At 40.6% G+C, this 230,686-nt stretch carries 240 protein-coding genes, 6 tRNA genes, 9 pseudogenes, 3 riboswitches and 1 other annotated feature (2 of these 259 running past the window's edge); of the genes and pseudogenes, 202 read left to right on the top strand and 53 right to left on the bottom strand.

The features are described from left to right. From MUO14_RS02215 to MUO14_RS02140, 16 genes and pseudogenes are all read left to right on the top strand, one after another. Positions 1-646, top strand: the 3' portion of a protein-coding gene (locus MUO14_RS02215; RefSeq protein WP_244753440.1) for a tetratricopeptide repeat protein. Its footprint begins 17 nt before the window's first position; 646 of the gene's 663 nt are visible here — the last part of the coding sequence; its start codon lies beyond the left edge, outside the window; the stop codon is at positions 644-646. 17 nt (positions 647-663) lie between these two features. Beyond that, positions 664-2,990: pseudogene (gene recD2, locus MUO14_RS02210) on the top strand (SF1B family DNA helicase RecD2). A 14-nt stretch (positions 2,991-3,004) separates the two neighbouring features. Continuing rightward, entirely contained in the window at positions 3,005-3,841 is an 837-nt protein-coding gene (locus MUO14_RS02205) for a sugar phosphate isomerase/epimerase family protein (protein WP_244753439.1), read from the top strand. A 95-nt stretch (positions 3,842-3,936) separates the two neighbouring features. Beyond that, the gene (locus MUO14_RS02200) at positions 3,937-4,113 is read left to right on the top strand and encodes a hypothetical protein (protein WP_244753438.1); all 177 of its coding nucleotides are present in this window, start codon (positions 3,937-3,939) and stop codon (positions 4,111-4,113) included. Further along, positions 4,113-5,174, top strand: a complete 1,062-nt coding sequence (locus MUO14_RS02195; RefSeq protein WP_244753437.1) for an AI-2E family transporter — start codon at positions 4,113-4,115, stop codon at positions 5,172-5,174. Before MUO14_RS02200 ends, MUO14_RS02195 begins: the two co-directional genes overlap by 1 nt. 50 nt (positions 5,175-5,224) lie before the next feature. After that, positions 5,225-5,441: a binding site (T-box leader), on the top strand. A gap of 72 nt (positions 5,442-5,513) precedes the next feature. Then, a pseudogene (gene alaS, locus MUO14_RS02190) lies at positions 5,514-8,149 on the top strand (alanine--tRNA ligase). 65 nt (positions 8,150-8,214) lie between these two features. After that, entirely contained in the window at positions 8,215-8,484 is a 270-nt protein-coding gene (locus MUO14_RS02185) for an IreB family regulatory phosphoprotein (RefSeq protein WP_079530363.1), read from the top strand. After that, complete coding sequence (gene ruvX, locus MUO14_RS02180) at positions 8,484-8,900, top strand: Holliday junction resolvase RuvX (RefSeq protein WP_244753436.1); 417 nt, start codon at positions 8,484-8,486, stop codon at positions 8,898-8,900. The genes MUO14_RS02185 and ruvX overlap by 1 nt, the downstream gene beginning before the upstream one ends. 14 nt (positions 8,901-8,914) lie before the next feature. Then, positions 8,915-9,199 (top strand): DUF1292 domain-containing protein, encoded by a 285-nt coding sequence (locus MUO14_RS02175; RefSeq protein WP_244753435.1) that lies wholly within the window; start codon positions 8,915-8,917, stop codon positions 9,197-9,199. A 237-nt stretch (positions 9,200-9,436) separates the two neighbouring features. After that, on the top strand, positions 9,437-10,567 hold the full coding sequence (gene mltG, locus MUO14_RS02170; RefSeq protein ID WP_244753434.1) for an endolytic transglycosylase MltG: 1,131 nt from the start codon (positions 9,437-9,439) through the stop codon (positions 10,565-10,567). A 105-nt stretch (positions 10,568-10,672) separates the two neighbouring features. Then, positions 10,673-11,311, top strand: coding sequence for an O-methyltransferase (locus MUO14_RS02165; protein WP_244753433.1), 639 nt, complete (start codon positions 10,673-10,675; stop codon positions 11,309-11,311). Positions 11,312-11,354: 43 nt separating this feature from the next. Next, the gene (gene udk, locus MUO14_RS02160) at positions 11,355-12,008 is read left to right on the top strand and encodes a uridine kinase (protein WP_244753432.1); all 654 of its coding nucleotides are present in this window, start codon (positions 11,355-11,357) and stop codon (positions 12,006-12,008) included. A gap of 162 nt (positions 12,009-12,170) precedes the next feature. Beyond that, positions 12,171-12,653, top strand: coding sequence for a transcription elongation factor GreA (gene greA, locus MUO14_RS02155; protein ID WP_244753431.1), 483 nt, complete (start codon positions 12,171-12,173; stop codon positions 12,651-12,653). Between the two features lie 285 nt (positions 12,654-12,938). Further along, on the top strand, positions 12,939-13,649 hold the full coding sequence (locus MUO14_RS02150; RefSeq protein ID WP_244753430.1) for a YrrS family protein: 711 nt from the start codon (positions 12,939-12,941) through the stop codon (positions 13,647-13,649). 17 nt (positions 13,650-13,666) lie between these two features. Continuing rightward, the gene (gene mtnN / locus MUO14_RS02145) at positions 13,667-14,359 is read left to right on the top strand and encodes a 5'-methylthioadenosine/S-adenosylhomocysteine nucleosidase (protein WP_244753429.1); all 693 of its coding nucleotides are present in this window, start codon (positions 13,667-13,669) and stop codon (positions 14,357-14,359) included. Between the two features lie 65 nt (positions 14,360-14,424). After that, complete coding sequence (locus MUO14_RS02140) at positions 14,425-14,652, top strand: YrhC family protein (protein ID WP_244753428.1); 228 nt, start codon at positions 14,425-14,427, stop codon at positions 14,650-14,652. Between the two features lie 55 nt (positions 14,653-14,707). On the opposite strand, the gene sigK is transcribed toward MUO14_RS02140, so the two are convergent. From sigK to sda, 8 genes are all read right to left on the bottom strand, one after another. After that, entirely contained in the window at positions 14,708-15,421 is a 714-nt protein-coding gene (sigK, locus tag MUO14_RS02135) for an RNA polymerase sporulation sigma factor SigK (protein WP_244753427.1), read from the bottom strand. Between the two features lie 136 nt (positions 15,422-15,557). Continuing rightward, positions 15,558-15,929: a monovalent cation/H(+) antiporter subunit G gene (gene mnhG / locus MUO14_RS02130; protein WP_244753426.1), complete on the bottom strand. Its 372-nt coding sequence runs from the start codon at positions 15,927-15,929 to the stop codon at positions 15,558-15,560. Continuing rightward, entirely contained in the window at positions 15,910-16,221 is a 312-nt protein-coding gene (locus MUO14_RS02125) for a monovalent cation/H+ antiporter complex subunit F (protein ID WP_244753425.1), read from the bottom strand. Before MUO14_RS02125 ends, mnhG begins: the two co-directional genes overlap by 20 nt. Beyond that, the gene (locus MUO14_RS02120; RefSeq protein WP_244753424.1) at positions 16,221-16,697 is read right to left on the bottom strand and encodes a Na+/H+ antiporter subunit E; all 477 of its coding nucleotides are present in this window, start codon (positions 16,695-16,697) and stop codon (positions 16,221-16,223) included. The genes MUO14_RS02125 and MUO14_RS02120 overlap by 1 nt, the downstream gene beginning before the upstream one ends. Positions 16,698-16,704: 7 nt before the next feature. Next, complete coding sequence (locus MUO14_RS02115) at positions 16,705-18,189, bottom strand: Na+/H+ antiporter subunit D (protein WP_244753423.1); 1,485 nt, start codon at positions 18,187-18,189, stop codon at positions 16,705-16,707. Next, on the bottom strand, positions 18,182-18,520 hold the full coding sequence (locus MUO14_RS02110; protein ID WP_244753422.1) for a Na(+)/H(+) antiporter subunit C: 339 nt from the start codon (positions 18,518-18,520) through the stop codon (positions 18,182-18,184). Before MUO14_RS02110 ends, MUO14_RS02115 begins: the two co-directional genes overlap by 8 nt. A 3-nt stretch (positions 18,521-18,523) precedes the next feature. Then, positions 18,524-20,860: a Na+/H+ antiporter subunit A gene (locus MUO14_RS02105; protein ID WP_244753421.1), complete on the bottom strand. Its 2,337-nt coding sequence runs from the start codon at positions 20,858-20,860 to the stop codon at positions 18,524-18,526. A gap of 257 nt (positions 20,861-21,117) precedes the next feature. Continuing rightward, on the bottom strand, positions 21,118-21,270 hold the full coding sequence (gene sda, locus MUO14_RS02100; protein ID WP_244753420.1) for a sporulation histidine kinase inhibitor Sda: 153 nt from the start codon (positions 21,268-21,270) through the stop codon (positions 21,118-21,120). A 332-nt stretch (positions 21,271-21,602) separates the two neighbouring features. On the opposite strand from sda, the pseudogene MUO14_RS02095 reads away from it, so the two are divergent. From MUO14_RS02095 to MUO14_RS02060, 8 genes and pseudogenes are all read left to right on the top strand, one after another. After that, positions 21,603-22,129: pseudogene (locus MUO14_RS02095) on the top strand (YqeG family HAD IIIA-type phosphatase). Next, the gene (gene yqeH, locus MUO14_RS02090; protein WP_244753419.1) at positions 22,126-23,226 is read left to right on the top strand and encodes a ribosome biogenesis GTPase YqeH; all 1,101 of its coding nucleotides are present in this window, start codon (positions 22,126-22,128) and stop codon (positions 23,224-23,226) included. Before MUO14_RS02095 ends, yqeH begins: the two are co-directional and overlap by 4 nt. A 12-nt stretch (positions 23,227-23,238) precedes the next feature. Beyond that, positions 23,239-24,072 (top strand): shikimate dehydrogenase, encoded by an 834-nt coding sequence (aroE, locus tag MUO14_RS02085; RefSeq protein WP_244753418.1) that lies wholly within the window; start codon positions 23,239-23,241, stop codon positions 24,070-24,072. A gap of 1 nt (position 24,073) precedes the next feature. Continuing rightward, entirely contained in the window at positions 24,074-24,364 is a 291-nt protein-coding gene (gene yhbY / locus MUO14_RS02080) for a ribosome assembly RNA-binding protein YhbY (protein ID WP_244753417.1), read from the top strand. Between the two features lie 12 nt (positions 24,365-24,376). Further along, positions 24,377-24,949, top strand: a complete 573-nt coding sequence (locus MUO14_RS02075; protein WP_244753416.1) for a nicotinate-nucleotide adenylyltransferase — start codon at positions 24,377-24,379, stop codon at positions 24,947-24,949. Next, complete coding sequence (gene yqeK, locus MUO14_RS02070) at positions 24,933-25,532, top strand: bis(5'-nucleosyl)-tetraphosphatase (symmetrical) YqeK (RefSeq protein ID WP_244753415.1); 600 nt, start codon at positions 24,933-24,935, stop codon at positions 25,530-25,532. The genes MUO14_RS02075 and yqeK overlap by 17 nt, the downstream gene beginning before the upstream one ends. Beyond that, positions 25,522-25,875: a ribosome silencing factor gene (gene rsfS, locus MUO14_RS02065; protein ID WP_244753414.1), complete on the top strand. Its 354-nt coding sequence runs from the start codon at positions 25,522-25,524 to the stop codon at positions 25,873-25,875. The genes yqeK and rsfS overlap by 11 nt, the downstream gene beginning before the upstream one ends. Before the next feature lie 15 nt (positions 25,876-25,890). After that, positions 25,891-26,601 carry a class I SAM-dependent methyltransferase gene (locus MUO14_RS02060; protein WP_244753413.1) on the top strand — a complete coding sequence of 237 codons (711 nt, stop codon included), beginning with the start codon at positions 25,891-25,893 and terminating at the stop codon, positions 26,599-26,601. Between the two features lie 67 nt (positions 26,602-26,668). Here the strand turns inward: MUO14_RS02060 and comER are convergent, their stop codons facing one another. Further along, on the bottom strand, positions 26,669-27,472 hold the full coding sequence (gene comER / locus MUO14_RS02055) for a late competence protein ComER (RefSeq protein WP_244753412.1): 804 nt from the start codon (positions 27,470-27,472) through the stop codon (positions 26,669-26,671). Between the two features lie 77 nt (positions 27,473-27,549). Between comER and MUO14_RS02050 the strand changes: the two genes are divergently transcribed. From MUO14_RS02050 to MUO14_RS02040, 3 genes are all read left to right on the top strand, one after another. Next, on the top strand, positions 27,550-28,134 hold the full coding sequence (locus tag MUO14_RS02050; protein ID WP_244753411.1) for a helix-hairpin-helix domain-containing protein: 585 nt from the start codon (positions 27,550-27,552) through the stop codon (positions 28,132-28,134). A 76-nt stretch (positions 28,135-28,210) separates the two neighbouring features. Further along, positions 28,211-28,792: a ComE operon protein 2 gene (locus MUO14_RS02045; RefSeq protein ID WP_244755445.1), complete on the top strand. Its 582-nt coding sequence runs from the start codon at positions 28,211-28,213 to the stop codon at positions 28,790-28,792. Then, positions 28,789-31,059: a DNA internalization-related competence protein ComEC/Rec2 gene (locus MUO14_RS02040; RefSeq protein ID WP_244753410.1), complete on the top strand. Its 2,271-nt coding sequence runs from the start codon at positions 28,789-28,791 to the stop codon at positions 31,057-31,059. Before MUO14_RS02045 ends, MUO14_RS02040 begins: the two co-directional genes overlap by 4 nt. Before the next feature lie 25 nt (positions 31,060-31,084). On the opposite strand, the gene MUO14_RS02035 is transcribed toward MUO14_RS02040, so the two are convergent. Continuing rightward, positions 31,085-31,219, bottom strand: coding sequence for a YqzM family protein (locus MUO14_RS02035; protein ID WP_244753409.1), 135 nt, complete (start codon positions 31,217-31,219; stop codon positions 31,085-31,087). Positions 31,220-31,557: 338 nt separating this feature from the next. Here MUO14_RS02035 and holA point away from each other — a divergent pair, with 338 nt between their 5' ends. Beyond that, positions 31,558-32,559, top strand: coding sequence for a DNA polymerase III subunit delta (holA, locus tag MUO14_RS02030; RefSeq protein WP_244753408.1), 1,002 nt, complete (start codon positions 31,558-31,560; stop codon positions 32,557-32,559). A 354-nt stretch (positions 32,560-32,913) separates the two neighbouring features. Here holA and rpsT read toward each other — a convergent pair whose 3' ends face one another. Further along, complete coding sequence (gene rpsT / locus MUO14_RS02025) at positions 32,914-33,174, bottom strand: 30S ribosomal protein S20 (RefSeq protein ID WP_244753407.1); 261 nt, start codon at positions 33,172-33,174, stop codon at positions 32,914-32,916. Positions 33,175-33,327: 153 nt separating this feature from the next. Between rpsT and gpr the strand changes: the two genes are divergently transcribed. From gpr to MUO14_RS01845, 37 genes are all read left to right on the top strand, one after another. Then, the gene (gene gpr / locus MUO14_RS02020) at positions 33,328-34,425 is read left to right on the top strand and encodes a GPR endopeptidase (RefSeq protein ID WP_255822152.1); all 1,098 of its coding nucleotides are present in this window, start codon (positions 33,328-33,330) and stop codon (positions 34,423-34,425) included. 81 nt (positions 34,426-34,506) lie between these two features. Next, a complete protein-coding gene (gene spoIIP / locus MUO14_RS02015; protein ID WP_244753406.1) occupies positions 34,507-35,676 on the top strand; it encodes a stage II sporulation protein P in 1,170 nt (389 codons plus the stop codon). Positions 35,677-35,692: 16 nt separating this feature from the next. Continuing rightward, positions 35,693-35,944, top strand: a complete 252-nt coding sequence (locus tag MUO14_RS02010; protein ID WP_244753405.1) for a hypothetical protein — start codon at positions 35,693-35,695, stop codon at positions 35,942-35,944. A 158-nt stretch (positions 35,945-36,102) separates the two neighbouring features. Next, positions 36,103-37,917 (top strand): translation elongation factor 4, encoded by a 1,815-nt coding sequence (gene lepA, locus MUO14_RS02005; RefSeq protein WP_244753404.1) that lies wholly within the window; start codon positions 36,103-36,105, stop codon positions 37,915-37,917. A gap of 66 nt (positions 37,918-37,983) precedes the next feature. Further along, positions 37,984-39,123 (top strand): radical SAM family heme chaperone HemW, encoded by a 1,140-nt coding sequence (gene hemW, locus MUO14_RS02000; protein ID WP_244753403.1) that lies wholly within the window; start codon positions 37,984-37,986, stop codon positions 39,121-39,123. Between the two features lie 99 nt (positions 39,124-39,222). Then, a complete protein-coding gene (gene hrcA, locus MUO14_RS01995; protein ID WP_244753402.1) occupies positions 39,223-40,239 on the top strand; it encodes a heat-inducible transcriptional repressor HrcA in 1,017 nt (338 codons plus the stop codon). A 225-nt stretch (positions 40,240-40,464) separates the two neighbouring features. Beyond that, positions 40,465-41,013, top strand: coding sequence for a nucleotide exchange factor GrpE (gene grpE / locus MUO14_RS01990; protein ID WP_244753401.1), 549 nt, complete (start codon positions 40,465-40,467; stop codon positions 41,011-41,013). A gap of 36 nt (positions 41,014-41,049) precedes the next feature. After that, positions 41,050-42,879 carry a molecular chaperone DnaK gene (gene dnaK / locus MUO14_RS01985; RefSeq protein WP_244753400.1) on the top strand — a complete coding sequence of 610 codons (1,830 nt, stop codon included), beginning with the start codon at positions 41,050-41,052 and terminating at the stop codon, positions 42,877-42,879. A 142-nt stretch (positions 42,880-43,021) separates the two neighbouring features. Next, positions 43,022-44,146: a molecular chaperone DnaJ gene (dnaJ, locus tag MUO14_RS01980; protein WP_244753399.1), complete on the top strand. Its 1,125-nt coding sequence runs from the start codon at positions 43,022-43,024 to the stop codon at positions 44,144-44,146. 120 nt (positions 44,147-44,266) lie between these two features. Then, positions 44,267-45,205, top strand: coding sequence for a 50S ribosomal protein L11 methyltransferase (gene prmA / locus MUO14_RS01975; RefSeq protein ID WP_244753398.1), 939 nt, complete (start codon positions 44,267-44,269; stop codon positions 45,203-45,205). A gap of 11 nt (positions 45,206-45,216) precedes the next feature. Continuing rightward, positions 45,217-45,963 carry a 16S rRNA (uracil(1498)-N(3))-methyltransferase gene (locus tag MUO14_RS01970; protein WP_244753397.1) on the top strand — a complete coding sequence of 249 codons (747 nt, stop codon included), beginning with the start codon at positions 45,217-45,219 and terminating at the stop codon, positions 45,961-45,963. A 132-nt stretch (positions 45,964-46,095) separates the two neighbouring features. Beyond that, positions 46,096-46,767 (top strand): deoxyribose-phosphate aldolase, encoded by a 672-nt coding sequence (gene deoC / locus MUO14_RS01965; protein ID WP_244753396.1) that lies wholly within the window; start codon positions 46,096-46,098, stop codon positions 46,765-46,767. A 126-nt stretch (positions 46,768-46,893) separates the two neighbouring features. Next, a complete protein-coding gene (locus MUO14_RS01960) occupies positions 46,894-47,463 on the top strand; it encodes a flavin reductase family protein (RefSeq protein WP_244753395.1) in 570 nt (189 codons plus the stop codon). A 94-nt stretch (positions 47,464-47,557) separates the two neighbouring features. After that, positions 47,558-47,731, top strand: a complete 174-nt coding sequence (gene rpsU / locus MUO14_RS01955) for a 30S ribosomal protein S21 (RefSeq protein ID WP_079530318.1) — start codon at positions 47,558-47,560, stop codon at positions 47,729-47,731. 20 nt (positions 47,732-47,751) lie between these two features. Beyond that, complete coding sequence (locus MUO14_RS01950) at positions 47,752-48,195, top strand: GatB/YqeY domain-containing protein (protein ID WP_244753394.1); 444 nt, start codon at positions 47,752-47,754, stop codon at positions 48,193-48,195. Positions 48,196-48,359: 164 nt separating this feature from the next. Next, entirely contained in the window at positions 48,360-49,643 is a 1,284-nt protein-coding gene (locus tag MUO14_RS01945) for an NfeD family protein (RefSeq protein ID WP_396265829.1), read from the top strand. A gap of 20 nt (positions 49,644-49,663) precedes the next feature. Next, positions 49,664-50,644, top strand: a complete 981-nt coding sequence (floA, locus tag MUO14_RS01940; RefSeq protein ID WP_244753392.1) for a flotillin-like protein FloA — start codon at positions 49,664-49,666, stop codon at positions 50,642-50,644. A gap of 32 nt (positions 50,645-50,676) precedes the next feature. Further along, positions 50,677-51,177 (top strand): hypothetical protein, encoded by a 501-nt coding sequence (locus MUO14_RS01935; protein WP_244753391.1) that lies wholly within the window; start codon positions 50,677-50,679, stop codon positions 51,175-51,177. Positions 51,178-51,247: 70 nt separating this feature from the next. Continuing rightward, positions 51,248-51,547, top strand: a complete 300-nt coding sequence (gene yqfC, locus MUO14_RS01930) for a sporulation protein YqfC (RefSeq protein ID WP_244753390.1) — start codon at positions 51,248-51,250, stop codon at positions 51,545-51,547. Next, positions 51,547-52,731, top strand: a complete 1,185-nt coding sequence (yqfD, locus tag MUO14_RS01925; protein WP_244753389.1) for a sporulation protein YqfD — start codon at positions 51,547-51,549, stop codon at positions 52,729-52,731. Before yqfC ends, yqfD begins: the two co-directional genes overlap by 1 nt. A 2-nt stretch (positions 52,732-52,733) precedes the next feature. Next, positions 52,734-53,696 (top strand): PhoH family protein, encoded by a 963-nt coding sequence (locus MUO14_RS01920; RefSeq protein WP_244753388.1) that lies wholly within the window; start codon positions 52,734-52,736, stop codon positions 53,694-53,696. 233 nt (positions 53,697-53,929) lie between these two features. After that, a complete protein-coding gene (gene ybeY, locus MUO14_RS01915; RefSeq protein ID WP_244753387.1) occupies positions 53,930-54,400 on the top strand; it encodes an rRNA maturation RNase YbeY in 471 nt (156 codons plus the stop codon). Beyond that, on the top strand, positions 54,375-54,752 hold the full coding sequence (locus MUO14_RS01910; protein WP_244753386.1) for a diacylglycerol kinase family protein: 378 nt from the start codon (positions 54,375-54,377) through the stop codon (positions 54,750-54,752). Before ybeY ends, MUO14_RS01910 begins: the two co-directional genes overlap by 26 nt. A gap of 32 nt (positions 54,753-54,784) precedes the next feature. Further along, positions 54,785-55,690, top strand: a complete 906-nt coding sequence (gene era / locus MUO14_RS01905) for a GTPase Era (protein WP_244753385.1) — start codon at positions 54,785-54,787, stop codon at positions 55,688-55,690. 109 nt (positions 55,691-55,799) lie between these two features. Next, positions 55,800-55,940, top strand: a complete 141-nt coding sequence (locus tag MUO14_RS01900) for a YqzL family protein (protein ID WP_396265828.1) — start codon at positions 55,800-55,802, stop codon at positions 55,938-55,940. An 18-nt stretch (positions 55,941-55,958) separates the two neighbouring features. Beyond that, the gene (gene recO, locus MUO14_RS01895) at positions 55,959-56,702 is read left to right on the top strand and encodes a DNA repair protein RecO (RefSeq protein WP_244753383.1); all 744 of its coding nucleotides are present in this window, start codon (positions 55,959-55,961) and stop codon (positions 56,700-56,702) included. Positions 56,703-57,008: 306 nt separating this feature from the next. Then, positions 57,009-57,893, top strand: a complete 885-nt coding sequence (gene glyQ, locus MUO14_RS01890; protein WP_244753382.1) for a glycine--tRNA ligase subunit alpha — start codon at positions 57,009-57,011, stop codon at positions 57,891-57,893. Next, positions 57,886-59,970, top strand: coding sequence for a glycine--tRNA ligase subunit beta (gene glyS, locus MUO14_RS01885; RefSeq protein WP_244753381.1), 2,085 nt, complete (start codon positions 57,886-57,888; stop codon positions 59,968-59,970). The genes glyQ and glyS overlap by 8 nt, the downstream gene beginning before the upstream one ends. A gap of 74 nt (positions 59,971-60,044) precedes the next feature. Beyond that, complete coding sequence (locus tag MUO14_RS01880) at positions 60,045-60,674, top strand: transcriptional regulator CcpN (RefSeq protein WP_244753380.1); 630 nt, start codon at positions 60,045-60,047, stop codon at positions 60,672-60,674. 28 nt (positions 60,675-60,702) lie between these two features. Then, a complete protein-coding gene (locus MUO14_RS01875; RefSeq protein ID WP_244753379.1) occupies positions 60,703-61,515 on the top strand; it encodes a pyruvate, water dikinase regulatory protein in 813 nt (270 codons plus the stop codon). A 259-nt stretch (positions 61,516-61,774) separates the two neighbouring features. Beyond that, positions 61,775-61,990, top strand: coding sequence for a DUF188 domain-containing protein (locus MUO14_RS01870; protein ID WP_244753378.1), 216 nt, complete (start codon positions 61,775-61,777; stop codon positions 61,988-61,990). 282 nt (positions 61,991-62,272) lie between these two features. Next, a complete protein-coding gene (gene dnaG, locus MUO14_RS01865; protein WP_244753377.1) occupies positions 62,273-64,090 on the top strand; it encodes a DNA primase in 1,818 nt (605 codons plus the stop codon). Positions 64,091-64,123: 33 nt separating this feature from the next. Next, on the top strand, positions 64,124-65,251 hold the full coding sequence (gene rpoD, locus MUO14_RS01860) for an RNA polymerase sigma factor RpoD (RefSeq protein WP_244753376.1): 1,128 nt from the start codon (positions 64,124-64,126) through the stop codon (positions 65,249-65,251). A 94-nt stretch (positions 65,252-65,345) separates the two neighbouring features. Further along, positions 65,346-65,468, top strand: a complete 123-nt coding sequence (locus tag MUO14_RS24220; protein ID WP_255822151.1) for a hypothetical protein — start codon at positions 65,346-65,348, stop codon at positions 65,466-65,468. Between the two features lie 481 nt (positions 65,469-65,949). Then, entirely contained in the window at positions 65,950-66,318 is a 369-nt protein-coding gene (gene cccA, locus MUO14_RS01855) for a cytochrome c550 (protein WP_244753375.1), read from the top strand. Between the two features lie 63 nt (positions 66,319-66,381). Then, positions 66,382-67,089 (top strand): tRNA (adenine(22)-N(1))-methyltransferase, encoded by a 708-nt coding sequence (locus MUO14_RS01850; RefSeq protein ID WP_244753374.1) that lies wholly within the window; start codon positions 66,382-66,384, stop codon positions 67,087-67,089. Next, positions 67,086-68,192: a Nif3-like dinuclear metal center hexameric protein gene (locus MUO14_RS01845; RefSeq protein WP_244753373.1), complete on the top strand. Its 1,107-nt coding sequence runs from the start codon at positions 67,086-67,088 to the stop codon at positions 68,190-68,192. The genes MUO14_RS01850 and MUO14_RS01845 overlap by 4 nt, the downstream gene beginning before the upstream one ends. 68 nt (positions 68,193-68,260) lie before the next feature. Here MUO14_RS01845 and MUO14_RS24670 read toward each other — a convergent pair whose 3' ends face one another. From MUO14_RS24670 to MUO14_RS01835, 4 genes are all read right to left on the bottom strand, one after another. Then, positions 68,261-68,416, bottom strand: a complete 156-nt coding sequence (locus MUO14_RS24670; protein WP_396265794.1) for an IS3 family transposase — start codon at positions 68,414-68,416, stop codon at positions 68,261-68,263. Further along, positions 68,394-69,143 (bottom strand): IS3 family transposase, encoded by a 750-nt coding sequence (locus MUO14_RS24665; RefSeq protein ID WP_396265793.1) that lies wholly within the window; start codon positions 69,141-69,143, stop codon positions 68,394-68,396. The genes MUO14_RS24670 and MUO14_RS24665 overlap by 23 nt, the downstream gene beginning before the upstream one ends. 20 nt (positions 69,144-69,163) lie before the next feature. After that, entirely contained in the window at positions 69,164-69,589 is a 426-nt protein-coding gene (locus MUO14_RS24660) for an HTH domain-containing protein (RefSeq protein ID WP_396265792.1), read from the bottom strand. Between the two features lie 136 nt (positions 69,590-69,725). Further along, positions 69,726-70,673: a 4-hydroxy-3-methylbut-2-enyl diphosphate reductase gene (locus MUO14_RS01835; RefSeq protein ID WP_244753372.1), complete on the bottom strand. Its 948-nt coding sequence runs from the start codon at positions 70,671-70,673 to the stop codon at positions 69,726-69,728. 165 nt (positions 70,674-70,838) lie between these two features. Between MUO14_RS01835 and MUO14_RS01830 the strand changes: the two genes are divergently transcribed. Together MUO14_RS01830 and MUO14_RS01825 are read left to right on the top strand one after the other, a co-directional pair. Beyond that, the gene (locus tag MUO14_RS01830; RefSeq protein ID WP_244753371.1) at positions 70,839-72,164 is read left to right on the top strand and encodes a DEAD/DEAH box helicase; all 1,326 of its coding nucleotides are present in this window, start codon (positions 70,839-70,841) and stop codon (positions 72,162-72,164) included. Positions 72,165-72,182: 18 nt separating this feature from the next. Then, the gene (locus tag MUO14_RS01825; RefSeq protein ID WP_244753370.1) at positions 72,183-73,076 is read left to right on the top strand and encodes a deoxyribonuclease IV; all 894 of its coding nucleotides are present in this window, start codon (positions 72,183-72,185) and stop codon (positions 73,074-73,076) included. A 28-nt stretch (positions 73,077-73,104) separates the two neighbouring features. Here the strand turns inward: MUO14_RS01825 and MUO14_RS01820 are convergent, their stop codons facing one another. After that, positions 73,105-73,389, bottom strand: coding sequence for a DUF2624 domain-containing protein (locus MUO14_RS01820; RefSeq protein ID WP_244753369.1), 285 nt, complete (start codon positions 73,387-73,389; stop codon positions 73,105-73,107). A 135-nt stretch (positions 73,390-73,524) separates the two neighbouring features. Here MUO14_RS01820 and MUO14_RS01815 point away from each other — a divergent pair, with 135 nt between their 5' ends. Further along, positions 73,525-74,241 (top strand): lytic transglycosylase domain-containing protein, encoded by a 717-nt coding sequence (locus MUO14_RS01815; RefSeq protein WP_244753368.1) that lies wholly within the window; start codon positions 73,525-73,527, stop codon positions 74,239-74,241. A 151-nt stretch (positions 74,242-74,392) separates the two neighbouring features. Then, on the top strand, positions 74,393-74,806 hold the full coding sequence (locus MUO14_RS01810) for a DUF4190 domain-containing protein (protein ID WP_244753367.1): 414 nt from the start codon (positions 74,393-74,395) through the stop codon (positions 74,804-74,806). A 45-nt stretch (positions 74,807-74,851) separates the two neighbouring features. Here the strand turns inward: MUO14_RS01810 and ispG are convergent, their stop codons facing one another. Next, a complete protein-coding gene (ispG, locus tag MUO14_RS01805) occupies positions 74,852-75,967 on the bottom strand; it encodes a flavodoxin-dependent (E)-4-hydroxy-3-methylbut-2-enyl-diphosphate synthase (protein WP_396265790.1) in 1,116 nt (371 codons plus the stop codon). Positions 75,968-76,227: 260 nt separating this feature from the next. Here ispG and MUO14_RS01800 point away from each other — a divergent pair, with 260 nt between their 5' ends. After that, entirely contained in the window at positions 76,228-76,863 is a 636-nt protein-coding gene (locus MUO14_RS01800; RefSeq protein WP_244753366.1) for an NfeD family protein, read from the top strand. A gap of 36 nt (positions 76,864-76,899) precedes the next feature. Here the strand turns inward: MUO14_RS01800 and MUO14_RS01795 are convergent, their stop codons facing one another. Then, positions 76,900-77,400: a DUF1189 family protein gene (locus MUO14_RS01795; RefSeq protein ID WP_244753365.1), complete on the bottom strand. Its 501-nt coding sequence runs from the start codon at positions 77,398-77,400 to the stop codon at positions 76,900-76,902. A gap of 223 nt (positions 77,401-77,623) precedes the next feature. Here MUO14_RS01795 and MUO14_RS01790 point away from each other — a divergent pair, with 223 nt between their 5' ends. The 15 genes from MUO14_RS01790 (at position 77,624) to phoU (ending at position 89,511) form a co-directional block, all read left to right on the top strand. Continuing rightward, a complete protein-coding gene (locus tag MUO14_RS01790; RefSeq protein WP_244753364.1) occupies positions 77,624-79,261 on the top strand; it encodes a Na/Pi cotransporter family protein in 1,638 nt (545 codons plus the stop codon). Positions 79,262-79,467: 206 nt separating this feature from the next. After that, positions 79,468-79,541 (top strand) — tRNA-Met (locus tag MUO14_RS01785). Positions 79,542-79,721: 180 nt separating this feature from the next. After that, a tRNA-His gene (locus MUO14_RS01780) sits at positions 79,722-79,797 on the top strand. Between the two features lie 4 nt (positions 79,798-79,801). Further along, positions 79,802-79,878: transfer RNA gene (locus tag MUO14_RS01775), tRNA-Ile, on the top strand. Positions 79,879-79,888: 10 nt separating this feature from the next. Beyond that, positions 79,889-79,981 (top strand) — tRNA-Ser (locus MUO14_RS01770). Positions 79,982-80,027: 46 nt separating this feature from the next. After that, positions 80,028-80,104, top strand: a tRNA-Met gene (locus tag MUO14_RS01765). Between the two features lie 108 nt (positions 80,105-80,212). Beyond that, positions 80,213-80,288 (top strand) — tRNA-Phe (locus tag MUO14_RS01760). Positions 80,289-80,579: 291 nt separating this feature from the next. Next, on the top strand, positions 80,580-81,194 hold the full coding sequence (locus tag MUO14_RS01755) for a superoxide dismutase (protein WP_244753363.1): 615 nt from the start codon (positions 80,580-80,582) through the stop codon (positions 81,192-81,194). Between the two features lie 103 nt (positions 81,195-81,297). Next, positions 81,298-82,533: an MFS transporter gene (locus MUO14_RS01750; RefSeq protein ID WP_244753362.1), complete on the top strand. Its 1,236-nt coding sequence runs from the start codon at positions 81,298-81,300 to the stop codon at positions 82,531-82,533. 94 nt (positions 82,534-82,627) lie between these two features. Further along, on the top strand, positions 82,628-84,739 hold the full coding sequence (locus tag MUO14_RS01745) for a peptidoglycan D,D-transpeptidase FtsI family protein (RefSeq protein WP_244753361.1): 2,112 nt from the start codon (positions 82,628-82,630) through the stop codon (positions 84,737-84,739). A gap of 172 nt (positions 84,740-84,911) precedes the next feature. Next, positions 84,912-85,907 carry a PstS family phosphate ABC transporter substrate-binding protein gene (locus MUO14_RS01740; protein WP_244753360.1) on the top strand — a complete coding sequence of 332 codons (996 nt, stop codon included), beginning with the start codon at positions 84,912-84,914 and terminating at the stop codon, positions 85,905-85,907. A 72-nt stretch (positions 85,908-85,979) separates the two neighbouring features. Beyond that, on the top strand, positions 85,980-86,927 hold the full coding sequence (pstC, locus tag MUO14_RS01735; protein WP_244753359.1) for a phosphate ABC transporter permease subunit PstC: 948 nt from the start codon (positions 85,980-85,982) through the stop codon (positions 86,925-86,927). Continuing rightward, entirely contained in the window at positions 86,927-87,805 is an 879-nt protein-coding gene (gene pstA / locus MUO14_RS01730) for a phosphate ABC transporter permease PstA (RefSeq protein WP_244753358.1), read from the top strand. The genes pstC and pstA overlap by 1 nt, the downstream gene beginning before the upstream one ends. A gap of 182 nt (positions 87,806-87,987) precedes the next feature. Next, positions 87,988-88,824, top strand: coding sequence for a phosphate ABC transporter ATP-binding protein PstB (gene pstB, locus MUO14_RS01725; protein ID WP_244753357.1), 837 nt, complete (start codon positions 87,988-87,990; stop codon positions 88,822-88,824). Between the two features lie 27 nt (positions 88,825-88,851). Then, on the top strand, positions 88,852-89,511 hold the full coding sequence (gene phoU, locus MUO14_RS01720) for a phosphate signaling complex protein PhoU (RefSeq protein ID WP_244753356.1): 660 nt from the start codon (positions 88,852-88,854) through the stop codon (positions 89,509-89,511). Between the two features lie 244 nt (positions 89,512-89,755). On the opposite strand, the gene MUO14_RS01715 is transcribed toward phoU, so the two are convergent. Further along, the gene (locus MUO14_RS01715; RefSeq protein WP_244753355.1) at positions 89,756-90,214 is read right to left on the bottom strand and encodes an endolytic transglycosylase MltG; all 459 of its coding nucleotides are present in this window, start codon (positions 90,212-90,214) and stop codon (positions 89,756-89,758) included. Beyond that, positions 90,211-90,585: a hypothetical protein gene (locus MUO14_RS01710; RefSeq protein ID WP_244753354.1), complete on the bottom strand. Its 375-nt coding sequence runs from the start codon at positions 90,583-90,585 to the stop codon at positions 90,211-90,213. Before MUO14_RS01710 ends, MUO14_RS01715 begins: the two co-directional genes overlap by 4 nt. Positions 90,586-90,763: 178 nt before the next feature. Here MUO14_RS01710 and rpmG point away from each other — a divergent pair, with 178 nt between their 5' ends. From rpmG to MUO14_RS01690, 4 genes are all read left to right on the top strand, one after another. Then, on the top strand, positions 90,764-90,913 hold the full coding sequence (gene rpmG / locus MUO14_RS01705) for a 50S ribosomal protein L33 (RefSeq protein ID WP_079530279.1): 150 nt from the start codon (positions 90,764-90,766) through the stop codon (positions 90,911-90,913). A 51-nt stretch (positions 90,914-90,964) separates the two neighbouring features. After that, positions 90,965-91,525: a 5-formyltetrahydrofolate cyclo-ligase gene (locus MUO14_RS01700; RefSeq protein ID WP_244753353.1), complete on the top strand. Its 561-nt coding sequence runs from the start codon at positions 90,965-90,967 to the stop codon at positions 91,523-91,525. An 81-nt stretch (positions 91,526-91,606) separates the two neighbouring features. Then, positions 91,607-91,786, top strand: coding sequence for a hypothetical protein (locus tag MUO14_RS01695; RefSeq protein ID WP_244753352.1), 180 nt, complete (start codon positions 91,607-91,609; stop codon positions 91,784-91,786). 179 nt (positions 91,787-91,965) lie between these two features. Continuing rightward, positions 91,966-93,495, top strand: coding sequence for a rhomboid family intramembrane serine protease (locus tag MUO14_RS01690; protein ID WP_244753351.1), 1,530 nt, complete (start codon positions 91,966-91,968; stop codon positions 93,493-93,495). On the opposite strand, the gene MUO14_RS01685 is transcribed toward MUO14_RS01690, so the two are convergent. Continuing rightward, positions 93,492-94,343: a hypothetical protein gene (locus tag MUO14_RS01685; protein WP_244753350.1), complete on the bottom strand. Its 852-nt coding sequence runs from the start codon at positions 94,341-94,343 to the stop codon at positions 93,492-93,494. The genes MUO14_RS01690 and MUO14_RS01685 overlap by 4 nt on opposite strands. A gap of 87 nt (positions 94,344-94,430) precedes the next feature. Here MUO14_RS01685 and MUO14_RS01680 point away from each other — a divergent pair, with 87 nt between their 5' ends. From MUO14_RS01680 to MUO14_RS01660, 5 genes and pseudogenes are all read left to right on the top strand, one after another. Continuing rightward, positions 94,431-95,471 carry a M42 family metallopeptidase gene (locus MUO14_RS01680; RefSeq protein ID WP_244753349.1) on the top strand — a complete coding sequence of 347 codons (1,041 nt, stop codon included), beginning with the start codon at positions 94,431-94,433 and terminating at the stop codon, positions 95,469-95,471. Between the two features lie 61 nt (positions 95,472-95,532). Beyond that, positions 95,533-96,990, top strand: a complete 1,458-nt coding sequence (locus MUO14_RS01675) for a spore germination protein (RefSeq protein WP_244753348.1) — start codon at positions 95,533-95,535, stop codon at positions 96,988-96,990. A gap of 61 nt (positions 96,991-97,051) precedes the next feature. Next, positions 97,052-97,270 carry a YqgQ family protein gene (locus MUO14_RS01670; RefSeq protein ID WP_244753347.1) on the top strand — a complete coding sequence of 73 codons (219 nt, stop codon included), beginning with the start codon at positions 97,052-97,054 and terminating at the stop codon, positions 97,268-97,270. Then, positions 97,267-98,216 (top strand): annotated as a pseudogene (locus tag MUO14_RS01665) (ROK family glucokinase). Before MUO14_RS01670 ends, MUO14_RS01665 begins: the two are co-directional and overlap by 4 nt. A gap of 257 nt (positions 98,217-98,473) precedes the next feature. Next, complete coding sequence (locus MUO14_RS01660; protein ID WP_244753346.1) at positions 98,474-100,342, top strand: LTA synthase family protein; 1,869 nt, start codon at positions 98,474-98,476, stop codon at positions 100,340-100,342. Between the two features lie 85 nt (positions 100,343-100,427). Here MUO14_RS01660 and MUO14_RS01655 read toward each other — a convergent pair whose 3' ends face one another. Continuing rightward, positions 100,428-100,592, bottom strand: a complete 165-nt coding sequence (locus MUO14_RS01655) for a DUF2759 domain-containing protein (RefSeq protein ID WP_244753345.1) — start codon at positions 100,590-100,592, stop codon at positions 100,428-100,430. Positions 100,593-100,743: 151 nt separating this feature from the next. Between MUO14_RS01655 and MUO14_RS01650 the strand changes: the two genes are divergently transcribed. Then, a complete protein-coding gene (locus tag MUO14_RS01650; protein ID WP_244753344.1) occupies positions 100,744-101,367 on the top strand; it encodes an MBL fold metallo-hydrolase in 624 nt (207 codons plus the stop codon). A gap of 48 nt (positions 101,368-101,415) precedes the next feature. Here MUO14_RS01650 and MUO14_RS01645 read toward each other — a convergent pair whose 3' ends face one another. The 8 genes from MUO14_RS01645 to comGA all read right to left on the bottom strand — a co-directional run bounded on the left by MUO14_RS01645 (position 101,416) and on the right by comGA (position 106,041). Continuing rightward, complete coding sequence (locus MUO14_RS01645; protein WP_244753343.1) at positions 101,416-101,661, bottom strand: DUF2626 domain-containing protein; 246 nt, start codon at positions 101,659-101,661, stop codon at positions 101,416-101,418. Between the two features lie 519 nt (positions 101,662-102,180). Continuing rightward, positions 102,181-102,570 carry a hypothetical protein gene (locus tag MUO14_RS01640; protein WP_244753342.1) on the bottom strand — a complete coding sequence of 130 codons (390 nt, stop codon included), beginning with the start codon at positions 102,568-102,570 and terminating at the stop codon, positions 102,181-102,183. After that, positions 102,542-102,961 (bottom strand): competence type IV pilus minor pilin ComGF, encoded by a 420-nt coding sequence (locus MUO14_RS01635; RefSeq protein WP_244753341.1) that lies wholly within the window; start codon positions 102,959-102,961, stop codon positions 102,542-102,544. Before MUO14_RS01635 ends, MUO14_RS01640 begins: the two co-directional genes overlap by 29 nt. After that, complete coding sequence (locus tag MUO14_RS01630; protein WP_244753340.1) at positions 102,942-103,265, bottom strand: type II secretion system protein; 324 nt, start codon at positions 103,263-103,265, stop codon at positions 102,942-102,944. The genes MUO14_RS01635 and MUO14_RS01630 overlap by 20 nt, the downstream gene beginning before the upstream one ends. After that, positions 103,255-103,737, bottom strand: coding sequence for a prepilin-type N-terminal cleavage/methylation domain-containing protein (locus tag MUO14_RS01625; RefSeq protein ID WP_244753339.1), 483 nt, complete (start codon positions 103,735-103,737; stop codon positions 103,255-103,257). The genes MUO14_RS01630 and MUO14_RS01625 overlap by 11 nt, the downstream gene beginning before the upstream one ends. Then, positions 103,697-104,005 (bottom strand): competence type IV pilus major pilin ComGC, encoded by a 309-nt coding sequence (gene comGC / locus MUO14_RS01620; RefSeq protein WP_244753338.1) that lies wholly within the window; start codon positions 104,003-104,005, stop codon positions 103,697-103,699. The genes MUO14_RS01625 and comGC overlap by 41 nt, the downstream gene beginning before the upstream one ends. Positions 104,006-104,018: 13 nt before the next feature. Continuing rightward, positions 104,019-105,074 (bottom strand): competence type IV pilus assembly protein ComGB, encoded by a 1,056-nt coding sequence (gene comGB, locus MUO14_RS01615; RefSeq protein WP_244753337.1) that lies wholly within the window; start codon positions 105,072-105,074, stop codon positions 104,019-104,021. Then, the gene (comGA, locus tag MUO14_RS01610; protein ID WP_244753336.1) at positions 105,055-106,041 is read right to left on the bottom strand and encodes a competence type IV pilus ATPase ComGA; all 987 of its coding nucleotides are present in this window, start codon (positions 106,039-106,041) and stop codon (positions 105,055-105,057) included. The genes comGB and comGA overlap by 20 nt, the downstream gene beginning before the upstream one ends. A gap of 96 nt (positions 106,042-106,137) precedes the next feature. On the opposite strand from comGA, the gene MUO14_RS01605 reads away from it, so the two are divergent. Continuing rightward, complete coding sequence (locus MUO14_RS01605; RefSeq protein ID WP_244753335.1) at positions 106,138-106,647, top strand: shikimate kinase; 510 nt, start codon at positions 106,138-106,140, stop codon at positions 106,645-106,647. Positions 106,648-106,672: 25 nt separating this feature from the next. After that, complete coding sequence (locus tag MUO14_RS01600; RefSeq protein ID WP_255822150.1) at positions 106,673-106,855, top strand: YqzE family protein; 183 nt, start codon at positions 106,673-106,675, stop codon at positions 106,853-106,855. A 200-nt stretch (positions 106,856-107,055) separates the two neighbouring features. Here the strand turns inward: MUO14_RS01600 and MUO14_RS01595 are convergent, their stop codons facing one another. Next, positions 107,056-107,856: a YqhG family protein gene (locus MUO14_RS01595; protein WP_244753334.1), complete on the bottom strand. Its 801-nt coding sequence runs from the start codon at positions 107,854-107,856 to the stop codon at positions 107,056-107,058. Then, a pseudogene (locus tag MUO14_RS01590) lies at positions 107,853-109,495 on the bottom strand (DEAD/DEAH box helicase). Before MUO14_RS01590 ends, MUO14_RS01595 begins: the two are co-directional and overlap by 4 nt. A 167-nt stretch (positions 109,496-109,662) precedes the next feature. Next, a riboswitch (glycine riboswitch) is annotated at positions 109,663-109,757 on the top strand. Between the two features lie 3 nt (positions 109,758-109,760). Next, a riboswitch (glycine riboswitch) is annotated at positions 109,761-109,865 on the top strand. Between the two features lie 64 nt (positions 109,866-109,929). Here MUO14_RS01590 and gcvT point away from each other — a divergent pair. The 3 genes from gcvT to gcvPB are packed head-to-tail and all read left to right on the top strand — an operon-like array spanning position 109,930 to position 113,854. Beyond that, positions 109,930-111,036, top strand: coding sequence for a glycine cleavage system aminomethyltransferase GcvT (gene gcvT / locus MUO14_RS01580; RefSeq protein ID WP_449768899.1), 1,107 nt, complete (start codon positions 109,930-109,932; stop codon positions 111,034-111,036). Positions 111,037-111,048: 12 nt separating this feature from the next. After that, positions 111,049-112,398: an aminomethyl-transferring glycine dehydrogenase subunit GcvPA gene (gcvPA, locus tag MUO14_RS01570; RefSeq protein ID WP_244753331.1), complete on the top strand. Its 1,350-nt coding sequence runs from the start codon at positions 111,049-111,051 to the stop codon at positions 112,396-112,398. Next, on the top strand, positions 112,391-113,854 hold the full coding sequence (gene gcvPB / locus MUO14_RS01565; protein ID WP_244753330.1) for an aminomethyl-transferring glycine dehydrogenase subunit GcvPB: 1,464 nt from the start codon (positions 112,391-112,393) through the stop codon (positions 113,852-113,854). The genes gcvPA and gcvPB overlap by 8 nt, the downstream gene beginning before the upstream one ends. Before the next feature lie 104 nt (positions 113,855-113,958). Here the strand turns inward: gcvPB and MUO14_RS01560 are convergent, their stop codons facing one another. Further along, on the bottom strand, positions 113,959-114,339 hold the full coding sequence (locus tag MUO14_RS01560) for a rhodanese-like domain-containing protein (RefSeq protein WP_244753329.1): 381 nt from the start codon (positions 114,337-114,339) through the stop codon (positions 113,959-113,961). 410 nt (positions 114,340-114,749) lie between these two features. Between MUO14_RS01560 and MUO14_RS01555 the strand changes: the two are divergent. The 4 genes and pseudogenes from MUO14_RS01555 to MUO14_RS01540 all read left to right on the top strand — a co-directional run. After that, positions 114,750-116,198: pseudogene (locus MUO14_RS01555) on the top strand (vitamin B12-dependent ribonucleotide reductase); the annotation flags it as partial. Between the two features lie 262 nt (positions 116,199-116,460). Continuing rightward, positions 116,461-117,588: pseudogene (locus MUO14_RS01550) on the top strand (vitamin B12-dependent ribonucleotide reductase); the annotation flags it as partial. A 171-nt stretch (positions 117,589-117,759) separates the two neighbouring features. Continuing rightward, positions 117,760-118,197 carry a transcriptional regulator MntR gene (mntR, locus tag MUO14_RS01545; protein ID WP_244753328.1) on the top strand — a complete coding sequence of 146 codons (438 nt, stop codon included), beginning with the start codon at positions 117,760-117,762 and terminating at the stop codon, positions 118,195-118,197. A 102-nt stretch (positions 118,198-118,299) separates the two neighbouring features. Next, entirely contained in the window at positions 118,300-119,172 is an 873-nt protein-coding gene (locus tag MUO14_RS01540) for a patatin-like phospholipase family protein (RefSeq protein ID WP_318036005.1), read from the top strand. 13 nt (positions 119,173-119,185) lie between these two features. Here the strand turns inward: MUO14_RS01540 and MUO14_RS01535 are convergent, their stop codons facing one another. Next, the gene (locus MUO14_RS01535; protein ID WP_244753327.1) at positions 119,186-119,587 is read right to left on the bottom strand and encodes an SA1362 family protein; all 402 of its coding nucleotides are present in this window, start codon (positions 119,585-119,587) and stop codon (positions 119,186-119,188) included. Between the two features lie 463 nt (positions 119,588-120,050). Between MUO14_RS01535 and MUO14_RS01530 the strand changes: the two genes are divergently transcribed. From MUO14_RS01530 to MUO14_RS01400, 27 genes are all read left to right on the top strand, one after another. Next, the gene (locus tag MUO14_RS01530) at positions 120,051-120,569 is read left to right on the top strand and encodes a YqhR family membrane protein (protein ID WP_244753326.1); all 519 of its coding nucleotides are present in this window, start codon (positions 120,051-120,053) and stop codon (positions 120,567-120,569) included. A 201-nt stretch (positions 120,570-120,770) separates the two neighbouring features. Beyond that, positions 120,771-121,832 (top strand): M24 family metallopeptidase, encoded by a 1,062-nt coding sequence (locus tag MUO14_RS01525; RefSeq protein WP_244753325.1) that lies wholly within the window; start codon positions 120,771-120,773, stop codon positions 121,830-121,832. A gap of 30 nt (positions 121,833-121,862) precedes the next feature. Beyond that, positions 121,863-122,420 carry an elongation factor P gene (gene efp / locus MUO14_RS01520; protein WP_244753324.1) on the top strand — a complete coding sequence of 186 codons (558 nt, stop codon included), beginning with the start codon at positions 121,863-121,865 and terminating at the stop codon, positions 122,418-122,420. A 166-nt stretch (positions 122,421-122,586) separates the two neighbouring features. After that, positions 122,587-123,546 carry a stage III sporulation protein AA gene (gene spoIIIAA, locus MUO14_RS01515; RefSeq protein ID WP_244753323.1) on the top strand — a complete coding sequence of 320 codons (960 nt, stop codon included), beginning with the start codon at positions 122,587-122,589 and terminating at the stop codon, positions 123,544-123,546. Then, a complete protein-coding gene (gene spoIIIAB, locus MUO14_RS01510; protein ID WP_244753322.1) occupies positions 123,509-124,018 on the top strand; it encodes a stage III sporulation protein SpoIIIAB in 510 nt (169 codons plus the stop codon). Before spoIIIAA ends, spoIIIAB begins: the two co-directional genes overlap by 38 nt. 18 nt (positions 124,019-124,036) lie before the next feature. Then, a complete protein-coding gene (spoIIIAC, locus tag MUO14_RS01505; RefSeq protein WP_244753321.1) occupies positions 124,037-124,243 on the top strand; it encodes a stage III sporulation protein AC in 207 nt (68 codons plus the stop codon). A 5-nt stretch (positions 124,244-124,248) separates the two neighbouring features. Then, positions 124,249-124,647: a stage III sporulation protein AD gene (gene spoIIIAD / locus MUO14_RS01500; RefSeq protein ID WP_244753320.1), complete on the top strand. Its 399-nt coding sequence runs from the start codon at positions 124,249-124,251 to the stop codon at positions 124,645-124,647. A gap of 17 nt (positions 124,648-124,664) precedes the next feature. Further along, the gene (spoIIIAE, locus tag MUO14_RS01495) at positions 124,665-125,828 is read left to right on the top strand and encodes a stage III sporulation protein AE (protein ID WP_244753319.1); all 1,164 of its coding nucleotides are present in this window, start codon (positions 124,665-124,667) and stop codon (positions 125,826-125,828) included. 12 nt (positions 125,829-125,840) lie between these two features. Then, on the top strand, positions 125,841-126,443 hold the full coding sequence (gene spoIIIAF, locus MUO14_RS01490; protein WP_244753318.1) for a stage III sporulation protein AF: 603 nt from the start codon (positions 125,841-125,843) through the stop codon (positions 126,441-126,443). After that, a complete protein-coding gene (spoIIIAG, locus tag MUO14_RS01485) occupies positions 126,436-127,047 on the top strand; it encodes a stage III sporulation protein AG (RefSeq protein WP_244753317.1) in 612 nt (203 codons plus the stop codon). Before spoIIIAF ends, spoIIIAG begins: the two co-directional genes overlap by 8 nt. Positions 127,048-127,059: 12 nt before the next feature. Continuing rightward, positions 127,060-127,602, top strand: a complete 543-nt coding sequence (locus MUO14_RS01480; RefSeq protein ID WP_244753316.1) for a SpoIIIAH-like family protein — start codon at positions 127,060-127,062, stop codon at positions 127,600-127,602. 335 nt (positions 127,603-127,937) lie between these two features. Next, entirely contained in the window at positions 127,938-128,432 is a 495-nt protein-coding gene (gene accB, locus MUO14_RS01475) for an acetyl-CoA carboxylase biotin carboxyl carrier protein (RefSeq protein ID WP_244753315.1), read from the top strand. Positions 128,433-128,447: 15 nt separating this feature from the next. After that, a complete protein-coding gene (gene accC, locus MUO14_RS01470; protein WP_244753314.1) occupies positions 128,448-129,821 on the top strand; it encodes an acetyl-CoA carboxylase biotin carboxylase subunit in 1,374 nt (457 codons plus the stop codon). Beyond that, on the top strand, positions 129,821-130,222 hold the full coding sequence (locus MUO14_RS01465) for an Asp23/Gls24 family envelope stress response protein (RefSeq protein WP_244753313.1): 402 nt from the start codon (positions 129,821-129,823) through the stop codon (positions 130,220-130,222). The genes accC and MUO14_RS01465 overlap by 1 nt, the downstream gene beginning before the upstream one ends. Before the next feature lie 333 nt (positions 130,223-130,555). Continuing rightward, positions 130,556-130,933, top strand: coding sequence for a transcription antitermination factor NusB (gene nusB, locus MUO14_RS01460; protein ID WP_244753312.1), 378 nt, complete (start codon positions 130,556-130,558; stop codon positions 130,931-130,933). A gap of 24 nt (positions 130,934-130,957) precedes the next feature. Next, positions 130,958-131,809, top strand: coding sequence for a bifunctional methylenetetrahydrofolate dehydrogenase/methenyltetrahydrofolate cyclohydrolase FolD (gene folD / locus MUO14_RS01455; protein WP_244753311.1), 852 nt, complete (start codon positions 130,958-130,960; stop codon positions 131,807-131,809). Between the two features lie 12 nt (positions 131,810-131,821). Beyond that, positions 131,822-133,168, top strand: a complete 1,347-nt coding sequence (gene xseA, locus MUO14_RS01450) for an exodeoxyribonuclease VII large subunit (protein ID WP_244753310.1) — start codon at positions 131,822-131,824, stop codon at positions 133,166-133,168. Beyond that, positions 133,165-133,401, top strand: coding sequence for an exodeoxyribonuclease VII small subunit (locus tag MUO14_RS01445; protein ID WP_244753309.1), 237 nt, complete (start codon positions 133,165-133,167; stop codon positions 133,399-133,401). Before xseA ends, MUO14_RS01445 begins: the two co-directional genes overlap by 4 nt. Then, complete coding sequence (locus MUO14_RS01440; protein WP_244753308.1) at positions 133,402-134,283, top strand: polyprenyl synthetase family protein; 882 nt, start codon at positions 133,402-133,404, stop codon at positions 134,281-134,283. 701 nt (positions 134,284-134,984) lie between these two features. Further along, positions 134,985-135,584, top strand: a complete 600-nt coding sequence (locus MUO14_RS01435; protein WP_244753307.1) for a CNNM metal transporter family protein — start codon at positions 134,985-134,987, stop codon at positions 135,582-135,584. 11 nt (positions 135,585-135,595) lie between these two features. Continuing rightward, a complete protein-coding gene (dxs, locus tag MUO14_RS01430) occupies positions 135,596-137,485 on the top strand; it encodes a 1-deoxy-D-xylulose-5-phosphate synthase (RefSeq protein ID WP_244753306.1) in 1,890 nt (629 codons plus the stop codon). Position 137,486: 1 nt separating this feature from the next. Next, complete coding sequence (locus MUO14_RS01425) at positions 137,487-138,311, top strand: TlyA family RNA methyltransferase (RefSeq protein WP_244755440.1); 825 nt, start codon at positions 137,487-137,489, stop codon at positions 138,309-138,311. Between the two features lie 62 nt (positions 138,312-138,373). Continuing rightward, the gene (ahrC, locus tag MUO14_RS01420; RefSeq protein WP_244753305.1) at positions 138,374-138,823 is read left to right on the top strand and encodes a transcriptional regulator AhrC/ArgR; all 450 of its coding nucleotides are present in this window, start codon (positions 138,374-138,376) and stop codon (positions 138,821-138,823) included. A gap of 18 nt (positions 138,824-138,841) precedes the next feature. Next, entirely contained in the window at positions 138,842-140,566 is a 1,725-nt protein-coding gene (recN, locus tag MUO14_RS01415) for a DNA repair protein RecN (protein WP_244753304.1), read from the top strand. A 242-nt stretch (positions 140,567-140,808) separates the two neighbouring features. Beyond that, the gene (gene spoIVB / locus MUO14_RS01410; RefSeq protein ID WP_255822149.1) at positions 140,809-142,077 is read left to right on the top strand and encodes a SpoIVB peptidase; all 1,269 of its coding nucleotides are present in this window, start codon (positions 140,809-140,811) and stop codon (positions 142,075-142,077) included. Positions 142,078-142,312: 235 nt separating this feature from the next. Next, positions 142,313-143,086, top strand: coding sequence for a sporulation transcription factor Spo0A (spo0A, locus tag MUO14_RS01405; RefSeq protein ID WP_244753303.1), 774 nt, complete (start codon positions 142,313-142,315; stop codon positions 143,084-143,086). Positions 143,087-143,201: 115 nt separating this feature from the next. Next, positions 143,202-144,551, top strand: a complete 1,350-nt coding sequence (locus MUO14_RS01400) for an aspartate kinase (protein WP_244753302.1) — start codon at positions 143,202-143,204, stop codon at positions 144,549-144,551. Positions 144,552-144,570: 19 nt separating this feature from the next. Here the strand turns inward: MUO14_RS01400 and MUO14_RS01395 are convergent, their stop codons facing one another. The 3 genes from MUO14_RS01395 to MUO14_RS01385 form a co-directional block, all read right to left on the bottom strand. Further along, positions 144,571-145,317: a 3'-5' exonuclease gene (locus MUO14_RS01395; protein ID WP_244753301.1), complete on the bottom strand. Its 747-nt coding sequence runs from the start codon at positions 145,315-145,317 to the stop codon at positions 144,571-144,573. Further along, positions 145,317-147,224, bottom strand: a complete 1,908-nt coding sequence (locus MUO14_RS01390) for a DUF294 nucleotidyltransferase-like domain-containing protein (RefSeq protein WP_244753300.1) — start codon at positions 147,222-147,224, stop codon at positions 145,317-145,319. Before MUO14_RS01390 ends, MUO14_RS01395 begins: the two co-directional genes overlap by 1 nt. Before the next feature lie 190 nt (positions 147,225-147,414). After that, positions 147,415-147,648, bottom strand: a complete 234-nt coding sequence (locus MUO14_RS01385; RefSeq protein ID WP_244753299.1) for a DUF2627 domain-containing protein — start codon at positions 147,646-147,648, stop codon at positions 147,415-147,417. Positions 147,649-147,787: 139 nt separating this feature from the next. Here MUO14_RS01385 and MUO14_RS01380 point away from each other — a divergent pair, with 139 nt between their 5' ends. The 11 genes from MUO14_RS01380 (at position 147,788) to MUO14_RS01330 (ending at position 160,007) form a co-directional block, all read left to right on the top strand. After that, on the top strand, positions 147,788-149,857 hold the full coding sequence (locus MUO14_RS01380) for a sigma 54-interacting transcriptional regulator (protein WP_244753298.1): 2,070 nt from the start codon (positions 147,788-147,790) through the stop codon (positions 149,855-149,857). Between the two features lie 47 nt (positions 149,858-149,904). After that, positions 149,905-150,804, top strand: a complete 900-nt coding sequence (gene yqiS, locus MUO14_RS01375; protein WP_244753297.1) for a phosphate butyryltransferase — start codon at positions 149,905-149,907, stop codon at positions 150,802-150,804. A 15-nt stretch (positions 150,805-150,819) separates the two neighbouring features. Continuing rightward, positions 150,820-151,914, top strand: a complete 1,095-nt coding sequence (gene bcd / locus MUO14_RS01370) for a Leu/Phe/Val dehydrogenase (RefSeq protein WP_244753296.1) — start codon at positions 150,820-150,822, stop codon at positions 151,912-151,914. 21 nt (positions 151,915-151,935) lie between these two features. Then, complete coding sequence (gene buk, locus MUO14_RS01365; RefSeq protein ID WP_244753295.1) at positions 151,936-153,021, top strand: butyrate kinase; 1,086 nt, start codon at positions 151,936-151,938, stop codon at positions 153,019-153,021. Positions 153,022-153,039: 18 nt separating this feature from the next. After that, positions 153,040-154,461, top strand: coding sequence for a dihydrolipoyl dehydrogenase (gene lpdA, locus MUO14_RS01360; RefSeq protein ID WP_244753294.1), 1,422 nt, complete (start codon positions 153,040-153,042; stop codon positions 154,459-154,461). 75 nt (positions 154,462-154,536) lie between these two features. Next, positions 154,537-155,475 carry a thiamine pyrophosphate-dependent dehydrogenase E1 component subunit alpha gene (locus tag MUO14_RS01355; protein ID WP_244755438.1) on the top strand — a complete coding sequence of 313 codons (939 nt, stop codon included), beginning with the start codon at positions 154,537-154,539 and terminating at the stop codon, positions 155,473-155,475. Between the two features lie 18 nt (positions 155,476-155,493). Then, complete coding sequence (locus MUO14_RS01350; protein WP_244753293.1) at positions 155,494-156,477, top strand: alpha-ketoacid dehydrogenase subunit beta; 984 nt, start codon at positions 155,494-155,496, stop codon at positions 156,475-156,477. Positions 156,478-156,495: 18 nt separating this feature from the next. Next, a complete protein-coding gene (locus MUO14_RS01345) occupies positions 156,496-157,806 on the top strand; it encodes a dihydrolipoamide acetyltransferase family protein (protein WP_244753292.1) in 1,311 nt (436 codons plus the stop codon). A 178-nt stretch (positions 157,807-157,984) separates the two neighbouring features. Beyond that, positions 157,985-158,422 carry a BrxA/BrxB family bacilliredoxin gene (locus tag MUO14_RS01340; RefSeq protein ID WP_244753291.1) on the top strand — a complete coding sequence of 146 codons (438 nt, stop codon included), beginning with the start codon at positions 157,985-157,987 and terminating at the stop codon, positions 158,420-158,422. A gap of 76 nt (positions 158,423-158,498) precedes the next feature. Beyond that, complete coding sequence (locus MUO14_RS01335; protein WP_244753290.1) at positions 158,499-159,449, top strand: aromatic acid exporter family protein; 951 nt, start codon at positions 158,499-158,501, stop codon at positions 159,447-159,449. A gap of 45 nt (positions 159,450-159,494) precedes the next feature. Further along, on the top strand, positions 159,495-160,007 hold the full coding sequence (locus tag MUO14_RS01330; protein ID WP_318036004.1) for a L,D-transpeptidase: 513 nt from the start codon (positions 159,495-159,497) through the stop codon (positions 160,005-160,007). 46 nt (positions 160,008-160,053) lie between these two features. On the opposite strand, the gene prli42 is transcribed toward MUO14_RS01330, so the two are convergent. Beyond that, positions 160,054-160,131, bottom strand: coding sequence for a stressosome-associated protein Prli42 (gene prli42 / locus MUO14_RS24215; protein ID WP_255822197.1), 78 nt, complete (start codon positions 160,129-160,131; stop codon positions 160,054-160,056). A 219-nt stretch (positions 160,132-160,350) separates the two neighbouring features. On the opposite strand from prli42, the gene MUO14_RS01320 reads away from it, so the two are divergent. The 8 genes from MUO14_RS01320 (at position 160,351) to MUO14_RS01285 (ending at position 169,403) form a co-directional block, all read left to right on the top strand. Beyond that, a complete protein-coding gene (locus MUO14_RS01320) occupies positions 160,351-162,006 on the top strand; it encodes an acyl-CoA mutase large subunit family protein (RefSeq protein WP_244753289.1) in 1,656 nt (551 codons plus the stop codon). 16 nt (positions 162,007-162,022) lie between these two features. Next, complete coding sequence (gene mce / locus MUO14_RS01315) at positions 162,023-162,835, top strand: methylmalonyl-CoA epimerase (RefSeq protein WP_244753288.1); 813 nt, start codon at positions 162,023-162,025, stop codon at positions 162,833-162,835. A gap of 2 nt (positions 162,836-162,837) precedes the next feature. Further along, positions 162,838-164,388, top strand: coding sequence for an acyl-CoA carboxylase subunit beta (locus MUO14_RS01310; protein WP_244753287.1), 1,551 nt, complete (start codon positions 162,838-162,840; stop codon positions 164,386-164,388). A 79-nt stretch (positions 164,389-164,467) separates the two neighbouring features. Beyond that, positions 164,468-165,595, top strand: a complete 1,128-nt coding sequence (locus MUO14_RS01305; protein ID WP_244755435.1) for a M20/M25/M40 family metallo-hydrolase — start codon at positions 164,468-164,470, stop codon at positions 165,593-165,595. An 87-nt stretch (positions 165,596-165,682) separates the two neighbouring features. Next, on the top strand, positions 165,683-166,930 hold the full coding sequence (locus MUO14_RS01300) for a DNA polymerase IV (RefSeq protein WP_244753286.1): 1,248 nt from the start codon (positions 165,683-165,685) through the stop codon (positions 166,928-166,930). Positions 166,931-167,007: 77 nt separating this feature from the next. Continuing rightward, positions 167,008-167,235 (top strand): hypothetical protein, encoded by a 228-nt coding sequence (locus tag MUO14_RS01295; protein ID WP_244753285.1) that lies wholly within the window; start codon positions 167,008-167,010, stop codon positions 167,233-167,235. Positions 167,236-167,460: 225 nt separating this feature from the next. Next, complete coding sequence (locus MUO14_RS01290; RefSeq protein WP_304654208.1) at positions 167,461-168,795, top strand: Glu/Leu/Phe/Val family dehydrogenase; 1,335 nt, start codon at positions 167,461-167,463, stop codon at positions 168,793-168,795. A 443-nt stretch (positions 168,796-169,238) separates the two neighbouring features. Then, positions 169,239-169,403, top strand: coding sequence for a hypothetical protein (locus MUO14_RS01285; RefSeq protein ID WP_244753284.1), 165 nt, complete (start codon positions 169,239-169,241; stop codon positions 169,401-169,403). Positions 169,404-169,502: 99 nt separating this feature from the next. Here MUO14_RS01285 and MUO14_RS01280 read toward each other — a convergent pair whose 3' ends face one another. Together MUO14_RS01280 and MUO14_RS01275 are read right to left on the bottom strand one after the other, a co-directional pair. Continuing rightward, positions 169,503-170,945, bottom strand: a complete 1,443-nt coding sequence (locus MUO14_RS01280) for an aldehyde dehydrogenase family protein (protein WP_244753283.1) — start codon at positions 170,943-170,945, stop codon at positions 169,503-169,505. A gap of 12 nt (positions 170,946-170,957) precedes the next feature. Then, positions 170,958-172,589, bottom strand: coding sequence for an acetolactate synthase large subunit (locus MUO14_RS01275; protein WP_244753282.1), 1,632 nt, complete (start codon positions 172,587-172,589; stop codon positions 170,958-170,960). Positions 172,590-172,795: 206 nt separating this feature from the next. On the opposite strand from MUO14_RS01275, the gene MUO14_RS01270 reads away from it, so the two are divergent. Then, positions 172,796-172,960 (top strand): hypothetical protein, encoded by a 165-nt coding sequence (locus MUO14_RS01270; protein ID WP_244753281.1) that lies wholly within the window; start codon positions 172,796-172,798, stop codon positions 172,958-172,960. A gap of 317 nt (positions 172,961-173,277) precedes the next feature. On the opposite strand, the gene MUO14_RS01265 is transcribed toward MUO14_RS01270, so the two are convergent. After that, positions 173,278-173,838, bottom strand: coding sequence for a helix-turn-helix domain-containing protein (locus MUO14_RS01265; RefSeq protein ID WP_244755433.1), 561 nt, complete (start codon positions 173,836-173,838; stop codon positions 173,278-173,280). Between the two features lie 115 nt (positions 173,839-173,953). On the opposite strand from MUO14_RS01265, the gene MUO14_RS01260 reads away from it, so the two are divergent. Continuing rightward, positions 173,954-174,928 (top strand): DMT family transporter, encoded by a 975-nt coding sequence (locus tag MUO14_RS01260; RefSeq protein ID WP_244753280.1) that lies wholly within the window; start codon positions 173,954-173,956, stop codon positions 174,926-174,928. Positions 174,929-175,032: 104 nt separating this feature from the next. On the opposite strand, the gene MUO14_RS01255 is transcribed toward MUO14_RS01260, so the two are convergent. The 5 genes from MUO14_RS01255 to MUO14_RS01235 form a co-directional block, all read right to left on the bottom strand. Then, positions 175,033-175,671: a YczE/YyaS/YitT family protein gene (locus MUO14_RS01255; protein WP_244753279.1), complete on the bottom strand. Its 639-nt coding sequence runs from the start codon at positions 175,669-175,671 to the stop codon at positions 175,033-175,035. Positions 175,672-175,781: 110 nt separating this feature from the next. Continuing rightward, positions 175,782-177,143: an aldehyde dehydrogenase gene (locus MUO14_RS01250; protein WP_244753278.1), complete on the bottom strand. Its 1,362-nt coding sequence runs from the start codon at positions 177,141-177,143 to the stop codon at positions 175,782-175,784. A 12-nt stretch (positions 177,144-177,155) separates the two neighbouring features. After that, the gene (gene rnz, locus MUO14_RS01245; RefSeq protein ID WP_244753277.1) at positions 177,156-178,082 is read right to left on the bottom strand and encodes a ribonuclease Z; all 927 of its coding nucleotides are present in this window, start codon (positions 178,080-178,082) and stop codon (positions 177,156-177,158) included. Positions 178,083-178,233: 151 nt separating this feature from the next. Next, entirely contained in the window at positions 178,234-179,250 is a 1,017-nt protein-coding gene (gene namA / locus MUO14_RS01240) for an NADPH dehydrogenase NamA (protein WP_244753276.1), read from the bottom strand. A 219-nt stretch (positions 179,251-179,469) separates the two neighbouring features. Next, positions 179,470-180,219 carry a glycerophosphodiester phosphodiesterase gene (locus tag MUO14_RS01235; protein WP_318036003.1) on the bottom strand — a complete coding sequence of 250 codons (750 nt, stop codon included), beginning with the start codon at positions 180,217-180,219 and terminating at the stop codon, positions 179,470-179,472. Between the two features lie 82 nt (positions 180,220-180,301). Here MUO14_RS01235 and MUO14_RS01230 point away from each other — a divergent pair, with 82 nt between their 5' ends. The 5 genes from MUO14_RS01230 (at position 180,302) to MUO14_RS01210 (ending at position 184,517) form a co-directional block, all read left to right on the top strand. Next, positions 180,302-181,918: a M20/M25/M40 family metallo-hydrolase gene (locus MUO14_RS01230; protein ID WP_244753275.1), complete on the top strand. Its 1,617-nt coding sequence runs from the start codon at positions 180,302-180,304 to the stop codon at positions 181,916-181,918. Positions 181,919-182,098: 180 nt separating this feature from the next. Then, complete coding sequence (locus MUO14_RS01225; protein ID WP_244753274.1) at positions 182,099-183,064, top strand: MBL fold metallo-hydrolase; 966 nt, start codon at positions 182,099-182,101, stop codon at positions 183,062-183,064. A gap of 5 nt (positions 183,065-183,069) precedes the next feature. Continuing rightward, positions 183,070-183,864: an SDR family NAD(P)-dependent oxidoreductase gene (locus MUO14_RS01220; protein ID WP_244753273.1), complete on the top strand. Its 795-nt coding sequence runs from the start codon at positions 183,070-183,072 to the stop codon at positions 183,862-183,864. 96 nt (positions 183,865-183,960) lie between these two features. Further along, complete coding sequence (locus MUO14_RS01215; RefSeq protein ID WP_244753272.1) at positions 183,961-184,296, top strand: iron-sulfur cluster biosynthesis family protein; 336 nt, start codon at positions 183,961-183,963, stop codon at positions 184,294-184,296. Continuing rightward, positions 184,293-184,517, top strand: coding sequence for a YqkE family protein (locus tag MUO14_RS01210; RefSeq protein WP_244753271.1), 225 nt, complete (start codon positions 184,293-184,295; stop codon positions 184,515-184,517). Before MUO14_RS01215 ends, MUO14_RS01210 begins: the two co-directional genes overlap by 4 nt. Positions 184,518-184,573: 56 nt before the next feature. On the opposite strand, the gene MUO14_RS01205 is transcribed toward MUO14_RS01210, so the two are convergent. Then, positions 184,574-185,494, bottom strand: a complete 921-nt coding sequence (locus tag MUO14_RS01205) for an aldo/keto reductase (protein ID WP_244753270.1) — start codon at positions 185,492-185,494, stop codon at positions 184,574-184,576. A gap of 88 nt (positions 185,495-185,582) precedes the next feature. On the opposite strand from MUO14_RS01205, the gene MUO14_RS01200 reads away from it, so the two are divergent. From MUO14_RS01200 to MUO14_RS01090, 23 genes and pseudogenes are all read left to right on the top strand, one after another. Further along, positions 185,583-186,131 (top strand): NUDIX hydrolase, encoded by a 549-nt coding sequence (locus MUO14_RS01200; protein WP_244753269.1) that lies wholly within the window; start codon positions 185,583-185,585, stop codon positions 186,129-186,131. Between the two features lie 2 nt (positions 186,132-186,133). Continuing rightward, entirely contained in the window at positions 186,134-187,303 is a 1,170-nt protein-coding gene (locus tag MUO14_RS01195; protein WP_396265827.1) for an endonuclease Q family protein, read from the top strand. Positions 187,304-187,374: 71 nt separating this feature from the next. Beyond that, positions 187,375-188,013 carry a stage II sporulation protein M gene (gene spoIIM / locus MUO14_RS01190; protein ID WP_244753267.1) on the top strand — a complete coding sequence of 213 codons (639 nt, stop codon included), beginning with the start codon at positions 187,375-187,377 and terminating at the stop codon, positions 188,011-188,013. A 113-nt stretch (positions 188,014-188,126) separates the two neighbouring features. Beyond that, complete coding sequence (fur, locus tag MUO14_RS01185) at positions 188,127-188,591, top strand: ferric iron uptake transcriptional regulator (RefSeq protein WP_244753266.1); 465 nt, start codon at positions 188,127-188,129, stop codon at positions 188,589-188,591. Positions 188,592-188,909: 318 nt separating this feature from the next. After that, a complete protein-coding gene (locus tag MUO14_RS01180) occupies positions 188,910-189,128 on the top strand; it encodes a YqzK family protein (RefSeq protein WP_244753265.1) in 219 nt (72 codons plus the stop codon). Positions 189,129-189,133: 5 nt separating this feature from the next. Further along, positions 189,134-190,021, top strand: a complete 888-nt coding sequence (gene xerD / locus MUO14_RS01175; protein ID WP_244753264.1) for a site-specific tyrosine recombinase XerD — start codon at positions 189,134-189,136, stop codon at positions 190,019-190,021. A gap of 98 nt (positions 190,022-190,119) precedes the next feature. Then, the gene (gene deoB / locus MUO14_RS01170) at positions 190,120-191,298 is read left to right on the top strand and encodes a phosphopentomutase (protein WP_244753263.1); all 1,179 of its coding nucleotides are present in this window, start codon (positions 190,120-190,122) and stop codon (positions 191,296-191,298) included. A 13-nt stretch (positions 191,299-191,311) separates the two neighbouring features. Further along, positions 191,312-192,130: a purine-nucleoside phosphorylase gene (locus MUO14_RS01165; RefSeq protein ID WP_244753262.1), complete on the top strand. Its 819-nt coding sequence runs from the start codon at positions 191,312-191,314 to the stop codon at positions 192,128-192,130. Between the two features lie 15 nt (positions 192,131-192,145). After that, entirely contained in the window at positions 192,146-193,447 is a 1,302-nt protein-coding gene (locus tag MUO14_RS01160) for a pyrimidine-nucleoside phosphorylase (protein WP_244753261.1), read from the top strand. A 191-nt stretch (positions 193,448-193,638) separates the two neighbouring features. Next, complete coding sequence (locus MUO14_RS01155; protein ID WP_244753260.1) at positions 193,639-194,811, top strand: D-alanyl-D-alanine carboxypeptidase family protein; 1,173 nt, start codon at positions 193,639-193,641, stop codon at positions 194,809-194,811. A 92-nt stretch (positions 194,812-194,903) separates the two neighbouring features. Next, on the top strand, positions 194,904-195,257 hold the full coding sequence (spoIIAA, locus tag MUO14_RS01150; protein WP_244753259.1) for an anti-sigma F factor antagonist: 354 nt from the start codon (positions 194,904-194,906) through the stop codon (positions 195,255-195,257). After that, positions 195,254-195,694 (top strand): anti-sigma F factor, encoded by a 441-nt coding sequence (spoIIAB, locus tag MUO14_RS01145; RefSeq protein WP_244753258.1) that lies wholly within the window; start codon positions 195,254-195,256, stop codon positions 195,692-195,694. The genes spoIIAA and spoIIAB overlap by 4 nt, the downstream gene beginning before the upstream one ends. A gap of 10 nt (positions 195,695-195,704) precedes the next feature. Next, a complete protein-coding gene (gene sigF / locus MUO14_RS01140) occupies positions 195,705-196,448 on the top strand; it encodes an RNA polymerase sporulation sigma factor SigF (protein WP_244753257.1) in 744 nt (247 codons plus the stop codon). A gap of 555 nt (positions 196,449-197,003) precedes the next feature. Further along, entirely contained in the window at positions 197,004-197,621 is a 618-nt protein-coding gene (locus MUO14_RS01135) for a stage V sporulation protein AA (protein WP_244753256.1), read from the top strand. Beyond that, a complete protein-coding gene (locus MUO14_RS01130) occupies positions 197,608-198,018 on the top strand; it encodes a stage V sporulation protein AB (protein ID WP_304654207.1) in 411 nt (136 codons plus the stop codon). The genes MUO14_RS01135 and MUO14_RS01130 overlap by 14 nt, the downstream gene beginning before the upstream one ends. Positions 198,019-198,031: 13 nt before the next feature. Next, the gene (gene spoVAC, locus MUO14_RS01125) at positions 198,032-198,484 is read left to right on the top strand and encodes a stage V sporulation protein AC (protein WP_244753255.1); all 453 of its coding nucleotides are present in this window, start codon (positions 198,032-198,034) and stop codon (positions 198,482-198,484) included. 12 nt (positions 198,485-198,496) lie between these two features. Further along, positions 198,497-199,507, top strand: a complete 1,011-nt coding sequence (gene spoVAD, locus MUO14_RS01120; protein ID WP_244753254.1) for a stage V sporulation protein AD — start codon at positions 198,497-198,499, stop codon at positions 199,505-199,507. Further along, entirely contained in the window at positions 199,507-199,857 is a 351-nt protein-coding gene (gene spoVAE, locus MUO14_RS01115; RefSeq protein ID WP_244753253.1) for a stage V sporulation protein AE, read from the top strand. The genes spoVAD and spoVAE overlap by 1 nt, the downstream gene beginning before the upstream one ends. A 22-nt stretch (positions 199,858-199,879) precedes the next feature. After that, positions 199,880-201,346 carry a spore germination protein gene (locus MUO14_RS01110; RefSeq protein WP_304654206.1) on the top strand — a complete coding sequence of 489 codons (1,467 nt, stop codon included), beginning with the start codon at positions 199,880-199,882 and terminating at the stop codon, positions 201,344-201,346. A gap of 109 nt (positions 201,347-201,455) precedes the next feature. Continuing rightward, positions 201,456-202,766 (top strand): diaminopimelate decarboxylase, encoded by a 1,311-nt coding sequence (lysA, locus tag MUO14_RS01105; RefSeq protein ID WP_244753252.1) that lies wholly within the window; start codon positions 201,456-201,458, stop codon positions 202,764-202,766. Next, a pseudogene (locus tag MUO14_RS01100) lies at positions 202,763-203,112 on the top strand (peptidylprolyl isomerase); the annotation flags it as partial. The gene lysA and the pseudogene MUO14_RS01100, both read left to right, overlap by 4 nt. Positions 203,113-203,225: 113 nt before the next feature. Continuing rightward, positions 203,226-203,678 carry a site-2 protease family protein gene (locus MUO14_RS01095; protein ID WP_244753251.1) on the top strand — a complete coding sequence of 151 codons (453 nt, stop codon included), beginning with the start codon at positions 203,226-203,228 and terminating at the stop codon, positions 203,676-203,678. 242 nt (positions 203,679-203,920) lie between these two features. Beyond that, positions 203,921-204,286, top strand: a complete 366-nt coding sequence (locus MUO14_RS01090) for a GNAT family N-acetyltransferase (RefSeq protein ID WP_244753250.1) — start codon at positions 203,921-203,923, stop codon at positions 204,284-204,286. 32 nt (positions 204,287-204,318) lie between these two features. On the opposite strand, the gene MUO14_RS01085 is transcribed toward MUO14_RS01090, so the two are convergent. The 4 genes from MUO14_RS01085 to MUO14_RS01070 all read right to left on the bottom strand — a co-directional run bounded on the left by MUO14_RS01085 (position 204,319) and on the right by MUO14_RS01070 (position 209,336). Continuing rightward, positions 204,319-206,922: a YfhO family protein gene (locus tag MUO14_RS01085; protein ID WP_244753249.1), complete on the bottom strand. Its 2,604-nt coding sequence runs from the start codon at positions 206,920-206,922 to the stop codon at positions 204,319-204,321. Then, positions 206,919-207,320: a GtrA family protein gene (locus tag MUO14_RS01080; RefSeq protein ID WP_244753248.1), complete on the bottom strand. Its 402-nt coding sequence runs from the start codon at positions 207,318-207,320 to the stop codon at positions 206,919-206,921. The genes MUO14_RS01085 and MUO14_RS01080 overlap by 4 nt, the downstream gene beginning before the upstream one ends. After that, a complete protein-coding gene (locus tag MUO14_RS01075) occupies positions 207,256-208,248 on the bottom strand; it encodes a glycosyltransferase family 2 protein (protein WP_244753247.1) in 993 nt (330 codons plus the stop codon). Before MUO14_RS01075 ends, MUO14_RS01080 begins: the two co-directional genes overlap by 65 nt. 620 nt (positions 208,249-208,868) lie before the next feature. After that, entirely contained in the window at positions 208,869-209,336 is a 468-nt protein-coding gene (locus MUO14_RS01070) for a DUF309 domain-containing protein (protein WP_244753246.1), read from the bottom strand. Between the two features lie 510 nt (positions 209,337-209,846). Here MUO14_RS01070 and MUO14_RS01065 point away from each other — a divergent pair. The 18 genes and pseudogenes from MUO14_RS01065 (at position 209,847) to MUO14_RS00980 (ending at position 226,481) form a co-directional block, all read left to right on the top strand. Then, entirely contained in the window at positions 209,847-210,590 is a 744-nt protein-coding gene (locus tag MUO14_RS01065) for a segregation/condensation protein A (protein WP_244753245.1), read from the top strand. Beyond that, positions 210,587-211,177, top strand: a complete 591-nt coding sequence (scpB, locus tag MUO14_RS01060; RefSeq protein ID WP_244753244.1) for an SMC-Scp complex subunit ScpB — start codon at positions 210,587-210,589, stop codon at positions 211,175-211,177. The genes MUO14_RS01065 and scpB overlap by 4 nt, the downstream gene beginning before the upstream one ends. Before the next feature lie 95 nt (positions 211,178-211,272). Next, a pseudogene (locus MUO14_RS01055) lies at positions 211,273-211,757 on the top strand (DUF3907 family protein). 352 nt (positions 211,758-212,109) lie between these two features. Continuing rightward, positions 212,110-212,325, top strand: a complete 216-nt coding sequence (locus tag MUO14_RS01050; protein ID WP_244753242.1) for a hypothetical protein — start codon at positions 212,110-212,112, stop codon at positions 212,323-212,325. A gap of 577 nt (positions 212,326-212,902) precedes the next feature. After that, a complete protein-coding gene (locus tag MUO14_RS01045; protein ID WP_396265785.1) occupies positions 212,903-213,994 on the top strand; it encodes a D-alanyl-D-alanine carboxypeptidase family protein in 1,092 nt (363 codons plus the stop codon). Further along, on the top strand, positions 213,982-214,575 hold the full coding sequence (locus MUO14_RS01040) for a nucleoside recognition domain-containing protein (RefSeq protein WP_244753241.1): 594 nt from the start codon (positions 213,982-213,984) through the stop codon (positions 214,573-214,575). Before MUO14_RS01045 ends, MUO14_RS01040 begins: the two co-directional genes overlap by 13 nt. Beyond that, positions 214,572-215,084 carry a spore maturation protein gene (locus MUO14_RS01035; protein WP_244753240.1) on the top strand — a complete coding sequence of 171 codons (513 nt, stop codon included), beginning with the start codon at positions 214,572-214,574 and terminating at the stop codon, positions 215,082-215,084. Before MUO14_RS01040 ends, MUO14_RS01035 begins: the two co-directional genes overlap by 4 nt. 135 nt (positions 215,085-215,219) lie before the next feature. Then, positions 215,220-215,948 carry a pseudouridine synthase gene (locus tag MUO14_RS01030; protein ID WP_244755428.1) on the top strand — a complete coding sequence of 243 codons (729 nt, stop codon included), beginning with the start codon at positions 215,220-215,222 and terminating at the stop codon, positions 215,946-215,948. A gap of 54 nt (positions 215,949-216,002) precedes the next feature. Further along, positions 216,003-216,557 (top strand): thiol-disulfide oxidoreductase ResA, encoded by a 555-nt coding sequence (gene resA / locus MUO14_RS01025; RefSeq protein WP_244753239.1) that lies wholly within the window; start codon positions 216,003-216,005, stop codon positions 216,555-216,557. A gap of 29 nt (positions 216,558-216,586) precedes the next feature. Continuing rightward, positions 216,587-218,212, top strand: a complete 1,626-nt coding sequence (gene resB, locus MUO14_RS01020; protein ID WP_244753238.1) for a cytochrome c biogenesis protein ResB — start codon at positions 216,587-216,589, stop codon at positions 218,210-218,212. Between the two features lie 32 nt (positions 218,213-218,244). After that, a complete protein-coding gene (gene ccsB, locus MUO14_RS01015; RefSeq protein WP_244753237.1) occupies positions 218,245-219,426 on the top strand; it encodes a c-type cytochrome biogenesis protein CcsB in 1,182 nt (393 codons plus the stop codon). A gap of 314 nt (positions 219,427-219,740) precedes the next feature. After that, positions 219,741-220,457 (top strand): response regulator transcription factor, encoded by a 717-nt coding sequence (locus tag MUO14_RS01010; protein ID WP_244753236.1) that lies wholly within the window; start codon positions 219,741-219,743, stop codon positions 220,455-220,457. Further along, on the top strand, positions 220,457-222,238 hold the full coding sequence (locus tag MUO14_RS01005; protein ID WP_244753235.1) for an ATP-binding protein: 1,782 nt from the start codon (positions 220,457-220,459) through the stop codon (positions 222,236-222,238). The genes MUO14_RS01010 and MUO14_RS01005 overlap by 1 nt, the downstream gene beginning before the upstream one ends. A 38-nt stretch (positions 222,239-222,276) precedes the next feature. Further along, positions 222,277-222,457, top strand: a riboswitch (cobalamin riboswitch). A 194-nt stretch (positions 222,458-222,651) separates the two neighbouring features. Further along, entirely contained in the window at positions 222,652-223,047 is a 396-nt protein-coding gene (locus MUO14_RS01000; RefSeq protein ID WP_244753234.1) for a DUF4430 domain-containing protein, read from the top strand. Positions 223,048-223,053: 6 nt separating this feature from the next. Then, positions 223,054-223,563, top strand: coding sequence for an ECF transporter S component (locus tag MUO14_RS00995; protein WP_244753233.1), 510 nt, complete (start codon positions 223,054-223,056; stop codon positions 223,561-223,563). Positions 223,564-223,776: 213 nt separating this feature from the next. Next, positions 223,777-224,310 carry an RNA polymerase sigma factor SigX gene (gene sigX / locus MUO14_RS00990; protein ID WP_244753232.1) on the top strand — a complete coding sequence of 178 codons (534 nt, stop codon included), beginning with the start codon at positions 223,777-223,779 and terminating at the stop codon, positions 224,308-224,310. Further along, positions 224,300-225,445 (top strand): GerMN domain-containing protein, encoded by a 1,146-nt coding sequence (locus tag MUO14_RS00985; protein WP_244753231.1) that lies wholly within the window; start codon positions 224,300-224,302, stop codon positions 225,443-225,445. The genes sigX and MUO14_RS00985 overlap by 11 nt, the downstream gene beginning before the upstream one ends. 580 nt (positions 225,446-226,025) lie before the next feature. Continuing rightward, positions 226,026-226,481 (top strand): helix-turn-helix transcriptional regulator, encoded by a 456-nt coding sequence (locus tag MUO14_RS00980; protein WP_244753230.1) that lies wholly within the window; start codon positions 226,026-226,028, stop codon positions 226,479-226,481. A gap of 34 nt (positions 226,482-226,515) precedes the next feature. On the opposite strand, the gene MUO14_RS00975 is transcribed toward MUO14_RS00980, so the two are convergent. Continuing rightward, positions 226,516-226,764: a ferredoxin gene (locus MUO14_RS00975; RefSeq protein ID WP_244753229.1), complete on the bottom strand. Its 249-nt coding sequence runs from the start codon at positions 226,762-226,764 to the stop codon at positions 226,516-226,518. 141 nt (positions 226,765-226,905) lie between these two features. On the opposite strand from MUO14_RS00975, the gene MUO14_RS00970 reads away from it, so the two are divergent. Genes MUO14_RS00970 through MUO14_RS00955 form a run of 4 tightly spaced genes read left to right on the top strand, consistent with a single transcriptional unit; the run spans position 226,906 to position 230,401 of the window. Then, positions 226,906-227,976 carry a YpbB family protein gene (locus MUO14_RS00970; RefSeq protein WP_244753228.1) on the top strand — a complete coding sequence of 357 codons (1,071 nt, stop codon included), beginning with the start codon at positions 226,906-226,908 and terminating at the stop codon, positions 227,974-227,976. Next, on the top strand, positions 227,963-229,498 hold the full coding sequence (locus MUO14_RS00965) for a RecQ family ATP-dependent DNA helicase (RefSeq protein ID WP_244753227.1): 1,536 nt from the start codon (positions 227,963-227,965) through the stop codon (positions 229,496-229,498). Before MUO14_RS00970 ends, MUO14_RS00965 begins: the two co-directional genes overlap by 14 nt. Beyond that, the gene (locus tag MUO14_RS00960; protein ID WP_244753226.1) at positions 229,489-230,067 is read left to right on the top strand and encodes a CPBP family intramembrane glutamic endopeptidase; all 579 of its coding nucleotides are present in this window, start codon (positions 229,489-229,491) and stop codon (positions 230,065-230,067) included. Before MUO14_RS00965 ends, MUO14_RS00960 begins: the two co-directional genes overlap by 10 nt. A 10-nt stretch (positions 230,068-230,077) precedes the next feature. Beyond that, positions 230,078-230,401, top strand: a complete 324-nt coding sequence (locus MUO14_RS00955; RefSeq protein WP_244753225.1) for a hypothetical protein — start codon at positions 230,078-230,080, stop codon at positions 230,399-230,401. A gap of 34 nt (positions 230,402-230,435) precedes the next feature. On the opposite strand, the gene MUO14_RS00950 is transcribed toward MUO14_RS00955, so the two are convergent. Beyond that, positions 230,436-230,686: the 3' end of a manganese catalase family protein gene (locus tag MUO14_RS00950; protein ID WP_244753224.1), read on the bottom strand. It continues 319 nt past the right edge of the window; 251 of the gene's 570 nt are visible here — the last part of the coding sequence; its start codon lies beyond the right edge, outside the window; its stop codon occupies positions 230,436-230,438.

The following is a 230,686-nucleotide window of genomic DNA, read 5'->3' as shown; positions in this document are numbered from 1 at the left end:
AGCGATTGAGCTTATGCAAGATCAACAATTAGAAGAAGCGGCCAAACTTTTTACAGAAGCGATCGATGAGAACCCGAATGAGCCGATCGGCTATATCAATTTCGGAAATCTGCTTGTACACCTCAACGAAATGGAGCGTGCTGAACGATTTTTCAACCGGGCGATCGAGCTTGATGAAGAAGCGGCCACGGCCTATTATGGATTAGGCAATGTTTATTATGAGCAGGAAGCCTATACGAAAGCACAAAAGCAATATCTTGCAGCCATTGAAAAAGGGTTGGATGAGGCCGATGTTCATTTTATGTTAGGAATGACGTTTATTCATCAAGAGCATGTCAAACTAGCCCTTCCTTATTTATTAAGAGCTGTAGAGCTGAATTCTAATGACGTGGATATTCAGTTTCAATATGGGCTTTGTTTAGCACAAAATGGTCAAATTGAAGACGCTGAACAGACGATGAATCGTGTGCTACAATTAGAGGAACAGCATAGTGATGCCCACTACAACTTGGGGGTTGTGGCATTACATAAAGAAGATGCACAAACGGCGCTTATTCACTTTAACAAAGCACTTGAAATTAATGGAGAGCATGTGCTTGCGGCTCACGCTAAAACTCAAGTTGAACAGGCCTTGGGTGAAGATTAAATTAAAGGAGAAAGAACATGGCAGAACGTACGCTTTTTTCTGATACAAATGAAGACCGCCCTTATGTAAAGGGGGAATTGAACCGGATGATTTTCCACAAGGAGTCTGAACATTTTTCGATCGCTTCGATTATCGTTACCGAAACGAATGAAGACTTCAGTGAAAAAAGCATTGTAATTAAGGGTCATTTCCCCCTTTAGAGGAAGGAGAAACGTATGTTTTCCATGGAGAATTTCAAGATCATAAAAAGTTTGGCCGCCAGTACCAGGTCGATTTTTATAAACGAATGCTTCCAGAAACGAAGGATGGATTGGTTGTTTATTTATCAAGTGATCTATTCCATGGAATTGGTAAAAAGACGGCAGAACGAATTGTTGATCATTTAGGAGAACAGGCCATTGCTACTATTTTAAATGATCCGGACGTACTAAAAGATGTACCTAAACTTGCAAAAGAAAAGCGTGGTACGCTTTATAACACATTGAAAGAGCATCAAGGATTCGAGCACGTGATGATCCATTTAAATCAATATGGATTCGGTCTTAAGCTTTCACAAAAAGTCTACGAAGCATTTAAAGATCAAACACTGGCTATCATTGAAGAAGACCCTTACCAGCTCGTCTTTAAAGTAGAAGGGTTTGGTTTTCATCGAGCAGATGAAATGGCAAGAATGCAAGAGCTGCCTATTGATCATCCTACAAGGCTGCGTGCAGCCTGCCTATATGTTCTGCAACAAAGCCTTTCTGCGGGTCATGTTTATTTACCGACAGAAACCTGTCTTCTGCAAGTTGGGAGCCTGCTTAATAGTGGAACAGATGAGCCGATTACTTTTGACCAGTTATCCAAACAGGTCATGCACCTAGCTGAAGATCGTTATGTGTTTATTGAAGACGATCGGATGTACTTACCATCACTTTTCCATGCAGAGAATGGTTTTTGTAACCAGCTTGAGCGGATCATGGCTGAAGAGCATGAAGCAGAGCATACTCAGGCTGATCTGCTCAAGATCATCGGTGATATGGAGGAAGAGGAATCGATTAGTTACGGAGAAGATCAATTTGCTGCGATCGAAAAAGCCCTACAGTCAAAAGTCATGATCTTAACGGGAGGGCCAGGAACAGGAAAGACAACAGTCATTAAGGGGATCATAAGAGCCTATTCCACGCTCCATGATCTCTCAACAGACAAAGCAGACTATGACCAAGATGAACCCTTTCCTTTTATACTGGCGGCCCCAACTGGTCGTGCAGCTAAGAGGATGACAGAGTCGACAGGATTGTCAGCAAGTACGATTCATCGTCTGCTTGTATGGGATGGCCATGAGAGTTTTGATAAAAACCAGAACAATCAGCTCGAAGGCAAGGTTTTGATTATTGATGAGTTCTCCATGGTCGATATGTGGCTTGCTAATCAGTTGTTCCGCGCCATTCCTTCAGATATGCAAGTGTTAATCGTCGGGGATGAGGACCAGCTGCCTTCGGTCGGCCCAGGACAGGTCTTAGCTGATTTACTAGCATCAAAACAGTTACCTTCTGTTCAGTTATCAGAAGTATACAGGCAAAAAGAAGGCTCGAAAATCATTCAGCTTGCCCATGAAATAAAAAATAATCAATGTACAATGCAATCTTTAAAAAAGGATCATGATTTTAATTTTATCCAAGCCAAGGAACACCAGTTAAAAGATCTGATCACGAATATCGTTAAGAAAGCATTGGATAAAGGGATTGAAGCCAGAGAAGTTCAAGTGTTGGCACCGATGTATCGAACAGATGTGGGTATTCATAAATTAAATGAAGAAATTCAACGTGTCGTTAACCCAAAAAGTAAGCAAAAACGGGATCTTACTTTTAAAGAGGTGACGTATCGAAAAGGGGATAAGGTCATACAACTTGTCAACCAGCCTGAGGATGGCGTGTATAACGGAGATATTGGCGAAATCGCCGCTATTTTTCGTGCGGAAGAAAATGTCGATCAGGTGGAGCAGGTGGTTGTAGAGTATGATGGCAAAGAAGTAGTCTATCCGAAAAAGAATTTAAATAATTTAATGCATGCTTATTGTACATCGATTCATAAATCGCAGGGAAGTGAATTTTCCATTGTTATTCTGCCGGTTGTCAGGGGTTATCGCAGAATGCTAAGGAAAAACCTCTTATATACCGCTATTACGAGGTCAAAGCATTCCCTCATTATATGTGGTGATCCTAGTGCCTTCTTAGAAGGTTTGCAAACGAGGGATACTAACCTGCGTTACACTCAACTAACAGAAAAACTACAGCAAGAAGCGACTCAAGAGCTACAAGAAGACGAAGAGGAGGAAGAACTTTCTCCTTATGATTTTATGTGAAGGAGGGTTACCTGATGGCGCATCAGTTAGGACTTTCTGGCAGCACAATTATGTCTGACCCAGATAAATTTGAGCAGTTATTTAAAAGAAGGTTTTCACACGTGGAAATAGGGGAGTTTCCTAGCTTGGCTGACTTTGAAGACTTTTTACGGCTAGCTGAGGCAAAAGAATATAGCTATGGTGTCCATTCTCCATTGATTAGAGGGGAGAGTAAGTATGATTTAATTAGCTTTATATCATTTGACCCTAGAAGAGCACGGGAGCAATTTGAAGATGAGGTACGCAAATTAACACAATTAGGTGCAACCTATGTACTCGTTCATTTTCCCTATTTTAAAGCTCCAGATCAAGTGCAGCGAGCAGAAAAAATAGACGAAGGACTACAATTTCTCAGCCAGCTTCAGCAAACCTACGATATTCCAATTGTCTGTGAACCTAAACTCGGTCCATCCATGTCCCCACATAATATTGAGGCGCTTCACCACTTTTCTAAACAAACATGGGAGACGTACGCCCTCTCCCTTTGTATAGATATTGGAGATTATTTGTTGGCAGTAGGTGGGGATTGGCAGGTGTATCTCGAACATCTTAAGCCATATATTAAGGTCGTTCACTTACATAATATTTTAATAGAAGGTTCAAAATATATTTGGGTCCCGCCACATCCTGATCTGGAGGGGGCAGAGGGATATTGGAAGATAAAGCCGATAGTCCAATATTTAGCACAAGGAACAGATAAGTATTTCCTATTCGAACACACCCCTCATTCAAATCCCACGGACGAGTTTGTGGACGAGGGAATTGATTGGATACATGAGCTTATTTGTACCAGCAATGAGGAAATGAAGTAAGCCTCGAATGTCTATCCATGCGTTTTGAGATTTTCATAATGTATGAATAATCGTTACTAGGGACATACTACTTGGTAAAAAAAGGAGTATGTTCTATGAAATGCCCCAATTGCCAAGGAAGAAACCTTGGACGGATAGGCAATGAACAATACTATTGCTGGACATGTTATCTTGAGCTTTCGATTGAGGATGGAAAAATGAATATAAATCAAATTGAAGAGGATGGAAGTTTAAGTTCATTAAATGATATTTTCTATCAGTCGGGATCATAATGAGCGAAAAAGCAATTAAATGGATAAGCCGCAGTGCGATATGTTTTGTTGTTTTAGTATTTATGCTCATATTGGCCTGGTTGTATCCTTATTACGACCATGTAGTGCTGATGATATTACGAATTCTCTTACCTTTTATACTCGCGATTGTGTTATCCTTATTGCTTCACCCAGTTGTGCAGTTTATTGAGGAATTAGGTATGCCGCGTGCCCTTTCGATTCTGGTTATTTTCGCAGTCTTTTTTTCGTTAACGGGCTTTTTAATCTACCGTGGCTATCCTCATCTATTGGAACAGTTAAAAGCATTGAGTCAACAGCTACCGTATTTAACAGAAGCATATCAAAGCTGGACACGAGAGCTTTATGCTCAAACGGAACGCTTTCCCGACCGTATCCACGAACGTTTAGATGGCAGTTTTGCCAACTTTGAAGCGTGGATGAGTGCACGGCTAATGTCAGCCGTAACTGCATTAAGCGGGATATTCAACGTTATTGTTTTATTTGCAGTTATTCCTGTGATGACGTTTTATTTCCTAAAGGATCATTCTTTGATCTTTCAATCGCTACTTCGTTTACTTCCAGTAAAATGGCATGGGGAAGCTAAACATTTAAGTCAAAAACTCAGTCATTCCTTAGGAGGATATATAAGGGGACAGTTGCTTATCAGCTTGTTTGTAGGTTTTTTCGCAAGCATCGGCTTTTGGATAGCTGGTCTGCCATATCCACTCGTACTGGGAGTTATTGCTGGGATTACTAATATAATTCCCTATTTCGGACCATTATTAGGTGCTATCCCAGCCTTAGTCGTTGCTGTAACCGTTTCTGTAAAAACGCTGATCATAGCTCTGATCGCTATTTTTGTGATTCAAATTGTAGAAGGTAACTTATTGTCCCCTTATATAATGGGGAAAAGCATTCACATTCACCCTCTTCTAATTATCTTAGCCTTACTGGCAGGCAGTGAGCTAGCGGGTATAGTTGGGATGATTGTAGCTGTTCCTGTCCTCACCTGTCTAAAAGTGGTTGTAGAAGAGGTCAGTCATTCACGTCTTGAGCGTTGACAGATGATGTGATCTTATCTATAATAGCGCATATCAATACTGTATGAACGAAGAACACATTGAGGGAACTAAGTAAACAGTAGCCCCTTTAGTAGAGAGGTACTTCCACAGGCTGAAAGAAGTACTAGAGAAGCTCTGTTGAAAGCTATTCCTGAGTGCGGTTAATCCCCGCCGGTACACGCACCGTTATGAGCGTTTAAGGTGATAGACAATCAGGATTGTTTATAATCAGGGTGGTACCGCGGAACGAAAACTCCCGTCCCTGCCATAGTGCAGGAACGGGAGTTTTTCGTTTGTACAGAGATAAATTAAAGACCCAACATGCAGGAGGTATAGAAAATGAAATCATTAACTTCAGCTGATGTACGACAAATGTTTTTAGATTTTTTTAAAGAAAAAGGGCACAGCGTAGAACCAAGTGCATCGCTCGTTCCACATGAAGATCCTTCACTTTTATGGATTAACAGTGGGGTAGCCACGTTAAAAAAATACTTTGATGGCCGTGTTATTCCTGATAACCCGCGAATCGTTAATGCTCAAAAGTCAATTCGTACGAATGATATTGAAAATGTAGGCTTTACAGCTCGCCACCATACTTTTTTTGAAATGCTAGGCAACTTTTCTATCGGTGATTATTTTAAAGAAGAGGCGATGGCCTGGGGGTGGGAATTCTTAACAAGCCGTCAGTGGATCGGTTTTGATCCTGAGAAGTTGTCTGTCACTGTTCACCCTGAGGACGATGAGGCTTATTCATTGTGGAAGGACCAAATTGGGGTCGCAGAAGAAAGGATCATTCGCTTAGAAGAAAACTTCTGGGATATCGGAGAAGGCCCAAGTGGCCCAAATACGGAAATCTTCTATGATCGCGGAGAAGCTTATGGGAGTGATCCCTCAGATCCAGAATTGTATCCTGGGGCGAGAATGAGCGCTACCTTGAAATATGGAATCTAGTGTTTTCACAATTCAACCATAATCCTGATGATACGTACACACCGCTTCCGAAAAAGAATATTGATACAGGGTTGGGACTCGAGCGGATGGTGAGCGTTATTCAAGATACGCCGACCAACTTTGAAACAGATCTATTTATGCCGATTATCGAGGCTGCAGAATCGATCTCTGGATATAAGTATGGAAAGAATACAGAATATGATGCGGCATTCAGGGTGATTGCTGACCATATGCGCACAGTAACCTTTGCCGTAAGTGATGGAGCTTTGCCTTCAAATGAAGGTAGGGGATACGTGCTGCGCCGTTTGCTGCGTCGAGCTGTAAGATTTGCTAAACAAATTGGTATTGATGAACCATTTATGTATAAGCTCGTACCAGAAGTAGCGATCATAATGAATGACTTTTATCCAGAAGTGAAGCAGAAACAAGAATTTATTCAAAATGTCATTCGTACAGAAGAAGAGCGTTTCCACGAAACTTTAAATGACGGTTTAGCGATGCTTTCAACGATTATGAAACAGGAAACGGAAAAAGGCAGCAACGTTTTTCCAGGTTCGGAAGTGTTCCGTCTGTATGATACGTATGGATTTCCGAAAGAGCTTACGGAGGAATATATTGCCGAAGCTGGTTTTACCATTGATGAGGAAGGTTTCCAAACAGAGATGACGAAGCAAAGAGAGCGTGCTCGCAATGCTCGTCAAAAGTCTGGTAGCATGCAAGTGCAAGAAGGAGTGCTTGGTGATGTACACGTAGCGAGTCAATTTGTTGGATACGACCAGCTGAAAATAGAAGCACAGCTTGCCGAACTTATTAAAGGGAAAGACTTTGCTGAACAAGCAACTGAAGGGGACACCGTATATCTTTTCCTTGATCAAACTCCTTTTTATGCTGAAAGTGGTGGGCAAATTGCGGATCAGGGCACGATTAGAACGGACAAAGCTGTTCTTGAGGTTACATCGGTTCAGAAAGCTCCAAATGGCCAAAACATGCATGAAGCCTACGTGAAGCAGGGTACCATAACAAAAGGTGACCATGTCTATGCGGAAGTAAATAAAGGGAAACGTGGATTTATCGTTAAAAACCATACAGCGACACATTTACTTCACCAGGCCTTGAAAGATGTGTTAGGCAACCATGTTAATCAAGCAGGCTCTCTTGTAGCGACGGATCGCCTTCGCTTTGACTTTTCCCATTTTGGTTCTGTGTCAAATGATGAAATCGATCAAATTGAAGCGGCTGTTAATGAGAGGATATGGCAATCCATTCCCGTCTCTGTTGCTTATACTACTCTTCAAGAAGCTAAAGAAAAAGGAGCCATGGCTTTATTTGGCGAAAAGTATGGATCAGAAGTACGTATTGTTGAGATTGGTGACTACAGCCTCGAGCTTTGTGGTGGCTGTCATGTCGACAATACCGCTGAAATAGGTCTGTTTAAAATAGTCAGCGAATCAGGTATAGGAGCAGGGACGCGAAGAATGGAAGCTGTCACAGCAAAAGGTGCCTATCAGTACATGAGCGGCAGAGAATCCTTGTTGAAGGAAGCAGGCTCATTACTAAAAACAAAACCGGACACAGTTCCTGAACGTATCCAAGTCCTGCATCAGGAAATGAAAAATCTTCAACGTGAGAATGAGTCCTTGTCGACAAAAATTTCTAACATGGAAGCTTCCACAATTCTCGATGAAGTCGAAAATGTAAACGGCGTGAATGTTCTGGCTAAACAAGTAGATGTTAAAGATATGAATGCACTTCGGTCAATGGTCGATGACTTGAAGCAGAAAATTGGATCAGGAATTATCCTGCTTGCCACACCAAATGAAGAGAAAGTTCAATTGATTGCAGGAGTTTCACAAGACTTAATCGAAAAAGGTTATCATGCCGGTCAATTGATTAAACAAGCTGCCTCTATTTGTGGCGGTGGCGGCGGTGGACGACCTGATATGGCCCAAGCCGGAGGAAAAGACGCAGGAAAGATACCAGAAGCCTTACATTTTGCCAAAGAATATGTAAATCATACCGTCTAGTTTTTACAATCTTCCAAATAGGTATATAATGGAGGTAATACTAATAAGTGCGAGGTGACTGTAAAATGAGTTCAATGGACAAAACAATGCGTTTTAATTTCTCAGAGGAGCCCTTTGAAGAGGATGTACGATCAGTATTACTATCTGTACACAATTCCTTGCAGGAGAAAGGATATAACCCAATCAATCAAATTGTTGGTTATTTGCTTTCGGGTGATCCAGCCTATATTCCACGCCATCAAGACGCAAGAAACCTCATACGCAAAATGGAACGGGACGAGCTTATTGAAGAGTTGGTTAAGTTTTATTTAGAAAAAAATAACGGGGATGCTTAATGAAGAAGATTGGTTTAGATGTGGGGGAGAAAACAATTGGTGTCGCTTTATCTGATGCCATGGGGTGGACAGCTCAAGGGGTGACTACTCTAAAATGGGATGAACGTAATTATACGACAGCCAAAGAGCCATTACGGAAAGTTATTGTTGAAAACGACGTGACAGAAGCCATTGTTGGTCTTCCAAAAAACATGAATGGGTCAATTGGTCCTCGCGGCGAAGCAAGTCAAAGGTTTGCAAAGTGGTTGGAAAAAGAGTATAAACTAGTCGTCCATCTCTGGGATGAACGACTAACAACCATGGCTGCAGAGCGCGTCTTACTCGATGCTGATGTAAGTCGTCAAAAAAGAAAAAAAGTCATTGATAAAATGGCTGCTGTAATCATATTACAGAGCTATTTAGATTCAAAACAATAAAGGAGGACGACAAGATGGCATTAGAAAAAGAAGAACGTATCATTATCCCTGATGAAAATGGGGAAGAGCATTTATTTGAGGTGTTGTTCACTTTTGACGTTGAACAAACAGGTCATTCGTACATTGCTGTAGTACCAGCAGAGCAAAAAGAGGGAGATGAGGTAGAAGTTTTTGCATTCCGATATGAAGAAAAAGGGAATGAAGAGGACGATTTATCTCTCTACCAAATAGAATCAGACGAAGAGTGGGAAATGGTTGAGGAAATGTTAAATACCTTAACAGAAGAAGACTTAACTTAATTTTAACTTTTACAGCCTCTAAGCAAATTTGCTAGAGGCTGTTTTTATTTTACTTAGTGGTGTGGATTCTAAAATACATAAATCACTCACTTCCATAATGCAACAGAACATTTCGGTAATAAACGCACATTTTTGAATGTATTGCATTAAGCGTTGTTTATCGTGTATATTGTGTGAAGATATGGAAAATAACTCGTAAATTGTAGTATAATGTAGCGGATGGAAGGAGGAGCATCGTTGTCTGATTTTAAGCAGAAGTATAAAGAGCGAATTAAAAAGCGTAATGAAGAAGCGAGTACAGTCCGCAAGATTGTTGCGGTTGTATTAACTACTATAGTAATCGTCCTTCTAATAGGGGGCATATCAGGATATTTTTACGTAAATCATGCATTACAACCCGTAGACCCTGACGATGAAACTCAAAAAAATATTGAAATTCCTCTCGGGTCCTCGAACTCACAAATTGCAAAAATCCTAGAAGAAAATCAGGTGATAAACAATGCTCTCATTTTTAGATTTTATACAAAGTTTAAAAATGAGACAGGCTTTCAAGCAGGAGAGTATCAATTTACCTCAGCGATGACACTTGATGAAATTGTTGCATCATTAAAAACAGGAAAAGTAAGGAAAGACCCTGTATTTAGTGTGACGATCCCTGAAGGATATACCTTAGAACAAATAGCCGCCTCATATGCTAAGAAACTTGATTTTACAAAAGAAGAATTTATGAAAAAAGTAAATGATAGTAAGTATGTCAGTCAACTGATTGAACAGCATCCAGCTTTACTGGATGAAGTCATCTTGAAGCAGGAGATTCGTTATCCTCTTGAAGGCTATTTATTTGCTTCCACCTATAACTTTTATATAGAGGATCCAAGCATTGAACAAATTGTTAATAAAATGATTAAACGAACAGAGGAAGTTGTCTTGCCTTACCGTGATGCGTTAAATAAACTGAATTCAGATGAAGGAATGACCATTCACCAAGTGATAACAATGGCATCATTGCTCGAAAATGAAGCGAAGACAAAAGAAAATAGAAGGAAAATTGCGGGTGTCTTTTACAATCGAATTGAAAAAGGTATGAAGTTGCAGACAGACCCGACTGTCCTTTATGCACTGGGTGAGCATAAAGATCGAGTGCTCTACAAGGACTTAGAAGTTGAATCACCATATAACACATACCATGTAAAAAAACTCCCTGTCGGCCCGATATCAAGCTTTCATAAGAACTCAATGGCCGCTGCGGCTAATCCTATTGAATCGGATTATCTGTATTTCCTAGCAGACGGGGACGGCAACATCTATTACTCAAAAACTTTAGAAAAGCATAACAAACTTAAAGCAGAACATATATCAGGAGAATAGGATAGGGAAGGAGTGCGGAATAACGACTCGCATTCCTTCCTTTGTTTGTGTTAAAATAATAGGGTTGTAAATGGGATTGTCCAGCAGGAAAGGGGCCGGCATTAAATGGAACAGGATGCATATTTACGTTCGTTACTATCTACACCATCAAAAGAGATAGAACAATTGGAACATGAGGGACACAAGCAAGGTGTGCCGATCATGGAGCCACTTGGAATTGACTTTTTAATGCAGCTCATTCGATTAAACAAGCCGCAAACCATGCTTGAAATTGGGACTGCGATTGGCTACTCTGCTTTAAGAATGCTCGAAGCTGCTCCTGAAAGTTCCATCACAACTATTGAAAGAGATACTGAACGTTATCAGCAAGCTGTTGAAAATATAAGCAAGTTTCAAGCAGAACAACACATCAACATTCTTTGTGGCGATGCTCTTGAATTGAAGGAACAGGTAAGTCAGGCAGCTCCATTCGATTTAATTTTTATTGATGCAGCCAAAGGCAAATATGAAGAATTCTTTCATTTGTATGCACCACTTCTGTCAGAGGACGGCATGATTGTGTCAGACAACGTCTTGTTCAAGGGATATGTGGCTAATAACCATGAAGCTTCAGGACGTATGGCAAAGTTGGCTGCAAAAATTCGTGACTTTAATCAATGGTTAACCTCTCAAGAAAACTACCATACATCGATTGTACCGATTGGTGATGGTGTAGCCGTTACTGTGAAGAACCATAAGAAATAGATGAAAACTGATTTTCCCTGACATGAAAGGAGAACCCATCAGCATGAATGATAAACCTGTTGTAATTGGTGTAGCCGGAGGGACAGGCTCCGGTAAAACGAGTGTAACCCGATCTATTATTCAGCGCTTTGCTGATAAAACAATACTTATGGTGGAGCAAGATTATTATTATAAGGATCAAAGTCATCTACCGTTAGAAGAAAGGCTGAAGACAAATTACGACCATCCCTTAGCTTTTGATAATGATTTACTAATCGAGCACCTCAAGGATTTAATCCAGCAAAAATCAGTTTCAAAGCCAGTATATGATTATAAAATGCATACACGCTCAGACGAAACAATTCATATCGAGCCAAAAGAGGTTATTATTGTTGAGGGGATTTTAGTACTAGAGGATGATCGTTTACGTGATTTAATGGATATCAAGGTTTTCGTTGACACAGATGCGGACGTCCGAATTATTCGGAGGATGCTGCGTGATATTAATGAACGTGGCCGCACACTAGATTCTGTTATTGAGCAATATACTACTGTAGTTCGTCCTATGCACCTGCAATTTGTTGAGCCAACGAAGCGATATGCAGACTTGATCATACCAGAAGGTGGACAAAACCATGTAGCGATTGACTTGATGGCTACGAAGATCCAAACTGTTTTGTTTGAGAAAGGGCAAAAGCTAAGCAAAGAAAATAGTTGAAAATTTATAAGATATCTGGCATAGTTCATGATAGAAGTTCTAGAGAACCTATGTCCCAGATACACTATATTAGTTATCTAATGAGCGTACTTCAAGTACCGCTCATTTCATTATATTCAGGGATAACGGTCATTTATTGTCTGAAAGAGGAGTGTATTGGAAATGGCACAAGAGAAAAGCTTTTATATGACAGCAGAAGGTAAAGTAAAGCTTCAAGAGGAACTTGAGCATTTAAAAAATGAACGTCGAAAAGAGGTAGTCGAACGCATTAAAGAAGCAAGGGGATTTGGAGATTTATCCGAGAACTCGGAGTACGATGCTGCGAAGGACGAGCAGGCATTTGTAGAATCCAGAATCCAGCAAGTCGAAAATATGATTCGTCATGCGGTTATTATTGAAAACGATAACGATAACCCTGACATGGTGTCCATGGGTAAATCGGTTACTTTTCAAGAGCTTCCAGATGGAGATGAGGAAACGTATACGATCGTAGGAAGCGCTGAGGCTGATCCTTTTGAAGGGAAAATTAGCAACGACTCACCAATGGCCCAAAGCTTGATTGGTCATGAAGTAGGGGATCAAGTAGCTGTTGTTACCCCGGGCGGCGAATTAGATGTGAAAATAATTTCCGTTACAACTAAATAAGAAAGCAAGGCAGGGGGCTCCCTGTCTTTTTTCTTATAGTGTGTGTTCAAAAAAGTTGACGAATGAGAACGTCGACACGAGCACGTTCCTTGTGCGTCGCAAGAAGTTCGAGGCGCGTAAGTTTTGAGGACCACAGCATATGCCCTTTCATACGTGGGGGCCGGAAAAAATCTAGCAACGAAGACATTCGCCGTTTATCATTTGGTGACTTTTTGAACATTCTCTTATATTTGAATGTGAAATGTGACTTTTATTGGGTTGGTGACCTATAGGTGGTATTGTATAATGGGAAAGGTAAAGGAGGAGGAAGAAACTATGCCTAAACAAGGGCCTTCTAATTCAAGATCAAATCGTTTCGAAAAAAGGAGAAAAGGAACGAAACTAATTACGTGGCTGGCAGGTGCAGGTGCACTATTGCTAGTTGCATTTATTGCTCTGTTTATTTTTGGTGGCAGCGGCGGGCAAACCGCATCTGAACCGTCATCTGGAGAGCAACAATCTAATAAGGATTCTTCCCAAGAAGAGCTTAACGTCATAACAGACGAACAAACGGATCAGGAAAGTGATTCTTCTGGTAAATCTAGCGATAAAGAAAAACAAGATAAGCAAGCTAAAGAAGATAAAGAAGCTGAAAAAGCTAAAGAGAAAGATGCTGTCGTTGAGGAAAGTGATAAAGAAAATGTTGAACGTGTAGTTAAAAAGGACTGGGAACCTGTACAAACAGAACAGGAAACTGATGGAAATCATACGGTCACATATGAAAAATCATCTCAGGATTGGCAAGAAATCTTACAAGCTGCAAGTAAAGCTACTTCAATCGATACAGGCAACATGATTGCCTGGCGAGTAGAAAACGGGGGCGGAGCGCAGAAAGTAGAGGCCACTGTCTCAGATAAAGCGCAGCAGCAGACGTATCGTGTTTATATACACTGGACAGAAGGTGCAGGTTATAAACCAATTAAAGTAGAAGAGCTAGCAAGTAACCCTTATCAGTAAACAAGGAGAGCTAAATTATGGCAATCGGAATTATTGGAGCAATGGATGAAGAAATAGAATTGCTAAAGAGCAAGATGAAAATCAATCAAACGGTTGACGTTGCTGGAAGTAAATTTATAGAAGGCGAGCTTTGCCAAAAATCCGTTGTGCTCTTACAGTCAGGAATTGGTAAAGTGAACGCTGCAATTGCAACGACCATTTTGCATGAGCGTTTTACCATTGATCAAGTGATTAATACAGGGTCAGCCGGGGGTTTCGCAAAGGAACTAGAAGTCGGAGATCTCGTCATTTCTTCCCTTGTCACTCACCATGATGTTGATGTGACTGCTTTTCAGTATGAGTATGGTCAAGTTCCAGGTCTTCCTGCCATGTACCCAGCAGATTCATCATTGATGGAAAAAGCAATGGATGCGGTAAAGAAAACGGACTCTAAAGCCAAGAAAGGAATTATTGCCACGGGTGATTCCTTCATGCAGGAGGAAGCTCGCGTGAGTTTTGTACGCGGTAAATTTCCTGAAATGATTGCTGCAGAAATGGAGGCGGCAGCAATTGCGCAAGTATGCTATAAATACAACACGCCATTCGTTGTTATACGCGCCTTGTCAGATATAGCCGGTAAGGAATCTTCCATTTCATTTGATCAGTTCCTTCCGAAAGCTGCGGAGAATGCCGCGACGATGATTATGGAGATGCTTACATCGCTAGACTAACAAAAATTACCACCTTTTTTCAATTCCATATGTGTTAAAATGAGCACATACAGGAGGTGGCATAATTGAAGTCTACCGAATGGATTGAGAGCAAAATTGCAGATTATAAGCGATTTACCTTAACTCTACTCATATTAAGCAGTTATTTATATATTGGCGTACTCATTAGTATCTATGAATACCATTCTCAAGCTTACCTTTATCTACTAATCATGATTGCTGGGTTGTTAAGTGCAGCGTTTGGATTTGTACTAAAGCTTAAGAAGTTACGTCAGCATTTACTTGAGGAATAGAAGCCACTGTGTAATAACAGTGGCTTTACATATGTCTTTATTTTAATTGTCTGACCTAAGGTGAGCTTTTTCGCTTGCTTTGTTTATAAAATTCGTGAAAAATTTTCATTAGTGCTCTTTTTTCAATACGAGAAACATAACTTCTGGAGATATTTAGCTCCCTTGCGATTTCTCTTTGCGTTTTTTCATCTGTATCCCCTAGGCCATAACGGAATATGATGACTTCTTTTTCCCTTTCATCTAGAACAGTAATAAACTCCTTAATTTGTTCAAGTTCCATGTGAAGCTGAATTTCTTCAACAATATCCTCAACATCTGCTTGCAATATATCAAGCAGGTTTAGTTCATTCCCTTCTTTATCATGGCCAATTGGATCCTGTAACGAGATGTCTTTATTCATCTTCTTAGTGGAACGGAGATGCATCAGAATTTCGTTTTCTATACACCTGGCAGCATACGTAGCCAACTTCGTGCCTTTGCCTGTAGAGTAGCTCTCTATGCCTTTGATTAATCCTATCGTTCCAATTGAAATTAAATCCTCAAAATCCTCCTTCGTATTCTCAAACTTTTTAACAATATGAGCAACCAGTCTTAAGTTATGTTCAATCAACGTATCTCTTGCTTCTCGGCTTCCCTCTTCCATCAGCTTCAGTTGTTTGGCTTCCTCCTCTTTTGACAGAGGATTTGGAAACGCCTGATTTTTAACATAAGACACAAAGAGTAATGATTCTTTGAAAAAGTAAAGGATAGAAGCGATCAGACTGCTCACAGTGCAAATACCTCCCTCGGTGTTAGGCTCTTGCCTACAACAAGTGTATGTGCGGAAGCATGTCCCTGTGCTTGTACAGAAAGAAAATTAGACAAAAAAAGAAGCCAGAAACGACTGGCCCCTTTCTAAGCATGATTCAGTGATCTTTTACTTTTTCCAAGTTTTTTTTATACTCATCCTCCACACTTTTATCACTCAACGGAACCCCACTGTAATAAGCTGCCCGTCCTAGCACATGTCCTGTTACAGGAGCTGTTAAAAGAATGAAGAGGATACCTAACAATAATTTCCCACTAATGATCCCATGCTCTACGTACATAAAAAGAAAGGATCCAATGAGTACTCCAGTTATCCCTAATGTTGAGCCCTTTGTAGCTGCATGAAGTCTTGTATAGACATCGGGAAACCTCAGGATACCAATGGATGTAGAAACAAAAAAGAACGTACCCATGAGTAAGGAAATACATATGAGAATGTCGAGTACTACGTTAATCCATGTCTCGCTCAATGATAACACCCTTTTCTAAGAATTTCGCCAAGCCCACATTACCTATGAAAAGTAAGATCCCAATAAGCAGAACGACATCGTTCGCCTTTGTTGTCACTAGATAAACGGCGATCAATCCCGCCATGGCCATGATGTTTACTCCAATGGTATCAAGGGCAACTGCACGATCCGGATTTGTCGGCCCTTTAACCGTTCTATAAAGCAGAAGGAGAAGGGAGATGGACACACCGACAATGGAAATAATCACTGAAATTTGCACAAGGGATTGTGTGACATCTAATATATTTTCCATTAGCGAGTCACCTCCATGATAGCTTTTTCAAATGTTTCTTTAATTTCTGTTATTGATTCTTCCACATCTCCAATGTCCATAGCATGGACATAAATGACTGAGTAATCCTCGCTTATAACTAGCGACAATGTTCCAGGCGTTAATGAAATCAAATTCGCAAGCAGTGTGATTTCCCAGTTGCTTTTTAATTCGGTGGGCAATGCAAAAATCCCAGGACTGACATTGAGTTTAGGACGGTAAACATGTTTTACGATATCAATGTTTGACAAGCCAAGTTCTCGAATGAACAGCAGAATTAACTTGACAAACTTTACTACTCTCTTCATATAAAATGTATCGGGGATAAACCTCTGAAGTAAAAAGAGCAGTCCAATACCTAACAAGTAGCCGACAAAGAATGTTTTAAAGTTGTATGTTTCACTTAAGAACATCCACATCGCAGCTAAGATAATATTGATGACAATTTGAAATGGCATGAGCTTTCTACTCCTTTAGTACAGAATCGATATAGATTTGCGGGTTCATTAAATATTCGCCAATCCATTCAACGGACGGGTAGAACCATTCTGCACCGACTCCAAGAAGTACAGAAAGGGATAACAGAATTCCTATAGGCCAAGTCATTTTATGGGCAGCTTGCTTTCTCTCAGGGTGAGCAAGCTCTGTTTTTTCCCCCCAAAACCCTTGGATGAAAATCCTTATCATAGAGAAGAGAATAAGCAGACTTGATACGAGTGCAGCAATGACAATGAAAATTTGTTCTTGTGCTAAACCTCCCTGTATAAGAAGAAGTTTTCCGATGAAGCCGCTAAAGGGCGGAATACCAGCTAAAACTAGAGTAGCGATAAAAAAGAACCAACCTAGTATAGGATAATGATGGATCAAACCATTCATTTTTCTTAGATCTGATGTTCCCGCTACATAAGCGATCACACCAATCAGCAGAAAGAAAGCCCCTTTAATAATCATATCATGGATCAAGTAGTAAACAGTCCCGCTTATTGACGTTTCTGTAAAGATGCCGATTCCCATCATCATAAATCCCACTGCTGGAATGATATTGTAAGCCATAATAAGTTTAATATTATTAGTAGATAGGGCACCTATCACACCAAATATCATAGTAAATGCTGCTAGATAGATAAAGAGTGTATGCGTTAGATCCGCTTCCCAAGCAAAGATTAGCGTGAACATACGTAAAATCGAGTAGATTCCTACTTTTGTCAGCAAAGCACCAAATAACGCTGAAACGACAGGATTCGGGACACTATATGAGCGAGGGAGCCAATAGTATAATGGAAATACAGCTGCCTTCGTTGCAAATACGAAGAATAATAAAATCCCTATTGTTGTAAGAACGCCTTGTTGTTCAACTTCCTGAACACGTTGCGCAATATGAGCCATGTTCAAGGTCCCTACAACTGAATACAAAAAAGCAACAGTTGTAACAAACAACATGGAGGAAAACACGTTAATTAATACATACTTCATTGACTCTCTAAGTTGTGCTTTGCCATTACCGAGGACAATCAAGCCATATGAAGCCATTAGCAGGACTTCGAAAAATACGAAGAGGTTGAAGATATCCCCTGTAATGAAGGCACCGCTTACGCCTGTAATCAACAAGAAGAAGAAGCTGTAGAAATAGAACGATTCTTGCTGATCTGTTAATGATTTTGAAGCATAAAACACACAAGCGACAGCTATTATGTTCGTGGTAAAGGCAAGAGTAACGGCTAGCATATCGCCAACGAGAATAATTCCATAAGGCGCCATCCAGCCACCTGTTTCCAGCACTATTGTGCCGTTTTGGTAAACTTGATATAAGATGAAGCCAGTGACGATAAGGTTGATGACCGCTAAAGTTTGAGCTACTCGACGTACAAGCGGTTTATTATTTGCTAGAAAAGCGACAATGATTCCTGCTAGTAATGGCAGTACAATAGGTAGTGAAATTAAATTACTCATAGTCGTTACCTCTCAGTTGTTCCATATTATCTGTACCATTTTTCTTAGAAGCACGATAAGCAAGAACGAGCAGCAGGCTCGTTATACCAAAACTTATAACAATTGAGGTGAGAATCAAGGCTTGTGGAAGCGGGTCAGTATATTGCTCGACCCCTTCAGAAAGAATAGGTGGTTTGCCTCTCTTCAACTCTCCCATTGTTAAGATAAATAAGTGTGCCCCATGAGAAAGAAGTGCCGTACCTATGATAATACGGAGCATTTGTTTCTGGAGGAGGTTATAAACGGCTGTTGTGAACAATATACCAGCAAGGACCGCCATAATAATTTCCATTCTTTACTCCTCCTCCTTTTTACTTCCGCGTAACCGAATGAGACCGTAGATCGCCATGGCGGCTATTCCAAGCACCGTAATCTCAAATAACGTGTCAAGACCACGCATGTCTACTAGAATGACGTTAACTATATTGTCTCCTCCGCCAAGCTTATATGAGTTTTCTATAAAGTAATTTGCGATTGAATCAAACATTTTGCTACTGTGAGCGGAAATAGCAACCATAGTCATCAGGGCACCGAACCCAATGGAGATGACTAGATTTAAAGTCTTGGTACTTGTCGATTCACTTTTTTTCTCAATTTTAGGCAAGTGATAAAAGACAAGCAAAAATAATGCTAGGGTTACGGTTTCAATAATGAATTGGGTTAAAGCTAAATCTGGAGCCCTGTAGATGATAAACAGTAAGGAAAGACCATATCCTACAACTCCTAAAATAAGAATAGCAGCTATACGGTTGTTCACTATAATGGTGCCAATAGCTGCGATGACCATCATAAATGCTACAAATAGCTCCGTAATTGTTATGTCAGCGAGGTTGCCCGTTTCAAGATGGAAACCGTTTGTAGCTGTCATTATCGCAAAACCCGCAATAACAATAGCTGCAACAATTAAACGGACATATCCTCCTAAAGAACCGTTCATATAGCTCTTGGTAACGATAGAAGAATAGCTTACAGTTCGGTCGACGAGTCCATCGTAAAATTTGTTAAGGCTTAGTACTCCAGGAATAACCTTATAAACAGATCGCCATTTTGTCAGGGATAGGACAAGAACCGTCCCAAAAGCAATGACAGTTAGGGACATGATGAGTGGCAGTTTAATACCATGCCAGAATGCGATATGATGAGTAACCTCAAACCCTTTTACAGCGGTAGCTGCGTGGGCAATAAATGGTTCATTAATAGTTTGTGGGAAGAGTCCGATGATAATGACACCCAAAACTAAGATGATAGGTGAGACAAGCATGCCAAATGGGGCCTCGTGTGGCTTCTTAGGGAGTTCTTCCAAAGAAGCCTTTCCTCTAAATGTGCCGAAGAAGAAGTACATTGAATAGACAAATGTAAAGATACTTCCGAAAACCGCTAAGTATGGAAATACTGTTTTCAGAAATGCAGCGATTCCGGTTGCAGTTTGCTCCAAATGGATAGCGGAGTCAAAAAATAGTTCTTTACTATAAAACCCATTTAAGAATGGAAGGGGTACACCTGCCATTGAAAATGTGGCAAACAAAGCCAATGTTGCGGTAACGGGCAGGAAAGTCATTAAGCCACCAAGCTTACGAATATCTCTTGAACCTGTTTCATGATCGACAATACCGGCTATCATAAATAAGCTTCCTTTAAAGGTAGCATGGTTCAAAATGTGGAAAACAGCCGCAAACACAGCAACCTTTGTTCCGAATCCGAGCATAGCCATAATCATCCCTAGTTGGCTAATTGTTGAAAAGGCGAGTATTCCTTTAAGATCTGTTTGGCGAACCGCCATATAAGAGCCCCAGCAGAGGGTGACGATTCCCGCGGTTGATACGATGATAAAGAACCAATCAGATGCAGATAACATAGGTGAAAATCTTGCCACCAAATAGAGGCCTGCTTTAACCATCGTTGCTGAGTGCAAATAAGCACTAACGGGCGTTGGTGCTTCCATCGCATCTGGAAGCCAAATGTGAAATGGAAACTGGGCAGATTTAGTGAAAGCTCCTAATAATATAAATACAAGGATTAAAGGGAAGAACTCGTGGTTTAAAATAAGTTCTTGCTGACGAATCATTTGTTGAACGCTAGTGGTTCCGGTAATGACACTCATGAAAACTAAACCGCCAAGTAAGCTGAGTCCGCCAAAAACGGTAATAAGCATTGACTTTAAAGCCCCATACCTTGAGCGTTCCTTGTAATTCCAAAACCCGATTAATAAGAAAGAAGATAAAGAAGTGAATTCCCAGAACGTGTATAAAACGAATACGTTATCTGACAAGACCACACCTAACATCGATCCCATGAATAATAGAAAAAAAACGTAAAAATGTCCTAGCTGCTCTGATTTATGTAAATAATAGATCGAATAAAAAGCAACTAGGGAGCCGATCCCGCTAATTAAAAGTACGAATAATAAGCTTAAACCGTCTAAATAAAAGAGAATGTTCATGTCCAGAGAAGGAATCCAACTGTATTCTCTAGTTACGGGTTCAAATCCCGCTCCTAAGAATCGGATAAAATAAATAAAGATCACAACAGGTACAGCAGTTACAAAGAAACCTGTGTGAAGTTTGTCTTTCCATTTGCTTAAAAATGGAATGAAAATGGCAATAATAAAAGGCAATAGCACAGCCAGCAGCATCTAGTTGTTCCTCCCTCAGACTAAGTTCAATCCTAAAAAATATAGTAGCGAAATAGTTACTTCACTCAATTGTAATCAAAAAGTATAGGATTATTCAACTGAATACTATTTGCTAAAGATAAATCATATAGTGTTTTTTAAAATCCCTTAAATAAGTAGAAAGACGACAAAAGCACGAAAAAAAATTTCAAGAAAAAGCTCGTTCCCTTATTAGGAAACGAGTAGCCAAATCTCAGTATTTGCAAGTTGTTCCATTTCTAACCTACTTGATTAAACTTTTTATCAACCAGATGAGTGATGGAGCGCTCTTTTATTTCTTCTTCGATCTGTTTAATAAAATCCTGTGAAAGATTGAGCTCAATAGCTTTGTGGTAAGATTGTAATAACAGGGTATCGGATAATTGTTTCATCTCTCTGCCACATATGTGGCAGCCACCTCCTGTTTTGAAAAATGTATTTTTACTAATGCAAGTTTACCTTACCACGATCATAGAAGCCCTACAATACACCATTTATCTACAGGCGAATGTAGATAAGTGTAACGATATTGTTTAGCAGAATAGGTGGGACAAAGGGTTTCGGGTGTGGAGTATGTGCATAAACTTATCCACAGGTCCAGTTTGTCGCGAATTGTCGAACGATTTTTTGAATATAGCCGAAGGTTTCACTATTCTTTTGAATCTTGTAGAAATTTTGTATATGATGGGTAAGGAGATTTTGTCGTGAAGGATGGAGTGAACGTATGATTAAAAAGTTTCTGCCAAATGAACATGTGCAAAGTATACATGATATAGACCCTGAAAGTTTGAAGGGAAAAGGGATTAAAGGGATCATTACCGACTTGGATAATACGCTGGTTGCATGGGACGAACCTGATGCAACAGAAGAAATTGTTAATTGGTTTCATCTCATGAATAATCATGGCATTCAAGTGACGATTGCTTCGAACAATAATGAAAATAGAGTGAAATTATTCTCAGAACCGTTAAATACATCATTTATTCACAGCGCCAGAAAGCCATTATCAAAAGCATTCAAAAAGGCCAGAAGAGATATGAATGTACACAAGGGTGAAATTGTTGTTGTGGGCGATCAACTGATGACAGACGTACTGGGGGCAACTTAGCAGGTCTTTATACGATTTTAGTTGTTCCGATAGTAGAAACAGATGGCTTTTGGACTCGTTTCAACCGTAAAATTGAGCGCAGGATTTTAAACTGGATGAAACGTAGAGGGAAGATAACATGGGAGGAGGGAAATGGAAGATGAGTGAAATAATTTGTCAGGGTTGTGGGGCTGCTATCCAAACAACTGACTCTAAACAGCCTGGTTATGCACCGGAGTCTGCTCTTGAGAAAGAGGATATTATTTGCAAGCGTTGTTTCCGCTTAAAACATTACAATGAAGTACAAGATGTTCCCTACCAGGATGATGACTTCTTAAATATGTTAAACCAAATAAGCAAAAGCAAAGGCCTCATTGTTCAGCTTGTTGATATTTTTGATTTTAATGGGAGTTTTATCCCAGGGTTGAAACGATTAACTGGGCAAAATCCTGTGATCTTGGTCGGAAATAAAATGGATGTGCTTCCTAAGTCGATCAATCACAATAAAGTGAAGCAGTGGCTGCGACATGCAGCGAATGACCAGGGACTTAAAGTAGAAGCAATATACTTAATCTCAGCTCAAAAGGAACAGGGAATTGATGAGCTCTCAAAAGCGATAGATAAGTACCGAGATCATGGGGATGTCTATGTTGTAGGCACGACGAATGTTGGGAAGTCAACATTTATTAATGCGCTGATTAATCGAACATCAGGCGTGAAAGACGCGATCACGACCTCCTACTTTCCAGGAACGACATTAGGCTTTATTGATATTCCTTTAGACGAGGAAAATTCGCTGTTTGATACTCCGGGAGTGATTCAACGCCACCAAATGGCTCATTATGTATCAGATCAAGACTTGAAGGTGATTACTCCCCGAAAAGAGGTCAAGCCGAAGGTTTATCAGTTAAATGAGCAGCAGACTCTTTATTTTGGCGGATTAGCCCGATTAGACTTTGAGGCTGGGGAGCGTACTTCATTTATTTGCTATCTATCTAATGAGATCCCTATTCATCGAACGAAACTTGAGAAAGCAGATGAATTATATAGAAATCATGTTGGTGAATTGCTGACACCTCCTGATCTGGAAACGATGGACCAGCTTCCACCGTTAAAAGGGGTTACGTTTAAAATCAAAGAGCCTAAAACAGACATCGTATTTTCAGGACTAGGTTGGGTGACGGTCCCAGAAGGAAATGTAGTCGTAACGGCCTATGTACCAGAGGGTGTAAAAGTTTCGCTGCGAAATTCATTAATATAGGAGGTGGATAGCATGAAACTGGGATTAATCGGGTACCCGATCGCACATTCTCTCTCCCCTTGGATTCATAACCAATTACTTGATCGACATGAGATGACGGGAGCGTACCAATTGTATGAATGTGAAACGGATCGATTTGCTAATAAAGTCGAAGAGATTAAGGCTGAAAATATAAATGGATTTAATGTAACAGTCCCATATAAGGAGCAGGTTCTTCCCTATCTTGACGAATTAGATGAGGCGGCTCGGTTTTTAGGTGCTGTCAATACAGTAAAAGTAGTTAACGGACGCCTTATTGGATACAATACCGATGGAATAGGCTATGTCGCTTCTCTTGTAGACCGTTATGCCGATGCCGTGGATCGATCAAAGCGTGTTCTCATTCTTGGAAGCGGGGGAGCTGCTAGAGGGATTTTTCATGCTATAGTAAAGCAGGGAGTAGGCAAAATTGACCTTGCAAATCGTACGATTGAAAAGGCCCAGAAGCTAATCGATGATTTCGCTGCACATTCAGTTTCTGAAGCTCTTTCTTTGCAGGAAGCAGAAGATAATCTGGCCCAATATGACTTGATTATTCAAACGACCTCAGTTGGAATGGCGCCAAATCAAGAGCAAACGCCTATTTCTCTCTCAGGAATAACAAAAGACACGATTGTAAGTGATATTGTCTATCGGCCGATGAAGACAGATTTCTTAAAAGAAGCGGAAGAAAAAGGGGCTCGTCTCCATTACGGGCATGGCATGCTTTTACATCAAGCGATTTATGCCTTTCAAATTTGGACAGGTAAGTCAACTGATGCATCTGTAATGATGGAGGCGTTCGAGCACAAATTAAAGGGGGTATAGTATGTTAACAAGTAAACAGAAGAAATATTTACGAGGTCAATCTCACCTGATCCAACCTATTTTTCAAGTGGGAAAAGCTGGTGTCAACGAAAATATGACAACACAGATTTCTGAAGCACTTGAAAAGAGGGAATTGATTAAGGTAAGTATTTTACAAAACTGCTTTGAAGATAACTCTATAGTAGCAGATGAAATCGTTCACCATACAGAGGCTGATCTTGTTCAGCTAATTGGAAATACGATCATTTTATATAAAGAGTCTAAAAATAATAAACAAATTGATTTACCATAAAGGAGAGCTTTCATGAAACGGGTTGGAATTCTTGGTGGGACGTTTGATCCGCCTCATCAAGGTCATTTGATCATGGCTGATCACGTGTGTGAAGCACTGGATTTAGATGAAGTTTGGTTTATTCCTTCACATCTTCCTCCACATAAAAAAGATGCAACGGTACCCGCTCATGAACGGATGAAAATGGTTACAGAGGCAGTAAAAGGAAATGATCAGTTTCATAGTTGTGATCTTGAATTAAAGCGGCAGGGCACCTCTTACACAGTCGATACGATGAAAGATCTGAAAATCAGATATCCTGATCACCGATTTTACTTTATTATCGGTGGCGACATGGTAAACAATTTATCAGAATGGTATAAGATTGAAGAACTGAGGTCACTTGTCACTTTTGCCGGTGTCCAAAGACAGGGTTTTGAAGGGCAGAAGGCTGAGGGTGTTGTGATGATTGAACTTCCTAGAATAGATATTTCTTCATCGTTGATTCGTGATCGACTAAGAAAAAACCTAACTGTAAGATATCTCCTTCCAGATACCGTCCATAACTATATAAAGGAGAATGGGCTATATGCAACTAAGCCGTGACGAACTTCTCGAATTTGTGCAGCCACATCTCACTAAGACGAGATATGAACATACGGTTCGAGTGGCTGATACCGCACTTATTCTAGCTAGCCGATTTGGTTCAAATCCAAAAAAAACAGAAATTGCTGCTATTTTGCACGATTATGCAAAGTATAAGTCTAAAGAAGATATGAAGCGCTGGATTATAGCTGATCGCCGCTTATCGAAGGATTTGCTGCATCATCATCATGAAATTTGGCATGGGCCTGTAGGGGCAATTATGCTGGAGCAAGAAATTGGGTTACAGGATTCAGCTATCCAGTCTGCCATAGCCTCTCATACCTCAGGCAAGAAAAACATGAGCACTATGGATAAAATTGTGTTTTTAGCTGATTACATTGAGCCGGGTAGAGGCTTTCCGGGTGTTGAGGAAGTTAGAAAGACAGCCGAAACAAATTTAGACGCAGCTTGTTTGCAAGCATTGTCGAATACCATACAATTTTTAACTAATAAAAGCAGATCCGTTTACCCTGACACTATCCATGCATATAATGATTTATTAACAAATATAGAAAATCTAAGGGAGGAAAATGATGGAGAGTAAAGAGTTAGTTACATTAACAGCTAGAGCTTGTGATGAGAAACGAGCGAATGACATTGTCATCCTGGACATGGCTGACGTTTCACTTATTGCCGATTACTTTTTGATCTGTGAAGGCTCAAATGAGCGTCAAGTACAGGCGATTGCTAGAGAAGTAAAAGCACAGGCAGAAGAGAATGGGATTGAAGTAAAAAGGATGGAAGGTTTTGATAAAGCCCGTTGGATTCTTGTAGATCTCAATGACATTGTGTGCCATATATTCCATAAAGATGAGCGTAGTTATTATAATCTAGAACGCCTGTGGGGTGATGCAGAAACGGTTGCTGTTGAGGGCATTGAAGGATAAATGAGTTATCAGCAAATGGCGGAAGTTTATGATGAATTAATGAAGGATGCGCCTTACGATCAGTGGGTCTCATGGACAACGTATATGCTAAATACCTATCGCCCAGAAGCTAAACGATTACTTGATCTTGGTTGTGGGACGGGAGAGATAACAACACGTCTATCTAATCAAGGATGGCATATGACTGGTGTAGATTTATCAGAAGAAATGCTTTCCATAGCCTCTAACAAAGATCAATCAATCCAGTGGTTGTCACAGGATATCACGAACCTTCAGGGTTTGTGCAACTTTGATTGTATCGTCAGTTATTGTGATGTGATCAATTACATTACAGATCCTATCTCCCTTGATAGCACTTTTAACCATGCGTTTAAAGCTTTAGAAACAAATGGTTTATTTCTGTTTGATGTTCATTCCGTCGAACACATTGTTACTGACTTATATGGTCAAACCTTTGCGGAAGTATATGATGACCTTTCCTACGTATGGTTTTGTGATCCAGGTGAAAAGGAGTATTCCATTGTCCATGATTTGACGTTTTTCATTCGTCACCATAATGAATATCGTCGTTTTGATGAACACCATCACCAGCAAGGCTATGAGTTGAGTACTTTAAAACAGGCAATTAAAAAAGCGGGATTTACCATTCAACAAGTATGTGCTGACTTTTCGGTAAACCCTGCTTCTGACGGGGATCGACTATTCTTTGTTTGTCAAAAACTATAAAGGAGCATGAAAAATTTTCATGCTCCTTTTATTTTTTGCAGGAATATTGGAAAAGATGTCGAAAGTATTAAAAGTGTATTGTACGCTTATCATCTTTATGCTTTCTGTGTGTTGCCTGGAACATTTCTTGAAAGAGGTCTCCGACATTTTCCTCGAGTGCACGAATTCCTTCTCCCGTAACACCACCTTTAACTGTAACTTTTTCCATTAATTCCGGCAATGTGTACGTGCGTTTCTCTAACAAAGTACCTAATCCAATCATCATTTCTTCTGTTAACTGTGTCGCCTTATCTTTAGACATTCCCCCTACTTCTTGAGCGGCTGTAATCATATTTTCTAATAAAAAGCTAATAAAAGCGGGTCCGCATGAAACAATATCAGAGGCTGAACGTATTGATTCTTCCTCAATTTCAATAGGTGTCGAAATATGAGAGAAGATGGAAAGGAGTTCCTCTTTATAAAAATTGGAAATCCGTTCCCCATACGTAAATAAACTAACTCCTGAAAATGCGCGATTCGTAATGGATGGGACCACTCTTGCTATTTGACACGAAGTAACTCTTTCCAGGTCATCTACGGAAACTGGACTTGTAATAGACACGAGGCACTGGGTAGCAGTTGGGGAGCATTGACTTAAAATGTCTTTATAATCATGAGGTTTAACACATATGAAAATCACTTCATTGTCTCTAGCAACCTCCTCAACAGAATCTGCGATTGTAATTTCTTTGAATTGATTTTTTATCCATTCCGCTTTCTTCCGAGTCCGATTGTAAATGGTTAAATCATTTGCATCGACCGCTCCACTTGAAATAAAGGCGTTTGCTAGCATACTCCCCATATTTCCCGTACCAATGATTCCGTAACGCATCTGGAATCCCTCCTTTTTTGTTTACCTTACTTACTTTATTCTTCAACTTTTTAATTATGAAAGGGGACAAGCGCATAGTGTTATTCTTGAAAAGGTATGGTTGGTTGTTCATTATTCCTATCCTAATATTTCTAATCATTTTCCAACAAAAAGATGATCAGCAAACCGTCGTCCAAGAGAGTAAAAGCCCAGAATCAGCTGCAAATAAAGAAAACGGTGATGTAGAGGCTTCCACACAAAAGATGATTGTTGATGTGAAGGGTGAGGTGGTGAAGCCAGGCATTTATGAATTAAATGCTGGCTTAAGAGTAAATGATGCCATTGACCTAGCTGGCGGGATGACGGAACAGGCTGATCAAACGAGTGTTAATTTGGCTCAGAAGATTCAAGATGAAATGGTGATTTTAGTCACGTCACTAGCAACAGAAAGTGAAGCTCAGTCAGAGGAATCGGCAACTGAAACTACTGGAAAAGTTCGAATCAATCAAGCCACACTCGAAGAAATGCAAGCATTACCAGGAATTGGCCCTTCTAAAGCAGAGGCTATTATTAAACATCGTGAAGAGAATGGTTTATTTAAAAAAGCGGAAGATTTACTTGGTGTCTCGGGAATAGGTGAAAAAACATTGGAAAATATGATCGATACGATTCAAGTTCCCTAATGGATTTGTTTGACTGGACGTCGAATGAAGGGGTAAACTGAATTCAGCAAAAAACAAGTAGGGGAGGCTTGAAATGATGGAGCGTATCTCTTGGAACCAATATTTTATTGCTCAAAGTCATTTACTAAAATCAAGAAGTACATGTGAGCGTTTAGCTGTAGGAGCAGTTATCGTTAGAGATAAGCGAATGATCGCAGGAGGTTACAATGGAAGTGTTTCCGGCGGGGTCCATTGTATCGATGAAGGTTGTTATGTGATTGATGGACACTGTGTTCGTACAATCCATGCCGAAATGAATGCTCTTTTGCAATGTGCAAAATTTGGTGTAGCAACAGATGAAGCTGAAATTTATGTATCTCATTTTCCCTGTCTGCATTGTACAAAAGCGATTATCCAGGCTGGGATTAAAGCGGTCTATTATAGTGAGGATTATCGCAATCATCCCTATGCAATTGAACTGTTAGAACAAGCTGGAGTGAATATTCACAAAGTAGAGAGGGGAGACAACGTGACTGATCCGAGCGCAGTGGAAAAAGAACAGCTAGTGGATCACCTCTTACATAAGCTTGAACAGGGCGATCACAACAAAGAAGAGGTAGAAGGTTTAAAAGAAAAGGCAACCCAGCTTTTTCAAGTGAATGGAAATCAGCGGACATGAAAGCAAATCTCCATCTCCCGGTATTAGCCATGGCTGGGGGAGGGATATTATCTAACACTACTGGATTGGTGACCTGTCTATTGCTTGGTGTGTTAATCATATGGTTGATCAAACTCCGAGAGATGCCCAAATGGATAGTCATCCTTTCAGCTTTTATCATTTTTGGCTATATATATTTCACCCCGCATATCCCTTCTAATTCGGCTAACTCCCCAACACTCCTTGAAGGTAAATTAATCTCACCTATTACCGAAACAGGAAGCACAATACGAACAGTTCTTAGACAGCAGCAAAATGATGAAAAAGTGAATATTATTTATTTTAAGAAAGATGTTGAATCAGCTGAGATTAATCATGTCCGATCACAGTTAAAGCATGGGGCACAATGCACTTTTACGGGTGAGTCTGCTCTACCTGATCAAGCACGCAACCCAGGCCAGTTTGATTATCGGCACTATTTAAATAATCAACAAATTTTTTGGGAGATGACACTACAATCACCAGATCAGTTCACCTGTAAAGGACAGTCGCTTCTGCATAAGGCTTATAAAGCTAGAAGCACAATAATAGATAAGGTGAAAAAAGCAATGGACCCTCAAGCTTTTGCGTGGGCGTCTGCTCTCGTATTTGGGGATACGCAATTTCTTTCAGAAGAGAGAATCGGATGGTTTCGGGACTTTAGCTTATCACATATTTTAGCGATCTCCGGACTTCATGTCGGGCTTTTCCTGAGTGGAGTATTCCTGCTGCTATTTCGTTCAGGCTTTATGACAATGGAACAGGCGAGAGGATTTATTTTATTCATTCTGCCTGCCTACAGTTTTCTTTCAGGTGCAGCACCATCTGTTTTAAGAGCCGTTTTTATGGCAGTGTTTCTGTTGTTGGTCTTACAATTAAAGATAAAAGCAGCTGTCACTGATGTCCTCGCTCTCGTTGCCTTTCTGCTATTATTAATCTCTCCATCATACTTCTACAACTTGGGATTTCAATTCTCATTTATTGTAACGTTTAGTTTACTACTATCTTATCCCCTGTTAAAACATAAAAATGTGTGGGTGGTCTCGGCCATAATCAGCTTTATAAGCCAGACTGTCATATTGCCTTTACAACTTCACTATTTTTATCAAATGAACCCTCTCTCCTTAGCAGCAAATGTTTTGCTTGTTCCCTATTTCTCCTTTATTATAATTCCGCTATTGTTTCTCCTTGTATGTCTGTCTCTCTTTTTTCCATCATTAACCTTGCCCCTGTCAGGTTTTGCTATTTCCCTTCATGAACAATTTCTAAATTGGCTAATGGTTATAAGTCGACCCTTTAATATTCAGTGGGTTGTAGGTGAACTTCCTTTAGAATGGATCCTGCTTTATTTCATCTTTTTTTGTTTTATGATGAGTAAATGGGTGCAAAATCGACTGAGAGTGGCCTTTTTGTTTGGGGTAAGTACGGTTGTTATTCTTGCCAGTTTTTCGGTGAAGCCTTACTTGTCAGAACAAGGTACTGTAACAATGTTAGACATCGGCCAAGGTGATTCATTTGTCATCGAGCTACCTCATAGAAAAGGTGTGCTCCTTATTGATGCAGCCGGGCCGCCAATCTTTAGTGGTGACGAAAACAGGATTGCTGATCATATTATCGCTCCCTTTTTAAAGTCCAGAGGAATTAAACAAATTGATGCACTGATTATTTCTCATATGGATAGCGATCATAGTGGAAGTGTTGATCGATTAGTTGATTTATTTCATGTGGAGGAGATTTATGTAAGTCCATACCATACAATTGAACAAAAAAATGTAAAAAGGGTTGAACAAGGAGATGTCCTAAAGATGGGCGGATACAACTTCGAAGTGCTTCATCCGAGGAATGATGAGAAAGAAACTAATGAGAATTCAGTAGTTATTCATACACAACTTGGAGGCAGGACGTGGCTATTTACCGGAGACGTATCAACTCAAATAGAAGAAAAACTTTTTAATCATTATCCATCCTTATCTGCTGATGTGCTGAAAGTGGGCCACCACGGAAGCCATACATCGACATCCGAAGCATGGCTTAGAGATTTAAATCCATCCGTTGCGTTAGTTTCCGCAGGAGTGGACAATCGTTACGGCCATCCACACGGAGAAGTAATTGAACGTCTTCTTCAAAAGGATGTACTTGTCTTAAGGACGGATATTCATGGAGCAGTACAATATCACTTTGCTAAACAATCAGGAACGTTTTCCACCTTCTTGCCGTATAATGCAGAAAACAGAAAAAGACTGCCTTAGGCAGCCTTTTAGCTTTCAGTATGGATTAACGTCCAATAAATTCGAATAATATGCCTATGAAGAAAATGACGAAAAAGAAAACAAATGAGAATACGAAACCTAGTCCAGAATCAATTACGTCATTCGTCTTAGACTGTATATCCTTTCTAAATTCGTTCATTGTTACCCCTCCTATATCATTTTTATTATAAGCGAAAATAATTTAAAAATCCACATTGTTAGAAAAGGAAATTAAATATTCCTTTTCTAACAATCCTTTGCCTCATCTAGCAAGACTTGTCACAGATAATTAAACCTTAAGAGGTCACACTATACACATGAGGGGAACAATATCGTTTGCATTCATAGCGTCCGGGGTTATGAATGCGACGTTTATATAGATGGTTGCGGCGGCGTATTTTTGACAGAAATGAAAATGAGCCATAAAATAGTGACACGAATGTACCCAATTGGGGACGCCGCCGTACCCCTTTTTTAGGTTGGAAAGGAATAGAAAATATGGCAGAACAGATTTACTTATTATACGGAACCGAAAGTTATTTAATACAGGAACACAAGCAAAAGATAATTGAAAAGACGTTAAAACCAGGGGACCGGGAATTTAACATATCACAATATGATTTAGAGGAAACGCCCGTTGAAGATGTAGTTATAGATGCTGAAATTTTCCCTTTTCTAGGTGAGAAAAAGGTTGTGATTGCCCACCATCCTACTTTCTTAAAAGCAAAGCCGGACAAACTTCCCTTTGAGCATAATGTGGATGCGTTTCTTGAGTATATCAATCATCCTGCAGATTATAGTGTTTTAATTTTAATTGCCCCTTATGAGAAGCTTGATGAGCGAAAGAAAGTGTTTAAGCAACTAAAAAAGGCAGGGGAACTGATTCTTTGCCAGCCTATTCGTGAATGGGATATGGACAAGTGGATTCAGTCAATAGCTAAGGACTTACATATTACAATTCCCGAGTCAGTGCATGAGCTTTTTGCTCAGGAGATTGGAACAAACTTAATGGCGCTGCGTAAAGAAATTGAAAAGTTAGCTTTAAATGTAGAAAAAGGCGGGGTAGTTAGTCGTGAACTCGCAGAAGATTTACTTTCGCATAGTGCAGAGGCCTCTGGACTTAAATTAGTTGATGCAGTTATGGAAAAAGACCTGGGGAGGGCCATTAAACTCTATAAGGATTTAGTGAAAGCGAGCGAAGAACCTATCGCTTTAATAGCCCTGTTAGCCTCTCAATTTAGAATCATCAGTCAGGTGAAAATACTGAAGCAAAAAGGGTATGCGCAAAACCAAATGAAAAGTTATGTCAAAGCACATCCATTTGTTATTAAGATGGCACTTAAAAGAGAACAAGCGTTTACAAATGAAGAACTAAATGAAATCATTCAACAACTTGCTGAGACAGATTATATAATGAAACAAGGATATATGGAAAAAGAGCTAGCCTTCGAAATGTTACTCTACCGTTTAATTCATATAAAAAAGAAAGAAATTGTATAAGAGGATGTTCAAATAGTCACCAAAGGATAAATGGCGAATTTCTTCATTGCTCGGGTTTTTCCAGTCCTCACGTATGAAAGGTATACGCTGTCGTCCTCAAAACGTTCGCACCTCGAACTTCTTGCGACGTATAAGGAAGGGGCCCGTGTCGGTTTTGCCGCAGGATGTGACGATATCTTTGTCGACGTTTTTATTCGTCAACTTTTTGAATACTTATTATAAGTAAAGCCTTCAGATTTCAAATCTGAAGGCTTTTTCTAATAGAAGGCGGGATACTAAGTTATCTTCCCGATTTCCAAATAAAAACGATCCCGATGAAAGGATCGCATGTTGGTCATAAAAAACGCGTAACGACTATAGTGCGTTCACTTTTTTAGATAGGCGTGATTTTTTACGGTTACCATTGTTTTTGTCAAGAGCACCGCGTTGGACAGCCTTGTCAATTTTTTTAACGGCAGTTGTAAGGGCTTGTTTAGCATCATCTTTATCATTGCTTTTTACAAGCGTTTCAACACGTTTAACCGCAGTACGCATATCAGATTTGAATGCTGCATTTAGGGATCGAGCATCATCATTTACACGTACGCGTTTTTTAGCTGATTTAATATTAGGCATGGTTTCACCTCCTAGGTAAAAACATAAGACTCGTTCATGTCGAACAAGAGACATTTTACCAAAGCGCGGGGTTGTTTTCAATAGATTTCTAATGGAGGATTTGCATACTATCCATTTTTATAGGGGAAAATGGGATAAAAGGAGGTCGTGAAAGTGGCAATTGATGAAAACTTTATAGTGCGAACAGATTTAGCGTTAGAAGCTCAGGAAATGAATGTTGAAGCTGATCCAGCTCAAACGGGTCCCGATGGTGTTGATGTAACGGAAGAACAGCTTGATGATATTAAGATAACTTATGTGAAGGTTGATCCTGAGGGAGCAGAAAGAATTGGGAAAAAGCCAGGTAACTATATCACGATTGAATCACAGGCTATCCGTAAACAGGATACAAAAATGCAGGATGAATTATCAACCTGTTTATCTAAGCAGCTTAAAAAACTATTAGCTGACAATGGCATTAAGGATTCCGATCGTTGTTTAATCGTAGGACTAGGAAACCATAGGGTTACCCCCGATGCGATCGGTCCTTTTGCAATAGATGAAGTGTTGGTTACAAGCCATTTGTTTGAACTGCAGCCTGAAGCTGTAGCGGAAGGATACCGCAATGTATCAGCTGTAACCCCTGGTGTAATGGGGATCACTGGAATTGAAACGAGTGACATGATCCATGGTATCATCCATGAAACCAATCCTGATTTTGTCATTGCAATAGACGCCCTTGCCTCAAGATCCATCAACCGTTTAAATGCGACGATCCAATTAACTGATACAGGAATCCATCCTGGTTCTGGTGTAGGGAATAAACGAAAAGAAATCAGCAAAGAGACTTATGGTATGCCTGTTTTTTCCATTGGTATACCTACCGTCGTGGATGCTGTAACAATAACAAGTGATACGATTGATTATGTGTTAAAACATTTTGGAAGAGAATGGCGTGAGAAAGATCGCCCATCTAACGCGCTTTCTCCGGCCTTGAATCCTTTTGAGAAAAGAAGAACATTGACTGAAGAAGATCTCCCGAATGAAGAACAAGGTCAAGCAATCATGGGCATGTTTGCAAAATTGGATGATGCTGAGAAAAGGCAGCTCATTAAAGAAGTGTTGACACCGCTTGGACATAATTTAATGGTGACACCAAAAGAAGTTGATTCATTTGTGGAGGATATGGCCCATTTGGTTTCAGCAGGGATTAACGGGGCATTACATGCTGTAATAGAAGACAGTGATGCACAATCTTATACTAAATTTTAATAACAATTAGAGATTTCGTTCTATGATTCCTCTCTCTGACATAAGATTTACTAGAGTTCAAAACAGGGAGAGGGTAGAGCGATGTCACAGATTAAAAAATATAAAAAAAACCACCCAAATTACATAAAGCGCTGGTCAAAATGGATGATCATTACTACTGCAATGCTGCTTTTATTGTTTATCGGCATTGGGATTCTTACGGGTGCTAAATCGACTTATCGGCTTTATTCTGATACAATCCAGAATTTTACTACCCAACTTGAAGGAAGCGATTTTCTTTATTTATTTGAAATGGAAAATAAAATTTACGCTAATGCTCGGCCTGAGGGGGCTGAGCTGCCTAGCTTATCACATTTATCTTTTCAAATGCTTACGAGCGTGACGCCAAATGACCCCCGAAGCTTACTTGGCAGGGAAATACCTGGATTATCATCTTACAATAGTGAAATTATTATTGCTGGTGAAGGAACAGATTATACGAACTTGCCCGTTGAATCACAGCCGCCTCTTGATGTTGTTTTAGAAGATAGGGAGGCAGTTGAACCGGAAGATAACGAGAAGGTAGCCCCGCCACCGAAAGAAGATAACGAACAGAATACTGGGAATCGTGATGTTGTGTTTATTTATTCAACACATAATCGTGAATCCTTTTTACCTCATTTACCTGATGGAACGAAACAGACGAATGCGTTTCATGATGAAGTAAACATTACGAAAGTTGGCGAACGGCTTGCAAAGACTTTGGAAGCAAATGGAGTCGGTGCAAATGCTGATCAATCAGATATAACCACTAGTGCAAAGGATCTGGGGATAAGTTCATATGACGCTTCGAGAAAAGTTGTAAAAGAAGCGATGGCCACAAATGATGATATTAAATATATTTTTGACCTTCATCGTGACACTGTGTCAGAAGACGTTACTACGAAAGAAATCAATGGGGAAACTTATGCGCGAACAATTTTCGTAGTGGGAGCTAAGCATCCTGATTATGAAAAGAACTTAAAGATAGCGACCGAACTTCATAAAAGGATGGAAGAAAAATACCCTGGCCTAAGCAGGGGTGTTCTTACAAAAAAGGGAGTCGGAGTGGATGGGAAATACAACCAGGATCTATCAAATAATGCTGTTTTAGTTGAGTTTGGCGGAATTCATAACAGTTTGGATGAGACGTATCGCACAGCTGACGCCATGGCAGAGGTTTTTAGCGACTACTACTGGGAGAAGGCGGAAAAGGTATCTTCAGAATCGTAATCAAGGGGGAACGGCGATGAAGGGGCTAACTATTTTACTCGTGGGTTTGTTATTGTTTGCGGGCGGAGCGATGTTTGGCACGAGTCATTCAACAACAGATTCGGTCTCTTCTCCCGCCCCTAGTAACCAGTCAGTTGAAACTTGTAGCCCTGAACTGAAAGAGGAAGAGTCTCCATTGATTGTTGATGTGGCGGTAGGTATGGGGGAAAGTGTGGGTGCGGGGTTTGATCTCGTTCTCATGATCATGTCCGATTTAATTAAAACATAAGGCGAAGAGCCGTCCTGTGGGGGCGGCTTTTTCTGTTGTGATACAATACGAATCTTCCTCCAAAGGAAGTCTTTCTGTTGGTATGGATTGAATATTCGTTTTCCTATTGCTATAATCAGGCTAGCTGACTGCGTGTGAATTTAGTAGGAGTGATAAAGTTGACAAGTCAATCTAGACAGGAAAGAGTGCGTAATTTTTCAATTATTGCCCATATTGATCATGGGAAATCAACATTGGCTGATCGTATTCTTGAAAAAACACAAGCATTAACGCAAAGAGAAATGAAAGAACAGTTTTTAGATGCAATGGACCTTGAACGTGAACGAGGGATAACCATTAAGCTTAACGCTGTTCAGTTAAATTATAAAGCGGACGACGACCAAGACTATACGTTTCACTTAATTGATACACCGGGACATGTCGATTTTACATATGAAGTGTCCCGCAGCCTTGCAGCCTGTGAAGGGGCAATTCTCGTCGTTGATGCTGCTCAAGGAATCGAGGCACAAACCTTAGCGAACGTCTATTTAGCCTTAGAAAATGACTTGGAAATCATTCCTGTTATAAATAAAATTGATTTACCGGGAGCGGACACAGAAAGGGTTAAACAAGAAATTGAAGACGTTATTGGAATTGATGCTTCAGATGCTATCTTAGCCTCTGCGAAGGAAGGGGTAGGGATCGATGAGATTTTAGAACGGATCGTTTCAGATATTCCCGCACCTGAAGGCATTGCAAATGACCCGCTTAAGGCACTGATTTTTGATTCATTATATGATACGTACCGTGGGGTAGTTGCTTACACGTGTGTTCGTGAAGGCTCAGTAAAAGTCGGAGATAAAATTAAGATGATGGCAACTGGAAAAGAATTCGAAGTCAATGAAGTAGGGGTATTTAAGCCAACACCAACTCCATTGAAAGAGCTTCACGTTGGAGATGTAGGATATTTAACTGCATCGATTAAGAACATTGGCGATTCCCGGGTTGGGGATACGATTACATTAGCAAATCGACCGGCTGGAACCCCTCTCCCTGGTTATAAAAAAATGAATCCAATGGTGTTCTGCGGTTTATATCCTGTTGACGCCAATAACTATAATGACCTGAGAGATGCACTTGAACGTTTAGAATTAAATGATTCCTCACTACAATTCGAACCAGAAACCTCCCAAGCTCTAGGCTTTGGCTTTCGTTGCGGATTTTTGGGGATGCTTCATATGGAGATTATCCAAGAACGTATTGAACGGGAGTACAAAATTGACCTGATTACAACGGCTCCAAGTGTTATTTATAAGGTTACGTTAACGGATGGTGAGGAAATCGAAGTCGATAACCCTTCTATGATGCCTGACAACCAGAACCTTGAAGACGTTCAAGAGCCATATGTTAAAGCAACAATTATGGTTCCAAATGATTACGTCGGCCCGGTGATGGAGATTTGCCAGCGGAAACGTGGCAGTTTTATAGACATGCAATACCTAGATGACAATCGTGTGAATATCGTGTATGACATTCCATTATCCGAAATTGTCTATGATTTCTTTGATTCATTGAAGTCACAAACTAAAGGGTATGCCTCATTCGATTATGAATTGATCGGCTATCGCGCTTCTAACCTTGTTAAAATGGACATCTTATTAAACGGGGATACGATTGATGCGTTATCGTTTATCGTTCACCGCGATTTCGCCTACGAACGAGGTAAAGTCATCGCCGATAAACTGAAGAAACTTATTCCGCGCCAGCAATTTGAAGTGCCAGTCCAAGCAGCCATTGGCAATAAAATTGTTGCCCGTACGACGATTAAGGCGATGAGGAAAAATGTATTATCAAAATGTTACGGTGGTGACATTTCCCGGAAGCGTAAACTTCTTGAGAAGCAAAAAGAAGGTAAAAAACGCATGAAGATGGTTGGCTCAGTAGAAGTGCCGCAGGAAGCATTTATGTCCGTATTAGAAATAGATGACGATTAATAAGAACAGGGTCAGGCCGCAGGAGATTCACTTCTTGCGGTTTTCCTTATGAAAGGTTGAAACACCATGACGATTTCCTCTGCATATATTCATATTCCGTTTTGCCAGCAAATTTGTCATTACTGTGATTTTACTAAGTTTTTTTATAATGAACGTTTAGCTGATGAATATTTAGACGCTCTTTACCAGGAAATACACACGTATATTCCTCAAGAAAAAGCCGAGGTTAAGACGATTTTCGTGGGAGGAGGGACTCCAACTGTTGTAACCCATAAACAGCTTGAGAAACTTTTAACCATGATTGACGAACACTTTAATGTCCCTACTTGTGAGGAGTACACCTTTGAAGCAAACCCCGGAGATTTAGACATGGAAAAAGTAAAACTTCTGAAGTCGTACGGAGTCAACCGAATATCCTTAGGTGTTCAGGTGTTTGATGATGAGATACTTGAAAAGATCGGCCGAGTTCATCGAGTGAAAGATGTTTATACAAATATTGACCGTCTAATGCAAGTGGGTCTCACAAATATAAGTATCGACTTAATGTATGCTTTACCAGGGCAGACTGTCGAGGGATTTGAGAAAACGGTCGATGAGGCATTACAGTTTAATTTGCCTCACTACTCTTCTTATTCGCTGCAGATTGAGCCGAAAACTGTTTTCTATCAAAGGTATAAAAAAGGAACGCTTGTTAAGCCTCCGGAGGATGATGAGGCTGAAATGTATGAGCTCCTCCAAAGAAAGCTGACGGCTCACGGCGTGGATCAGTATGAAATAAGTAATTTTGCTAAACCTGGTTTTGAAAGCAGGCATAACCTGACATACTGGAATAATGATTACTATTACGGGATTGGTGCCGGTTCCCACGGGTACATGCCAGGAAAAAGGACAATTAATATTCGTCCCCTTCCAGCCTATGTTAAACAAGCGATGGAAAACGGAAAACCCATCTTGCATGAAGAACCAGTTGGTTTAAAAGAACAAATGGAAGAAGAAATGTTTCTCGGCTTAAGGAAAGCGAATGGCGTCTCCTTGGTGAAGTTTGAGCAAAAATATGGACGAACTCTGCACGAAGTATTCAATGGGGCAGTACCTAATCTGAAACAGCGTGAGCTATTAACTGAAGTCGGCGGGAATGTTCGATTGACAGAGCGCGGGAAACTACTAGGAAATGAAGTGTTTCAGGAATTTTTGTTGGATTCGTGAAAAATCAAAGTAAATTCGTTGACATCCCAACCCCCATTTGATAATTTATTATTAGATTTAGCACTCACTAAATACGAGTGCTAACAGAGGTGATCATCGATGTTAACTGAAAGACAATTGTTAATCCTGCAAGTAATTATTGATGACTTCATCCTGACTGCTCAGCCTGTAGGCTCGCGGTCAATTTCAAAAAAAGAGGCTGTAACTTTCAGTTCTGCAACCATACGTAATGAGATGGCAGACCTTGAAGAAATGGGTTATCTTGAGAAAACTCATTCTTCATCCGGTCGAGTTCCATCAGAGAAAGGCTATCGCTTTTATGTCGATCACCTTCTATCACCTCTACGGTTATCGAATAATGACGTTAAGACAATCAGAGAGGCATTTAAGGATCGAATGATGGAATTTGAACGAGTCGTACAGAAATCGGCAGGTATTTTATCAGACTTGACCAATTATACGTCGATCATTCTCGGCCCGGAAGTATTTGAAACAAAACTGAAACAATTGCAGATTGTTCCGCTAAATGACCAGTCTGCGATCGCTATTTTAGTGACAAATACAGGTCACGTTGAGCACAGAGCATTTAATGTACCTGTGGAAATGAAGCCGTCACAGCTTGAGAAGATGGTCAATATTTTAAATGATCGTCTGGGCGGTGTTCCGTTGATACATTTGCATGAGAAGCTGCAAACGGAAATTCGTGATTTGGTACGGGCACACATGGATGAGCAGGCATTTATGTATTTGCAAGCTGCCTTAATGGACGAGCAACCGGCTAAGCTTTATATTGGCGGGAAGACAAATATACTCATGCAGCCGGAGTTTAAAGATTTAGAGAAGGTACGCTCCCTTTATGCCATCATTGAAAGAGAAAATGAAATGGCAGACTTGTTAAGGTCAGGTGATCAAGGCCTTCATGTTCGTATTGGTCATGAGAATCCTTTTGATGCTATGCAAAACTGCAGCCTGATTACCGCGAGCTATACACTTGGAAATGAACAGGTAGGTACGATTGCTTTACTCGGTCCTACACGTATGGAGTACAATCGGGTGATTTCATTATTGAATGTTTTATCCAGGCATATGACAGAGACGTTTAAAGGATGGTATTAGCTTCCGTGTAAGAAATATATCCGATGGGGTAATTTTTCCGTCGCTTCTTTCTGCCTTTTGTTTCTTTGATCTAGCATTAGCAGATCAGCACATGAAAGCCTAATAGGGGTTATAAAGAGGGGTTTTGAAAAAGCTGAATCTCTGTCAGGTAGCCCGCACTTTTCTTAGGATATTTTTTCATGTTATAGTCAATAACGGTGAATAGGAATCAAGGAGGTGGAAGTCATGAAAGGAAAAGATCAACAAGAACAAGAAATCATTGAACCTGAAAATGAAGAAGAAACAACAAATGTTGAGGTGGAACAGGCTGATTCTGAGGAAGCCATCGATGAACTTGAACAGCTTCAACAAGAGAAGGAAGAAGTTCAGAACCGCTTGCTCAGGCTTCAGGCTGATTATGATAATTTTCGACGCCGTACTCAGAAAGAGAGAGAAGCGGATCGAAAGTATAAATCACAATCAATAGTTGAGGAACTTATCCCAGTCCTTGATAACTTTGAAAGAGCTTTGCAAGTCGAAGTGGATGGAGATGCTGCCAAAAATTTCACGAATGGAATGGAAATGGTGTATGACCAGTTCCAAGCAGCTCTTGTAAAAGAAGGTGTGGAAGAGATTCCTGCCCAAGGAGAAGTATTTGATCCACATCTACATCAAGCAGTGATGCAAGTTGAGGACGACAACTTTGAGTCGAATGTAGTTGTAGAGCAGCTGCAAAAAGGCTATCGTTTGAACGATCGGGTCATTCGCCCGGCTATGGTTAAAGTGAATCAATAAATGAAAAGGTAATTTGTTAGAGGAGGATACACGACAATGGGTAAAATTATTGGTATAGACTTAGGTACAACAAACTCTTGTGTAGCAGTTATGGAAGGTGGGGAAGCAAAAGTAATCCCTAACCCTGAAGGGAACCGTACAACTCCATCAGCAGTGGCATTTAAGAATGGTGAGCGCCAAGTTGGTGAAGTAGCCAAGCGTCAAGCAATCACAAACCCTAACACGATTCTTTCCGTTAAGCGTCATATGGGTACTGACTATAAAGTAGAAGTGGAAGGTAAGGAATATACTCCACAAGAAATCTCTGCAGCAATTCTTCAATATATTAAAGGGTATGCAGAGGATTATCTTGGTGAGACGGTTGATAAAGCTGTTGTAACGGTTCCTGCCTATTTCAACGATGCGGAACGTCAAGCAACTAAGGATGCTGGTACAATTGCCGGTCTTGAAGTTGAACGTATTATCAATGAGCCAACAGCAGCAGCTCTTGCATACGGAATCGATAAAGAAGATCAAGACCAAACCATCTTAGTATACGACCTTGGCGGCGGTACGTTTGACGTATCTATCCTTGACATTGGCGAAGGTACATTTGAAGTTGTAGCCACTGCTGGCGACAACCGTCTAGGTGGGGATGATTTTGACGAAGTGATCATGAATCACATGGTAGCTGAATTCAAGAAAGAGAATGGAATTGACCTATCTCAAGACAAGATGGCTAAGCAGCGTCTTAAAGATGCAGCTGAAAAAGCGAAGAAAGACCTTTCCGGTGTAGCGCAAACACAAATTTCCCTGCCGTTTATCACTGCAGGTGAAGCAGGTCCACTACACTTAGAAATGAACTTGACTCGTGCGAAATTTGAAGAGCTCGCTTCAGACCTAGTCGAACGTTCTATGAAGCCAACACGCCAAGCAATGAAGGATGCTGGCATGAGTTCAAACGATATTCACAAGGTACTTCTTGTTGGTGGTTCTACACGTATCCCAGCTGTACAAGAAGCGATTAAGAAAGAAGTAGGAAAAGAGCCTTCTAAAGGGGTTAATCCTGATGAAGTAGTAGCTCTTGGTGCTTCCATTCAAGGCGGCGTACTTCAAGGCGACGTTAAAGATGTTGTCCTTCTTGACGTAACACCACTATCACTAGGTATTGAAACAATGGGATCTGTAACAACAAAATTGATCGAACGTAATACAACGATTCCGACAAGTCATTCTCAAGTATTCTCTACAGCTGCTGATAACCAGACAGCCGTAGATATTCACGTGCTACAGGGTGAACGTGAAATGGCACAAGATAACAAGACATTGGGTCGTTTCCAATTGACTGATATTCCACCTGCACCACGCGGAGTGCCACAGATCGAAGTAAGCTTCGACATTGATGCGAACGGCATTGTGAATGTTCGTGCAAAAGACATGGGTACGAACAAAGAACAATCGATTACAATCAAGTCTTCTTCTGGACTTTCTGATGAAGAAGTAGAAGACATGGTACGTCAGGCGGAAGAAAACGCAGAGGAAGATAAGAAAAAACGTGAAGCCATCGAACTTCGTAATGAAGCAGATCAACTTATCTTCACGACGGACAAAACGATCAAAGATCTTGAAGATAAAGTATCTGATGAAGAGAAGCAAAATGCTGAAACAGCTAAAGAAGAGCTTCAAACAGCTTTAGAAGGCGAAGATCTTGATCAAATTAAAGAGAAAAAAGAAGCATTACAAGAGCAAGTTCAAAACCTATCTGTCAAACTTTACGAACAAGCACAGCAACAAGCTGAAGCTGCTCAAGGAGAACAGTCAGGTACTGAAGATGATGTAGTAGATGCAGACTACGAAGAAGTAAACGAAGACGAAAATAAAAAGTAAGCAAGTAGTGAAAAGTCAAAGTCAGGATCTTCTTGACTTTGACTTTTTTCACGTGTGTCTTAATGATAAACGACTTGCTTGAAACGAAAAGAAAATGGTAATATAAATCTTATGTAATAGCGCCTGGGAGAGTGATCAACAAGTGAGTAAACGTGATTATTATGAAGTGCTAGGTGTATCAAAGGATGCCTCTCAACAAGAAATAAAGAAGGCCTACCGCAAGCTAGCACGTCAATATCATCCAGATGTTAGTGAGGAAGAAAACGCATCTGATAAATTTAAAGAAGCTAAAGAAGCTTATGAAATGTTAAGTGATCAACAAAAGCGCAGCCAATATGATCAATTTGGGCATGCTGGCCCACAAGGACAAGGATTTGGCGGTTTCGGCGGTGCTGAAGATTTCGGAGGCTTCGGAGATATTTTCGACATGTTCTTCGGAGGTGGCGGTCGTCGACGTGACCCTAATGCTCCACGTAAGGGTGCTGACCTTCAATATTCTATGACATTACAGTTTGAGGAAGCGATTTTCGGCAAAAGTACTGATGTTGAGATTCCTGTCGAGGAGTCTTGTGACACGTGTGACGGATCTGGTGCTAAACCTGGGACGTCCCCTGAAACATGTTCACATTGTCAAGGAAGCGGGCAAATTAACCAGGAGCAAAACACCCCGTTTGGCCGTGTTGTCAATCGTAGAGTATGTCACCATTGTCAAGGAAGCGGGCAAATCATTAAAGAGAAATGTAATACTTGCGGTGGAGATGGCCGCGTAACGAAGCGAAACAAAATCCACATTGATATCCCGGCGGGTATTGATGAAGGACAACAAATTCGCGTACCCGGAAAAGGGGAAGCCGGTGTAAACGGTGGCCCAGCAGGGGATCTGTTCGTTGTCATTCGTGTACAGCCTGATGAATTTTTTGAGCGTGAACAGGACCATATCTTTTGTGAAATGCCGCTGACTTTTGCTCAAGCAGCTTTAGGTGACGAAATTGAAGTACCTACAGTGCACGGTAAAGTTATGCTTAAAGTGCCGGCTGGGACTCAAACAGGAAAGACATTCCGTTTGAAAGATAAAGGATCACCAAATGTTCACGGTCGTGGACACGGAGATCAACATGTGAAAATGCGTGTCATCACACCGAAGAATTTAACAGATCGTCAACGTGAACTGATTCGCGAGTTCAATGATATTAGCGGTAATGAGGCAACGGAAGAACAGCACGGAACATTTTTTGAGCGTATGAAACGTGCATTTAAAGGTGAATGATGTTATCAGCAAAAGAGTGTCTGGACGTATGGATGAATTGGTAGGTTAATAAATACTACCTGTGCCAAAGTTCCTGGCACTCTTTTTTTACATAATTCCTATGAAAAGTGAGTTGATTAGATGAAGTGGTCCGAAATTTGTATTCACACAACAAACGAAGCGATTGAACCTGTCTCAAACATCTTGCATGAATCTGGAGCAAGCGGTGTTGTGATCGAAGACCCACAGGATATGATAAAAGAGGTAACAGGACTTGGTGAAGTTTATGAACTTAATCCTGAAGATTATCCTGAAGAAGGGGTTTACGTAAAAGCTTATTTGCCTGTCAATAGTTTTCTATCAGAGACCGTTGATGCAGTGAAGCAGTCTGTTAATCATTTAAAAGAGTTTGACATTGAGATCGGTCGTAATGAAGTAACACTTACCGAAATCCAAGAAGAAGACTGGGCGACAGCCTGGAAGAAGTATTATAAGCCAGTTAAAATTTCAGAAAGGATTACAATCATTCCTACATGGGAAGACTATACACCCGTACAAAGTGACGAGTTAATTATCGAAATGGATCCAGGAATGGCATTTGGAACAGGAACCCACCCTACCACGGTGTTGAGTCTGCAAGCTTTAGAACGATATTTAGCGCCAGGGGATGTAGTCCTTGATGTTGGTTCGGGGTCGGGCGTGTTGAGTGTTGCCTCTGTTCTGCTAGGTTCCGCTCAGGTTCATGCTTTCGATCTTGATGAGATCGCAGTCAAAAGCACAATGGATAACGCTCAACTAAACCAAGTAGCCGATAAGGTAACGTCAACTAAAAACAACCTGATGCAAGGTGTCACGGTTGAGGCAGATTTGATTGTTTCAAATATACTAGCTGAAATTATTATTCAATTTGTTGACGATGCCTATAGCCAACTTAAGCCGAATGGATATTTTCTTACTTCAGGAATTATTGAAGGGAAAAAACATCTCGTAAAGAGTCGACTTGAGCAAGCCGGTTTTGAGATTATTGAAACGAACAGAATGGAAGACTGGATCTCAATCATTGCTAGAAAGCCAGAATAAGGTGAATGGAGATGCAACGATATTTTATTGATCAAGCGAACTGGGAAGAAGACAGGGTAGTTATTAAAGGGGACGACGTGCACCACATAGTAAAGGTAATGAGGATGAAAAAGGAAGACTCTCTCATTTGTGTCCATCCTGAGCGTGGACCTGCCCTTTGTGAAATCGTTGCTGCAGAGCAGGAGGTTCTTTGTTCTATCATAGATTGGCTCGATGAAAATAAAGAACTTCCGGTTGAGGTTACCATTGTTCAAAGCCTAGGAAAAGGCGATAAGCTCGAGCAAGTGGTTCAAAAGGGTACCGAGCTTGGAGCCGATTTTTTTATTCCCTTCGACGCCGAGCGATCAGTTGCCAAATGGGACGCAAAGAAAGCGAATAAGAAACTTACACGGCTGAAAAAGATTGCTAAAGAAGCAAGTGAACAATCTGAACGTGCGAAGGTCCCCTCTGTATTAGATGTGATGACGCTTTCTGAAATAATAGAACAAAATGATTCATATGATGTTAAATTAATCGCTCATGAAAATGAGGCAAGATCAGTGAGATCTCATTCTTTATCTAGTCGTCTACATGTGATTAAGGACAATCAACGGGTGATCATTATTTTTGGCCCAGAGGGCGGTTTCACTCCAGGAGAAGCGGATAAGCTATTTGCAAGTGGATTCTTGCCTGTTCGCTTAGGACCAAGAATTTTGCGGATGGAAACAGCCCCTCTATACTTTTTGTCTAGTTTGTCTTACCAACTGGAGGAACAGTAACATGAACATGTCACGATCGTTCTCGTAGTGGCATGTTTCTAATGACAGCCTTTTCAGTGTCCTCGCCTTTTGGAAAAAGACATGCTATGATACAATAGATGTACGAACAACTAAGTGAAGGGAAGTGTTTCAATGGAACATAATCTTGCAAAAATGATTGATCATACACAATTGAAACCAGATACGCCAAAAGCAAAAATTACTGAAATTTGTAAGGAAGCTAAAGAATACGACTTTATGTCTGTTTGCGTTAATCCACATTGGGTAGAGTACTGTTCAGAACTACTTAAAGGTACGGATGTAAAAGTATGTACCGTAATCGGTTTTCCATTAGGTGCCACAACAACAGAAACTAAAGTATTTGAAACTCGCCAAGCTATTGAGAATGGGGCTACAGAAGTTGATATGGTTATAAATGTTGGTGAGCTGAAATCTGGAAATACGGAAGTTGTCAAGGCAGATATTGAAGCGGTTGTAAAGGAAGCAAAAGGAAAATCGTTAGTTAAAGTCATTATTGAAACTTCATTATTGACAGATGAAGAGAAGGTAACAGCCTCGCAGCTTACGAAGGAAAGCGGTGCTGACTTTGTTAAAACATCGACAGGGTTCTCAGGCGGCGGAGCAACCGTTGAGGATGTTAGTTTGATGCGTAAAACAGTTGGCCCTAATCTAGGTGTGAAAGCATCTGGAGGCGTCCGGGATTATGATGGTGCGAGAGCTGTTATCGAGGCGGGAGCAACTCGTATCGGTGCCAGCGCTGGGATTGCCATTGTAAGTGGTGGAAAAGGGTCATCTGATTATTAAGTAAATCAGTCGCTCAAAACTAAACTGTTCATTGAATTATATACTTCTTTTATAAGAAGGCTGCTTGCAATTTTGTAAGCAGCCTTCCTTTTAATCGATTCTACAGTGAGAGTTGAGGTGGGTTATATGGAAAAGCAGGAGCATATAAAAATGCACAGCTACCCCGGGATGGTAGCTGTTGTGGGTGTCAAAAATGAAGAAGAGACAAATTTTATGGCAGCAGGATGGCATAGCTATTTATCTATCGACCCGCCAATATATGGTGTGGCAATTGGCCGTGAACGGTTTACATATGAGCATATAATTAAAAATAAAGCATTCACTATAAATTTTCTTCCTTTTGAAGAAGCATCATTTATTCAATACAGTGGGAGTGTTACTGGGTCGTCTACCAATAAAGTGCAAGACTATAATCAAAAGTGGTATGAAGCTAACGTTGGTTTTCCTCTTTTGAAACGAGCTTATCTAGCCTATGAGTGTGAGCTTCAGCAAACGGTTCCAACAGGTGATCATGATTGGGTAATTGGCAAAATAACAGCTTGTCACTACGACAGTAATTTATTTAAAGAAAATGGGCTGCCTGATTTTAGTAAATTGCATATTCCACTATACCTCGGAAGGTCCAGCTACTTAAAGCTGGGTGATTCTACTCAGTTATACGATATTTTTCATCATAACAATAATAAAAAAAGTTGACCATATGTTAGCAATATAATATAATTATCGAAGGTGTGGGAGACCCTCATGCTATACAGAAACAGTTTTTTTGCTTTGGAGGGAGGGAAATAGCATGTCAAAAACAACTCGCGTTCGTAAAAACGAGTCTCTTGAAGATGCTCTTCGTCGCTTCAAGCGCGATGTATCGAAAAGCGGTGCATTATCTGAATATCGTAAACGTGAATATTACGATAAGCCTAGCGTACGCCGCAAGAAAAAGTCTGAGGCCGCTAGAAAGCGCAAGTGATTAAAAGAGGGTGTAAGTAGATGTCAATTCTAGAACGTCTAAACCAGGATATGAAGGCAGCGATGAAGGCAAAGGATAAGAAAACCCTTGGTGTCATTCGTATGGTCAAAGCTTCGATGCAAAACGAAGCGATCAAACTGGGTAAGGATCTATCGGAAGACGAAGAACTTACTGTTTTATCTCGCGAGGTAAAACAGAGAAAAGATTCCCTCCAAGAGTTTAAAGAAGCTGGACGCGAAGATCTTGTAGAAGGACTTAATGAAGAAATTGAGATTTTACAAGTATATATGCCAAAACAGCTCACAGAAGAAGAACTTGAACAAATCGTTCAAGAAACAATTGTAGAAGTAGGAGCTTCATCTAAGGGCGACATGGGTAAAGTTATGAGCGCTGTTATGCCCAAAGTAAAGGGCAAAACAGAAGGCTCTAAGGTGAATAAACTCGTACTTAAGCAATTATCTTAATTGGTAAAGGTCTCTCTTTATAAAAAAGAGAGACCTTTTTATAATTAATGAAACTTTTCACATAATTGTCACGTATAAATAGTATCCAGAGCAGGCCAAATAAGGAGGTGAATCGTTTGAAGCGGTCAATCCGTCTTGTTTTTTTAAGTTCGCTGCTATTAACAATGGCTTTTCTCGCGGTTTATCAATGGAGTGATCATGTTCAAGCGGAAGGTGAAGGAAAGCAGGTGTATATCATACCTGTTGAAAATACCGTTGAAAGAGGGATGGTGTCTTTTCTACAGCGAACGACGAGTGAAGCCATTGAAAAGGGCGCCGACCATATCATATTTGAAATTGATACCCCTGGAGGGAGGGTAGATGCTGCTGGAACAATAGGGGAACTGTTAGCAGGCCTCGACATTCCTAATACAGCTTTTATTGCAAGCCGTGCTTATTCAGCAGGTTCTTATATCGCGCTTAGTACAGATCAAATTTATATGAAGCCTCAAGCGACGATGGGTGCCTCAGGTGTGATTAATTCTGACGGTACAGCTGCTGATAAAAAAGCCCAATCTGCATGGATTTCTGCGATGGTTTCAGCTGCAGAGGCAAATGGGAGGGATCCATTGTATGCACGGGCCATGGCGGACAGCAACGTAGACCTTCCTAAATATGGTGCTGCTGAGGGTGAATTTTTAACTCTTGGTCCTTCAGAAGCTGTTGAAGTAGGTTATGCGGAAGGAATTGTGAAAGATCGTGTTGAATTACTTAATGAGATCGGTTTTAGTAACGCTAAAGTGGTTGAAACGAGCCCAACTCTTGCTGAAAACTTTGCCCGCTTCCTTACACATCCTGTAGTCATCCCAATTCTTTTATCAATTGCCAGCCTTGGGTTGGTCGTTGAATTGTATTCACCTGGATTTGGAATACCAGGAATTATGGGAGTATTATCATTAGTTCTATTTTTTTACGGTCATATTGTCGCTGGATTGGCTGGTTATGAAGCCATCATCCTTCTCGTTTTAGGGATTGGCTTGATTGTTGCCGAACTGTTTTTACCCGGTGGCATCGCCGGGATTGCGGGTATTGCTGCCGTTGTTGCTTCCCTGATGCTATCGTCAGCTGATATGGGACATATGGCCTTGAGTATTGGCATTGCCTTACTAATAACCATCATCGTTTCAATTATTCTTATTAAAACGATCGGATTTGAACGTGGTTTTTTTCGGCATGTGATTCTCAATGATTCGACATCAGCGGAGAAAGGCTACGTTTCCACCGTAAATCGGCTTGAACTAATTGGCATGGAGGGAGAGACCATCACACCGCTCAGGCCATCTGGTACCGCCTTGATTGATGAGGAACGGATGGATGTAGTGTCAGAAGGCAGCTTTATTGGTGCTGATCAGCCGATTAAAATTGTTAAAATAGAAGGAGCTAGGATTGTTGTTCGTGCCATAAACTAAATTTTTAGGGGGAAGAAATCATGTCATTAGAAGAACTTATGCCCATTATTATTATTGGGATCATTATTATTGTTATCGCTGTTCTATTTACATTTATTCCGGTAATGCTTTGGATTAGCGCCTTGGCTGCTGGCGTAAAAGTAAGTATCTTTACACTAGTAGGGATGCGGTTAAGAAGGGTTATTCCTTCTAGGGTCATTAACCCGATGATTAAAGCACATAAAGCAGGGGTAACTGTCGATACAAACCAGCTCGAAAGCCATTACTTAGCGGGTGGTAACGTTGACCGCGTCGTAAATGCCCTGATCGCTGCCCAACGTGCAAATATTGAACTAAGTTTTGAAAGATGCGCCGCAATTGATCTTGCAGGCCGAGATGTTTTAGAGGCGGTTCAAATGAGTGTTAACCCGAAAGTGATTGAAACACCGTTCATTGCCGGTGTAGCTATTGATGGTATCGAGGTCAAAGCTAAAGCGCGTATTACAGTTCGTGCGAATATCGATCGTCTTGTCGGTGGTGCTGGTGAGGACACAGTTATCGCACGTGTTGGTGAGGGGATCGTATCTACGATAGGGTCAAGTGTAAACCACAATAAAGTTTTAGAGAACCCCGATCGGATTTCGCAAAATGTTTTAGGAAAAGGATTGGATGCGGGCACAGCATTTGAAATTCTTTCTATTGATATAGCTGATATTGATATTGGTAAGAACATTGGCGCTATGCTACAAACAGATCAGGCTGAAGCTGACAAGAATATTGCGCAGGCAAAAGCGGAAGAACGTCGGGCTATGGCCATTGCCCAAGAGCAAGAGATGCGCGCTCGTGTTCAAGAGATGCAAGCTAAGGTGGTTGAGTCGGAAGCTGAAGTTCCTCAAGCACTTGCCGAGGCACTACGCTCAGGTAAAATGGGTGTCATGGATTATATGAACTACCAAAATATTAATGCCGATACTGACATGAGACAAACATTAGGTGACATGGATAAGGATAAAGATGAATAATCATTTTCCTAACACCGTAAAGGGGAATTTGTATGGGAGATATTCTTGAATTACTATTTAGTAATATTGTCATCGTGGCTGCGGTCATAGGTGGGATAATCAGCTTTGTCTCTCGCTTGAATAAGAAAGAAGAAGAGAAACCAAAACATCCGAAACGATCAAGTTTCCCTTCAGGACCGACCAATTCACAGCAGCCTACAATGACCCAGGAGCCTGAAGAAATGAAAGAAACCGCTTCTACCAGTGACGGTCGAATGAAAGAGTATTACGAGGAAAAACAAAAACGATTGGATGAGATGAGAGAGTACCAGAAGGAACGTGGACAGCAAGCTACCCCGTTCTCTCAAACAAATGAAGAATTTGATCATCATGTAGACGATCAACAGGATGACGACTCAATGAAAAGAAAGAGTGTTTTCAGCAATTCAATTCAGTGGGATAAAAAAAGATTGGCAGAGGGAATTATTATGTCAGAAGTCTTAGGACCACCTAGAGCTCATAGGCCGCATCGTTCACATCCAAGAAAAAGATAAAAAAACGCACGAATTGTAGTGATACAATTCGTGCGTTTTTCGTATGTATAAGAGAAAGGAGGAAAATCGAATGGTGAAATGGCAAAAACAACTTCGTTCATGGGTCGGCCGTTATTTCGATTTACCTTCTGATGTTATGCTCGATCTTCCGCGTATAACAACGATTGGGTCGATCCATGCCTACATAGAAAATCATACAGGACTGTTACACTTTTCCGATCAAGAAGTCCGCTTGAAATATCGTGATGGCCACATCTCCATCAAAGGAAAAGAATTACGGATAAAGATGATGCTCAAGGAAGAACTGCTTTTAGAAGGAACTCTTGATACTGTAGAGTTCTTTACTGAACAAGAGAAAGGAGGGAAATAATGGCGAGACACCAGTTGGACTATTTTTATGGATTAGTCACGGTGCATGTAAAGGGGGCGTTGATAGAAGCATTCCTTCAAGCCTGTACGAGGGAAGGAACCTACATTACAAATGTAAAACACATTTCCCCAAACGAAGTTGAAATGACCATACGACTCAAAGATTGGACAATCTATCGAAAACTTCGGAAAAAATACCGTTGTAAAATCAAAATAGTTAACCGTAAAGGAATACCATTTTTATATCAACGTATGATTACAAAAAAAGCTGTGCTCGCCGCTTTTATTTGTGGTATTTTTGCTTTACTTTTACTCGCAAATACGTTGTGGTCAGTGGAAATAGAGGGATTACCACCTGAACTTGAGGCTACTGTTGAAAGTCAGTTAGAGGAATATGGTGTAAACGAAGGAAAACTAACAATCGGTATGAAGGATCCTAATGAAGTACAAAGGCTTTTGCTAGAGGATATACCCGACCTGCTATGGATTGGTGTGAAGAAGAAGGGGACAAGTTATCAGCTATATGGAGTTATGAAAACGAGGCAAGATCCAGACGAAACAACAAGACCAGCTGATTTAGTTGCAGCAAAAAAGGGCATGATAACAAAAATGTTTATCACAAAAGGCAGGCCGTTAGTTTCTGTTAATGAAGTTGTTGAAAAAGGAACAAAATTGGCTACAGGTGAACTCGAAGAAGACAGCGACGAATATATTGAGGCTGAAGGAGAAGTTATTGCTGAAACGTGGTACAAAGCGGAAGTGCAAGTTCCTTCTAAACAACAGCTTCAACTTACAGACGGGGAAAAGTCATCCTCTTATGCTCTAAGTATTGGGTCGTTACGTATTCCGCTTTGGGGTTGGTGGAATGATGATACAAAGGGCGCGAGAATAGAGAAAGATGAAAAGCAGTGGGAAGTGTTCGGTTGGGAGTTACCTTTTAAATTTCAAGTGAAAAATATGTATCCAGAAGATTCTAACATGAATGAACGTACTTCAGAACAGATTATTGAACAAGGGACCCTAACTGCTAAACGAACTTTAATACAACAGTTGTCTGAAGAGGCTGAAATTATAGAGGAAAAAGTTTTGCACGAGCGTGAGGAGCATGGTAAAGTAAAATTAATCCTTTTATTTAAAGTGCATGAAAACATTGCGGTGACCAAGTATATAACCCAAGGAGATTGAGTATGCAAGGAAACTTAAAAACGATAGATATCCAATTAAATAATCCAACAGAAGCGTTGGCCCTGTTTGGTACAGAGGATAGAAATTTAAAGCAAATTGAAGAACAATTAAACGTGTCTATTATTTCCCGCGGTGAACGGGTTAATGTTTCTGGCGAGGCAGAACATGTTCAATTAGTTGAAGACATCCTGCTTGCCGTTTTAGCAGTTATTCGTAAAGGGTTATCAATTACGGAACGTGATATCGTTTATGCTGTTGATCTCGCTAAAAAAGGCAAAATCAATCAGTTTGAAGCTCTTTTCGAAGACGAAATCACAAAAAATGCTAAAGGGAAGTCTGTCCGAGTCAAAACCCTCGGTCAGCGGAGATATGTCTCTGCGATAAAGAAACATGATCTTGTATTTGGGATCGGTCCAGCTGGTACCGGGAAAACGTATTTAGCCGTTGTAATGGCTGTCAATGCCCTTAAAAATGGAGATGTGAAAAGAATTATCCTTACACGTCCGGCTGTAGAAGCTGGAGAAAGTTTAGGTTTCTTACCGGGGGATTTAAAGGAGAAGGTGGATCCTTATCTCCGACCATTATATGATTCTTTACACGATGTATTTGGAGCAGAACATACAGCAAGATTAATTGACAGAGGAACAATTGAAATTGCTCCCCTTGCTTATATGAGGGGGCGGACACTCGATGATGCCTTCGCTATTCTAGATGAAGCACAGAATACGACACCTGAACAAATGAAAATGTTTTTAACGCGTCTTGGCTTTGGATCAAAAATGATTATAACAGGTGATATTACCCAAGTGGACCTTCCAAAAGGAGTAACATCAGGGCTTAAAGTTGCTGAGCAGAAGCTTGGTAAAGTGAAGGGTTCTGCGTTTATTCACTTGGATCAAACAGATGTGGTAAGGCACCCACTCGTCCAAAGAATTATTGATGCATACGAGAACGACCCATCTTAAGACCCGGCAAGCGGGTCTTATTTCTTATGTAAATGTGTTGTTAATTAGCAGGAGGCTATGTTTGTTAGAAAGGAGATTGTGAAGGCTGATGTAGGTGTCACTTGGGACCAAATGTTTAACTACATTATTTGTTTTATTCACTTCTTTCGAAAAGTATTCATGGGCTCATCCATTCTTTGTATAGTGGAGACGTGAATGAAAGAATCTAAACGTTAGTAAAGGAGACTAAATAAATGATCGAGATTGATTTTCAAGATGAAACTGAATCAATAGACGAAGCTTACATTGATCTTATTCAGAGAGTGATTGAATTTGCAGCAGGGAAGGAGAAGGTACCGGATGAGTCTGAGGTTTCGATATCGTTTGTAGGCAATGATGATATTCAGGAGTTAAACAGGAATTACAGGCACAAGGATCAACCTACAGATGTGATCTCCTTTGCTATGCAAGAATTAGGCGAAGGGGAAATCGAAGTGCAAAATGAGGAACTGCCTACGATGCTCGGTGATATAATTATCTCTGTAGATAAGGCGAAAGACCAGGCGGTAGATTATGGACATTCGCTAGAGAGAGAGTTAGGATTTTTGGCTCTACATGGATTTTTACATCTGCTTGGCTATGATCATTTAGATGAAGAAGATGAAAAGAAAATGTTCGCAAGGCAAGAGGAAATTTTACATGAGTATGGACTCAGCAGGACGTAAACAGAGGAAGTTTATTGGCTTACGGTTTGCGATAAATGGGCTGAAAGAAGTCTTTTTAAGGGAAAGAAACTTTCGAATTCATCTCTTAATTGCTGGTCTTGCCTGTCTAATGGGAGTGTGGCTCCTAATCTCATGGATTGAGTGGGCGATTTTGATAACCATCATTGCTCTTGTTCTGACACTTGAGGTCATTAATTCGAGTATTGAAAGAGTTATCGACTATTTAGCACCAGAGCAACATCCGCTAGCACGTATCATTAAGGATATGGCTGCAGCAGCTGTACTCATAGCGGCGATCGCTTCAATTTTGATCGGTATGTGTATTTTTCTGCCGAAGATGTTGTTATTATAATAAAAGAATGATGTTTTTATGGAGGAACAGTTATGGAAGAACAATTCAAGTCAGGTTTCGTTGCAATAATAGGACGGCCAAATGTGGGGAAATCAACATTTATGAACCATGTTATAGGCGAGAAAATCGCGATTATGAGTGACAAACCTCAAACCACAAGAAATAAAATACAGGGTGTGCTGACGGAGAAGGATGCACAAATGGTGTTTATCGACACGCCTGGTATCCATAAGCCGAAGCATAAGCTTGGGGATTATATGGTCAATGTTGCTGAAAGTACGTTAAATGAAGTGGATACGATTATGTTTATGATAAATGCTGAAGAGGGGTTTGGCCGTGGTGATCAGTTTATCATTGAGCGGCTACAACGAGTGGACAAGCCAGTTTTTTTAGTTATCAATAAAATAGATCGTGTTCATCCTGATCAACTGCTTCCGCTCATTGATCAATACCGAGAGAAGTTTGATTTTGAAGAAATTATTCCGATTTCTGCACTGGAAGGAAACAATGTTAATCACTTGCTTCATGTAATTAAAGGACATCTTCCAGAGGGACCACAGTTTTATCCTGAAGATCAAATTACGGATCACCCTGAACGATTTGTTATTAGTGAGTTTATTAGAGAAAAAGTGCTGCACTTAACACGTGAAGAAATCCCCCACTCGATTGCTGTAGTCATAGAGAGTATAGAACCTCGAAAAGATTCTAATGCCGTCTATGTTCAAGCGGCTATCATTGTAGAGCGTAAATCTCAAAAAGGGATTATTATTGGCAAGCAAGGAAGCATGCTGAAGGAAGTTGGACAACGAGCCCGCAAAGATATAGAGGCGTTGTTAGGAAGCCGGGTATATTTAGAGCTTTGGGTTAAAGTTCAAAAGGATTGGCGCAACCGTCAAGTTCAGCTTAGTGATTTCGGCTATAACGAAGATGAATATTAGATTTGGAAAAAATTAAGCCTTATCGTTTTTCTCATATGAAGCAACCTAAGTATGTCATGACATTTCTTTATTTACGATAATATGAAAGGCGGTGTTTCTTGTGCACGATATGTCTTGGAATGTGTTTAGACAAACAGGAAACATAGAAACCTATTTGCTAATGAAGGAACTGGAAATGAAAGGTGAATCATCAGAACAGGGATATGTTTCAGCTGGGACGGGGCAGATTGAGGAAAACGACGGGCAATAACAAGAGCAGGTGAATGCTTTGTTAGAAAAAGTAGAAGGCATTGTCATTCGAACAAGAGATTATGGGGAAACGCACAAGATCGTTACACTTTTGACTAGAGAAAAGGGGAAAATCGGGGTCATGGCTAGAGGGGCTAAAAAGCCGAAAAGCCGGATGGCCTCCGTGACCCAGCCTTTTATTCATGGTTATTATTTAATACACATTGGATCAGGTTTAGGCTCTTTAAGCCAAGGAGAAGTCATGGCTTCGCTTCGTTCTATACGCGAAGATATTGTTCAAACTGCCTATGCTTCTTACATGGCTGAATTAACCGATAAGTTAATGGATGAGAAGCAGCCTGATCCCTTTATTTATGAACAATTTTTACAATCATTGTTATGGATGGCTGAAGGGAAGGATCCAGAGATTCTCTCCATGATGTATGAGTTAAAGCTGTATAAAAAGGGCGGCTTTGCTCCGAGTGTGAATGGTTGTATGAGTTGTGGTAATGAACAGGGGCCTTTCGCCTTTTCGATCAGAGAAGGCGGCTTACTGTGCAATCGCTGTAAACATTTAGATCCAGAAGCCTATGGTTTGTCTGATCCTTTGGCACAGTTGCTGCGTGTATTTCTACATATGGATGTAAAGAGACTAGGGCAAATCTCAATGAAAGAAGAAAATAAGAAGAAGTTACGCCAGCTTCTCGACGAATATTATGATCGTTATGGCGGCTATCTTCTTAAGTCAAAAAAATTTCTTAAACAACTGGATCTGCTTAAATGATTGACAAACCTACGTGGATTCAGTATGATTTCATTACTATATAAACTGTTGCTATGAAGGAAAGTAGTAGTCGAATGCTTACATTTTTGAAGCGAACCTGTGATGGTGAAAGTCAGGTAGTGTAACTCGGCGAAGGCATTCTGGAGCAAAGAACGTTACAAAGCGGCTTGCATTTGTTAATCAAAAGCAGGCAAGTAGGGTGGAACCGCGGAAACCCCGTCCCTATGTCTAATGAATGGCATAGGGACGGGGTTTCTTTATGTTCTCAAACGATTCATGTCCAAATGAATGAGGAGGTACGAAAATTTGAACATCCAAACAATGATCCAAACATTACAAAACCATTGGTCGAAAGAAGGTTGCTTGCTAATGCAAGCCTACGATACCGAAAAGGGTGCAGGTACAATGTCGCCGATGACTTTACTTAGAAGCCTAGGTCCTGAACCTTGGAATGTCGCTTATGTCGAGCCCTCAAGAAGACCAGCAGATGGAAGATATGGCCAGAACCCCAACCGTCTTTACCAGCATCATCAATTTCAAGTGATTATGAAGCCGTCACCTGACAACATTCAAGAGCTATACTTGGATTCTCTGAAAGCGTTAGGCGTTGATCCGGCAAAGCATGATATCCGCTTCGTTGAAGACAACTGGGAAAACCCAACATTAGGCGCTGCAGGACTTGGATGGGAAGTATGGCTTGATGGGATGGAAATTACCCAGTTCACCTATTTCCAGCAAATCGGCGGACTGGAAGCACGTCCAGTATCAGCAGAAATCACCTATGGTCTGGAGCGGCTGGCTTCATATATTCAAGATAAAGAAAATGTCTTTGAGTTAGAATGGACAGATGGCGTTACCGTAGGAGATATTTACACACAGCCTGAATATGAACATTCTATTTATACATTTGAGCAATCCGATGATGACATGCTCTTTGAGCTCTTTTCTATTTATGAAAAAGAGGCTAAACGAATTATGGAAGCTGGACTCGTCTTTCCTGCTTACGATTATGTATTAAAATGCTCACACACCTTTAACCTGTTAGATGCTAAAGGCGTTATCTCGGTTACAGAACGAACGGGCTATATTTCAAGGGTTAGAAACTTAGCGCGTAAAATCGCTAAAACATACGTCGATGAAAGAGAAAAACTAGGCTTTCCAATGTTAAAGGGGGAAGGAAGTCATGAGTAAAACAGTTTTATTCGAGCTTGGATTGGAAGAAATGCCTGCAAGATTTATTGATGATGCCTTAAACCAATTAACAAGCAACACGGAAGCCTGGTTCAAAGAAAATCGGATACCTTACGGGACAATAAAGGGATATGCAACACCTAGACGATTAGCAATTAGCATATCGGAAGTTGCAGAGCAACAGCCGGATATAGAAGAGGAAGCGAAGGGCCCAGCTAAAAAAATTGCTTTAGATGAAGAAGGAAATTGGTCTAAAGCAGCAATTGGTTTTTCTAAAGGACAGGGTCAGACGGTTGATGACATTTACTTTAAAGAGATTAAAGGCATCGAATATGCTCACGTAAACAAATTTATTAAAGGTGAATCTTCACTCGAGCTGTTAACAGGCTTCAAAGAAGTACTTTTAAGCTTAAACTTTCCTAAGAATATGAGATGGGGAAGTTATGACTTACGTTTCATCCGGCCGATACGCTGGGTCGTTGCTTTATATGGTGAAACAGTTATTCCTTTTGAAATAGAAAATGTTACAACAGGGAAAACCACCTATGGCCATCGCTTCTTAGGGGATAAGGCGACGGTTGCTAAAGCAGATGAGTATGAAATGGTTATGGGTCAAGAATATGTCTTTGCCGAAAAGGGTAAACGGAAGCAGGTAATAGTTAATCAGCTAGATGAGCTTGAGAAAGTGAAGAATTGGACAATTATGAAAGATGAAGAGCTTCTCAATGAGGTAAACCACTTAGTTGAATATCCTACTGTTTTTAGCGGTTCATTTAGTGAAGAGTTTCTAGAAGTTCCTGAAGAAGCACTTATTACATCGATGAAGGAGCACCAACGCTATTTTCCTGTTCGGTCGAAGGATGGAAGCCTGCTGCCTCATTTTGTGGCTGTCCGTAACGGCAATGATGAACATCTCGATACAGTAGCAAAAGGGAATGAGAAGGTGTTGAAGGCACGCCTGTCTGATGCCCAATTCTTCTATAGAGAAGATCAAAAGGGGACACTTGAAGAAAAACTGGCTAAGCTCGAAAGAATGGTGTACCAGGAAGAACTAGGCACATTAGCTGATAAAGTTGACCGAGTCAAAACGATATCTGGTAAAATCAGTTCTCTCCTTAAATTATCTAAAGCAGAAACAGGAAACACCTTAAGAGCAGCACAGCTTTGTAAGTTTGATTTGGTCACACATATGGTTGATGAATTTTCCGAACTTCAAGGGATCATGGGAGAAAAGTATGCCCGCTTATTTGGGGAAGAGGAAGAAGTTGCTGTTGCGATAAGGGAACATTATATGCCAACACAGGCAGGCGGAGAATTGCCCGTTACAACTGCTGGTTCCATCGTCAGCATTGCAGATAAATTAGATACAATTATTGGATCCATCTCGATTGGAATTATCCCGACTGGTTCCCAAGATCCTTATGGATTAAGGCGTCAAGCGCTAGGTGTCCTGCAAATTTTGAAGAAAAGTAACTGGGCAATCGAAGTGGAGGAACTGTTGAACATTGTTCATGATCTATACACTGACCTTAATCTTACATCGCGCGGCGAAACCGATGTGAGGCAGGACGTTCAGGAGTTCTTTAAAGTTCGTGCCTCTTATTTGTTAAAGGATGGCGATGTTGCTTCCGACATAATAGAAGCTGTGTTAGCAGGTGGCATCCATGTTTACCCTGTAACCTTAGAGAAATCAAAAATCTTAGCAGATAAACGTCAGGATCCTGATTTTAAATCGACTCAAGAAGCATTAGGGCGTGTTTTAAACTTAGCAAAAAAAGCAAACACATATACTGTAGATCCAGATCTTTTTGAAAATAACTCCGAGGTTGAACTTAGTAAGGTCCATCAGCATATTCATGAAGATTATCTGAATTTAATGGAGAATCAACAACCTGAAAAGGCCTTACGTAAACTGGCAGAGCTTACTGAACCTATCCATTCATTTTTTGACCAAACCATGGTCATGGCGGAAAATGAAAAAGTGAAAATGAATCGTTTAGGACTGTTAAACCAAATTTCTAACGATATCACTTTATTTGCTAATTTTAATGCCGTTCAATGGAAACAGCAGTTTTAATGACCTTCTATTCCCTAATAATGTGTTATAATAATTAAATAGTATGTCACAGTCAGTGATTAGGTGGTGAAGGAATGGATCTATCCAACCGTCAAGAACAAATTATCCAAATTGTTAAGGACAATGGGCCGATTACCGGCGAGAACATAGCTGACCATCTAAGTCTTACACGCGCCACATTGCGGCCTGATTTAGCCATTTTAACGATGGCCGGATTTCTAGATGCACGTCCGCGAGTCGGCTATTTTTTTACTGGAAAGACTGGATCAGAACTATTGACTGAAAAGCTTAAAAAATTCAAAGTGCATGAATATCAAGCTTTGCCAATAGTGGTTGAAGAAGATGTATCAGTCTATGATGCGATTTGTGCGATGTTTCTTGAGGACGTCGGAACGTTGTTTGTTACAAATGAGCAATCACTGCTAGTCGGTGTCCTCTCAAGGAAAGACTTGCTTCGGGCGAGCATCGGTAACCAAGACTTAACATCAATTCCCGTTCATATTATTATGACTAGAATGCCTAATATATCAATCTGTAAAAAAGACGACCTGCTCCTCGATGCTGCTCAGAAACTGATTGAAAAGCAGATTGATGGACTGCCTGTCGTTAAGCCAAACGACCAAGGACTTGAGGTTGTCGGACGATTAACTAAAACAAGTATTACGAAAGCTTTAGTGGAGCTTGCACGAGATCAACATTTATAAGCAACTCCTATGAAATGGAGGATGACAGATGAAGAAGCCATGCATTTATATCCTATCTGATTCTGTAGGAGAAACGGCTGAGCTAGTTGTAAAGGCAGCCCTCAGCCAATTTGACGATGGTCCGTTTGATGTCCAGCGTATTCCATACGTTGAGGATAAAGGAACCATTAATGAAACGATTGCTCAAGCGAAAGAGCATGAAGCATTGATTGGCTTTACTTTAGTAGCGCCAGAATATAGACAACACCTCTTAGAGAGAGCAAAGCAAGAAAATATTGAATGTATCGACATCATGGGCCCGATGATGGATGCTATGCAGCGTTTTTTCAAAACAGAACCAAGACTAGAGCCTGGACTTGTTCATAAACTTGATGAGGATTATTTCAAACGTGTGGAAGCAATCGAGTTTGCTGTTAAATATGATGATGGAAGAGATGCCCGCGGGATATCTAAAGCAGATATTATCTTAATCGGTGTATCTCGTACTTCGAAAACTCCGTTATCCCAGTACTTGGCTCATAAGCGTTTGAAGGTCGCTAACGTGCCTATTGTCCCTGAAGTTGAACCACCAGAAGAATTATTTAGAGTTGATCCAAGTAAATGTATTGGACTTAGGATCAGCCCTCAAAAGTTAAATGATATTCGAAAAGAGCGGCTAAAGTCACTCGGGTTGGGTGAACAAGCAAGCTACGCAAATATGGATCGCATTCACCAGGAAATTGAGCATTTTAACAATGTAGTGGAAAAAATTGGCTGCCATGTGATTGATGTATCTAATAAAGCTGTGGAAGAAACAGCAAATGTAATTGTGAATAAATTAAGAAACGGTTCACTACAATAATAGTCATTTTAGCGAAAGTCGCGCTTTTTAGTGCGGCTTTTGCTTGGTAAATAAGAGAAAACAATGCTCGAAACAACCCGATTGACAGAGAAAGATGACTCCTATCAAAAAAATAGGTATAAAAGTGTATAGATTTTAATGTATAAATGTATTATAATTATTATTTGTGAAAAAATGATAGAAACTTTATTTACTTTCAGAATAATAAAACATTGGGAAATGAGCAGGATTCTTTCGTTTATTGTAGAATTATTGAATTATGCTAAAACAAAAGCCGCACGTTTGGGTGGACGCGGATTGCTGTCCAGTACAAGAGGAAATCGTTCATGTTTGTAAGCAGGTCAGCGTCACACCCACATTCATTGCAACCATTAATCGTTACAAAACCGATCAAACAGGAGAAGACTGGATTTTCCTTGATCATGGGTCACAAGCTGTCGACCTTTATATCATAAATGCTGCAGGAGAAAAATGATGTTGTGATTACCCAAGATTTGTCATTAGCTATATTGCTTACGGGTCAGGGGTTTATGTCATTACTCCTAGAGGTAAACTAGTATCAGAGGGGGATGCAGACGAAATTATGAATCAAAAATACCTCAGGCAGCAAACGATGAAACATAAGAGAAGGTGGAAGGGGCTAAAGGCGTTTACGAACTAGGACCCGGGAACTTTACACGAACTCTTGAAAAGATCTGTTGAACCATGGAGGTTTTCAAACAATTCCCCCGAATAATTTTGTAGTTTGGTGATGAATATGGCAGGACACATTCCAGAGGAAAAAGTAGACGAAATTCGTAAGTCAGTGGATATAGTTGATGTCGTAGGCGAATATGTCCAACTAAAGAAGCAGGGCAGGAACTTCTTCGGACTTTGTCCTTTTCATGGGGAGAGTACTCCTTCCTTTTCCGTATCTGGTGATAAGCAAATCTTTCATTGCTTTGGATGTGGAAAGGGAGGGAACGTCTATTCTTTTCTAATGGAAATAGAAGGATTCAGCTTCCTTCAGGCAGTAAAGCAAGTGGCTGATCAGACAGGACAACCCCTTCCAGAGCAATACAATGAAGAGCAAAAAAGAGAACGAGATCCTGAATCACAAAGCATATTGGATGCACACGAATGGTTATCGAAACTTTATCACCATTTACTGCGAAACTCCAAAGAAGGTCAAGAGGCTTATCAATATTTACTTGAACGCGGCTTCACTGAGGATACAATCACTCGTCATCAACTAGGTTATTCTCCTAGTTCAAATGACTTCGTTGTTACATTCTTGGAGAAAAAAGGTTTTCACCCCCAAACTATGGTGAAGGCTGGCCTCTTGAATACAAACGACCAAGGTGAATATTTTGATCGCTTTAGAGGCAGAATTATGTTCCCACTCCGCAATCATCTTGGTAAAACGGTTGCATTTGCTGGACGAGCCACAGGTTCAATCGAGCCCAAGTATTTGAACAGTCCAGAAACTGATTTATTTCAGAAGGGACGTCTCTTATATAACTTTGATCTAGCTCGAGCATCGATTCGTAAACAAAATACGATCATTTTGTTTGAAGGCTATGCCGATGTGATTTCGGCTGACCAAGCAGGCATCCAAAATGGGATAGGTACAATGGGAACATCCGTTTCAGATATTCAAGCACAGCTTATTAAGCGTTATGCTGATAAAGTAATCATTTGCTACGATGGAGACAATGCTGGGATAGAGGCGGCTGTAAAAGCCGCAAAATTACTAAGAAAAACGGGTTGTCAAACTAATGTAGCTCGATTGCCAAACGGGATGGATCCGGACGATTTCATTAAAGAGTACGGTGGGGAACGCTTTAAGCGTGAGGTGTTAGATGCAAGTGATCCTTATACTTCTTTTATAATCCGTTATTTAAGGCGCAGCTTTAATCTTCAATTAGAAGGAGATCGGATCACTTATATCGAAAATGTATTACAAGAGGTTGCTCAGTTAGACCGGGCAATTGAAAGAGAGCATTATTTAAACGAAATAGCAGAAGAATTTCAAATGTCGACCGGTACACTCAAGGAAGAAGTAGAGCAGCTTAGAAATCGGATGACGAATCAGGATAGCATATATCAGAGGCGACATACTAATTCTACAAAGCAAAATTTCGTTGATCATAAACTTCTCCCCGCCTTTCATAATGCGGAGAGAAAGCTGATAGCATATATGTTGAAAAACCCTATCATTGCTGATAAAGTTCAAGAAGAATTAGGCGGATCGTTCAATATTTCTGAACATCAGGTTATTGTCACGCATCTCTATGCATATTATGAAGACGGTCATGAATCTGATATTAGTCAATTTGTGGAGCGGATTGAAGACCAATCGTTAAGAAATCTTATTATTCATTTAGCTATGTCTCCTTCATCAGAGGAAGAAGTTTCAGATAGGGAGATTGAAGATTACATTCATCGAATTCGATCAGAAAGTAGTAATCGAGTCGATATTAAAAGTCTGGAGACGGAGCTGAAACGTGCTGAACAACACGATGAACCGATAAAAGCAGCTGAAATTGCAATGGAAATCTTGAGACGTAAACAAGAGTTGAAAAATACTCATTAAACTGGTATTGGATAGACGGAAGGAGGGGGACTCATGGCAGATAAGCAACAACAGCCATCACGTTCTAAAGAAAATGAAAGCGAATTGACCCTGGAACAGGCAAAAGAGCAATTGCTTGAAATGGGTAAAAAGCGAGGAGTTCTGGCCTACGAGGAAGTGGCAGAGAAACTTTCGAGCTTTGAGTTAGACTCTGATCAAATGGATGAATACTACGAGCGCCTGAATGAACAAGGCGTTGAGGTCATTGGTGATTCAGACCAGGATCCGAGCATGCAGCAGTTAAATAAAGAGGAAGAGTTTAACCTGAATGATTTAAGCGTACCGCCAGGAGTAAAAATAAACGATCCTGTTCGTATGTACCTTAAAGAAATTGGTCGTGTTAACCTTTTATCAGCAAAGGATGAAATCAGCCTAGCTCAACGAATAGAAGCAGGCGATGAAGAGGCAAAGCGGGATTTAGCTGAAGCTAACTTACGTTTGGTCGTTAGTATTGCTAAAAGGTACGTAGGCCGAGGCATGTTGTTCCTGGACTTAATACAGGAAGGTAACATGGGCTTGATTAAAGCAGTTGAAAAATTTGATTACCTTAAAGGTTACAAATTTAGTACGTATGCGACATGGTGGATTAGACAAGCCATCACTCGTGCGATAGCTGATCAGGCACGCACAATCAGAATTCCAGTGCATATGGTTGAAACCATTAATAAATTAATTCGTGTTCAGCGCCAACTGCTGCAGGATTTAGGACGTGAACCGACTCCGGAAGAAATTGCACAAGATATGGAACTTACTCCGGATAAAGTCCGTGAAATCCTAAAAATTGCCCAAGAGCCTGTCTCACTTGAAACACCTATTGGGGAAGAGGATGATTCACACCTCGGTGATTTCATTGAAGATCAGGAAGCCACTTCACCATCTGACCACGCTGCCTATGAATTGCTTAAAGAGCAATTGGAAGACGTGTTAGATACGTTAACTGACCGTGAAGAAAATGTGCTTCGTCTTCGATTCGGGTTAGATGATGGTCGTACACGTACCCTTGAAGAGGTCGGGAAAGTTTTCGGAGTCACGAGAGAACGTATCCGTCAAATAGAAGCAAAAGCACTCCGCAAACTTAGACACCCTAGTAGAAGCAAACGTTTAAAAGACTTCATGGAATAAAATCCTTTATATGTCGAGTGAGGGGTCCCTCAGCTAAACAGTTTAGTGTGGGGGCCTCCTTCTTTTATAACTTCTGTTTCCAGGTGATTAGGGAGTGAATAACCGTATGGAGACCATCGTTAAAGAGATTCACTATTTGAAGCAAAATCGGCTATTGCCACATGAGTACTGTGATTTTCTCCTTGCTTTATACATAAAAGGGGATATCGTTGCATAGAAGTCGAAGCTGGCTAAATTACCTTTATATAACAGGTATCTTAGTTTTGTTACCCCTTTCATTTCTTGTCATTTATTTTACTGAAATCAGCTTCATATTGCAAACAGGGCTTTTGTCGACATTTGTATTCATTGCTTTAGGAACAAGTCTACGTTCAAGTCAAAGGTGTCGTTAGTTATAGGATTGCTTATCTTATTTTTAATAACTGTTTATAGCATTGAGGCTATCACAAACACTATTCTGTTTTTTGTACATAACAGTTACGATCAATTGCTTCCTATGCTATTGATAGGCTGGCGTGGAAAGAGGAGTTATTTGACTATTTTAAGCTTCATTGGATTATTATTGCTTGGCTTTGTCATTGTTTATAAAGTTTTCATACGATATCCCTTTTCTAAGTTGACGTTTTCAAGTAAAATAAGTATAGCCTGATAGATAATTTGTTACACTAAAAAGGGAATACATAAGGAGGATGCAAGCTATGAAGAGAAACCCTGTGATTCCTTTTGCAATTATTGCCGTTATGGGAATTCTAGCTATGATCGTCATATCAGGAGTTGGTATTAACCAAAAACAGGCAATACAAGATGCAGAAGAAAATGGTGGAAAGCAACAAGAGGAGACAGCAAGTGCCAGTCCAGAAGAGATGTTCCAGGCTAAATGCGCAAGCTGTCATGGTGGAGACTTAAGTGGGGGAGTAGGTCCGTCTCTTCAAAAAGTAGGAGGCCGTTACTCTGCTGAAGAAATTCAAGACATAATTATAAATGGTAAAGGTTCACAAATGCCTCCAGGTCTTTACACAGGTGAGCAAGCAGCTAAGCTGGCGCAATGGCTGGCTGAAAAAAAATAATCACATGAGAAAAGCTTTCTGGACCTTTCAGAAAGCTTTTCTTTATGGAGAGGAAAATGGCTTATGAATGTAACGCAATTATCACTTCGTCTGAAAAAAGTCGCAGAATACTTACCTTCACAAGCAAATTTTGCTGATATCGGTTCAGACCACGCTTATCTCCCCAGTTATGTCTGTCTTCATGATAGATATGCAAAAGCAGTTGCAGGAGAAGTGAACCATGGTCCCTATCAAAGTGCCTTGCAAGAGGTAGCTGCGCATCAATTGGATGATCGCATTGATGTAAGGTTAGGGGATGGTTTACATGTTCTTAAAGACAATGAGGTGGAACAAGTTGTGATCGCTGGTATGGGTGGGCCGCTCGTGCGAAATATATTAGAAAGTGGCAAAGATAAATTAAGCAGCGTTTCAAAAATTATAGTCCAGCCGAATATTGACGCACGCTCGATTCGTAGATGGTTTTACGAAAATCATTATCAGTTAGTTCATGAAGCGATCCTTGAAGAAAATGGACATATTTATGAAATATTAGTTGCTGAAAAGGGAGATCCTCATCAGGCATATCACCAAGGAAATTTTGAAAAGCAGTTATGGCTCGGCCCCTGGCTAATGAAAGAACGTAGTCCCGTGTTTATGAAGAAATGGCAAGTGGAAAGGAGCAAAAAAGAAAGGATATTACATCAGATCAGTTGCTCTAAACAGCCAGATGAGGAAAAAATTCAATCATTTCAAAAGGAATTAGTTTGGTTAGAGGAGGTTCTAGAACAATGACATTACAAGCAAGCCTTATTATTAAGCAGTTCGAGGAGATGTCCCCAAAGCACTATGCCTTCGATTGGGACAATGTAGGTCTTCAAGTGGGTACATTAAATAAGCCCGTGGCTAAAGTAATGATTACACTGGACGTATTAGAAAATGTGGTGGATGAAGCAATCGAAAAAAGTGTTGACTTAATTATTGCTCATCACCCTTTATTGTTTACTTCTCTTAAACAAATCGATCTAGAGACGCCAAAAGGAAGAATTATTAAAAAGCTTATTCAGTATGATATAGCTGTATATGCAGCTCACACAAATTTAGATGTTGCTGTTGGTGGAGTAAATGATGTAATGGCAGAGCTTTTACACATACAAAATGTAGAGCCACTAATTGAAACGGAGAAGGATGAGCTCATTAAGCTAGTGGTATTCGTGCCTGAAGATTATTCTGAAGGTTTAAGAAATGCTCTAAGCGAAGCAGGAGCTGGCCATATAGGGGCTTACAGCCACTGTACGTTTCAATCAGCAGGTCAAGGTACATTTAAGCCTTTAGACGGTACGAACCCATTTATTGGCAAGCAAGGCGCAATAGAAAGAGTTGATGAGCATCGTGTAGAAACCATCGTACCAAAAACAAAGCTTGCTAAAACCCTTAAAGCCATGAAAAAGGCTCACCCATATGAGGAAGTTGCCTATGATCTCTATCCATTAGTTAACGAAGGTGAATCGATAGGTGTTGGGAGAGTAGGAAGACTTTCGAAAGAGATAACACTCCGTGAACTTTGTGAGGTAGTAAAAGAACAATATGATGTACCTGCTCTACGATATGTAGGTGACCCTGATCAAACTATTCAAACTGTTGCTCTGCTAGGGGGGAGTGGGGAAAAGTATATTCATGCTGCGAAGGAAAAAGAAGCCGATGTATATATTACAGGTGATCTCACTTTTCATTTGGCACAAGATGCCGAGCAAATGGGACTGGCAGTAATTGATCCAGGCCATCATGTTGAAAAGGTTATCACCTCAAAGCTACAGAGACGATTGCAGAAGAAGTGTGGTACGGATGTTGATTTTATTGTGTCAAACTCACAAACGGAACCTTTTCGCTTCATGTAAGAAAATAAAAATGCCACCTGCTCTCAGTGAACTGTACCCCATAAAATGGACAGTTTAATAAAAAGTCCCTAGGCTGTTAAAAGGTGACCACGGTATTGTGCCGGGGTCATCTTTTTTAATGACCATTGGTATCTCTCATTGTTGTAATACTCCATGTAATCTTGAATTGCTTCCTTGACTTCAAATATGGAGGAGCACGATTTAAAGTCCATGCCATCCTTCATATGTCCAAAAAAGGATTCCATCGGAGCGTTGTCCCAACAGTTTCCACGACGAGACATCCGATTGGTTCATTCCTAAAGCTTTGATCTTCTTTTGGAAGTCGGGGTGTGTATAATGCACGCCTTGATCAGAATGGATCAAACATTCGGGATGAGGAATAAAGTCCTCACGTTCCATCAATTTATCAATCGTTTGGTACACTAAATCCATCTTTAAAGAAGTTGAAAGGTGATAAGCTAGGGCTTCTCGTGTCGCTCCATCTTTGATGACCGATAAATAAGCTTTGCGTCCCTCCGCGTAATAAACGTATGTAATATCCGTGAGGAGAACTTTGTGAGGCTCTCCCTGATTGAAGTGGCGTTCCAGCTTATTTTCACAGGTTTTGTGCTCTTGCGTTGCTTTTGCGATTTGTTTGTATGGATTGGCCACGCGTATCTTACACTTGAGATTGTATTTTTTCATGAGACGACGGATGCGCTTGTGGTTCATTGTGATGCTTTCATCGTGCTCTAAAAACATCTTAATCTGTAGGGCCCCTACTTTTCCTTGATGGTTATCATATACTTTCTTGATCACCTTGTAATCTGCCTCGTCCTTCTGTTCTTTACGTTGGCGTGTATCCTCTGCCTTTAACCAGTTATAGTAACCGGATCGACTGACGCCAGCGATTTTACAGAAATATTGAATGAGATGCTTCAGTCCTTTTTCCCGCAAAGTCTGTTCGATCAATGTGAATTTTTCAGATGGAATTAACGTTTCTTCTTCGCCTGCCTTTCGACTTCGTCTAGCTTTTTTACGAAGTCTAATTCAGCTTCTAAATACGCAATGCGAGCTTCCGCCTTCTTCAGCTTATCCTCCGCAGATAAATGATTCGTTGATGGACGGCCTGTGGATCCCTTTCCCCGACGTTCCTTGTAAAAGCCATCTTCGCCATACTTGTCATAGGTCCCCCGCCAACGCTTTAAACATTGTTTAGGCTTCTTAGAGCCGATAACATCCATATCAAAGCCTTTTTCAGTGAAGATTTGGTAGGGGCCTTTTCCAGCTAAGTTTTCCTTCACGGCAGCTAATTTAAAATCTTGAGAATAAGTAATAGAACGGTCGGATACCTTCATAACGTTTGGATTGGATTCTAATTGTTGCCTTTGGAATTCAGTAAAGATAATATTGGACATCTCTATAACCTCGCTCTGTGTGTTAGTTTAATTATAAATGTAGATTCGAGGTCATGAAATACAAAAACCCCGAATAAGGGCACTTTTTTAGAAGTGTCCATTATTCGGGGTATAGTTCACAGGTGGCATTTTCAAGTTATTTCTTTTTAGTTTTTATCTTAGGCAGAATCTTTTTCTTTTCTACTTTTGATTCTAGCCCCCATGTGTCTTCATTCTCGGGATCGTATTGTTCGATAAATTTAATCACTTCTTTAGTAATTGGTGTTGGTGTAGAGGCCCCAGCTGTTACGGCTACTTTGTTTACATCTTCCAACCACTCTAGTTTTAAATCAGAAATATCAGCAATACGGTAAGCTTGTGTGCCGGCTATCTCTATAGAAACTTGGGCCAAACGGTTCGAATTGTTACTGGTCGGATCACCGACTACTAGTGTTAAGTCCGCATCTTTCGCTTGTTCTGATACGGCCTCCTGTCGAACTTGAGTTGCCATACAAATTTCTTGATGTTTTTCTACCCTTGGATATTTTTCTTTAACCTTTTCCATGACATCATAGACATCCCATTGACTCATCGTCGTTTGATTGGTAATGAGAAGTTTGTCATGATCGAGAGTGAGCTCTTCTACATCGTCTTCCGTTTGGACGAGGTGTACCTTGCCAGGTGCTACTCCTAACGCCCCTTCAGGCTCCGGGTGTCCTGTTTTTCCCACATAAATGATTTCATACCCTTCAGCCACTTTATCGCGAATTAAATTATGTGTACTCGTAACGTCTGGACAAGTTGCGTCCAGGGTCATCAGTCCTTTCGCTTTAGCTCTCTCCTTAACTTCAGGGGAGACGCCGTGGGCAGTGAAAATAACCGTTCCCTCATTAATATCTTCAAGAAGGTCTAGGCGATCCTTGCCATCCACTGTAATAATTCCTTCGTTTTCAAATGCACTCGTAACATGAGCATTGTGAACAATCATCCCTAAAATATATATGGGACGTGGTAAGTTGGGGTCTTTTGCCGCATTTTGAGCAATGACCATCGCATCTACCACTCCATAGCAATAACCGCGAGGTGCGATTTTAATGATTTCCATTTGATAGATCCTCCTCTTAAACCCAAACTGTTACTATTTATCATCTCACTTCTTATTATAAATGGAAATGGGGGAGATGACAAAGAATGTCTATATGCTCGTGCAATTATCTTATGACTCAGGTTATAATAGGGATGGAACAATTTACTTTAAAGGAGTACGGAAATGGGTAATCATTCGTTTAAACAATACGCAATTAATAAAAGCGTAGACCAAATTATAAATCAGTTAGGTTTTTTTGAGCCGACACCTATACAACAGGAAGTAATTCCGGCAGCCTTACGAGGAGAAAGCCTTATAGGACAATCTCATACGGGGTCGGGGAAAACACATGCTTATTTACTGCCACTGTTCAATCAGTTGAATGAGAAAGACAATCATGTGCAGTTTGTTGTAACAGCACCTACCAGGGAACTGGCTATGCAAATTTACGAAGAAGTGAAAAACGCAATTCAGTATGCCGACAAGAATGAAATATGGAAAGCAAAACTTGTGATCGGTGGAACAGATAAACAAAAGATGATCGACAAATTGTCATCGAATCCGCCGCATATTGTCGTGGGAACACCAGGGCGAATTTTAGATATGGTTAAAGAAGAGGCCTTGGATTTGCACCATGCGAATGCCTTCGTACTTGATGAAGCCGATCTTATGGTTGATTTAGGTTTTATCGAGGATGTCGATCAAATTCTTGTTCGTATGGATGAGGATGTACAAACACTGGTCTTCTCTGCAACGATTCCAGAGCGACTGCAGCCGTTTTTGAAAAAGTATCTAACAAACCCAACACATATTCAAATCCATGATGATAAGCCCTCACCGGAATCAATGGAGCATCGTTTAGTTGCTTTACGCCATAAGAATCCTGCTGATGTCATTATAAACATTACAAAAGGTATTCAACCGTACTTGGCAATCATTTTTACCAATGGAAAAGAACAGGCTAATGAATTAGCAAGTGATTTGCTAGACCGGGGGCTTGAAACTGGACTTCTTCATGGAGGACTGTCTCCAAGAGAACGGAAGCGTATGCTCAAGGAACTTCAAAGCCTTAAGTATCAATATATTGTAGCAACCGATCTAGCTTCGCGCGGGATCGATATCCAAGGGGTCAGCCATGTCATTAACGCACGTATGCCTAGGGAAGAGGAATTCTATATCCACCGTGTTGGACGTACAGCAAGGGCTGGGCTTGAAGGAACAGCGATCAACCTTTATACAGAGGAAGATCTTTCGCTGATTGAAAAATTAGAGAAGCGTGGGCTTACTTTTACGTATTATGAAGTGAAAAATGGGGAGTGGAAAGAAGCTAAATCCTATAAAGAACGGCAAACGCGTACACGAAAAGAATCAGATATGGAAAAACAAGCGAAACAAATGGTTAGAAAGCCCAAAAAGGTGAAGCCGGGTTATAAAAAGAAAATGAAGCGAAAAGCTGATCAAAATTTAAAGAAAATCAAACGAAACAGCTATCGCGGTAAGCGAAAGTAGCTTTAGGAGGGGAATGGTATGGTTAAGATTGGTTCACACGTTTCGATGAAAGGAAAGAAAATGCTTCTAGGTGCAAGTGAGGAAGCACAGTCATATGGCGCTTCTACATTTATGATATACACGGGTGCCCCGCAAAACACGAGAAGGCGTCCGATCGAGGAAATGAATATAGAAGCAGGTACAGAACATATGGAAGCGAATGGTATCCATGACATTGTTGTACATGCACCATATATTATAAATATTGGCAACACAACCAAGCCTGAAACGTTTCAGCTTGGCGTTGACTTTTTGAGAAACGAAATTGAACGGACAGAAGCCTTAGGGGCAAGACAGATTGTACTTCATCCTGGGTCACACGTAGGGCAGGGTGCTGACAAAGGAATCCCTAAAATAATTGAAGGACTAAATGAAGTTCTTCATAAGGATCAAAAGGTGCAAATAGCCCTTGAGACGATGGCAGGAAAAGGATCTGAGTGTGGCCGCAGTTTCGAGGAACTCGCTGAAATTATCGATGGTGTGACGTTAAATGAGAAACTTTCTGTTTGTATGGATACCTGTCACATTCACGATGCCGGCTATAATGTCGTAAAAGATTTTGACGGTGTGCTTGATGAATTTGAACGTATTGTCGGTGTTGATCGTATAAAAGTTGTGCACGTCAATGATAGTAAAAATGTTCAAGGTGCACGAAAAGACCGCCATGAGAACATTGGGTTTGGCCATATTGGCTTTGAGGCCCTCCACTATGTTGTTCATCATCCTAGCTTTAAAGCTATTCCAAAAATACTTGAAACACCGTATGTAGGTGAAGATAAGAAAAACAAACAGCCCCCTTACCGTTTTGAAATTGATATGCTTAAAGAAGGAAGCTATGATGAAACATTAAAAGAAAAGATTATGGAGCAATAAAAAGGAGAGTGCAGAGGCACTCTCCTTTTTATTGCAACCAATGCTCAACACCGTGTTCTTTAGCAAGTTTAATCAACAGTTGATTAACGGACCGGGCCGTATCGTTTGATGTAATTGCTGCTAGGTTTTTCAGCATTCGCTTTCTTCCTTTAGGATCAAATGGATTCTCATTACTTTTCTTAAGGGCAGAAACAATTTGTTTAGCTTCAGCTCTTGTTATTTTAATCCTATATTTTTGACTGTAATGAAGAAGATCGTCTACGGTTAATTGCCTTAGTTTTTGGGAAACGATCTGTTGAGCCACATGTTTCATATATAATTACTCCCCCGTTTCTTTACTCCATACAACTTATGAATGAAGAACGTAATTGTTCACAAGCCAGTGTATTTTTCTGGAATGCTTTAAATAAGGGAGAAAAGGGTATATATATTGGTGGACTATAGAGGAGTGAGTAAAATTAAGGGATTAGTAATATTTATACAAGTAGGAATATCGATTATATTGGTTGTGGGAACTTACTTGATCATGAATTATTATAAAGAACAGGAGACTTTAGCCCTTGTTGAAAAAAATAAACGCTTGACTGAGAAGAATGAGCAACTTCAGGCCAAGAGTGACTATTTACTAACAGAAACAGAAGGCAGCAAGAAAACAAAAGAGTTTAAAACATGGTCGAAGCATACCAAACTGGCCAATGTTTTCTATGAAGACAGTGATCAAGAGTTCAAAAAATCATGGGCGCTTTATTTAATCAAGCAGTCAGCGCAGTATGGAGTCGATCCTTACGTTGTTTATGAGCTGTTAAAGGTGGAAACAGGAGGAACGTTCGATCCCAAACTTGTTGGACCTGATACGGAATATGGGAAAGCTTATGGCATGGCACAATTTATGAAAAACACCGCCCCTTGGATTGCTGAGATGGCTGGACTTCCTTATAAGGATGAACTTCTGTTTGATCCATATTACTCCATGCAATTATCAGTCGTTTATTTAGATTATCTGCATAATAAATATGATAATTGGGATAAAGCTCTAACGGCTTATCATCGTGGTGTGGGCGGATTAAACGACTATATTGAGGAAAATGGACATGCTGAAAGTTGGTATGCAAAGGAGATTCAATCAAAGGCAGAAGCATACGAAACGATAGCTTTAGCAAACTAATGACAAAGGCTTTCACGTTTATTGACGTGAAGGCTTTTTTTAGAAAAAGTTAAAAGTACTTTTTTCTTTATTCCCATCAACTTCCTTCTATAAAAGTGAGTTCATATCACATACTAATTATGATTCTCCAATAGAAAGTGAGGGTGATCTCATGAATGAACCCAAGGAACCAGTAGAGAATCGTAATACAGAAGAAACTCCAGAACAGCGTGATGAGTTAGAACAAGTTCAAGAGCCAAAAGAAGCTTCTAATGAACCTGTTTATGGGGACAGCTACGAGGAAGAATTTGCTGAAGAGGCAATGCCGATGAACCAGACAATGAGGTCTGAGGAACAAGAAACGACGATGCAAGGTGAAGTAAACACTGCTATGGCATGGATAGGGTTATCTGCTGCTATATTATCCTTCTTCTTTGCGCCCCTGTTATTAGGGATTGTCGGGATCGTTTTCGGGATCATTGGCAAACGCCAAAATGCAAATACACTTGGAAATATGGCGATCATCATTAGTGCTGTATCCATTTTATTCTCCGTGTTTTTCGCAACGGCAGGCAATTTAGTTTAATAAAAAAGGTGGACCCTCGAGTGGTCCACCTTTTTTTCTTTAATTTTAAACTTTTTGCTTTTCTTTTTCCTTTTCTAAACGCTCTTTCTCATAATGTTCCTCAGCAAGCTTATCGACTTCTTTTTTAAGCTCTTCTACCATAATGTCTTCAGGAACTTTACGAATGATTTCCCCATGGCGGAACAGGAGACCCTCACCTCGTGCACCAGCAATACCAATATCAGCTTCACGGGCTTCCCCGGGACCGTTTACTGCACAGCCGAGAACAGCTACTTTAATTGGTGCTTTGATGGTTTGGATATATTCTTCTACTTCATTTGCAATGGCAATCAGATCAATTTCGATTCGCCCACATGTTGGGCAAGAGATAAGTGTTGCAGCATTTGAAGCCAAACCATAAGATTTAAGGAGTTCGCGGGCAACTTTCACTTCTTCAACCGGGTCTGCACTCAAGCTGATTCTTAATGTGCTGCCGATTCCTTTACTAAGAATGGCGCCAAGTCCTGCGGCACTCTTCACGGTTCCTGCAAACAGTGTGCCTGACTCAGTAATTCCTAAGTGCAATGGATAAGAAATCGCTTCTGCCGCCTTTTCGTATGCTTCAATAGCGAGTTTAACGTCAGAAGCTTTGAGGGATACGATGATATCATGAAAATCTAGATCCTCAAGAATTTTAATATGGTGCAGTGCACTTTCTACCATGCCGTCCGCTGTGGGATAGCCGTATTTTTCTAAAATGTGTCGTTCTAAAGAGCCTGCGTTAACTCCGATACGGATCGGCACTCCTTTGGCTTTTGCTGCTTTCACAACCTCTTCGACTTTTTCACGTTTACCGATATTACCTGGGTTGATGCGAATTTTATCAGCTCCGCCCTCAATTGCCTTAAGCGCTTTTTTGTAATCAAAGTGGATATCGACTACAAGGGGAATATTTATACGTTTTTTAATTTCTGGAATGGCATCTGCCGCACGATCATCAGGACATGCTACTCGCACAATCTGGCAACCTGCTTCTTCCAGTCGTTTTATTTCTGCAACAGTTGCTTCAACGTCATGTGTTTTTGTTGTTGTCATGGATTGAATCACAACTTGGTCTGCTCCACCAATTGTAAGATCTCCCACTTTTACAAGACGAGTATCTTTTCTGTGAGTAATTGCCATATAGAATCGCTCCTTTATATGTGAAACAAGGTTTTACTACATTACCATCCCTAATTATAAGGGGTATTCTTATAAATGAGAAGTCATGCCTCTTGAATAGTAACAATTTTAATGTAAAGGTTGTGTAAATGGTCTGTATCTTAAACAGCTTAAAAGATTATATCATATTTATAGTAAAATCATAACTGTTAAATGAAACGTTTTTTAACATGATTCGTACATATAGTATTGTTAAGGTTATAGGAAAGGGCGTGAGTGTAATGGATTTATTATCCTTTGACTGGATCGTTTTATTTATGACGTTATTTGGAACGATGTTTTTAATTGGAGAGTTATTAGTGAACATGCGTGGTTTATTAGGGATACTTGGCTTAGGCTTTATTACAGTTTACTTTTCTTCGTACTTATCTTTAAACATGTTTGTCATTATGATGATTATTTATTTAATTGGATTAGCCCTTATTATCATTGACGGAAAAGTTGTAAACGATGGGACACTTGCGACAATTGGTGCTGCAGCCATGATTGTTGCTGTAGGGTTTAGTGCCCCAAACTGGGTGGCTGGTTTATACAGTGTGATAGGTGTGCTTCTTGGAGGAGCGAGCTCTCTATTGTTCCTTAAAGTGTTTAAGCGCAGGGAGATGTGGACGAAAATTACGCTTGTAGATCAACTCACCTCTGAAATGGGATACAATTCAATGAAAGAATCATATGCCAGTTTAGTTGGACAGACAGGGAAAGCTTCAACAGATATGAGGCCTTCTGGGACGATCCAGATCAAAGAGGAAGAGTATAGTGCAGTTTCAAATGGAAAATGGATCTATAAACATGAACCAGTCATAGTACTGTCTGTCGATGGAACGAAAGTTTTAGTGAAAAAAATTGAGGAAAGTTAACGTTATAATAACCCCGTTGCTTTTATGGCAACGGGGTTATTTAGGCTGTTTAGGGAGATAGCTAAGAGCATATAGAACATAAAAGCATGAAATGAGAAAATACAGATAGATAAGAAGCGGGCTCGATATAATGAAGGATTCCATACATACAAGTACTACAGTAGGCGCTGTTACGGCAAATGCTGATATATTCCATAATTGCTTATAATCAGCTCGCATCCTTCGATAACGTGCGTATGGAACAGCCAACCCTGCAAGGGCAGAAACAAGCAGGAATAAGCTGACAGCAATGAAAAAGTAAATAAACGGAAGGAAAATAACGACAAATATTCCACTTGAAATGCCTTGGCTAATCGTGTTGCTAAGTGCATCCTGCGCTGTTAAATATGTATAGATAGAACTTATTAGCACAGGAATAAGGACGATTAAACTTAAATAAAACAAGTAGCCGATTGATTTTCCTACAGGCTGTATGCGAAAGGCAGCAAGCATTTTGAAATGGTAGAAGCTTTTTAATAATTGTTTCGTTTTGCTCATTTTTAGAAATCTCCTTTATTTACCGTCTCTATAGTAAGTGACAATAACCGCATAAGCAAGTGATAATTAAAAAATGAAATGCAGATTATATCGAATGTAAATTTAATGTTAAGTTTGCGGGATTTCCTTTACAAATGAAAATATGATCAGCAATAATGAGAAAGGCGTTAAAAAAAAGATAGAAAAATGTAAAACAATTGGATGAAGAAAGGGTGGAGAGAAATTGGATATCGATGTTCAAAAAATGATATTTGAATTCATTGGTGGTCTAGGGATATTCCTTTTTGGCTTGAAATATATGGCGGATGGACTGCAACGCACCGCAGGCGATCGCTTAAGAGAGCTGTTAGACAGATTTACAAGCAACCCTTTTATGGGTGTAATTGCTGGTATGGTCGCTACAGTTTTGGTCCAAAGTAGTAGTACGACAACCGTTTTAACGGTAGGGCTAGTTAATGCTGGATTTATGACCTATAGACAAGCAATTGGGGTTATTATGGGAGCTAACATCGGGACAACGATGACAGCTTTTATCATTGGTATTGATATTAAAGAATATGGTTTACCGATTCTTGCTATTGGTGCATTTTTAATTTTCTTCTTTAAAAACAATAAGGTAACGAACATCGGTCAAACACTATTTGGATTTGGTGCCTTGTTTTTCGGTTTAGAAACCATGAGTGGCGGAATGAAGCCACTGAGGTCTATGGAAGCTTTTCAAGAGTTAACAGTTAGTATGAGTGATAACCCAATCCTCGGTGTGGTAGTGGGAACACTATTCACCGTTATTGTACAAAGCTCAAGTGCCACTATTGGTATTTTACAGCAACTTATGGGAGAGGGCCTTGTAAGCCTTGAAGCAGGTATACCCGTATTGTTCGGTGATAACATTGGTACAACCATAACGGCTGTACTAGCCGCTATCGGTGCAAGTATAGGAGCTAAACGAGCAGCCTTTGCGCATGTAATATTTAACGTATTAGGGGCTATAGTGTTTTTAATATTATTAAAACCTTTCAGCATATATGTTTCTTGGCTGCAATCCCAACTCAATTTAGACCCTGAGATGACCATTGCTTTTGCCCATGGATCTTTTAATGTTGCAAACACTATTGTCCAATTTCCTTTTATTGCTGTATTAGCCTGGATAGTTGTAAAGCTAATCCCAGGAGAGGATTCGGTTATTGAATACAAGCCTCAGCATTTAGATCCGATTTTCATTGAACAATCACCAACCCTTGCCCTTGATCAAGCAAAGGAAGAAGTCATTCGTATGGGAGAATATGCTTATAAAGGTTTAGAAGAGACAAGTCTATATTTGAATAATAAGCAACAAAAGCATTCTGAAATGGCTATGCAAATTGAGGAAGCGTTAAATAATTTAGACCGAAAGATCACGGACTATTTAGTTGATCTTTCACAAGCTTCGTTAACAGATGAAGAAAGTCATAAGCACTCTGCATTGATGGATTCTGTAAGGGATATAGAACGTATAGGGGACCATTTTGAGAACATTATTGAGCTGATTGACTATAAAAATTCAAATAAAATTGATTTAACTGAACAAGCTCGAAAAGATCTAAATGAAATGTTTAACCTGACTCTAATGACCGTTAAGCAAGCTATGAATGCTCTTGAACTTATGGATAGGGAAGAGGCTCTCTCTGTCGTTCAAAAAGAAAATGAACTTGACCGAATGGAACGCAGTTATCGTAAGAAGCATATTATCCGTATGAATGAAGGGGTATGTTCAGGACAAGCTGGTATCGTATTTGTAGACATGTTGAGCAACCTTGAACGAATCGGTGACCATGCGGTAAACATTGCTGAAGAGGTACTTGGTGAGAAAGAAAGTCTATAAATAAAACAAAACGGGAGGGCGCGTGCATACACCGTCCTCCTGTTCATTTAATAAAATTATAAAAAAGTATTGAAAGCAGAACTAAGCCATGCTATATTATTTTTGTCGCTTCATTAGATCTTACATAAATTGTTGTTGACAGATTGTTTGTAGTCATGCTATATTAATATGCGTCGCTTCATTAGAGATGGTTAGCGACAACATATGGCGGTGTAGCTCAGCTGGCTAGAGCGTACGGTTCATACCCGTGAGGTCGGGGGTTCGATCCCCTCCGCCGCTACTATTTAGTGCTTATGGACTTTTCCAGATGCAACATGCATAAGACAAGCGGCTGTAATAATCACGATTTTGGATCATTCAGACGACTGACTTATGTCAAGTGCATCTAATCCATGAAGCCGGATAAAGAATGGTACTGTCCGAATCAACCATCTACATATGAAGATTCATTCCAATCATGGCGGTTGTGGCGAAGTGGTTAACGCACCGGATTGTGGTTCCGGCATTCGTGGGTTCGATTCCCATCAGCCGCCCCATGTTGGACCCTTAGCTCAGCTGGTTAGAGCTATCGGCTCATAACCGATCGGTCGCAGGTTCGAGTCCTGCAGGGTCCACCATTTTATTCGCGGAGGAGTACCCAAGTTCGGCTGAAGGGATCGGTCTTGAAAACCGACAGGGGCTTCACGGCCCGCGGGGGTTCGAATCCCTCCTCCTCCGCCATTATCTATTTCAACGGGAAGTTGAAATGGGAGATTTCTTATATTACCGCGGGGTAGAGCAGTCTGGTAGCTCGTCGGGCTCATAACCCGGAGGTCACAGGTTCAAATCCTGTCCCCGCAACCACTTATTTCATTACATATAATAACTGAGTGGAGAAGCCTTCATACATCCTCAGTAGTTCTTCGAAACAAAATCAGGAGCGGGAATCTAAGAATACTTATTTTATATGATGGCTCGGTAGCTCAGTCGGTAGAGCAACGGACTGAAAATCCGTGTGTCGGCGGTTCGATTCCGTCCCGAGCCACCATTTTTAACTTCGAACAAGCGTTAGAGCTTGTTTTTTTTATGGGCAAAAAATCCAATGTCACTTACAGAGATTAACCTTAAGATTAGTCTGTCTAAACCCACCTTACGTAGTTATGATGGGTTTAATATTTTATTTTTAGGTTTTGAGTAGAAAATCACGGGGAAAGCATAATATCGAAAGCAAATTTTGTTATGCATAAAATTTGCAAGTAAAAAAGCCGTTTGGTAATGTACAGTAGAGAGGTTCAATTGAGCTGATCATTGTACATATTATAAAAAGGAGGAGTTTAACATGGCTAAATTTGAATTACCAGAATTACCTTATGCTTACGATGCACTGGAACCAACAATCGACAAGGAGACAATGAACATCCACCATACGAAGCACCATAACACTTATGTGACTAAGCTAAATGCAGCGCTTGAAGGAAAGTCAGATCTTCAAGACAAATCATTAGATGAGCTTTTAGCAAATAACCTGTCTGCAGTATCAGAAGACATTCGTACTGCTGTTCGTCGCAACGGTGGTGGGCACGCAAACCATAGTCTTTTCTGGACGATTCTTTCACCAAATGGTGGAGGCGAACCAACGGGTGAAGTTGCTACAAAAATCAATGACACATTCGGTGGATTTGATCAGTTTAAAGAGAAGTTTGAAGCAACAGCAAAAGGTCGCTTCGGTTCAGGTTGGGCATGGCTTGTTGTAAACAATGGCAGCCTTGAGGTTATTGATACTCTTAACCAAGATTCTCCAATCATGGAAGGTAAAACTCCAATCCTTGGTCTTGATGTTTGGGAGCATGCATACTACCTGAATTACCAAAACCGTCGTCCAGACTATGTTGCGGCATTCTGGAACGTAGTAAATTGGGATGAAGTAGCGAAGCGTTACGAAGCTGCTAAATAAAATTATACAAAAGAGCGGCACGGTAATTTCCGTGCCGCTCTTTTTGTATATCTAAATGTGTTCTGCCAACACTAAGAGCAGAATGTAAAGGAGATATACAACTATGATGAGAATGCTTAGAGTGTGGCTCAACCAAGAGAATATATCGAGAGATTTACTCCTCTTATTGCTGATCGGCGGTTTGTATTCTCTAGGTATATTTTTATCAAGTACGTTTGTGAACATCTATTTGTGGAAACAATCCAACAGCTATACGGAAATTGCTTTATATAACTTGTGCATATACATTATGCAGCCGTTGACGTTTATTTTGGCCGGGAAGTGGACGAAGCGGATAGACCGTGTCATTGTTTTGAGGGCGGGAGTGACCGTTCTCTCTTTATTTTTTCTAATGGTATTAATAATCGGTGAGCGAGCAGCTTCCTTTAATTTGTTACTTGGATCGCTTCTTGGCGTTGGCTATGGTTTTTATTGGCTCGCCTTCAATGTGTTAACATTTGAAATTACGGAGCCTGAAACAAGGGATTTCTTTAATGGGTTTTTAGGGATACTACAATCCTTTGGTGGAATGACAGGTCCACTTTTTGCCGGCTTTGTTATATCGAGATTGAATAACTTTGCTGGATACACAGTTATTTTTTCAATTTCGTTTGCTTTGTTCATTATCGCTGTGGCCGTAAGTTTTGGGTTATCAAGACGGAAGGCAAAGGGAAACTTTTCATTTCGGCGAATTATGGATGAAAGAAAAAGCAATAAAAATTGGAATCGTATTTTGCAAGCTCATGTTTCCCAGGGTTTTAGAGAAGGGACATTTCTGTTTGCTGTGTCGATTTGGATTTTTCTTTTGACAAAAAGTGAATTCTCACTCGGTGTGTATAACTTGGTATATTCAGGCTTCTCCTTCTTTTTCTTCTTTTTAGTAAGCAAGTGGGTAAGGCCTAGATATAGAAAAAAAGCAATCTTCTGGGCGGGGTTGGCACTGACCCTATCTGTGGTGTTGTTAATAATATCGGATAGTATCGGACTGCTATTCCTGTATGCTGCTATTGCAGGACTATTTTTCCCGCTCTTCTATGTCCCTTATGTCTCCTTAACGTATGATGTGATTGGGAAGTCATGGAATGCAGGAGAAATGCGCATTGAATACATTGTTGTCAGAGAGATTTTTCTTGATGGCGGTCGTGTTCTTTCCATCTTGTTTTTCTTGGTAGCGATTATGTTTATCCCTCCTGAAACCGGGATCCCTTACATTTTATTAATTGTAGGGGCAGGGCACTTTGTGGTGTATTTTCTAATTAAAGATATTGATTTGAAAAAAATGAAAATCGTACAAGAATGAAACTTTTTCTTCGTAGCTCCGTCTATTCTGATGCAGCCATAAGTGATATACTAGAATGTGGTAACTATGTAAGGCAGGGGAGAGAAAGAAATCTATGGGGAAGAAAAAGAAAAAGTCACATGTGCCTTTCCGTTTAAATATCATCTTTTTTGTTGTATTCCTGCTATTTGCGGCACTTATTTTGCAGTTGGGAGTTGTTCAAATTTTAACTGGAGAAGCTGCACAGGATAAGGTAAATCGTACAGAAAATACAACGACAACAATACCTGTTCCTAGAGGTGAAATGTATGATCGGTATGGTCGACTAGTCGTGAATAATGAACCACTTTATTCGATTACATATACACCGCCTAAGGGAGTACAGTCGAAGGATAAACTGGAACTCGCAAAACAATTAGCAAAATATATTGATATGGAATTTAAAGATGTACTTTCTACACGTGATTTGAAAGAATACTTTTTCCTTGAAAATGAAGAAGAAATTCGGGAGCGTGTAACAGAAAAAGAAGCTGAAGGGCTGGATAATGGAGAAGTGTATCAGCTTCAATTAGACAGTATAAAGGAAGAAGAGGTTACTTCGTATGATGATCTAACGAAGGAAATCATAGCGATTAAGAAAGAATTAGATAAGGCCTATGCTTTAGCACCGCATGTTATTAAGAATGAGGATATTTCACAGAAAGAATATTCGACCGTTGCTGAGCACTTATCTGAGCTTCCAGGCATTAACGTTACTTCTGATTGGGAAAGAGAATATCCGTTTGGCAACACATTTAAAAACTACATGGGGGATATTACCAGTCGAGAGCAAGGTGTGCCGCGTGAGGAGCTTGAGTATTATATGTCACTTGACTATAGTCGTAATGACCGTGTTGGTACAAGCGGCCTCGAACAGCAATATGAAGAAGTGTTGCGCGGAACGAAAGAGAAAGTGCAGTACACAACAGACAGCAGTAACAATATTATTGATTCCAAGGTAGTCAGACAGGGTTCCAGAGGGAAAGATCTTGTGTTGACAATAGACATGGAACTTCAACGTAAAGTCGATAAGATTGTTAAAGAAGAGCTGGTTTCAGCTGTTCAGCAAGCACCTTATGAGAATCGTTTTTTAGAAAATGCGATTGTTGTCATGTCTGACCCTATGACAGGTGAAGTGCTGGCAGTCTCTGGCCAGCACTATAATCATGACCGTGAGTCCGGGGAAGAGCTGGTTTCAGATTGGTCTCATGCGGCCGTTTATAATGCCTATGCTCCTGGTTCTACAGTGAAAGGAGCAACCGTATTAACCGGATTTAATGAAGGGATAATTACACCTTCAACCGTTGTTAACGACCGGACTATTAAAATCAAGGGTACACCAGAGAAAAGTTCTTACGCTACCCTTGGACCAGTTAATTATTTATCTGCTTTAAAAGAATCTTCCAACGTATATATGTTTTTCATTGCTATTTGGATGGGGGGAGCTCATTACGAAAGAAATGAGCCATTGGATTTGGCGAACGATACATTTCAACGCTTCTTGTATAACTTTCAGCAATTTGGTCTAGGTGTGGAAACAGGGATTGACTTGCCATTTGAAGCAACTGGGTTCAAAGGTGATAATCCTGCTTCAGGTAACATTCTTGACTTTGCGATTGGTCAGTATAGTACGTACACAGCTATGCAGCTTAACCAATACGTCTCAACGATTGCAAATGGCGGGCAAAGAATAAAGCCCAGGCTGGTAAGTGAAATACACAACCCAAGCCGTGTAGGTGAAGGTTTAGGAGAAATCTATAAAGAATATGATCCGACAGTGTTAAATACACTTGAAATGAGCGAAGAAAATATTGAACGAGTCCAAAGAGGATTTAGAGAAGTTTTCACAGGGGGCTCACCAGCTGGTACAGCATATAGCCACTTTAGGAATGTAGACTATATGCCAGCAGGTAAATCAGGAACAGCAGAAACTGCCAAATATATACCGATTAACGGAGGAGAAGATACGAAAGTGATCGATACGGAAAACTTATCCCTTATCGGTTATGCACCATACAATAATCCAGAAGTTGCCTTTTCTGTAATGGTCCCATATGTAGGTAATAAGGCTGATACTCCGATCAACTATGAAATTGGCCGAAGAATTATGGATGCTTACTTTGAGTTAAAAGAGCAACGTGCAGAGGAAGGAGTCGACAAAGACCTTCTATCTAATGAAGAGGATTAAGAGGGAGAGTGATGCCATTTGTGCATTGCTCTTTTTTTTATACAAAAATTCCTTAGTATTTTACAAAACCTTTACGTTCGTTTTATTTCCCCTTAATTTTCTATCGCTAGTATACAAATTGAGAGTTGGCCGAGCTAACTCCATATCATTTCAGATTATAGGGGGAGAAGAAATGAAAAGTTTTAAGAATGCAGCATTGTTATTAGCTTTTATCCTAGTAGTTGGAGTGCTCTCTGCATGTGGATCGGAAAAAAGTGCAAATGGTGAAAGTAATGAAGGTGGTTCTGACAATGAATCAACTGAAAGTTTATCAGGTCCGATTACCATAGATGGTTCTTCAACCGTCTTTCCGATTATGGAAGCATTGACTTATCAATATCAAAAAAAACACCCAGAGACAGAGCCGACGGTTAATAGCTCAGGATCTGGTGGAGGATTCAAGAAATCTACTCGCGGTGAAATTGACTTAAGTAATGCGTCTCGTGAGATTAAACCAGAAGAACAGGCGATCGCTAAAGAGAATGGTGTTACACTCGAACCGCTTGAAATAGCGAAAGATGGTCTTTCGGTAGTAGTTAGCCAACAAAATGATTTTGTGAAAAGCCTGACGATTGAGCAATTAAAACAGATTTTCTCAAAGTCTTCGGATGCTACGAAGTGGTCAGATATTAATCCTGAATGGCCTGATGAAACAATTAAAATTTTCAGCCCAGGTCATGACTCTGGTACATTTGATTACTTTAATGAAGTCATTCTTGAAGAGCAACCACTAAAAGAAGGGGAGAACACAACCCTTTCTGAAGATGACAACGTGCTTGTCCGAGGAATTTCTAATGATCCTTATGCAATTGGATTTTTCGGTTATGCTTATTATGCGGAAAACAAAGATAAGCTTAAAGTGCTAGGAGTTGACAATGGTGAAGGTGAACCTGTAAAGCCTACAGATGAAACAATCCAGAGTGGTACCTATACACCATTATCTCGTCCACTTTACACGTACGTGAATGTTGAATCTTTAAAACAGAAACCACAGGTTCTTGATTTTGTGAAATTCACACTTGAAAATGCGGGTAAAGCCGCACAACAAGCAGGATATGTTGCTCTTCCAGAAGAGAAATATCAGGAGCAGTTAGAAAATGTGAAGCAATGGGCTTCTGAAGAAAAATAGAGAAGAAAACCTAACATGGCGAGGTGAGGCGGCTTCGTCTCACCTTCCCTTATGGATGAGAGGAGTTTACCCATGGACAAACTTTTACGGTCAGAGGGAACAGAGTTTAATGTCCAACAATTAATAGAAGAAAAAAAGCGAAAAAAAAGTATTGCAAAAAGATTTGAAAAGATTATACCTGTCTTTTTATTCTTATGTGCAAGTGTGAGTGTATTAACAACGGTCGGTATTCTATTTACCTTATTGAGAGAATCAATAGGATTTTTTTCAGAGGTGAATATTTTTCAATTTTATACAAGCACAAATTGGTCCCCATGGACAGGTGAGTTCGGTGTGGCCCCATTAATTGGAGGAACACTACTCATTACACTTATTGCTACATTCGTGGCTGTACCTTTAGGTCTTATGGCTGCCATTTTCTTGAGTGAGTATGCAAATGACCGTGTTAGGAGAATCATAAAACCTGTTTTAGAAATTTTAGCAGGGATCCCAACGGTCGTATATGGATTCTTTGCTCTTACATTTGTTACGCCGATTCTTCAATCGTTCATTCCTGATTTAGGCATTTTTAATGCACTTAGTGCAGGGTTAGTTGTTGGAGTAATGATTATTCCAATGGTTGCGTCCCTTTCTGAAGATGCGATGAATTCCGTACCAAACAGTCTTCGTGAAGGTGCCTACGGACTTGGAGCTACAAGGCTTGAAGTAGTTATGAAAGTTGTACTTCCAGCAGCATTTTCCGGCATTGTCGCTTCGATCGTTTTGGCAATTTCTCGTGCAATTGGGGAAACAATGATTGTGACGATTGCAGCGGGTGCGACACCAAATCTTACGTTTGATCCTACACAGTCGATCCAATCGATGACAGCCTTTATTGTTCAAGCAGCAACAGGGGATACGACATTTGGATCTACGATATATTACAGTTTATATGCTGTAGGGATAACATTGTTTGTTTTCACATTACTAATGAATCTGTTATCTCAATATATTTCACGTAAGTTTAGGGAGGAATATTAATGCTTGGGCGCAATGAAGAAGCAATGCAGCAACAAGTAAAAGGGAGAGTATGGCTTAATAAACTCATGATGGCCGTCTTTTTTTCGGCCACCTTGATCGGTTTAATCTTTCTCGGCTTGTTAATCTATCGTGTATTGACTCAAGGAATTGGCTATTTAAGCTGGGATTATATTACGAGTTTTCCTGCGCCTTATCCAGAAGAAGCAGGAATTTGGGCTGGATTAATTGGTTCGATTATGTTGATGGTCATCATAGCTGTGTTCGCAGTGACGATCGGAATATGTACGGCGATTTATTTAGAGGAATATGCTCCCAAGAATAAACTCACCGGATTTATCCGTGTAAACATTCAGAATTTAGCTGGTGTGCCTTCGATCGTGTTCGGATTGTTAGGTTTAACTTTCTTTGTTTATATGTTTGGCATTGGCTATCGCTTGTTAGCAGGCGGTTTGACGATGGCACTGCTAATCTTGCCTGTGATTGTAGTCGCTGCCCAAGAAGCGGTGCGTTCAGTGCCGAATGAATTGAGAGAGGCATCCCTTGGTATGGGTGCGTCAAAATGGCAAACTATCGCACGAATTATTCTTCCAGCTGCCCTGCCTGGAATGCTGACGGGAACAATTATCGCACTTTCCAGGGCAATTGGAGAAACAGCGCCATTGATTATAGTTGGCGCAGCTACAGCTATTTATACACTGCCAGATTCATTAATTTCGAAATATACAGTTATGCCGATTCAAATCTATAACTGGACTGGCAGACCTCAGGAAGAGTGGCAACACGTAGCGGCTGCAGGAATTGTTGTATTGCTCATAGTGTTAATGATGATGAATGCCATTGCAGTGGGCATTAGAAATAAATTTCAAAAACGCCTATAAGAGGATGTTTAAAAAGGCACCAAATGATAAACGATGAATTTCTTTGTTGCTCGGTTTTTCAGGTCCTCACGTATGAAAAGCATACGCTGTGGTCCTCAAAACTTTCGCGCCTCGAACTTCTTGTTTCTCATTCGTCAGCTTTTTGAACACACACTATAACATTAGATGTGGAGGATTGCTAAATGACATTAAAATTGGGTGAAAGAAAAGATAAGGAAGTAAAGAGCACGATTTCGACAAATCGAAAAGCTGAACCTAAGCAGGATAGCCATGTGTTTGAGGTATCCGATTTAAATTTATGGTACGGGTCAGATCAAGCATTGCATAAAATCAATATGGGGATTCCGGAAAAGCGTGTCACCGCGATTATCGGACCTTCCGGATGTGGAAAATCAACTTATTTAAAAGCATTAAACCGGATGGTAGAAATGATACCGGTTGTTAAAACATCTGGTTCGATTAAGTATCGTGAGAAAGATATCTATGATGGTAAATTTCTTGTGGAAGATCTGCGGGCAAAAGTTGGAATGGTCTTTCAAAAACCGAATCCATTTCCTAAGTCTGTTTATGACAACGTTGCCTATGGTCCACGTGTTCACGGGATCAAAAAGAAAGCACTGCTTGATGAAATTGTAGAAAAAAGCTTAAAGGATGCAGCGATTTGGGATGAGCTGAAGGATCGTCTGAACGAAAATGCTTATGGTCTATCAGGAGGCCAGCAACAACGGGTCTGTATTGCACGTGCATTAGCTGTGGAGCCAGATGTAATACTGATGGATGAGCCGACGTCCGCGCTTGATCCAATCTCTACCCTTAAGGTAGAAGAACTTGTTCAAGAACTTAAGAAAAAGTACAGTATTGTTATTGTTACACACAACATGCAGCAAGCAGCTCGTATTTCTGATAAAACAGCCTTCTTCTTAAATGGGGAATTGATCGAATTTGCAGAAACAGATGAATTATTCCAAAATCCAAAAGACAGGCGTACAGAAGACTATATCACCGGACGTTTTGGATAATAAACAGTAAATGAAAGGTGGGTTTCCATGCCAATTCGTGTTCAGTTTGAAGAAGATCTACAAAGTATAAAAGATCAAATTAAACAGCTTTCCCTCGATGTAAAAGAATCACTAGATACAGCCATTTACGTGTTGTATCAAGGAGATGTAGACAAGGCCAAACAGATTATGGAAGATGATGTATTGATTGATGGCCAAGAAGGACAAATTAATGAAGAGGCGATTTTAACAATCGCTAAGCAACAGCCTGTAGCAACTGACTTGCGCCGTTTAATTGTGGCCATAAAAATATCCTCTGATCTTGAAAGAATGGCTGATCATTCAAAAAATATAGCCAAGGCTACGATCCACCTAGGAAGCAATCACGGAATTAAAATTAACCCCAATCTACGTGATATGGCCGTTCTCGCCATGGACATGGTTGACTTAGCCATTAAAGCATTCGATCATGAAGATATTTCGCTGGCACAGAAACTGGCGGCAATGGACGATGACATTGATGAACTGTACGGAAAAAGTGTACGTGAACTTCTTGAGGTAACAGCTATAAATCCAGAGCAAATCCAGCACATTATGCAAATGGCTTATACAGCAAGATATATTGAACGATTCGCCGACCATATCACGAATATAGGAGAAAGTGTCTTCTATTTAGTAAAAGGAAAAACCTACGATTTAAATAAGTAGTAAGAAAAGCGTAGAGGGGCGTTTAGACCAGCACGCATAAGCGGAGCGACGAAGGGGGGACGAACTTCCCCACGTAGTTGAACCGCTTATGTCGAGACAGGTCTGCCCCTAGAAGCTGGACAGTAGAAAAGCGTAGAGGGGTGTTTAGACCAGCACGCATAAGTGTAGTGCCCTGGTCTTTAGCAACTAAAGTGTGATAAGGTAATTTCAAACTAAAAAGCTGACTCCATTTTGAGTCAGCTTTTTAGTTTGAAGTGATAACATCCGCCATTTGTTGCTTCGACATCTTTTCGTTAACTTCAAATTCACCTATTTGTATGTAACGACTATGGCCTTCTTCGCGTATATATTGATCAAAAGCTTTCGCATCCTCAATCATTTCCTGCTCATACAGGATCTCACTTATATCAGTTGAACTCATACCGGATTCAATTTCTAAAGTTATGCTTTTTGGCTCATGATTACTTTGGTTAGTGGGAGTGTTTTCTTCATTATTGGATGTTGCCTTGGGTGCTGCCATAGATTCCAACTGCTCGTCAGTTAAAATGTTGTAGCCTTTGTCCTCAAGCTTTTGAAACATGTCTTTTTCCGACAGTTGTGAAACATCACTCGAAACCTCGTCGGGCTCCATCCAATAAAAAATACTTAAGATAAGCGTTGCGGCCATTAATCCAACTGAGAATGAACGTACGGTTTGCTTCATCTTGCCGCTCCCTCATTTTTAAATTGAAGCAAGATGGAGTGGATATCATGTTCATTCAAATTGGTATCCTTTGCAATTTCTGATGGTGAATACCCCTTTTTGTGCAAGTTTTGTACCCTTGTAACTAAAGGAGGGGTCGGTGATTGTTTTTGGTAGTGGGACTGTTTTAAAATATCCTCTGTTAGATCACCTGAAAGCAGCTCTTCCTCTAGAACATTTAATTTCTTCTTTATTTGATAGCTGTCTTGCATAAATTGCAACGATAATTGTTCTACTTGATCTTCTACATCCTTTAGCCGATCATTCATGAAGAATGAGAGGATAAACAGGATAATAGCTATTGAAGCTAGTGTAATTAGTACAGGGATCATTTACTTTCACTCCTATCTTCCACGTTCATTTATACCATAGAATGGGGAGGATATCTATGCATATTTCGGATATTTACAAGAATACACACTTGAAAGCTATAGGAACATTTGATACTATTATAAGGTCTGATTATGTGGATAAGACAGTGAATTGAATCATGATTTGGAGGGATAAACCATGCGTGTAAACATTACACTTGCTTGCACTGAAACCGGTGACCGTAATTATATTACTACAAAAAATAAGCGTACGAATCCAGAGCGTCTTGAGCTTAATAAATATAGCCCGCGCCTAGGTAAGTACACGCTTCATCGTGAAACTAAATAAACAGCAGGAGCTACTCCTGCTGTTTTTTTGTAGGTAAGAAAGGAGCAGCCGATGGAGAAAAAAGAGTGGCGCACGAGAGGGAAGGCCTTGTTGCGTTCTTTTTCGGCGTTAGAAAAAGGACGTATTGAAGAGTCCATACATAATCAACTGTTTCTATCAGAGTTATGGGATAGAGCACGGGTGGTTGCTGTAACTGTTTCACTCCCTGATGAGTGGTCGACGAAGCCGATCATTGAACAAGCATGGGCTGAAGGCAAGAAGCTGGTTGTCCCTAAATGTGACCCGAAATCTAAAACGCTCACCTTTTACAGCTTGAAGAGTTATGATCAATTAGAGTCTGTTTATTTTGGATTACAAGAACCGAATCCTGCAATCGCCGAAGCTGTAAGCAAAGAGGAGATCGAACTATTGGTCGTTCCAGGGTTGATATTTGATCATAAAGGTTTTCGAATTGGATTTGGCGGAGGTTTCTATGATCGCTTTCTCACAGACTTCAATGGAATTACTGTTTCACTCATATCCAAGAAACAGTTAACAACTCAGCTGCCATCTGAAGTGTTTGATATTCCTGTACAGCACATTATAACGGAGAAGAAGTGGCTTATAATGTAAACAAAGTTCCTGCACTCATTTTAGAATAATGACTTCAAAAAGGAGAACAATAATCGTAAATGAAAATGAGGTGAGTGGAAAATGACTCGCGTTCTTACGTGGATGATTACTGTTCTTTCTTTTGGTACTTTGATTTACCGTTACCGTTATAAAGTCCTTGATTTGCTAACGGCTGTTCCCTATTTAAGGCGATGGCTTATCCAGCAAACAATGAGTGTGCCCTATGTGAGAAGAAAATTAGTTTCTAATATGTTTAAATAGGCTAGGCTGTCAGGAGTACTGACAGTCTTTTCTTTTTAGAAAAACAGCGTGTGGTTCGATTTTAGGATGTTTAGTTTTTAAACCATTAGGTCCGTTAGTTTTTCCTGATAAAGCAAGTGCTTCGCTTCATTTAAGCCAGGCATGCTATGATGAATGTGTAGAAGAGAGGGGGAGCGGATTTGTTTGTTAAGCAAGAATACTTTTTATGGAAGCTTGCCCATGACCTCGTTAATCAGCAAGGCTTTGAAATGTTACATGTGAATGTTGATAACAGTGAAATATGGCTTGAAAGAGATAAGAGAGGCAAGGTTCAAGTTATTCGCTTATTTCACGGTCAGTTCAACTGGCGAAACGAATTGATTCGCGATTTAGAAAGGATTAAATTACAGATGAAACAAAATAAGCGTTTGTTTCGCGGCAAACGCTTATCCTTATATTGCCTTTATATTTCAGAATATCCTCCGGTTGATGAATGGGAAGAGATGAACCAAAGCGAACTTACGAATCATGAACAAACGACTATTCATTATCTAGATGATGTTCACAAAATGGAGCGCGTTAAAGCCCTTTATGAAGAGTTAGGAATGCGCGTGCCAGATCTATCCCTTGAGATCGATGAGCAGGAGGCAGAAGGGCAAGTCCATTATTTAAAACAGCTTATTGCCACAAGTCAATGTGAGAAAAAGCGAGAGAGTGAGGCATTGTTCACTTTTGGAAAACCAATGCTTACGTATGTACTACTCGCGTTAAATATACTTGCTTATTTGTTTATCGAGTATAAAGGGAGCACTACCTCTATTACAACATTGATTGAATATGGTGCCAAGTACAACCCGGCGATTGTTGACGGGGAGTGGTGGCGCATCCTGAGCTCAATGTTTCTTCATATCGGTACACTACATTTATTAATGAATATGCTCGCCTTATACTATTTAGGAGCAGCAGTAGAAAGGATATACGGGACTCTTCGCTTTACATTTATTTACTTCTTAGCAGGTATTTTTGGCGGACTAGCAAGCTTTATGTTGAATCCACAAGTGGCAGCTGGTGCCTCAGGAGCGATTTTCGGATTGTTCGGTGCTCTCTTATATTTTGGGGTCCATTATAAGCGGCTTTTCTTTCGTACAATGGGGTATAACTTAATTTTCGTTATAGGAATTAACCTTGCTTTTGGGATCCTTGTCCCTCAAGTTGACAATGGAGCTCATATGGGTGGCTTACTAGGTGGTTTTATTGCGTCCGCTGTGTGCAACCTTCCAAAGAAGAAGCAATGGGTCTTTCAAAGCTTTGCAGCTGTGGCTTATACTTTAGCTATTGTGCTGATGATTATTCTTGGAATTCAACAGACGGATGACGAAACATATGCTCTTATACAGGTTAAACAATCCCAACAGTTAAATGAACAGCAACAATTTCAAGAAGCCATTGCTCTGACAAACAAAGCTCTGGATAGACCTGGTAACTTTGAGGCGGAACTACTTTTCAATCGATCTTATGCTTATACGCAGACAGGGCAGCTTAGCGAAGCCCAAAAGGATCTAGAACAAGTCATTGAAATAGATCCAGAATTTGCCGAGGCATATTTTAATTTAGCACTTATATACAGGCAGATGGGAGAGGTTGATAAGGCAAGCAAACATGCAAGTGAAGCGACAAAGCTTAAACCTGACAATGAACAGTTTCAAGAGCTTAGTCAAAAACTCAATTAATAATATTGAATAAGCTGGTGTTTCTCTCCCGCATCATCCTCATAAAGGACTATTAAATGCTTCCCGTTTTTGTCAAGAAGAATAAGTGGGATATAGCTCTGGATAGGGTGTTTGGATTGCGAATCTTCAATGCCGAGCACATAGTTTTTATATAACCCTTCCCAAAGTTGTCCTAAAATTCGCTCAAACTCTGCCCCAGTAGTGCCTGGAAAAGGATCTTCTTTACTAAAATCAGTAAGTTCAGTTAATGGGATGTGTATATATTTCTCCCTAGGTATTTGATAGTGATGAATAAGCTCGTCCCACTGTGCTTCCAATTGTTGATCGATGGCATGATCCAACTTTCCTGTCCATTCTTTTTCTTCCGTTGATTGTGCCTTATGAAAAGCAGTTTTTTTCGAGTGTGGAGAATCAATGATATAAAGCGTGTCGGTGGTTGTGGTTTGTATGCTTTTTATCTCATCATTCTTTCCGTGTATTTCGCCATGATGGAAGGAGATGGCTTCATACTTTTTACTGTCTTCTCCCTGCAATATTGTTTGTTTTTCAATGTGTTGCGCATTTTCTTTCCATTTGTTGACTACACCTTTTAAACGTCCATTTACATATAGCAATGATACATCTTGACGTAAATACATCGAGTCATTGCTGGAGGAGGCGATCTCCCATTTTATTTCATCATTATCCTCGTCATCTGAAGTAGTCAGGGTTGTGGCTGCCTCGGTAAAGTAATGGCTATCGTCAATTGGAAAGTATTTAATAACCGCTTGGTCTCTTGAAGATATGAATAAATACGTGAAAACGATTGCTACAAACCCTATAAATACGAACATCCAAACATGTTTCATTCCCGAGCATCTCCTTTATAATAGATGGTGCTAACGCTTTTCTTGAAAGAAGGTTGTATAAAAACTTATGATACTGGAGGAATTTACATGCAAAAAAATAACAATTATATCATCGATCATTTAAAACAACTCACTTCTATACCGAGTCCATCGGGATACACAAAGGAAATAATGAAGTATTGTGAGAACGTCTTGCGTGTGAAAGGTGTAAACACGTATATGACAAATAAAGGTGCGCTTATTGCAACAATAAAAGGAGCCGACGAGGAGAAGCAGCGTATGCTCACAGCCCACCTTGATACATTAGGCGCTATGGTGAAGGAAATAAAGTCTGACGGTAAACTGAAACTATCCATGATTGGCGGATTTATGTGGAACAGTGTAGAAGGCGAGTATTGCATCGTTCATTCAAATAACGCGGACTATAGTGGGACAATATTGATGGAACAAGCATCTGTTCATGTTTATAGAAATGCAACGGAAGAAAAGCGTGACGATACAAATATTGAGGTAAGAGTAGATGAACAAGTGAAAAACCGGGAAGATGTTCTGGGTCTGGGGATTGAGGTAGGAGATTTTGTTTCCTTTGCTCCACGCTTTGAACAGTTAGATAGTGGATATATTAAGTCACGCCATTTAGATGATAAAGCAAGTGCCGCTATACTTCTACATATGCTTGAGGACATCATTGATGAACAAATCCAGCTTCCTTATACAACACATTTTTTCTTTTCCAATAATGAAGAAATTGGCTATGGTGCAAATGCGTCGATTCCAGATGCAGTTGAAGAATATGTAGCGGTGGATATGGGAGCAATAGGCGACGGACAAGCATCGACAGAACACGATGTGTCAATTTGTGCTAAGGATTCATCGGGTCCCTATCACTTAGAACTTAAGAATCAAATGGTACACTTAGCTGAAGAAAATCAAATAGGTTATAAAGTAGATATCTATCCTTTTTATGGTTCAGATGCTTCAGCAGCTATTCGTGCTGGGTTTGATTTTAAACATGGGTTGGTTGGCCCAGGGATCGATCCCTCTCATTCTTATGAACGTACACATACCGATTCCCTAATCCATACCTTTCATTTGCTTATGAGCTACATCCAGGCTGAGATGATCTAGTTGTATGATTTTGTATGTTTAGTAAAAGCTAACCCCTATAAGCATCAAAAGGGGGGGTTACATGGAAAAAGAGACAAAGCCTCTATTTGATACCTACGAGGAAAATGTCGACTATATAAAAGATAGGTTAGGTGTGGATGAGAGCTTTGATATGATTCACCTGGATCTTGTGTATGCAGGAAGAAAAATGTCATTTTTTATGGTGGATGGATTTGTAAAAGACGAAATTTTACATTACATTATGAAACTTCTGTCACGCCTCGACCCTGAAGAGCTTGAACCAGATCCGCTTGAGAAACTGCTTAAGACTCATCTTCCTTATATGGAATTAGGGAAGGAAAAGGATTTAATAAAAGCTTCGGACTTAGTATTAGGAGGACCGACCGCTCTCGTCGTTGAAGGCTTAGATGAGATTATAATGATTGATGCTCGTACCTACCCCGTTAGGAGCCCCAAGGAGCCTGATCTAGAAAAAGTTGTACGCGGCTCCCGTGATGGATTTGTTGAAACGATTGTTTTTAATACAGCCCTAACAAGAAGGCGTATCCGCGATCGCTCGCTTCGGATGGAATACACACAAATTGGCCGCCGTTCACAGACAGATATCTGCTTGTGCTACTTAAAGGATATTGCCGATCCTGGGCGCGTCAAACATTTACAGCGTGTGCTGAGAGAGATAGACACAGATGCTCTTCCGATGGCTGAAAAGACAATTGAAGAATATATTAGCGGCCGGCATTGGAACCCCTATCCTGTTATCCGTTACACGGAGCGTCCGGATGTGGCAGCCGCTCATTTATACGAAGGACATATTTTGGTCATTATAGATGGCTCTCCCAGTGTTATGATTACGCCGGCTACGTTCTGGCATCATTTACAGCATGCTGAAGAATATCGTCAAAAGCCTTCTGTCGGTGCTTATCTTAGGTGGGTGCGCTTTATTGGAATCATGATTTCAATCTTTGCTTTACCACTATACTTTTTATTCTCTATGAATCCTGAACTACTCCCCCAAGGGTTAGCCTATCTCGGTCCTAAGGACACCGGGGCCGTCCCACTGTTTGCTCAATTTTTAGTTGCAGAAATAGGCATTGACATGCTCAGGATGGCGGCTATCCACACACCAAGCGCTCTGGCTACCGCACTTGGACTGGTAGCAGCTATTATCATGGGACAAGTAGCTGTTGAAGTCGGATTGTTTTCAAGCGAGGTTGTTCTTTACCTTGCCATAGCGGCAATTGGAACGTACGCAACTCCTAGTTACGAGTTAAGCCTGGCTAATCGTATCACCCGAATGGGATTGCTTATTAGTACGGGATTGTTTGGTTTGCCAGGATATGTGATTGGAATTACGTTTTGGATTCTTTACCTCACGAATATGCAAACATTTAAAACGCCCTTCCTTTGGCCGTTCATGCCGTTTTCGTTTAAAGCTTTCCGTGATATCTTTATACGCGCACCGATCCCCCTTAAAAATCGTCGACCTGCTTTCCTACACCCTAAAGACCCTGACAAGTAAAAGTCAGGGTTTTTGCGTTTTCATTTCATGAGTCCATGGTATAATGGGAACGGTGATGTAAATGAGAACAATCTATGACATTCAGCAGCTTTTAAAACAATTCGGAACTTTTATTTATGTTGGGGATCGTCTGGCTGAACTAGAATTAATGGAACAAGAAATACAGGAGCTTAATCAAGCGCAATTTATAACAAAAGAGGACTACCAGATGGCTATTTTACTGTTACGTACAGAAATTGCCAGAATGAGGGACGAAAGAAAAGGGGAGATAAGTCCATGAGCGAAAACTACTGTTTTGGTGTGGACGTTGGGGGAACAACGATAAAGCTTGCGGTATTGTCTACAAAGGGAGACATTTTAAAAAAGTGGGAAATCCTCACTGATAAAAAAGAACAAGGCGGATATATACCTCGGGATATTTACCAGGCAATTGATTCGGCGCAAACTGAATTATCATTACATAAGTCGAACATTCTAGGAATTGGTGTGGGAGCACCGGGTTTTGTTGATACGAAGACTGGTTATATTTATGAAGCTGTAAATATTGGCTGGAGGAACTTTGATTTTGGTAAACAGCTTGCAGATTTGTCAGGCTACCCTGTTTGGGTTGATAATGATGCCAACTTAGCCGCACTCGGGGAAAATTGGTTAGGCGCTGGCGGTGGAGTTGAAAACCTAATTGCTGTAACGCTCGGGACTGGAGTTGGCGGGGGATTATCGCCAACGGTCAAATTATCAGCGGTGCAAATGGCATGGCAGCTGAAATTGGTCATATGACAGTCATCAAGAGTGGCGGAGCCCCTTGCAACTGTGGCAAATCGGGGTGTCTTGAAACGGAAACTTCTGCTACCGGAATTGTAAGGAAGGCAAAAGAAGTGTTAGCAGAATATCCAAATTCTTCTCTAAGTTCGTTTCCTTCGATGACAGCTAAAGATGTCTTTCAGGCGGCAGCGGATCATGATGAAGCCGCTAGCAAGGTCATAGCATCGATCACAGACACGCTTGGATTAACTATAGCAAATTTAGCCATTGCTATTAATCCGAACAAGATCGTGATTGGTGGAGGGGTATCTAAGGCAGGATTACAGCTTCTACAGCCGCTCAAAGAAGCGTTTAAAACTTACGCACTGCCACGCACAGCTGAAGCTTGCACATTTGAAATAGCTGAGCTTGGAAATGATGCAGGTGTAATAGGTGGGGCTTATTTGGTAAAAGAGAATCTATAGATGGAAAAGGAGCCAAAGATTGGGCTTCTTTTCTTTTTATGTAGGGTTTCTTTTTTTACAGACGTCTATTAAAATAGGTGGGTACTGGAAATGAACAACTTATGTATAAAGAAATGTGAAACTTTTAGGGGTCCATATTCGTCATATAAGAGGAAACAGTTTAATAATTATGATACGTGGAATTTATTAAAAAGAAAGTGTGTCCAAGTAAATTATTCGTAATTTTTATGAATGCACTGGATGAAGGAGGAAACCTGATGCAATTGAACAAATTGCGAATACCTTTATTCGTTATTGCCTCTATTCTATTTGGGGTAAAAACTTATATTGTATATAGGTTCATGTTTGACCTTTCTATAGAAAATGCACTGCAAGAATTTATTTTGTTCTTCAATCCAATAGCTAGTGCGTATTTGGTTTTCGCTATCAGTGTTTGGTTGAAGCGTAAGAATCAAATGAAATATATAAGATGGACCGCATTAATCGGTTCTTTAGTACTTTATATTAATTTAGTCTTTTATCGAAACTTTACGGATTTCATTACCATACCTGTATTGTTTCAGGGTAACAATGCTGCTGACTTAACATCAAGTATCTTTACACTCATTCACGTGGAGGATTTATTGTTAATTATAGATGTTGTCATCATTTGGTTTCTTAGTAAAAAGATGTTTGATTTGTCTGTTGACTTTTCAAAGAGTGGAAAGATTGCCGCTACAGCTGTTACTTTCTTATTGTTATCAGGGAATGTTGCATTAGCAGAGCTAGAGCGTCCAATGCTCTTTGTACGTGCATTTGATCGTGAATATTTAGTGAAAAATATCGGAGTCTATAATTACCATGTTTATGATGCTATGATGCAAACGAAGACAAAGGCCCAGCGCGTATTTGCTGATAGCAGTGAAATTAGTAAAATTGAAAATTATATTCAAGAAAATGCGGATACAGATAAAAAGTCAGAGCTATTTGGCATTGCAGAAAACAAAAATGTGATTTTTGTAAGTATAGAATCATTTCAAAACTTCCTCTTGGACTCGGAGATTAATGGAAAAGAGACCACGCCTTTCCTTAACGATTTAAAAGAAAGGCAAGACACAATATGGTTTAAGAACTTTTATCATCAAACAGCTCAAGGGAAGACGTCAGATTCAGAATTTATTGTGGAAAATTCACTCTATCCACTTGGAAGAGGGGCCGTCTACTTTACAAATGCACAAAATGAATACCATGCTTTGCCTGAAATATTAGACAACAATGGGTATACGTCATCCGTTTTCCACGCTAACAATAAGAGCTTCTGGAATCGGGATGTTATGTATGAAAATGTTGGCTATGATGAGTTTTATGGGCAACAATCGTATGACGTAACTGAAGAGAATTCTTTCGGTTGGGGACTTGAAGATAAGGCGTTTTTCTCACAATCGGTCGACAAGTTGAAACAACAGGAAGAACCTTTTTATAGTAAATTTATTACCCTTACCCATCACTTTCCGTTTGAGATACCTGAAGAAAAAGCAAATATCGATAAGTACGATTCAGGTTCGGAAACATTAAATAATTATTTCCAAACGGCTCGCTACACGGACGAGGCTCTTGAGCAATTCTTCCAACAGTTGAAAAAATCAGGAATTTATGAGGATTCCATTATCGTTCTTATGGGGGATCACTATGGGATTAGTGAATTTCATAACAATGCGATGGGAGAATTTCTAAATAAGGAAATTACTCCTTATGAACACATCCAGTTGCAACGTGTTCCATTCATGATTCACATTCCAGGCTATGAAAATGGGGAAATTCGCGAAGAAGTTGTTGGACAAATCGATGTCAAACCGACATTATTAAGTCTTCTCGGTATTGAGGCAGAAAATGACTTATCGTTTGGGACAGACATGTTTGTTGAAGATCAGCAGAAATTTACTGCTTTAAGAGATGGAAGTTTCATAAAAGAGAAATACGTTTATACGGAAGGTACGTGCTATGATCGTGAAACAGGGGAACCACTTGAATCTGAGAATCAGGCTTGTCAACCAACGAAGGAGAAAGTAGAAAAGGAACTAAGTTATTCAGATAATATTATTTACGGCGATTTGTTTAGATTTTATGATTTCACTGATGAAGGGTAAGAAAGGAAGAGCTTTCCTTAATTGGAAGGCTCTTTTTATAGCAACATTAAAAAACCGAGCTGCATAATCAGCTCGGTTTTATCAATTATCCAAATAAGTTTGCGTAAATTGTCATAACAGAGAACCAGCCAAAGACTAGCGCTGATGCTGCCGCAAATAGTACTGCGAAGAAATTCTTTGTTTTGATTTCACGGAATACGGCACATACGCAAAGGATTGTTACGAGTAAAAGAATAATAGCTGTTACCACAAATAAGCCCTCCTATATCCCTTATCATTATTATCATTCTACATTTTATAGATGTTATACTATATGTAGCTCATTTCATTACTCACTCATTCTATAGTATCTAATTCGATTTGTCGAGTCCTTCTCAAACTTTTTTTACGAGGTGATATCAATGCTGAAAATTACACGATTACCACTAGGACCCTTAGCGACTAACGCTTATATTATTTACGAAAATCATCAGGCGCTAATCATTGACCCTGGTGGGGATTTTGATAAACTTCAGGAATTCATTTTAGAACGTGATTTAAATGTGAATGCCATTTTATTGACCCATGCTCATTTTGATCATATCGGTGCAGTAGAGGAGACAAGGAAAGCCTACCAAGCCCCTGTATATTTGCATGAAGCTGAATCCAATTGGCTCAGTGACCCGTCACTGAATGGTTCTGCATTATTTCAAATCGAGGAAATAAAGGCAACCCCCGCTGATTTTATCCTAGAACCCGGAATAAAAGAAATCGGTCCTTTCACATTTGAAGTTCGACATACACCCGGCCATTCCCCGGGTAGCATGTCATTTGTCTTTCGGAACCAGCGCTTTACAATCGGTGGAGACACATTGTTTCAGCAAGGAATGGGAAGAACAGACCTACCAGGGGGTAACAGACATCAGCTGACCAAAAGCATTCAAGAACAGTTGTTTAGTTTAAGAAATGACATGAGAATTTATCCTGGTCATGGTTTACCGACGACAATTGGGGAGGAAAAAGCGAATAATCCGTTTTTCAATTAACTCCAGGAAAAAAAAGTCCTGTTATCCAATTAGGATAACAGGACTTTTTTAGTGACCACCGAAAGATGGTACAAGAATGAATGATGAATAATAAGTAAATCCAATCATAAACACTGTCAAGTATGAGAAAAATATGTAAATATACATACGCTCAGACAGTTTAAGGTAGCCAATTGCAAGGAAAAAGGCAGTTTGAACAAGAGATAATAGTGCAGCTTCCATCATGTCGCCAGTATAAAACATGACAGTGAAAATCCCAGTCCAAAACGCCATCACTCGAAACATGCGATCCATGCTTCTTCCCCCTCCTTTTTCATCTTCATCGTTAAACTATCATTAATATTATAAACGACCTATCTAAGATTGTAAATGAATCTTGTCAACAGCAGAACACTCATCATAAGGTGTACTCATTAAAGTTCCATAGCTACCCAGGCTTTCGTCAAACAAAAACATGACTAAAAATCGGGTATTGAATTTGATGAACAACATAGATTTCGTCACTGCACACATATTTTATCGTTTACTCAAATAGGTGTGATGATCTCCTGACAAAGTCCAGTGATGGATGTAAAAGGTTAACTGTAAATGAGCCCTTAGATTTAGTTTATAAAAGACCAAAGTAATTACGCCGACCACTAGTAAGAAAGAAACGGTGAAAGGTTAATCATTGGGTTACAATGTTGAAGACCTTCGTAAACTTGATTGAAATATGATGAACAGATATCGTTATTAGTTTTGTGGAGAATCCAAGAAGAATATACATGAATGCAGTAAAAAAAGTGCGGCTGCTTGGATGGCAGCCGCACTTTTTCATCGTGTTTTATGTGCATCTATACGATAAGAACGGGTGATATGTTTAACAGCACCTCCATTCAGGGATAATTGCCATGTACATGAGTAACCATCCCCTTCTGGATTACATTGTACGAAGGCTTCTCCTAGTGGAAGAGTGAAATGATCATTGACTATTTCATTCGCCGCAGTGTGTTCATTCAGTTTTAATAGGAGTTGATCATGACTGTAGTGGAAAAGGCTTTGAAGTTGATGGTATTCAGTTACAACTTTTGTTGATATGAGTTGATTTTTATATTCTTGAGCAGTGAACAGACATGTAAGAATAAGTAAACTACCCATTGTATAAACCCACGGAAAGATGATACCTTTTTCGTTGTTAAGAGGGGATATAAATCGTTTTATCATAGGCTGTGCCTTCCTTAAGGGTAAGATGAACAGTAAGAATATCATTACCCTCTTTCAGATTGAATGTGATCGCTTGAATGTTTGTAATAAGCAGTTCGTGACCGGTATCATTTACCTGTCTTCTTACTGAATCTCCATATTTTGAAATGCGTATAATACGTCCCATTGTATCCGTGATAAATAACTCATTCTGGAGGAGCTTCACCTTTGTAGATGTATTTATTTCTTCTTCGACGAAGGTGAAAAATTGAATGGCTGACAGCTCATGAGAGTAAGCGGGGCTTTCAATAAGCTTTAGTAAAGGGATGCTTATCGTTAACATTATAGAAAGTAAGGTTAGACAGAATAACGTTTCAACTAAGGTGAAGCCTTTACTGTTTATAGCTAGCATATAAGCATAGCTCCTTGTTGTTATGACGAGTCTCCCACGTAGCGCAAGCTTCAACGTAAGTATCTAGTTGATTGAAGGTGATCGTCATCAATTCATATTTATTTATAAATGGAAACTTGTCAGGAGTCTCATTTTTATACTGAAGCAGCTCGCTTTGTAACTGAGTAGTTATGATACGTTCATCTGCCAGTGCCTTTTGGGAAGTTCTTAATTCGGTTAACAGTGGAAGTATAGCTGTTGAAATCATTATTAATAATCCGAAGGCACATATGACTTCAACTATAGTAAATCCTTTATTGTTCATGAATCGTCACCCTGCTTTTTCCAAATGGAAAGGTTATCTTATAGCTGGATTCTGGGGTTTTCAAGACCATTGTTCCAGGATTTTGAATCGTACCGCTCGTATTAAAGCGAATAGGTGATTGAAGTGTGGTGAGACGAATCGACCACTTCTCTGGCAGTTTACGGTGAAACACACTTTTTCTGCTTGAATAGTCGTATAGATAGTAGTCATTGTTTTCTGGACGTATCATAATCCAGTAGTGACTTTCGTGCTGCATGGATAGTTGCTGTGCTAGCAGAATGTCATTCTCAAGTTGTTCGATATAGTGGGTAATTTTAACAGAGCTAACTACCTCACTATTCAATGGAGCAGCTATCGCTAATAGCACAGATAATGCAACGAGCACAATGATTACCTCACTAAAGGTGTAGCCTCCTTGCTTCTTATTCATTTTATTCAGAAGGTGGGCCCGTGACCACACCCGTAGCAGCATTATACTCAAGCTCTTTTCCATTCGGGCATTTGGTTTGTTTTAAAAAGTTTCCGGCTACCAGGGCATCGAGTGAAGCAGGGAATGTTCCATTTTCAATTTTATAAGCTTCTACTTGCGCTTCGGCTGTTAAGGTAAGTGCCTCACAACCTTTAGAGCGGATGGTTTCATTATTCTCGGTTAGATTGGGTATTGTTATAATTAGTAATACGGAAATGATTAAAAGCACGATTAGCATTTCAATGAGTGTGAACCCTTTTTGATTGTTCAATGGCTTGCTCCTTTCATATTTGATCCATCCACTGATACATCGGCAGCATGATGGAAGCATAAATCAGAACGACAACACCCGCGATCCCTATAAAAAATATCGGTTGTATAAGTTGGATCGCACGTGTTAATTTTTCTTTCAATTGATCAATGAGTAATTCAGACAGAACATGCAGCTCAAGGCTTAATGTGTCAAGGTCATTGGTGTGATGAAATATGGCTGTCAGTTCCCCTCTGAGCAGGGTACATGAATGAAGAGATTGACCAAGCAGGGCCCCTTCATTAAGCTTTTCTAAAATTGTTTTTGCGTAGTGGGTAAGAACATTATATTTTGTTTGTTCGGCCATCATTTCTAGGGCCTGTTTAAGGGAAAGACCAGCTCGAAGGAGAGAACTTAAATGGGTAGCGAATAGGAAACTGATGGTAAATGTTTGATACCCTTTGATGACGGGGGTTCTTTCGTAGATGGATAACGTTTGTTCAATGGAAAGCTTAGGTAAATAAAGCCTGAAGGCGAACAGCAGAATAATTAGTATAAGGGACACGTAACCAAAACCAGTTATGCCATAATCAACACCTTTTAAAATGAGTAAACTCAGCGGCTTTGAGCTATCATTTTCAAATAGTGACTGAAAGCTAGGCAAGATGGTCCGCTTGATAACCCCAAAAGCAATGAACACAAAGAGTAGCAAAAATATAGGGTATCTCATTACCTGTTTTAATTTTTTTGTGTATTCGTTTTGAATGTGCAACAGCTCAGCGCATTGCCTGAACATGGATGGGAGGTCTTGATGAATGCGTGAAAAATACAAAAATGATATTACACTTTTTGAAAAATTTGCTTGTTGAAAAGCTGCATCCATAGGCTGCCCTACCTTAAGCTGTTCAGTAATTGTGCTTGCGATTAGGGCAAGAATTGGGTCCCAGCTAGTCATCTTAAGGGACTCGAGTAATGGGAACCCTTTGTCTAGCAAATGGCAGAGACGTCGTAAAAACAATATTTGTTTTGCCAGCGGAAGGACTTGCTGTCGGTGATGGAGGTGAAAGGTTTTAAATGTAGCCAAGAGCATAGGCTTTTCTCCTTAAGGATGCGAATGACTGAAATTGGGTTTGATAGTCAGGGGGGTGACCTTGTATCGCTTGATAGAGGGTTTCTCCGTTCAGAAGCTCAACTATTGCGGCTCTTCTAGGAAGTGATTCATGGCTTTTTAGAGGGAGGAGCTGCTGTGCGGCAATGGCGATTAAAGTTTGTTCAAGATCTGAAGATTTAATTTTCATCTCCTCTAACCTTCTGATTGTCCCATAAGCGTCCTTAGCATGGATCGTGCTGATTACCAAATGGCCGCTTAGAGCAGCTCGAAAGGCGAAGTGGGCTGTTTCTTTATCACGGATTTCGCCAACCATGAGTAAGTCTGGGTCGTGACGCAAGGCAGCCTTTAATCCAGCATCATAGGTGATCCCAGCACGCTCGTTAACTTGTACTTGAATAATATTATTCAAGTTTTTCTCGATAGGATCTTCGAGCGTGATCGCTTGAAAGGAATGTTTCTTAAGCAGGGATTGGAGTAACGCATAAAGGGTGGTGGTCTTCCCGCTTCCGGTCGCTCCGGTGAATAGGATCATTCCGCTTGAATAGGTAAGGCATCTTTCAATTTGTTTCAGTTGGTTTGGAAAAAGAAAGAGTCGTTCTAGCTGTAGTTGGTCGTCAGGAGAAAGAATACGGATCGCTAGGCTCTCACAGCCAATAATGGGGAGAGTGGACAAGCGAAGGTTAAACAGGGATTGATTCAGACGATGTTCAATGGTACCGTTTTGCGGTTTCGTCACTTCACCGATATCCATGCCGGAAATAAACTTAAAATAAGCAAGTAGTTTTTGGTATGATGGAATGGGTAAAGAGGAATGGAAGATCCGTTGTCCATGAATACGGAAGTGGATATCGGTCTTTTCAGTGTAGGGAGAAAAGTGGATGTCGGACGCTGTTTGTTGAATCGCAGAAACTAAAAGGTCTTGGGCATACTTAGCAATCTGGCTCACGTTATATTATCACCTCATTTCAAATATCAGCCTTTATACCTTTCGACACTTTCTCTGTAAATCCTTCTTTTTTCTGAAAAAAATTAGGGGCATGACATGATTTTTTTAATTGGCTATATGGGGAGCGGTAAGTCAACAATAGCGAAACGTTTGAGTGAAGTTTTGCAGTGTACATATATAGAGATGGATGAAGAGATTGAAAGACGTGAGGGGATGACGATCCCAGAAGTATTTACAAACCATGGAGAGACATTTTTTCGTGCAAAAGAATCCCAGTTACTTAAGGAGTTGGAAGGTGAATTAATTGTATCGACAGGAGGAGGTGTTGTTTTATCAGCTGAGAATCGACAAGCTTTAACTGACCATTTTGTTATTTACCTAGAGGCTTCTTTCAAAACGATTCAAGACAGGCTAGCCCAAAGTGGAAACCGTCCGCTTTGGAGCGGCGATTCAAATGAAAAACAAAAGCGATTTAATGAGCGCAAACCCTTATATGAAAAAGTCGCCATAGGAAGGATACTGGTTGACGATAAGGATCCTGCAATGATTGTAGAGGAGATTCTTCTTTGTCTAAAGAAAAACGATTTTGGACATACTAATAGGTAATCAATCGTAAAGAAGGGATCCCTTTATGAAGAAAAATGAGTATGTTCAGTTTCTTACCGAAGAAACGCTTAAGTATATGCATATGTCTAAACAAGAAAAGCTTGATAGAAGGGTGGAGAGGCCCTCTAAAAGAAGTTCCTCATATTGGTTTGGAATCCTACCTTTCGCTTTGAAAGTAATGAAACGGAAGTGGCAGAAACATAGTTAAAAAGAGACTCAGGGCATGGGTCTCTTTTATTTTGGTATACGAACTCGTCAAATACGATTTCAAGTCTAGGTCAACCTGTAGTTTATTTCTCTCTCCAGAAAGTCAGTTCGATGTTGGAACAGGAGGTGTCTTTTTTATCGAACTCCCTTGATTTCGTTCCAAGTCAAACATCCCATGATGACAAGGCACCTGCCCTTTTTTCATTGCAAAAATAATTGTTGACTAGTTTCCTGTGATAAATAAAATAATCCGCCATTTGCAATTTGGATTGAAATTCGTGGTTTATATCTAACATCAATCTGCTCCAGTTCTTTTTCATAATATTCTTCGTCGACGTCATCAGATGTGAAAAAACGATGTAGTAAATCTTTTTCATCTTTTAGCTGATGTAAAGATTGCACTTCCCATTGATCGTCTAAAGAATCAAGGCGTTCATTTACATAACGAATAATGCGATGGTAGCCGCTTTCGGTGCGTACGATAGGTGTCATTGGGAAACTAAAATCCGATACCGTGGAGCGAAAATCAAATTCCCAAATTTTGTCCATCATTTTTGTAATCAGAGCTCCGTTAATTAGATTTAACCCAATAGAGAGAACCTCGTCACGCGTTTGCTTCCCTCGGTAGGTCACTTTTATATTTAGTATCAACCACGGATGCAGGGCTTTATTTACTGTCAGGGAAGGAAGATATTCATAAAGCCTCGTAGAGTAGGAACGTTCAATAGCTAATTGGTACATTTGGTGGAGCTTTGGTGTTCCTGCGTGTAGATGTATCCCACTATCTTCCTCCATAATTCCGTCTGTGAAAGTTAGGCTCATTGCTTCTCCTACCCGGTCCATCTTTTTCATATAATGCCAATAAAATGGGCGATTCATAAGCGCTTCATCCATGTCATTTGTGAGTTTTACATGCATGGACTGGTTGCCTTCTTCGGTAATGATACACCCATGGGTTGTGAAAAAGTCCTTAGCAAACTGATAATACATACTAGTCGTCAACTTAATTCCCTCCGCTCATTTACGGTATATTCCACATAGCTGACAAGGTTATTTAATTTAATATTCATTTCCCCTTGACTATCTGACTGCTTCATAATCATCTGAATTTGGTCGTCGAAGCTGCCGCCGGGAATGTGTTCTAAAATATGGTCCAAATCGCCAACAGCATGTTTAAACATCTCAATTTTTTCATATAGAAGATTCAATATTTGATCTTCAATTGTGTTTTCAATCGCAAAATTATAAATATGGACATCTTTCTCCTGACCGAATCGATGTATTCTGCCGATCCGCTGTTCGAGACGCATTGGATTCCAGGGTAAGTCATAGTTGATCATATTGTTGCAAAACTGCAGGTTAATGCCTTCAGCACCGGCTTCAGTTGCTACCATAACTTGTGCCTTTGTTTTAAAAAGATGTTTCATCCAGTCACGTTTACTCTTATTAAACTTTCCACTAAAAGGAACGGAAGTAATTCCGTGCTGTTGCAGATACCATTGCAAATAAAATTGGCTGGCCCGATATTCTGTGAAAATAATGAATTTTTCATTAGACTTATCCATGATTTCAACGACTCGCTTTGCTTTAACATGGTGGGGAAGTGTTCCTAAACGGTCGATCAGTTCTGCCAACATGGTAGATTTGCCGTCTTGTTTATTTTGCATGGATTGTAATGACATATAACAAGCTTCTCTTGTTGAACAAAGTTCTTTTGCTAACGTCAACCATGTAAAAGAAGGAGAATTGGATTTTAACGCTGCGAGCTCTTCGTACATTTCTTTCTCTTCATCGGTAAAAGTAAGACGGATATTTGTGACGTGACGTTTTGATGAATCAAGCCCGGTGTCCTTCCTGCGGTTACGGATCATCAGTTTACTCAGTAAGGAGTGGATATGCTCATGTGTCTCGGAATGTTCAAGGGACGTTTTACGGTATTTCTTTTTAAAAGTGGTTAAATCACCAAGGTAACCGGGTTTTAAGATTGAAACTAGATTAAATAAATCACTCAAATTATTTTGGATAGGTGTAGCTGTTAGTAATAAACAGTACGTTTTTTTTAATTGCTTGACAAATTGATAATTTTTAGTTTGGTGATTTTTTAATTTGTGGGCCTCGTCAATAATAATCAAGTCATAAGGGATCGACAAAATTTCTTCCTTGTGAGCTTCTCTTTTCGCCATATCGATCGATGTTACTGTAATATCCCAGTCCTGCCAGGCTGCAAGTTTTTTTCGAGGAGAATAGGCCTGAATATAGAATTTATCTTGCAATTCCTGGATCCATTGGTTCACGAGGGAGGCGGGAGTTAAAATGAGGACCTTCTTTGCCATACCCGAATCATATATTCCTTTAAAATAAGGCCTGCCTCCAATGTTTTTCCAAGACCGACCTCGTCAGCAAGGATAGCCCGTCCATTCATTTCGTGGACGACCTTCTCACATGCATCGATCTGATGATTCAGAAAATCAACATGGGGGAGGTGTTTAGTTGATAGCAATCCATTAAACTCTGGGATCGACCGGTTTTCTAAAGCTTTGTAGCCAAGTTTAAACTCGTTCCATGAACAAAGGGAATCGGGTTGAGCAAGGTTCTCTGATAAAGATTGTATATAGTCTCGATCGTAATGTGTCTCAACCATCTGATCAACTCCTGTACGTAATAATAAAAAAGAATTCATATAAATTTGAAATCGGCATTCGCTCTTATGGTACGCTATGGTATAATGAAGCAGAAATTTAAGAGAGTTTGTCGCATAGCTTTACAGGTTAGTATGCCCAAATTAATCTAAGAAAATACTAGTAGCGGATGATTGCAAAGGGAGAGACTACTTTTGTGGCGCCGAAGGAGCAAGTAATCGAAATGATTGCGAATCTCTCAGGCAAAAAGACCTTTGTAGGACGCACCTCTGGAGAGTGTTTACGATAGGTAAACCACCCAAGAAGCAAGCGGATTGAAGACGTCTTCGTACGTTTTTAAAAACGCCAAACTTTCTGGTGAAACGGACAGAGACTCCCGGTAAAGCGGTAGAGTCTCTTTTTTTAATGCTTAATTAGATCTTATAGGAGTGATAGGATGACTGAATTGAAGCGCACACCCCTTTTTTCTGAGTATAAGAGGTTAGGAGCTAAAACGATTGACTTTGGAGGATGGGATTTGCCCGTCCAATTTACCAGCATTAAGGACGAGCACGAAGCGACCCGAACAAATGCAGGGCTTTTTGATGTTTCCCATATGGGAGAGGTCATTATAAAGGGAAAAGACAGTCTTGATTACTTACAAGGGATGTTAACTAACGACTTGTCAAAGCTTGAACCGGGAAAAGCACAATATACGATTATGTGCTATGAAGATGGAGGCACAGTGGACGATCTAATTGTTTACATGTTAGCGACAGACCACTATCTTCTTGTCATTAATGCAGCAAATCGTGAGAAGGATGTGCAGTGGCTTAAGGATCATAAAGAGGGGGAAGTCACCATCACAGACGTCTCTGATGATTACGTTCAGCTTGCACTTCAAGGGCCAAAAGCAGAAGAGGCACTGCAGCAACTGACCTCTGCAGATCTATCTTCCATTAAATTTTTCCGTTTCTTGCAAGATGTTTCGTTCAAGGATGTAAAGGATAAAGCAATCGTTTCACGCACTGGCTATACAGGTGAAGACGGCTTTGAAATTTATCTTCCTGCTGCATCAGGTCCGGCCTTATGGCAGGCAATTTTATCCGAAGGCGAAACTTTTAATGTGCAGCCAATTGGGCTTGGAGCCCGCGATACACTGCGTTTTGAGGCTAACTTGGCATTATACGGACAAGAACTCAGTCCTGAAATTACGCCAATTGAAGCGGGGCTTTCCTTTGCTGTACGAGTGAAGAAGGATGCAGACTTTATTGGTAAAGAAGTACTGAAAAAGCAAAAGCAAGAAGGGCCAGCACGTAAGCTAGTTGGTATTGAAATGATCGATAAAGGCATTCCGCGCACCCATTATGAGGTATTAGACGGGGGAAGTCGATTGGATTTGTCACGACAGGCACACAATCTCCGACACTTGGAAAGAATGTCGGTCTTGCTCTGTTGGATAGTGAATACACAGATGAAGGAACAGAAGTTACGGTTGCAGTACGCAAACGAAAATTACAAGCAAAGGTTGTCAAAACACCTTTTTATAAACGATAAAGAATGAGGGGGAAGAGTTATGGAATTCCGTTATTTACCGATGACTGAACGCGATAAGCAACAGATGATGGAAACAGTTGGAGTCAAGTCAACAGACGAGCTGTTTGCAGATATACCTGAAAATGTACGCTATAAAGGTGATCTAAATATAAAAGATCCCAAAAATGAATTTGCACTTATGAAGGAACTCACACAGCTTGCTGGGCAAAATGTTAATCTGAAATCACATACCTCTTTTCTAGGGGCTGGAGTGTACGATCATTATATTCCTTCTATAGTCGATCATGTCATTTCAAGATCTGAATTTTATACGGCCTATACGCCTTATCAGCCAGAGATCTCCCAGGGGGAACTTCAGGCTATATTTGAATTTCAAACAATGATTTGTGAGCTTACAGGAATGGATGTCGCTAACTCATCCATGTATGACGGGGGGACGGCTCTTGCTGAAGCGGTTAATCTTTCAGCTGGACAAACGAAAAAGAAGAAAGTGCTTGTCTCAAAAGCTATCCATCCGGAGTCGATGGCAGTTATTCATTCATACGTCAAAGGACCTGGAGTAGAAGTTGTTGAAATCGATCATAAAGATGGTGTAACGGATCTAGATCAGTTAGAAAAAGAGTTGGATGAGGATACAGCTAGTGTGGTCGTACAATACCCTAACTTTTTCGGACAAGTAGAACCACTTCAGCAGGTGCGATCTATTGTTGATACGCAAAAGAAAGCAATGCTGATCACTTCAAGCAACCCATTATCACTAGGATATCTCACGCCACCAGGTGAATTCGGGGCAGATATCGTTGTCGGGGACGCTCAAGTATTTGGAATCCCCGCCCAATACGGGGGACCACATTGTGGTTATTTTGCAACAACAAAAAAACTTATGCGTAAAGTACCAGGGCGTTTAGTTGGTCAAACCAAGGATGAAGAGGGCAAAAGAGGATTTGTTCTAACCCTGCAAGCACGTGAACAGCACATTCGTCGTGACAAAGCGACCTCAAATATCTGTTCAAACCAGGCGTTAAATGCGTTAGCTTCCTCAGTAGCTATGTCATCCCTTGGTAAACAAGGGTTAAGAAAAATGGCCTGGATGAACATGCAAAAGGCAGCGTACATGAAGCAACAGCTAGAGTCTGCTGGGTTTTCCATTGCTTACCAAGGAGCCTTCTTTAACGAGCTTGTCGTAAACATTGGTGATCAACTTGAAGATGTTAATAAAAAGCTTTTACAAAAAGGATTCATTGGCGGCTACGACCTTGGAGGAAATTTCAACGACCTTGCGGGGCACATGCTTGTTGCGATTACAGAAATTCGTACGAAGGAAGAAATCGATCTTTTCGTTAAAGAATTGGGGGATATTCATGGCTAATCAAGACTTTCCACTAATATTTGAATTGAGTCAAGAGAGTCGTACAGGCTTCAGTTTACCTGAGTTAGATGTGCCTGAAACGGATGTGGATGAGCAGTTAGGGGAGACATACATTAGAAGAAATGAACCCGATCTACCCGAGGTAAGTGAATTACAGATTATGCGTCACTACACAGCGTTATCTAAGCGAAATCACGGGGTCGATTCTGGGTTTTATCCACTTGGTTCATGTACGATGAAATATAATCCAAAAATGAATGAAGATGTTGCTAGATTAGCTGGCTTCAGCCACATTCATCCATACCAAGCACCTGAGACTGTTCAGGGAGCTCTTGGCCTATTGTATGATTTGCAAACAACATTGGCAGAGATTACTGGAATGGATACAGTAACCCTTCAGCCAGCTGCAGGTGCACATGGGGAATGGACCGGGTTAATGATGATCCGCGCATTTCATGAAGGAAATGGCGATTATCAACGAACTAAGGTCATTGTGCCGGATTCCGCTCACGGGACCAACCCGGCTTCAGCAACAGTAGCTGGGTTTGAAGCTGTTACAGTTAAAACGAATGAACGAGGCCTCGTTGACCTAGACGACTTGAAGCGAGTAGTCGATGAAAAAACTGCGGCTCTTATGCTTACTAACCCAAATACACTTGGCTTATTTGAAGAAGACATTGAGGATATGGCGGCGATCATTCATGAAGCAGGCGGGAAACTGTACTATGATGGAGCGAATCTAAATGCTATTATGAGCTACGCTCGTCCGGGAGATATGGGCTTTGATGTCGTTCACCTTAATCTTCATAAAACATTTACTGGTCCTCACGGCGGGGGAGGACCGGGATCAGGCCCAGTTGGCGTAACGGCAGAGTTTGAACCCTTCCTACCTAAACCGATCTTAACAAAACGGGATGACTTGTTTGTATTTGATGGGGAACGGCCACAATCAATTGGACGAGTGAAGCCTTATTATGGAAACTTCGGTATCAACGTACGTGCTTACACGTATATCCGTACAATGGGGGCTGAAGGTTTAAGGAAAGTAAGTGAATATGCAGTGCTAAATGCAAATTATATGATGCGCAGACTTCAAGAAGAATACGAAGTACCATTTGATCAGCATTGCAAACATGAATTTGTGTTGTCAGGTAAACGACAGAAAAAACTTGGGGTCCGTACACTTGATATTGCTAAACGATTGCTTGACTTTGGGTATCATCCACCAACCATCTACTTCCCAATAAACGTAGAAGAAGCTCTCATGGTTGAACCAACAGAAACCGAATCAAAAGAGACGCTTGATGCATTCGTTGATGCGATGATTCAGATTTCGCGTGAGGCTGAGGAGGACCCTGAGAAGGTTCAGGAGGCCCCTCATACAACGATTGTCAGTCGTATGGACGAAACAACAGCAGCAAGAAAACCGATCTTACGTTATATCAAAGAAAATTAATGAGGAAAGCGTAAGCGCCTTGAAGAACTTCATCTTGTGACAGTTGGGACCTAAGGCAGTCCTATAGATAGAGAAAAGACGCTGCCTTTAAGCAGCGTCTTTTCTTATTTTTTCACCTTGATTTTGCCTGTCCATTTTTTAAAGCCGCCTTTTAATTGATTAAGATCTGTGTACCCTTTTTTATTCAACATAAGCGCAGCTCTCGAGGAACGTGATCCATTTTGACAATAAAGATACACAGGCTTGTCTTTACGAATTTCAACAAGCCGATTTCTTAATTGTGATAAAGGAATATTTCGTGCGCCTAAAATATGACCGCCATCGAATTCCTTAGGTTCACGTATATCAATCAATTGTGCCTTTCTATATCCTTGACGGAATTCATCCTCTGTTAATGTAGTCAGTACTTTGTTTGCCTTCATAAATCGGAACACGCCGAATGCAATTAAAAACGCAACGGCACCTAATAAAATCCATAGTTCCATTCTCTACATACCCCCTCTTCCCCTATCTATTATATGAGGGAATGCGGAGGTTTTCAAAGTATTTTTATAGCACTTAAGATGAAAATGAAAAATGTATTGATTTTGTTATCGGATTCAAAGCCATTGTTTAGGCATTTTATACATGATTGATGATGCAACAGATAAAAAAGTTAATGAGTTATAAAAAATCGGGAACTTTCTCTTATTATCTAGATTTTTCTTTTATTTTTGCAGTATTATTAGATTGACAAAATCGTTCTAAGTTGATCGAAACACAATATATGGGTAGGGAACTTTAAAATGAGTACAATATATTGATTAACATTTTGAAAATGTGGTATGTTACCTATAGATAATAACTTAACCATTCTAATAGCTTTACACAGGCAAATCGAAAAGGAGAGGTACAAATGCAGACAACAACCACAGGCAGTACGCCAGCAAGGTTAAATGTGGATCGGCTGAATGCGGATATCCGCCAATTTGATCAAGTGCACGAAATAACATCAGATATGCACTTAACACATAGCGGAGTATCGCGGTTAGTAATGTTAGACCGCTACGCATTCAAAGATACAGAAAGGCTGACGTTGTCAGAAGGAGATTTCGTTGTTCTTACTGTTAAGGATGACCCGAAATTCCCCGCACGAGGTTTTGGATTTATTGAATCGATCGATTGGGAACATCACAAGGCAAAAGTTAAAGTAGAAGAAGAGTTCATCAATGTGCTCGATAAAGAGGAAGAGCGCGAAACAGGTGTGATCACAAGAAATCTTGATACCATTGATAAACCACTAGAAGTCTTTTATGAACAGATTGCCTTAAGGAATGCAACTGGATTATCAGCAGTTGAAGTGGATGATGCGCAAAGGGAACAGAGCTTTAAAGCCTTTTATGAAGAACTCTCAAATCTCAACTTTATTCCAGCAGGACGAGTTCTCTATGGGGCAGGCTCAAATACGGATGTGACCTATTTTAACTGTTACGTAATGCCTTATATCCAAGACTCTCGCGAAGGGATATCTGATCATCGTAAGCAGGTGATGGAAATCATGTCGCGCGGTGGTGGTGTCGGCACAAACGGTTCAACCCTAAGGCCCCGTAATACGCTGGCTAGAGGGGTTAATGGCAAGTCGTCAGGTTCTGTATCCTGGTTAGATGATATTGCTAAGTTAACTCATTTAGTTGAGCAAGGTGGATCAAGACGTGGGGCACAAATGATTATGTTATCAGATTGGCATCCTGACATCGTTGAATTCATCATTTCGAAAATGCAGAATCCACGCATTTTAAGATTTTTAATTGAAAATACCGAAGATGAACAAATTAAGGAACTGGCAGAAGAAAAACTTAAATTCACCCCCTTAACGGAAACGGAGAAAGACCTGTATCAGAGCGTGGTTAATTATAAAACCATGCCGGGTCAAGGTGGATTCACAGAAAGCAGCCTGCGCGAAGCAGAGGAAAAACTGCAAACCGGCGGCACATACACCGTTCATAACCCTGAATTCTTAACAGGGGCGAACATATCTGTTTGTATTACAAAAGAATTTATGGAAGCAGCAGAAAACGACCAGGAGTATCACCTGCGTTTTCCAGATGTAGAAGCCTACTCAAAAGAGGAAATGGCCACTTACAATGCAGAATGGCAAGAGAGTGGAGATGTCCGTGAATGGGAAGCCAAAGGATTCGGCGTGAAAACGTATCGCACTGTTAAGGCGGCAGAGCTTTGGAAGTTAATCAATATTTGTGCAACTTACTCTGCTGAACCAGGTATTTTCTTTATCGACAATGCTAACGAGAAAACAAACGCGAGTGCTTATGGTCAAAAGGTTGTGGCTACCAACCCATGTGGTAAAGTTGCATAGTTTGCCTCATGTAAATCATTGCGGAATGAAGCAGGGACCCTGAGACGGGAACCCGAACCGAAGGCCTTGTTTAACAGCTCGGTCAGGGGCAACGCATAGATGGTGAAACTAGTGGATAACTAGAATATAATCCATCCACGAGGCCGCAAAACAACATGTTTATTTATTAGAACGTTGTTAAAAGATATGCTGAACTAACAGAAATTCAACTGTTAGAACATAAGGATAAAAAGCCTTATGGGTAACAAAATTGGAACAACCGTTAGCGCCTTTTTCTGTCTGTAATTTAGCAGCAGTAAACTTAGCTTCTGTTGCAGACAAAGAAGCGAAGAAAGTTAATTTTGACAAGTTGAGAAAAACAGTTGCGACAGGCGTACGCATGCAGGATAATGTTATCGATGCGACACCTTACTTCCTAGAAGAAAACAAGAGGCAGGCTTTAGGTGAGCGCCGTGTTGGTTTAGGTGTAATGGGGCTTCACGATTTGCTTATTTATTGTGAAACAGAGTATGGCTCTAAAGAAGGAAATAAACTCGTTGATGAAATCTTTGAAGTGATTGCAACAACGGCTTATCGTGAATCCATCAATTTGGCGAAAGAGAAAGGAAGCTTCCCATTTTTACACGGGGAGACCGATGAGGAAACGCAACAGCTGAGACAAAGATTTGTTGAAACCGGTTATATGCAGGATATGCCTGAAGATATTCGTGAAGATGTACTCAAATACGGAATTCGTAACTCTCACTTGTTAACTGTAGCTCCTACAGGAAGTACAGGAACGATGGTAGGGGTAAGTACCGGGCTTGAGCCATACTTCTCGTTCTCTTATTACAGAAGCGGTCGTCTTGGTAAGTTTATCGAGGTTAAAGCTGATATAGTTCAAGAGTATTTGGACAAGCATCCTGACCAAGACCCGGACAATCTCCCGGACTGGTTCATAACAGCTATGACGATGGCTCCCGAAGCCCATGCGGATACACAGTGTGTGATCCAGCGCTGGGTAGACAGTTCGATTTCAAAAACGGTGAACGCACCAAAAGGGTACACCGTTGAGCAAGTGGAACAAGTGTATCAGCGACTATACCATGGCGGTGCCAAAGGCGGAACCGTGTATGTAGACGGAAGCCGTGATAGTCAAGTTCTGACGCTTAAAGCAGAAGAAAATGATTTTGACGGAGAACAGACCGAATTTGAATTTGATGAGGATAGAAAACCACGTGTTGTTCTAATGGATACAGTCCATGAATTAGAAAAAACGAAGGTAACCATTGGATCAGAAGTTGGTGACACCTGTCCAGTTTGCCGAAAAGGAACCGTTGAGGATATCGGCGGCTGTAACACTTGTACAAATTGTAATGCACAGTTGAAGTGTGGGTTATAAAGCGAAAGTAAATGTCCTGACTACTTGGACAGGATTTATAAAGAGCAACAGGCGATCAGCGGATACTGGTCGTCTGTTTTTTGTTGAGTAGGCTGCTTGTCAGAGAAAACAAACTAGTGTATCATTTTTATGAAGCAACCTACATAACAGAGGCAATATTGGGGGTTTAACATGCCAACACCAAGCATGGAAGATTATATTGAACAAATTTATATCTTAATCGAAGATAAAGGATATGCACGAGTGTCTGACATTGCCGAAAACCTTCAAGTGCATCCATCCTCAGTTACTAAAATGGTTCAAAAATTAGATCGGGATCAATACTTAAACTACGAAAAATATCGTGGTCTTATTTTAACTCCAAAGGGAAAGAAAGTGGGGAAACGGTTAGTCTACCGTCACGATCTTCTCGAACAGTTTCTAGAAATCATTGGGGTGGATGGTGATAAGATTTATGATGATGTGGAGGGGATCGAACATCATTTAAGTTGGGATTCTATTGACCGCATTGGAGATTTGGTGCAGTATTTTGAAGAGAACGATTCGCGAGTGGAGGATCTTCGAACTGTGCAGCAGAAAAATGAAGAACAAAATAATGAACAAAAATGAGACGCAGATGACTGCGTCTTTTTTGTTCATTATTTTGTTCTATCCAGCACTCTTCCCGTTTATATATGTAATAAATGGGGTGATCGTATAAATATAGACGGGGTGTTTTCCGGCGGTGGGGTGAAAGCATTAGCTTTTATTGGAGCTCTTGAAGTGTTGGATGAGAATGACTACCATTTCAGGAGAGTTGCGGGGACATCTGCCGGGGCAATTATAGCTTGCCTAATTGCTTCAGGGTATCAAGCTAAAGATCTAAAGAAGATCTTGTTTGATCTATCATTAGAGAAACTAACGGATGAACCGATTCCTGAACGGTTTTTCCCGTTTTCAAAATGGCTTTTGCTTTACTTCCGTATGGGATTATATAAGGGTAACCGTTTAGAGAATATACTAGAGAAATGGCTTGAACAAAAAGGGGTTCGTACTTTCGCAGATCTACCCACTGGAAGCTTGAAAGTCATCTGCTCTGACTTGACTTTAGGAAAAATGGTTGTCATCCCAGATGATCTGAAAGAATTGTATGGCATTGACCCAAGTACGTTTTCGGTCGCCAAAGCAGCGCGAATAAGTGCAGGCCTGCCCTATTTTTTTATGCCTGTTAAGCTCCATGGAAAGAAGGGGAAGTCGCTGCTAGTAGATGGGGGTGTTCTCAGTAATTTCCCCATATGGTTGTTTGAAAATGAGCATGGTAAGCGAAAGCGACCAATACTTGGGATGCAGTTAAGCGATCCGCCCGACCAGCTTCCAGAACAAAAAATTAAGAACGCTATACAAATGTTTCATGCCTTATTTCGAACTATGAAAAAAGCGCATGATGCTAGATATATATCAGAAGAAACTAGTAGGGATGTCATCTTTATTCCAGTAAAGGGTATTGAGACAACTGACTTCTTTATGAATGAAGAACAAAAGAAAAAATTAATAAGTATCGGGCAAGAGAAAGCCGAACAATTTCTAGTTCGTTGGAAAAGATAAAAAATCGAGCCGCTTAAAAGGAGGCTCGATTTTTTCCTTTGCTTTTATTGCCTTCTATGACACGTAGATTAGGGGCGTTTTTGCGTTTTGCTTTTGTCTGTTTCGTGTTAGATGAAAATTTAGGCGCGGGTTTGGCTTTACTTTTAACAGGAGCCGGGGATTTATACTTTTGCTTCGATTGTTTGACCGCTTGTTTATACTTTTTCATTTCGTTACTATTTCTGCCTGCACCCGCTCTGACACGATTACGGAGAAATAGGAAGTAAATGGCACCATATACTAGTACAGCTATTCCAATCATCATAATGATCGATGAAAGAAAGGATGAAGGATTCGTCACCATTTGATACCCTACATAAAAAATTGCCAGGGTAATAAGCGTGTACATAACAAGAGTACCCCAGTTTCTTGACATTTTTAAGTTTCCTCCTTCGCATTAGATTTTTGATAGGAAACACCTTACTATTGTGTATACCACTTATGCCTTTGTTTTTATCATGTTCTAGCATCTTTTGAAGGAATATTTGATTTAAACGTTCCTAGTTTCTTAGACATTTTACTATTTAGATTTGTTAAGTTATTTGTGTTTGTCCTTATTCAGGCGAAAATCCTCTAAGATAAGATAATGTTAAGATGCCTTGCTACTTTAAATTGTTTCCTTTCAAGCTGAAAATATTCAATACTATCACCTTTTTTATCTTAATACCTGTTGCCCACCATAGACTGGTTGTTTACTATTTGTCGTGAACACTCTACACCAGTCATAGGTTTCTGCTTCTATTTTACAGTAAAAACTGATGATTCACTACCTTTTTAAAAGATAAACTCTTGGGCATGAAATAGCTCTTAATGGAGAAAATAAAAATGAGGTGATGACAATGGCTGACAAACCAAAAGACCAGGATCAACCAAAAGAACATAAAGAACAAAGTAAGCAGGAACCCCCGCATAGTGTACTATCTAAAACATTACTAATTGGTTTCATTGCAGGAATATTATGGAGCGGACTTGGCGCAATATCGTATTATTTCAACTTCTCACAAGTTTCCGCAGCTACGTTTATCTTTCGTTCCTTCTGGCAAACAGAATGGACAAGTACGCTGCTTGCAGAAATTCTGGCTGTCGGAATCGTTGCCGTATTATCCATACTCGTGGCGTTCGCTTATTATGTTGCTTTGAAAGGAAAAAATGGAATATGGCCAGGTTTTATTTACGGGATCATTCTATTTGGTCTTCTATTTTATGTGATGAATCCAATATTTCAAGCCGTCCCTGACTTTACCCAGCTTACAATTGACTCTCTCGTAACTACGATATGCTTATTTGTTTTATATGGGGTGTTTATAGGGTATTCGATATCATATGAGTTTAAGGAATATAATCAGCCGGCAGAATGATGATATTCAAAGAGTATGATAAAATTAGAAAAGTGGAAGTGCTTTAGTTGATACAGTAGCCAGTTTAGATTGAAATGGTCGACTATGTTAGGTTTATCCATTGTGTATCCCACAGGTGGCAGGCACTAAGGGGAACAATTTGGGCTTGCCGCCTATTATCCGTGGGTTTCATCAGCTTACAATTTGGAGGGGGAAATGAGTATGATTAAGTTAGATAATTTGCGCCAAGCCATCATGGATAAGGAGTTGGATGGTTTACTTATTATGAGCAGCAAAAACCGCCGTTATGTAACGAACTTCACCGGTTCATCAGGTGCTGTATTAATTACAGCAAGGGATGCTGTGTTCATTACTGATTTCAGATATACTGAACAGGCAGCAGAGCAAGCGAAAGGCTTTACTATGGTGGAGCATAAGGGACCGATGCACGAAGAAGTTGCGTCACAAGTTAAAAGGTTAGGCTTAACAAATCTAGGGTTTGAGCAAGACCATGTTACATACACACAATATGATATTTACCGTCAGCAGCTAGACGTAGAACTTATACCAACTTCTGGGTTAGTTGAAAAGTTACGCTTGATTAAGACAGATGAGGAGCTTACTGTCTTGAAGGATGCTGTAAAGATTGCTGATGATGCATTCGAACATATTCTAAGCTATATTAAGCCTGGAGTGAAGGAAATTGATGTGTCTAATGAGCTAGAATTTTTCATGAGGAAACAAGGTGCCACCTCTTCAAGCTTTGATATTATTGTTGCATCAGGTTATCGCTCCGCCCTTCCGCATGGGGTAGCTTCACAAAAAGAAATCCAATCAGGCGAACTTGTGACACTAGATTTCGGAGCCCTGTATAAAGGTTATTGCTCTGATATTACACGTACCATTGCTGTAGGTGAAATTAGTGATGAGTTAAAGGAAATTTATGATACGGTATTACAAGCTCAAATTAGAGGTATGGAAGGAATTAAATCCGGCATCACCGGAAGAGAAGCAGATGCGCTTACCCGTGATTATATTAATGAAAAAGGGTATGGTGAATACTTCGGGCATTCTACCGGTCATGGTATTGGCTTAGATGTACACGAGGGCCCAGGGTTATCGTCTAGAACAGATCAGACGCTTGAGGCAGGTATGGTTGTGACGGTAGAACCAGGGATCTATGTACCTAACGTAGGCGGTTGCAGGATTGAGGATGATACCGTTGTTACTGAGACGGGTAATGAACCTCTAAGCCAGTCACGAAAAGAATTAATTAGATTATAGAAGGCTAAACAATTATAGAGGAGGAATAGAATGATTTCTGTAAACGACTTTCGGACAGGACTAACTATTGAAGTAGACGGTAATATTTGGCAAGTGATGGATTTCCAGCATGTTAAGCCGGGAAAAGGGGCAGCATTTGTTCGCTCCAAACTTCGCAATCTTAGGAACGGCAACATCCAGGAAAAAACCTTCAGAGGTGGAGAAAAGGTAGAACGGGCACATATTGAGAACCGTAAAATGCAATATTTATATGCATCTGGTGATATGCACGCCTTTATGGATTCTGAAACCTTTGATCAGGTAGAGTTGCCAACTGCACAAATTTCTGACCAACTCAACTATTTAAAAGAGAACATGGAAGTGCAGATCCAATCCTATCAAGCAGAAACGATCGGTGTGGAACTGCCAAATAATGTCGAGCTTAAAGTGACAGAAACGGAGCCGGGTATTAAAGGAGATACGGCGAGCGGTGGAACAAAGCCTGCCACTTTAGAGACAGGCCTCATTGTACAAGTTCCGTTCTTCATTAATGAAGGTGAAGTGCTGCTCATTAATACAAGTGACGGAAAATATGTATCACGGGCATAAGCAGTACTAGAATGCATGAGCTATCCTCTTACAGGGTAGCTCTTTTTTTGTTCGTTAATAGAGGTGGTTTTGCTAGATTTAGGTGTGTTTTTCATGAGAGAACTGTCATAACTCATGTACTTGTACATAGATATAAAGTAAATCAATAAAAGGAGTTTTTGGTTGAATGAAAGAGATTATTCGGTTGTTTCCAGAACATTATCAACCTCTCCTATTAAATGATGTTGATTGGACTAGTGTACAGGAAATTCGATTGCGGGTTCATCAACGACTGGAGGTGCTAGATTCAACAGACGTTCATACATTAACAAATGTACAGCTGTCGCAGGTCGATTTAACTCATGTATTAAATCAGATTAGTCAATTTTCTCTATATCGATTACAGGATGAAATAAGAGAGGGATTTATAACTATTGAAGGTGGACATCGAGTTGGATTAGCAGGAAAGGCAAACACCATCAACCATGATATTGACACATTAAAGCATATTTCGTTTATGAATATTCGTATAGCACGTCCTTCTGTGAGTAGAGCGGAACAGTTCTTGCCACATCTGCTCATGCGTGGGGAGTGGATGAATACATTAATTATCGGCCCTCCTCATTCAGGGAAGACAACATTGCTCCGTGAGCTTTCTAAATCCATTGGCTCAGGAACAACATTAAAACGGGCATCAAAGGTCGCTTTAATTGATGAACGTTCAGAGCTTGCAGCCTGCCATCAAGGTATTCCACAGCTGGATGTAGGGGAACGAACAGATGTGATGGATGCTTGTCCTAAGGCTGAAGGAGTGATGATGATGATCCGCTCCATGTCTCCCGATCTTATTTTAGTAGATGAATTAGGTGGAGAAAAGGATGCTGAGGCAGTTAGGGAGGCAACATTCACAGGAGTGAAAGTCATTTGTAGCATTCATGGGAGCAGTTTTGAGACAGTCATGAAGCGGAAAGCTGCAAATGGGTTAATTGCGGATCAGATATTTGATCGCTATATCGTGCTTGATCGATTAACCCCTCATAGGCCAAGCTCTATCCGTATCCTTAACTCACAAGGAGCACAAATTACTTCCTTTGAAGGGGGAGTCGATAATGGGTTGGATCGGCGCCTTAATCGTACTAACGGTTAGTACATGGGTTGGATTTGATGTAGCTGGCAAATTTAAAAAACGCCCTGGTCAAATTAGGCAATGGAAGAGCGCTTTACAAATGATTGAAGCAGAAATGGTTTATGGACAGTCTTCTCTTTGGGAAGTATGCGAGCGAATCTCAAACCAGCTTCCCACTCCCATTTGTGAGTTTTTTTCCAACCTACTATCTGAGAAGGAAACGTGTAGTAATTTTGCAGAACTATGGGAAACGAGGCTTCAAGAGCATGGTCATGGGAATGCCTTAACGAAAACGGATTTAGATATAGTCGCTCAGTTTGGAAGCACTTTAGGACAGCACGATCTCGTTCAGCAGCAGAAGCAAATAAAGTTAACTCTTCATCATCTCGATCTGCAACTTAACGATGCAATCGAATCATCAGGGAAACACCAGAAGGTAGCTCGAGGGATGGGGGTCTTGAGTGGACTGTTAGTCATTATATTACTCATTTGATAAGGAGGAAGGGACATTGTGCTTCAAGATGCATCCATCCTGTTTCAGATTGCTGGAGTCGGTATTATCGTAGCTATGATCCACAGTATTTTAAAACAAATGGGCAAAGAAGAAATTGCCCAAGTTGTTACATTAACAGGATTTATCATTGTTCTGTTTATCGTTATTCACCGACTAGCGGAATTGTTTCAACAAATTAAATCAGTCTTTTTATATCAGGGGTAGAGAACATGGGGATAGTACAAATCGTTTCTCTAGGATTGGTGGCAACACTATTAATCGTTTTATTGAAGGAACAAAAGACATCTATCGCATTTTTACTCCTATTGATTACCGTGATCATTATCTTTACAACTGTTCTCGATCAGATCAGATACATTTTTTCCTTGCTCCAGTACATGGCGGACCAAGCCCAAGTAGAGTCCGTTTACTTTAAAACCATACTGAAAATAATCGGAATTGCTTATATAACTGAATTCGGGGCTCAACTGATAAGGGATGCTGGTTTGAATGCCTTAGCTTCTAAAGTTGAACTGGTTGGTAAGTTATTCATTCTGATGCTAGCTATCCCGATTATTACAGCCGTCATTAGAACGATATTGGAATTTATTCCTGGAGCAACAGGATGAGAATTGAGAGGTACAAAATGAAACGTTTATTCTTCATAAGCTGCGTGCTGATGGGGGCGATCTGTTTTCCTGTTGTGGTCTCTGCTTCCGCACCACAAGATGCTGTACCTTCCTTAATGGAGCATGTTTCTACAGAGGAGCTTGAAGAGAGTTTGCAACAGCTCAATCAACAATACGGCGACTATTTACCGGATATCTCGATAGATGATTTTCGAAGCTTGGTGGAAGAAAAAGGAGCTAGTAACCCAAAAGGATGGGTGGCTGGCATTCTGTCTTTTCTTTTTCATGAATTGTTGGTGAATGGAAAGCTGTTAGCATCTCTGCTGTTTCTGACTTTATTTAGTACGCTGCTTCAAGCTATGCAGTCTTCGTTTGAAAATACAGTTGTCAGCCGGATTGCCTATATGGTGATTTATCTCGTACTGATTGCACTTGCATTGGAAAGTTTTGGACTAGTTATTGATTACACGATCGGAGCGATTAATCAAATGAGTAGTTTCATGATTGGACTACTTCCTTTGCTCCTTGGCATTATGGCATCATTCAGCCACCTTATGTCTTTCTCTTTTTTTCACCCCATCATTGTCGTTCTTGTGCAATCGAGTGGGTTGTTAGTTAAATTCTTACTGGTCCCGCTTTTTTCCTCTTCAGCCTTACTCTTAATTGTCGGTACTTTAAATGATACCTATAAGGTGGATCAATTGGCTGAATTATTAAGGAAAACAGGAATGGCGATCATGGGTGCGTATTTAACGATATTCCTTGGGGTTATATCTGTACAAGGTACAGTAACAGCCGTTCAGGATGGTGTAACGATGAAGACAGCCCGGTTTGTCACAGGAAATTTCGTACCTGTGGTCGGACGCTTGTTCACGGATGCTACAGACACCATCCTTGGTGCTTCTCTAGTGTTGAAAAACACTTTAGGTCTTGCTGGGGTTATTATTCTTCTCGGCATTGCAGTATTCCCGGCACTGAAAGTTTTTGCGATTGCCTTGATTTATAAATTGGCGGCCGCTCTACTACAGCCTTTAGGTGATGGACCTGTTATAACAGCGATGGCCATCGTTAGTCGTCATATCATGTACATTTTCGCAGCGTTACTTATGGTTTCAATGATGTTTTTTCTTGTCATTGTCATTATGGTCGCTGCCAGCAATATAACCATGATGGTTCGATAAGGGTGATAAATGATGTCAGCATTTACGCAATGGATTACACAAATTGTATTATTTTTGCTGCTAGCAATGGTGGCAGATGCCCTATTACCTTCAGGATCAATGAAAAAATATGCAAGGTTAGTGATGTCCATTCTGTTGCTCTTAGTCTTGCTCGGGCCGTTGTTAAGAGTTCTCCAAGTCGACCCGAACACTTTATTACAATCAGCAGAAAATCAACTCGGAAACCGTGTGAATTCGGAACAATTAACAGAGAAAATTGAATCAAAGAAAAATGAAATAATGCGTGGACAAGATGCATATACATTACAACAAGTTACAGAAACCATTACGAACAAAGTGGAGGAGCCTCTTCAAGAACAATTCGATCTATCCCTTGAGAATGTGGATATGGAGTTTTCCGGGACACCGCATCAGTTGGATTCATTGGACAAGCTTGTTCTCTCTGTTGCTTCTAAACCCGGAGAAGGGGCAGTAGACGAGATAACCATTTCAGTTGCTGAAGAGGAAAAGGTATCGACCCGAAAGCTTACAGGGGAGGTTCAAGAAATGGCAGCCGATTTGTTAGCACTGAAAAAAGATCAAATTGAAATCCGCTGGGAGGAAGACTATGAGTAAATGGTGGGATAAGCTCTTCAAGCCCTTTTCTTCAAAAGACGGTCCAAAAATAAATAAGCCGAAATATTTTATTATCGTTGGTTTAATAGGTGTACTATTCCTTGTAATGAGTAACTTCTTTCAAACACCAAGCAATGAGGCTCCTCCGCAACAAGAGACAGTCCAAGAGCCAACGAATAAAAAACAAGATACCTCTGAGGTTTCCATTGGTCAACTGGAGGTTGAATATGAAAAACAACTCGCCCCCCTTCTTGAGAATATAAGTGGAGTCAGTGAAGTAGAGCTCATGATTAATTTAGCTGCCACTAAAGAAAAAGTATATGACAAAAATTTAATTATATCTAAACAGACAACACAGGAGACGGATACGAATGGAGGAGAGAGAGAAATTGAGGATTATTCTAAGGAACAGCAGCTAGTTCTTGTACGTCAAGGTGATCGAGAGGTTCCGCTTCTAATTAAAACGGAGAAACCTGAGGTAAGAGGAGTTTTTGTAACAGCGAAAGGCGTAGACCAGATGAAAGTGAAGGGATGGGTGGTTGAAGCCGTTTCAAGAGTGTTGGATGTACCTAGTCATAGAGTTTCCGTTTTGCCTAAATCATAGGGAGGGATTATTTTGGTTAAAAAACAAACAGTTTGGTTGTTAACGATGTTAAGCTTGCTAATTGTTCTAAGTGTGTATTACATGACGTCTCCTGACAATGGAGAGATGGCTTTTATACAAGATACTGAATTAGAACAAGCAACAAGTGAAGGGGAAATGACAGGTGAAAATGCTGATGATACAGTGATTTCGCAGATGTCAACTGACGAACTTTTTGCAGCTATTCGCCTAGAAATGCAAAATGAACGAGATAAATTGGAAGAACAGCTATCCGCCGTGATGGCGTCTACAACGGCGACGGGTGAAGAAAAGGCTGAGGCAACAGAAAAGTTAGATTCATTACAAGATAGAAGGTCGAAAGAATCGATACTTGAAAAGACGATTAGTGCAAGCGTACCTTATGAAGATGTACTGGTAAGAGCTGAAGAAAATACAGTTCACGTTACAGTAAAAGCAAACGAATTATCAAAATCCCAGACACGTGAGATCATGCAGATGGTTTCAGATGAATTTGGAGACATCCCTGTAGACGTCAAATTCCAACCAACGAAATAAGAAAAGCGCAAGCGTCCTGATAGATACGACAAGCATAGGCAGAGCGCTGCAGGGAAGTGATCTTTCTTCCCTGAAGTGAACGGCCTATGTCTCGAGTGTCTGGGCGCTGCAGCTAGACAATAAGAAAAGCGCAAGCGTCCTGATAGGCAAGGTAGATTGAGTGAAAAATTATATCATTTAAAGTAACAGCCCCTGACCATTGTAGTCAGGGGCTGTTACTGTTAGAAGGTGTAACGTTTTAACCTAGTTGCAGGTATTGGACATGTAGCGTAAAATGTTAAGGGGAATTATAGTACCAGATAAAAAGTAGACTACATAAAAGGAGTGCCAATATTATGTTAAAGGTGCAAGAAATACGTGAGCTTATTAAGCTAATTGATGAATCCCATATTGATGAATTCAGCTACGAGACGAATGGAACGAAAGTATGTATGAAGAAGAACGGTGGTCAAGTTATTACGGAAATGCCAATTGAAACTAAGCCAGCAGCTCCTCAAAAAACACAGCCCATTCAGGAGGAGCCGAAGCAGCAGGAAGAAGTTGTTGAAAAGAAAGAGCAGGAGACAGCAACTGAGCAAAGTTCTAATTATGATCAAGAGATCACGTCCCCGATGGTCGGGACCTTCTACCAATCACCCTCCCCTGACCAGGGTGCATTTGTACAAGTGGGCGACCAGGTGAAACAAGATTCAGTCGTCTGCATTGTAGAGGCGATGAAATTATTCAATGAAATTGAAGCGGAAGTTTCAGGAGAAGTTGTAGAAATCCTTGTAAAAGACGGCGAGCTTGTAGAATATGGCCAGCCGATGTTCCGCGTGAAAACTGTATAAATCGGGGGTTAAATCATGGTAAAAAAAGTGTTGATTGCGAACCGAGGGGAAATAGCCGTTCGTATTGTTCGTGCATGTAAAGAAATGGGTATCGAAACTGTAGCAGTGTATTCAGAAGCCGATAAAGAAGCGTTGCATGTGCAAATCGCTGATGAGGCGTACTGTGTTGGTCCGACCTTAAGCAAAGATAGCTACTTAAATTATACAAACATACTGAGTTTAGCTACACTAACCGAATCAGATGCCATCCACCCTGGCTATGGTTTTTTAGCTGAGAATGCTGAATTTGCCGAAATGTGTGAAGAGTGCAATATTACGTTTGTTGGTCCTTCCTCTTATGCTATTCAAAAAATGGGGACGAAAGATGTAGCAAGAGAAACGATGAGAGCAGCAGGGGTCCCGGTAGTTCCAGGATCAGAAGGAATTATTGCTGATGTTGAGGAAGGGAAGCAGGTAGCCAATGAAATTGGCTATCCTGTGATTATTAAAGCAACAGCTGGCGGTGGCGGGAAAGGGATCCGTGTCGCACGTACAGAAGAAGATCTTGTAAAAGGCATCAATGTGACTCAACAAGAAGCAGAAACTGCTTTTGGTAACCCTGGCGTATACATCGAAAAATTTATAGAAGATTTCAGACATGTAGAAATCCAAGTGTTAGCTGACAATCATGGTAATGCCGTACATCTAGGTGAGCGTGATTGTACAATTCAACGACGGTTACAAAAGCTTATTGAGGAAACTCCATCGCCTGCCGTCACACCAAATATTCGGGAAAAAATGGGTGATGCAGCTGTTAAAGCTGCTTTGGCCGTTGAGTACTCGGGTGCGGGGACGGTTGAATTCATTTTTGATAAGACGGAGAACTCGTTCTACTTCATGGAGATGAACACACGTATTCAAGTTGAGCATCCTGTTACTGAGATGGTGACAGGAATCGATTTAATAAAAGAGCAGTTGAAAGTGGCTGACAATGAATCCCTGTCCTTTACACAGGAAGAGATCACTTTTGAAGGCTGGGCAATGGAATGCAGAATTAACGCAGAAGACCCTCACAAAAACTTCATGCCATCTGCAGGAAGGATTGATATGTACTTAGCTCCTGGTGGATTAGGTGTGCGGGTGGATTCTGCGGCTTATCCAGGATATATGATCCCGCCATATTATGATTCCATGGTGGCAAAACTGATCACCTACGGTCGTGATCGAGACGAAGCGATTCAGAAAATGAGAAGAGCGTTGGATGAATTCGTGATTGAGGGGGTTCAAACAACCATTCCATTCCACAGTCGTATGATGGAACATGAAGTATTTGTCGGAGGAGACTTTAACACCAAGTTTCTAGAAAACTATACTATAATGGAAGACGACAAAAAGGGGAGTGGCCAGTAGTGAGCGAGAAACAACTGCTAAACGTTACAGAAGGATCCACGCTTGGTAATGTAGAGATTGCTCCAGAAGTCATTGAAGTTATAGCTGGTATCGCTGTTTCAGAAGTTGCAGGTGTAGCTTCCATGCGAGGCAATTTTGCTTCAGGTGTGGTCGAGCGGCTTGGTAAAAAGAACCACGGTAAGGGTGTGAAAGTAGAGCTCACAGAAGATGGGATATTAATTGAAGCTTTTGTTGTAATGGATTATGGGATTTCCATTCCTGATACAGCCAAGAAGATTCAAGACAACACGAGGCAGGCATTAAAAAATATGACGGCACTCGAAATTAAGGAAATTAATGTCCATATTGTTGGAGTTCAAATGGAAGGTAAAGAAGAAGAACTTGAAGTAGAAGAAGTTTAATACAGAGGCCAGTGAGGGGGTTGTCTACCCCGGCTGGTCTTTCTTTTGTTAGGCGGAAATATAAGCGGTTTTGACGTTTAGCGTAGGCTTCATTAATCATTTCAAGTTTCATACCTAGGCTGAACCCCATTGGTTCGCTTGCTTATGACTGTCATGTCTCCCAGGTCACCTCTGCTTTTCTTCGTTGTCTAGCTGCAAGGGGGAGACCTTCACAACGTAAGCAATTCGCTTATGCGTTTCAGGTCTGAATACCTTTCCCGCTTTTCTTGTTATAGCTTTTCACATAGTAAAATGTTATTATTCTAACGGATATGACATTAAAGGAGAATTTATATGAAACGACGTATGGCTAGGGAAAAAGCTTTTCAGGCTCTTTTTCAAATAGATTCAAGTGAAATAAATGCAGATGAAGCGATTGAACATGTGGTAGACGAGCACATTCACGATGCTTTTTTAAATCAACTAGTCCACGGGGTTGTGACACACAAAACAGACATTGATCAGTGGATAGGAAATCATCTTGAGAATTGGTCATTTTCTCGACTGGCCCGTGTTGAAAAAACATTGCTTCGTATCGCGGCCTATGAAATGAGATACAGTCAAGATGTTCCACAACAAGTAGCCATCAATGAAGCGATTGAGTTGGCAAAAGTTTTTGGAGAGGAGCAGTCTGGTAAGTTTATTAATGGTGTTTTATCGAAAATGGTTTAGTCAATTATAGAGGAGGGCAATTACATGTCAGCTGAAATCATCTACGGAAAGCAGTTAGCAGAAGAACTTCGTCAGGAGATGAAAGAAGAGGTTACAGAATTATCTAAGCAAGGTGTTCATCCCAAGTTGGTTGTCGTAATTCTTGGTGAGGACCCGGCTTCCATGTCTTATGTAAAAGGAAAGCAGCGGGCTTCAGAAAAGATAGGTATGGACTCTGAACTGATGGAGCTCTCTGAAGAAACTCCTGAGTTAGAGTTATTAAAGATCATCAACCAATTAAATAATGATGAAACGGTACATGGAATTCTTGTGCAATTGCCATTACCTAAGCAAATTGACGAGCAAAAAGTGATTGAAGCGATAGCGCCTAGTAAAGATGTGGATGGCTTTCACCCTAGTAATGTAGGACGAATGATGACAGGACAGGAAACATTCTATCCTTGCACCCCCTATGGAATATTAGTCATGCTGAAACGTGCAAATATTGATATAGAAGGCAAACATGTAGTTATAATTGGAAGAAGTAATCTAGTCGGGAAGCCGGTCGGGCAACTACTCTTAAATGAACATGCAACCGTAACACACTGTCATTCTCGAACGAAAAATTTGCGTGAGCATACAAAACAGGCAGATATTCTTATTGTAGCAGCTGGAAAAGCTGATTTAATTACCGGTGAAGATATATCTGAAGGTGCTGTGGTCATTGATGTTGGTGTGAACCGTGTGGATGGTAAGCTGACAGGGGATGTGGATTTTGAGTCTGCTAAAGAGAAATCCTCACATATAACGCCCGTTCCTAAAGGGGTAGGTCCGATGACAATCACCATGTTGCTTCATAACACTATTAAAGCAGCAAAGTGGATTCACCAAAAGTAAGGGGACATTTTTGTGAACGGTCGATATTTAACGGTTTCAGCCTTAACTAAATATATCAAACGAAAACTTTCGCACGATCCTCACCTAAAGGAAGTATGGCTAAGAGGGGAAATTTCTAATTTCAAGCTCCATAGTCGTGGTCACATGTATTTATCGATCAAGGATGAAAAGTCTCGTATTCAAGCAGTTATGTTTGCAGGAAATAACCGCAAACTGAAATTTGCTCCAGAGAATGGTATGAATGTGTTAATACGTGGTGAAATCAATGTATATGAGCCAATGGGGAATTATCAGTTGTACATTCAGGACATGCAGCCAGATGGGATTGGGGCGCTATACCTGGCCTTCGAGCAACTGAAGGAAAAACTTCAAAGGGAAGGGCTGTTTGACGATTCATCTAAAAAAGAACTGCCGAGTTATCCAGAACACATAGGCGTAATAACTTCACAAACCGGCGCTGCAGTTCGGGATATATTGACGACTATTAAGCGGCGATATCCAATTGTAAAAGTATCCATTATTCCTGTGCTCGTTCAGGGAAATTCAGCTGCCGCCTCCGTAGATAAAGCGATTCGATATGCTAATGAGCAGTTGGATTGTGATGTGTTAATTGTAGGTCGTGGTGGTGGATCAATAGAGGATTTGTGGTCTTTTAACGAAGAACTTGTGGCACGTGCCATTCATTCGTCCCTTATTCCGATAATTTCCGCGGTCGGGCATGAAACCGATACAACGATAAGTGATTTTGTTGCAGATGTAAGGGCTGCAACACCCACGGGTGCGGCCGAAGTTGCTGTTCCATCATTGAAGGAACTTTCAGAACAGCTTAAATTGACGACACAGCGACTTACACGTGCTGTAACAGTAAAGCGGGCCGAGGCAAATGAACGACTTACACGCTTAAGAAAATCCTATGCATTTAAGTATCCTGAGCAGCTAATGAAGCAAAAAGAGCAAGATCTTGACCGGGTTCTTGAGCAGCTCTCTAAAAGCATACACGATCTCCAAAAGCAAAAAAATGATTGGTTAACACACATTAACAAACGTCTCAATCAGCAGCATACTGCTTCAGATGTTCAAGTGAGCCGAAAGCAATTGAGTAAACTAACGAAACAGCTGACAGGTAACTTTAATATGCAATTCCGGATTAAAAAGGATCAATTTCATACTGTATTGGACAAGCTTACACTAGTAAATCCTTTAGACATTATGAAAAGAGGCTATGCTATTCCTTATACACAAGGAGGAAATGTGCTGAAAAGTGTTAATCAAACGAAAACCGGTGGTCTATTGACAGTAAAAGTGCAGGATGGTCAGCTTTACTGTACTGTCAATGAAATTGAGGAGGATGAATCATGACGAATCAAGAGAGTGAACTTACTTTTGAACAAGCAATGGAACAATTGGAAGAGCTTGTAGAGAAGCTGGAAGCAGGAGATGTTCCTTTAGAAAAAGCGATTCAGTATTATCAGGATGGGATGAAGCTGTCTAAACTCTGTAATGAAAAGCTTGGCCGTGTTGAAGAACAAATGCAGCAAGTGTTGAATGAACACGGTGAATTTGTTCCGTACGAAGTTCAGGAGGATGAGTAAGTGGACTCTTTCAAGAAGTATTTAACTGATTATCAGCAAATCATAAATGAGATGCTGTTTTCCTACGTGAGGGACTATACATATCCTGGAAGACTCCAAGAAGCTATGCTGTATTCTATCGAAGCGGGTGGGAAACGAATACGGCCGGTACTTCTTCTTTCCACTATGGAAGCACTTGGAGCTCAACATACTCGTGGTTATTCTGTAGCTTGTGCTTTGGAAATGATTCATACCTATTCACTCATCCATGATGACCTCCCAGCGATGGATGATGACGATATTAGACGTGGACAAGCTACGAACCATCAGGCTTTTGACGAAGCAACAGCCATTCTCGCTGGTGATGCGCTCCTTACCTTGAGTTTTCAAGTAATTACTGAGGATGTAAATCTTACTAGTGAAGAAAAAGTTTATTTAGTTCGTGAGCTGTCGAAAGCTAGTGGCGGTACCGGGATGGTAGCAGGGCAAATGGAGGATATGTTAAGTGAGAACAAACAGATCTCAATTGATGTACTAAAATCCATCCATGTTAATAAAACAGGGAGATTGCTGTCTTTCGCGATTACAGCTGGTGCCTATTTGAGTCATCCATCTGATCAGTCACTTGGGGAGCTAACAAAAATAGCAAATGTTCTTGGGCTCATCTTTCAAATACAGGACGATATCTTAGACGTTGCTGGGGATGCTGGTGCTATTGGAAAACCAGTCGGTAGTGATGAAGTCAATTCGAAAAGCACCTATCCTAAAATATTAGGCATGGAAGGAGCAATTAAAGAAAAAGAACAGTATGTAGACATTGCTTTACAGTCACTTGATAAGGCAGGTGTGAATGCTACATCATTGTCCAGATTAATTGGTTACCTCAGCTCACGTGACCGCTGAGTGAGGGAAATTTATTGAGCAAATAAGTCGAATATGGTATATTTAAATTATTAAAGGGATGGTGCAGTATTCTAGTCGGTCCTCCGTTCCTGAAGGCGGGCCTAAAAATCCGCCAAAGGGCACATCGATGAAGTTCCTTGTGCTGGCTTGAGGCGCCCAGCTTTGGGTCGGTGCTGGGAGTTAAGGTCGCAGGGCGATCCACAAAGGCATGTGGGCGTTGACCCTGCTTCCGCGGAGGCCTATCTTTGTAAGAGGATTCTAGCCGGAGATTCTTATGAAATGGGGTATGAACCTGCTTTATATGGATTAATACCTGTATAAGCAGCGTAGCCTGCCTTGAGTGGTTGCTGAGGGGATTACAGTCATTAAAAATGTCCATTATCTTCGGATGGCCACTGAAGATTGGATGTTTGCACTGGATGAAATCAGAACTGCAAAAGAGGCTAAGGAGCGGTTAAAGGCTGTCGGGGAAATCCCCTAGGCTGTTCTAGCAATGGACATGAGAAGGGAATTATAGTACGGACTCAGTGGTAATCTAGTCCAGTCATCGGAGACGAGGCTGAATCGGATTTAATGGGGAACCGCCAGAGTGGTGACACTCGGTATCTGATTGGGAAAACCTACTAGACCTAAGCCGTAATTTTTACCTTTTTCATGACCATTCCTTTCTACATACTATATTTAAAATATTGAGGTTTAAAATGGATAATAAATTTAAAAAATCACTAAAATTCAGCTTAAGTATTGCCGTTATCACATTTGTGTTAGCGGCTATTTTTTCAGTTATCTCTTCTTCAGCATTAAGCGGCGTTGTATGGATAGCTGGGATTTTTATTGTACTAGTTATTGTATTTATAGGGGTGGTTTTTGATATGCTAGGGATAGCTGCAACGGCTGCACAAGAAACACCCTTTCATTCAATGGCTTCTGAGAAAATACGAGGGGCTAAAGAAGCGATTATTATCGTTAGAAATGCTGACCGCTTTGCGAGTTTTTGTAATGACGTTATAGGGGATATATCTGGTATAGTCAGTGGGACGGCCTCAACTGTAGTAGTGCTCCAAATTGTTAATGTTCTCGGGTATAACGATGGATCAACCTTTCAGCTTGTTCTTTCCGTTGTTGTAACCAGCATAGTTGCTGCTATTACAGTTGGTGGAAAGGCGCTTGGGAAGTATTTTGCCATCCATTCATCTACCAGGGTCATATTTGCTGCTGCGCGGTTTATCGCTTTGGTGGAGGATAAAACTAAAATCAACATTCTTCCTGGTGCGTCGAATCAAGCTAGAAAATCACGTTAGGGGGTCCTTTAATGGATCTGTATAAAATTAAAGAGCCTTCAGTTCTGAAGGAAATGTCAATTGGTCAATTAGAAGCACTATCACTAGATGTTCGCAAATTTCTTATTGAGAATTTGTCGGCTACAGGCGGTCATTTGGGTGCTAACTTAGGTGTAGTAGAGCTTACTTTAGCACTGCACAAAGTATTTGAAAGCCCGAAAGACCGTTTATTGTTTGACGTCGGACATCAGTCTTATATTCATAAAATATTGACAGGGCGGGCCGGTCAATTTGATACATTAAGACAATATAAAGGTCTTTGTGGCTTTCCTAAAAGAAATGAAAGTAAACATGATGTTTGGGAAACGGGGCACAGTTCTACATCATTATCAGCTGCCATGGGGATGGCAATTGCCCGAGATTTAAATAATGAATCACATTCCATTGTACCAATCATAGGAGATGGCGCCCTAACCGGCGGGATGTCCTTAGAAGCTCTCAACCATATTGGGGATGAGAAAAAGGATGTAACCGTTATCTTAAATGATAATGAAATGTCAATTGCAAGAAATGTGGGTGCTTTACATGGGGCACTAGCACGGATGAGAAGCGCAGGTAAATATAATCGGGCAAAGGATGATCTTGAGTGGTTGTTAAAGAGAATTCCTGCTGTAGGCGGAAAGCTTGCCCAAGCCGCTGAAAGATTAAAGGATAGCATGAAATATTTTGTTGTTCCTGGGATGTTCTTTGAAGAGTTAGGATTTACGTATTACGGTCCAGTAGACGGTCATGACTATCATGACCTATTCGAAAATTTAACCTATGCTAAAAAAACTAGTGGTCCGGTTATCGTTCATGTTATTACTCAAAAAGGCAAAGGGTATCACCCAGCGGAAAATGATAATAAAGATAAGTGGCACGGAGTAGGGCCTTATAAAATTGAATCAGGAGAAAAAATTAAACCTACTGATGCACCACCAGCATGGAGTGAAGTAATCAGTGAAACATTAAGAAAAGAAGCAAGAGGTGATAAGAGGATTGTAGCTGTCACTCCTGCCATGGTACTTGGTTCTAAGCTTGAGAAGTTTGGGGAAGAGTTTCCGGATCGATTATTTGATGTCGGAATCGCAGAACAGCATGCCACGACCTTATCAGCAGGTTTAGCTACACAGGGGATGAAACCATTCTTAGCGATTTATTCTACATTTTTACAACGTGGATATGATCAGCTGATTCATGATGTGGCCAGACAAAATCTTAATGTTACGTTCGGAATTGACCGTGCAGGTTTAGTTGGCGCCGATGGGGAAACCCACCAAGGTGTATTTGATGTGGCTTTCCTTCGCTCAGTTCCTAATATGGCTGTTATGATGCCAAAGGATGAAAATGAAGGGCAACACCTTGTTCATACAGCAGTGTCTTATGATGATGGCCCGATTGCCATTCGTTATCCACGGGGGAACGGACTTGGCGTCAAGATGGATGACTCCTTAAAGACGGTCCCAATCGGCAGCTGGGAGGTCCTGAAGGAAGGCACAGATGCGGTTATTCTTACATTTGGTACAACCATTCCAATGGCTTTGGCTGCTAGTGAACAGCTTAGTAAAGAAGGGATCTCCGTTCGGGTTGTCAACGCCCGCTTTATTAAACCGATGGATGAAGCCATGCTCCATGATATGATGACGGCTAAGCTGCCTATTTTAACAATCGAAGAGGCTGTCCTTAAGGGTGGCTTTGGTTCCGGTGTGCTTGAATTTAAAGAAGAGCATAACTATCTTTCTTGGATAAACCGCCTTGGTGTTCCTGATCGGTTTATTGAACATGGCAGTGTACCGAAGTTGTGGGAAGAAATTGGATTAACTGAAGACAATGTGAAAAAACAGGTTAAAGCGATCATTCCAAATAAAAAGCTGAGGGCCTGACATTATGAGCAAAAAAGTACGTTTAGATTTATTGTTAGTCGAGCGAGGACTTATAGAGACGAGAGAAAAAGCGAAGCGGACCATTATGGCAGGACTCGTTTATGAACAAAATGTACGTCTGGACAAACCTGGACAAAAAGTGGATGAAGACATTGACATAACAGTGAAAGGAAAAGCAATTCCTTATGTCAGCAGAGGCGGTTTAAAACTTGAAAAAGCCCTCCGGACCTTTAGCTTAGATTTAAAGGATAAGACGATGATTGATGTTGGATCGTCTACAGGAGGTTTCACTGACTGTGGTCTGCAAAATGGTATAGGTCTAAGTTATGCCATTGACGTCGGTTATAATCAGCTTGACTGGCGGCTTAGAAACCATTCTCAGGTGGTCGTTATGGAGCGGACAAATTTTCGCTATGTTACACTGGATGACCTTACAGACGGGAAACCACATTTCGCATCCATTGATGTTTCTTTTATTTCATTGAGGATAATTCTTCCGGTTTTAGCTACATTACTAGCTGCAAAAAGTGACGTCGTTGCCTTGATTAAACCACAATTTGAAGCTGGCCGGGAACAGGTGGGGAAAAAGGGGATTGTAAAGGATCCTACTATCCATAAACAAGTGATCGAACAAATCCTTACTTTCTCTACAGATGTTGGTTTTATTGTTAGGAATTTAACTTATTCTCCAATCACAGGGGGAGATGGAAATATTGAATTTCTGGTCCACCTATATTGGTCTGGCGAAAAAGAAGGAAAAAGAGAATCTGATGTCGAAGTAAATACAATCGTGCATCAAGCACATGAAGCACATCGTAAAGGGTAATACTTGGTTAACATTTAAGGGCTAACTTCTAGCCCTTTTGTTATGGGAGGTAGTTTTTCTATATGAATAAAGGCCAACGACATATTAAAATTCGGGAACTGATCACTAATGATGACATTGAAACTCAGGATGAATTGGTGGACCGTTTAAAAGCGATGGACTATAACGTAACACAGGCAACAATCTCTCGTGATATTAAAGAGCTGCATCTTGTAAAAGTACCGATGCTAGATGGGCGTTATAAGTACAGTTTACCTGCTGATCAGCGTTTTAATCCGTTTGAAAAACTGAAGCGCCTAATGATGGATGCTTTCGTTAGTATCGATCAGGCTGGACATTTTATTATATTAAAAACACTGCCAGGCAATGCCAATGCTGTGGGAGCTCTTATTGATAACCTGGACTGGGAAGCAATCATGGGTACGATATGTGGCGACGATACTTGTTTAATTATATGCAGGAGCAAGGAGCAAACCGAGAGCATCAGTGAAGAATTGTTAAATATGCTATAAACTGAGGTGACTCGTTTTATGTTGACGGAATTATCCATAAAAGATTTTGCCATTATTGATCAAGTTTCCATTACTTTTAAAGAAGGACTCACGGTTCTAACTGGTGAGACAGGAGCAGGAAAATCCATCATTATCGATGCCATTCAACTGCTATCCGGCGGGCGCGGCTCTATAGAGTTTGTCCGGCACGGTGCAGCTAAAGCAGAAATTGAGGGGTTATTTACCGTGCAAACGGGGCATCCTGTTTATCAAAAGGGTGAGCAGTTTGGTGTGAAGATTGGTGAAGATGGAATGGTTGTGCTGCAACGGACAATAACCCATCAAGGGAAAAGTATTTGCCGGGTTAATGGAAAACTTGTGACCCTAGGCATCCTAAAAGAGTTCGGCTATACCTTAATTGATATCCACAGCCAACATGAAACACAATCGTTAATGGATCCCGACTACCATATTGAATTACTCGATATGTTTGCTAAAGATCAGCTTCGCACTTCCTTAGATGAATACAAACAATTGTATTCAAAATACCAAACGGTAAAAAAACGCTATAGGGAGCTTAGTGAGAATGAACAGGAAATGGCTCAACGTTTAGACTTACTTGAATTTCAGCTTAGGGAACTTCAGGAAGCTGAATTGCGTCCGTATGAGGATGAGGAGCTTGAGGAAGAACGTAAAAAGCTTATGAATTATGAGAAAGTGTATCAAGGAATTCACGATGCTTATTATGCTTTATATGGAGAACAAAAAGGCTTAGATTGGTTAAGTCTTGCAATGAATTCATTAGAAAGTACCTCAGATTATGATAACCATTTGACTAAGCTCTCTGAAGATATGTCAAACAGCTATTATGTTATTGAAGAATTGACTTTTCAATTAAGCAGCCAGATGTCTGAGCTTGAATTTGACCCCGAGCGTTTAAATGAGATAGAATCACGCTTAAACGAACTTAATCGATTAAAAAAGAAATATGGTCACACAGTAGAAAACATGATGGAATATGCCTCAGAAATAGAAGAAGAAATCGATGAAATTAAACATAAAGATTCCCATCTTCACAAATTAGAACAGCAAATAAAGGAACTTGGTGAGGATGCTGTCTTAGAAGCTAAGAATATCCATGATATACGAATCGAAACATCAAAACAGTTATCCGAACTTGTTCATTCGGAGTTAACAGACCTTTACTTAGAAAAAGCCTCATTTCAAGCGGATATCTCAATAAAGGAAGGAAGTCAGGGTCCCGAATTTGAAGGAAAACAAGTACGGCTGCTCCCTAATGGGTTCAACACCATTACCTTTCTAATTACAACGAATCCAGGTGAGCCTCTAAAGGAAATACACAAAGTAGCTTCTGGAGGCGAGATGTCGCGCATTATGCTAGCGCTAAAACGTATTTTTTCACGACATCAAGGTGTCACAAGTGTCATCTTTGATGAGGTGGACACGGGCGTAAGTGGAAGAGTAGCACAGGCAATTGCAGAAAAGATCCATGGTATTTCAGTCGGTTCGCAAGTGCTTTGCATTTCACATTTACCACAGGTTGCAGCAATGGCGGATACACATGTAAGAATTGAGAAGAATATCAATAATCAGCGTACCTCAACAGTTGTTACTGAACTATCTGAAGAGGATAAAGCAGATGAGCTATCTCGAATGATAACTGGTGCAGAATTAACTAATACAACACTTGAACATGCAAGAGAGTTGCTGAAGTTGGCATCGAAACATAAACAAAAGGCTTAAGTGTATGGGGAATCTTATCCCATGCACTTTTTTTCTTAATTAACAATTTGTTACAAATTACGACTATATATCTTCGGCGTACGTCTATACGGTACTATTCATTTTTTTTCTTGGTGAATGTTTCTTTCAGAGGCAATGCATCCTATAATTTCTGTGATTATGCTCGTTTAAAAAGAGCACTTGAAGACCACATTATAAGTAAGCCAATTCATTGGCACAGGAGTGAGAAGGAGTGGTCAGCATTGTTTCGTCAATTTAAAATAAAATATATATGTGGCTCCGTTCTCCTGTTGTTGATGCTCGCTTTACCTTTATTTAGCCCATTTCAAGAATATATATCCATCCCGACAGAACTTCGTATTAGTACTTCCCAATCATCACCTGAGACTTCTCAAGTGTGGAGTCAATCGGATGAAACAAGAACAGCCTTTTCGTCAGAGAACGTGGATCCAACAACGAGTGATGTATATCATGAATTTGCCGGAATTCCTTTAAAGAAAACGGATGTTAGAGAAATGAAAGACATCCATTTAATTCCTGGCGGTCACTCGGTTGGAGTACAACTTCAAACTAAGGGAGTTCTAGTAGTCGGACATCATCTTGTTAATGAAAATAAGGAAGAGTCAACGTCACCGGGAGAGCAATCAGATATTCAAGTTGGAGATATTCTCTTAAAGGGGAATGGAAAAGAATTAAACAGCATGGAAGAGCTTTCTGACATTGTAAAAAGCTCCGGAGATCAAAACGAATCGGTGAAATTTAAAGTTAAAAGAGGAGAAGAAACGTTTGAAGCTTCTTTAACCCCTTCCTTAAATAAACAGGATGGCCAATATCAAATTGGACTTTATGTTCGCGATTCAGCCGCTGGGATAGGGACGATGAGTTTTTATCATCCTGAATCAGGTAAATATGGTGCGCTAGGTCATGTTATTGCTGATATGGATACAAGACAGCCGATCGAGATTAATGAAGGCACAATAGTTGAATCAAATGTAACCTCAATTGAAAAGGGAAATCAGGGAGTACCTGGGGAGAAAAAAGCAGAGTTCTCTCTAAGAGACGATCGGATAGGTACGATCACGAAGAACAGTTCATTTGGAATATTTGGTAAGTTGGATGAGGATATGGAGAACGAGAAGTACTCTAATGGGTTACCTGTTGGATATTCCGAGGAAGTCAAAGAGGGACCTGCAAAAATTTTAACGGTTCTTGAAGGTGAGAAACTCCAAGAATTTGATGTGGAAATTGTCAGTAACATGCCTAAGGACGAACCAGTAACTAAAGGAATGGTTGTGAAAGTTACCGATCCAGAGCTTTTGGAGAAAACGGGAGGAATTGTTCAAGGAATGAGTGGAAGCCCGATTATACAGGATGGAAAGATTATCGGTGCTGTTACTCATGTATTTGTTAATGATCCCACCTCAGGATATGGTGTTCACATTGAATGGATGCTGAAAGAAGCAGGCATCGATATTTATAAAAAAGAAGAAAAATTAAATAAAGCTGGATAATTAAAGAGAGTGTCTCATGAGAGAGGCACTCTTTTTATAATCGACAAAATTCGACAAAACGAAGGTTGTTCGTGTAAGTATTTATCGAATTTTAGTGAAAATAAGAGCAATTAGAAGCATTTTAAAGATAATGTTAAATAACTCGAATTTATTTGTTATAATAAAGAGGGTTATTTTTCCTGATGTCGAAATAGTTTAGTGGAAACTTAGGAATTTCTTGTGAGGAGGAAGTATAATGGAAAAAATTCGAGTTTGTTTGGCAGATGATAATCGTGAATTAGTAAATCTTCTTGAGGAGAATTTTTCAGAAACTCAAGATATTGAAGTGATTGGTGCAGCATATAATGGGAAAGATTGTTTGGACATGCTAGCTAGCAAAAAGCCTGATGTACTTATATTAGACATTATTATGCCGCATATTGACGGTCTTGCTGTCCTTCAAAAGGTAAAAGAGTTCGAAAAACCGCCAGAGGTCATCATGCTTACAGCGTTTGGACAAGAAGAAGTTACAAAAAAAGCAGTTGAATTAGGCGCGGCGTACTTTATGATGAAACCATTCGATTTAGAGCACTTAAGTGAACAGGTAAGACAGATTAGACACGCTGGTGATCCGATTAATCGTGCTGTTGGAAGTAGCTATACGAAACCGAAAAAGCCAGATCTTGATACGAGCATTACCCACATTATCCATGAAGTGGGAGTACCGGCACATATAAAAGGATACTTGTATTTACGAGAAGCAATCACAATGGTTTACAATGATCTTGAACTTCTAGGCTCCATTACAAAAGTACTTTATCCAGACATTGCAACAAAATATAATACGACAGCTTCTCGTGTTGAGCGTGCAATCAGGCATGCGATCGAAGTAGCCTGGAATCGCGGCAATATTGATGCTATCTCGTCATTATTTGGTTATACAATTTCTTCCACGAAAGCTAAACCGACTAATAGTGAATTTATCGCGATGGTCGCTGATCGCCTGCGACTCGAGCATAAAGCCAGCTAGTCATTTAAAATCCCTCTCTTCATGGAGAGGGATTTTTAATTTTCAAATAGAAAGCGTTTATGATACAATTCTTAATTATTAATTACTTTAGTTCATGAATTGAGGAGTTGTACATATGAAAGTAGTAAAGTTTGGGGGAAGCTCAGTAGCTGATGCAAGTCAGTTGAAAAAAGTGACAAATATTATCAAGAGTGATGATAGCAGAAAAGTAATTGTCGTCTCAGCTCCAGGTAAAAGGAGCGCGAATGATACAAAAACAACAGATTTATTAATATCCTTAGGTGAATCCATAAACAATGGAAATAAAGACGAACAGATTTACAACAAGGTGATGGATCGTTTCGCTGATATTGGTAAGGACTTGAATATTTCTAACGAGGTTCTGGAAAGTATTGAACAAAGAATTAAAGAAGCATGTGAAGCCACCTCTCTTGATTATATAGCTGGTATGAATGCTCTTAAGTCTTGTGGAGAAGATGGTACGGCCTTACTTTTAAGTGCTTATTTACAATCAAGTGGACTGGAATCATCTTATGTTAACCCGAAAGAGGCAGGAATCCTTGTTAGTGATGAGCCAGGCGGAGCATTGGTACTCGATGAAAGCTTTGATCAATTATATGAACTCAGAAAACGTGACGAAATTTTGGTCATTCCAGGATTCTTTGGATATACACCAGAAGGAAAGCTGGTAACGTTTTCTCGAGGGGGCTCAGATATTACAGGGTCAATCGTCGCAGCAGGGGTCAAAGCAGAGTTATATGAAAACTTCACTGATGTAGATTCTGTTTTTTGTGTTAACCCAACAATCGTAGACAATCCTAAAAAGTTAACGACATTAACATACAAGGAAATGCGGGAACTTTCTTACGCTGGTTTTTCTGTATTTCATGATGAAGCTTTAATTCCCGCTTTTAAGGAAAAGATTCCTGTATGCATTAAAAATACAAATAATCCAGCTGGACAAGGCACGATGATTGTTAATAAGCGTGAAGAAAAAGACGGCCATGTCATTGGAATTGCGAGTGATAAAGGCTTTTTAAACCTATATGTAAGTAAGTACCTGATGAACCGTGAGCTCGGCTTTGGGCGTAAACTGCTGCAAATATTAGAAGATGAAGGGATTTCGTTTGAACATGCTCCTTCAGGGATTGATGACATGTCAGTTATTATTCGTGAACACCAATTGCCTAAGGAGAAAGAGGCTGTTGTAACGAGGCGGATTGCGGAAGAGTTGCATGTGGATACCATAACGGTGGAAAAGGATATGGCCATGGTCATGCTCGTCGGTGAAGGGATGAACCAAACGATAGGTATTGCTAGCCAAGCAGCTACTGCTTTTAGACATGCGAACGTAAACATTGAAATGATCAACCAGGGTTCGTCTGAAGTATCTATGATGTTCGGGATTAAGTCAGATGGATTAGCATCAGCTGTTCAATCACTTTATCGGACATTTTTCAGCTAATAAGAAGCGAGAAGGTCTTTTACTTAGACTTTCTCGCTTTTTTTGTGTTTTCCAGCCTGTTCTTTAGCTCTCCATATGTTTGAATGCCGTTTTGTACAGAGTGCTCGAGCAATTTAAAAAATAATTCAGAGGTCATCATCGCATCATTTAAAGCGTGATGACGTTCTCTTTTTTCGATATGAAATTGTTTTAATAACGGATCAAGCTGATGTCTCTTTGTAGGGAAAAGCCATTGAGCCATGGTTTGTGAATCAATTACGGCTTGATCATAATGAGGCAGCTTCCAACGCTTAAGCATAGATTGTAGAAACCGCATGTCAAACTTAGCTGGGTGAGCAACAAGAATCGAACCTTTACTAAATTCGATGAAATGCTTAAAGCTTTCAACAAAAGAGTGTCCATCAGCAAGCTGTTCACGGGTTAGTCCTGTCAATTTTAATGTCGCTTTAGAGACGGGTCTAATAGGCTTGATAATATGGTGAAACGTATCAATATGACAGGCCTCAAGACCATGGATTCGAACAGCGCCGATTGATATAATCTCATGGCCGATTTCAGGAATAAAACCAGTCGTTTCTAAATCAAAGATGGTATAATCAATATTCTGCAAATTTGTTAGCTCTAAGTTTGGTTCCTCATTATCCAAATGTAATATTTCAGTTAGTTCTTGATAAGCCGCCCAATTGAATTGAGGACGAATTTTGTACGTATAAATCGGTTTTTCAAAAAAAATATACTTTAAAATTTGCAAGTCAATAGGAAGCATTACTTCACCCGATTCCTATTATAGCTAAGTTCAAGCACTTGTTGAAGACGTTTAGCTATCAGTAACGCATCCTTTAAGGAACGTCGTTCGACTTTGTTAAGTTGAATGAGTCGTAAATCATTAGAAAGAGGTTCCTGATTCTGCAGCTGGTTTAAATTTTCTTTCAAACGAAATAACATAAGCCGGTGTAAGGCAAGCTTGGTGTTTTCTACATCTCTAGGGTGAAATCGTTCTTGTTCAGCTAACGCATCTAATCGATTGATTGTATTAATTGATTCAACCCCATACTTCATGCTATAAATCCGTATTGCATTGACAATTTGCATAATGGCTGATTTTTTAAGGTTTAAGGTGCGTTTCTTCCCGACTCCGGAAATTCTTCCAAATGGTTGGACAGGGACGCGGAATCGCAACGTGTCTTTCATGAGTAATTGGTGTAATCCTAAGGATCGCTGCACGAGCTGTGTTACATATTTTTTTAAATCATAGGCGAGTGAAAAATCCCCAGAAATAGGGCGAAAGTCCATGAAAATTGTGAAATCTCTTATTTCTTCGGCATCCATTTTTTTAATCCAGTCGTTGATGCTGTTGTGCCACTCACTCATTTGCTGTCTCCATTTGTCTTCTTTCGCCATGATCCCTCCCGTGCAGTAAGGATAGCCACACTCATTTAACATGGCATTAATTTTCTGTGAGAAATAGAGAAAGTATTGTTCGATATGCTGCTTATTCCTTGAATGGTTATAATCTGAGAGAATCATCCCATTATCTTGATCTGTTGAAAAGGCTTGTTCCTTGCGACCTTCGCTGCCCATTACCAGGAAACAATAGTTGATAGGAGGAGTTCCGTAACCTTCTGCAATCATTTCATCTTCTGCAATTTGGACGATTTGCTTGTGGATTCGATCATTGTAGTTTGTCATTAGTTCAGCAATGTCGTAGGCGAACATTTGCTCATCAATCAAGCTTGCAACAAACTGCTGGAAACCTTGGTTATAAACTGGAGAAAGGGCTTTAATTTCGTCAACACTCGTTGCATTAGAGATGCGGTACGTCATATCGAAATACACAGAGTTTTTGATCGTAAAAAAGGAGGATTGCCTTAGTATTCCAACAATTTTGTCCTTATGGTGAACAGGGATGATTTCTGTTGGATGATGCTTTAAGTAACTTAAAGCATCATAAATGAATTCCTGATCACTTATTGAATACGACTCTTCTGACATATGATCGTTGACGGAATCTTGGTGGTTGTTTTCAAAATAGGCCTTTAAAAGATCTCCATAACCGATCATTCCGAGCAGGCTTTCACGATCTTCACTAACAATCAGCGCTTCAACCTTCTGCTGTTGCAACATTCTCGCGGCTTTTTCCACTGATTCTGTCGGATGGATGAAAGTAGGGGGTTCCATATAAGCGCCGGCTCTTTTTTTATAAAGTTCACGGTCATCCTGTTCATCTGTTGAACTTTTATACTTAATTTCATCGTAAAGGCTTTTCATAAGGTGGCTGATTCCGTCCAAGACTACTTTGGAAAATTGGGTATTGTTCGACATGATCTTAAGAAAAGAGGCTTGGTCAAAACAAAGTGTTTTCACAGGTTCGAGGGCTTGAACAGAGAACCTCATCTCTCCGCTTGTTAGAAGAATCATGACTCCGACTAAATCCCCTGGGTAGTAAAAGCGGACGGAAAGCTGTCGTCCGTTAGATCGGTGCATAATATTTTGGGCTAAACCCGAAACGAGAAAATGAATATCAATCATGTCATTGTTTTCATCTTCATGGATAATAAATTCATTTGTACTATATTCTTTAACAACAGCATGACCAAATATCTCTTCAAATTCTTTATTTGTTAATAATTCAAATGGATATTGATTTCGGTAGAATTCAAATGGGTGGCTCACATAGCAGCACTCCTTTTACATTAAATAAGAGCGTATAATTGTTCTGATGTTTAGTACGCAAGAGAAAATACGAGTTTACCCCTCACGGGTAGCAGGATCGTCCACTATTGAAATAGGACGTTTTGCTTTTGGTCGAATCCCTTTTAATGATCCCTTTTCGTTTTCTTAAAAAGAAGTAGAGCCAACAGCTCTACTTCTTTTTAAAGCGTCCCTTGGTAAGGTTTCTTTTACGGTCACGATGAAGGATAAAACCACCAATAAACGCAATCCCTCCTATAACAAAAAGTACCCCTATACTTCCTTGAATGGCTACGTGAAAAAACATCGGGTGAAATACATTAAATAAGGCATCCCGGATTAATTTTATTCCAATAACAGCAATAACCCCAGGTGTAACTAGTAATAGTAAAGCAATAATTCGCATGAAACTGTTCTCCTTTGTCAATCAATCATTACCTAGTATATCAAAAGGAGGTTGAACTGAAAATAGAACCATCCCTTGCTAAAATATGCATAATAAGATACGATTGAATTGCGCAAAATATTGCAGGATGTGATGATATATGAAACGTGTGCTCATTGTCGGAGCTGGCAAAGGCGGTATGGCCTTGATGCAGTTATTAAAAGAGACAGATCGTATGACTGTCGTCGCTGTTACGGATATCAATCCTGAAGCTGAAGGGCTTAGGCAGGCTGTATCACTTGGAATTGCTACTGGTGAAAACTGGCGTGACTTTATACATAACAATATAGATATTGTCATCGAGGCAACAGGAAGTGAGCAAGTTTTTGAGGCTATTCGTGCTGAACGTTCGAGCAAAACGGTATTGATTCCCGGGGACGTCGCCTATATTACATCAGAGTTATTGGAGGAGAAGGAATCCCTACTTACAGAGCTGAAACAGCAAACAGATAATCAAACATTGATTTTAAATAGTATTCATGATGGTATGATCGTCATTGACGCAAATGAGCATGTTTCTTTTATGAATAAGAGCGGTGAGCGGATTCTTAGGAAAAACAGGCGTGAGGTTATTGGAGAACACGTAAATAAAGTAATTCCAGATTCAAGGCTGCCGCGTTTATTATCAACACAGCGTAAAGAGGTAAACCAAAAACTTCAGCTCAAAAATGGGAATAAAGTGATCACTACAAGGATTCCTATTGTAGGAGGCAATAAGAAGGTAATCGGTGCTTATGCGGTGTTTAAAGATATTACAGAAGTCGTGGATTTAGCAGAAGAGATCACGGATTTGAAAGAAGTAAAAACAATGCTCGAAGCAATAATACAGTCTTCAGACGAAGCCATTTCCGTAGTAGATGAAAATGGAAACGGTTTAATGGTAAACCCTGCCTACACTCGAATTACTGGACTTACCGAAAAGGAAATCATCGGAAGACCTGCGACCGTTGACATTTCTGAAGGAGAAAGTATGCACTTGAAGGTTCTTAAAACACGTCGGCCAGTCCGAGGTGTCCGAATGAAGGTAGGGCCTTCAGATAAAGATGTGTTAGTCAATGTGGCTCCTGTTATCGTTGATGGAAAACTAAAGGGAAGTGTTGGTGTCCTCCATGATGTAACAGAAATTCAATCCTTAACGAGTGAATTGAGGAGGGCACGACAAATAATAAGAAGTCTCGAGGCGAAATATACCTTTGATGATATCATCGGTGATTCACAGGAAATGACATTACCCCTTGAGCAAGCAAAGGTGGGGGCAAGAACACCAGCGACTGTCCTTCTACGGGGTGAGTCAGGTACAGGTAAAGAATTATTTGCGCACGCCATTCATAATGAAAGTAAGCGGAAGCACAATAAGTTTATTCGTGTAAACTGTGCAGCTATTGCTGAAACGCTGCTTGAGAGTGAGCTTTTTGGTTACGAGGACGGCGCATTTCCCGGTGCAAAACGGAACGGGAGAAAAGGATTTTTCGAAGAAGCAAATAATGGCAGTATCTTTCTGGATGAAATCGGCGAACTGAGCTTAACGATGCAAGCTAAACTTCTTCGTGTTTTGCAGGAAAAGGAGATTGTTCGAGTCGGAGGGACGAAGCCGATCCATGTTGATGTACGGGTGATTGCCGCTACAAATATTAATTTAGAGAAAGCCATTATGAAAAAAAGCTTTAGAGAAGATCTCTATTATCGTCTTAATCGTTTACCTATTTATATTCCACCGCTTCGGGAACGAAAAGAGGATCTCAAACCGCTTACAACTCATTTAGTTCAAAAGTTAAATGAGGATTATGGGAGAAATGTAACGCACATACACGGGTTGGCATTAGAAAAGCTGTGTGAATATGATTGGCCCGGGAATGTAAGAGAGCTTGAGAATATTATTGGCAGAGCAATGATTTATATGGAGAACCATCAAGACATCATTGAAAAAAAACATATTCCCACTCTGTTAAAGAATGAAACGGCTTTTTCAGACATCCAGGGTGAGGAATCTATTTGGCTTGGAGGGACACTGCAGGAGGCAGTCGATGAATATGAGAAGGATCTGCTGGCAGACGCATTCCGCTCCCATAATTTTAATAAAACGAGAACCGCTAAAGCTTTAGGGATTTCAATTCGTAACCTTTATTATAAGCTTGATAAGTATCAGCTTGATAAAGATAGGGCAAAATAATTTTTGTTTTGCAAAAAATTGCATGGTCATTAAAAAGAGGTGAAAAAATGAAGTCATTAGATGATTTGCTTAAAACAATAGATCGGAACAATCTTCAAACCATAGCCGTTGCTCAAGCAGCTGACCATGAGGTGCTGAGGGCGGTTAAACATGCATGTGAGATAAACATTGCAAGATTTCTTTTAGTAGGAGATCAAGACCATATTGAACATCTTGCTGAAGAAGTCGGATTAGATTTATCACAGCCCGGTGTAAGCGTTAAGTCTTCAGCTGAAGACCAGTCTGCTGATGAAGCAGTAAAATCTGTTCGTGAAGGGGAAGCACATGTAGTTATGAAAGGTCATATCGATACGAAGCAGTTACTTAAAGCCGTCCTAAATAAACAATATGGCTTACGGTCAAATCGGGTCCTTTCTCATGTTGCTTTGTTTGAGATTCCAAACAAGGATCGGCTTGTCTTTTTAACAGATTCGGCGATGAATATTGCTCCAACTTTAGATGAGAAGGCTCAAATCGTTAAAAATGTAGTTGAGGTAGCAAATCAGGCGGGCTGGACCCTGCCTAAGGTTGCGCCGCTTGCTGCAGTCGAGGTAGTTAATCCGGCTATGACTGCTACTGAAGATGCAGCGATATTGACGCAAATGAATCGTCGCGGTCAAATCAAAAATTGTATCATAGACGGTCCACTGGCATTTGATAATGCAGTTGATTTGCAAGCTGCTAAGCAAAAAGGGATCAAGTCAGAAGTAGCTGGTGCAGCTGATATATTAATGGTACCAACGATTGAAGTGGCAAATGCATTATATAAGTCGTTTATATATTTTGCCGGTGCGAAGGTAGCTGGTGTAATCAGCGGGGCTAAAGCTCCGATCGTGTTAACATCAAGAGCTGATTCCGCCCAAAGCAAAGTGTATTCATTAGCATTAGCATTACAATCAAGCAAATAATTGGGGGAAATAACAATGGAAATTTTTAAGTATATGACTGAGTATGATTACGAGCAACTACTTTTCTGTCAAGATGAGCAATCAGGCTTGAAAGCGATTATTGCCATTCATGATACGACACTTGGACCTGCGTTAGGCGGCACGCGTATTTGGCATTATGAAACTGAAGAAGCAGCTATTGAAGATGCCCTTCGTCTTGCAAAAGGAATGACGTATAAAAATGCTGCAGCTGGCCTTAACCTCGGCGGTGGAAAGACGGTCATCATCGGGGATCCTAAAACGGTGAAAAATGAAGCTTTGTTCCGTGCCTTTGGTCGTTACATTCAAGGCTTAAACGGACGATACATTACAGCAGAAGATGTCGGAACAACAGTTCAAGATATGGATCTCATTCATGAAGAGACTAATTATGTAACAGGTATCTCTGAAGCATTTGGATCCTCAGGGAATCCGTCTCCTGTAACAGCTTATGGTGTTTACCGCGGAATGAAAGCGGCAGCAAAAGAAGGATTTGGCAGTGATTCTCTTGAAGGTAAAACGATTGCTGTACAAGGTATAGGTAATGTCGCCTTCAACCTATGTCGCCACCTTCACGAAGAAGGCGCGAATTTAATTGTAACGGACATCAATAAAGAGGCCGTTCAGCGTGCAGTGGATGAATTCGGGGCGCGAGCGGTTGAAACGGAAGAAATTTATAGTGTTGACTGCGACATTTATGCCCCTTGTGCGTTGGGTGCAACGATCAACGATGATACAATTCCACAAATTAAAGCCAAAGTAATTGCCGGTGCAGCCAACAACCAATTGAAAGAAACCAGACACGGTGATATTCTTCATGAGCAAGGCGTTGTCTATACACCCGACTATGTGATTAATGCGGGAGGAGTTATAAATGTGGCCGACGAACTGCATGGCTACAATGAAGAACGCGCCATGAAACGTGTGGAAACAATCTACGACAATGTTACACGAGTCTTTGAGATTTCCCGCCGTGATGATATCCCAACTTATAAAGCTGCTGATCGTATGGCTGAAGAGCGGATTGAGCGTATGCGTAAATCTCGTAGCCAATTCCTACAAAACGGTCACCATATTTTAAGCAGAAGATAAGGATAATGGAGGTCAACGATTTTGCAATCACACCGAATACTTGTTATAAATCCTGGTTCTACATCTACTAAAATAGGTGTCTTTGACAATGAGCAAGTCGTATTTGAAAAAACGATCCGACACAAGCCAGAAGAAGTGAATCAGTATAAAAGAATTATTGATCAGTATGAATTTCGAAAACAAGTCATTTTAACTGTACTTGACGAGGAAGGGATGAACATAAGTAAACTTAGCGCCGTGTGCGGGCGCGGAGGTTTGCTTCGGCCTATCGAAGGCGGCACATATGAAGTGAATGATGCCATGCTTGAGGATTTGAAAGAGGGTTACAATGGAGAGCACGCCTCAAATTTAGGCGGAATTATTGCTCATGAGATTGCTAAGGGGTTAAACATCGGAGCCTATATTGTTGATCCAGTTGTTGTAGATGAGCTTGATGAATTGGCCCGTATTTCCGGTGTACCAGAAATACCGAGAAAAAGCATTTTCCATGCTTTAAACCAAAAGGCTGTTGCCAGAAGAGCAGCCAAAGACCTCGAGAAACCTTATAGAAATACTCGATTAATTGTCACACATATGGGTGGAGGGATAACAGTCGGCGCCCACGCGAATGGACGAGTCATCGACGTGAACAACGGACTTCATGGAGATGGGCCCTTTTCACCTGAAAGAGCAGGAACGGTTCCTGCTGGAGACCTTGTTTCCCTTTGTTATTCAGGACAGTTTTATCGTGATGAAGTCATGAAGAAGCTTGTGGGACAAGGCGGCTTAATGGCCTACCTAGATACAAATGATGCGATCGAAGTAGAGAAAATGGTTGAACATGGAGATAAGAAAGCAAAGCTTGTTTACGAGGCTATGGCCTATCAAATTGCTAAAGAAATTGGAAGTATGAGTGTTACTCTTGAAGGGAAAGTAGATGCGATTGTCTTAACTGGCGGCCTGGCCTACGGAAAAGCATTTATAGCTGAAATCTCAAAGCGCATTAGCTGGATTGCGGATGTTCTCGTTTATCCGGGTGAGAATGAATTGGAAGCATTGAATGAAGGAACACTTCGTGTGTTAAACCATGAAGAGATTCCGAAGCACTACCCAAATTTTGCTGAATAGAAGGGAGTAGAGACAAATATGGCAGAAGAGTATGATTTAGTCGTATTAGGTGGAGGCACGGGCGGATATGTTGCTGCCATACGTGCGTCAAAGCTTGGCTTGAAAGTGGCGATTGTTGAGAAACAAGAACTGGGAGGGACATGCCTTCATCGTGGTTGTATTCCTTCTAAAGCACTTTTGCGTAGTGCGGAGGTTTTTCGCCAAACAAAGGAAGCGGAAGACTATGGGGTAACAACAAATGAGCCAACGTTAAACTTTACGAAAGTCCAAGAGCGAAAGCAATCGATTGTAGACACCCTACATAAAGGCGTTCAAGGTCTGATGAAAAAAGGGAAAATCGATGTCATTGAAGGATTTGGACGAATCCTTGGACCTTCTATTTTCTCCCCAACGGCAGGAACGATTTCTGTTGAGATGAACAACGGAGAAGAAAATGAAATGATCGTACCAAAAAATGTGCTAATCGCAACAGGTTCAAGTCCGAAATCACTTCCTGGACTCAAAGTCGATGGAGACCTAGTAATGACATCAGATGAAGCTCTCAATATGAAGGAATTACCTTCATCCATCATTATTGTAGGTGGAGGTGTTATTGGGATTGAGTGGGCATCTATGTTGGCTGACTTTGGGATTAAGGTGACAGTTCTTGAATACTTGCCTCACATTCTCCCAACGGAGGATCAGGATATTTCTAAAGAGATGTTGAAGCAAATGAAGAAAAAAGGTGTCGAGATCGTTACAGATGCCAAAGTTCTTTCGGAGACATTGCAAAAAGATAACGGTGTAGCCATTCAAGCAGAAGTGGATGGGGAAACCGTTACCTATGAGGCCGAACGAATGCTCGTGTCTGTAGGCCGCGCGGCAAATATCAATAATATCGGTCTTGAAAATACGGATATTGAAGTAGAAAATGGCTTCATTCAAACGAATGCAAATTATCAAACAAAAGAATCTCATATTTACGCAATTGGGGATGTCATTGGTGGAATGCAACTGGCTCACGTAGCTTCACATGAAGGTATCATTGCAGTGGAACATATGGCGAATAATCATCCACATCCAATGAACTCTGATCAAGTACCAACATGTATTTATTCAAATCCGGAGGTAGCTAGTGTTGGTTTAACTGAGCAGCAGGCGAAAAAACAAGGATACGAAGTGAAAGTTGGCAAGTTTCCATTTCAGGCAATTGGAAAAGCCCTTGTTTTTGGTGAGACAGATGGTTTTGTAAAAATCATTGCAAATAAAGAGAATGATGACTTACTCGGTGTCCATATGATTGGTCCACATGTGACAGACATGATTTCTGAGGCTGGGCTTGCTAAAGTATTGGACGCGACACCTTGGGAAATCGCTGAAAGCATTCATCCCCATCCAACGCTGTCTGAAGCTATTGGTGAGGCGGCCATGGCCGTTGATGGCAATCAAATACATGGGTAAGAAATAAAAGGAGGGATTCACGTGGCTAAAAATCGCCATAAATCATTAGGATTAAGTGATGATCAAGTGTTGGATATGTATCGCACGATGCTGTTAGCAAGAAAAGTCGATGAACGTATGTGGCTGTTAAACAGAGCAGGTAAAATTCCATTTGTAATCTCTTGTCAAGGTCAAGAGGCAGCTCAAGTTGGTGCCTCTTACGCTCTCGATCGTGAGAAAGATTATGCACTGCCTTACTATCGTGATATGGGAGTGGTGCTTTCCTTTGGAATGACAGTAAAAGACTTAATGCTCTCAGGCTTTGCTAAGGCTGAAGATCCAAACTCAGGTGGCCGTCAAATGCCAGGCCACTTCGGCCAAAAGAAAAACCGCATTGTTACGGGATCTTCTCCTGTAACTACCCAAGTTCCGCATGCTGTAGGCATTGCTTTGGCAGGGAAAATGGAGAAGAAGGATTTCGTTTCTCTAGTAACCTTCGGAGAGGGCTCATCTAACCAGGGGGATTTCCACGAAGGAGCAAACTTTGCCGGGGTTCACAAGCTTCCTGTTATTTTCATGGTGGAAAACAACAAATACGCCATTTCCGTTCCTGTCCAAAAGCAGCTGGCTTGTGAAAAGGTATCCGATAGAGCAATTGGCTACGGCATGCCAGGACATACGGTTGATGGAAATGACCCGCTTGCTGTGTATGAAGTTGTAAAAGCAGGAGCTGACCGCGGTCGTAAAGGGGAAGGCCCATCACTCATAGAAGCGGTATCCTATCGTTTAACACCACACTCTAGTGATGACGATGACCGCACATATCGTGAACGTGATGAAGTGGATGAAGCGAAGAAGAAAGATTCCATCGTTACATTTGCTAATTATTTGCGTGAGCAAAATATTTTAACAGAAGAAAAAGAAACAGAATTGAACGAAGAGCTGAACAATTTAGTCAATGAGGCGACAGATTATGCGGAAAATGCTGCGTACGCTGAAGCTGAATCTGCATTGAACTATGTTTACGAAGAGTAAGGAGGGGGAGGTTTTAAAATGGCAGTCATATCTTATATTCAAGCTGTAACCCAAGCATTGAAAGAGGAGATGCAACGTGATGAGAAAGTATTTGTCCTAGGTGAAGATGTCGGGAAGCGTGGAGGCGTATTCCGTGCTACGGATGGATTGTATGATCAATTTGGGGAGGATCGTGTGTTAGATACCCCGCTAGCTGAATCCGCCATTGCTGGTGTTGGAATCGGTGCGGCAATGCATGGGATGCGTCCGGTTGCTGAAATGCAATTTGCTGATTTTATTATGCCGGCTGTAAACCAAATTATTTCTGAAGCTGCAAAAACTCGTTATCGTTCTAATAATGACTGGAACGTACCCATGACGATTCGTGCCCCTTATGGGGGCGGTGTACATGGCGCCCTTTACCATTCCCAGTCTGTAGAAGCTGTTTTTGCGAATCAACCTGGATTGAAAATTGTCATGCCTTCTACCCCTTATGATGTAAAAGGCCTGCTAAAAGCATCGATTCGTGACAATGATCCCGTCCTTTTCTTCGAGCATAAACGCGCCTATCGTCTCATTAAAGGTGAAGTACCCGAAGATGATTATACCCTGCCTCTAGGGAAAGCTGATGTGAAACGAGAAGGCTCAGACATTACCGTGATTACGTACGGTCTTTGTGTCCACTTTGCTTTACAAGCGGCTGAGAAACTTGAAGAAGAGGGAATCAATGCCCACATCCTCGATTTAAGAACGGTTTACCCGCTTGATCAAGAGGCGATTATCGAAGCCGCTTCTAAAACAGGAAAAGTTTTGCTAGTAACTGAGGATAATAAAGAAGGCGGAATCATTTCTGAAGTGTCAGCGATTATAAGCGAGCATTGCTTGTTTGATTTAGATGCGCCTGTGAAACGATTAGCTGGTCCAGATGTTCCGTCTATGCCATATGCACCTACTATGGAAAAATACTTTATGATGAACCCAGATAAAGTTGAAAAAGCTATGCGCGATTTAGTGGAATTTTAAGAAAAGGAGGAGTTCCTTGTGGGAGTAGAGAAAATCAACATGCCTCAGCTTGGTGAAAGTGTCACAGAAGGTACGATCAATTCGTGGCTTGTACAGCCTGGCGATAAGGTAAATAAATACGATCCAATTGCTGAGGTTATGACAGATAAAGTAAATGCAGAGGTTCCATCCTCATTTACTGGAACGATTAAAGAGCTTGTTGCCCAAGAAGGCGATACCATCGAAGTCGGTGAATTAATGTGTCATATTGAAGTGGAAGGTGCTGGGTCCTCTAGTGTTAAGGACAATGCAGAGGAGAAAACGGAAGATTCTTCTGCTAAGGAAGAAACCCCTAAGAAACAAGTACCAGAGAAAAAAGATACAAAATCAAATCAAGAAAAAGGCAATAAAAAGCGGTATTCCCCAGCAGTCATGACCTTAGCACAAGACAACGACATCGATTTGAACTTGGTTGAGGGTTCAGGACGGGGCGGACGAATTACCCGTAAAGACATCGAGAAGATCATTGCGAGCGGTGACATACCGCAACCTAAAGAGGCGCCAGCTCCTGAACAGACATCTGAAGATACAGCTCCTAAGCAGGAAGCGCCAAAAGCACCGGCAGCTGCTCCGAATGTACAAGCTGGTAAAGGTGACGTAGAGATTCCTGTTACAGGTGTTAGGAAAGCGATCGCACAAAACATGGTCAAATCAACAACAGAAATTCCACATGCCTGGATGATGGTGGAGGTTGATGTCACCAACTTAGTTGAGTTTCGTAACTCACTTAAGAGACAGTTTAAAGAAAAAGAAGGCTATAGCCTAACCTTCTTCTCCTTTTTTGTTAAAGCAGTAGCTCAAGCATTGAAAGACTATCCTCAGCTTAATAGTACATGGGCAGGAGATAAGATCATTCAGCGCAAAGCAATCAATTTAAATATTGCTGTTGCCAAAGAGGATGAACTTTTCGTGCCAGTTATCAAAGATGCGGATGAGAAGAGCATTAAAGGCATTGCACGTGACATCACCGACCTTGCAGGCAAAGCACGCCAAGGCAAGTTAACTTCGAAAGATATGGAAGGTGGAACGTTCACAGTGAACAACACCGGTTCATTTGGTTCAGTGCAATCCATGGGAGTGATCAACCATCCCCAAGCGGCGATCTTGCAAGTTGAATCAATCGTGAAGAAGCCGGTCTATCAGGACGGAATGTTTGGTGCACGCGATATGGTCAATTTATGTCTATCCTTAGACCATAGAGTGCTGGATGGTCTAGTAGCAGGCAATTTCTTAGCTAGAGTAAAAGAAATTCTTGAAAGCATGTCTAAAGAGCATACATCTGTTTATTAAAATTTTGCGCCTCAGATCATTCTGGGGCTATTTTTTTGGTCAAATATGCAATTAATCTAAATTTCGCGCAATTAATTTTTTACCTCTCCGTTCAACTATGTTCCCATTCTTCATTGCAATTTAATTGAAAGAACTCGCAAATCTTGGTAAGATATTGATACTACTTAATAAAGGAGCCATGTATATGGATTTCAATATTTATATGAATGATGTTGTCACAAAAGCACGTGATGAGATTACTCAGGCAGGTTATTCAGAATTAACGACACCTGAACAAGTGGATGAAGCCTTATCAAAGCAAGGTACAACACTTGTCATGATTAATTCCGTTTGCGGTTGCGCCGGTGGAATTGCACGCCCTGCAGCTTCACATGCGATTCATTATGATAAGCGTCCAGAGCATTTAGTTACGGTTTTTGCTGGACAAGACCGTGAAGCAACGGAGAAAGCACGCCAATTCTTTGAAGGCTATCCTCCATCCTCTCCATCCTTTGCGCTAATGAAAGATGGCAAGATCCAAACTATGGTTGAACGTCATGATATTGAGGGCTTTGAACCGATGGAAGTCATCGGTAAATTACAGCGCAGTTTTGAAGAATATTGTGAAGAAGTATAAATAGTATGAGGAAAGGGATCTTTGGTCAGACAAAGATCCCTTTTACATAGAAGTGTTTAACTGAGGTGACCATGGATTGAAAATAGGATATCGTACGATTAAAACAGCCTTAGGAACGCCCTTTGCCATATGGATAGCTCAGATGCTGCAAGTCGATAATTATGCTTCGGCGGGTATCCTCACCATTTTGTGCATTCAAATTACGAGAAAGAAGTCTTTTCTGTCAGCTTGGCATCGGTTCGCTGCCTGCTTCGTAGCAATGGGCTTTTCTCTTGTCTTCTTTGAGCTGATTGGCTATCATCCTCTAGCGATCGGTCTAATGCTATTTTTCTTCATTCCTGCCACAGTATGGCTGAAGATTAGCCCTGGAATTGTTACAAGTTCTGTTATTATTTTACACCTTTACGGTTCAGGTGGAATTTCTGCTCCTCTAATCTGGAACGAGTTGGTGCTTATGTTTGTAGGAATAGGGACGGCGTTACTGCTTAATGTTTATATGCCTAGTCTCGAAGGAAAACTTGAGCAATATCAGCGGCAAACGGAGGATAACTTTGCTGTAATATTGAGGGAGCTGTCAAGATTCCTTGATGACGGAAATGATGGGTGGACAGGCAAAGAACTAACCGATACAGCCACTCTTTTGGAGGAAGCAAAATCGCTGTCTTTTCGAGATGTAGAAAATCACCTGCTTCGTACTCACAACCAGTTTTATCATTACTTTCACATGCGTACAAAGCAATTTGAACTACTTGAGCGTATGCTTCCGCTAGTCACCAGAATTTCAGGGCCAAATAAGCACGCGAAACGAATCGCGCAGTTTTTTGAAGAGTTGGCTGAAGGCATTCACCCGGGTAATACAGCCGTGCTTTATTTGCAGCAGTTAAAAGAAATGAAAGAGGAATTTAGAAATGATGAACTGCCTGCCACAAGAGATGAATTTGAAGTAAGGGCAAGTTTATTTCATTTATTGAATGAAATCGAAGAGTATCTAATTATTAAGCGATCATTTAAAAAGAGCGATGTATAGTGATTTCCTTTCCAGGGGAAACTTTGAGAAAAAGGATGACTGGCTATGCAAATGATTGCCTTGATATTAATGATGTTCAGTTCGTTTTTACCGCCATCTATTACAGATGAGCCAGTAGTGCTCGTGAACAAATCTTCCCATGAGCTTGCCGTGTACCAGTCTGGAAAAGAAATTTTTCATACCAAAGCAGCTACCGGTAAAACGAAGGAATTGACACCGGAAGGACATTTTACTATTCGTGTAAAAGCAAAGGATCCTTACTATCGGAAGAAGGATATTCCCGGAGGAGTTCCTGAGAATCCGCTCGGAAGCCGCTGGATTGGTTTTGATGCAAACGGTACTGATGGGCGGATATTTGGCGTTCATGGTACGAACAGGCCGGAATCAGTAGGAAATGCTGTATCAGCAGGGTGTATTCGTCTTACCAATGAAAAGGTTGAACAGTTTTATGATCTTGTGGATGAGGGAACAGAAATCATTATTGTTGATGAATCGACCCCTTTTGAACAATTGTACGAACAATGGCATACAGGAAAACTTAAAGGGTTCTTATCATAAACAAGCCGCAAGCTAAGTAAATTCACTTAGCTTGCGGCCTTTTATTTTACATAAAGAAAGACGCTCCAGCAAGAAGAGAGGAGAGTACCATTGAAAGTATCATCACATAAATGATTATTTTCATCCGGCGCTCGCGCTTGGATTTCTTTTTCTTAGAATGAGCCAAGGTAGAATGACCTCCTTTTAACAATATCCTATAAACATTTTACATGGAACCCGTGGTTTGGACAAGGAAAGAAAATCATTTACAATAGAATTGTGAATTCTAGTAATTTTGAGAAACGTAAGCGCTTTATTTTTGGTATGCTAGAGGAGAAGGTTTTTCAAGCGAGGAGGAAACAAAATGAACCAATTAAATAACTATCAACAAATTAAAGATAACTGGAAACGCGATGTGAAAAAGACAGAACAACGTTTCCCTGAACGGAAGCAAAGTTTTACGACAAGTTCAGAGCTTGAGATTGATCGCTTATACACACCAAAAGAGCCAAATGAAGCCTATACGGACGAACTAGGTTTTCCAGGTCAATTCCCGTATACCAGGGGGATTCAACCGACCATGTATCGAAGCAGGTATTGGACGATGCGCCAATATGCCGGTTTTGGTTCAGCAGAAGAAACGAATGAACGGTTTAGATATTTATTAGCACAGGGGCAGACTGGGCTATCTGTTGCCTTCGATTTACCTACTCAAATTGGCTATGACTCAGATGACCCAATGGCAGAAGGGGAAGTAGGAAAGGTGGGAGTGGCGATTGATTCGCTGCTAGACATGGAACGTCTTTTTGATCAAATCCCTTTAAACAAAGTGAGTACATCGATGACAATCAATGCGCCGGCATCCATTTTATTAGCCATGTATATTGCTGTTGGTGAAAAGCAGGGGGTGAGTCCGGAAAATTTAACAGGGACAATTCAAAACGATATCTTAAAAGAATATATTGCACGAGGTACATATATTTATCCACCAAAGCCGTCTATGCGTCTGATAACAGACATTTTTGGATACTGCCATGAGCAGCTGCCGAAATTTAATACCATAAGCATCTCAGGCTACCATATCCGTGAGGCAGGCTCGACAGCCGTTCAAGAGGTTGCTTTTACAATCGCAAATGGGATGGCCTATGTGGATGCAGCCATTGAATCTGGACTTGAGGTTGACCAATTTGCACCAAGACTGGCCTTCTTCTTTAATGCACACAATCAATTTTTTGAAGAGGCAGCAAAGTTTCGCGCAGCGAGACGAATTTGGGCAAAGATTATGAAAAACCATTATAAAGCAGAAAATCCGAAGAGCTGGAAGTTGCGTTTTCATACACAAACAGGTGGGAGTACGCTAACCGCACAACAGCCGGATAACAATATTGTTCGGGTAACTGTCCAGGCTTTGTCTGCGGTTATGGGTGGCACACAAAGCTTACATACGAACTCACGTGATGAAGCTCTGGCTTTGCCGACAGAGGACTCTGCTAGGATTGCTCTTAGAACGCAGCAAATTATTGCCCAAGAAAGTGGTGTAGCAGATACGATCGATCCACTTGGCGGATCGTATTATGTAGAAGCGTTGACGGACGAAATTGAAGACGAAGTCAACAAATACCTTGAACGCATTAAAGAACTAGGTGGAGCGGTTCAAGCTGTTGAGGAAGGATTTATGCAAAGAGAAATCCACCAGACGGCATATGAAGCTCAGAAACGCATGGAGTCAAAAGAGGATATTGTCGTTGGTCTAAATGAATATAAGTTGGAGGAGGAAGTTAACCCAGACTTATTACGGGTTGATGAAGCATTAGAGCAGGGTCAAATTGAGAAAACGGTACAAGTTCGAAGCTCACGTAATCAGACAGAAGTAGACCAATGCCTTAACGGACTCAGACAAGCAGCGAAAACAAATGAAAATGTTATGTCTCATATTGTTGCGGCTGTTAAGGTGTATGCAACAGTAGGTGAAATTGCGAATGTACTTCGTGATGAGTTTGGAGAATATATAGGAGTGTAGGAAGGATGATGGACAGATGAAGCCAATACGTGTTCTGATCGCTAAACCAGGCCTCGATGGTCACGACAGAGGAGCGCTTATTATTGCTCAAGCGTTAAGAGACCATGGGATGGAAGTTATTTATACAGGATTAAGACAATCACCCATTCAAATTGCCCGTGCAGCCGTGCAGGAAGACGTGGATGTCGTTGGCCTTTCCTCGTTATCAGGGGCGCACAATTCACTTTTTCCTAAAGTCGTAGCTGCTTTAGAAAAGGAGGGGGCTTCAGATATACCGGTTATTGGTGGAGGAGTCATCCCGGCTGAAGATATCCCGCACTTAGAAGAGAAAGGTGTGAAGAAAATTTTCACAAGCGGGGCTCTTACTGATGCAACGGCAATCTATATCAAACAATTAATGAATCAAGAAACGAGAACCGCTCCAAAGAAAGTGTCCCATATTGGAATCGCTGTTGAGAACATCGAACAATCGTTAGCTTTTTATCAACATACGCTGGGCCTTGAAGTGGAGGCAGTTGAAGAAGTAGCCTCCGAACAAGTAAGGGTAGCTTTTCTTCCTATCGGTGACACCCGAATTGAACTGCTTGAACCGTTAAGTGATGACTCTTCTATTCGTAAATTTATAATGAAAAAAGGGGAAGGGATTCACCATATCGCCCTTGAGGTCGATGATATTGCTAAAAGGCTTGAACAGTATCAGGCAGAGGGTGTACCGCTGATTCATACAGAACCAAAACAGGGTGCTCATAATAGTCAGATTGCATTCTTGCATCCAAAGGCTGCAGGTAGTGTCCTCTATGAATTAACTGAACCAAAGGGGGAGCAGTAATCATGGATATTTATGATAAAATTAACGAGCTTTATGATAAAAGAAGACAGTCCGAACTAGGTGGCGGCGACAAGCGAATTCATAAACAACATGAAAAAGGCAAGTGGACGGCTCGAGAACGAATTGACTATTTAGTTGATGAGAATAGTTTTATTGAACTCAACCCGTTTATCGAACAGCGTCAAAGTGATTTTGGCATGAATGGGAACGAGGCCCACGGAGAAGGAGTTGTAACCGGATTTGGTAAGATCGCTGGACGGGATATCTATTTATTCGCGCAAGATTTCACCGTATATGGCGGAGCTCTTGGAGAAATGCATGCCAAGAAAATTGCTGCGGTGATGGATCTAGCTGTGAAAAATGGCACGCCATTCATTGGTCTTAACGACTCTGGCGGTGCCCGCATTCAAGAAGGGGTGTCCTCCCTTGATGGTTATGGTCAAGTCTTTTACCGTAATTCGATCTACTCTGGCGTAATCCCGCAAATTTCTGTCATTATGGGTCCATGTGCCGGCGGGGCCGTTTACTCCCCGGCAATCACCGACTTTGTCATTATGGTTGAAGAAACGTCGCAAATGTTTATCACAGGGCCTAAGGTAATTGAAACGGTTACGGGGGAACAGATTTCTGCTGAGGATTTGGGAGGGGCAGACGTACATAATACGTTGAGCGGGAATGCCCATATTAAAACCAAAGACGAAGCTTCAGCCCTAGATGCTGTAAAAGATTTAGTAAAATACTTGCCTGCTAATAACAAAGAAAAACCGCAGCGTGTCGAGGTGACTGACGAGAAAGACGATTACCGTCCGGATTTAACAGATAAAATCCCATTTGACCCAGTTAGACCGTATGATGTACGTGTAATTATTGAGGAAGTGGTCGACAAACATTCTTTCTTTGAGATCCACAAAGACTTTGCCAAAAACATTGTCGTAGGTTTCGCGCGTCTACAAGGCCAAACAGTCGGGCTTGTTTGTAACCAACCTAAATATATGGCTGGCGGCTTAGACATTGATTCAAGTGATAAAGCCGCACGTTTTATCCGTTTTTGTGATTCTTTCAATATTCCACTTATCACGTTTGAAGATGTGACTGGTTTCTTCCCTGGCATTAAGCAAGAACATGGAGGGATCATTCGTCATGGTGCAAAAATTTTATATGCTTATTCGGAGGCAACTGTCCCAAAGCTGACCGTTATCACGCGTAAGGCTTATGGCGGGGCGTATGTGGCTCTTAATAGTAAATCGATTGGCGCAGATTTGGTTTATGCTTGGCCAAATGCTGAAATTGCTGTTATGGGACCAGAGGGCGCTGCAAATATTATTTTCGCAAAAGATATCAAAGAAAGCGAGAATCCTGAAGAAACAAGGCAAAATAAAATTAATGAATACCGTGAACGTTTTGCGAATCCCTATGTAGCTGCCGGGCTCGGGATGGTTGACGATGTGATTGATCCAAGGGAAACAAGGATTACCCTTATAAACGCACTTGATATGCTGAAAAATAAACAGGAAGAACGCCCCTATAAAAAACATGGCAATATGCCTCTCTAATTGACACGTAAGTATAGTTTGAGCTAACGTACTAAGAGGGATAAGTTTTTTACATATACTTTGCCGGGAGGTTGAAATGATGGTAGCTGTTAATAAAGACCGTTTAATCGAAGAATTTCTGGAACTGGTTCAAGTGGATTCTGAAACAAAGGATGAAGCAAAGATTGCCGAGGTATTGATAAAGAAATTCAAGGAGCTTGGTCTTGACGTCATCGAAGACGATGCTAAAGATAAAACCGGACACGGTGCCGGGAATCTCATTTGTAATATGAAAGGAACAAAAGAAGGAGTCGACACGATTTACTTCACATCTCATATGGATACAGTTGTACCGGGTATCAATGTAAAACCATCCATTAAAGATGATTACATCGTGACAGACGGGACAACCATTCTCGGAGCGGATGATAAAGCAGGTCTTGCTGCCATCTTAGAAGCGATCCGTTCCATTAAGGAACAAAACGTTGAGCATGGCGACCTTCAATTTATCATCACTGTTGGAGAAGAAAGCGGGCTCGTTGGTGCCAAGGCGCTAGACAGTGCTCATTTGAAAGCGAAATATGGTTATGCCATTGATAGTAATGGACAGGTAGGTAATATTATTATCGCTGCACCAACACAAGCGAAAATCAACGCCACTGTCAAAGGTCGTACCGCTCACGCTGGCCTTGCACCTGAGAAAGGGGTGTCTGCCATTACGCTTGCTTCTAAGGCAATTGCAAGGATGCCTCTTGGACGCATTGATGATGAAACAACAGCAAATATTGGTCGCTTCGAAGGTGGAAAGCAAACGAACATCGTATGCGACCATGTCGAAATTTTAGCTGAGGCACGTTCACTCGTTCCTGAAAAGATGAACGAACAAGTCGAAAAAATGAAACAGGCCTTTATTGAAGCTGCTGGTGAGATGGCCGGCGAAGTCGAACTTCAAGTCGATATTATGTATCCAGGTTTTAAACAACAAGCAGGCGACCATGTTGTTGAAGTTGCTAGAGCAGCAGCGAAGAAGATTGGCCGTGAAAGTGAATTGTTAACAAGTGGGGGAGGCAGTGATGCAAACGTCATCGCTGGTCATGATATTCCAACTGTAAACCTTGCCGTAGGATACGAAGAGATTCATACAACAAATGAACGCATGCCTGTGGGAGAGCTTGTGAAAATTGCGGAGCTTGTTACAGCAATTATCGAGGAAGCTGCAGGTCAATAACAAAATCGCCAACAGGGCAGTCATGTACATGGCTGCTTTTTCTTATGTTATAATTTAAGAACAACTGTTCGAAAAGGAAGGATTACGATGTTGAAGTGGTATCCAAAAAACGGTCGGGTTATTTTTCACGTAGACATGAACAGTTTCTATGCATCAGTAGAAATGGCCTTTAACCCATCTTTAAAGGGCAAACCGCTAGCGATTGCGGGAAATCCTGAAGAAAGGCGTGGTATTGTCGTTACAAGCAGCTATGAAGCTCGGAAATATGGTGTGAAGACGACGATGCCTGTTGGTGAAGCTAAACGCCTCTGCAAGGATTTAATTGTCATGTCACCAACCTTTGAACGATATCGCGCTGCATCGAAAGAAATGTTTAAAATCCTCGCAGATGTTACTGATATTGTCCAGCCTGTTTCGATTGACGAAGGCTACATGGATATCACCGCATGCCATGAGCAGGGTTCACCTCCGGAGATTGCGGAGCGGATCCAGTCTCGTATCAAAGAGGAACTGGACTTACCGTGCAGTATAGGGATCGCACCAAATAAATTTTTGGCCAAGATGGCGTCAGATATGAAAAAGCCAATGGGCATTACCATTTTGCGTAAACGGGACTTGCAGCATAAATTATGGCCGCTCCCTATAGAGGAAATGTACGGGGTGGGTGAAAAAACAGCTTTCAAGTTAAGAAAACTCCGAGTGGAAACCATTGGTGATCTAGCTGGACACCCTGTCTTAGATCTTAAACGTGTGCTCGGTATTAATGGCGAACGTTTACAGAATAGAGCAAATGGAATCGATGAAAAACCCGTTGATCCAGAAGCCGTTCATGAATTCAAAAGCATTGGCACATCGACAACGCTTCCCCATGATACAACTGATGAGGCGGAAGTCCGGCAAGTACTTAGAAAACTTGCGGCAAAAGTAGAAGCACGCATGAAGAATAAAGATGTCCTTGCCCAAAATGTTCAACTCATGATTCGCTATCATGACCGTAAAACAGTGACCAGAAGCCGGCAGCTTTCCGATTTTATTGGAACAGCTGATGATCTGTTTCAAGCTGCCTTTCAGCAATTTGATGAGCATTGGAATCAACAACCTATTCGACTGCTTGGCATAACGGCCCAAGATCTAGCCGAAAAAAACGAACTAACTCAGCAACTCGATTTATTTAACTATCAACAGTATGCAGAAAAGGAAAAGCTCTATCATATGATCGACACACTAACTGAAAAGTATGGTCAAAACCCGTTTCAGAAGCTGAAAAACCCATCTGATGCTAAGATTACCACGAGTTTTCAGAAAGATTTTCTGGATGATTATAAAAATAAGTAGTTGAAATCACCGTGAATGAAACCTGTAAACTCACACACAATATCATAGTATCCATATCCAAAAGGAGGAAAATGATTATGCCACAACAACAAGCTCAACAAGCACTTCAGCAAATTGCTCAAATTGCTCAACAATTGGAACAGCAAGAACAACAAAATGCTCAACAACTTCAAGGACAAGGACAACCACAAGGAGCTGCGATGAATTCACAACAACAAATGGCTCAACGTGAACAAAATGCTTCACAGCAGTTGCAGCAAATCCAGCAGCTCACACAGCAGTGTCAACAACATTTGAATCAATAAGCTTCCCTTTCAAAACATTAGAATTTTAAAAGAAATTTATACGGATGGAAAACGACCCTGGTACATGTGCCAGGGTCGTTTTCTTTTAAAAGAATGAAACTACTTTAAAAGAAAAGCTAGTTAATAAAGATGTTTGTCAATCATTTTCATTTCAGATTTGGTATAAAAAGGCGAACTTTTAGGAATTTTAGTTACAGAGAGATCCTATAATAGGGGGAATAGACCATGTCAAGTGAAAAGATCAATAAAGACAAGGCCGAATCAGATATAACGACACAGGATCATAATCCTTATGATATCGTGAAAGGGTTAATCAAGGAGTCTGTGACGACTCTTGGTCTGCACGAAAATATTTACCAGGTACTTAAGAAACCGATGAGAATGCTTGAGGTATCGCTTCCGGTTCGTATGGATGACGGGACGATTCAAAATTTTACTGGATATCGTTCTCAGCATATTGACATTCTTGGGCCAACCAAGGGAGGAATTCGTTTCCATCCGAAAGTTAACATCGATGAGGTAAAGGCTCTTTCTATATGGATGTCTTTAAAAGCTGCGATTCTCGATATTCCTTTTGGCGGCGGTAAAGGTGGAGTCATCGTTGATCCTGAGAAACTATCTGTAAGAGAACTTGAGACATTAAGTCGTACGTATATCAGAAAGATCACACCGATCATTGGTCCACAAAAGGATATCCCGGCTCCAGATGTCAATACGAGCCCAGAAGTAATGGGGTGGATGATTGATGAGTTTGATCAACTTCGTGGTTACAATATTCCCGGTATGATTACAGGGAAACCCGTTATTATTGGAGGTTCATTAGGCCGTCTCGAAGCTACAGGGCGTGGAGTCGTCTTTACGATCCGTGAAGCAGCCAAGGTTTTGGAAATGGATTTAAGCAAGTCTACAGCAGCCTTGCAAGGATTTGGCAATGTGGGAAGTATGACAGCTAAATTTTTACATGAATTAGGGGTTAAGATTGTCGCTATTACAGATGCAAAAGGCGGGATATATAATGAGGAAGGGATAGATATCACTAAACTGCTTGAATTCGTGAAAGATGGTAAAAACTATGCGTCTAAATTTTCCGATGCGAATTCTATCACGAACGAGAAAATGTTTGAACTTCCCGTAGATATTCTCATTCCAGCAGCCATTGAAAATCAGGTAACAAAAGAGAATGCCCCAAATATACAAGCGAAAATCTTAGCTGAGGCAGCAAATGGTCCAACCACACCTGGGGGAGATAAGATTCTTGAGGAAAAAGGCATTTTTGTTATTCCAGATATTCTTTGTAATGCCGGCGGTGTAACCGTCTCCTACTTCGAATGGGTGCAAAATACGATGAACTACTACTGGAAAGAAGAAGAAGTGAACAAGAAGCTTGAGGAGCATATGTTGTTTGGTTTTGATAAAGTATTGGAAATGAAAAAGGACAAGGAATGCCGCATGAGGGATGCAGCTTATATGGTAGGGATTAATCACCTCGTCAAAGCAATGGAAGCACGCGGCTGGATTAAAGGCTCCGATATGGAAAAGCATAACAATGATATGAAATAAGTTGAATAAGAGACTACGTAACCTACCCGCGTTCCCTGTGGGATTAAGATAATCGAGAGTGAAGTGACTTTCCTCCGAGTAAAATTGACAAGCGTTTTCTGTGTAAAATTTAATTCTATCTTCTCAAATGAAAAAATCAAGCTGTCGAGAAAGTCTCGACAGCTTGATTTTTTCTCTCTACTTTATTTTTACTGCGTTCATTTATTATCCTATAGATAGAATCTTTTTTAGGTGGTGATCTTTTGTTTCAATCCAGAAAAGAAAGACAAAATAAGATGGAGCGTTACGATTGAAGAGCTTGTGCTGGAGGGCCAATTGCTTCGTAGATTGACCAATACATAAATTTTTCCTTGTTCCCTGATGAATAAGTGTGCCCTATTATTCGGAAGACAATGTCGACCTTCCCTTGATGCCCTTGTGCTCTTTACTTATTGGTTCTTTCCATGGCATTCGTTAATCATTCCAAGCCTTATTTACAATGGTTAGATCGCCCAATCGAACGATTCGGTTTTGACGTAGAAGCTATGGGTTTACATGACGGATACTTGACCCTTATTGCCCATCGTCGCTATCAAACGGGAAAAGGATTTCTAGCCATGGAAATATAAATATGATGCGGAGAGCGAGTAATATTCGTCCGTACGTATGCAAAAAAAGCTTGTAGAGAAAATAAGGGGTTTCTCTACAAGCTGACTATGATGTAAGCGTCACAGTCTTTTTTCGTTAAGGTTAATTCCGATAAACTTCAGTTCTGTCATGTCATCAATGGCGTATTTTACACCTTCACGGCCGATTCCACTTTGTTTTACACCGCCATAAGGATGGTTGTCTTGTCGGTAGGTAGAGATTTCATTAATCCATACACCGCCCATTTCAAGTTCGTTAGCCACTCGAAGAGCCCGGTTAATATCCTTGGTAAACACTCCTGCTTGTAAGCCGTAAATCGAATCATTTGAAAGCTTGACGACTTCTTCTTCTGTTTCAAAAGGAATGATTGACACAATCGGGGCAAATACTTCTTCTGCTATGATTTTCATGTCATTTTTTACCTCAGTCATGATAGTGGGTGTCAACATGGTTCCGTCTAATTTACCGCCAGTTGCAATTTTGGCTCCTTTTGAGACGGCATCGTCGATCCATGTTTTAGCCCTTTCAGCAGCATCCTTGTTGATCATTGGGCCGAAATCAGTGCTTTCATTAGTCGGATTGCCGATCGTTAGAGCTTCCGTTTGGCTGACGTATTCCTTAAGAAATGAGTCGTATAGGGAATGATGAACATAAATTCGCTGGGCTGAAATACATACTTGACCCGAAAAGGCGAAGGCACCCTTGACTAAATCCTCGACTGCCTGCTCCATGTCAGCATCTTCAAATAAAATATTCGGAGAGTTTGACCCTAACTCTAACGTAACTTTCTTAAATCCGGCCTTTTCTCTGATATTTTTCCCAACAGGTAAACTACCAGTAAAGGTAACCTTATGAACTTTTTCATGCTGAACCAGCGGGTCACCGACTTCTTCGCCTTTGCCCATGATCAGATTCAAAGCTCCTGTTGGGAGACCAGCCTCATGAAAAAGTTGGACAAGCATGTAAGCAGAAATGGGTGTTTTTTCTGCTGGTTTAAACAATACTGTATTGCCTGCAGCTATTGCAGGCGCAAGTTTGTGAAGCGACAGGTTGAGTGGAAAATTAAACGGTGTGATTGCAGCTACAACACCTAGAGGAATCCGTTTTGTAAATCCCAAACGATTCTCTCCTCCAACTGCAGCATCTAGCGGAATGACCTCACTATAGATATGTTTGGCTCTTTCCGATGCGAAACGGAGCACTTGTACAGCACGGTCCACTTCACCGCGGCTATATTTTAGCGGCTTTCCTGCTTCTTTTGCTATCGTTTCTGCAAATGATTCTTTTCTGTCTTCAAGAAGGTTCGCCGTTTTGAGTAATATATTCGCTCGTTGATATGCGGGCATCGTTTTCATTGTACTGTGAAAGGTGTCGAAGCTTTGTTCAATGGCTTTATTTAAATCTTCGACATTTGCCAAAACAATATCAGCTATTTTTTCTTGGTTATAGGGATTATAGACAGTTAATGTTTCACGTTGTTCCTCATTGTATTCCTTACCATTTATAATTGATCCAATTCTCATTTTTTCACCTCGCTAACAGTTAATATCCTTGAGTTTCTCGGTTAATTTCATATTTTCCTTGTAATCCACAGGGCAATCAATTAATACAGGTTTGTTCATAGCTATGGCTTGTTCCAAGGCTGGTTTTAGGTCTTCTGCTTTCTCCATTCTCATCGCATCAAAACCGTAAGACTTGGCCAGTTGTACAAAATCTGGGTTACCAAAGCTAATATAGGAAGCACGTTCGAACTTTTTCATCTGATGCCACTCAATAAGCCCATAGCCATCATCCCTCCACAGCAAAATAACAATAGGAAGATTGAGGCGAACGGCTGTCTCAAGCTCTGCGCCTGTCATTTGGAAAGCTCCATCACCACATACGGCCACGACACTACGTTCAGGTGAAGCCAATTTAGCGCCAATTGCCCCGGGGACAGCTACCCCCATAGAGGCTAATCCATTTGAGATGAGACAAGTGTCTGGTTCGGCTGTATGATACATGCGTGCCATCCACATCTTATGAGCGCCGACATCTGATATAGTTATATCCTCGTCTTTTAAAACATCGCGAAGATCAGAAATGATTTTTTGTGGTTTGATTGGAAACCCAGTATCCTGCTTATATTCCTCTAACTCAGAAAGAATTTGATTTCTTATTGAAGCAACCCAAGTTAGATCCCGTTCTTTGTTAGGTATGGTATTGATTAGTTCATTTAAGTTCTCTCTAATATCCCCAACCACATTCAAAGCGACAGGATAATGGGAATCAATTTCAGCTTCCTCTGTATCGATATGCAAAATAGGCGTAGCTGCTTCTGGATTCCAATTTTGCGGAGGTGTTTCAGCCATATCAAATCCTATACAAATAATTAAATCCGCCTGTTTAAATCCGCATGTTATATGATCCTTTCCGCTAATTCCAGCTGTCAGCAAGCTTAATTCGTTCTTCCAAGAGAGGGTTCCTTTCCCCATAAAGGAATGGACAACCGGGATTTGCGTCTTTTCTACAAGCTGGCGCAAACTTTCCGTTGCCTGTCCACGTGCGATCCCATTCCCGGCGAGGATAATCGGATAATCGGCTTTATTGATTAGTGAGGTCGCTTCTTCAATCACTTTCTCATCCGCTTGTGGGAGGGAGTGACCTGTAATTTGAAGGGGTTCTCCATCTACTTCCATCCCGGCGATATCTTCAGGCAGATCAATATGTGTAGCCCCTTGTTTTTCCTGACTCGCCAGCTGGTAAGCTTTCCTTACCACCTCGGGAACGATTTCTCCCGTTTTAATTTGTGCATTCCACTTGGTTACAGGTGCATAAATGTCTACGAGATCATAGTATTGATGAGAAGTTTTATGCTGCCTGTTCATGCCGGCCTGACCGGTGATCGCAATTAAAGGGCAATGGTCCATATTGGAGTTGGCCACACCTGTTAATAGGTTTGTCGCTCCAGGTCCCAGAGTAGCAAGACAAACACCAGGCTTTCCTGTTAGTTTTCCGTAGGTTCCTGCCATAAACGCGGCACTCGTTTCATGGCGTGTGACAATAAATTCGATTTTAGAGTCAAGGAGTGCATCCATAAGATCGATGTTCTCTTCTCCAGGGACGCCAAAAATGTATTCAACACCTTCATTTTCAAGGCATTTTACAAACAGTTCTGCAACTTTCATTTCAAACACCCTTTACCGTTTTAGTTCGTACCTCATTATTTTGCGTAAAGTTTGGGTTCTTATTAATATTTTGAACTACCATTACTTAATTTTTGGTCTGTCTGAAGTGGGAGCTTGATAAAAACATCGACTAAGAACGTTACGGATTAGCTATATTTGATGGGAACAGGATAGGGAATGGTATCTATTTGATTAGAAGGATTAACATGGATATGGGATTAAACTATAAAACTGTAGTGATGACAGGTAGAAGCAAAGGAATAGGGAAAGGAATTGCCAAAGAGGGAGCGCATGTAGTCATTTGGGGAGAGACAAGCAGGATTTGTCGGAAGCAAACCGTTTTATTGAACCAGATCATTCCAAAGTGGTAGTGGTTCAAACAGATTTAATAAATAGGAATATGTTAATCAACTTGTCTCAAGCTCGTTACATAACTTCGGGACCATCAATGTGTTAGTAATAATGCTGGAACTACAGGCGGGTTTTTATGACTTCGAGTCACTGGAAACCGAGGAACAGTGGTTGTTTCCCTGGCTTCTGAACAGGCCTCTTTTGTTAACGGGACGAATTTAAGAGTCGATGGGGATCTGTCTCCAGTCACTAGTTGTTGGGCGGTGTCTCTCTATAGCGCAGAATCATTAAGCATGCCGCCGTTTAAACGAAAGGTGACATGCTTAACAACGATCGTTTAATTTGTATAGGTCATAACAAAATGTAAAACGGCTTCTTCCGTCCCTTTATTTAGGTAGGAATGCTTTACATCGGCCTTGAATTTTATAGAGTCATACGTATTTAATTCGTAGCTTGTTTCCTCAATGGTCACTGTAGTACATCCCTCCATTACCGTGACATATTCAATGACACCCTGCTGATGGGGACCAGGTGAGTATTCACTGCTGGCTTTTAAAAATGCCCTGTGAATTTCAATGGGGCCGTACACTTTTTCATCGAACATTGGTTCAAGTAAACATGCTTCGTTGTGACTTAAAACTTTGTTCCCGGAGTGATTGCGGGAAATCACAATCTCATTCGATTCGTTTAGTAAAGAAGATATAGGGATGGACAAAGCATTGGCGATTTTCCAAATGACTGATAAGGACGGGTTGGCTTCTCCCCTTTCAATGTTACCAAGAGTAAGTTTGCTAACATTTGAAAGATCGGCTAGTTCCTGTAGACTTAACCCTTTATTATTACGCACTTTTCTTAATGTCGATCCCACTTGTTGGGATAATTTTTTTTCATCATTCATTGAATTCAAGACGGTTAGAGCCTCCTTAAATAAAAAGTTAGACACAAATATATTGTCATGCTATAGTATATTATAATTTACTTTTGATAAATTATAATATAAAGGCGGTGTTTCCGTGAAAGACATGATGATTGGAATAATGGCATCTGCTTTTTTTGCAGTCACCTTTATTTTAAATCGTTCCATGGAGGTTGCTGGCGGTAGTTGGTTTTGGTCATCATCATTACGGTTTTTCTCTATGTTACCACTCTTATTTCTCCTTGTATTGTTTAGAAAAAATGTTAAGCCTTTATGGGCTGAAATTCTAAGAAAGCCTCTTCAATGGATGTTATGGAGTTTCGTTGGTTTCGTGATGTTTTATGCTCCGCTAACTTACTCTGCCGCTTATGGACCTGGTTGGCTAATTGCCGGGACATGGCAACTTACGATTGTGGCTGGAACGTTATTAAGCGTATTGTTCTACGAAACGGTGCAAACGAAGGATGGTCCAATTAAAGTTCGTAAAAAAATACCTCTTACATCTTTAATGGTATCTGTGTTCATTCTCGTCGGTATTGTCATCCTTCAAATTCCAAATGCTCAATCCTTATCTGGTAAAGAGGTTCTCTTGGGAATAGGGCCTGTTTTGGTTGCTGCCTTTGCCTTCCCCTTAGGGAACCGAAAAATGATGGAAGTATGCGACGGTAGAATTGATACTTTTCAACGAGTGTTGGGGATGACGATTGTGAGTATGCCATTTTGGATGGTTATTTCTTTAATTGGTTTTATTAAAGTTGGTCTTCCTCCAACTAGTCAAGTATCACAATCAATTATAGTTGGAGTTTCTTCGGGAGTCATTGCAACAACTTTGTTATTTTTTGCAACAAATAACGTACGCCATCATCCAGGGAAGCTTGCTGCCGTTGAAGCAACTCAATCGATGCAAGTCATTTTTGTTATTGTAGGGGAGATGTTGGTTTTATCCATACCTGCTCCTAGTAGTATGGCTATATTCGGAGTTGCGATCATCATCATAGGTATGGCTCTACACAGTTATATGAGCTATAGGTTGAATAAAGTAAGCGAGAATACGGCGGTTAGGGCATCTTGAATTTTTAGTTAAAGAATCTAGGTTTGGAAGAATTATTACAATTTATGAGGTTGTTCACGGTAGATAAGGAGAACTTGTCTCATTATAAAAAAGAAGCATGCCAACTACGCATGCTTCTTCGTATATTCAACTTGTTTTGAAAGAAGTTGGTCAACCTGAGAAACATATGGCATGGACAAATGGATGAGGGTTCCGCTAATAAAGGTGATTAGCACTGTCCCGACCCCAATAGGTCCACTAAATATAGCTGCGAGTATAACTAGGACAATACTAATCGCAGCTCTGGATACCGATACGTTCCATCCCGTTAATTTTTTTAAGACTAACATGGATCGGTCAAAAGGATTTGGAGCAAAATCAGCTTGTAAATTAATCGCAATACCTAACCCACTGGCTACTATTCCTATACCTAAACAAATGGACTGAGTAAGTATTGATTCAGGTGTAGCCCACTCTGCAATGGCAAAAAGCCATGCATCTATGGAAAAACCGGTTAGTAATGAAGTTAGGATCGCAAAATATTCGGGGCGCCGTCGTTCGGCGAATGCGTTACAAAGAATCATCGTTAGGCCTACGATGATCTCCCAGCTGCCAATAGTTAAGCCAAATGTCCGAAACAGTCCAACTAGCAAGGCATCGAAAGGAGACGTACCCAACTTTGACTGAATTGTTAGTGCAATACCGAACGTTAAAATAATGATTCCGAAAAAATAAAACAATGATCTCCGTACTGTATTGTGCATGCCGAACCCCTCCTTCACCAGACAATCTACGCATTTTTCTTTCTAGCATAAAATTAAAACAAAAACATCACACTTTAGCAATGTTTGTGCTTATAAAGTGACATATTTAGTTAACCTAGCAGTCTTTTAATCACTTTTATTGCAGGCTGGGAACCAGGGTATCTGAAATTTTGATCAAATTTAGTTGTCTGCTTTGTGATGCTCTTCTGATGTGTGAAGGTGTCGAAGCTGGCTTTTCCGTGATAGCTGCCCATTCCACTTTCTCCAACTCCGCCAAAAGGGAGATGAGGGTTTAAGATGTGATAAAGCGTATCATTGATGCATCCGCCGCCAAATGATATGGAATGGGTGACTCTAAGCTGATCCTCTTCATTCTCTCCGAAATAATATAAGGCGAGCGGCTTGGGACGCCTGCTTACCTGCTCAATGACCTCATCAAGTGAATCGAAGGTCAAAACAGGGAGGAGCGGACCAAAAATTTCCTCCTGCATGATGGTATCGTTCCAGCTTACATGATCCATGATCGTTGGTTCAATCCGTCGTTTTTCCTCGTCATATCCCCCACCAAACACAAGATGACTCTGGTCCAAGTAGCCAATCATTCGGTTAAAGTGAACACGGTTTACAATTTTTACGTAATCAGGATTTGCTAATGGGTCAAGACCATAGAATTGCTGGATATACTTTTGAACCTTTTTCAGGAAGTTGGCTTTTACATCCGAATGGACATATACATAATCAGGGGCAATGCATGTTTGCCCTGCATTCATAAACTTCCCCCAGACAATACGCCTGGCAGCTAAGTCAAGGGCGGCATCTTTATGAACGATGGCCGGACTTTTTCCTCCTAGTTCAAGAGTAACAGGGATCAGTCGTTTGCTTGCTTTTTCCATAATTATTTTTCCGACCGGCACACTTCCCGTAAAGAAAATATAATCAACAGGCTGATCAAGCAGCCCTTGTGTGACCTCCTTTTCACCTTCCACAACGGCAAAGAAGTGGTTAGGAAAGTATTGTTCGACCATTTTCCTAATCACCCATGACACAGTCGGGGTGTGTTCAGATGGTTTCAAGATGACTGTATTACCTGCAGCAATCGCCCCAATCACAGGTGCAAAGGCAAGCTGGACAGGGTAGTTCCATGGTGCAATCACAAGCGCTATACCATAAGGCTCCTTCATGATATAGTTTTTCGAGCCTTTATGGGTAAGGGGGGTCTTGACTTTTGAAGGTGACATCCATTTTTTAATATGTTTTAGATGATCATTGATTTCTCTTTTTAAGTAGGCGATTTCCGTTGTATAAGCCTCATATTCCGATTTACCTAAATCGAATCTTAAGGCATTAATCAGAGGCTGTTCAAATGTGGTTATCATTTTCTTAAGCTTCACTAATTGCTCTTTACGAAAAGTATAACTCCTTGTGTGCCCTTCATTGAACCATCGTTTTTGCTTTTTTACAAAGGAATTCATTGGCCTGCCTCCTTAATCGACTCGCTCTACCTTGTGCTGATAAAAATCAGAAGCAATCATCGTATTTTGAAAAATAGCCTTCGCTTCCTGTTCAAGTTGTTTAATCGCCGGTCCGTGATACCTCGACGATAGATGATTTAAAATCAGCTCCCCAACCTTTGCTTCTTTAGCCAGGGTCGCAGCCTGCTTCACGGTTGAATGGAAATAATCATAGGCCATTGTTTCTTCTTCACTTGCAAACGTTGCTTCATGGACAAGAATATCAACACCATGGAGGTAATCGATTAATTCGGGTATGTATCTGGTATCACCTAAGATAGCAATTTTACGTCCTTTTTTTGGCGGACCCAGTACATCTTTACGAGTAACGATTCGACCATCTGCCAATGTGGTTGTTTCATTTTCTTTAATTTGCTGATAGATAGGACCAGGGCTTACGCCGAGTTCTTTAAGCTTATCTGGCAATAGCTCGCCAAGCTTGTCTTTTTCCTTAATGATGTATCCGTAGCTTTCTAATCCGTGCTTGAGTTTTATCGCTTCAACCGTGAATTTTTCATCCTCAAAGAGCATGCCTTCAGTTATCTCTTCAACATGCAAAGGGTAGCGTAAACGAGTACCGCTTATTTTTAAACTAACATCTACATATTCTTTTAAACCTTCTGGTCCATAAACGGTGACTGGCGTTTCTCCACCTTGAAAAGAACGACTGCTTAATAACCCAGGAAGTCCATATAGGTGGTCACCGTGCAAATGAGTAATAAAAATCGTTTCAATACGGCGTGGCCGGATCGTTGTATTTAAGATTTGATGTTGTGTTGCCTCACCACAATCAAACACCCATGTCGTTCCACGCTCTTCAAGCATCCGAAGGACAAGGGAGGAGACATTACGTTCTTTTGAGGGAACACCTGATCCAGTTCCTAGAAAAAACAATTCCATTATATGCAACCTCCTTCTTCCTTATTATACCACCTGGTTTAGATTTGTGACACACAGAGACTTACGTGAATTATTAAAAAGCCGAGGACCACACATTAGTGGGTCGCATCGACTTTAGGAAAGAAGAAATTATCCTTTATGCTCCATGATTTTACCAGGCCCTTGTGTACTGAACAGGCCCTTCTAATTCATAACCAAGTTCATCAGCTACTTGTTTTGGCCAATAGGGATTTCTTAACAAGGCACGTGCTAGAAAAATTAAGTCAGCACGATCATTTTGTAAAATTTCTTCTGCCTGATTACCGGAAGTAATTAGCCCGACAGCACCTGTCGCAATATCTGCTCCTTCTTTAATTTGTTGAGCATAACTGACCTGATAACCAGGGTAAGGTTCAATAGAGGCGGGAACCACCCCGCCCGAACTTACATCAATAAGGTCAACTCCTTGTTGCTTCATTTGATTAGCAAAATAAGTGAGATCCTCTATTGTATTCCCATCTTCATGATATTCGTTTCCTGAAATTCTTACGAGAATAGGTCCGTCCCATACTTTCTTTACAGACTCAAGCACTTCTTCGAGGAAACGGTAACGATTTTCAAGGGTGCCGCCATACTGATCTTCCCGGTGGTTTGAAAGAGGGGAAAGAAACTGGTTAATCAAATAGCCATGAGCTCCGTGTAGTTCGATCACATCAAACTCAGCTTGTTTAGCACGGGTTGCCGCTTTTTGAAAAGCAGACACCGTTTCTCTTATATCAGTAGTTGTCATTTCTTGTGGTTCCTTGAGTGAAGCATTAAAAGGGATTTGGCTTGGCGCAAATATAGGATCACGCAAATTAGCCTTTCTTCCTGCATGGGCTAACTGAATACCTGCTTTTGCCATGTGACGGTGGACGCCACTTGTAATTGATTTTAAACCCTCAATATGGTCGTCACTCCAGATACCGAGATCCTGATGGGAGATTCTGCCTTCAGGCTGGACAGCTGTTGCTTCAGTCATAATCAGACCGACTTGACCTGCCGCTCGACTCTCGTAGTGGGTAAGATGGAAAGGTTCAACTTGTCCATCTTCGTTATGGCAGGAATACATACACATTGAGGACATGACGATTCTGTTTTTTAGTGACACATTTTGGATAGTATAGGGTGAAAAAAGTTTAGGTTGCATTTTGTTTTCCTCCTTGTTTTTGCTTCATTACCTCAGTCACAAGGGATAGCTGCTTTGTAGTTGAAGCTTATAACTAAAATAACAAAAGGAGGGGAGTCAGACTAGTCATTCGAACTAAAGGTAATTTAAACTGTAAACAATAAAAGAATGATTATGGCATGGTAAGACCTGTTATGGTTTGAAAATCGAACATTCAAATAATGCAGAAATATAAGAGCATTACTTCTCCTGCTTTTTTTTATATAATTCACGGTATTCAACAGCTTCGTGAGGTACATCAGTAAAAATAGCGTCACAACCCATTTTGAAGCATTTCTCCATCCAGCTAGGCCGGTTGACTGTGTAAATCCGAAGCGGCATGTGGTTTTTGTGACATTGTTTAACGATTTTCTTATCAAGCATTCGGTATTTAATATGAAGGGAAGAGGCGCCGTGGGAATGTGCGTATCCGGGCAGGTGTCTCCTTTTAGTTGATGTCAAAAAGGCGGTGGAGACAGACGGATTGATTATCTTCATTTTTTTAATACTTGTAATATTAAAGCTTGAAATTACTGTCCGGTCTAGCAGTTGATAATGCTTTAAGCTATCGTATACGATTCTCTCAATTCTTTTATATTCAATCACATTCGTCTTTAATTCTACATTTAATAGCAGAGGTAGGTCTTTAAACCAGCGTAAAAAGTAGTCGAGTGTTATAATGGAACAATCAGAAAATTTGGAAGAAAACCAACTGCCAGCATCCAATTGCTTGATTTCATCATATGTATAGTCTTGAACAAAGCCAGTACCATTTGTAGTCCGCCGTACATTTTCATCATGGATCAACACGGGGATACTGTCTTTTGTGAGCTGAACGTCAATTTCTAATCCATCGGCTCCAGACTCGCTGGCTATTTGATAGGCTGGCATTGTATTTTCGGGAGCAAGCTTACTTGCCCCTCTATGAGCATAGATCATTGTTTTTATCACAAAGCTTCACCTCTTCATTAGGTTACGATTTGATTGTGGTTTATTCTTTTGTAAAAGTCAACGGCAAAGGAGAGAATATGACATGACCAGATGGCAGACCAAACAACAATTAACTGAACTTCTATGTTCCCTGGTAGAATACCCGAGTGTAACAGGAAGTAAAGCTGAAATCGCAATCTTTGAATACTTATATTATATTTTAGGAGATCATGATTATTATCAAAATCACCCATCTCACTTAAAGCTTCATCCATTAGACGATGGTCGCCAGCTTCTATCAGCGCTCGTTAAAAAAGGCAAGACGAAGGAAACAATCGTACTTATTGCCCATGCCGATGTCGTTTCCGTTCAGGATTATGGATCATGGGAAAATCTAGCTTTTTACCCTAAAGAACTGACCCAGGAACTATACAAATACATTGACGAATTACCTGAAGATGCGGCACGCGATTTGCAGACAGGCAATTGGCTGTTTGGCCGGGGGACAATGGACATGAAAGCGGGGCTCGTTGTTCAATTATCACTGCTTGAAAAGGCAATGGCCGGTGAGTTTGATGGGAATCTCTTACTTTTAGCTGTACCGGACGAGGAAGTGAACTCTGAGGGGATGCTCGCCGCTTTACCTGTTCTTGAGAAGATGAAAGAAGAAGAGGGACTAGAGTTTAAGACAGCAATTAATGGAGAACCGATGTTTAGTAAGTATCCGGGTGATCCTAATTATTATTTATATACGGGCTCTATAGGAAAAATGCTCCCAGGATTTTTATGTTATGGAAAAGAAACTCATGCCGGCGAGCCGTTCGGAGGGTTGAACGCCAATCTGATGATCAGCTATTTAGCGAAGGAACTGGAACTAAACGAAGCCTTTATTGAAGAAGTAAATGGAGAGAGAACGCCGCCCCCGATTAGTTTAATGCAAAGAGATTTAAAAGAAGAATATTCTGTTCAAACTCCACAGGCTGCTGTGACAATGTATAACGTTCTTTATATGAAACAGACGATCAGTGAATTAAACAAAAAATTGCTGCAAGCGGCGGAGAGAGCGAAAGAAAAGATTATTACTCACTATCATAAACAAGCCTCTTTTTACTTGCAGCACACCCAAAGTTCTTCTTTTGAACCGACAATCAACATATTGACATATGATCAGCTATATCATGAAGCCGTTCAACGTCATGGAAAACCAGAAGTGGAACGGAGGCAAAATTTATTGATCAAGCAGCGAGATAAGGGGGATCGAGACTTTTCCACCACGCTTGTACAGCAGTTAGCAGCGTTATGCAAAGATATTACTCCAATGATGGTGCTGTTTTACAGTCCGCCCTTTTACCCAGCTGTTTCTTCCCATAATGATCCATTGGTTCAGGGGGCTGCCAGTCAAGCGATCTCTTTTGCAAAAGAAGAGTATGATGTGGACGTTTCTGAACAAGAATACTTTCCAGGATTATCTGATCTAAGCTTTATTGGCCCCGCCTCTCAACAATCACCGATTGATGAATTACTTAGCCAGATGCCAATCCAAGGGAAGGGATTTAATTTGCCATCAAACGTGATGGATTCTGTGACGATGCCGATTATTAATATTGGACCACTTGGTAAAGATGCGCACCAATGGACAGAACGATTAGAGCTTACGTACAGTTTTGAGAAACTTCCAAAGATAGTAACTAAAACCATTCATCATTTATTCCGATCATAGAAACCGCCATATGTGGCGGTTTCTATATTCTTTAATAGGTGAGTATTCAATAAGTTGCCAAATTAAAAGCAAGAAGGTTGAACAACCTATAGGGAATCATTGCTTAGTGGGACATCTTTCAAAACAATGGTACAATAGAAAATAAAAATGAATGGATATTCATTATTTGGAGGCATTTTTATGAAAACGCTAAAAGATATCATCCATCAATTTACATTACCAACTCCGTATGCAGTTGGGGATGTTCATACATACTTGCTTGAAGGGGAGATGCTTACACTTGTTGATGCAGGTATAAAGACAGAGGAGGCATGGCAGTCGCTGCAAGTTCAGTTAAAGCAGCTTGGTTACAGCTCCGAGGATGTGGAGCAAATCATTCTCACACATCACCATCCTGATCATATGGGGCTGGTTGAATATTTTCCCCATATTCGTAATGTAGCAGCCCATCCTAAATTGCGTCCGTGGCTTGAAAGGGAGGATCGTTTCTTTATCAAGTATGAGCAGTTTTTTGAGGAGATGTATTTCGAAGCAGGTGTGCCTTCTAGCTATTTTCATTTACTTAAAGGCTTGCGGAAACCTTTACAGTGGAGTTCACAAGGTACATTGACTCAAGAACTGCTTGAAGGAGATCGCTTGCCTGGACATCTGGATTGGCAGGTTATCGAAACACCAGGACATGCCCAGTCACATCTTTCATTTGTAAGAGAAACTGATGGGGCAATGATTGGCGGGGATCATTTACTTGCTCACATTTCCTCTAATCCCCTACTTGAGCCCTCATACACAGAAGGGGAGGGACGACCAAAACCGTTATTGCAGTATCGTCATTCAATGCAAAAGTTAGCAGACTACACCATCGCTACAGTCTATCCTGGCCATGGGAAATGTTTTGGTCAAGTGAAGGAGTTGATTGAACATCGCTTGAAAAGGCAAGAAGAGCGCGCCCACAAAGTACTTAGGATGATTGAAAAAGGTCCTTTACGTGCTTATGAAATATGTGAGAAGCTGTTTCCAAAGCAAATAAAAAGTCAATTTGGGCTGACGATGTCTGAAACGATCGGACAGCTTGATTACCTGGAGGAGCAGCACCTTGTAGAAACGACGGAACAAGATAAACAAAAAATATATTATGTAAATGGGTGATCGTTATGAATAGTCATGTGGTTGGTAAAAATATTTTAATTACAGGAGCTTCAACCGGGATCGGGATGTATCTTGCTATCCATGTAGCAAGGGAAGGGGGAATACCTATTCTCGCTGCGCGGTCGGTGGAGCGATTACAAATCATTTCACAACAGATAGAGCAGCAATTTGACGTTCCCTGTTATTGGTATGAGGCGGATCTATCAAACGATCCTGCCTGGAAAGATGTTGTTGACCGTATTTGCTTTGAGCACGGTCCTTTAGATGCACTTATTAACAATGCGGGGATGGCTGTTTTCGATTATGTGTCTGAGGCAAAATGGCAGGATATTGACCGGATGCTTGGTGTCAACGTCAAATCATTAATCCGAACCACACATCAACTTTTGCCACATTTCTTGAACCGAAAACAAGGGCACATCGTAAATATTGCTTCGCAGGCAGGGAAGATTGCCACACCTAAATCAGCCGTTTACTCAGCATCTAAGCATGCCGTCATCGGTTTTACCAACGCTTTACGTATGGAGGTTGAAAAAGACGGGGTGTATGTTACATCAGTCAACCTCGGACCTGTTCGGACAAATTTCTTTAAAGAAGCAGATCCTTCTGGCGGTTATGAGCAAGCCGTTGATAAGATGATGCTTGATCCTAACAATGTGGCTTTTACGGTCGTAAAACACTTATTTACGAAGCGGCGGGAAATTAACTTACCGGCATGGATGGATTCAGGAAGTAAAGTTTATCAACTAGCTCCAGCACTCATGGAAAAAGCGTTAGTACGACAATTTAATCAAAAGTAATCCAGGGCAAGAGAAGATCGTAGAGGAATAATAAGCAAAACCATTGCACAAGAGCCGCTGATTTCTTATGATAGAGGCAAATAGGGGTGATGGACAATGAAATTAACAATTACTGACGTTGCAAAAGAACAGTTGGAACTGCTAAAAGATGAAAGTCATTCTTATCTTCGCTTATTTTACGATACAGAGGGATTGGGCTGTGGAGTAAACGGTCAGCCAACGATCAGGTTGACAGATAAAATGTTTGAAGATACCGATGAAACGGTTGAAAACATTGATTATAAGGTTATCATTGACCGTCAGCAGACTACTTTTTTTAAACCGGATATGAAGTTAGATTTTGTCAAAGGTTCCTTTCGTCTTACCAGTCCTAATGGTGTATTAAACCCGATTATTCCCACTGGAACGATTAAGAATGAGGTGCCATTATGAGCAAAAAATCCAAGAATGAAGGTTCTTTGAGTGAACAACTCAACAAAGACATGGTTGAGAAGCTTCGATCTAAAAAGTCAGAGCTGAAGCACCAAGAAGAGGAGAGGCAGAAACAGCAACGACGGCAAAGAATGGAAGAGAGAGAACGGAAAGAAGCGAACAAAAGTTTTGAAGAGTTGTTAAATGAAAGTGATTTAGACTGGAAGTCATTCAAGAAATAACGCCCATCCTTTAATAGGAGGGGCGTTATTTCTTATGTTAGTTGTATTATTTGTTGTTATCGATGTTTATCATACGTGACTGCTTTTGTTAGAGATTGAATGTCATCGTATAAGTGTTTAGGCAACGGGTCAGCCTCGAGGTAGCTCAAATTATCGTTTAACTGTTTAAGGGAGCTCGCTCCAAACACAGCTGATGCCACTGTTTCTTTTTGGAGAGTGTATTCTAGCGCTAGAGCGGAAGCAGATCGTGCGTCGCTTTCAAATGATTGCCACTTTTCCGTAATAGCTAATATTTCTTCATAGCTATAATCAAGAAACCCGTCCTTAGCTTTGTTTTGCGCGACTTGGCGGCCTTTAGAAGTCAGCATTCCTTTCGCGAGTGGACCGCGTGCCAAAATGCTGATTTGATTGTCCTTGAGTAAATCGAGGACTTCTTCTTCAGGTCTTCTGTCTAGTGCATTGTATTGCATCATAACGCTGACTATGCTTGATTTTTCAACATACTCTCGAATGACATTTGGTCGGATGGATGATATTCCATATTCTCGGATCAATCCGTCTTGCTTCAGCTCTTCAAAGGCTTCGATCGTTTCATCAATTGGATCATCAATCGTTCCGCCGTGTAGCTGGTATAAGTCTATATAATCTGTCCCTAAACGCTTCAGACTGTCTTTTACAGCTGTTTTGATATGAGCTTTAGAGGGATCCCATGACCATCCTTCTTCTCCTTGGCTGAATCTATTTCCTGCCTTCGTACCAATGATTAGATCCTCTCGACGACCTTGAATGGCCTCTCCAACAATCTCTTCATTTCTTCCAAAATCATAAAGATCAGCTGTATCTAAATAATTGATTCCAGCTTCGAGAGCACGGTCAATGATGGATTTGGCTTTCTCCTTCTCCTTGCCGAGAGACATGCAGCCTAAGCTTAGTTCAGATACATATAAATCTGATGAACCTACCTTGCGTTTATTCATATTAGTATCATTCCTTTCCGTTTGTAAGTCGTGTCTATCTTCCTCTATGATAAACTAACATATAGATATAAAGAGAGGATGAAGTTGTTTGAATAAATTTGAAGAAAAAACAATTAATACAGAAGTCATATATAAAGGTAAGATTGTCCAGCTGCAGATAGACAGTGTTACTTTACCCGATGGACAAACATCTAAACGGGAATTGATTAAGCATCCAGGCGCCGTAGCTGTTATCGCATTAACGGATGAAGGAAAGATCGTGTTTGTAGAACAGTATCGTAAGGCACTAGAGAAGAGTATTTTAGAAATACCGGCCGGAAAGCTGGAAGAGGGCGAGAAGCCTGAAATTACTGCACTCCGAGAACTGGAAGAAGAAACAGGCTACACAACAGACCAACTCAAGCTCATTACATCGTTCTATACATCTCCGGGATTTGCTGATGAACTCGTCCATCTGTACTTTACCGATCGAGTTAAGCCGTTAGAAAAAGCAGTGGATATGGATGAGGATGAATTTGTAGAAGTGCGTGAATTAACTTTAGAAGAGGCAGAGCAGCTTTCTGTAGAGCAACGAATTCACGATGCCAAGACGGCCTATGCTCTACTCTATTTAAAATTGCGAGAGGAAAATAGATGAGTATCAGCTCGTATTTCGTCGACCTGCATGTGCATGTAGGAAGTGATTGGTATGGGAAACCTGTTAAGATTACCGGCTCAAAGTCATTAACGATTACAGCCATTTTGGAACAGGCGAGTCGTCGGAAGGGATTAGACATTGTCGGCGTCATTGATGCCCATGTTCCGGCTGTGCAAGAAGAGCTGATCTATTTGGTAGAGCACGGCGGGGCCAAAGAACTTGCAGAGGGAGGCGTTCGCTTTGAAGACACTGTCCTTCTCCTCGGTTCAGAGATTGAAATTTATGATGCGGCATCTAGCGGGCCAATCCATGTTCTTTGTTATTTTCCAACCATAGAGAAAATGAAGGCATTCACAGAATGGCTAGCACATAAAATGACCAACATCAACTTAAGTTCCCAAAGGTTTTACGGAACAGGACGAGAACTGCAAGGGTATGTTCATGAGCATGGTGGCTGGTTTATTCCTGCCCATGTGTTTACCCCGTTTAAGAGCATGTACGGAAAAGGTGTTAAAACAAGTTTGCGGGAGGTGTTTGATGCGGATCGCATTGACGCAGTTGAACTTGGGTTAAGTTCAGACACAGAGATGGCCGATCAAATTGAAGAACTTCATCATTATCCTTTTCTAACGAATTCAGATGCTCACTCGGCGATCAGGCTGGCACGAGAATATCAACTCGTTGATTTGAATCATGCCTCCTTTTTAGAGTTTGGAAAAGCATTGAAGCAAACGGGGGGAAGAGGTGTTAGGAAAAATTTCGGGATGAATCCTAAGCTGGGTAAATACCATAGAACCGTTTGCGCTGTCTGCTTTCATCCAGGTTCACCGTCAGACCGAACGTGTAAAGCTTGCGGCTCGAAGAAGATGGTTAAGGGTGTAGCGGATCGAATTGAAGAATTGATCAGTGCTTCATTAGCTCCACAGCGACCTGATTACATTTACCAGGTGCCTTTAGACTATCTTCCAGGCGTAGGACATAAAACGTATGAGAAGATACTGGAAGCCTTTGGTACAGAAATGGCTATCATCCATGAGATAAATTACCAGGATATGATAGAGGTCGTACCCAAAAATGTAGCTGCTGCTATTGTGAGCATGAGAGAAGGCGAGCTTGAGATTATAGAAGGCGGAGGAGGAGTGTACGGAAAGATACAGCCAAAACTCTCGTAAATCATGGTCTATTTCTTGTCCTTTCATCATAGATTAATCATAGATCGTTTATGAGAAAGGATGAAGAATCCATGCAACAGGGCGTAAAAATGGTGAGGAAAGACGTTCACAACCATATGAGCATATTTGTGTTTATTTTCGTATTATTCATTATGGGAATGATCTTTGGTGCTGTGATCGTTAACAGTATGAATTTTGTTCAAAAGCAAGATCTGTTCTTCTATCTAGAGCAATTCTTTCAGCAAATTGTAGGAGTGGAAGGACAAGCGAAGACGACCTTGTTGAAGGATAGCATTCTCTATCATATTAAATATATGCTGTTACTGTTTTTACTGGGAATATCAATTGTCGGTATGCCAATTATCACTGTTCTATTGTTTATTAAAGGGCTTGTCGTGGGCTTCTCTGTAGGGTTCCTCGTCAATCAAATGGGCTGGTACGGATTACTATTGTCCTCAGCTTCTATTGCCCCACAAAATTTATTAGTTATTCCTGTTTATTTAATCGCGGGGGCATTAGCACTGATTTTCTCTTTAACACTGTGTAAACAGCTATTTATCCGACGCGTACATCAGCCTATTATTCAAGCTTTTGGCCGCTATAGCGCCATGTTCGGCATTCTTTTGCTTGTATTGATGGGTGCCTCTGTAGTGGAAGTATTTATTGCTAATCCCATATTTGAAGTTGTTATTCAATGGATTTATAAATAATAATCATACCTAATTTAAAGTGATTATCATTAACACTTTGTAATTATTTTAATTTGACACTCGTTCTGTCTCTGCTTATAATAAAGTTGGAATTACGAGGGAGGGAGAACGAGATGGAGCATCGCATTGAACGGATTAAGAAGCAACTACATTCCCAAAGTTATAAGTTAACACCACAACGTGAAGCAACAGTGAGAGTACTTTTAGAAAATGAAGAAGACCATTTAAGTGCCGAAGACGTTTACCTCCTCGTAAAAGAGAAAGCGCCTGAGATCGGTCTTGCAACAGTATATCGTACTCTAGAATTACTATCAGAGCTAAAAGTTGTGGATAAAATAAACTTTGGTGATGGGGTATCACGTTACGACCTTCGTAAAGAGGGGGCAGAGCATTTTCACCATCATCTCGTATGTATTGAATGTGGGTCGGTCGAAGAAATAGAGGAAGACCTATTGGGTGATGTAGAGAAAATGATAGAAGGACAATGGGATTTTCAAGTCAAAGACCATCGTTTAACCTTCCACGGAATCTGCCGTGTATGTAAAAAGGCAGCCGTAACCACAAACAGTACTTCGTAGTTAATTAGAATTGATTCCGATAAAACCGCTATGAATCTATCTTTATAGCGGTTTTATAATGACACTATTCAGTTTCTCTCATTCTGAAAATAGGTGATTAATGATTTTCTTTATTCGTACAGGTAAGTATCCTTTAGTTTAGCAAGGTTTGGTATAGTAATTGAAAATAGCAGAGCGGCTAACGTATGTTCCATAGCCTCCTATTTACAAATAAATTAAAATCATGTACGTTAATAGTATATAGGAATCTATATGTATATTTATATTGATTTTAGGCATATCCTTTTATAAACAAGTTTTACTTAGAGGAGTGGTATCATGTCTAAGATCAAGCAAAGTCTACAAGACTTAGTAAAGGTTCTTATTGTATTTACTTTATGTACATGCGTTTTTTATGCAGCCTTACAAATGATTCATCAAGAATATGAGAGACAGCATCGTTATGATCCTCCAGATGGAGCTGCAGTTAAAGTTGTAAGCCCGGTAGAGTCAGAGTGGACGGATCGTCTTTCGATTTTCTTTCGATTAGGAGAGTAAAGAGCATGAAATTTGCTTTGGAAGATTTCTTTCACTTTTTAACAGTTGAACGAGGGTTATCCTCAAATACAATACAGTCTTATCAGCGGGATTTACTTCAATATCAAAGCTTCTTGCAAACGAAAGAAAGTATAAGCGACTGGGATCATGTTACGCGTGCCCATATCATGAAATACTTATACGAACTGAATGATAAAGGAAGATCAGCAGCCACGCTTGCTCGGTTACTTTCTTCTATTCGTTTATTTCACCAGTTCTTGGTTCGTGAAAAGGTGACAAATCATGATCCAAGCCTACATATAGAGACTCCAAAAAAAGAACGTAAACTTCCTAAGGTGTTGTCTTCAGAAGATGTAGACAAGCTGTTAAATGTGAAAGCAAACGGCGCTTTGAAGGCAAGAAATAAAGCCATGCTTGAGATGCTTTATGCAACAGGGTTGCGCGTTACAGAGCTGATTACATTAAAGGTAAGTGATCTGCATTTAACAATGGGATTTGTACGTTGTATGGGGAAAGGGTCCAAAGAACGAATTATTCCACTTGGCGATCTAGCGAAAGAGGCAGTAGAAGTCTACTTGGATGGATCACGAGCGAAACTGGTTAAACAGAAAAAAACAGATGAACTATTCGTCAATCATCATGGCCATCCACTGTCAAGACAGGGTTTTTGGAAGATACTGAAAGCGGTTGCTATTGAAGCAGGGGTCACAAAAGAAATTACACCACATACGCTGAGACACTCTTTTGCGACTCATTTATTAGAAAATGGAGCAGATTTGAGAGCCGTACAAGAGATGCTTGGTCATGCTGATATTTCCACTACTCAAATTTATACACACGTGTCAAAAGCTCGACTCAAAGATGTTTATCGCTCGTATCATCCACGAGCGTAAACACTTTTTTACTTTTAGTTGTCTGACATCCTACGTCTTTCTTTTGATATATAGTTTTTCCAAGACTAGATAACACTAAAATTCAGGAGGTATGAAAAATGAAATCATTTAAAAGGGTATTTTTAATTGTTATGGATTCAGTCGGAATTGGGGAAGCACCAGATGCTGAAAAATTTAATGACAAAGGCGCTCATACACTTGGGCATATTGCTGAGCATATGAATGGTCTTTCCATGTCGAATATGGAAAAACTGGGATTAGGAAACATTCGCCCAGTTCAAGGGATTGAGAAGGTTGCTCATCCTAAAGCTCACTATACGACAATGGTCGAAGCCTCCAATGGAAAGGATACAATGACTGGGCACTGGGAAATTATGGGTTTATATATTGATAAGCCTTTTCGTACTTTTCCCGATGGATTTCCTGATGAACTGTTAAATAAAATAAAAGAAAAAACAGGTCGCGGGATTGTAGGGAATGAACCAGCATCCGGAACAGAAATTATTAAAGACTTAGGGCAACATCATATGGAGACAGGCGACCTTATTGTTTACACATCAGCAGACTCTGTGTTGCAAATTGCTGCTCATGAGGAAGTCGTCCCTCCCGAAGAGCTGTATGAGATTTGTGAATATGCACGGGAGTTAACAAAAGATGAAAAGTATATGGTGGGTCGTATCATCGCCCGTCCATTCATCGGAAAGCCCGGCGAGTTTGAAAGAACATCTAATCGTCATGATTATGCATTGAAGCCATTTGGAAGAACGGTGATGAATCATATGGCGGACGCTGACTTTGACGTTATTGCGTTAGGGAAAATTTCAGATATTTATGATGGGGAGGGTGTGACAGAAGCGATTCGTACGAAGCACAATATGGATGGGATGGATCAAATGGTAGCGTCAATGAATAAAGATTTTAATGGGCTAAACTTTTTGAATCTTGTAGATTTTGATGCTAAATTCGGACATCGTCGTGACCCGCAAGGCTATGGCGAAGCACTTGAAGCTTATGACAAGCGATTGCCGGAAGTGTTAAGTAAACTAAATGATGATGACTTATTGATTATTACTGCTGACCATGGCAATGATCCCATTCATCATGGTACAGACCACACGAGAGAACTTGTACCACTTGTCGTTTATCATAATGGAATAAAAGAAGGAATCGAACTGGATCAGCGGCAAACGTTTGCTGATATTGGTGCAACCATCGCTGAGAACTTTTCTGTGGAAGTGCCAGAGTACGGCAAAAGTTTCTTAAATAAAATTCAATAGAGGGGGAAAAGTTATGAAAAATTACAATCAAGAAGCAGCAGCATTTATTCAAGAAAAATTATCTGCTCAGCCTACTGTAGGATTAATCCTTGGATCAGGTTTAGGTGTGCTTGCTGATGAAATCGAAAATCCAGTAATGATCAGCTATAAAGATATCCCGCACTTCCCTGAATCGACCGTATCAGGCCATAAAGGCCAGCTAGTAATCGGTCAGCTTGAGGGTCGTCAAGTAATCGCTATGCAAGGACGGTTTCACTATTATGAGGGATATGACATGAAACAGGTAACATTCCCGGTTCGCGTTATGAAAGAAATGGGGGTCGAAACCTTATTTGTGACTAATGCAGCTGGGGGTGTTAACGAATCCTTTGAGGCTGGGGACTTAATGGTAATTACAGACCATATCAACAACATGGGGGATAGTCCTTTGCTGGGAATGAATGATGAAGACCTCGGCCCACGTTTCCCTGATATGTCTGAAGCATACGATCGTGCTCTACTTCATCATGCAGAACAAAGTGCTGAACGGTTAGGTTTGAAGATACAAAAAGGTGTCTACGTCGGGAACACTGGACCTGCATACGAAACAGCAGCGGAAGTTCGGATGATTCGAACGCTTGGAGGCGACGCAGTCGGGATGTCGACGGTTCCTGAAGTTATTGTAGCGAACCATATGGGAATTCGCGTTTTAGGTATTTCCTGTATTTCAAATATGGCTGCCGGTATTTTGGATCAGCCTCTGACTCATGATGAAGTAATTGAAACTACTGCCCGAGTGAGAGAAGATTTTCTAGGGTTTGTTAAAGATTTATTAAAAACATTACCAGCATAGTAGGGGTGAACAGTTATGAGAATGTACGACATTATCGTAAAAAAAAGAGACGGCGGCGAATTAACGAAACAGGAAATTGGTTTTTTTATTGAAGGATACACCAAAGGAGACATCCCTGATTACCAGGCTGCTGCGTTAACAATGGCGATTTACTTTCAAGGCATGACACAAGAAGAGACAGCGACTTTAACACAGGCTATGGTGGATTCAGGAGAAACCATTGACCTTTCTGCTATCAAAGGTCACAAAGTCGATAAGCACTCTACTGGCGGGGTAGGGGATAAAATAACTTTTATTGTAGGGCCACTCGTCGCATCAGTAGGGGTCCCCGTAGCTAAGATGTCAGGACGGGGGCTAGGGCATACGGGGGGGACACTTGATAAACTGGAGTCCATCAAAGACCTTGAGATTGAGATGGAAAAGGATCAGTTCATCAAGAATGTCAACGAACATAAATTGGCCGTAGCTGGACAAACAGGAAATCTGGCGCCTGCAGATAAGAAATTATATGCACTAAGGGACGTCATAGGGACCGTCGACTCACTCCCACTCATCGCCGGATCAATCATGAGTAAGAAACTTGCTTCAGGTGCTGATAGCATTGTTCTTGATGTCAAAACAGGTAGTGGCGCCTTCATGAAAACATTAGAGGATTCAGAGGCACTGGCACGAGAAATGGTGAATATCGGTAACAACCTCGGTCGAAACACAGTGGCGGTTATAAGTGATATGAACCAACCATTAGGATTTGAAGTTGGAAACGCTAACGAAATTAAAGAGGCAGCTGAAATTCTGCAAGGAAAAAAGGTAGAGGATCTTAGAAAGCTATCGCTTGAACTTGCCTCGCATATGGCCGTATTAGCTGAAGTATTTGCAAACTATGAAGATGCGTACCAAACCTTAGAACAAAACCTTGAAAATGGCAAGGCCTTTGCTGCTTTCCGTGATTTCATCCAAGCACAGCATGGAGATATCTCCATGATCGACGATTTAAGTCGATTGCCATCTGCGGCACATGATGTAGAGGTGAAAACGGAGCAGGATGGTTTTGTTTCTGAAATTGATGCAGAATTGATTGGTGTAGCTGCGATGTATCTTGGCGCGGGTCGTGCAACGAAAGATGACCAAATCAACCATGGTGTCGGGATTACATTGAATAAGAAAATCGGTGACGAAGTAAAAGCAGGAGAGGCGTTAGTCGTTCTTCATAGTGATGAGGAGCACCCTGACACATCCATCGAAAAGGTGAAGCAGGCTTATACAATATGTAGTAATAAAGTTGATGCCCCAACATTAATTCACAAAGTAATTAAATAGCAACCCAAGCGCGTGAAGGGTTATTTTCATTTGCTTATCGAAATAACCCGGTAAAGGTATAACCTTATATTTGCTTTACTCTCGGAAGAGCTCTACAACTGTGTAGGGTTCTTTTTTTACGCTTTTTATCTTGAATAGAAGTGTTCGAACAGGGAAATATAGGAACACTTACAGAAGAAGGTGGGAAACAAATGAAACGATTACTCAGCTTACTAGTAGCCATCACTGTTTTGGGAATGCTCTATACGCCCACATCCATACATGCAGAGGAAACAGCTGAAGAGCTAGTGAAATCAGCACCGTCTGCCATTCTCATGGAGAAAAATAGTGGCATGACGTTATACGATAAACAAGCAGACAAAAAGCTTCCACCAGCAAGCATGACGAAAATTATGACTCTTTTACTTATTATGGAAGAGTTAGAGAAGGGAAATATTTCGTTAGATGAAAAAGTCCGAGTCAGTGAACATGCAGCTTCTATGGGAGGGTCACAAATTTTCCTGGATGAAGGCGAAGAGATGACAGTTAAAGATCTCCTCAAAGGGATTGCTATTGCGTCAGGAAATGATGCGAGTGTGGCGATGGCTGAGAGGATTGCCGGAAGCGAAAGTGCTTTTGTCAAAATGATGAATGAAAAAGTGAAAAGTTTAGGTTTAAAAAATACTCATTTTGAAAATCCTACAGGTCTTCCAGCAGAGGGGCATTATAGCACAGCCAAAGATATGGCGGTAATGGCCCGAGAGCTATTGCTTCATGAAGATATTACCAACTATACGAGCATCTATGAGGACTATTTAAGAAAAGGACAGGATAATGAGTTCTGGCTTGTCAATACAAATAAGCTTATAAAATCATATCCTGGAGTGGATGGGTTAAAAACAGGTTACACCAACAAAGCGAAGTATTGCTTAACAGCTTCTGCCAAAAAAGGTGACCTTCATATGATTGCTGTTGTGATGGGAGCCGAAAGTCCAAAGAAAAGAAATGCTGACGTAACCAGTATGCTTGATTATGGATTTAGTCAATATGAAGGCGTCCAACTCTATTCTAAGAATGATGTGCTTCATTCGGTGAAAACAACGCGTGGAACGCCTAAAGTATTACCTTTAGCACCAGAAAAAGACGTAGTCGTATTAAAGAAAAAGAATCAACCAAAAGGCCAGTATAAGGCAACACTTAAAGTTCGCAAATCCTTGGATTTACCAGTGAAAAAAGGTGATCACTTTGGCTGGATTGTTATAACCAATAATGGACAGGAAGTGACGAAGGTTCGGATTGAGGCAACGAAGCCGATTGAACGAGCGAACCTAATTGAATTATTCGAACGCTCATTTAGAAATTTGACGAGTTTTCAGAAGTTTTAGCGATATTGCGCTAGTATTGTTTTTAGGAAGGAAAAGCAGGAACAGTTTACGAAAGACTTAAGTGACTCTAAATGATAGAGGAGGAACAGAACTTGAGTCTTCATGTAGATTTTATTGTAAAAGAAAACGTACTGCTAGTCCGTATGGCTGGAGAATTGGATCATCACGAGGCAATTGGACTTCGTGAAGAATGGCAGGCACAGCTTGCACAGAACAATGTAGGTAATGTCATCGTTAATTTAGAGAAATTATCTTTCATGGACAGTTCAGGTCTGGGTGTGATGCTTGGACGTTATAAAGAAATTCAGGCATCAGGAAGTGAAATGGTTATTTGCTCCATCTCACCAGAAGTACGAAGATTGTTTGATCTTTCAGGGATGTTTAAGATTGTCAAGTTAGTTGACAATGAAGATTTCGCTCTGCAAATGTTGGGGGTGGCTTCATGAAAAACCATATGAAAATTGAGTTCCTAAGCGTTAGCCAAAATGAATCCCTAGCCCGTATTTCCGTTGCTGCGTTTATTAGTCAGATGAATCCAACGATGGATGAACTGACAGACATTAAGACGGTCGTCTCAGAAGCAGTAACCAATGCGATTATTCATGGTTATGAAGACAAGCCGGATCAACAAATAACTCTCGAGTGTTCGATGGAGAATGAACAGATTGAAATCATCATTAAAGACAATGGTATTGGAATGGTGGATATCGAACAAGCAAGGGAACCGCTATTTACTTCCAAACCTGAGTGGGAGCGATCAGGCATGGGATTCACCATTATGGAGAATTTCATGGATAAAGTGGAGATCACTTCAGATGAAGGGACAGGCACAACAATTCGTTTGGTAAAGCAACTCACGTCAACACGAGCTCTGGCTAATTAGGGCGATGAGTATGAAAACAGACATTACAAAAGAACGTTTATCCGACAAAGAAGTAAGGGAATTGATAGCGAAAAGTCAGTCAGGGGATCAGGATGCGAGACATTATTTAGTTGAGCGCAACACAAGATTAGTGTGGTCTGTCGTTCAGCGTTATTTAAGACGAGGATATGATCCTGATGATTTGTATCAAATCGGCTGTATTGGCTTACTGAAATCAGTGGATAAATTTGACTTAAGTTATGATGTTAAATTTTCAACTTATGCTGTCCCGATGATCATTGGTGAAATTCAACGATTTATCAGAGATGACGGAAGTGTAAAAGTAAGCCGAAGCTTAAAAGAGACGTATCATAAAGTTCGTGGAAAAAAAGAGGAGATGCTGAAGCAGCTAGGCAGGTCTCCTACTATTAACGAAATTGCTGAAGCCCTCGATCTAACTAGTGAGGACGTAGTTCAGGCGGAAGAAGCCGGTCGCTCTCCTCAATCTATTTATGAAACGGTGTACGAAAGTGAAGGGGACCCGATTACACTCGTTGACCAAATCGCTGAAGAAGATACGCATTGGTTTGAACATTTAACATTGCACGATATGATGAATAAGCTTGAGAAAAGAGAACGGTTAATTATTTATTTACGCTACTTTAAAGACCAAACACAAAGTGAAGTCGCCGAAAGGTTAGGCATCTCGCAAGTCCAAGTCTCAAGACTCGAAAAGAAAATCCTTGAGTATATGAAGGAAACGATGAATGAGTGAAAGTAACCCTGGAGATCATCGTCACTAAATCTTAGTACTTTAAAGAGGATGTTCAAAAAATTACCAAATGATAAAGTGAAACTTCCATCAGTGGGGTTTTCACTGATGGTTCGTTTAGGCCTATACGACGTGGGTCACACAGACCTTGCCGCAGAACGTGGCGACCTTAGTCTGTGTTTCCCTAAAATCGGACATTTACGGACAGTTAATCCTCAGCATAGCTTCTTATTTTCACGACGGTATCTTTGGGGTTTACTGACCGTTCATGCTGGATAAACGTCGCATTTCTTCGTTGCTTGGTTTTTCCGGTCCTCACGTATGGAAGGCATACGCTGTGGGTCTCAAAACGTTCGCACCTCAGACTTCTTGCGATGCGCAAGGAACGTGCTCGTGTCGACGTCGTCCCAGGAGGTCACGATCTTTGTTGACGTTCTCATTCGTCAACTTTTTGAACACACACTTAAAGTTACGCTTTCTAGCGTAGCTTTTTTTGTATGTTTTTTTCCATCCCACACATACTAACAAAGAAATCTTTCAGGGGAGGCGTTAAGCGATATGACAACTCCTGTATATATTCGATTGAGACAATCTATCCGCGTTTCTTCTGGTCATGTCATTCGTGTTAGAGATGTTGCAAAAGTAGCAGGACCAAGCAGTTATAAGCAAATCGTTGAAAGCATGGTTATTCATAACATAGAGGAAAAAGATAAGAATATTGTTGTTATTGATATTCATCCTTTAATCGAGCTGATTTTAAAACGATTCCCACATCTTGAACTAGAAATTATAGGACCAAGCCAATGCGTTGTTCATGTAGAAAAGAAGTTTGCTAAAAAGCCCTCACTTTTTATTGTAACAGCTATTTGGGTGCTTTTATTTATAGGTGCTGCCATGGCAATTATGAATTTCCACTATGATGTCAGTATGGAGGATGTTCAGCAAAAGCTCCATTTTATGTTGACAGGTGAGGAGGAAGAACACCCCTTATGGATTCAAGTTCCTTATTCTATCGGGCTAGGCTTAGGAATGATTTTATTCTTTAATCATTGGTTCCGTAAGAAGTTCAACGAGGAACCAAACCCAATGGAGGTAGAAGTATTTAAGTATCAGGAGGATTTGGATCATTATGTAGCCATTAATGAGAACAAGGTCGAGCAAGATGAAGATCGTTGAAGCAATTATCGGTCTTGCATCTGGGATTGCTGTTGGTACAGGTTTCGTGGCCTTTCTGACCGTTTTAGGTGTGGTGCCACGTTTAATGCAGCTTAGTCATTCTGAATCGAAAATCAGATGGTACGAAGGTGCCGTTTTTACAGGAGTCTTGTTCGGAATTTACTTATCGTTTGGCGATCTTCCTGCCAGTCTCCCTGTTATCGTTTTAATCATCTGGGGACTATTTCACGGGATATTCATTGGGTTGCTTGCAGCTGCATTAACGGAAGTCCTGAATGTCTTTCCCCTATTGTTTAAACGGGTTGGAATTGAAAGTTACTTATTTCCATTACTTATGGCACTCGCTATAGGAAAAGTTGCAGGCTCACTATTTCAGTGGGTATTGTTCGTACGTTAGAGGAGGATCTAAGATGCAATCGTTTGATGCGAAAAATTATAAACAAAAAAGTAAAGATTATCAGCCGAAACCACCTTATTTGATCAATTGTTTAAAAGCATTCCTTATAGGTGGACTAATTTGTACATTTGGACAGCTTTTATCAGTGATGTATATATCATGGTTCGGTTTTAGTGAACAAGATGCCAGTAACCCGACGGTAGCTACTTTAATACTGCTTGCAGCACTTGCGACAGGATTTGGAGTTTATGACCGCCTAGGACAATTTGCTGGAGCAGGTTCGGCTGTTCCTATTACAGGATTTGCAAATTCCATTACATCTGCAGCTTTAGAGCACAAAAGTGAAGGGATTGTTCTTGGAATAGCAACAAACCTTTTTAAACTGGCTGGATCTGTGATTGTTTTTGGAGTAGTAGCAGCCTATGTGTTAGGGATCATACGCTATCTATGGCATTGGTTATTTTAGGAGGAATGAGTTGTGGGACAAGCAGGGAAACAAACATGGACATTTACGAAGCCTGTTTATATACAATCAACGGGTACAGTTGTCGGGCCACTAGAAGGAGCAGGGCCACTTCATAATTTGTTTGATTATAGTTATGATGACTTGCACTGTGGTGAAACAAATTGGGAACTCGCTGAACGAAGATTGATGTCTGATGCTGTTCATTATTGTTTACAAAAAGCAGGTATCGATCAAACAAGTATTGATCTATTATTAACAGGGGATTTACTGAACCAAAATGTAACAGGAAATTACGTGGCAAGGCAGCTTGGGATCCCGTTACTTGGCATGTTTGGGGCATGCTCGACATCAATGGAGACTCTTGCTACAGGAGCTGCGCTTATTGAGGCAGGTTATGCAAAACAGGCAATTGCAGCTGTCAGCTCCCATAATGCTACAGCGGAGAGACAGTACAGGTATCCTACTGAATACGGAGGTCAAAAGCCGAAAACAGCTACTTTTACTGTAACCGGTAGTGGCGCTGCCTTATTATCCACCCAACCTTCGCCAATTCGTGTAGAGGCAGCTACGATTGGACGTGTGGTGGATTACGGCACGAACGATCCATTTGATCTAGGTTCGGCTATGGTACCCGCCGCCTGGAGTACCATTAAAGCTCACTTCGAAGATATGGGAAGAGTGCCATCGGATTATGATGTAATTGCTACGGGGGATTTATCAAGTGTTGGGACACCGATCTTGCGAGATATGCTAAAAAATGATGGTTATGATGTAGCTGATGTACATGATGACTGCGGTCTCATGGTCTACCATAGTGACCAACCTGTATTTAGCGGAGGGAGCGGCTGCGCCTGTTCTGCGGTTGTTACCTATGGAAAATTAATTGATGATCTAAAGCAAGGAAAATACAAACGTATCCTTGTCGTAGCAACGGGAGCGCTAATGAATCCTATGATGATACAACAAAAAGAAACGATTCCATGCATAGCCCACGGCGTCGTGCTTACGAAGGAGGATAACTAATGGAATTTCTCTGGGCGTTTGTCGTAGGCGGCGGAATTTGTGTGATAGGGCAGCTGTTACTTGATGTGGCTAAATTGACCCCTGCACACGTCATGTCCACTTTCGTAGTGGCAGGGGCAGTGCTGGATGCGTTTGATTTATATGACAACTTAATTAGATTTGCTGGTGCAGGGGCGACCGTACCGATTACAAGTTTTGGACATTCGCTTTTGCACGGAGCAATGGATCAAGCGGAGGAACACGGCTTTATCGGGGTAGCTATTGGTATTTTTGAGCTAACATCAACCGGTATTGCTTCTGCAATTTTATTCGGATTTCTAGTTGCACTTATTTTCAAACCTAAGGGGTAAGCTAAATGGAGGAGGTGGGATAATGTCGACACAGAAAGAAACTCCAATCGTAATGAAGCTTGAGCAAAATAGAAAGTTGATGAATGAACGCATAGGTGTAGATACTTCTTTTGATGTAGGTTTTCGAAGTATAACGATTCTCGATCATGAAATCAATCTATACTATGTAACAGGGTTATGTGATTCGGCATTAATCGCCCAGATATTACGTCAGCTAAATGATCTTGACGATCAAAAAGAAGGTAAAGATGAAGCATCTAAATACATCCATGATGAGTTAGTACATCAACAAGTTGATGTTGTAGAATCGATAGATAAGTGTATAACCCAGGTTCTATCAGGACTTATTGTTATTTTTGTAGAAGGGGATGCGAAAGCCTACATCATTGATGTACGGTCTTATCCAGGGCGTTCACCTAAGGAGCCGGATACTGAAAAAGTCATTCGCGGGTCAAGAGATGGATACACAGAAAACATTATCGAAAACACAGCATTAACGAGAAGGAGAATTCGTGATGAACGTCTTCGTCTTGAAATTATGCAAATTGGAGAACGTTCAAAAACAGATATCTGTGTATCCTATATTCAAGATATAGCCGATCCAGGACTGGTTAAATTATTAAAAGAAGAAATAAAAAACATAAGTACGGATGGCTTATCGATGGCTGATAAATCAGTGGAAGAATTTCTAGTAAAACAAGGCTATAACCCCTTTCCACTTGTACGTTATACGGAGAGACCTGACGTAGCGGCATCTCATTTATTTGAAGGGCACGTACTCATCATGGTGGACACTTCACCAAGTATGATCATTACTCCTACAACCTATTTCCACCATGTTCAACACGCAGAGGAATACCGGGAAGCACCAATGATAGGAACGTTTGTAAGGTGGATCCGCTTTTTTGGGATATTCGCCTCGCTATTCTTACTTCCTTTATGGACATTGTTTGTGATCGAACCGGAGCTTCTGCCAGATAATTTAGCATTTATAGGTCCAAATGAAGAATCAACTATTCCGATTGTCGTTCAATTGTTACTGGCAGATTTAGGTTTAGAAATGTTAAGGATAGCAGCGATTCATACACCTACCCCTTTAGCAACGGCCATGGGTTTAATAGCAGCGGTTTTAATTGGACAAATAGCTATTGATGTTGGGATGTTTGTTCCAGAGGTGATTCTGTACATTGCTGTGAGTGCAATTGGATCTTATTCCACACCAAGCTATGAGCTTTCAGTAGCTAATAAACTCGTTCGTGTGGTGTTGCTACTTATTACAGCTATATTTGGATTGCCAGGTTTTGTAGTTGGTGTAACAGCATATATCCTTTTCTTAGCGAGAACAAATTCATTAAATATACCTTACTTATGGCCATTTATACCTTTTAACGCGAAAGCATTGATGGGGATTCTTGTTCGTTTATCTGTTCCGCTTGCAAAAATTCGTCCAAGTATTGTGCATCCGCAAAACAACAGACGTAAGGGGTAATTTAATTGCCACTGCTTTAAAGTTGTGATAAATTAAAAATAATTTGAAATGTTCCTTTTCCTCAAAAAAGGAACATTTTCTTTTATTAAGGGAGGAAAGGCGGAGCGTAATGAATCGCACGATCAATGATAATGGACAATTATTAATCGGAGGTATCCCGGCTAAAGAGATAGCAGATGCTTATGGAACTCCTGTATACGTATATGATGTAGATCGGATTCGTAGAAATGCAAGGGCGTTTGTACAGACGTTCAGGGAACATGAAATCCCTGCACAGGTTGCCTATGCCAGTAAAGCATTTTCCTCTATAGCTATGCTGCAAGTAGCTAAAGAAGAAGGTCTGAGTTTGGATGTTGTTTCAGAAGGGGAGTTGCATACAGCCCTTGAAGCTGAGTTTCCGGTTGAGAAGATTCATATGCACGGGAACAACAAGAGCTTGGCTGAACTCGACATGGCAGTGGAGGCTGAAATTGGCTGTATTGTTGTTGATAATTTTTATGAAATTGCCTTGTTGTCTGAACTTGTAGAGCAGAAAAACTCAACGATGGATGTATTGCTGCGTGTCACCCCAGGGATTGAGGCCCATACCCATGACTATATTTTAACTGGGCAGGAGGATTCGAAGTTTGGATTTGATCTTTCCAGTGGACAAGCCGAGCAAGCTTACAAGCTTCTCCACGATAACAACCGACTTCATGTAAAAGGGTTACACTGCCACATTGGCTCGCAAATCTTCGAAACAAGCGGCTTCACGTTAGCAACACAAAAGTTATTTGCAACAATGAATGATTGGCGGGAGAAATTTCAATTTACTGCTGAAGTTCTTAATCTTGGTGGAGGTTTTGGCATTCAATATACAGAAGAGGATGACCCACTAGCACTCGACCAATATGCGTTAGCACTGATTGAAGAAGTCAAGCTTCAGTCATCAAACATGGATCATCCTATGCCGGAAATATGGATTGAACCCGGCCGAGCAATTGTAGGTGATGCTGGAGTCACTCTTTACACATTAGGCGCGATCAAAGACATTCCGGGCGTCCGTACTTATGTGTCCGTAGATGGCGGTATGACTGATAATATTAGACCGGCTCTGTATCAGGCCAAATACGATGCTGTTCTGGCTAACCGTATGGACGAAAGCAGGGCAAGGGAGTATGCTATTGCTGGAAAGTGCTGTGAGTCAGGAGATATGCTATTATGGGATATAGAGCTTCCAGAAGTAGAACACAATGATTTGCTAGCTGTCTTTAGCACAGGGGCATATGGTTACTCCATGGCTAATAATTATAACCGTTTCGGAAAAGCAGCAGTCGTATTCATCGAAAATGGAATGCATCAACTTGTCGTGCGCCGTGAGAATTACCAAGAGGTCACGAGACTCGACTTAACCTATAACAACCAGGGGGAATTGAAATGAAACAAGCAACGATCAATTTTGAAAATGGAGAAAAAATGACAATTGAAATGTATGAAGAAGCAGCACCGAATACAGTAGCAAACTTTGAGAAACTTGCTAACAGTGAATTTTACGATGGATTAACTTTCCACCGAGTGATTCCTGATTTCGTCATTCAAGGTGGGGATCCAGAGGGAAATGGTACAGGCGGCCCCGGCTATACAATTAAATGTGAGACAGAAGGAAATCCGCATAAGCACGAACGTGGTTCATTATCCATGGCTCACGCTGGCAAAGATACGGGGGAAGTCAGTTCTTCGTTTGCCATTCACCACAGCCTCATTTGGATGGTCGTCACACTGTTTTTGGTAAAGTTATAGATGGTGTTGAGATTGTTGACCGTGTACGTCCTGGGGATGTTATGCATAGTGTAAGAGTGGAAGATAAGTAAACTTCTTTCGCTTATGAAAGGCATCACCCATGATTGAGCTTTTAAGTTGTTTGCTATTTGTTGTAGCCCCTTTAGGACTTTTCATTCATGAACTAGGTCATACCATCGTTGGCTTGTGGAGCGGGGCAGAGCGTTCAAGTCTGTCGCTAGGTATCGGTCCGACCCTATTTAAATGCAAAATCAAAAGATTGACAGTTCAGCTACATTGTATCTTTTTTATAGGCGGTTATTCTTATAACGAAAAAGAAGTAAACTTTACCCCAAAGCAGCAAGCGATGATAAGTCTAGGGGGGCCTCTTAGCAACGCAATTTGTGCAGCAATCTTATATATGAGTGACCTGCCACAACAAGGTCAAGTGTTGCAGCTATTCTATTTGTTTAACCTTTATTTAGCGCTTGTAAATATGATCCCTTTTCGTTTAAAGGGACGTGAATCCGACGGTTGTCGATTTCTAAGAGGATTGACAAAAATAACGGGTTGAATCTTATGAGAAAATTATGTATGCTATGCCCTAGGTCTTAACACAAGTGGTGGAGGAAACCTCATGAGAAAGAAAAACTGGATCCTATTTTCGATATTACTCACATTCAGCCTGTTATGGGGATTCTATTATTGGTTTGTTATCGTTATGTAATCACAAAGAACCATAAGGCTTTATATTAAAAAACGTTTTATTTGCGATTTGGAAAGATGAAACGTTATTTTTATAATCGAGGGGTTATTATGTTCATTCGATATAAAAAATCATTTAAAAAAATTGCTATGGGACTTCTTTCTTTTATGCCTGAATGCAAAGATGTGAAAAAGCTTCAGGAGATTATTAGTGAATACGAGACCAATTCAAATTGGTATCTATTCTTGTGGAAGGAAGAAGACATTCTTGGCACTATTGGAGTGCGAATAGAAGGAAGGGAAGCAGTGATCCAGCACGTATCTGTCAGCCCTTCTCATCGTAACCTTGGCATAGGCAAGAAGATGTACAATCATGTATGTAAACACTTTGAGAAAGAATATCTTGTATGTTCAGATGAATATACGGAGTCATTCCTTGAAAAGTGTGACATGGAAAGTTCATCATCAAGTGTATAAAAAAGGAAAGGGGGTGTCTCATGACACCCCCTTTAATTTATGTTCTTGTTAATCTGTCTGGGTCTCTTATTCCTAACAAATAGAACACCAAGTAAAATACTTACGATGGTTAAGATTAAAGAGATCTTAAAAAAGGGAGGGTAATAAACTAATTCAATATGATTGATTCCCTTCATGATAGGAAATCCCAAAAACGAATAATTCACCTTTTCTAACGGCTGCTGGACATTGTTTATTTTGACTTCCCACCCTTTTTCAAAAGGGATGGGCAACATCATATAACGATTATTACTCTGGTTATTATAGGTGATCATTAGTTTATTACCGTCCCAGCGTATACGATCTGTACGATAAGCTTCTTTTTTCGCCATTTCTAAGGCTTGATAATTCTCCCTAAATAATGCGAGATCTTTTAGAATGTAATTTCCCTTGGGAACGCGGATCTTAATTTTATCAGCTTTTTTCACACGGATGGTAAGGTCGTCGACATAGGTTTTATAGATGGACTGATTGTGCTTGCGTGTTGTTCTATAGTCATTAACTTTTACTGCAAACCCATCGCTTTTGGCTAAACTTTCAATATGAAAGCTTACGTAATAGTCTTTCGTATCCGTCTTGGGTTGATTGATGACAAGGTCTAGGCCGCCTGTTTCATCTGTCACTGCCAATTTATTGTCTTCAAATGTGGCACCGGCTGTTTCAATCGTTGTCTGGTTGATAATATTAGCCACCTCAGGTAATTCGGTGTTTGTCGGCTGTATATCGGCTACGATCACTCCTTCCAACATGGCCTGTTCTCTCGTAAGAACCGGAGCGTTCTCCATATCTTTTTCAGAAAAAACTTGATTAGTTGTACGAACGAATGGCAATATATTAGTATTTTGATAAATGGCGTAATCTTCGGATTCTAATACTTTTTTGAATCCATATGGGATAGTAGCCGTATTATCTTTTTCCCTCATCATGTATTTCCCTTGAAACAGGCTGTATAAGTTCGCCCGATTGCCAAGTGTTGCAAAACGGCTGACACTTTCCCTACCCATATCAATGTGTAAATCATATAAGTAGAGGTACAGAAGATTCTGATTGAGGATGCTTGAATAGGCACTCATTCCATTGAAATTTTGGACAATCGGGGTGTTGTTTAAGGAACGAACCTTCCAATCGATTCGATAAAACGGATCGGATTCTTGCTTTTTCACTTTCTGTAGCAACGTACGCTGCTCTTCTCCGTTGTATTGCTCACTTAACAAATAGCTTTTTGATACTTGGTCGACGCCAGCTATTTTTGAAATCACATATTGAGTACCATTAGCGAACACGACATTGGTTAGTAAAACCCCTGTGCATAAAAGCAGATACCATACTTTCTTTTGTTTCCAAATAAAAACAAACGTTAACGTGATAGTTACTAACATGAGGAGTATTGTCCCGAGAACCGGAACGGTATGGCGATCTAGTGAATGATCTGAAAAAGAAACGACAAGGTAAGTAGTGATTACCAGAATGCTTGCGACTGCAACTTTCCTTGTACTTATTTTGTTTATATGTTGTAAACCTGCAGAAACTGCTCCTCCCATCATGAAGGATATCAAGTATTCCCAGCGGTACTGTGGCGCAGAAAAGCCATTAAAAGCACTTGCCACAAGTGGGCTAAAATGAAGCAGAATAAAGATGGCACTTATCAGGGCAAACAATCGAAATATAGGAAATTTATATAGAGAAAATGTAAAAAGAAATAGTAAAAAGATCGCAGGTACAAGAACATAGGGACTTGTAAATAAAATATTATATGGAAAGTCAACGATCTTAATGGAAAATGGATAAGGAGGGCGGTGATTATGAAAGTAGCCATAAACCGCTGGAATAAATGCGACCGCACTGATCCCAAAGCCGATTAGTCCGCTTCCAGCATATAATTTTAATTGATTCCACCTGCTAATTTCGTTCGTTTGTAAACGGATCATCCATCGGAACCCAATATAAATTCCAATAAAAATCAGATTAATATAGGCGAAATAAAAATTGTTAAAAAGTGTGATAGCCACTGCAACAATAAACAATCCAGACCGCTCTTCACGAATAATTTTTTCCACGCCTAAAACAAGCAAGGGGACCCAGAGCATCGCATCCGCAAAAAACTCCCAATACGTCACATGTCGAAAGTAGATGACCGATAGTCCATAAACGCTAGCCCCTGCGAACGCAGGCAGCCAATCACTTTTCATGTATCGAAACACAAGTGTGGTCATCAAAATAATCATTGTTAGCCGACAAACGCTTATGATCACGGCAGCCTGTGCCCAAAAGATAATATCCGGGGTTCCAATTAAATGAAGTGATTCAAGTAAAAAAACTACAGCTGTAGTGATGATGAAAACGAATGCAGTCGAGAAATAAAAGGCTAATTGACTGTATGTCCCGCCTCCTAAACCATATTGGTAAGAGTAAAAAAAGTTCCCGGTTGTATATTGCTCATAAAGAAGCTTTTTAAATGTCACCATCTGCTGTAAGCCGTCATTTGGTCCAACCATGTATCTGTCTTGAGTCCATTCTTTCAAGAAGAACAGATGGGCAAGAATAGCAAGGACAAGACTGCATGCAAATAGGATTAAAAAACTATGCTTTTTTTTCATATAAAATCCCCGTTATTCTTTAAAATTTTCCCCGTTATAATAAAAGTTAGGGGGACGGTAATGAAAATAGATAGAACCGGAGCAATTGTGCTATTAATACGGAGGTTCTCAACAAAAAGATACACAAAGAAAGAGGAAACGGCTATGTTAAAGAGTTGTGTTAACGGAAATTGTAAGAACTTTGATAAAGTTGGCCGCACCTTAAAGGTATAATAAGAATTTAAAAAAAATGAAATAACCAAACTGATTAAAGAACTCCCTATATGGGCTGTCATATAATCAATTTCTATCATCACATGCAGTAATAAATAGACCATGTAATAATTAAGGGTGTTAATAATCCCCACTACGATGAACCTTATAAATTCTCGGTTGATTACCTGCATAGCTTTCTCCATTTTTTATATTTGTTTCTTGTATTAGATAATGTGGCCGCTTTTTTGTTTCGTAGTAAATTCTCCCGATATATTCTCCAATTACACCAAGACTGAGTAATTGAACGCCACCAAGTAAGAGAACCGCAGAAATGGTTGTGAAATAACCATGTTCAGTGATGCCATTGTTCATAATCAGAATTAAATGGACAAAAATATAGACAAGGGAAAGTAACAAAATCAAGCTTCCTGTATAGAAGCACACTCTGAGTGGTCTATTATTAAAGGAAATAATACCGTCAATTCCGTAATTTAGTAATTTTGACAGGGACCATTTTGTTTTTCCATTTTGCCTTAGTACATTGTCATAGTGAATAATTTTCTGATCCAAACCGATCCAAGAAAATAACCCTTTTGAGAAACGGTTTCCTTCATTTAACATTAATAGGGCATCGACAGCTTGGCGGCTTAAAAGTCTAAAATCACCGACGCCATCTTTTAAATCGACATCAACAATCCTATTGATAAGACGGTAGTAAAGGGAGGAAAGAATTGAACGCAGCGGCCTATCCCCTTTTCGATTCCGCTTAGCAATGACCTGGTGATACCCTTCTTCGTATCCTTTAAGAAATTCTTTTATTAAATTACATGGATGTTGTAGATCGGCATCCATGACAATAACTGCTTCCCCCTTGACATGTTGAAGGCCGGCTAAAATAGCTACTTCTTTTCCAAAATTTCTGCTGAACGAGATATATTTAACCTTTGATGTGTTTAATACCAGTTTTTTAATATGGAATAATGTATCATCTGTGCTTCCATCGTTAATAAAGATAACTTCATAATCATAATCGATGTCTGTACATTCCCTATCCAAAGCTTTATACATAAGTTCAATATTATTTTCTTCATTAAATGAAGGAATGATAATTGAAATAAGACGGGATTTCATTATTGCACCTGCTTTTACTGTTTTGCTTTTTGTATTTAGTGGGAAATATAATCGCAGTTAATGCTTTGAATCAATCTATCTAAGTATAGTCTGTGTTCGAATCACTTCATTATACAAAAATCCTCAAGAGAAAAGTTTGCTATAAGTGTGTGTTCAAAAAGGTTGACGAATGAGAACATCGACAAAGATTGTCACCTCCTGTGACAACGTCTGTGTGACCCACGTCGTGTAGGCCTCAACGAACCATCAGTGAAAACCCTACTGATGGAAGTTTCACTTTATCATTTGGTGACTTTTTGAACATCCTGTTATAACAGATCACTATTTGTACTGTGTACTATTCCTATACAAATAGGCATTTTAAAATCGCAACAGTGAAGGTTGTGGCGGCAGAATATTCGTTCATTAAAGTTTAGGGTTCACAGTGACTTCACACTTCAAGTGAGGCTAAATGCTGAGGTATTCAAGAAGTGAATGCTAGGAAGTTTTTATTTGAGGACACTTTTGACCCTAGCGCATTTGTGCATAGGGTCAAAAAGTCATCTTACTATTCTTTAGTGTTTAAAGTAGGTAAGCTCTTTAAAAACCTCTTCATCATGACTTTACTAGGGTTCTAACGCTCATCTCCTGCGCCTTTTATGTTTATCAATAAGGTCAAGATTTGTTAAGTCACTAGCGGTTCCATAACTTACTCCCCAGATCAAGCAAAGCTGTTTCACCTCTTTTAATAATGCTGGATCAGAAAGGGGCAGGTCGACACTTATATACCCCTTTTGCTCGACGATCCGGCTTTTTATGTATAAGGCCTTTTGAATGAGTAAATCTGACTGAATGCCGAGAGAAGTTATTTGCTTTTGACTGTCTTTCAATTTTTCCAGTGTTCTATTAATCAGAGTGTATGCCCCCGTCAAATTTCCTCTTCTAAAATGATACAGGCTGACAGCCAGTTGTATGAGACATACCCAGACAGACTTTCTGTTTCCAGGTTCTGTCTTTTTCCAATGATCCTCTAAAACCTCATGACATTCAAAATAGTCTCTTGTGCCATGGAAATGAGCCAAATATTCTATAAAAGCTTTTGGATACATGATGATCTCTCCTTGTAGAGGATGTTCAAAAAGTCACCAAATGATAAACGGCGAATTTCTTCGTTGCTCGTTTTTTTCCAGTCCTCACGTATGAAAGGTGTTACGCTGTGGTCCTCAAAACTTTCGCGCCTCGAACTTCTTGCGCTCACTCTTTCTGGGATTAAGATGTTTGATCTTACTCCCTGCCTTATATAGTTGACATTACTTAGGATTAAACTGCTACGCCCCATTTTCATCCATTGTGGTGTCTGGCAGGATATGGGGGTTTTGAATACATACTTGTAACTTATTTTACTAGTATAAATCGCCAAGGAACAAGTAAAAAGCAGGGACGATAAAAATCATGTTAACGGGTGTCGGATTTTCTGGTAACATTATGATAGAAAAAAGGAATCGGCACTTACGCTGACTGTAGAAAAATGGAGAGAAGCATAGTTGTGCCCTAATTCTACAATAGGTGTCCAAACACTAGAGCTTGCTCTTACGTATTTATAAAAAAGGACGAATAATATGACAGAAAGCTATCAAGTGAAGTTAGATGGTTTTGAAGGACCTCTTGACTTATTGCTTCACTTAATAAATCGGTACGAAATCGATATTTACGATATACCTGTATCTAAAATAACAGAGCAGTATATGAATTACGTTCATGCCATGCAAGAGCTAGAATTAAATATGGCAAGTGAATATTTAGTGATGGCAGCGAGCTTACTTGCTATCAAAAGCCAGATGCTTCTGCCCACCATTTCGAGTGATGAAGAATTAACGGTGGAAGAGGAAGAAGACCCTCGAGATGAATTGATGAACCGACTGATCGAATATAAACGCTATAAAGAAGCAGCAGAAGAGCTTAAACAAAAAGAGTTGGATGCGAATAGGATTTATACCAGGCCGGAGATGGATTTAGCTGATTATGCAGAAGAACAAGGCGTAACAGAAGGCGAGGCCTCTGTGTATGACATGATCGCAGCAATGGGAAATATTTTGAAACGAAAAAAAACAGAACAACCTAAAGATGCAACTATAAAAAGGGATGAAGTCTCCATTCGTGTGAAAATGGATGATATTTTGAAACAAGTCGATGATATAAAAGAGGGACTGCGCTTTTCCGAATTATTTGCTGAGCACTCTAAACCACAAATGGTGGTAACATTTATTGCAATCCTTGAGTTAATGAAAAGCAAGGAAGTAACCTGTATTCAAGAAAGTCATTTAGAGGATTTAATTGTATTTAAGATGGAGGAAACACCATGAATGTGAACCAACAAAAAGCGCTAATTGAAGGATTGCTCTTTGTCTCAGGGGAAGAGGGAATTACGAAAAAGAAATTAGCTGACTTGTTAGAGCTTACGAACGCTTCTCTTGAGACATTGCTTGAGGATCTGACGACGGACTACCAGCAGATAGAACGGGGGGTAACGATGATGGACTCAAATGGAACTCTACATTTGACGACAAAGCCAGAACATGCTCCCTATTATAAAAAACTCTTAGACACGAATACGTCTACTCGTTTGTCTCAAGCAGCATTGGAGACGCTTGCCATTATTGCTTATCGTCAACCTATTACTCGAATAGAGATTGATGATTTGCGGGGAGTGAAAAGTGATCGTGCCGTACAAACATTAGGAAATAGAGGGTTGATTGACGAAAAAGGAAGAAAGGATGCCATCGGTAGACCGGTTTTATTTGGGACTACAAAAGATTTTCTCACTTATTTTGGATTAACGTCTATCGAGGAACTCCCACCGCTTAAAGAAATCGAACAAAACCCTGACGTTGAAGAAGAAGCGGATTTATTTTTTGAGAAATTTAATGATAAAAGTTCAAATGAAACATAGTAAATGTGTTACGGTACGGATTGTAATAACACCAACTTTATAAATAGGCATGATGTAATAAGAGTTACTTTTTTATATTTAAATAGGAGGCGACCATGAGTCAGCAAATGATAAAAGCACGAACGAATGAAGTTCACGAATTTCTGAATAATGTCGTGTTTGGTGTAGACCATTATTTGAATACACATTCATTAAAAGATCTCATTGAAGAAGGTGGCAGCCATGAAGTGGATTATTATAAACAAATATTAAAATCCTTAAGACGTTTAAACGTATTTTGTGATGAAGCGAGGGATAAATTATCTGTATTCTTACAGGCGCCATCCTTCCCGGAGTCCTCAGCTGAAAAAACATTATATGGTATTTACCATCAATGTGTAGGTGAGTTTTTTTCTCCAAAGGGGATACTTGGTTTGAAGATAGTCGAGCGTCTTATACAGGGGGACATTCCATTAGATTCGTTTATGAGCCGCCCGTTTCCCTGATGGCATTGTTTTCTTCACTGGAAAATTTATTTCAGAATATCCGGGAGGAACTCGATTTTTATGAGACCTACGAACAGGTGAAGCCATTAAGATAATACGAGAAGTAGTTAGAAACCTGGAATTCACACTTCCTGGTTTTCTTTTTTATATTTGGATTTTTTCATACTCGAATCAATTTCATAATTGCTTTTTTAAAAACTTCAAAGACTGGCAGAATATAAGGCTCTTTTCTGAAAAGGTTCAAACTGGATTCTTATCCAACAGATTTTAGTTTCCGTTTTTATAAAGAAGTTTGATCACTTTCTATCCATGTTGCTTCACACCGCCCCCTTATCCTGGAGAATCAGCTCTGAGACACCTAGGTCCGTTAAGGTATGAGGGCTCGGGGGGGGGGGTGACTCGCTTTCCTGAGGCGCGACAGGACGTAGGGTCGTTCGGCGTTGAAACATGTCCCACACGACGTGGGGTCGTTCGACGTTGGCACAGGACGTGCCGAACTTAGTCGAACTTCCTCTATTAGGTTTTAGCCGAACATTATCTAAACAGCAAGCCTCCTCAGGCGAAGTCTTCCGGGATCTCGCCGTTTCCTCAGACCCCACCTGTTTTGTGATGAACGGAGCCATTCGCATTCCGAATGAGTCTCCAATGTTTCATCCATCATGATGTGGCATAATAACCGCGTTACAGAGAGATTTTCAGCTCTCTGATAAGAAGTTCTTCTGTCGTTTTGGGTGACTTGTGCACCTGGAGTGTTTCCGTTCTTCTCACAAACACAATGAGGCTCGGGAGATTGCGAGACTCCTGTGGGATGAACATGACAGGTGAGACCCCGGAGGACGGAGTCCGAGGAGACTCAGCGCATGCCTACGGAAAGCGAGTGATTTCCCGGACCTCCTTCTCCATTTAAGGAAACGGAAACCTATCTCGAGATGGAGTCTTCCAGTTTACTGCCCTTAACCTAATAAAAATGATTTCAAATTTCCTACTTGACTAGATTGGGGAGGTACTTCCTTTTTTAGATTTCGAATCCCCCGGGGCACAAGGGACTTAAATTATGAAATTGATTCACTCGGGAAAATAATAATTTTAATACCGTTCTCTAACCGATTTCAGGTGAACGATTCTTGTCGGATGTCTGGCCGGGGAGCTCGGCGCTTTGTTTCTTTCTCTATCTTTTTCATAAGCTTGTATCTTGTTGCATAAAGTTAAGCAAATGAATAGGTTAGGAGGAAGACCTCTCTTGAGAAGGAATATTCGTTTGATCATCATTGCTTTGTTTACTGCTTGCTTACTCTTTCCACAGGTTGCGAATGCAAGTCCGTCTATATCTGTCTCGGCGGAACATGCCGTTCTTTTAGATGCCAATTCGGGACGAGTTCTTTTTGAGAAAAAAGCCTATGATTCTTCACTAATTGCAAGTACGACCAAGATCATGACAGCTATTATTGCGATCGAATCAGGAAAGTTGTCGGAAGAGGTGAAGGTGAGCGAGCTAGCTACTAGAACGGAAGGCTCGTCTATATACTTAACAGAAGGGGAGAAGATCCCACTAATTGACCTCGTATATGGTTTAATGCTGCGCTCTGGAAATGACTCGGCTGTTGCGATCGCTGAACATGTAGGTGGCAGCGTGGGAGGGTTTACCTACTTGATGAACCAGAAGGCTCGATGGCTTGGAATGCAATCTTCCCATTTTGAAAACCCGCACGGGCTCGATGGTGAATCTCATTATTCAAGTGCATATGATTTAGCGTTACTTATGGCCTATGCGATGAAAAATGAGACGTTTAGCAAAGTAACGGGAAGTGAAAAGTTTAAGTCTGATAACCGCTCTTATCCATGGCAAAACAAAAACAAGCTGCTTACCAGGCTTTATGATCACACTACGGGAGGGAAGACCGGCTTCACGAAGAAGGCTGGACGAACCCTTGTCAGCAGTGCGGAAAGGGATGGTATGGAACTGGTTGCGGTAACGTTGAACGCGCCAGATGATTGGAAAGATCATGAGCGAATGTATGAGTATGGGTTTGACAATTACGAAACCTATCAACTTCAAGAAGAGGGATTTGCTGTTTCAAACGGAAACGAATACTATCTTCCTACTGATATTTTTTATCCATTAACGGAACAGGAGAAGAAACAAATGGAATCAGCCTTCCATCCGTCCCCTTCTATGCAAGACCCCCAGTTGGCGGGAGTCCGTTATTTTCAGATCGCTGACCAATCATTAGTTCAAACAGCTGTATGGAAGGATCGACCGTATGGTTCTTTTATAAGTGAATGGTCCGCTTATTTAAAACGCATTACGGGGGTGGTACCTTGGTCAACTTAATTTGGGTATTCCTTGCGGTAAGTGGAATTTGTTATGCTGCCTTTAACGGAACAATGGATAAAGTTAATGAAGCTATTTTTTTGACAATTGAAGAGAGTGTCATGATTACATTAAGTCTCGCTGGTGTCCTTGTGTTTTGGCTGGGATTGATGAAGATCGCTGAGGAAGCAGGGTTATTATCGGGGCTGGCTAAATTATTTAAGCCTGTAGTAAAGCGGATTTTCCCAGACATTCCTGAAAATGATCCTGCTTTAGGATACATTCTATCTAATATGACCGCAAATATGTTTGGGTTAGGAAATGCCGCCACTCCAATGGGACTTAAGGCAATGAAAGAGATGAAAAGGTTATCAGGATCAGATCAGGCCAGCCGTTCTATGATTACGTTCTTAGCCATTAATACTTCTTCGCTCACACTCATTCCAACAACTGTGATTGCGATTCGAATGAAGTATGGTTCTGTTGATCCTACAAGTATTGTTGCGGCAACTATTTTCGCCACAGCGATTTCCACGATTGCCGCGCTTATTATTGATCGCTCTTTCTACTACTTGCGTAAGAAGGCTGGCCGCGCGTTATGAGTATATGGCTCATTCCTGCTGTCATCCTAATCGTTCTTGTCATGGCTACGATTAAACGGGTACCTGCCTATGAGGTGTTTGTGGAAGGAAGTAAAGAGGGCATACAAATCGCTGTTTCATTGCTTCCTTTTTTGTTAGGAATGATGGTTTCGATAGCGATTTTCCAGGCGTCAGGCGCAATGGATGCCGTACTGAGTTTAGTTAAACCACTAACCTCGCTTTTTGCTGTTCCTGAACAAATTTTGCCTTTGGCATTAATCCGGCCTATTTCTGGCACCGCGGCATTAAGTGTAACCACGGAGTTAATCCGCACATTTGGGCCGGATTCCTTTATTGGACAACTTGCCTCAGTCATGCAAGGCAGTACCGATACGACGCTCTATATAATCACCGTTTATTTTGGAGCTGTCGGAATAAGAAGAATGGGCGATGCATTAAAGGTTGGACTTCTTGCTGATTTAGTTGGTATAATAGCATCAATTGTCATCGTAATCATCCTGTTTGGATAAAACAGGATGATTATTTTGTTTTTTTATGATCAATGCTTGTATAATAAAGTTGACAAGCCACGCCGTTTAAAAGCGTGGCTTCAAGTTATGTAGTTAGTAAATTAAGAAAATGAGGAGGACGGTCCTATGGCCAGTATGGAACGTCTGCAAAAAGTGATCGCACACGCCGGTGTTGCTTCACGTAGAAAAGCAGAGAAAATGATTATCGATGGAAAAGTACGAGTGAATGGAAAAGTTATCAAAGAGCTTGGAACAAAGGTAAGTTCAAATGATGATGTTGAAGTGGAAGGGGTTCCTCTAACGAAAGAGGTGCCAGTCTACTACTTGCTTTATAAGCCACGAGCAGTGATTTCAAGTGTGAAGGACGATAAGGGAAGGAAGGTAGTCACCGACTTTTTACCAGAAGTGAATGAGCGTATCTTTCCGATTGGGCGACTTGATTATGATACCTCAGGAATTTTGCTGTTAACGAATGATGGAGAACTTGCCAATCTATTGATGCACCCTAGTCATGAGGTAGATAAAGTATATATTGTCAAAACAAAGGGCATTCCTGATAGTGAACAGCTTAAAAAGATGAAAAAAGGACTTACTATTGAGGGAGAAACATTTAAAGCTGTCCATACGAAATTGCTTTCTTCAGATGTTAAGAAAAACAATGCGATTATACAAGTCACATTGCACGAAGGAAAGAACCGTCAAATCAGAAAAATGTTTGAGGGGTTAGGCTATCCTGTCGATAAATTAAAGCGCGAACGTTACGGATCATTAACTTTACAGGGATTGAATGCCGGTGATTACCGTCCGCTTAAGCCGCATGAAGTAAAACAGCTTCGTCAAGCAGCTGAAGAAAATGTTAAATAATATTCAAAATTTGCTTTGTCGATCAATGTTATAATGATCACAGGAGTGAGTGCTATGAAAGAAAAAACTTTAAAGAAAAAGAAAAAGCGATTAATATTCAGAACCGGCATGCTGGCTGTCATGGTTGGTTTAGTAATTTTTGCATTAGTATCCAGCTTTAATAAAGAGAAAGCTGTCGTAGCTGAAGGAGAGCCAGCTCCAGATTTTCAATTAGAAAAGTTTGGTTCAGATGGAGAAACAATTGCGCTTAGCGACTTAGAAGGAAAAGGAGTGATGATTAACTTTTGGGCTACTTATTGCGAACCGTGTAAGGACGAAATGCCGTACATGGAGAAACTTTACCCTGAATATAAGGAAAAGGGCGTAGAAATACTTGCAGTGAACTTAGATTCAACTAACCTTGTTGTTGAACAATTTCTAGACAAGTATGGGATCACCTTCCCTATTCTCCAAGATGAAAATGGACAGGTAATGAACAGATATAACGTGGGGCCCATCCCATCTACATTTTTCATCAGTCCTGAAGGGAAAGTTGTGAAGCATGTCGTAGGGCCGCTTACCCTGGATAAGTTGGAAGGATATTTGCAGCAAATTACTCCTGAGACATAGAGTCTATTTCGAAATTGTGAGGTTTTACTATGAATAACATTACATGCGAATGTGGGCATGTGAACCCAGAGGGAACGGTACTATGTGAATCTTGTGGTAAGCCCATAGAGAACAATCAGCATATCAATGGTAATGATGATCAGGCATTATTAAACATGAGGTACGATGGCAGTGCCAGACGATCGCAAACATATAATCGTACGCTTATCGATAAAATATGGAACTTCTTTTCCTCCGTTAAGGTCGGCGTCTGGCTCATCGTAACTACATTAATTGCTTCAGCAGTCGGAACGATATTTCCCCAGGAAATGTACATACCACCGAATACCGATGCTGCCACACACTACGCTGATCAGTACGGCTTAGCAGGTCAAATTTATTATCAATTGGGCTTTCATAATTTATTTAGTTCCTGGTGGTACATGCTCTTGCTTGCTATGATTGGAATCTCAATTGTAGTAGCAAGTATTGATCGGTTTGTACCTTTATATAAAACACTTAAAACTCAAAAGCCAAGACGTCACGATTTATTTATGAAGAAACAGAGGATCTTCGGTGAGACGCAGTCAAGTTCGGTATACTTTGAGCAAGTCAAAATGAACTTAAAAAAGAGTCGTTTCAAGGTCACAGAACAAAACGGTCACATTTTAGCAGAGAAAAACCGTTTCGCAAGGTGGGGGCCTTACGTCAACCACATAGGGTTAATCATCTTTTTACTTGGTACTCTATTACGGTTCATACCTGCTCTTTATATAGATGACTTTGTTTGGGTGAGAGAGGGAGAAACGGCAGTTATTAACGGTACGGAAGGCCAGTATTATATTAAAAACAAAGAGTTTATTCTGGAAACGTATAATGAGGATGATGAACGATTTCAGGAAGCGCTTCAAAACAATGGCAACCCAGTGCCCAAAACATATCAAACCAATGCCGTTATTTATGAGAGAACAGATCCGATCGTAGTCGGCGGCGATCCTGAGCTTGAAAAAATTAAAGAAGATCAGTTGAAAGTGAACCATCCACTAAAATTTGGCGGGTTTGCTCTTTACCAAGCGAGTTATCAATTAAATGAATTTAAAGAAATGACCTTTAAGATACATGATAAGAACAATGAAGACAGTTCTTATGGTCAGTTCACCGTTAACTTGTCTGAGCCGAAATCTGAGTATCAACTTGATAGCGGCTATCGGGTTGTGCTTGATTCCTATTTTCCAGAATATGAACTTAAAGATGGCTCTCCCGTTTCTGTGTCTAAGTATCCCAAGAATCCAGCGTTTGTTTTTAAGGTCTTTCCACCTGGTGAGTCAGAGCCTGAAATAAGCTTTGCTGGAATCGGTGTAAATGTTGATGCTACAGGTGAGAATGATTATAAAGTGGGCTTAGTCGATTTTGATGTCCGTGATGTAACCGGCTTGACTGTACGTAAAGATTACACGCTTCCTTTCATTGCGCTTGGGGGCGCGATCTTCATGATTGGTGTCATTCAGGGGATGTATTGGAACCATAGGAGAATCTGGATTAAGCCGAAGGAAAATGGAGTATGGATTGCAGGTCATACGAATAAAAATTGGTTTGCGTTAAGACGAGAAATCGATAAAGTGATTGTTGACACAGGAATAGAAGCACCTAAAGATCAACAAGAAATGGAAAGTTAGCCTCATAAGCAGGTGATTAAGGAGGGTGTACAATGGATCTAAGTACAATAAGCAGTAACTTGCTTTATGCCGCTTTTATTATCTATTTAATCGCTACGTTTTTCTTCGGAGGAACAATACGTGATAAGAAAAGGAAGAGGGCGGGTATTGCAGGTAACATTGGGATAACATTGACGATTATAGGGTTCCTCGCTCAAGTTGGTTATTTTTTTACAAGGTGGGGGGCGAGCGGACATGCTCCTGTTAGTAATTTATTTGAATTTACAACGTTCTTTGGCATGATGCTTGTACTGGCGTTTATTGTTATGTATTTTATTTATCGAATTAATGTTCTCGGATTATTTGCCTTGCCTATAGCCCTGTTGATTATAGCTTTTGCAAGTATGTTTCCGAGCGAAATATCGCCACTTGTTCCATCACTGCAGTCACATTGGCTTTATATCCATGTGACAACAGCATCACTGGGACAAGCAGTACTTTCCGTTAGTTTTGTTGCTGGATTAATCTTTTTAACCCGACAAATTGATCAGTCTAAAAGGTCAAAACATACTTTTTGGCTGGAATTTGTCATCTATATGCTTGCTACAGCATTAGCCTTTATTATCATCTCTTCAACTTTCAATGCGATGAATTATGAGGCAACTTTCGAAGCACCGGTCGAAGGACAGCCAACGGAAATTACGTATCAAATGCCAGCCATTGCCGGTCCTACAGACAGCGAACTGCTTACAGATGATATGGCACCGCTATTTAGTGTACCAGAGTGGATGCGTGGACAGGACGCTGCGATTAAATTTAACACAATGATTTGGGCATTCCTCGGCGGCCTTGTTCTTTACTGGCTCGCACGTCTAATTTTACGAAAAAGGATTGGGGCATCTATTCAACCTTTACTTAAAAAGGTGAATCCTGAACTCGTCGATGAAATATCATATCGTGCGGTAGCGATCGGCTTCCCCATCTTCACACTTGGGGCGCTCATTTTCGCAATGATCTGGGCCCAACAAGCATGGGACCGCTTCTGGGGGTGGGACCCTAAAGAAGTATGGGCATTAATTACGTTCTTCTTTTATGCGGCCTATTTACACCTAAGACTTTCGAGAGGCTGGCAAGGAAAGAAATCAGCCTGGCTCGCAGTAGGTGGGTTTGCCATTATTATGTTCAATTTACTTGCGGTAAACTTAATCATATCTGGGCTGCACTCCTACGCATAAGGTAACGTGAGGCAGGAAGGGTTTGGCCACCCGTCCTGTCTTTTATATAATAGTAGACAGAGAATTTGTAGTAGAAGATGTTCAAAAAGTCACCAAATGATAAAACGGCGAATTTCTTCGTTGCTCGGTTTCTCCGGTCCTCACGTATGAAAGCCATACGCTGTGGTCCTCAAAACGTTCGCGCCTCGAACGTCTTGCGACGCACAAGGAATGTGCTCGTGTCACTTTGGCACAAGGAGGTGACGGTCTTTGTCGACTTCTCATTCGTCAACTTTTTGAACACACACTAGTAAAAAAATGGAGGGAGCAAGCAAATGGATCATGAAGCAAAAATATTAGTGGTAGATGACGAGGAGCGTATTAGAAGGCTTATCCGTATGTATCTTGAACGTGAAGACTATACAGTAGAAGAGGCTGAAGATGGCGAAGAAGCTATAAAGAAAGCCCTGCAAGAGGATTATGATGTGATTTTACTTGACCTCATGATGCCGGGTAAAGATGGTATTGAAGTATGTAAAGAATTACGTGAGAAAAAAGCGACTCCTGTGATTATGCTGACGGCTAAGGGAGAGGAAGCCAATCGTGTGCAAGGCTTTGAAGTAGGGACAGATGACTACATTGTAAAGCCATTTAGCCCGAGGGAAGTTGTGCTGCGTGTGAAAGCGCTTCTAAGACGAGCTTCAACGACAAAATTCTTGGAAACCGATACGTCAGCTAGAAATGTACTAGTATTTCCTCATATGACCATTGATAATGATGCCCATCGTGTCACAGCTGACGGGAAAGAAGTTGCACTAACTCCCAAAGAGTACGAATTGCTTAATTATATGGCCCAAACACCTGATAAGGTGTTTGATCGAGAACAATTGCTAAAAGAAGTATGGCAATATGAGTTCTTTGGTGATTTGCGCACTGTGGATACACATGTGAAACGCCTTCGTGAAAAATTAAGTAAGGTATCAACGGATGCGGCGGGGATGATCGTTACAGTATGGGGCGTTGGTTATAAATTTGAGGTTAGTGGCGAGTAATGTTCTGGAGAAGTGTTGTAGGAAAACTATGGTTTACCATTCTTCTGCTTGTTTGTTTCGTTTTAGTTATACTGACCTTCCTCCTTTTAAAGTTTTTTGAAAATTATCATGTATTAGAAGCAGAACGGGATTTGTTGCAAACAGCTTCGAAAGTATCTGAGGTTGTGGAAGAATACGAGGACCGAGACTTAATATTATCTATGACCAATTTAATTAAAGACCCTGCTAGTCAAATCCTTGTAGCTTACGATTCATCTGATTTTTTAACATCTTCCAGTGACTCAAACAAATTGCCAACTATAGGCTATAACTGGTTTATGAACGACAATGAACTTTCCTCAGTTATAGAAAACGGTGAGGATGTTATGAAAGTGGCAGGGTTTAACCAGTCCGAGCTTGAGGTTATGGTAGTCGGGACACCGCTTGCCAATGAGCGGGGAGCTGTATTTGTATATCAATCACTAGATACGATTCAAAAGACTTCAAATCAAACGACAAAAATAATTTTCTTAGGGGCGGGAATTGCCATTATCTTGACAACAATCTTTGCCTTCTTCCTATCTACACGTATCACCGCTCCCTTGATAAAAATGAGAGAAGGGGCACTTGAACTTGCTAAAGGAGAATTTAATACAAAGATTCCAATTTTAACACATGACGAAATTGGTGAATTAGCGATGGCATTCAATCGTATGGGACGAGAGCTTAAGTTCCACATTAATGCCGTAAATCAGGAAAAAGAGCAGCTTTCCGGAATTTTACGATCTATGGCTGATGGAGTTTTAACGATCAATCGCAAGGGAGAAATTTTAGTCTCAAATCCACCTGCGGACCAATTTTATCAATCATGGAGATATGAAAATCACTCTGTTCAAGCATCTGAAGAAAGACGGCAAGTTCCCCAGCCATTAAAAAAACAGTTTGATGAAGTCATCGAAAGTGAGCAGGAAGTTATGACCGAAATCACAGTTCAAGGCCGTACATGGGTTATGCTCATGACCCCACTTTATGATCGAACCTATATTAGGGGGGCAGTCGCCGTGCTTCGTGACATGACGGAAGAACGAAGGTTAGATAAGTTAAGGAAAGACTTTATCGCTAACGTTTCACACGAACTTCGAACACCAATCTCCATGTTGCAAGGATACAGTGAAGCCATTGTAGATGATATCGCAGAATCAAAAGAAGATAAAAATGAACTGGCGAAAATCATACATGATGAATCACTGCGTATTGGCAGGCTAGTAAATGAACTACTTGACCTGGCAAGAATGGAAGCGGGTCATATTACTTTATATATTGACTCGGTTGAAGTAAAGCCGCTCTTAGATAAGATTATTCGTAAATTCCAAGGATTAGCAAGTGAGCGGGGTGTTGAGTTACACCTTCATTTTGGCGATAACTTCGAGACGATGAATGTAGATGCTGATCGTATTGAACAAGTCTTAACGAACTTAATCGATAATGCGATCCGTCATTCTGAAGAGCAAGGAGTAGTCGATGTAAATATTAAACGAACAGCTACTGAATGGGTGTTTGAAGTCATTGATTCAGGCCCGGGAATTCCAGAGGAAGATCTTCCATTTGTTTTTGAGAGATTTTATAAAGCAGATAAATCTAGGAAAAGAGAGACAAGTAAAAAGGGAACAGGTCTAGGGCTTGCGATAGCTAATAATATTGTAGAAGCACATAGGGGTTCCATACATGTCCATAGTAAAGTAAATGAAGGTACTACCTTTACGTTTAAACTGCCTGTTGACCTTGAGACTAATAACAAATAGCTTGATAATTGACTGCTCTTCATGTACGATGAACAGGAACTTAATAAATAGATTTAGGTACCTTTATGGATGAAATAGGGAATCTGGTGAAAGGCCAGAACTGTCCTCGCAACTGTATGTGTAGACGAAATAAGGAAGACCACTGCGGATAAGTCGCGGGAAGGTCCTTGAGTAGAACGACACACAAGTCAGTAGACCTGCCTGATCTTACGCTGTTTCAAAGCTTCGGGGATTGAGCGTTTGAGGCAACCGGACTGATTCGTGTAATGTATTTACATAGCCTAACTGGTATGTCTTAAGCCTGTTCTTCTATTGAAGAGCAGGTTTTTTATAGTTAGATCTGTGTTGTCCAGTCATATCCTTCCTTCGAACAGCATTATGAGTCAATTTAAATAGGAAGAGGAGTTTTTTTTATGGGAAAGGTGTCTACACTATTATCTGCACTTATGCTGACAATGCTCGTGTTAGCAGGCTGTCAATCGGAAAGCGGCGGTGAGGAAACGGCTTCCAAACAAGAGGAGAAACAAGAGGTAACCCTCCAAATTGAGCTTTCTAAGAATAAAGGCGAGAAAGTCATTTCGACTAAAGACGTGACTGTGGAAGAAGGAACCATGCTAATGGACGTGATGAAGAACAACTTCGAAGTGGAAGAAAATGAAGGGTTTATTACTGGCATAGAAGGAATCACTGCTACTGACGAAAAGGCATGGTTGTTTACAATTAATGGTGAATCTGCAATGGTCGGGGCTAATGAATATGAAGTGAAACAGGGAGACGAAATCGTTTTTGACTTCCACGCTTGGGAATGATGAGAAATGAACACCTATAAACTTACCTTGATCGCTATGCTCGCCTCTATGGCAATTGCAGGAAGGCTTGTTATGGCAAACATCCCCAATGCCCAGCCTGTAACGGCGATCATTATCATTACAGGGTTTTGGTTAGGACCGTTTTCAGCAGTTGTTATGGCTTTTTTAACTACTTTTCTGTCGAATATATTTTTAGGGATGGGGTATTGGACGATATGGCAAGTCGTTTCATGGTCTATTATCGGATTGGTAGCGGGATTAATCGGAAAGTTTTGGTCCACGATACCTGTGTGGCTTCTCTCAATATATGGGTTTATTAGTGGAATCTTATATGGCTTAATCATTTCATTAACGATGAGGGCAGTCGGGCAGCCATTCTGGGCTTATTATTTAGCTGGGCTGCCAATGGATTTAAACCATGCTGCAAGTAACGTCATTTTTATACTCGTGCTTTCCCCTGTGCTAGGTACATTATTTTCTAAATATCAAAAGAGGCATGCGATTTCCAGTGTATAATATGTCGATGTTCGAATAGAAAACCCATCTTAGAAAAGAAGTTGCTAGAGAAGGCAGCTTCTTTTTTGTTTTTGCTCAGAAAATTATAACTATCCTCGCTTTTCGTAGTGTGATATTATTATTTTTCATTTTTAATTATCCGTATTATGATGGGGAAGTGTAACTTTTTAATCTACATAAACGACAATATGAGTGAACGGGGAGGTTCAAGGTGTGAAACCGTTCTTTGATGAATTTTATGATAAGTATCATCGAGATCTATTTCAATTTATTTATTATATGGTTAAAAACCGTCAAGCAGCTGAAGATTTAACACAGGAGGTTTATATAAAAGTGCTCCAATCGTACCAATCTTTTGATGGGAGGAGCAGTGAAAAAACATGGTTGTTCTCTATTGCTCGCCATGTGGCAATTGACTATTTTCGCAAACAAGGAACAAAACGTAAGAGGATCATGGACTTTTTTAACTGGGAAGAAAAAGGGGAGTCCTTGAAGGATGGTGAACCTTTACCTGATGAAGTCGTTGAATTGAGTGATCAAATGAGAGAAGTTTATAAAGCGCTTGATCAATGTACGCTAGATCAAAAAAGTGTCATCATTTTGAGGTATATTCAGGGAATGTCTATACAGGAAACTGCAGATATCCTTCAGTTCAGTGACAGTAAAGTGAAAACAACACAACATAGAGGGATGCAGGCTTTGAAAAAACGTTTACAAGCAAGGGAGGTGGATGACCATGAAGCATAATGATGAACAGAATAACCGTTTAGAAAAGATGCTGCATGAGCTCCCTGAAATTAAGGATAAAAAAACGAAGGCGGAGTATGATCGTCAAATTCCTGAAGAAAATTCTCAACAGAGGAACTCACGGCCGAGATGGCTTATGCCTGGTCTCGCCTCTATAATGGCCTTGCTGATTCTGGCGGTTGTTGTACCTTTCTCATTTTATACCATGCAAGATGGGGCTTTAGAGACACCTGAGTCCACTACTGAAAATCAAACGTTGACTCGAGGAAATCATGAAGGTTCAAATAGTCCGGAAAAGCTTCCTGCTGAAGGCAGTCAAGGAGATATGGCCTCAACGAGTGAACAACTGAACAGTATGCTTGTAGAAGAAATTACGAATGAGATGGAGCCTTTAGCTGTAGCTGACCGAAATGCTCAACATATCGTTCCTCTAATGGTAATGGAAAATGGAAAAGGTGAAGAAAAGAAGACAGTAAATGCCGATAAGCTCGGGTTATCAGAGAGCTTTTTGAAAGACATTGATATTTCGATTAACAAAGACGCAAATAAAGCAAGTGTTATATTTCCGAATGACTTTACAGTAAGCGGTGGGAGTGCGATGATTACAAAGATTGTAGATAGCATCAAGTGGGCTGTCGAACCTTACAATATTGATAACATTTCCCTGCAGACAGAAGACGGGGCACCAGTTTCGTTAGGCAGTTATGGAGAGGTCACCTCATTGTCATCTATAAAAGAAGGCAGCTTTATTTTTAAAGTACTCAAACCTTCTTCAAAGGATACCTCTTTCTTCGTACCTATCTCTATAACCAAAGGACTTTCAATAAGTGATGCTTTAAAAGAATTAAAAAAGGATGAGGAAAATCCTGAAGTAAATGCACCTATTCCTTCAGAAGTTAAGATCCAGTCCTCACGTGAGGAAGGGGATAAGCTTGTAGTCGAACTCAATGATCCTAAGCATGTTGAGAAACAGGAGATGTTGACAGGCGTAGAATCGATTCTGATTACCGCTCGTCATTTTGGATATAATCAAGTCATATTTGAAAACACGTCGGTCGGAAAACTTGGGCCTTACGAGCTTAATGGATCAATCGAAACACCTAAAGGACTAAACCCTGTACCAGCTGACGAATAATCAGAACCCTTGCCATAAGCGAGACCACTGAAAAAGTCTTTGTATAGTAAAAAGAGTAGACTTCCTTATTATATAGCGGAGCGTAGTTATACAGCATTCTATCATACTGATTTAAGGAAACTCCCTATATAATGGACTACATGATTGGTTCCGTTCATCTTCATGATCATAAGGTGGCTGGGAAACGGCGTTCGCCCACGAAAAGCCGTTTCCCAGCCATCTTTCTCTTTTTTTATACGGACCCCGTCCTCAACAATCGGAAGTTTTTAAGAAAAATATCACTAACCAAGAGACATCTGAGGTCTTTGTACACAGAAATCATACGACCATTTCATACATGACAATAACAAAAATGCCAAATACATTCCTTATAGAACTGAATAAACGTCACTTTTTCGGCTGCCTCTGCTATAAGCAGGGGGTCTTTTTGTCTGCTTTCCTCCACTGTAGAGAACTTAATTGATCTTTTGCTAATCAACGAGCCTTTCTGCTTTTGTCTGTGTTTACCACAAAGATTTTACGATAGAATAATAAAGGCGCACATGATAAAATAAGGACATGCTAATGAGGAGACGATGGTATGGATAGAGAGGTTTTGATTGAACAAGTTTCAAAAAGAATCAAATTAATACGTGTAGAATTTGGGTACACCCAGAACCGTATGGCTGCTATCCTTGGGGTGTCGAAGAAGACGCTTGTACAAATAGAGAAAGAGAGAACGCAAGCAAACTGGACAACGGTTGTAGCTGTTTGTGCTCTATTTAAAGAAAGTGATATTATGAGAAGTATGCTAGGTGATGCCCCTCTTGAAATTATTGAAACAGTTGCTCATGAACAAATTGATTTGCCAAAGAGAAAGACAATAGGCGGAAAAATGTGGTGGACAACCGCAGAGGAAAAAGGTCAGTATAAATTACAGCAAAATGTTATTAGTCAGCATTTTCGAATTATAGATGAACATGGTTACCGCTGGTACTCAAGTTTTAATAAAGAAGAGGCATTGTTTCGTTATAGTCAATTGACAACTAAGGATTAAAGGTTCCCTTCTGTTTTATGAGAAGGGAACCTTTCTATTCATACTTAAGGGGGTCCCCCTCAAAAGATTGTTCAGCTATCTTAATAGAATCTGTAGGGCAGCCTTCATATGCATCTTCCATATCCTCTTCGTAAATTTCAGGAACTTCTTCAATCCCCTCATTCTCATCAAGCAGCACGTAGGCAAGCCCTTCGTCATCATAGTCAAATATATCTGGAGCAGCGGCACCGCAAGCTCCACAGGCGATGCATGTATCTTGATCAACAATTGTAAATTTTGCCAAGGATATGAACCTCCTTCGAATGTCACCTCATGAAGAAATTTCGTAGAGGGTCAAGTGGTTAAGCTAAAACTCGTACATAGTTATTGTAAGATGTGTGTTTCAACTTTTCAATAGATAAGCAGAGGGGAGTGAAAATCTCATTTGTTTTTATATATTATTTTAGAATGTGTGCTCCAAATGAATGGAGAGCGGACGGTATCAGGGATCTTTCATTTGCTTAAGGGAAAACGATCCTCCCAAACATTACAGGATGCCCGTTCGTATAAATTAGATCAGTACTTTGGCATTTACCCAAGTCTTTCAAAGCAAGTCTTGCAGGCATTCATTAAACGTGCAGCTAATGAGCAACTTATTAGTATAGAAAATGAGCAGTTTGCTGTCTTTAGAGAGAAAGGTAGCGATTATTTGTCCAACTATAAGGGGCCATTCCCTAAATACTTTTCAGGGATGGCTGAACACGGGAATGTAAGAGACTTTCAAGACCGGTTGCAATTGCATATTCAAACAGTTACTCATATGTCAGTGAATAACCCAGCTTTTTTGCCTATTATCGAGCAGCTTAAGGTTCAACAATGGGTAAAACAGCAATTTAGCTTGAATAAAGCAAGAATTAAAGATGTTGAAGTGCAGTTATATTTGGAGTTGGCCACGTTACTTAATCAATTGACATGTTTAGAGGCAGAACTATTTACAAGTCGATTAACTGGAGAAAGTGTTGTTGGGGAGACAAGGGATCAAATAGCACAGGATCACAATATTAGTATCCAGGATGTTGACGTCCTATTATCGCATGTCTTCTACTTCCTATATCACCAGGCAAAGAATAGTCCTTCCCACTATCCAGAGTTAGCTCGTTGTCTTGAGGGATTGTCCTCTTCCAGTCTTATCACACAATCGGCTAAAATAACTTACCGTTATTTGCAGCGTGGATTCTCCATAAAAGACATTGCGAGGAAAAGGCAACTAAAAATAAGCACGATTGAGGATCATGTCGTCGAAGCAGCATTAGTTGTACCCCATTTCTCGATTCGTACTTTTATTAGCGAAGTAGATGAAAGGAGAATTGTCGACGCAGCACGAGCCCTTCAGACAAAGCGTTTGAAAAAGATTTATGAATCATTAGAGGGAGAGTTTACCTATTTCGAATTACGGTTAGTGTTAGCAAAAGAACAGCATGCACAAAAGGAGCCAACGTCCTATGCAACGTCTTAATCTCGAGCAAAAGCTTTATGAACATTTCGGCTATCAACAGTTTAGGGAAGGACAACAAGAGATTATTGAACAGGTTATGGCAGGAGTAGACGTATTAGGGATACTCCCGACAGGAACGGGAAAGTCTATTTGTTTTCAGTTGCCTGCATTGCTTTCTTCAGGAACGACACTCGTTGTCTCTCCCCTCATTTCTTTAATGGTTGATCAGGTGAAGCAGTTGAAAGCAACTGGCTTTAAGTCTGTTATTTCGCTGAATAGTTCTATGGACAAAAGAGAAAGGCGAACAACGATGGACAATCTTGAGCAGTATTCACTCATCTACCTTTCACCGGAAATGTTGCAAAATGAGTGGGTTCAGCACCAGTTGAAGAAACAACAGATTGACCTTTTCGTAATCGATGAGGCGCACTGTATTTCTCAGTGGGGTCATGAATTTAGGACAGACTACTTAAAATTGAAGGAAACAATCGAGCTACTGAATCACCCCACTGTTTTAGCCCTAAGTGCTACGGCAACGCCTGAAGTTCAAACAGATATTAAACAACAATTGAACCGCCCTGATATGGCTGCACACATTTACCTAATGGATAAAATGAATATGAGCTTCGCTGTGGAAGAATATGATCATCCTGATGATAAGCTGGAGCGAATCATCGAAGTTTTGGCTCAAGGAAAATCTCCAACCATGATCTATTTTTCCAGCCGTCAATCGGCTGAACGAATTTCAGAAGAATTAAAAAATCAGTTGGATCAAAGAGTAGCCTTTTATCACGGTGGAATGGAGCATATGGACAGGCTTCTCGTTCAGCAGCAGTTCATGAATGATCAATTAGATGTGATTTGCTGTACTAGCGCCTTTGGAATGGGGGTGGATAAGCCGAACATTCGTAGAGTTATCCACTATCACTTTCCTTCCCAACTGGAATCGTTTATACAAGAAGTAGGCCGGGCCGGTCGCGATGGAAAAGCATGTGCTAGCCTTATGCTGTACACGCCAGCAGACCATCATTTACCACAGTTGTTCATCCAAAGTGAATTGCCTGAACCTGAAGATGTATCAAGAGTGCTTCGATCCATTTATTCTTTAGTGAATAATGGAAAAGTGCTGCTGAGTAATGATGACATGGCTGAGCAGCTTCAGCTTTCTGAATCACAGTGGAACTTTTTTAAATATCAACTTGAGCAGGAGACGTTGTTACCTCCAAGGGCGGTCGCTGGCACTAAGCAGATGTGGAAACAAGCAGAGGAAAGGATCCAGTTGATTGTACAACAGCGCTGGACGTACAAAAACCAGAAGCTCAAAGAGATGGTAAACTGGCTTCACCACCCAGGCTGTAAACGAAAAAAACTTTATGCCCCTTTTCAGAAGCAATGCAGAACTCCTGCGGGTCCATGCTGCAATTATTGTGGTTTCATATTCAATGATATGGTCCTTGAAGTAGATCCTAGCCCCTCTGTATACTCCAGTTGGAGAGATCGCTTAGAGAAGATATTTCACCAAGGGGCTTCCTCATGCGATTAACTGACCAAGCACAACTGATTAAACAAATGTCAGATCGGGAAGTGACGAAACACCTCGTCTATACACAACTCTTCATTTTTCTATTCGCCATTGCCTTAAGTGTCTTTTTATTTGATTCGTTTTTCTCGGATTGGCAGCAATTATTCACTTTGACCTTTAGTGAATGGTTGTTCTATGGGATCTTACCTGCCTTGGCAATACTAACCATTGATTTTATACTAATGGCTAATTTGCCTAAACATTTCTATGATGACGGGGGCATTAATGAAAAAGTATTCAAGAATCAATCGATTACTAAGATTTTTTTCTTAACGATGATTATTTCATTTTCTGAAGAAATGCTTTTTCGCGGAGTCATCCAAACTGAATTCGGATATATTATAGCAAGTCTAGTGTTTGCGGCCATACACTTTAGATATTTAACCAAGGTTGTCCTATTCGTGTCTGTACTAGGTGTGAGTTTTTTAATTGGCTTTATGTATGAGCTTACGCATAGTTTGTCTGTTACGATTACGGCACATTTTTTAATTGACTTTATATTAGCCTTATCGATCCGTGTAAGGAAGTGAGGGCATTCCTATGACCCAAGAAGACAATCAGAAAGATCAAGCATTTGGGACTAGAAATGTTGATCATCAAAAGCTTCCCGAGGAAAAAGAAGTGAATGTTTTACGGCTGCCACCTAGAAATGAGTTGCACAAGAAGGAACAGGCTCAAAACAATTGGAAACTCAGTAAGATTTGGCTGCGATTTTTAGTGTTGGTATTTATTCTGATTATTTTTGTTTTCCTTTCCTCCCAGTATTGGAATCTTTGGTTTGGTGAAACCCATGATTTGGATCGAACGGATGTACCATATTATCATGAAGAAATAACAATTGAGAGGAAAGATCTATCCTCTTAACTAAAATAGGCGCGCCAAAAATAGGCGCGCTCATTTAAAAAATATGCTTTTTATCCCGCTCATCTTTCAATATTTCTACAGCTTCCCTAAACCTTTGTGAATGAACAATCTCCCTCTCCCGCAAAAATTTTAGGCTGTCGTTTAAAAAGGGGTCATCAGACATGTTTATGATCCATTGATAGGTAGCGCGAGCTTTTTCCTCTGCTGCAATATCTTCATATAGATCAGCAATTGGATCGCCTTTTGCTTGAATGTACGTAGCTGTCCAAGGAGCACCTGCTGCAT

This window comes from Halobacillus shinanisalinarum (assembly GCF_022919835.1).
In the GTDB taxonomy this organism is placed as follows: domain Bacteria; phylum Bacillota; class Bacilli; order Bacillales; family Halobacillaceae; genus Halobacillus_A; species Halobacillus_A shinanisalinarum.
This window is presented reverse-complemented; position numbering and strand designations above follow the sequence as displayed.

What these genes read in the sequence shown, in the direction of transcription:
- MUO14_RS02205 (WP_244753439.1), top strand. Translation starts at nt 3,005, where the DNA reads ATGGCGCATCAGTTAGGACTTTCTGGCAGCACAATTATGTCTGACCCA.
- MUO14_RS02200 (WP_244753438.1), top strand. Translation starts at nt 3,937, where the DNA reads ATGAAATGCCCCAATTGCCAAGGAAGAAACCTTGGACGGATAGGCAAT.
- MUO14_RS02195 (WP_244753437.1), top strand. Translation starts at nt 4,113, where the DNA reads ATGAGCGAAAAAGCAATTAAATGGATAAGCCGCAGTGCGATATGTTTT.
- MUO14_RS02185 (WP_079530363.1), top strand. Translation starts at nt 8,215, where the DNA reads ATGAGTTCAATGGACAAAACAATGCGTTTTAATTTCTCAGAGGAGCCC.
- ruvX (WP_244753436.1), top strand. Translation starts at nt 8,484, where the DNA reads ATGAAGAAGATTGGTTTAGATGTGGGGGAGAAAACAATTGGTGTCGCT.
- MUO14_RS02175 (WP_244753435.1), top strand. Translation starts at nt 8,915, where the DNA reads ATGGCATTAGAAAAAGAAGAACGTATCATTATCCCTGATGAAAATGGG.
- MUO14_RS02165 (WP_244753433.1), top strand. Translation starts at nt 10,673, where the DNA reads ATGGAACAGGATGCATATTTACGTTCGTTACTATCTACACCATCAAAA.
- udk (WP_244753432.1), top strand. Translation starts at nt 11,355, where the DNA reads ATGAATGATAAACCTGTTGTAATTGGTGTAGCCGGAGGGACAGGCTCC.
- greA (WP_244753431.1), top strand. Translation starts at nt 12,171, where the DNA reads ATGGCACAAGAGAAAAGCTTTTATATGACAGCAGAAGGTAAAGTAAAG.
- MUO14_RS02150 (WP_244753430.1), top strand. Translation starts at nt 12,939, where the DNA reads ATGGGAAAGGTAAAGGAGGAGGAAGAAACTATGCCTAAACAAGGGCCT.
- mtnN (WP_244753429.1), top strand. Translation starts at nt 13,667, where the DNA reads ATGGCAATCGGAATTATTGGAGCAATGGATGAAGAAATAGAATTGCTA.
- MUO14_RS02125 (WP_244753425.1), bottom strand. Translation starts at nt 16,221, where the DNA reads ATGGAAAATATATTAGATGTCACACAATCCCTTGTGCAAATTTCAGTG.
- MUO14_RS02120 (WP_244753424.1), bottom strand. Translation starts at nt 16,697, where the DNA reads ATGCCATTTCAAATTGTCATCAATATTATCTTAGCTGCGATGTGGATG.
- MUO14_RS02115 (WP_244753423.1), bottom strand. Translation starts at nt 18,189, where the DNA reads ATGAGTAATTTAATTTCACTACCTATTGTACTGCCATTACTAGCAGGA.
- MUO14_RS02110 (WP_244753422.1), bottom strand. Translation starts at nt 18,520, where the DNA reads ATGGAAATTATTATGGCGGTCCTTGCTGGTATATTGTTCACAACAGCC.
- MUO14_RS02105 (WP_244753421.1), bottom strand. Translation starts at nt 20,860, where the DNA reads ATGCTGCTGGCTGTGCTATTGCCTTTTATTATTGCCATTTTCATTCCA.
- sda (WP_244753420.1), bottom strand. Translation starts at nt 21,270, where the DNA reads ATGAAACAATTATCCGATACCCTGTTATTACAATCTTACCACAAAGCT.
- yqeH (WP_244753419.1), top strand. Translation starts at nt 22,126, where the DNA reads ATGAGTGAAATAATTTGTCAGGGTTGTGGGGCTGCTATCCAAACAACT.
- aroE (WP_244753418.1), top strand. Translation starts at nt 23,239, where the DNA reads ATGAAACTGGGATTAATCGGGTACCCGATCGCACATTCTCTCTCCCCT.
- yhbY (WP_244753417.1), top strand. Translation starts at nt 24,074, where the DNA reads ATGTTAACAAGTAAACAGAAGAAATATTTACGAGGTCAATCTCACCTG.
- MUO14_RS02075 (WP_244753416.1), top strand. Translation starts at nt 24,377, where the DNA reads ATGAAACGGGTTGGAATTCTTGGTGGGACGTTTGATCCGCCTCATCAA.
- yqeK (WP_244753415.1), top strand. Translation starts at nt 24,933, where the DNA reads ATGCAACTAAGCCGTGACGAACTTCTCGAATTTGTGCAGCCACATCTC.
- rsfS (WP_244753414.1), top strand. Translation starts at nt 25,522, where the DNA reads ATGGAGAGTAAAGAGTTAGTTACATTAACAGCTAGAGCTTGTGATGAG.
- MUO14_RS02060 (WP_244753413.1), top strand. Translation starts at nt 25,891, where the DNA reads ATGGCGGAAGTTTATGATGAATTAATGAAGGATGCGCCTTACGATCAG.
- comER (WP_244753412.1), bottom strand. Translation starts at nt 27,472, where the DNA reads ATGCGTTACGGAATCATTGGTACGGGAAATATGGGGAGTATGCTAGCA.
- MUO14_RS02045 (WP_244755445.1), top strand. Translation starts at nt 28,211, where the DNA reads ATGGAGCGTATCTCTTGGAACCAATATTTTATTGCTCAAAGTCATTTA.
- MUO14_RS02040 (WP_244753410.1), top strand. Translation starts at nt 28,789, where the DNA reads ATGAAAGCAAATCTCCATCTCCCGGTATTAGCCATGGCTGGGGGAGGG.
- MUO14_RS02035 (WP_244753409.1), bottom strand. Translation starts at nt 31,219, where the DNA reads ATGAACGAATTTAGAAAGGATATACAGTCTAAGACGAATGACGTAATT.
- holA (WP_244753408.1), top strand. Translation starts at nt 31,558, where the DNA reads ATGGCAGAACAGATTTACTTATTATACGGAACCGAAAGTTATTTAATA.
- rpsT (WP_244753407.1), bottom strand. Translation starts at nt 33,174, where the DNA reads ATGCCTAATATTAAATCAGCTAAAAAACGCGTACGTGTAAATGATGAT.
- spoIIP (WP_244753406.1), top strand. Translation starts at nt 34,507, where the DNA reads ATGTCACAGATTAAAAAATATAAAAAAAACCACCCAAATTACATAAAG.
- MUO14_RS02010 (WP_244753405.1), top strand. Translation starts at nt 35,693, where the DNA reads ATGAAGGGGCTAACTATTTTACTCGTGGGTTTGTTATTGTTTGCGGGC.
- hemW (WP_244753403.1), top strand. Translation starts at nt 37,984, where the DNA reads ATGACGATTTCCTCTGCATATATTCATATTCCGTTTTGCCAGCAAATT.
- hrcA (WP_244753402.1), top strand. Translation starts at nt 39,223, where the DNA reads ATGTTAACTGAAAGACAATTGTTAATCCTGCAAGTAATTATTGATGAC.
- grpE (WP_244753401.1), top strand. Translation starts at nt 40,465, where the DNA reads ATGAAAGGAAAAGATCAACAAGAACAAGAAATCATTGAACCTGAAAAT.
- dnaK (WP_244753400.1), top strand. Translation starts at nt 41,050, where the DNA reads ATGGGTAAAATTATTGGTATAGACTTAGGTACAACAAACTCTTGTGTA.
- prmA (WP_244753398.1), top strand. Translation starts at nt 44,267, where the DNA reads ATGAAGTGGTCCGAAATTTGTATTCACACAACAAACGAAGCGATTGAA.
- MUO14_RS01970 (WP_244753397.1), top strand. Translation starts at nt 45,217, where the DNA reads ATGCAACGATATTTTATTGATCAAGCGAACTGGGAAGAAGACAGGGTA.
- deoC (WP_244753396.1), top strand. Translation starts at nt 46,096, where the DNA reads ATGGAACATAATCTTGCAAAAATGATTGATCATACACAATTGAAACCA.
- MUO14_RS01960 (WP_244753395.1), top strand. Translation starts at nt 46,894, where the DNA reads ATGGAAAAGCAGGAGCATATAAAAATGCACAGCTACCCCGGGATGGTA.
- rpsU (WP_079530318.1), top strand. Translation starts at nt 47,558, where the DNA reads ATGTCAAAAACAACTCGCGTTCGTAAAAACGAGTCTCTTGAAGATGCT.
- MUO14_RS01950 (WP_244753394.1), top strand. Translation starts at nt 47,752, where the DNA reads ATGTCAATTCTAGAACGTCTAAACCAGGATATGAAGGCAGCGATGAAG.
- MUO14_RS01945 (WP_396265829.1), top strand. Translation starts at nt 48,360, where the DNA reads ATGGCTTTTCTCGCGGTTTATCAATGGAGTGATCATGTTCAAGCGGAA.
- floA (WP_244753392.1), top strand. Translation starts at nt 49,664, where the DNA reads ATGTCATTAGAAGAACTTATGCCCATTATTATTATTGGGATCATTATT.
- MUO14_RS01935 (WP_244753391.1), top strand. Translation starts at nt 50,677, where the DNA reads ATGGGAGATATTCTTGAATTACTATTTAGTAATATTGTCATCGTGGCT.
- yqfC (WP_244753390.1), top strand. Translation starts at nt 51,248, where the DNA reads ATGGTGAAATGGCAAAAACAACTTCGTTCATGGGTCGGCCGTTATTTC.
- yqfD (WP_244753389.1), top strand. Translation starts at nt 51,547, where the DNA reads ATGGCGAGACACCAGTTGGACTATTTTTATGGATTAGTCACGGTGCAT.
- MUO14_RS01920 (WP_244753388.1), top strand. Translation starts at nt 52,734, where the DNA reads ATGCAAGGAAACTTAAAAACGATAGATATCCAATTAAATAATCCAACA.
- ybeY (WP_244753387.1), top strand. Translation starts at nt 53,930, where the DNA reads ATGATCGAGATTGATTTTCAAGATGAAACTGAATCAATAGACGAAGCT.
- MUO14_RS01910 (WP_244753386.1), top strand. Translation starts at nt 54,375, where the DNA reads ATGAGTATGGACTCAGCAGGACGTAAACAGAGGAAGTTTATTGGCTTA.
- era (WP_244753385.1), top strand. Translation starts at nt 54,785, where the DNA reads ATGGAAGAACAATTCAAGTCAGGTTTCGTTGCAATAATAGGACGGCCA.
- MUO14_RS01900 (WP_396265828.1), top strand. Translation starts at nt 55,800, where the DNA reads ATGTCTTGGAATGTGTTTAGACAAACAGGAAACATAGAAACCTATTTG.
- glyS (WP_244753381.1), top strand. Translation starts at nt 57,886, where the DNA reads ATGAGTAAAACAGTTTTATTCGAGCTTGGATTGGAAGAAATGCCTGCA.
- MUO14_RS01880 (WP_244753380.1), top strand. Translation starts at nt 60,045, where the DNA reads ATGGATCTATCCAACCGTCAAGAACAAATTATCCAAATTGTTAAGGAC.
- MUO14_RS01875 (WP_244753379.1), top strand. Translation starts at nt 60,703, where the DNA reads ATGAAGAAGCCATGCATTTATATCCTATCTGATTCTGTAGGAGAAACG.
- MUO14_RS01870 (WP_244753378.1), top strand. Translation starts at nt 61,775, where the DNA reads ATGCTAAAACAAAAGCCGCACGTTTGGGTGGACGCGGATTGCTGTCCA.
- dnaG (WP_244753377.1), top strand. Translation starts at nt 62,273, where the DNA reads ATGGCAGGACACATTCCAGAGGAAAAAGTAGACGAAATTCGTAAGTCA.
- rpoD (WP_244753376.1), top strand. Translation starts at nt 64,124, where the DNA reads ATGGCAGATAAGCAACAACAGCCATCACGTTCTAAAGAAAATGAAAGC.
- cccA (WP_244753375.1), top strand. Translation starts at nt 65,950, where the DNA reads ATGAAGAGAAACCCTGTGATTCCTTTTGCAATTATTGCCGTTATGGGA.
- MUO14_RS01850 (WP_244753374.1), top strand. Translation starts at nt 66,382, where the DNA reads ATGAATGTAACGCAATTATCACTTCGTCTGAAAAAAGTCGCAGAATAC.
- MUO14_RS01845 (WP_244753373.1), top strand. Translation starts at nt 67,086, where the DNA reads ATGACATTACAAGCAAGCCTTATTATTAAGCAGTTCGAGGAGATGTCC.
- MUO14_RS24670 (WP_396265794.1), bottom strand. Translation starts at nt 68,416, where the DNA reads ATGAAGGATGGCATGGACTTTAAATCGTGCTCCTCCATATTTGAAGTC.
- MUO14_RS24660 (WP_396265792.1), bottom strand. Translation starts at nt 69,589, where the DNA reads ATGTCCAATATTATCTTTACTGAATTCCAAAGGCAACAATTAGAATCC.
- MUO14_RS01835 (WP_244753372.1), bottom strand. Translation starts at nt 70,673, where the DNA reads ATGGAAATCATTAAAATCGCACCTCGCGGTTATTGCTATGGAGTGGTA.
- MUO14_RS01830 (WP_244753371.1), top strand. Translation starts at nt 70,839, where the DNA reads ATGGGTAATCATTCGTTTAAACAATACGCAATTAATAAAAGCGTAGAC.
- MUO14_RS01825 (WP_244753370.1), top strand. Translation starts at nt 72,183, where the DNA reads ATGGTTAAGATTGGTTCACACGTTTCGATGAAAGGAAAGAAAATGCTT.
- MUO14_RS01820 (WP_244753369.1), bottom strand. Translation starts at nt 73,389, where the DNA reads ATGAAACATGTGGCTCAACAGATCGTTTCCCAAAAACTAAGGCAATTA.
- MUO14_RS01810 (WP_244753367.1), top strand. Translation starts at nt 74,393, where the DNA reads ATGAATGAACCCAAGGAACCAGTAGAGAATCGTAATACAGAAGAAACT.
- ispG (WP_396265790.1), bottom strand. Translation starts at nt 75,967, where the DNA reads ATGGCAATTACTCACAGAAAAGATACTCGTCTTGTAAAAGTGGGAGAT.
- MUO14_RS01800 (WP_244753366.1), top strand. Translation starts at nt 76,228, where the DNA reads ATGGATTTATTATCCTTTGACTGGATCGTTTTATTTATGACGTTATTT.
- MUO14_RS01795 (WP_244753365.1), bottom strand. Translation starts at nt 77,400, where the DNA reads ATGAGCAAAACGAAACAATTATTAAAAAGCTTCTACCATTTCAAAATG.
- MUO14_RS01755 (WP_244753363.1), top strand. Translation starts at nt 80,580, where the DNA reads ATGGCTAAATTTGAATTACCAGAATTACCTTATGCTTACGATGCACTG.
- MUO14_RS01750 (WP_244753362.1), top strand. Translation starts at nt 81,298, where the DNA reads ATGATGAGAATGCTTAGAGTGTGGCTCAACCAAGAGAATATATCGAGA.
- MUO14_RS01745 (WP_244753361.1), top strand. Translation starts at nt 82,628, where the DNA reads ATGGGGAAGAAAAAGAAAAAGTCACATGTGCCTTTCCGTTTAAATATC.
- MUO14_RS01740 (WP_244753360.1), top strand. Translation starts at nt 84,912, where the DNA reads ATGAAAAGTTTTAAGAATGCAGCATTGTTATTAGCTTTTATCCTAGTA.
- pstC (WP_244753359.1), top strand. Translation starts at nt 85,980, where the DNA reads ATGGACAAACTTTTACGGTCAGAGGGAACAGAGTTTAATGTCCAACAA.
- pstA (WP_244753358.1), top strand. Translation starts at nt 86,927, where the DNA reads ATGCTTGGGCGCAATGAAGAAGCAATGCAGCAACAAGTAAAAGGGAGA.
- pstB (WP_244753357.1), top strand. Translation starts at nt 87,988, where the DNA reads ATGACATTAAAATTGGGTGAAAGAAAAGATAAGGAAGTAAAGAGCACG.
- phoU (WP_244753356.1), top strand. Translation starts at nt 88,852, where the DNA reads ATGCCAATTCGTGTTCAGTTTGAAGAAGATCTACAAAGTATAAAAGAT.
- MUO14_RS01715 (WP_244753355.1), bottom strand. Translation starts at nt 90,214, where the DNA reads ATGAAGCAAACCGTACGTTCATTCTCAGTTGGATTAATGGCCGCAACG.
- MUO14_RS01710 (WP_244753354.1), bottom strand. Translation starts at nt 90,585, where the DNA reads ATGATCCCTGTACTAATTACACTAGCTTCAATAGCTATTATCCTGTTT.
- rpmG (WP_079530279.1), top strand. Translation starts at nt 90,764, where the DNA reads ATGCGTGTAAACATTACACTTGCTTGCACTGAAACCGGTGACCGTAAT.
- MUO14_RS01700 (WP_244753353.1), top strand. Translation starts at nt 90,965, where the DNA reads ATGGAGAAAAAAGAGTGGCGCACGAGAGGGAAGGCCTTGTTGCGTTCT.
- MUO14_RS01695 (WP_244753352.1), top strand. Translation starts at nt 91,607, where the DNA reads ATGACTCGCGTTCTTACGTGGATGATTACTGTTCTTTCTTTTGGTACT.
- MUO14_RS01685 (WP_244753350.1), bottom strand. Translation starts at nt 94,343, where the DNA reads ATGAAACATGTTTGGATGTTCGTATTTATAGGGTTTGTAGCAATCGTT.
- MUO14_RS01680 (WP_244753349.1), top strand. Translation starts at nt 94,431, where the DNA reads ATGCAAAAAAATAACAATTATATCATCGATCATTTAAAACAACTCACT.
- MUO14_RS01675 (WP_244753348.1), top strand. Translation starts at nt 95,533, where the DNA reads ATGGAAAAAGAGACAAAGCCTCTATTTGATACCTACGAGGAAAATGTC.
- MUO14_RS01670 (WP_244753347.1), top strand. Translation starts at nt 97,052, where the DNA reads ATGAGAACAATCTATGACATTCAGCAGCTTTTAAAACAATTCGGAACT.
- MUO14_RS01660 (WP_244753346.1), top strand. Translation starts at nt 98,474, where the DNA reads ATGCAATTGAACAAATTGCGAATACCTTTATTCGTTATTGCCTCTATT.
- MUO14_RS01650 (WP_244753344.1), top strand. Translation starts at nt 100,744, where the DNA reads ATGCTGAAAATTACACGATTACCACTAGGACCCTTAGCGACTAACGCT.
- MUO14_RS01645 (WP_244753343.1), bottom strand. Translation starts at nt 101,661, where the DNA reads ATGGATCGCATGTTTCGAGTGATGGCGTTTTGGACTGGGATTTTCACT.
- MUO14_RS01640 (WP_244753342.1), bottom strand. Translation starts at nt 102,570, where the DNA reads ATGATAAAACGATTTATATCCCCTCTTAACAACGAAAAAGGTATCATC.
- MUO14_RS01635 (WP_244753341.1), bottom strand. Translation starts at nt 102,961, where the DNA reads ATGCTAGCTATAAACAGTAAAGGCTTCACCTTAGTTGAAACGTTATTC.
- MUO14_RS01630 (WP_244753340.1), bottom strand. Translation starts at nt 103,265, where the DNA reads ATGAACAATAAAGGATTTACTATAGTTGAAGTCATATGTGCCTTCGGA.
- MUO14_RS01625 (WP_244753339.1), bottom strand. Translation starts at nt 103,737, where the DNA reads ATGCTGCTACGGGTGTGGTCACGGGCCCACCTTCTGAATAAAATGAAT.
- comGB (WP_244753337.1), bottom strand. Translation starts at nt 105,074, where the DNA reads ATGCTCTTGGCTACATTTAAAACCTTTCACCTCCATCACCGACAGCAA.
- MUO14_RS01605 (WP_244753335.1), top strand. Translation starts at nt 106,138, where the DNA reads ATGATTTTTTTAATTGGCTATATGGGGAGCGGTAAGTCAACAATAGCG.
- MUO14_RS01600 (WP_255822150.1), top strand. Translation starts at nt 106,673, where the DNA reads ATGAAGAAAAATGAGTATGTTCAGTTTCTTACCGAAGAAACGCTTAAG.
- gcvT (WP_449768899.1), top strand. Translation starts at nt 109,930, where the DNA reads ATGACTGAATTGAAGCGCACACCCCTTTTTTCTGAGTATAAGAGGTTA.
- gcvPA (WP_244753331.1), top strand. Translation starts at nt 111,049, where the DNA reads ATGGAATTCCGTTATTTACCGATGACTGAACGCGATAAGCAACAGATG.
- gcvPB (WP_244753330.1), top strand. Translation starts at nt 112,391, where the DNA reads ATGGCTAATCAAGACTTTCCACTAATATTTGAATTGAGTCAAGAGAGT.
- MUO14_RS01560 (WP_244753329.1), bottom strand. Translation starts at nt 114,339, where the DNA reads ATGGAACTATGGATTTTATTAGGTGCCGTTGCGTTTTTAATTGCATTC.
- mntR (WP_244753328.1), top strand. Translation starts at nt 117,760, where the DNA reads ATGCCAACACCAAGCATGGAAGATTATATTGAACAAATTTATATCTTA.
- MUO14_RS01535 (WP_244753327.1), bottom strand. Translation starts at nt 119,587, where the DNA reads ATGTCAAGAAACTGGGGTACTCTTGTTATGTACACGCTTATTACCCTG.
- MUO14_RS01530 (WP_244753326.1), top strand. Translation starts at nt 120,051, where the DNA reads ATGGCTGACAAACCAAAAGACCAGGATCAACCAAAAGAACATAAAGAA.
- MUO14_RS01525 (WP_244753325.1), top strand. Translation starts at nt 120,771, where the DNA reads ATGATTAAGTTAGATAATTTGCGCCAAGCCATCATGGATAAGGAGTTG.
- efp (WP_244753324.1), top strand. Translation starts at nt 121,863, where the DNA reads ATGATTTCTGTAAACGACTTTCGGACAGGACTAACTATTGAAGTAGAC.
- spoIIIAA (WP_244753323.1), top strand. Translation starts at nt 122,587, where the DNA reads ATGAAAGAGATTATTCGGTTGTTTCCAGAACATTATCAACCTCTCCTA.
- spoIIIAB (WP_244753322.1), top strand. Translation starts at nt 123,509, where the DNA reads ATGGGTTGGATCGGCGCCTTAATCGTACTAACGGTTAGTACATGGGTT.
- spoIIIAD (WP_244753320.1), top strand. Translation starts at nt 124,249, where the DNA reads ATGGGGATAGTACAAATCGTTTCTCTAGGATTGGTGGCAACACTATTA.
- spoIIIAE (WP_244753319.1), top strand. Translation starts at nt 124,665, where the DNA reads ATGAAACGTTTATTCTTCATAAGCTGCGTGCTGATGGGGGCGATCTGT.
- spoIIIAF (WP_244753318.1), top strand. Translation starts at nt 125,841, where the DNA reads ATGTCAGCATTTACGCAATGGATTACACAAATTGTATTATTTTTGCTG.
- spoIIIAG (WP_244753317.1), top strand. Translation starts at nt 126,436, where the DNA reads ATGAGTAAATGGTGGGATAAGCTCTTCAAGCCCTTTTCTTCAAAAGAC.
- accB (WP_244753315.1), top strand. Translation starts at nt 127,938, where the DNA reads ATGTTAAAGGTGCAAGAAATACGTGAGCTTATTAAGCTAATTGATGAA.
- accC (WP_244753314.1), top strand. Translation starts at nt 128,448, where the DNA reads ATGGTAAAAAAAGTGTTGATTGCGAACCGAGGGGAAATAGCCGTTCGT.
- nusB (WP_244753312.1), top strand. Translation starts at nt 130,556, where the DNA reads ATGAAACGACGTATGGCTAGGGAAAAAGCTTTTCAGGCTCTTTTTCAA.
- folD (WP_244753311.1), top strand. Translation starts at nt 130,958, where the DNA reads ATGTCAGCTGAAATCATCTACGGAAAGCAGTTAGCAGAAGAACTTCGT.
- MUO14_RS01445 (WP_244753309.1), top strand. Translation starts at nt 133,165, where the DNA reads ATGACGAATCAAGAGAGTGAACTTACTTTTGAACAAGCAATGGAACAA.
- MUO14_RS01435 (WP_244753307.1), top strand. Translation starts at nt 134,985, where the DNA reads ATGGATAATAAATTTAAAAAATCACTAAAATTCAGCTTAAGTATTGCC.
- dxs (WP_244753306.1), top strand. Translation starts at nt 135,596, where the DNA reads ATGGATCTGTATAAAATTAAAGAGCCTTCAGTTCTGAAGGAAATGTCA.
- ahrC (WP_244753305.1), top strand. Translation starts at nt 138,374, where the DNA reads ATGAATAAAGGCCAACGACATATTAAAATTCGGGAACTGATCACTAAT.
- recN (WP_244753304.1), top strand. Translation starts at nt 138,842, where the DNA reads ATGTTGACGGAATTATCCATAAAAGATTTTGCCATTATTGATCAAGTT.
- spo0A (WP_244753303.1), top strand. Translation starts at nt 142,313, where the DNA reads ATGGAAAAAATTCGAGTTTGTTTGGCAGATGATAATCGTGAATTAGTA.
- MUO14_RS01400 (WP_244753302.1), top strand. Translation starts at nt 143,202, where the DNA reads ATGAAAGTAGTAAAGTTTGGGGGAAGCTCAGTAGCTGATGCAAGTCAG.
- MUO14_RS01395 (WP_244753301.1), bottom strand. Translation starts at nt 145,317, where the DNA reads ATGCTTCCTATTGACTTGCAAATTTTAAAGTATATTTTTTTTGAAAAA.
- MUO14_RS01385 (WP_244753299.1), bottom strand. Translation starts at nt 147,648, where the DNA reads ATGCGAATTATTGCTTTACTATTACTAGTTACACCTGGGGTTATTGCT.
- MUO14_RS01380 (WP_244753298.1), top strand. Translation starts at nt 147,788, where the DNA reads ATGAAACGTGTGCTCATTGTCGGAGCTGGCAAAGGCGGTATGGCCTTG.
- yqiS (WP_244753297.1), top strand. Translation starts at nt 149,905, where the DNA reads ATGAAGTCATTAGATGATTTGCTTAAAACAATAGATCGGAACAATCTT.
- bcd (WP_244753296.1), top strand. Translation starts at nt 150,820, where the DNA reads ATGGAAATTTTTAAGTATATGACTGAGTATGATTACGAGCAACTACTT.
- lpdA (WP_244753294.1), top strand. Translation starts at nt 153,040, where the DNA reads ATGGCAGAAGAGTATGATTTAGTCGTATTAGGTGGAGGCACGGGCGGA.
- MUO14_RS01355 (WP_244755438.1), top strand. Translation starts at nt 154,537, where the DNA reads ATGTATCGCACGATGCTGTTAGCAAGAAAAGTCGATGAACGTATGTGG.
- MUO14_RS01350 (WP_244753293.1), top strand. Translation starts at nt 155,494, where the DNA reads ATGGCAGTCATATCTTATATTCAAGCTGTAACCCAAGCATTGAAAGAG.
- MUO14_RS01340 (WP_244753291.1), top strand. Translation starts at nt 157,985, where the DNA reads ATGTATATGGATTTCAATATTTATATGAATGATGTTGTCACAAAAGCA.
- MUO14_RS01330 (WP_318036004.1), top strand. Translation starts at nt 159,495, where the DNA reads ATGCAAATGATTGCCTTGATATTAATGATGTTCAGTTCGTTTTTACCG.
- prli42 (WP_255822197.1), bottom strand. Translation starts at nt 160,131, where the DNA reads ATGAAAATAATCATTTATGTGATGATACTTTCAATGGTACTCTCCTCT.
- MUO14_RS01320 (WP_244753289.1), top strand. Translation starts at nt 160,351, where the DNA reads ATGAACCAATTAAATAACTATCAACAAATTAAAGATAACTGGAAACGC.
- mce (WP_244753288.1), top strand. Translation starts at nt 162,023, where the DNA reads ATGAAGCCAATACGTGTTCTGATCGCTAAACCAGGCCTCGATGGTCAC.
- MUO14_RS01310 (WP_244753287.1), top strand. Translation starts at nt 162,838, where the DNA reads ATGGATATTTATGATAAAATTAACGAGCTTTATGATAAAAGAAGACAG.
- MUO14_RS01305 (WP_244755435.1), top strand. Translation starts at nt 164,468, where the DNA reads ATGGTAGCTGTTAATAAAGACCGTTTAATCGAAGAATTTCTGGAACTG.
- MUO14_RS01300 (WP_244753286.1), top strand. Translation starts at nt 165,683, where the DNA reads ATGTTGAAGTGGTATCCAAAAAACGGTCGGGTTATTTTTCACGTAGAC.
- MUO14_RS01295 (WP_244753285.1), top strand. Translation starts at nt 167,008, where the DNA reads ATGCCACAACAACAAGCTCAACAAGCACTTCAGCAAATTGCTCAAATT.
- MUO14_RS01290 (WP_304654208.1), top strand. Translation starts at nt 167,461, where the DNA reads ATGTCAAGTGAAAAGATCAATAAAGACAAGGCCGAATCAGATATAACG.
- MUO14_RS01285 (WP_244753284.1), top strand. Translation starts at nt 169,239, where the DNA reads ATGGCATTCGTTAATCATTCCAAGCCTTATTTACAATGGTTAGATCGC.
- MUO14_RS01280 (WP_244753283.1), bottom strand. Translation starts at nt 170,945, where the DNA reads ATGAGAATTGGATCAATTATAAATGGTAAGGAATACAATGAGGAACAA.
- MUO14_RS01275 (WP_244753282.1), bottom strand. Translation starts at nt 172,589, where the DNA reads ATGAAAGTTGCAGAACTGTTTGTAAAATGCCTTGAAAATGAAGGTGTT.
- MUO14_RS01270 (WP_244753281.1), top strand. Translation starts at nt 172,796, where the DNA reads ATGGATATGGGATTAAACTATAAAACTGTAGTGATGACAGGTAGAAGC.
- MUO14_RS01265 (WP_244755433.1), bottom strand. Translation starts at nt 173,838, where the DNA reads ATGAATGATGAAAAAAAATTATCCCAACAAGTGGGATCGACATTAAGA.
- MUO14_RS01255 (WP_244753279.1), bottom strand. Translation starts at nt 175,671, where the DNA reads ATGCACAATACAGTACGGAGATCATTGTTTTATTTTTTCGGAATCATT.
- MUO14_RS01250 (WP_244753278.1), bottom strand. Translation starts at nt 177,143, where the DNA reads ATGAATTCCTTTGTAAAAAAGCAAAAACGATGGTTCAATGAAGGGCAC.
- rnz (WP_244753277.1), bottom strand. Translation starts at nt 178,082, where the DNA reads ATGGAATTGTTTTTTCTAGGAACTGGATCAGGTGTTCCCTCAAAAGAA.
- namA (WP_244753276.1), bottom strand. Translation starts at nt 179,250, where the DNA reads ATGCAACCTAAACTTTTTTCACCCTATACTATCCAAAATGTGTCACTA.
- MUO14_RS01230 (WP_244753275.1), top strand. Translation starts at nt 180,302, where the DNA reads ATGACCAGATGGCAGACCAAACAACAATTAACTGAACTTCTATGTTCC.
- MUO14_RS01225 (WP_244753274.1), top strand. Translation starts at nt 182,099, where the DNA reads ATGAAAACGCTAAAAGATATCATCCATCAATTTACATTACCAACTCCG.
- MUO14_RS01220 (WP_244753273.1), top strand. Translation starts at nt 183,070, where the DNA reads ATGAATAGTCATGTGGTTGGTAAAAATATTTTAATTACAGGAGCTTCA.
- MUO14_RS01215 (WP_244753272.1), top strand. Translation starts at nt 183,961, where the DNA reads ATGAAATTAACAATTACTGACGTTGCAAAAGAACAGTTGGAACTGCTA.
- MUO14_RS01210 (WP_244753271.1), top strand. Translation starts at nt 184,293, where the DNA reads ATGAGCAAAAAATCCAAGAATGAAGGTTCTTTGAGTGAACAACTCAAC.
- MUO14_RS01205 (WP_244753270.1), bottom strand. Translation starts at nt 185,494, where the DNA reads ATGAATAAACGCAAGGTAGGTTCATCAGATTTATATGTATCTGAACTA.
- spoIIM (WP_244753267.1), top strand. Translation starts at nt 187,375, where the DNA reads ATGCAACAGGGCGTAAAAATGGTGAGGAAAGACGTTCACAACCATATG.
- fur (WP_244753266.1), top strand. Translation starts at nt 188,127, where the DNA reads ATGGAGCATCGCATTGAACGGATTAAGAAGCAACTACATTCCCAAAGT.
- MUO14_RS01180 (WP_244753265.1), top strand. Translation starts at nt 188,910, where the DNA reads ATGTCTAAGATCAAGCAAAGTCTACAAGACTTAGTAAAGGTTCTTATT.
- xerD (WP_244753264.1), top strand. Translation starts at nt 189,134, where the DNA reads ATGAAATTTGCTTTGGAAGATTTCTTTCACTTTTTAACAGTTGAACGA.
- deoB (WP_244753263.1), top strand. Translation starts at nt 190,120, where the DNA reads ATGAAATCATTTAAAAGGGTATTTTTAATTGTTATGGATTCAGTCGGA.
- MUO14_RS01165 (WP_244753262.1), top strand. Translation starts at nt 191,312, where the DNA reads ATGAAAAATTACAATCAAGAAGCAGCAGCATTTATTCAAGAAAAATTA.
- MUO14_RS01160 (WP_244753261.1), top strand. Translation starts at nt 192,146, where the DNA reads ATGAGAATGTACGACATTATCGTAAAAAAAAGAGACGGCGGCGAATTA.
- MUO14_RS01155 (WP_244753260.1), top strand. Translation starts at nt 193,639, where the DNA reads ATGAAACGATTACTCAGCTTACTAGTAGCCATCACTGTTTTGGGAATG.
- spoIIAB (WP_244753258.1), top strand. Translation starts at nt 195,254, where the DNA reads ATGAAAAACCATATGAAAATTGAGTTCCTAAGCGTTAGCCAAAATGAA.
- sigF (WP_244753257.1), top strand. Translation starts at nt 195,705, where the DNA reads ATGAAAACAGACATTACAAAAGAACGTTTATCCGACAAAGAAGTAAGG.
- MUO14_RS01135 (WP_244753256.1), top strand. Translation starts at nt 197,004, where the DNA reads ATGACAACTCCTGTATATATTCGATTGAGACAATCTATCCGCGTTTCT.
- MUO14_RS01130 (WP_304654207.1), top strand. Translation starts at nt 197,608, where the DNA reads ATGAAGATCGTTGAAGCAATTATCGGTCTTGCATCTGGGATTGCTGTT.
- spoVAC (WP_244753255.1), top strand. Translation starts at nt 198,032, where the DNA reads ATGCAATCGTTTGATGCGAAAAATTATAAACAAAAAAGTAAAGATTAT.
- spoVAE (WP_244753253.1), top strand. Translation starts at nt 199,507, where the DNA reads ATGGAATTTCTCTGGGCGTTTGTCGTAGGCGGCGGAATTTGTGTGATA.
- MUO14_RS01110 (WP_304654206.1), top strand. Translation starts at nt 199,880, where the DNA reads ATGTCGACACAGAAAGAAACTCCAATCGTAATGAAGCTTGAGCAAAAT.
- lysA (WP_244753252.1), top strand. Translation starts at nt 201,456, where the DNA reads ATGAATCGCACGATCAATGATAATGGACAATTATTAATCGGAGGTATC.
- MUO14_RS01095 (WP_244753251.1), top strand. Translation starts at nt 203,226, where the DNA reads ATGATTGAGCTTTTAAGTTGTTTGCTATTTGTTGTAGCCCCTTTAGGA.
- MUO14_RS01090 (WP_244753250.1), top strand. Translation starts at nt 203,921, where the DNA reads ATGTTCATTCGATATAAAAAATCATTTAAAAAAATTGCTATGGGACTT.
- MUO14_RS01085 (WP_244753249.1), bottom strand. Translation starts at nt 206,922, where the DNA reads ATGAAAAAAAAGCATAGTTTTTTAATCCTATTTGCATGCAGTCTTGTC.
- MUO14_RS01080 (WP_244753248.1), bottom strand. Translation starts at nt 207,320, where the DNA reads ATGGAGAAAGCTATGCAGGTAATCAACCGAGAATTTATAAGGTTCATC.
- MUO14_RS01075 (WP_244753247.1), bottom strand. Translation starts at nt 208,248, where the DNA reads ATGAAATCCCGTCTTATTTCAATTATCATTCCTTCATTTAATGAAGAA.
- MUO14_RS01070 (WP_244753246.1), bottom strand. Translation starts at nt 209,336, where the DNA reads ATGTATCCAAAAGCTTTTATAGAATATTTGGCTCATTTCCATGGCACA.
- MUO14_RS01065 (WP_244753245.1), top strand. Translation starts at nt 209,847, where the DNA reads ATGACAGAAAGCTATCAAGTGAAGTTAGATGGTTTTGAAGGACCTCTT.
- scpB (WP_244753244.1), top strand. Translation starts at nt 210,587, where the DNA reads ATGAATGTGAACCAACAAAAAGCGCTAATTGAAGGATTGCTCTTTGTC.
- MUO14_RS01050 (WP_244753242.1), top strand. Translation starts at nt 212,110, where the DNA reads ATGTCCCACACGACGTGGGGTCGTTCGACGTTGGCACAGGACGTGCCG.
- MUO14_RS01035 (WP_244753240.1), top strand. Translation starts at nt 214,572, where the DNA reads ATGAGTATATGGCTCATTCCTGCTGTCATCCTAATCGTTCTTGTCATG.
- MUO14_RS01030 (WP_244755428.1), top strand. Translation starts at nt 215,220, where the DNA reads ATGGAACGTCTGCAAAAAGTGATCGCACACGCCGGTGTTGCTTCACGT.
- resA (WP_244753239.1), top strand. Translation starts at nt 216,003, where the DNA reads ATGAAAGAAAAAACTTTAAAGAAAAAGAAAAAGCGATTAATATTCAGA.
- resB (WP_244753238.1), top strand. Translation starts at nt 216,587, where the DNA reads ATGAATAACATTACATGCGAATGTGGGCATGTGAACCCAGAGGGAACG.
- ccsB (WP_244753237.1), top strand. Translation starts at nt 218,245, where the DNA reads ATGGATCTAAGTACAATAAGCAGTAACTTGCTTTATGCCGCTTTTATT.
- MUO14_RS01010 (WP_244753236.1), top strand. Translation starts at nt 219,741, where the DNA reads ATGGATCATGAAGCAAAAATATTAGTGGTAGATGACGAGGAGCGTATT.
- MUO14_RS01005 (WP_244753235.1), top strand. Translation starts at nt 220,457, where the DNA reads ATGTTCTGGAGAAGTGTTGTAGGAAAACTATGGTTTACCATTCTTCTG.
- MUO14_RS01000 (WP_244753234.1), top strand. Translation starts at nt 222,652, where the DNA reads ATGGGAAAGGTGTCTACACTATTATCTGCACTTATGCTGACAATGCTC.
- MUO14_RS00995 (WP_244753233.1), top strand. Translation starts at nt 223,054, where the DNA reads ATGAACACCTATAAACTTACCTTGATCGCTATGCTCGCCTCTATGGCA.
- MUO14_RS00985 (WP_244753231.1), top strand. Translation starts at nt 224,300, where the DNA reads ATGAAGCATAATGATGAACAGAATAACCGTTTAGAAAAGATGCTGCAT.
- MUO14_RS00980 (WP_244753230.1), top strand. Translation starts at nt 226,026, where the DNA reads ATGGATAGAGAGGTTTTGATTGAACAAGTTTCAAAAAGAATCAAATTA.
- MUO14_RS00965 (WP_244753227.1), top strand. Translation starts at nt 227,963, where the DNA reads ATGCAACGTCTTAATCTCGAGCAAAAGCTTTATGAACATTTCGGCTAT.
- MUO14_RS00960 (WP_244753226.1), top strand. Translation starts at nt 229,489, where the DNA reads ATGCGATTAACTGACCAAGCACAACTGATTAAACAAATGTCAGATCGG.
- MUO14_RS00955 (WP_244753225.1), top strand. Translation starts at nt 230,078, where the DNA reads ATGACCCAAGAAGACAATCAGAAAGATCAAGCATTTGGGACTAGAAAT.